The sequence below is a fragment of the Planococcus sp. RAB007_Raresut genome, from assembly GCF_057369535.1.
Genome location: NZ_JBXYIF010000001.1, coordinates 1 through 230,686 on the forward strand (window position 1 = coordinate 1; position 230,686 = coordinate 230,686).

A 230,686-nucleotide genomic window follows, 5' to 3' on the forward strand; every position below is an offset into this window, starting at 1 on the left:
GAATGTCTTTTTTGTTTAGTTTTTTCAACCAATATTCAAACTCATATTTCATTTGCTTCTCATAACTCTCTTGGTATATTAAAATCATAATTCCTTTCTCTTTCTTAAGGTATACCTAGAGAATTAAGCACAACCATTCGTAAAATTACACTTTTAAAGACAAAATGAGAGGTGGATGCTAGTCAATGCATCTTTACTCTCCTTCTGTATTTGAATAGCCTCTGATAAATTATGATATGTAGACCTATATCTTTTGAGATTCAAGCTTCAAAACCTTACAGAAAAGCATTCTGAATGTATCATTTTTTCTAATGAAAACAGTTCGGAATGATTTTTTAGTGAAGTCAATGGAATCAAGGAACTGAATGTAACTTAATTAGGATTAAGTTACATTCACTTCAAAAGAAAAAATTAAATAGCTCGTTACCCAACTAACTCTTTAATCACAACAAGAAAGCCTATAAAAGCTACTAATATGTATACATATCCATCTATCTTTTTTTGGTTTTTTACATCCTCAATACCGAGGGAGAAGAATAGCAAAGATCCTATTGAAAAAAGAAAAGGAGTAGATAACTCAAAGTCAGGAATGATTAACCACGAAACCATCAATACAACAACTAGTAGTCCAAGAAAAATATTTAGTTTGCGTAACAATTTTTTTCTCCTCTCTAAATTGAAATTATTTAAGTGAACGTAACATAATTCACATTAAGTTACATTCATACTTCGCGGTTCTCCAAAGTAAACGGAGCAAATGCGTATAGACATTTTAGTATTTTTTTACCTTCCAATACATTCTCAACTACAACAATCCTGAGCTTTGTTTAAATCCTTTTCTTTAATAAAAATTACTTGATTCCTAACTTCGTAATCTATATTATTTTCTTCTAATCTCTCTACCGCCGAATCACTATAGTCTCCCCAACTAACCTCATAATCCTTTTCATCACTAACTCCACAGGCTTGTAAAAATAAAATACTTAAAATCAACACTGTTTTTTTCAGAGTTCTCCCCACTTTCTAAATTTTTGTTGCATCCATATTTCAAATCTAATAGTACGGATAAACTTTTCTAGGGATAAACGATAACAAAGTATTCAAAGTATCGATTCTTTTCTAGAAAAAACTGAATGTAACTTAACTGCACATAAGTTACATTCAAATCCCACTTCCCTGTGATTTGATTCACTGCACATCATTTAAGTTAAACTGTATTCTTCGAAGTTCAAGAACAATTGAGTAAGGCTATCAAATAAAGAGCGTTGCGCTTGATTCTGCCAATCTTCTTCTACATCCGCCATCAGCCACATGACTTCATCAAGGAAAACATGTTCCAGTGCTTTCGGCCAATTTATTTTCTCCTCAAGCGATAAGTCCACGGATTCCCCATATCCAGATAGAAACAGGTGCCATTGCTGTTTTGTAAACGTTCGGTCTGGAGCAGAGGCAAGTTCATTATGAAACAGCAAAAGGACGAGTGCCAAATCAAATATTCGGGGAATCCATCCAGCATTATCCGGATCAATCAAATAAGGCTGGGGAGTATAAATTAAGTTATTCGCTTTGAAATCGTGCGGTGTTGCGACGGAAATCAAGCCAGCTTGCTTCAGTTCCTCTTGTTGACGAACCGCTTGCAGAAGACGGACTTCTAATATCGGATTCATTTTAATGCCGTGTGGAGCTGCATTCTGTTCAATGCGCTGGAAGCTCTCTTTAACTTCCTCTCCTGTGAAATCAAATACATCGTATATATCCAATTCGTATTCATTATCAGTTGGAGATAATGCATGAATTCGCCCAAGTAACCTTCCCGCTTCTTTGATCTCCCACTCCTTTCCCGTATAAGGCACTCCTTGAACAAAAGGATAAACGACGTAGGTTTCTTCACCGAAAGTCCTTGGATTTTCTGCTTGAATCTTTGACGGAATGACCACATCTACACCTTGTTCGTTTAATGTTTTTGTATATCTCATGAGACGATTTGCTTTCTCGATTGGGTGCTGCGTTTTTTTGACTATAAAGTCGCCTTCAGGTCGTATCATCCGGTAAACTGGCGAAAACGGATAGATGCTAAGTGGTTCATCTTCTGCTTCAAAACCAAAATTCTTCACGATTGTTTTAGCCCTCATATAATTCTGCCTACTTTCTGTTTAATTTCTTTCATACGGACTGCTTTCATAATCTATCTTAGACAAATATGTATACGATTATATTACCAATAATTAGAAAATTTAAAAATGATGTTTTATAAGTTTATATGTAATTTAAAAAACCGTTCGTAAAAGTACACTTTTACGAACGCTGTAAAAGGGCTTGGAAATGACCCAAAAGAGCGTTCGTAAACGTGTCAAATCACTTTACGAACGTCCGCTTTTTTCCAGATATCTTTACGAACGCTTTAACCGTTTTAAATTAAACAACTTTATTACTCATCAATATGGAAGCAAAAAAGCCGCACAGAACCTGACGGCTTTTTCCTTATCCCCTATCTAAAAAGTTATGACTCAGGTTCTTCTTTCAATATGTCCTCCAGGAATTTTTCCCGGTGATCAAGAAAATATTTCGTGATTTGATAATGATCGGTTTGTTCATAGTCAATTTCTTCTATTTTCCCTTCGTCAAAACTTAATATTGAGGCTTCCGGATAACCCAGCAAAATAGGTGAATGTGTAGCAATGATAAACTGGCAGCCTTCTTTAACCGTCAAATCATGAAGAATCCGTAAAAATGCCAATTGCCTCTGTGGTGACAATGCAGCTTCCGGCTCATCCAAGAGATAAATGGCCCGTCCATTAAAGCGATTCTGGAACAATGAAAAGAACGACTCCCCGTGAGATTGTTCATGCAAAGAACGTCCCCCGTAGCTTCGGTATGCATCGGCTCCCTCTTTCTGCAATTCATCGATATGAGTGGCAAAATGATAAAAAGATTCCGCTCGCATGAAAAAACCATTGGTGATTTTGGGCATCCAGGACAAGCGGATATAATCTCCTAAAACTGAATGGGAAGCATGAATAGCGTATGTATTATTGCGCCCGCCGCCCGCTGTATTGAATTCGCATTTCTCGGCGATCGCCTCCAGCAATGTGGATTTCCCGGATCCATTTTCACCGACAAAGAAAGTGATATTCCTTGTCAGCTCCAGTTCATCAAAACTTTCAATGGCCGGGATCGTGAAAGGATATTGTGTAAAGTCGACTTTGTCTTTATTGAGCAAGCTTATCCGTTTCAAAAACACATTCCCACCTCTACTTCCCAAAAGTCTTTATGGATAACAATGATATTTCCCCTTATTTTAGCATACGGATTATATATTTAAGACAAAATAAGAGCCCTCATATTTATGAGAGCTCTCCATATTAATTACACTGCCACATTATTCTTTTTCAAAACACCCACTGTCAATGCAGCAACGATTGCTCCAATGAGGATCGCCAGAGCGTAAAGCAGAATGTTCAATGCGCCGCCTTCCACAAAGCCCATTACGAAAACTCCGCCGTGTGGAGCACGCAAACCGATATCAAACAGCATGACAAGTGCTCCTGTCACGGCCGCTCCAGCAACAGATGCCGGGATGACACGAGCCGGATCGGCTGCTGCAAACGGAATGACGCCTTCTGTGATAAAACAAGCCCCGAGAACATACGCTGTTTTGCCGGCTTCACGTTCCGGTTTGGTGAATTTCTTCTTGAACAGCGTTGTCGCAATCGCCATGCCAAGCGGTGGAACCATCCCGGCAGCCATGACTGTCGCCATGAAAGTGAAATTGTCTGCATCCAGCATGGCAATACCGAATGTATATGCGGCTTTATTGACTGGGCCGCCCATATCGACTGCCATCATGCCGCCAAGCAGCAAACCGACCAGCACCAGGTTCGTACCGCCAAGGCTTTCCAGGAAAGAAGAAATTCCTGTATAAACGCTTGTCAGCTGTGGATTGACGAGCATCATGATGATACCTGTGATAGCAATGCTGAACACCGGATAGAATAGAACCGGTTTCAAACCTTCAAGCGCATTCGGCAAACCGGCGAAAGCCTTTTTCACCAATAGCGTTACGTAACCTGCCAGGAACCCGGCGATCAAACCGCCAAGGAAACCTGAACCGCCACTGACTTCATCAACACCGGAAACGGTAATGGCGATCAGACCCCCAATCATACCTGGTGCAAAACCTGGCCGGTCAGCAATACTCATTGCGATAAAACCGGCAAGAACCGGCACCATCAGGAAGAATGCATTTCCGCCGCCGATTGTATTCAGCATTGCAGCAAATTCATTGTAATTGGGGCTTGTCGGATCTGTAGCGTCTATTCCCCAGAAAAACGAAATAGCGATCAGGATTCCGCCTCCGACTACGAATGGCAGCATATTCGATACACCATTCATCAAATGTTTGTAGAAGCCGCCTTTGGATTCTGATTCAGCTGCATCGTCCTTTGACTTATCGTGTTTGTAGACAGGTGCATCATTCGTAACAGCACGGTTCAAAAGATTATCGGTCTCATAGATTGCTTTCCCGACCGCCGTCTGGATGACCGGTTTGCCGTCAAAACGCCCCATATCCACTTTTGTATCCGCAGCTACGATAATGGCATCCGCTTCGGCAATATCTTCAGCAGACAACCGGTTTTTAACACCACTGGAACCATTTGTTTCGACTTTCAGTGAAATGCCCAGCTCTTTTGCGCGGTCATTCAATTTTTCAGCCGCCATATACGTATGGGCAATGCCCGTCGGACAGGCTGTAACCGCTAAAATCCTTTTTGAGGTTGTCTCCGGCATTGCTTCTGAGGCTGTAGTGTCTTCAGGGCCTTCAACTTCAGTCTCCTTGTCTGATACCGCACGCAAAACTTCTTCTTTTGAATCGGCAGCCAGAATCTTTTCCCGGAACTGTTCATCCATCAAAAATGTCGCTAATCTTGATAGGGCTTCCAAATGTGCATCATTAGCGCCTTCACTGGCAGCGATCATGAAAAATAAGTTTGCCGGCTGGCCGTCCATCGATTCAAAATCAATGCCGTTCAGCGCTCGTCCGAATGCAATCGCAGGAAACTTGACTGCTGCTGATTTCGCATGTGGAATGGCAATTCCTTCACCGATACCCGTGGTGCTTTGTGCTTCTCTTGCCAAAATGTTTTGCTTAAATGTTTCTTTATCCGATAATTTCCCTGCTGCATCCAGCTGATTCACCAATTCATCGATCACAGCTTCTTTTGAACCCGCCATCAAATCCATGGCAATCGTTTCTTTTGTCAATAAATCTGTAATTCTCATCTTTTCACATCCAGTCTCTTAAATGGGCGAACTTCTATCTGGTCCGTTAATTTTTCTGTATCTTCTTTCCTGCACAAGTCATCACTGAAAGCAGTCGCACTGCCGCTTGCTATACCATAGCGGAATGCTTCTTCCTTGGAACTGCCATCTGACAAAGCAGCGATGAAACCGGAGACAAGTGAATCACCTGCTCCCACTGTATTGACCATTTTCCCTGTTGGAGCTTCAGCGAAATAAGCCGCCTCCCGGTCAACCAGCATGGCCCCATCTGCTCCCATCGAAACAATGACATTCTCGACTCCTTTAGCAGTAAGCTGAAAAGCACATTCTGCGGCATGTTGCTTATCTTTGATCGTTGTCTGGAACAATTCCCCCAGTTCTTCGATATTGGGTTTAATGAGGAAAGGGCGACTGTCGATCAATTCTTTCAAGGCCTTTCCTGAAGTATCCAGTACGAACCGAACATCCTTCTTCAACAAAATATCACCCAGCGTTTTAAAATAATTGATTGGCAAAGATTCCGGAATACTTCCTGACAAGACGAACCAATCGCCAGATTCGATACTTTCGACTTTCTCCTTCAATTGCTGTAAATGACTGGCACCCAGCTCCGGACCGGGTCCGTTCAATTCGGTTTCCTCGGCAGCTTTGATTTTAATATTGATCCTCGAAATCTGGCCGGTGTCGATAAAGTCTGTCCGTACATCTTCAGCTGCCAGAAAATCCTGGATGAACTGGCCGGTAAAACCTCCGGCAAATCCGTAAGCAATACTGTCGACCCCCAGGCGTTTCAAAACCCGGGAAACGTTAATGCCTTTGCCACCGGGATAATAATGGACCTTTTCACTTCTGTTCAAGCCACCTGTCCTGAAATCGGGCAAATAATTCGTGTAATCGATCGACGGTGACACAGTACATGTGTAAATCATTGCTCAACCACCTTTACTGGCGTAATTTTCTCAAATTCCTTTAAAGATTCAGCCGACAGTCCATCCACAATCAATGCTGCTTCCTGCAGATCCATGATTGTGGCGAAACTTACTTTATTCACTTTGCTGTGGTCTGCCAGGATATATGTCTTTCTGGCATGAGAAGCCGCTTTTTTCTTAATGGCTGCTTCCTCCGGGTCAGGCGTCGTATAGCCAAAATCGGCATGAATGCCATTCACCCCGAGAAAACTGATGTCGAAATGATAAGTTCCAAGTGCAGCTAAAGCACCCGCTCCGACGAACGCGCCGGTTCGCGGCTTCAACATTCCCCCTGTCAGGTAAGTGGTAATGCCTGCTTCATTCAGCGCAACTGCAAGTGGCAATCCGTTAGTCACAACCACCGGGTTCTTATCTTTTAGATGAGGAATCATTTGCAGAGTGGTTGTTCCTGCATCCAGGAATACACTGTCGCCTTCCTGAACAAATGTGGCTGCATATTCAGCAATCGACTGTTTTTCTTTTAAATTCCGGGTCGACTTGTCATCCATGCTCGGTTCCTGCAAATTACGAGTCGGAAGGATTGCCCCTCCAAAAACACGTTCAAGTTTTCCCATGTTCTCGAGTTCAGTAAGGTCGCGGCGCAAGGTGGATTCAGAAGCGTCCGTCTTTTCAACCAAATCCTGCAATTTAACGGTCCGCTTTTCATCCAGCAATTGTAATATGTAGTCGTGCCGCTCATTGGTTAACAAACTAATCACCTGCTTTAGTAATTTTAAGTAGATATTACTTGAAATCGCTTCCAAAATCAATCATAATCATTCATAAGCAATCAAAAACGTTCATTTCTATCCATTAACCCTTTAAATCATTAAGGTTTATACTAAAGGAAATGAGCTTATAACTATTGAGGAGGAAATTTAAATGACTGAAAAACAATTTACAATAACTGATGAAGCGGGTATGCATGCGCGCCCTGCCTCTGCACTGGTTGGTACAGTGAGCAAATTTAAATCCGATATCCAATTGGAGTATAAAGGCAAGAAAGTCAATCTGAAATCAATCCTGGGCGTCATGTCCCTCGGGATCTCATCAGGTTCGGTTGTCACGATTTCTGCTGATGGTGAAGATGAAGATGAAGCAATGGCTAAAATCGAAGAAGCAATGAAAGCGGAAGGGATTTCGAACTAATGACAGCTGAATTATATGGAATTGCGGCTTCTGACGGAATTGCCATAGCAAAGACATACCGCTTGGAAAGTCCATCTCTTGAATTTGATAAGAAGTCAATTGAAAACCCTGCACTTGAAATTGAACGGTTCCACACAGCGATTGCTGTATCTGCAGAAGAACTCGAACTCATCAAAGAACAGGCCGAAACGCAAATCGGACCTAAAGAAGCAGCGATTTTTGGTGCTCATCTCATGGTGCTGAGTGATCCTGAACTGATCGGACCGATTACAGAGAAAATTGAAAATGACCTGGTCAATGCTGAGTTTGCCTTGCATGAAGTGTCGGACATGTTTATGAATATTTTCGCTTCGATGGACAATGACTATATGAAGGAACGCGCAGCGGATATAAAAGATGTCAGAAACCGTGTATTGGCCCATTTACTGGGAGTGAAGTTTCCGAACCCGGGGTTGATTTCAGAGAAAGTAATCCTATTGGCTGATGATCTTACCCCATCAGACACGGTCCAGTTCAATCCTGAATTCATCCAGGGTTTTGTAACTGAAATAGGCGGCAGGACATCACACTCGGCCATTTTGGCGAGAACGCTGGAAATTCCTGCAGTAGTCGGAGTCAAAAAATTGATGGCAAGCTTAGGGGATGAAACTTTGCTTATCATTGACGGCATTGAAGGGAAGATTATTGCAGATCCCACGGAAGAACAAATTGAATTGTATAAGAAACGCAAAATTGATTTTGAAGACAGAAAAACAGCGCTGGCTGCATTGAAAGATGCACCCTCTGTTTCCGCAGACGGTTTCAAAGTGGAACTGGCTGCCAATATCGGTTCACCGAAAGACGTGAAATCCGCGCTTGAAAACGGGGCGGAAGCAATCGGCCTTTTCCGGACGGAATTTTTGTATATGGGCAGAGACAGTTTCCCGACTGAAGAACAGCAATATGAAATTTATTCTGAAGTACTGAAGGCTATGGGAGATAAACCGACTGTTGTCCGTACATTGGACATCGGAGGAGACAAGGAACTGTCTTATTTGGATTTGCCGAAAGAACTGAACCCGTTTCTTGGGCTTCGGGCAATTCGCTTGTGCCTCGAGATGCCCGATTTGTTCAGAACGCAGCTGCGGGCTTTGCTCCGTTCAAGCGTCCATGGCAATCTGAAAATCATGTTCCCGATGATTGCAACGCTTGATGAATTCAGGCAAGCCAAGCAATTGTTTTTAGAAGAACGGGAAAAGCTTTCAGCAGAAAACATTCCTTTCAATAACAACATCGAAGTCGGCATAATGGTTGAAATCCCTTCTACAGCTGTGATGGCTGACCTTTTCGCTAAAGAAGTCGATTTCTTCTCCATTGGAACCAACGATTTGATCCAGTACACGATGGCTGCCGACCGAATGAATGAGAATGTCTCACATCTATACCAGCCGTTCAACCCTGCAATACTGCGGATGGTGAAAATGGTTATAGACGCTGCCCATAAAGAAGGAAAATGGGCTGGTATGTGCGGAGAGATGGCTGGAGAAGAACTGGCTGTTCCAATCTTACTGGGTCTTGGTCTTGATGAGTTTTCAATGAGTGCTTCTTCCATATTGAAAACCCGCTCCATGATCAGCAGCTTGTCGAAAGCGGAAATGGAAAAACACACCGACTCGATATTGGCATTGGCTACTGCAGAAGATGTAAAAAATTATGTATCTCAATTAGTGGATAAATAAAATCGAACAAATTTTCTATAGTTGTCGATATTCCGCAAAACAGCTTCGAAGACATTAGCCGAAGCATGCGAGGCTAAGTCTTTGCGACGAAGCAGCGCAGCGATGCAGGAGCACAATGTTTTTTCCCGGGGGCTCGCACTGAGCTAACTCGGACTCGGTACCCCTTCGTCCGAGTGGATCTCAGCACTTCGCTCGAAAGGTAGTTGGAAAGCCAACTACCTTTCTGCTCCCCAAGGCGTCTTCGCTTTTTGCTCCATATCTCTAGAGATTTCTTTAAGCAGAAGACGAGTGGCTTCTCATCTTATTGTAGTAGCTAATGTGCACCTCCTTTGCGACGAGCTTTACGCAGGAGCATTATCTCTGCCCTATCCAAAGCGTTATCTATGATAATTCATTAGTTCAATATGCATGATTCGGATTTAAGAAATTGTAGGAATAAAAATAACCCCTTGGATGAGACTAGTGCTCACTCCAAGGGGTTATTTTAAATTTTGGGAGAGTTTTGCTGCCAACTCTTCTGGATACAGCTTAATCGTCGTGAGCTTGTCCCTGGCAACCCATACAGCTTCATAGCTTCCCCGTTCCGCAGCGGATGCTGTAAATTCCATGCCAGCGCCTGTGCCAAACTTCCCGCCAGTCATTTCAGCCATGAAATAAGATTCCTCCGCCGGCTCCGACATCGTATAAATGCATTCACCGATTTCCACTTCCAGTCCCAGTTCTTCCATTGCTTCCCGTTTTGCTGCTTCTGCAGGTGTTTCATCTGCTTCGATACCGCCGCCCGGAAAGACATAATAGGTCTGGCCTTTACGTATTCTTTTGATCAATGCCAATCGATCGTTTTCACTGATGATCACAGCAGCCCGATTTCTCATATCCTTATCCGCCTTTCAGTATTTTTAACCGATTTGCTTGAAATTCAAGCTGCCGGGTATATAATAGTATGTATAAGAAAAAGCCGCCCGGTGCGTCAACACCGAACGGCAAGCAATCGGCAGGTCCCAAGAAGGGAGATCAGCCATTAGGTTACTTAATAAGGATAACCCGCAGAGCTACCAACTCAAGGGCGGGTTATTTTTTTTGTCCAGACTACAGCGCCCAGCTCTTCGGGACATAAGTCAAGCCAGCTGCATGGCACAGAACGCAATTTCGCTGGCTCGCCTTATGCCTTTCAGAGCTGAACGGGCGCTTCCGCTTTTCTTTAGGTCTTTAGACGAAATCATAAGCATCAGGCTTGCGAAAGTTACTGCAAACATCAATGCTTCAAAAACCGTCATATGCACCACCCCCTTTCTGCTGGGGATGGCCAACCACCCTTGAGTTCCCTATTCGATTGCATCTTTCAGTTTACCATAGTCACTTGGAGAGTCAGACAGGCTATTTTCTCATTTTCATTAGTTTATTGTGTGATGAATAATTCTTTTCAATAACTATTTGCTTGCTGCTGGTTCAGCTCTATCACAAATGTAGTGATGCTTTTCACTTTTTCCGAATGTTCACCTTCCAATATATACATATCACAATAGCAGAAATCCCGGACATTCCCTTCTTCATCATTACGGCGGCTGATTCCTTTAACTGCAGCTTCGCCTTCGCTGCATATAACCGATTCAATATCGTATTCCATATTGCTGAAGTCCGCGATGCCGAATGCCGCATCCAATAAACCTTGTTTCCCTTTCACAGGTTCCGCTCCGACGATCGACCAGGTGACATCTTCCGTGACATGATTGTTTATAAATTCCTGATCTCCATTAAAAAAAGCGGCATTGAATTTACGAAAAAACTCCACTTTCGCCTTCTCTTCCATCTGGATCGCCTCCGAATATTTTCTGGTGAAGGGTTGGCATTTTTACAACTAAAGAATAGATAAACCCTTATCCTCCTCCCTTGATATTTCTGATATTTCTGATATTTAACCACATTCTAATTTTACCTCAAAAACGCATATAAATAAATACAGCAAGTTCCATATATGCCCACTCTGAACAATAAACATTTATGGCCCTAAATACACAAAAAGCCGCTCCCACATATAAGGAACAGCTTTTTGCGTTTATCTTCTTAGTCGTCTGGTTCCTCTTCTTTTTCAGCCCGTTCTTTCTGTTGATTCTGTATATCTTCCGCTTCCAGATCCGGCAATTGCTCTTCAGGCGTTCCAGTAAAATGTTCTTCCCTATCTTCTCCGTTGTTTTGCTGCTCTTTTTTGTCAGTCATCCGGATCACTCCTTTGTTAGTGTTTACTGTCCTTTACCCGCTCATGCATTTTTCAAGCAGTTCTGTCCGTTTTCTTTAGTTTAATCCGCCTCTATTCAGGCTATTTCTTTTATATAGTGAAGAGGAAGGATGAGCTGAATGAACGACATTCCTGTTTGGTCAAAAGATCATGTAAGAATGCATTTCCACCATCGGCAATCGGACAGCCATAAAGGCACTTATGGAACGGCTTTATTGATTGCCGGCAGTACGGGTATGCCTGGCGCGGCTGTATTGGCTGCCAAAGCAGCGATGAGGAGCGGCCTCGGGAAATTGGTGGTGGCGACTGCCAGGGAATCCATAACGCCCATCGCTTCCCATGTACCGGAAGCGACTTTCGAGCCTGAATTGATGGAGCGGATCAACGATTCAGAATTTGACTTGGCCTCCTACAAAGCAATTGCAATCGGTCCGGGGATGCTGCCGGATCAAAAAACCGAAGCAGCAGTCGAACATCTGCTTCAACTCGGAAAACCGCTTGTGTTGGATGCAGGTGCGCTGTCAGAGAGAACATACATCAAAACAGAAGCTCCAGTCATTGTGACGCCGCACCCGGGTGAATTTTCACGGATCACAGGAGTGCCGGTGGAAAAACTCCAGCACCAGCGCGCTCATCATGCCGCAATTGGGGCTGCCAAATTAGGTGTAACCATCGTGTTGAAAGGACAGAACACAGTTATCGCATTTCCGGACGGCGAGACTTATTTGAATGCAACCGGCAACAGCGCATTGGCAAAAGGCGGTACAGGCGATACATTGACCGGGATGCTGCTCGGAATGCTCTGCTGCCATGATAATTGGCGCCATGCAGTACTGAACGCCGTCCATCTCCACGGGGCGTGCGCCGATGAATGGACCAAAACCCGCTCCGCCCATACGTTGCTCGCTCATGAACTGACGGAACTTCTGCCGACGGTCATGAAGTCATATGAACAATAATAAAACAGCAGCTCATCAGAATGACTTTCTGATAAGCTGCTGTTTGGTTTGTTTTTATACCATTGCCGTTTCTTCATCCATTTGGACTTGGACTGCATTCGGCTGCTCCACGACGAAGTAGCGTCTATGCCACACCAGGAACATGAAAATCGTCCAGATTTTACGGGCGTTATTTGCTTTATTCGTATAATGCTCTTCCAACAAGGCCAGCAATTCATTTTGATTGAAGAATTCAGCAGCTTCGTCTGAAGTGAAATAGGATTTTATTTGCTGATAGAATTTATCTTCACGCATCCAATTGCGGATCGGTACAGGGAATCCCATTTTTTTGCGGTTCGCTGAAACTTCCGGAAGTGCCCGGCGAGCTGCTAGGCGCATTGCGTATTTAGTGTCATTTGCCCCGATGCGGTAATGAGCCGGCAACTGGGCCGCTGTCGCCATCACTTTCTTATCCAGGAAAGGCACGCGCAATTCAAGGGAATGGGCCATGCTCATCTTATCGGCTTTCAACAGGATATCCCCGACAAGCCAGAGGTTCAAATCAAGATACTGCATTTTTGTCAGATCATCTTTGCCTTTGACACGGTCATAGACGGGCTGAACAATCTCCGCTACTGACGGACCTGTCTGGTATTCAGCTTTTAGCATACGCGCTGCTTCGTGTTCCGGAAATACATTCGCTTGGCCGATAAACCATTTCTCAACCGGCAGGCCGCCTTGGATTAAAAATTGCTTGCCGCGCATCTCCGGAAGTTTCGCCGCAGCAGAACCTACAGCCGAACGCAGACCGGCAGGCAGTTTTCTGTATTTTTTCAGATTTGGACGGATATCGTAATCATCATAACCGCCGAATAATTCATCAGCACCTTCTCCTGACAAGACGACCGTTACATCTTTCTTCGCCAATTGTGCCAAGAAATACAACGGAACGATTGAGGGGTTCGAATGCGGTTCATCCATTAAATACTGGATTTGCTCCAGCTCGGTGAAACACTCATCTGAATTAAGGACTTCATTGATATTCTGGATGCCCAGTTCATCAGACAAGATCTGTGCATTATCGATTTCCGAGAAGTTCTTGTCGCTGAAGCCGACCGTAAAGGTTTTATCCGGCTTGAGCACAGATGCTACATAACTGGAATCCACTCCGCTTGAAAGGAATGAACCGACTTTCACATCACTGATCCGGTGAGCCTGGATGGACTCGCGAATCACGCTGTCGATTTCCTCTACTGTTTCTTCAAGCGGTTTTTCATTCACATCAAAAGACGGTTCCCAGTAGCGCTCGAGCGACACTTGGTTTTGTTCATAGACCATGAAGTGGGCTGCAGGCAGTTTGAACACACCTTTGAAGAACGTCTCGTCCATTACGGAATACTGGAAGGTCAAATAAGGTTTCAACGCGTCCCGGTTCACTTCTTTCTTGAAAGCCGGATGAGGAAGGAAGCTTTTGATTTCGGAACCAAACAGCAAAACGCCGTTCATGTTCGCATAATATAACGGCTTGATGCCGAACATGTCTCTGGCAACAACCAATTTTTTCTCTTTGCGGTCCCAGATAGCACACGCGAACATGCCGCGAAGCCGGCTGAAAATCGCCGTGCCGTATTCCTCGTACCCGTGGATGATGACTTCACAATCCGAATGGGTGGTGAAGTCATGTCCTTTTCCGATCAACTCTTCACGAAGTTCCTGGAAATTATAGATTTCTCCGTTGACCATGGATACAAGGGAGTTGTCCTCGTTATGGAAAGGCTGGCTGCCGCTTTCCAGATCGATGATGCTCAATCTCCGGAAACCTAAAGCAGCTTCGCCTTCTAAAAATTCACCAGCCGAATCCGGCCCTCTATGTATAATCCGATCCATCATATTATTCAGTATGGATCCGGCATTTTGTGTTTCACCGATAAATCCTGTAAATCCGCACATATACTGCCTCTTTTCCCATTAAAATTAATGCTTCATTCTTGTTTCTTCATATATTAAATCACAGCAGGAAATAAAAAAGAACAATTAGTTGATAAATTTTGCAAATAATTTATCTCAGCGCACTTTCGAACATTTTATTACAGAAAAATGTAATTAGTTAACATAAAGATATTTTATTTTAGTCCCTAAGATGAGACGCGTCAATCGATAGCAAGTTCCCTATTTATTTTAATTACTGGAACTTGAAGTTTAGTTCATCTGCCGCAGGGAAATGGATAATCAAATTGTATTAATCTTATCCCGAAATTAAGTAGATTGTTTTACTGAGAAGGAGTCGATTCCATGAAAAACGAAAGAAGTCTGGAAAATGAAGTCTCGGGTTATATCGCTACCTTGCTAAGGCAAAATTTCGGAAAAGGCCCCACTTCTGTGTACGTCACATTGACACGTCCTTATTTAGCCATACACTTCCGGGGGTTTATTGCCCCGATGGAAAGGATTCTTTTGAATAAGCATGAAGAACAGCGGATACTGGAGACGCGGGACTTGCTGATGAATGACTTGGCTTCGGAAATTACATTGCAATTGTACAAACTGACAGGTCTGGATATTGACTCTATTTATGCCGATTGGAACCTGGATAAAGAAACCGGCATGATATTTGCTGTTCTCAATGAGAAACACGATGAAGCCTTGGATTATTGGCCTAAAGATGTCAAAGAGAACGAATTTTATAATGCAATCGATACAGCCAGCCAAAAATCAGAAAAAGTTCCTGAAAAAACCGGCATATACTGGTTAAGTGAGCGCACCATACTGGTGGTCAGGGAACAGATTCTTCTCCCCATTGAAAAAGAGTTAATTGCAAATGGCTATACAGAAGAGTTGAAACTTGCCAAAAGGCCGCTTGAAAAAAGGGTGATCGGCGAAGTTAACATCCCATCATCCGAAGTTCGGTTGATAGATGAAACTTTTGTGGATTGGAACTTCGATAAGGATATAGGCTTCTTCCTTTTTGTATTGAAACCGAAATAGACACTGATAAATTCTTAAACCAAAAAACCTGGCGGGAAAGAGTCTGTCTCTTTCCCGCCAGGTTTTTTCATTTATCCTTTTTCTTGTGAAGATAATCCAACAAGCCCATGGCTCCGACCATCAAATCGAGTTCAATCAGCATGTACACTTCATGGTCATCGGCTATCCCCAGGCTCTTTAAGTGATGTTTGATATGTCTTTTCAACCGGGCGGCCAACTCGACATGAGTTTCTCCTTCCTGTATTGCCGCCTCCCCTTCATCCATGAAGATTTGAAGCCATTCCAGCGTCTGCCCAAAAGCAGCATCCGGCTTTTCCGACATTCCGTAATGCCCATAGAATGCACGGGAAAAACCTCTTTCTTTCATTCTAAGAATCGATTGCCGCATAAGGTCCGGATCAAATTGGTTTGGAGATGTGGAAGGAAGATGGAAATCAATGCCTTCCTTGGCCAATTGCTCATAGTGGATGCCTGCAGTATCGCCCGTAAAAATACCATCGCTGACGGGTTCTAAAATTGCGAAATGATGATTGGCATGTCCCGGTGAATCCCAGAATTCAAGGATGCAATCCGGACTGATTTCCAGCCTGTCCCCTTCCCCTTTAACCAGAATCCTGTCTTCGGAAACCGGTAAAACAGGAGCGAACAGATTGTCAAAACGATTGCCGTAAACCATTTTTGCACCAGCCACTAAGCGGGACGGGTCTGCCAGATGTCTAGCCCCTTTCGGATGCACAACGAGTTTTGCATTCGGACAATCCTGCAGCAGCAGACCTGCTCCCCCTGCATGGTCAAGGTGGATATGAGTAACAATAATATATTCTACATCAGATAATTTATGCCCCATTTTTTTCAGGTCCTCTTTTATATAGGCAACCGATGGACTGGGGCCGGTTTCTATAATCGTTAAATGTTCCTCATTAATAACATATGTACCTGTTCTTTCAGCTATGTCCATGTCAAAGCCATCAATAAGCGTAATACGGTCTGTTAAAGCGACTGGGTCTTTTTTGTCCATATCCATACCTCCTTCAGTAAAGAAAAGTATAACAAATATTCTGGAAATATACCTGGCAAAAAAAGTAACCGCCTAATGTATACGTATACATTAGGCGTTCGAGTTTCTTCTGGTTGTTCTTCTTTCATAAACAACCAGTTTAACATCAGCAGGACCCTGATTTCCCTTTTCACCTTTATTAATCATGGCTGCCAGCCGATTGATCGCTTCTACGTAAATATCCATGTCGCCGGGCAATCCGATGCTGCTTAAACTCATATAATTCATAGCGGATTGTCTGGAATTGCCGATCCCCAGTACAGCGATGTCTTCCGGGACAGCATATCCATAATCGTATAGAAAATCCAGGGCATACCCTCCGTAATAATCTGTTGCCGAAACGATAACATCCGGACGTTGCTTTTGAGCCATCATGGCGGTAAAAGACAACTCGATATCTTCCGTATCGCCTGTCACTTTGACAATTTTGACCCCACTCTCTTTCATGCCTTCAACAAAACCCTCGTAGCGTTCCTGCAGGCGAAGGTCCGATTGGTTGCCTCCCAGCCAGCCGATTGCTTCAGGCTTCATGGATCTGATGTATTCTGCCGCAAGTTTGCCGGCAGCATGATTATCCATCCCTACAGTAATTCCTTCCTGGCCGCCGCTTGAACCACAAAAAATATAAGGGATTCCCGATGTTTTCAAATATTCAACAGCCATCCCCTTAATAATTAAGGGACCAATTATTATTCCTTCCGCCTGCGTATTCAGGATTGCATTAAAGACCGACTCCGGTTTTTCCGGGTTCTGTATATGAATTTCAACAGTATAACCTTTTTGCTGCGCGTTTATCACTGCCTTATTGGCAAATTCAGCATTATCCGGCTCATCCAACTGTCCACAAAACAATGCAATTATCCCGCTCTTCCTGCTGATTAAGGACCGGGCAGCAGCATTGGGGCGGTAATTCAATTGCCGTATGGCGGCATTTACTTTTTCAAGTGTCGGCGCATTCACTTTTTCAGGGTTATTCAAAACCCGTGAAACCGTGGCCTGCGACACCCCCGCAAGTTTTGCTACATCAACCGAAGAAACCATTCATTCCACCACTTTCCGGATTACTTATCCCATGCATGTATACGTATACATTAACAATAAAGCCTTAAAAATAAAAGCCCCTTCCGGAAAAACTTCCTGGAAGGAGCATTTATGTTATTTACTGTCCATAACGATAATTGTCCACGCCTGCTGGAACCCGCAATCGTTTAGCTCTTTTACGGTCAATTGCATCGTTTTCAAATTTTGCGGAAATCAAACCGAGGACTACACCGAACATGGCGCCTGCAAAAACTTCAATCGGCTGATGTCCCAATAGCTCTTTCAGTTCTTCTTCCCTTTTGATCAATTCAAGGCTCGGAAAATCACCTTTCAGGGAAATCAGGCTGTCTTCAAGGTCGTTTACCAATTGTGCTATCTCGCCTGTATGCCTTCTGATTCCTTGTGCATCGTACATAACAATGGTTCCGAAGACGACAGCCAGTGCCGTTTCCGTGTGGCGCGTCCCTTTATTGGCTGCCACATATGTAGCCAGAGCTGATACTCCTGCTGAGTGGGAACTCGGCATGCCTCCTGTAGTAAACGCATGCTTCAAATGCCATTCACCCGTCAGTTTTTTATTTGTCACTATTTTAAGTGCCTGTGCGATCCCAATCGCTGATAAAGATGTGATTACTCCACGGTTCATGCAATCCGCCTCCTGCTTTGGATACTGCAGCAAAAATGCTGTATAAATTCCAATACCCTAAATTTACGGCTCATAACCGGAAATTTTCTTGCATAAAAAAAGAAGCGGCTATGCGCTTCGGATAGTCACAGATTGTTGTCGTTGGAATGCTGCGGCGGCACTATGCCGGTAGACTGCAGTGTATCAATCAATATTTCATGCATCAATTTATAGCCTTCATCATTGGGGTGAATTCCGTCCAGCCAAATACCGGGATTCTTGCCCATTTTATCGGTCTTGGAAATGATTACGCCGCGCTCTCCTATTGACCGGTTCCACCGCCGGTATAGAAGTTTAGTCAAGCCCATATATTGATGTTCTTTTTTCATCGAATTATACAGGTCGTTCTGAACCATCAGCACCTAAGGATTCAACTCGCGGAGCTTGCCGTAAATCTCAAGGAGGTTTTTTCGGTAATTGATGCGGATCGCCTTAAAATTGCGGACCAATCCAGACGTTCCAAGCTTCCGGAAACCCTGCAGCAGGTCGTTTCCCCCGATATTGATAAGCACCAGGTCTGCACGTGACAGGTGTTGATCCCAGAATCCTGAAGTCAGTCTGGCAACCAGCCCACCACTCGTCAGTCCATTGATGCCGAGGTTGATAACCCGGCTTCCCGGAAAACTTTCTTTCAGGTATTTTGCGATGCCTTCTTTTGTCCCGTAGCCATAAGCAACAGAATCACCGATTATGACAATCGTTTTTATTTCATATTCTTTTTTATGTTTTTTAATTTTGCTTAAGGGCGTCTTCTTTAAAAGGGCGCCCGAAAGTATTTTATTTTCCAATCAAAGCACTTCCCTATCATTCAATAATTATCACAATTATATCATTATAATAATAATTTATCAATTAAAAAGACTCATATGAACCATATGAATATACATGCCAGCCAAAATCACTTATCATTTTGTTATGAAGTAAATGGATTATTCACTTAAGGAGGTTAATGATGAATGAAATTTACGCTATATTAGGCATCCTTCTGTTGATCGCTGGCATAATCGATTTCGCCTGGACTACTTTATGGCCGGATGGAGGCGCAGGACCGATTACCAAAAGAGTGTCGTTGTTATTTTGGCTGTTGCTCCGTTGGCTCAGCGGCGGCAAGTCCTCCCTCATAAGCCTGGCTGGCCCCATTATTCTTATTGCGACGCTTTTGACTTGGATTCTGTTGTTTTGGACCGGGTGGACTTTGTTGTTTGCTGCGGATCCGGCCTCATTAATTGATACAAACGACAATAATCCGATCAGCTGGGCTGAACGCTGGTATGTGACCGGGTACCTGCTCTTTACATTAGGGGTAGGCGATTACATCATGGAAGAAGGCTTATGGCAGATTCTCGCCGTTCTTACTGCAGCAAGCGGGCTCGTATTCATTACGCTTGGCGTCACGTATATACTTTCCGTACTTGACGCTGTAACACAAAAACGTGCTTTCGCAGAAAGTGTCCGCGGGATTGGCGTTAACGTGACAGAAATCGTTTCGAATTCATGGAACGGCAAAAACTTTAATGATATCAATCTTTTGCTGAGTTCTTTTTCGTCACAGTTGAGCACGTTGACGTCACAGCATAATGCTTACCCTATTCTGCATTATTACCATTCGAGTAAACGGGACCAGGAACTTGCCGTCTCAGTTGCTACTCTGGATGAAGCATTAACAGTATTTAAGTTTGGAATAAAAGAAGGATATGGCCCGAATAAGCTCCTTGTTCACGAAGCAAGGTCGACGATTGACAGCTTTATCACAACTCTGCGCAGCGGCTATATAAGCCCGGCAGAAATGGCCCCTCCCCCCCCGGACCTCGATACCATGAGGGATAAGGGGATGCCTGTTGTTTCGACTCGTGTTTTCCTGGACTCTCTTGAAGATTTATCCGAGCGACGAAAAGCGCTGCTTGGCAGCCTGCGCGACAACAGCCGGAAGTGGCCGGACTAAACAAACGAAAAACAATCCCCGTCCTATCTAGGACGGGGATTGTCTAACTATCGATAAACTACCTATTCTTCAATCATTTCGCTCCAGGCGGACGCGTTCCGTTGGGAGCTGCCTGCCGCTACATTTTAATGTTGGGCAGAATCCGTGTATTGCTTTCTCGCTTCTTAGTGAATGACGGAATTGCTGATTATAGAAAGCACTTTAAGATATGGAGCAAAACAGCGAAGACTCCCAGGGGAGTAGAAACAGAGTTGGCTGTCCAACTCTGTTTCGAGCGAAGTGCTGAGATCCACTCGGGCGAAGGGGGCCGAGCCCGAGTTAGCTCAGCGCGAGCCCCCAGGAAAGCGCAGCTGTTTTGCGTAATATCGATTCCTGCATTGGTGTTCTTTCTCGACAAGCTGACAATCCCCGTCCTTTCCGGGACGGGGATTGTTTTACTATTATTCAAAAGGATATCTTCTTCTTTCTTCCTGTACAGAAATCCATTGGAAAGTTGTAAACTCATCAAGTGACCAATGGCCTCCGAAACGGCCCAGTCCTGAATTCTTTTCACCGCCAAACGCCACCAGCGGTTCATCGTTGACACTTTGGTCATTGATATGGACCATTCCCGTTTCCATTCGCTGGGCGAAACTGAAAGCTTTCTCGTAATTGGAGGAATGAACCGATCCACTGAGTCCATATTGTGTGTCATTGGCTATACGCAAGGCATCCGCTTCGTCTTTCGCCGGGATAATGGTCACAACCGGACCGAACATTTCATGTTTTGCTGTAGCCATGTCATTTGTCCCTTTCAATACGAACGGAGTCATTACGTTGCCGTCCACTGAGCCCTCCAGCAGAACTTCCGCCCCTTCTGATTTTGCCTGTTCCACTTCACCCAGAATCCGTTGAACGGCTTTTTGATTGATAAGCGGCCCAATCAATGTCGTCGGATCTTTCGGGTCTCCGGCTTTGATTTTTTTGCTAAGCTCAAGAAATTGATTTGTAAACTCCTCATAGATATCCTGGTGGACAATAATGCGGTTGACTGCCATGCAAATCTGGCCGCTGTGCATATATTTGCCGAATACAGCCCCTTCAACAGCTTTTTCAATATCGGCATCCTCCAGGACCACGAATGGGTTGTTGCCGCCTAGTTCCAGTACCGCTTTTTTCACCGTGCGCCCCGCAATTTCGCCAATATGTTTGCCGACGCCGGTAGATCCGGTAAATGAAATCATACGCGGTATCGGGTGTTCGACAAACGCGTCCCCAATTTCAGTGATATCCGGCACCACAACGTTCAATATACCTTTGGGTGCACCTGCTTCTTCAAAAATTTTCCCAAGCAATGTGCCGCCTGTAATCGCCGTTTGGGAATCCGGTTTCAGCACAACGCCGTTTCCTGTCGCGAGTGCAGGAGAAACAGAACGCATTGCAAGATACATAGGGAAGTTAAAGGGTCCAATGACGCCTACAACGCCAAGAGGTTTACGCAGTACTTCATTGCGTTTTCCCGGTACAATCGAAGGCGGCACCTGCGACTCGTTTTCGAATGGGAACGAAGCGGAATGTTTTGTAATAGCAATGCAGAAATCCACTTCCACGTTCGCCTTAATGAATGTTGAACCAGCTTCTTCAATCAGAAGCTGGACCAGTTCGTCTCTGCGCCGCTCCATGATGAGTGAGGCTTCTTCAATGATACGCGCCCGTTCAAAGGGATTGACAGCAGCCCATTCTTTCTGGGCTTCGTAAGCAGCGCGATAAGCTTCATCGATATCTTCGGCGCCTGCCGATTTAAAAGTTGTCACCTGTTCCTGTGTATAGGGGTTAACCACTTCGATTTGTTTTGTACCTGTTCCTTCTTTCCATTGGCCGTTGATGAATTGATGATCCAGATCCTTGTATTTATCCAATTGCCATCTCTCCTTTTATAATCTCATTTACCTTCACTTTCCCTTTTAGATAGTAAAAAAACATGCGATTCCTGATTGCAGTTACTCTGTTTGTTCAAGTGTATATACACAAAAAGAGGCTCCACTGACAGATTGCCTGCCTGTGGAGCCTCTTCGGAGATATTGGTTTTAGCGTTTTTTCGCCTGTCCTTTATTCGTTACAACCGTATAGTTGCCGAATTCGTTGACGCTCAGGGTAAAGGTGTCGCCATCCAGTTCTCCCTGAATGATTTTCCATTTGCCTTTAGCGTCTTCGCGGGCGCCGAATTGGATTTTCACTCCGCTGTCAGTGTCAAAAGTCAAAGTGAAATCAGAATTAAAATCAACATCGATTTCATTTCCTTCCGGATCTGTAACTGAGATGTCGAGCTGCTGCGTCAACGCTGGACGTTTGTCCACCGTTTCTGCGTCATCGACTGCCAGCTCCAGATTGAAGCCTTGTCCGGCAGCATCCGCCAATTGCTGAAGGTTTTCGGCCGTGAAAGTGATATCTGCTGCTGGAAGATCGATCAACAGATCTTTTCCGCTTGTCAGCAATTCTTCGACGGTGCCTTCAGTAAATTCGATTGTCAGCTCACCATCATCGTTAAACTCGCCTGCCGTGATAACAGCAACATCACCTGAATAATCAGGATCCGCTTCCTGTTCGCCCGGCACTGCGGGTTTTGAAAAGTCGATCTGTGCTAGCAATGGATCGTGGTCAGATGCGCGGCCATGTTCTTCCATGAACATAGCGTTGATATGAACCATATCCAGTTCTGTGCGGTCAGCCAGGTTGTTCGTCACCAACAGGTGATCAAGAACCTGGGAATTGCCTTGATAATAATAAGAGAAACGGTCTTCGAGCGGAACATCTTCCACTTTATTAGTTAAAATATCACCTTTTAATGCTTCCATTGCTGGTGTAAATTCAAAATCATTCATATCACCCGCAACAATGACATTCAGGTTAGGGTCTTGTTCAAGCCCTTCCTGGATGAAGCCGTTGATGGCTTCCGCCAGTTCAATGCGCTCTTCTTCAGAACCAAGGAATGGAGGCTGGTTTTGGCCAAATAATGGCTCGTCTCCGCCTTTGGAATTCAAGTGTGTGCCAATGACAACAACCTGTTCACCTTGGAACTCGAATTGTGCCGCAATCGGTTTGCGCGTATTCGGCATCGGGATTGGCTGGATGCGGCCTGGATTCAATGACAATTCACCGTCAACCCATTCCGTATCCTGTGTCGCAGTTCCTTTTGTTCCTTCTGAAAGTGTTACGCGTTCCGGATTATACAGGTAGCCTACGCGGATATTCCCGCCCGGCTGGCCGCCGTCCTCGTTGTATTCAGGTGCGATATCCGTCCATGCGTATGTCGGACCGCCAGCAGCTTCAATATCAGCGATCAATCGTTCGTAACTTGCTGTCGCGTCGCTGTTGCCTGAAGCAATCGGGCCGTCGCTGTCCTGCACTTCCACCATGACGATAATGTCTGGTGAATTCAAATCTTCCACAAATGATTCAGCAATGCGCTGAGCTTTTGCGTCTGAAGTGTGGCTTGGGTCTGCAGAGAAGTTCTCCACATTATAAGCGGCCACAGTCAATTTGTCTTCTTCATTTTCAATCCATGTTTCTTCCGGCGTTGTTCCGCCGTGCACTATTGCCGGAACTTCATTTTCATTTGTCCAAATCTGGTAGTTTCCGAAGCCGTAGCCAAGTACACCCACCGGCATTTCAGCAAATGTGTCGCCAGCTTTGGCGATGACATTTTCACCCGTCGTTACAGTAATGCGTTCCGGGTTATAATCATCTTCCGCAAGCAAAATGCCGCCTTGTTTATGGAAATCATTGTTTGTTGCGTTTTTGGATACGACAAACACTTCGCCGTAATTCTGCGGTCCAACAATTTGTGCATCCGCAACGCCGACACGCATCAATTCAAGCGATTCCCAGAAATCGATGCCGTCTTCTTCCGGATCGAACGAAGTCAATCCGTCATTTTCAATATTTTGAGTCGGAGGGAAAACATCTTCTCCGATGATAAGCGGTTCTGGAAGTTCTGCCGTACCGTCTTTCACTACTTCCGTTGAGCGGATGCGGGTAAGCGGCAGATCGTTAGCGCGCATATCCGAATAGCCTTTATAGAACCATTCTTCCACGGTTCCCGCTACGGTTACAACATCGCCAACAGCAAATGAGGTGCTAGCACTGGATCTGTTTACGATGATCGCTTCTGAAGTCGTCCAGTCGCCATCATCATCCAAGTCCTGGATGACAAAATTCGCGCCGTTGTAGAAATGTGTAATAACGCCAGTAACTTCATCGACTGCTACATCTTCGTAGTCTGAATAATGCCCTTGTCCTTGAATATCACGGATGCGAAGATCTTCTGTTTTTAAAACCGTGTATTCGAATGAAAAGACTTCCGATGTTTCGTCAGCTGCAGCAATCGCTTTGATGACTGTATCCTCTGTCAATACGATCGGAGCTGTGTATTGTGTGCTGGCGGCTGTTGGAGTCGAACCGTCAAGTGTGTAATAAATCGTTGCGTTTTCCCAGCCTGACTGAAGCGTGATCTCTGTGCCTTCCGACACGATCCCCGGGAAAACATCTGCATAGACAGCCGGTTTGTTGACTAAGTCAAAGCTCTCGAAACCAAGTGTCTTAACCTGATAAGCATCATTGAATTTAGAAGCGATTCCTGTCACATGGATCAGGTCACCTTCCTGGTAACGCTGCGTGAATTGCTCAAACGTCACACCGTTGCGGTTATCGTTGCGGATAACTACGGATTCCCCGTTTTCCGCCACAGCAGAAAGTTCGAATGTACCGTAATCATTGACCGCTTGCAGATCTGTAATCGTTACATTCTGCAATTCAACGCGCTCACCTTGCGTTTCTTCGTTCACTCCTGCAGGTGTAATAGTTTGCAAAGCAGGAAGTTCGTTGTTCGACGACAGGACCTCTACCGTGTTCGGCTGCAATTGAAGCTCCCCGCTGTATTCGGACACTGAGCCCGTCAACCGGACGGTATCGCCAGGTGCTACTGTCGCGCTGTTCGTGTAAACATAAAGTCCAGCTGTTTCGTCCTGGACATAAAACGCGTTGCCGCCCCAGAAACCTGTTCCAGTCGTCACAGTCGCATCAACTTGGATCAATTCGCCCTGCATCGTGCGGGCTTCAGCCAAAGAATCGACGGTGGTCGGTTCTGGTGGACCTTCGCCTTCTGATAAAATTTCAAAAGATTTTGGTGACTTCAAACCAGGAACGCTGAAATATGCTTCCAGTGAACCCGTAATGTTAATTTCCGCTTTAAAATTGGTCGGGTTATCGACCAAATTTAAACCTGCTCTTACAGAACCGGTCGGTAATTGCACCGGCAGAATTTTTGCCGGATCTGTTTCATCCGGTGAATCTGCCAATCCTAAATTGGTCGCACTTGTGAAAGGTGCTTCCTGATCATAATTGGTCCCACTGGTGGCTGTCCCCACAATATACCCATTAACCGTGGCCGTGCCAGAGTTATTCGCGATCGCGTCCGCCACCGAGATGGGATCTGCTGCATTCGCAGTCGCCATATATGGCAAAGCTGCTGACAGCACCAATAAAAGACTTAGAAAAATCTTCCCTATTGCGCTTTTCGTCAAACTGTTCACTCCCTCTTTTGTATTTGCGTACGGCATTATTATACAAGAAGAAAATATACACTTTGTTAAAATTATGTAATATTATAATAAATTTACCCGATAGTCCCATGATTCAAAAGATGTATAGAGAGGTATTGATTTTATTTTCCTATTTATCTGTTAATTTTATCTGACTATGCCCCATGGACTTTTCATCCGTGAATGGAATAATTACAAGGAAAATAAAGGGATTTATGATTGTATGATGGAATACTTTTAATATAGAAGAAACGATGGGAGCATGACTATGAAAAAAACAATATTACCTGTATTAATTTTAGTGGCAAGCATTCTTTACATTCTCTTTATTCCGGATGAACCATTGTGGTTTAAGCTCATCTTCAAGCTGATTCCAATGGTGCTGATCATCATGTATGCACTCTTTCGAATGCCTCGCGAAAAATTAAAGATCCACTGGCTGATCCTCACTGGACTTATTTTTTGTTCAATCGGTGACGCGACGCTTCATTGGTTCATCATCGGCCTATCCGCTTTTTTAATCGGTCACCTCTTTTACATAGCCGCATTTTTAACACAATGGAAATACAATCTCTTCCGATTATTGTCCATCTTTCCACTCGGCATTTTCGGTCTGGTGATGGGTGCACGGATGCTCGAAGCGCTGCAGGCCGGCGGTGATGACGCATTAATCGTTCCGGTCCTGTTTTATATTTTCGCCATTATCCTGATGGCCTGGTCCTCATTTATGACCGGGAACCGCTGGCTGATTATCGGCAGCCTGCTCTTTGTCGCATCGGATTCTATACTGGCATGGAATATGTTCGTTGCTCCTGTCTCGTATTCCCATCTGCTGATCATGTCCACCTATTACGGCGCACAATTTTTCATTGCGCACAGCGCGGCAAGTTTCCGAAAGATGAATATCGGGAATAAATAAGCCAGTACGTTACCGCATGAAAGGAAGGAAAATATATATGGATCCGATAAAATATTTGAAACGCTTTGATGCCTACCCCGTCGAAGAGAATTACCTGCAGGATCTGGCAAAGCTCCAATCGCTGCACATGCAGCAAATTCCATTTGAGAATCTGGATGTGATCCGAAAAGTTCCCATCTACCTGAATCTGGAGAGCATCTACGATAAAGTGGTCAATCAGCACCGGGGCGGTTATTGCTATGAACTGAACGGCTTGTTCTGCTGGCTTCTGCAGCAAATCGGTTTTGACGCCAAAATGATTTCAGCGACTGTCGTGAAGAATGACGGCAGCTACGCAAAATCCGATACCCATGCAGCCATCATCGTGGAACTCGACGCCCCTTATCTAGTGGACGCTGGTTTCGGTGATTCGACGATCAGCCCAATCCCTCTCGGAGGCGAGCGCCATACAGACAATAGCGGGACCTATCGGATAGAGGAAGTCGAATCCGACGTTTATGAACTATCTCGGGAAAATGACGGCAACGAAAAAGTGCTGTACCGCTTTACGCTGGAGGAGAAAAAACTGGAGGATTTCCATGAAGGCTGTGTCTTCAATCAGGTATCAGAGGAGTCGACATTTACACACGATGACATTGTGACAAAAGCGACTCCGGATGGCCGTGTCACGCTTTCCGGAACCACTCTCACCCGTACAAAAGACGGCAGGAAAGAGAAAACTGAATTGACCGAAGCTGAAAAAGTGAAACTGCTTGAAGAAGAATTCGGGATCATATTGAATACAGAAAAGCCTCTTCGCATTTGAAGAGGCTTTTTTGAGCTTTTGGATATTTAAAAAAGTTAAACGATATTCCGCAAAACAGCTCCGCTTTCCTGGTGGCTTGCGCTGAGCTAACTCGGTCTCGTTTCACTTCGCCCGAGTGGATCTCAGCACTACGCTCGAAACGGAGTTGGAAAACCAACTCCGTTTCTATTCACCTGGGAGTCTTCGCTGTTTTGCTCCATATCTCAGAAGCCTTTCTATAAGCAACAATTTAATAATTCACTAAGAGGTGAGAAAACTGACACCCGGATTGTATTAACCATTAAAATGAAGCGGCAGGCGGTTACTCCTGCGGGAAGTAGAGCGAGTCGTGAGTCCCCGCAAAGAGCGCAGCGACTGAGGAGGATCAGGCAGCTACCCGCGGAAAGCATCCGCCCAGAACGTAATGATATTAGAAATTGAATGTCTCACTTCAGCTTTTCATGTCCGTTCTTTTTTTCTGCGTTTCCAGATGGAATACGCTGTAAAGAGAACCGCCAGCAATAGACCGATTCCGTAGAACTCAAATTTGTATTCATTAAAAAGAGCTGAGAACCGCTCATAATTGCCGTTCAGGTAATCACCCAGATACAGAATCGTGAAACACCAAGGAAAAATCCCGGTAAATGTAAGCAGCAAATATCTGACCAAGCCGACATTGCTGATGCCTGCCAGATAGGAAATGTAATTTCCTACGCCGAATGGACGCGATAATGCGATGCTCCAGATTCCATAGCGGTTAAAAAAATGACTCGCTTTACTGAGGCCTTTACGGATTTTTTTCCATAAAAGATGCTCTAATTTATTGCCTATAAAATAAGGAATCAAACTAGCCAAACTATAAATGACAGCCATCACAGCAGCGATCGCAACCATCTTTGCCAATGAAAGGTCTAGCAATCCGCCGTATGCCAACACGGCGATGATGCCTGGAAACGGAACCGAAGCCCCTTCAAGAAAAATAGCCCCGAATAGCCCAAACAAACCCATTGCTTCCAGGAACAACAATATCTGATCGATGAGGGATTGGATATCCATCCTTCTCAGCCCCGCTCCAGCATTTGTTGGATCACTTTAAAAATGCTTTTTGAATCACTCAGTTCAATTGATTTCCTGTACCTGTCAGCCGCTTCATTGAATTGTTGCATCATTTTCTCGTCCTGAAGCGCTCTGCAGGTGAAATCAAGCGCATCTTCATCTCTGGGAATCAGCGATACCAATCCCATCTCCTTTAGAATCTGCAAATTGATCTGTTCCTGGCCGGGCAATGCCGACGAAATAAAAATAGGGATGCCTTTTCTGAGCGCTTCCGACACCGTTACACCGCCGGGCTTGCTGATAATGGCGTCCACTTCATCGTAAATTTTGTTCATTTCTTCTTTGGAAGATATATAGGGGTAAGCTTCAGCTAGTTCATCCGGTATGCGTTTGATATCTTCATATAAGCCTTTATTCGCTCCGCAAAGAACCTTGACCCGGCAATTAGTGCCTTTAACTCTCTTTTTGACCAAATCACCCAGGTTTCCCAGTCCCACACTGCCTCCAGACAATAAAATCCGATTCACTGTTGTGGTGCCGGTTTTTTCTTGCCGTGTCCGTTGTTCAAATTTTGGGCTGATGGGGATCCCAGTAACAAAAATCCTGGTTTCATCAATATTATATTTAGACGACAGCGCGTCTTTAACCATCCGGCTGGGCACGAAATGGTAGTCGATATGACTGCAGCCCCACACATCGTTAATAAAAAAATCCGTATAGATATTCAATGTGGGTATATCGCATTCGCCAGATTCTTTTAAACGGTTGATAAAAAGCGAAGCGAAGCCATGGGTACAGACAATCAGATCCGGCTGTTCCCTTTCCAACAGGTCCCTAACTTTATTCATGAATAAGATTTCGTATAATTTATGCGGTCTTTCACTTTTACTGCGATAGGCGAATTGCCGGTATATCCATGCATAGGATTTTGGAAAGCGGCGGATCCATCCAAGATATCCCGCTACGATGCTTTTTTCAAGCCAAGTATTCCATTCACTTAGAATATCCAGCTTCGTGGATGAAATCTCCCCCGTATTCATCTGGATAATCTCTCTAACCGCATCTGCCACTTGGTGATGTCCGGATGGCATGCTGTCCAGCAAAGGGAGAAGCAGCACCTTTTTCATTGGACAGCCTCCAAAAAGCGGGGTTCGGCAATGTATTCTGGCATGGCTTCAAGATGTGGATAGTTTCGCATATCCCCGCGGTAAATCATTTCCATGCTGTCTGAGGAAAAGATGTCGCGCGGTGTCATAAGAGCTGGCGGCTTTTCGGTCAACTGAATATTCCCTGCAGCCAGCGCTTCTGTTACAAATTGCGAACAGAAATAAGCGTTCTTCCGATTGAAATTATAATTGAAAGCAACGGCAAAAAGACCGGTAAAATTATATTTGAACGAATCTTTTTCACGTTCCATCCGTTGAACGTAGTCCCATATCATCTGGTAGCACTCATCACTAAGTTCCATCTTACAGACAGCGCAATCAGCACGCTGAAAAAGATGGTCACGAACATCTTCTTTCACAAATCCGGCGATGAATGCGTTATCCGTTTCTTTTCGGCCAAAGCTGTACATCTGGCTTAAATCTTTGGTAAATGATAGCGAGACATGGCTGAAAGGATATCGTGTACAGTTCTTGATCATTTTGGCCAAATTAGTTTTGGTGTCAGTGAACACTATGTAAATTTCCATCATTTCTTCCCCCTTGCAAAGAATCCCGAGTTTTACTTAGCTTCAGTTTATCTTTCTCTCTATAAACTCACATCAGGCGCCAGACTGTTAATATATGCGACCGGAGACTTAGGCTTTATCGGGACTTATTTATCTATAATTAATTTAACGATTGAGCAAGAGTAAAGTTTCATAAATATTTGTAATTAACTGTTAGATTTATTCCTTATTATAGCCCTGATTACTTAAAAAAGAACCAGAATATTTATTAAGATATTATTAATTTTCATAGAAAAACCCGCTCTTATATGAGCGGGTTCAGTAATCGCAGGCTTTAAACCAGATATTAATTGTTCTTTCCTATCGTATTTCCAATTTCCATGAAGTTCATGAGCCGTTTGGATGCCTTGTATAAGAGATTTTCTCCATCGGCCAAAGCCTCTTCAAGTCCTATCGGCCCTCCTGTAATCGGCATGACTTCAATAACGCCTTCCGTCCCAAGATTTTCTACTCCTAAACCAATCGATCCTGCAAACGCTATAACAGGCACATTGTACTGCATTGCCAATCGACCGATGCCGACAGGGACTTTGCCGAATAAAGATTGTCCGTCTATGCGGCCTTCTCCGGTCAACACTAAATCAGCGCCGACAAGCTGTTCTTCCAGTAGGACCTTACCGACAATCAATTCGAGCCCATTTTGAAATTCAACGTCAAGCAAGGTTTTCAATAAAAAACCGATGCCTCCTGCCGCTCCGCTTCCCGGTTCCTCTCTTTTATCATTGCCGGCAGCCCGCGCGGCGATTGTGGAAAAATGCCGCATGCCGTTTTCGAATCGGCTCAATTGATGTTGTTCGACCCCTTTTTGAGGACCGAACACCGCAATCGCTCCCTCTGTTCCCAAAAGCGGATTTGTCACATCGCTGGCTACGATAAATCGAACGGCTACAAGTCTGTCATCCAATTTCGATAGATCCATCGCGGCGATCCTTTCCAATAGGCCGCCGATATTTACAAGTTCTCTATCCTCATCATCAACGAACCTCACGCCCAGCGCCTGAAACAGTCCCGTGCCCGCATCGATTGTCGCACTTCCCCCTAGCCCGAGTATGACCGTTTCTGCTCCCTGTTCCAGTGCGTCTTTTATCAATTGTCCGGTACCAAAACTGGATGCGTTTTTCGGATCCAGTTCCCCTGGCTTCAGTAAAGGTAAACCTGAAGCGGCGGCTGTTTCAATAATCGCTGTTTTATCTTTTTCAATCCATCCATATGCCGCCTCAATTTCCCGGCCAAGTGGATCTTGAACACGGCAGCTTATTTTCTCTCCACCGCTTCCCCATAGAATCGCATCCACTGTCCCTTCCCCGCCGTCAGCCATCGGCAAAAGAATTGTTTCAGCCAGCGGATTTATTTCATTTATCCCCCGTTTTATGGCTAATGCCGCTTGCATACTCGTCATCGAACCTTTGAACGAATCCGGCGCAATAATGATTTTCATAATGAACCTCCTGAGATTCAGCAAAATTCCATAACAATAATAGAGAAGACGCGCCTTATGTTAAGACACGCCTTCCCGTGAATATTTTTTCATTTATAAAATCAATAACTCTCAATGTCCCATGTGTGTTCAATATCGACTGCGCCTTTGAGTGTCTGTGCCACAGGACATCCTCTGTCAAACACTTTTAGAGCCCGTTCGGCGGCGTCTTCTTTGCCGGCAGGCACTTTCACATGGTAATGGCAGCTGATTTTGGTGATTTTCAAAACACCATCCGGCGCTTCGATGGTGCCTTGGACATCCGCTTTGACTTTGTCTGGTGAAGTCGGTATATGACGCGCTTCCAGCGCGCCTGATAATGTGCCAACCAGTCAGCCGCCCGCGGCAGCTACAATATGGTCCAGTGTAGATGGATATTCAGGATCGGTGTCGACTCCATAAAATTCACGCACGCCGCCGTGGACGCCGAACATGACCGGCTCTTTAAAATCACCGATATAAGCTTCGCGTATTTTATTGGCTGTGTCTTTCTGGAAAATCGTAATCTTCGTCAATTCAATAATATCACTCACAAATATCTCCTTCCTTTTTGTAAGGATATCAATTAACGGATTATTCCGCAAATTAAAATAGTGTTTCTTTTGGCAGCAATGAATTATTCACTGTCTCCAGGAAATTCACCAGATCTTTATCAGTCGTTCCGCGATGAAACGAAATTCTGATGAACTTTCTGGCCACGTCACTTTCAATCCCCATCGCCAGCATTGCAGACATCGCTTCTCCCGCTCCAATTTTACAGGCTGTTCCGGTGGAAATCGCAATTTGATGGCGATTGCACTCTAGCATCATCCATTGCCCTTCTACATGCGGCAATAATAATCCCTGGATAAAAGGTGATTTAGTCGACGGATCGCCTGCAGGAATCACACTGGCCGGCAGCTGTTCAAGCAAAAACGATTGCAGCTTCCTGGCGTTCCTGAAATTTTCAGGCTGTTCCGCCACTGCGATTTTAACAGCGATTGTGGCGGATACAATTCCCGGAACATCAATCGTTCCCGCGCGGAAACCGTTTTGATGGACCGTTCCCTCGTAAACAGATTGCCAGTGGATGCTGGGATCTACGTATACGATGCCGACGCTTTTGGGTCCGCCAATTTTATGAGCTGAGAAAACAGCGGAGGCAACTCCGCTTTCCGATAGATTAACAGGTATTTTACCTAAACCTTGAACCATATCCGAATGAAGCGGAACATCAAAGCGTTTGGCATACGCCGCACAATAGGCAACATCCTGGATCGCCCCCATTTCAGAATTGACCAGCTGCATAATGACGAGTGCCGTTTGTTCATCCACCGCATATTCAAATTCTTTCCGGTTCAGATTTCCGAATTCGTCTACCGGCAAATACTCCACAATATATCCTTCCTTTTCCAACTCGTGCAAAACGGCCAGTACAGATGCGTGTTCCAAAGATGTCGAAATGATTTTCCTGCAATGTCCGGGTCTCCCTTTCAATAACGAACGGATGGCCAATTGATTTCCTTCAGAGGCACTGCCGGTAAAGTAAAATCCTTCAGGTCTGGCATCCAATAAATTTCCCAGGATCCGCCGACAGGAATCCGCATAATTCGCCGCTTCTGTTCCGGCATCATGAAGGCTTTGTGTATTGCCGTATGCCTGTTCCGCAGTTTCCAAATATGCCTGTAAAGCTTCTTTTCTCATGGGAATTGTAGCCGCTGCGTCCAAATAGCTTTTCATCTCTTTATCAAAATCCCTTCAAAATGCATTTTAGCCTTGTATTCACTGTATCTTTATGTCATTAATAGTGTCAAGACACTTGTAAAGAAGGTGTAAAGTTTTGTTTGATGTTTGTATTATCGGCGGCGGAGCAGCCGGCTTGATGCTCGCTCATTCTCTGCCTCCTTCCTATAAGATTGTCGTATTGACAAAATATGCTCCTGATATCGCTAATTCGACTCTGGCACAGGGTGGAATCGCAGCCAGCCTCGACATAACCGATTCACCGGAAGCACACGCTTTAGATACTTTACTGGCGACAGCAGGCCACGCCAGCTCCGAACGGGTCGGGATGCTGACACGTGATGGGCAAATTGCCGTCAAAAAACTGATGGCGGAAGGACTGCCCTACGATCAGGACGAATCGGGACAACCGATACTCGGGATGGAAGGCGCACACAGCACCCGCAGAATCCTGCATTCAGGCGGCGATCAGACCGGAAAAATTCTGATGGAGTATTTAATGAAGAAAAACGAAAATAAAATTCATTTATTGATCCATCACCAGGCACTCGAACTCATTACGGAAAACGGAAAATGCTTCGGCGCAGTTGCAAGCGATCGAAATGGGCAACGAAAAGTGATACTCGCTCGCCATACCGTCCTTGCAACAGGGGGAATCGGCGCATTATATAGCCACACTTCCAATTCACCTGTAGCAGGAGGCGAAGGTTTGTCGCTCGCTTATCGCGCCGGAGCTGTTTTGGAAGATCTCGAGTTCGTCCAGTTCCATCCAACTATTTTGACGATCGACGGAAAATCCAAAGGGCTTATTTCAGAAGCTGTCCGCGGTGAAGGTGCGTTTTTGGTCAATAAAGACGGCGGCGCCATAATGCGTGATGTTCATCCTTTAAGGGAACTTGCTCCTCGGGATATCGTTGCCCGCGCCATCGAATGGCATTGGCAAAAGCAAGGTCCTGTTTTTCTCGATGCGCGGCATATCCACGGATTCAGGTCCAAGTTCCCCGCAATCTGGAAAAATTGCCGTGCTCACGGCATCGAACCAGCTGAGGATCTGCTGCCGGTTCGGCCGGGAGCTCATTTTCATATGGGCGGCGTGAAAACGGACGACAAAGGCGCGACGAATATCGGCGGCTTGTATGCCATCGGAGAAGTAGCGTCCAGCGGCGTCCACGGCGCCAACCGGCTGGCAAGCAACTCGCTGCTCGAAGCAATTGTTTTCGCAAAAAGGCTGGCAGATCATTTAGTTGAACAAAACACGGTTTCTGCTGAGCCCTTCGAAATTCAGGTTCGTGTCCCAGAATCCGTAATGCATCCCGCCCCTTTCGTCTTTTCTGAAATGGAGTTGATGCGTTCGAGCATGACCAACTCCATTGGCATCTTGCGGAACAAAGAACAATTAAGCGCGTTTATCACAGAATACCCCCTGCTTCCGGTTCATGACCTGCTGGCGCTCAGCAATGAAAATATCAGTAAGTACCATCAAACAACAGCGTGTTCACTGCTTGCGGCCGCCGCTTATTTACGCAATGAAAGCCGAGGCGCGCATTTCAGGACAGACACGCCTTCCCAAAGAGACGAATGGCAAGGAAAAGTGATTGAACTGTCTATAGCCGGATCGGCGATTACAAATCGAAAAATTCACAGCAAGGAGACTGTTTAATGAACAGATTAATAGCAGAAAAAGCTTTAAGGCACTTTTTAATTGAAGACATCGGGGAACGTGACGCTTCGTCAGTCATCTTTAATGACACGGATGAAGGTGAAGCAATTGTACGAGCAAAGGCTGAAGGCATAGTCGCCGGAGTACATATTTTTGACTGGGGTTATACTCTTCTTGATCCGTTGGTTAGAGTGGAATTGCTAAAAAAAGACGGCGACACAGTCAAAGCAGGTGATCCGATTGTCCGGATTACTGGAAAAGTATCGCAAATCTTGTCGGGTGAACGGGTTTTTCTCAATCTTGTGCAGCGCATGAGTGCAATTGCAACACTAACAAAACAATGTGTGGATGCACTTGGCACCACCCACACCCGCATCGTCGATACGAGAAAAACGACCCCTGGCCTTCGCATGTTCGAAAAATATGCGGTAAGAGCTGGCGGCGGATTTAACCACCGCAACGGCCTATACGATGCGGTGATGCTGAAAGACAATCATATAGCTGCTGCCGGTTCCATTACGGATGCTGTAAAAAAAGCGCGGTCTGCGCATGGCCATATGATGATGGTTGAGGTTGAAGTGGAAACAAAAGAACAATTAATGGAAGCGATAGAAGCATCACCTGATGTCATCATGTTCGATAATCAAACGCCCGAAACCATGAAACACTGGGTCCAGCTTGTGCCCCCTCCTATCCGCACTGAAGCATCAGGAGGCATCGATTTGGCAAAATTGCAGGATTACAAAGACACCGGCGTTGATGTCATATCCATCGGCGCTTTGACACACAGTGTCAGCAATCTTGATATGAGTATGAATTTAAGCATTTCACATAAGGAGGCTATTACTCAATGACTTCATTAATGGATGAACTTCAAATGGCTGACGCTATGCCATCGGAATATTTAACAGCGCCTGCCAGCGAGCTGCATGAACGCGCTGCACGCGCAAAACAAATTCTCGGTGACCGTTTATTTATCTTGGGCCACCATTACCAGAAAGACGAAGTGATCCGTTATGCTGATGTTACTGGGGATTCACTCCAGCTTTCACAAATTGCCGGGCAACAGACTGCGGACTTTATTTTATTCTGCGGCGTCCATTTCATGGCTGAAACAGCCGACATTTTGACTACACCGGAACAAGCAGTCATCCTGCCAGACATGCGAGCGGGCTGTTCGATGGCCGATATGGCAAATATCGACCAGACCGAGCGGGCCTGGCTGAATCTGCAGGAATATTTCGGTGACACGATTGTTCCCCTAACTTATGTAAATTCCACTGCAGCCATAAAAGCCTTTGTCGGCAGAAATGGCGGCGCTACGGTCACTTCTTCGAATGCCGTTGAAATGGTGGAATGGGCACTTGGACAAAAGCAGCGCATGCTGTTCCTCCCCGACCAGCACCTCGGAAGAAACACTGCAGTAAAATTGGGCATTCCACTAGAGCAGATGGCAATCTGGGATCCAATTAAACAAAATCTTGAATTGAAATGTGAACTCGAAGACGTTCAGGTTATACTTTGGAAAGGACATTGTTCCGTACATATGAACTTTCTGCCGAAACATGTGGAAATTCTGCGGGACAAAGAACCGGACCGCAATATTCTCGTCCATCCGGAATGCACTTATGAAGTCGTCAGCATCTCTGATTACGCTGGTTCGACGAAATACATCATTGATATGATCGAAGCTTCAGAACCCGGTTCAAAATGGGCGATCGGCACTGAAATGAATCTCGTCAACCGCCTGATCAAAGATTATCCTGACCGTGATATCGTATCCCTTAACCCGTATATGTGTCCTTGCCTGACAATGAATAGAATCGACTTGCCTCATTTAACATGGGCACTGGAAGAATTGATGGAAGGCAGAGTGATCAACAGGATTTCTGTCGACTCAAAAACCGCCCAAGAAGCGGTTTCGGCTTTGGAGAAGATGCTATAAATAAAAAATGAAAATCCCGGCCATCAACTTTCTGATGGCCGGGATTTTCTATACTATTAATAGCTCAATGCTTTTTGATAAATCCAGGTCTTCAAGTTTCCGATCGATGGGAAATGGATGGATTCACCGGTTGCCTTGTTTTCGGCTTTAATGATTACATCAAATTCATTGGGAGTAAATGACCAGCCTTCGTTCATCAAAGTGCGCGTCATTTTTACAATCATACTAGAACCTTTGATCGTTTCTAAACTCATCGGTCTCAACTCCTCTTTAGGGATAAATTGCTTCCCTTTATTTTATTTCAAATTGAAGATAAATGAAAGTTTATTGATTTATACCTTAATTTTTCAGATTCTAAACCTTTCGATTTAGTTATTTCATATTTTTATTATGTAAACAAAACAACTATGTATAGATACTGATTAACTTTGTATAGCTATTTAACTTATAAATAAAACACTTCATAAATAAAAAACAGAGGTCAATATTGACCCCCGCTTTGCTCCTTGCTTATAGCTTTTAAATGGGTTTCCAGGATACCCCTTGTCCTTTCAGGATTCCCTTCCGCCCCTTGCAGCATAGAATTCAGCGCCAGGCCATCCATCAAGCCGTAGAGCCTGTCCGTTTCCAAACTCAGATCCGTGTCTTTTTTCAAAAGATTCAACATCACAAGGTTGGACATCACTGATTTCACAGCCTGGTAGACGCTGTCGCGGCCTCTATCATAGGCTTTCCTCGAGTATTTAGAATGCAGTTTGAAAATGAGCCGCGCCTCAGGTGCCGAGTCCCCGCCCCCGCTTTCAGGCAGCAAGCCTGTCAGCAGCTTAAGCACTTTTTCCTGAGGAGGCAGATCCGCCATAAATAATTCCGATGTCCGTTCAGCCAGATTGGCATGAACCAGGTCTTCTGTATAAGCCAATAGTTCTTCCTGTGATGTGAAATAATAACGCAACGCTCCCAGTGTAATTCCGGCCTCCTTTGCGATATTCCTTACTGACGCGCCTTCCATACCCTCCTTCAAAAGAATTTTCCATGCGGCATGTGCGATATCCAGCTTTTTGCTTTCGTGATCTATAAGTTTTGGCATACATCCATTTTATCAGAATACTTTTATTATTCAATAAATATGATACAGGTGTATCAAATAAATTCAATGCCCGGAATCTAATTAATACACTCGTATCATCAAAAAGTTAATAACTTTGCCGCTTTGTGGATAACCCCGTTTCCCTGTGGGTTACTGGATAACCCCTTTCTACAGGGGTTCATCGGCATTCAGAGTCTGAGCATCCTTATCAGAAATATGATCACGCTACCGAAAATTACGAACAGAAAGATCGGCATGAAGAATACACCCAAACCTTCTGCAGCACCGGCCGCCACACGAATTCCCTGGAAGATAAGAAAACTGAACAAAAGGACGGATTCATTCTTCAGCACATTGATCATCAATTGGCCGTTGCGGTATTGCGCTTCGATATTGTTTTCTCTCAAATTCAAGTAATTGAATAGATGCGGATACCTTTCCAGGACTGTCATCGGAATCCACAGCAATACTGCAACCCCTGGTAAAATCCACAATTCCATTTTGCTTCCCCATCTGTCGACATTGCCTTCTCCGTCATAATGTCCAGGAACTCTGTCCGGCAAAGAAGAAAACTGGGTGATGAGATAAATGACGACAGCAGCGAAAACAAAAATCGTCAGCCAATCCAAGAATTTTGCAAACAAAGATTTCGGTATTTTCATTGCAGGCTGTTTCTTCATCGGTTCCCCTCCCCTCTCCAGTTATTTTACGAAAAAAATCCTCTAAAGTTTCAACAAAGGAAAAACCATTCCACTTGATCAGCGGAATGGCCTGAATATAAATTTAAGAAGCTCATTACTCCAAGTTTTTTATTTCACCCATAAAAAGGATAGCGCCTGACTCAACATCTGTAATGGCCAGGAAAAATGGCCTTTCAATTTTCATCATAAACGGTGGCTCTGCATCCCCGGATTCTCCTACAGTAATTGAAGTCGCCGCAGCTGCTTCGGTTCCGTCTTCATTAATATCAAGATAAGTTTTTTGGGCAATTGAAGTGACCACTAATTCAGCATCTTCTTGGACTATATAAGGAAACTCTGCATTTCCATCGAAAGCGCTTGGCATACCCAGTTCTTTCATTGCATCATTCAATATAATTTCATATTCCATTTTAAATTTCGGCATCAAGACTTTTCCTTGCCGGCCGCTGAATTCTGCGTTCCATCGTTTCCAGTTTTCTGTATTCAGCGTCTCTCTGAATTCTTCCAGACTTGAACTGCCTCTAGGCAAAAATAACTTCATATCCATTTCGCCTTCCCCGTAAGGCAGTGAGACCGCCTGAAAACTGTCCGTTTCGAGATATGAGAGTCTTTCTTCCAATTTCATCATTTGGACCGTGCTCTTTTCCCCTCCTTCCCCCATAAATGTGCTTTCCTTCGTTGCGCCGGCTTCAAATTTATGCTGCCAATCCCCTTTGAAATAAACAGCATTCAAAAGTACAGCCGTAATATTCGAGTCTAAAGGTTCTTCCACCATGTTCTTTATTTTATCGTTCGTCGCCTCTTGTACCCAATCATTGATTTCAACCGCTGATGCATTATCCGAGATATCGATCTCCTCAATTTTCGCATTAAAATAATCACGGTTGTTTGCGGCGAAGTTCTCTTGGTAATGGTAATTATCGTTCAGCCAAATGGAATTGCCGATCCGAAGTTCTATCTCCTCCGTGTCAGAAGCTAGGATGGACATCAGTGAGGCATTCGCCTGATTCAAGTCACCCGCCTCTATCCCCTTCACTCCCAATACTTCCGAAATCTCATTTTTCGTGGCACCTTCAGCCCCGTTATAAAGCATGGAAAGTGCCATATAAAGACTGACAGGAGAGATAAACGGGTTGCTCCCTTCACCTTTTCCACTGACTTCGGACAATAAATTCATGCCCAAAAGATTACTGGCATCCACTATCTCCAAATAATCGTCTTCCTTGAATTCCGCATTTCTTGACGGTTCCAGGCTGCCTGGACCGCTTGCCCCTTTTGACAAGCCGCATCCTGTCAGCAAAATCATCATAGCTACTGAAACTGTAAGCATTCTTTTTTTCGTCATCTGCTCACCCACCTTTATACAGTAGACTGTTAAGAATGGGGAAAGTTACAATATCTTCGAGCTTATCAACGATGCAGCCAGCACAATTAATCCAAATAAAAAAAGCCGCTCCAGCAAACAGCTGGAGCGGCTTCGTTATTTCTAGCTATTGCCGAGGAGCGTATTATAATCCTCTTTTATCCTTCTTGTCATTGAACAAGCCTTTATTGGCGTTATTATCTTCATCAATATCAGCTTCTTCACGGCGTACCGTCTCGCTGACATGTTCTGTATCTTTGACTTTACGTTTTCCGACAACCAATTCCTCACTGACGACATCATCTTTCGAAACATTTACACGTTCCTCATTGACATCGACATGAATCGAATCTTTTTCGTTAAAACCATCCCGATCATTTAAGCCCGAACCTGTTTGTTCGTTGACCGGACGACGTTCCACGTATACTTCTTCACGCTCAACTGGAACATCGATGGATTGATCTTCTTCCACAACGTGTTTGCCGACATTAACCTCACCTGTCTGCACACGTTCCTTGTCTACATTCAAACGTTCTTCATGCAGTTTTAGGCTTTCTTCTTCAGTACCTCTTCCGGTGCCGGTACCAGCACCAGAATAATTGCTTCGGCTCATATCTGAGTCAGCAGCAGTTCTGCTGCCTGATGCGAATGTGCCGGAAGTCCCCGCATAATCGCGGTCTACATATAACAGAATGCGGCCGTTTTCTACATGGCTGCCGTAATCCGTATCACGCGTGTTGTCATCGCTGACATTGCGGTACGAACTTCTTTCCGTATCATCACTGGAAAACAGATTGGTGAATTTATCTTTCCAATTGCTGTCTTTATCACCTGACGTGATGTTGGTTCTTGTCTTATCCTGAAGAGTATCGATATTTGCGCCATCTTTGGCTACCACATACATATCCTCTTCACGATAACCTTGTTCTTTCAACTCTTCGATTTTCTTGAAAACCTGTGCCTGTAATTCGAATGTTCCTACCAATTTGTCGTTATTATTATTGTTCACCATCATAAAACCTCCAATTAAATTGTGATGTCTTCTTTCTGATGAAGCTAGTATCTGTCTACCCCGTGGCACTCAATTTAAACCTTTAAGGCTCTGAACTCCTGGTATTAAAGGATTTTCACAATATTACATATTATTTTTTCCTTTGACCGGCAGATCCCTGTCATCTATATCGACCTCTTCCCGCCGTACAGTTTCAGAAATATGCTCGGTTTCATTAATCCTGCGTTTGGTCACTACAATTTCTTCGGTGACCACTTCTTTCTTCGTCACGACGAGCCTTTCTTCTATTACAGGTATATGAAGTTCATCTCCTACCTGATATGGTTCCCGCTTGATCTCTTCATCCGGATTTCCGCTGTCAGCTACCGGCCGCCGTTCCACAACCACATCATCCCGTTCTACGGGTACGTCCATATGCTGCTGTTCTTCCACAATGCGCTTGTTGACGTTTATTTCACCTGTTTGAACCCGCTCTTTATGGACTTCCAGTTGTTCCTCGTGCAATAAGAGGCTTTCCTCACCATTGCCTGACAGCTTCTTTCTCCGTTCAGTCCGGCTCATTTTGGGTGTATCCGCAAAATCATTGTCGGAATGACCGGTCGGTTCAGTAGCAGTTATTGACGCGCTTCTGTCGCTTTCGTTATATACTTCATCATCGGCAAAAAGAAAGATTTCGCCATTTTCAATTTTGCGGTTGTAACCTTCCGCTTCTTCAGTGGTGAATCCCATTTCCTCGAAAACATTTTTCAAGGAATGATTGCCTGAAAACATTTCTTTGAATTTGTCGATCCAGTCTCCATCCTGTTCCGTACTGAAATGGACTTCAGAATAGGAGCGAAGGGCATTGATCTGTTCATTGTCTTTAGCGATCACATACATATTGTCAGATGGATAGCCTTCATTTTTCAATTCTTCTATTTTTTCCTGAACTTCCATTTGGCCGCCAAAAAAACCGAATAATTTATTGTTCTTTTTATCCATTGAATAGATACCTCCAACAATCGATTTTTAACATCAAGGTCTTTATAGACTCACTACCCTTTGCCATTTCAATCAAAACTATCGCCGCACCGGGCACAAACAAAAAACTCTTCCACTTAAGGAAGAGTTAGAAGTTGCCTATTTATTTCTTTGCACGCGATTTATAATCTTTTTCGATATCTTTCTTCCAGTTCCGGTCGATTGATTTACCGGTGCGGAAGGATGATACAGCTTCGCTGAGAACTTGATAATTCAGCTGGGTTCCTTCAGGATCGGCATGATATTCCACCGCAAACTCCTCTTCAACACCGAATTGCCGCGCTGTTGCGACCGCGTCAATATTGGCGCCGAGGAAAATGAATTCCCAATTGAACTTCTGTTTTTGCGAGGCAATCATTTCGTTGATTTTTTTATAATTGTATTCGCAGCTTGCGTTCTCCATACCATCTGTGGTGATCACGAACATCACTTTATCAGCACGTTCTTCTTCCATGGTCCTTTTCTGCGCATTTGCGATTTTCTGGACCGTGGAACCGATCGCATCCAGCAATGCAGTTGTGCCTCCAACCTCGTAGTCATCTTCGGTCAGCGGCGAAATGCCTTTTAACGAGATGCGGTCATGCAGCAATTCATAGCTCTGATTAAACAATACTGTAGTAACCCTGACATCCCCCTGCAATTTACGCTGTTTCTCAACCAATGCATTAAATCCGCCGATCGTATCCTTTTCAAGCCCCGCCATCGAACCGCTCTTATCCAGTACGAATACCAATTCCGTCATCTCATTCTTCATTGTTTATTCCTCCTCAAGTTATCTTAACAACTTAAGGATACGTCACTGGGCATACCATTTGGTCGCTTCAGAAGCGACATTTTAAGCACCGAGCAGAACCTGGTCGAACGCGAATAAAGCTTCGTTGATCTCATGGATCTTATAATTCCCCCGTTCGATAAAATACATGATGATCAGATCGAATTCGTGGCTTCTCGATAGCCGGTAACCCGCCTTTTCCAATAAATCTTCCGTCTCCTGCAAATCCAGTTCGAGCGCCACAGCAAATGCGATAATTGTTTTCTTTAAAGGCGTGTACTTGGGTGAATTACGGATCTTCGAAAATAGTTTCCGGTCGATATTCGCTTTTTTATAAGTCTCCGCATCCGTCATCCCTTTTTCATCGATATACCGGAAGAGGCGTTCTGAAAAAGATTCATCCATATTTTTCAGGACATCTTCCAAGTTGATATCCATAGCAGAATCCAATTTGAACTCCTGCTCCATTTTTTGAGAAATGATTTCTTCTCTAACAACACGTCTGCGCCGAGGATAGGGCTTTTCTATCGCCTCCACTTGATTTTCATCAATATAGGCTTCGATGGATTCGACCAAGTTCCGGCTGATGCCAAAAGATGTTTTATCGAAAACGACTAAAAAGACATCCATTTCATTGGTGGTAAGAAAAGACTCAATTTCACCTATTGCCACTTTCAACGCTTCTTCTTTCGGGTATCCGAATATGCCTGAAGAAATCAGCGGAAACGCAATTGATTCGCAGCCGATCGATTTTGCCAGTTCAAGTGAATTCCTATAGCTGTTGCGGAGCAGTTTTTCTTCATTAGCCTGTCCTCCCTGCCAAACAGGTCCTACAGTATGGATGATGAAATCGGCATCAAGTGCATACGCATCCGTCTGGACAGCCTCACCTGCAGCGCAGTGGCCGATTTTATCGCAAGCCACTTGCAATTTGTCAGCGCCGGCAGCTCGAAAAATGGCGCCACATACCCCTCCGCCCATCTTCAGACCCGAATTGGCGGCATTGACTATGGCATCCACTTTCATCTTGGTGATATCATTTCGCACAATGTCCAGCGGCATATTATTTTATCTCCTTTTACGCGTTATTATAGAAGCATTATTAATAATAAATTTTGAAATAATCGAGAAAAGTTTCATCATTCCAGCCCAGCCGGAATTTCAACTCATATAAATAAGCATAGATAAACGGATCATCCTCGGATTGAATTTCATTGTCCAGCCCTCGCTCCTTCAAAAGATTGCGAATAACGTCTCCTTCGCTTTCACTGCAATCATTCCGCCTGGCAGCTTCCTGCAGTTCATGGGCGAATGCCAACAGCCGGGATTTATTTAACCCATCATAATTTGAGATCTTGCCGATCTGTATACTGTTGAACAGCAATCGAATGTCATGGAGTGTCAATTTCTTTTTGCCGATGAACAACTCGTTCGTTTCTTCTTCCAGCTTCCTGATCAGCGGCACTTCACGCTTTTTGTCTTTCAATTCGCGGACAATGCTCATATAATACCAGCATTGCTCCCTTTTCCCTCTATTGAAACGGGCCCAAATGCTGTCACCGAATTTACTGGCATCCGTCTGGATAGATCGCAGATTATGAAGTTTGTCTGCCAGTATCAAATGGAGTTCGTCTACGGAGTGGTATTGGAGCCTTTCGATGGTGCGCTGTTTCCTGATTTCCCACGGCAATGTCTTATCCGGCTCGGAAGCGGCTTTCACCAGCATCAGAATTTCCTCGCCAAAGATTTTAAATAAATCTTCTTCACTTGTCTCGGTATCTTCCAACGTGTCATGCAATAAACCAGCGGCAATTATTTTGTCGGATTGTTTTTCTTCCATAAGGATCAACGCCACGCCAAACGGGTGTGAAATATAAGGAATATGCGTGCCTTTTCGGTACTGACCATCATGTTTGACAGCCGCAAAACAAGCTGCCTTATCAATCACCAGATTCATAATGTCCTTCCGCCCCTCCATTTTAACTGCCCTTCTATTGCTTTAATCTTACCATAAATAAAGAGTCAGTCTTGACAGGAAACTTATGACGAAAACGTTTAACAGACAATTCAATTAAATAAGTTTATACTAAAATTGCAATAAAATTGAAAGGAGAATGTAGATGAAAAAAATAACAAAAAGCCTGGCTGTTTTATTGCTGGCGACTTCGATCGTGTCGCCAGCCACTTTCGCCAAAAGCGACCAAGCAAAAGAATCTTTGGTAGCACTAGGTGAATCCATTCCCTTCGGTTATAATCTTGGGCAGAACAACCAGAATCCCGCCAAAACTGCTTATCCTTATCTAATCGGTGCATCAGAAGATTTACGTGTCCGTAATCTGGGCATCCCAGGCTGGCAAAGCGAGCAATTGCTGAGCGCGCTGCAAACAGATCAGAAATACCGCCAGGCGGTCATCCACGCAGATTATGTAGCCATTACGATCGGCAATAATGATTTACTTCAAATTTTGCGTGAAGCAGGTCTGGAAAGCGGCGGTAAACAACCGCTGTTCCAGCAATTATTGATGCAAAAACTTTTAAATGATGATGTTTTTGCGAATATAGCGGCAGCTATAGCGGAAACCCGCTCCCTGACGGATGCTCCAATCGTGCTTTATAATGTTTATAATCCATTCCAATTGAATGATCCGCTTCATTATGTTGCTGATCCCATTCTACCCGGGATCAATCAGGCCTTCGCAGCTTTGGCAGCTTCGAATGAGAATGTATACGTGGCAGACGCCTATGCTGCATTTGGCGACAATCAAGCCGAATACGTCATCCAAAATGACATCCATCCAACTGCCGCCGGCCAGCAGGTACTCGCTGATATCGGCATTGTTGCTCTGAATCTTGATTAAAAAAACTCCAATCCCGCCACATGGGATTGGAGTTTATTTCAATTTTTATAAAATTATTGCAGATCCTTCAGCACTTTGGATAATGGATAGATTCCCACACTTTGAATTACTAGGGACAATAAAATTACCGCAAAAGACAGAGAAACCAAAATTTCTTCTTTGCCGGAAGTCGCTTCTTCCAACCAAAGAAGCAAAGCAATGGACATCGCCCCTTTTATCCCTGACCAAGTTGTAAGTGTAATGGTGGAAAAGTCGTTTTTAAATTCATGCCTCCATTTCGGGACCCCGTATATAAAACCGCCAATGACCAGATACCGGACAAGGATGGAAAATATAAAAATCACAATAGCAAACCACCAGCCCGAAAATGCCAGATAGTCAGCTCCTCTAATACCGATGAGAAGAAACAACACTGCAAGCAGTACGGGAGTGGTTATATCCCAGAACCCATCAAGCGATTCCTGCAGATTATCCTCCTTGATTTCCTTGCTCATTTCATAGGACACAAATATGCCGGCAGCCACAGTTGCAAGTACTCCTGATACCCCGATTGCTTCCCCGATATAAAATGCGCCATAGGCACCGACAATACTCAGCATCACCTGATACTTCTTATCTTTAGTAAATCTGATTGTTTTGCTCATGAGCCATCCTATAGTGACCCCCAGCAAAATACCGCCGATCGATACAAGCAATAGTTCAGATATGAATTTACTGAGTGAAAATCCGCCGCCGGTCTGAAACATAGTCAGAAAAATAGTGAAGAAAACGATACTGGTACCATCGTTGATCATGGATTCCCCTTCAACCACATCAGCAATCTGATCAGCACCGCTGCTTTCCTTCAGAATAGCTGTCACGGACACCGGATCAGTAGGCGCAAGGATTGCCGCCAATAGGAAGGCTGCAGTAAATGACACTGCCGTAAACAAGCCGCCGGCAAGATATATCGAAAGTCCGAGCAAAAATACAGTGGCAATCATGCCCAATGTACTCAAAGTGATGATAATACCAATATTTTCCTTTAATTGTTTTAAAGGAAATTGGTAAGCGGAAGTAAAAAGAATGGCCGGAAGAAAAACATTGAATATAATATCTTTGGAGATATTAAATCCATCAAAGAATGGGATGAATGATAAGCCTAATCCTATAGCCACCAATACCACCGGCACCGGAAAGAAATTCTTTTTGATGTCGACTGTGTAAATGATGTAGCCGATAAACAGCAAAACCAGCAATTGATGAGTAAACATAGCTGCCCCCTTCTTTTTTGATTTTAAGATGCCTCTATATCTATTAGCCTAAAAACTTATAATCAAACATAAAAAACCGCGCCTCTCTATATTCAATAGAGAATCGCGGTTTTGTTGCTGATCTTAGTTATTTCTTGCTTGAATTAGAGTTATAGAAGAACTTGGCTGTAATTGAACCGTCTTCGTTTTCCACAATATCCGTTACATGGATCCCTGAATCGGCAGGTGTCGCATTCTGCCCTTTCCAGAAGTAGTAAGATCCTGAGTGGACATTACTTGAAACCGGTGTGATCTCATCGCCGGCTTTGAAGAAATCGGCAGCGTCGCCGCGGTTTACGTTCTTCTCAAGATCATATTTACCGTCAGCCTGAAGCACAGATAAACCATAATGCGTCACTTTCGTGCCATCAGAAGCTGTTTCGGACTGGTTGTACTGGAAGCGTTTGTTCATCCAGTTTTCAACGTTATTCGGTCGGAATCCGGCTGTCTGATAAAGATTTATGATGTTTTCATCCACATGCCAAGCAAGCAGGCCATGCGCATCTTCACCTTGGCGGATCAATCCTTGGTTGAATCCTTTTTGCTGAACGTTCTCGAACAGGAAGTATTCTGTGCCGTTTGAACCAGGGACTTCCATTTTCACAATTCCGCTGTCAGCTGACGCTTCGTTGACCGGAGGCAATGTAATCGTCTGCGGCTCATCACCAGGTTTCACGTCAATCGGATCAGCCCATCCAAGGAAGATTTTCGAGAATGGATCAAATAGAGTCGGTGAGTTTCCTGAGTATGCCGCAGCATCCGGATAGCGCATCCAAGATCCGCCAGCCATCATTGAATAGTTGCCGACGCCTTCGGAAGAATAAACTGTGTCATAAAAATCAGGCAAACCTAAAGCGTGTCCGAATTCATGTGCGTAAACGCCAGGCTGTGCAGGGAATGGCCCTGTCGCAAGAGACTCATCATAAGAATCCGTCGCCGCGTCATAACCCGCTACGTTGCCCCCGATTCCCGGCTGGATGTTGTAGTTATTGACAAGTACGCCGTCATAGGTCATTTCGTTGGCGATAGTATCGTTGATCCATTCCCCTTGTGACACTCCTGCATGAGTAGCAGCATCTTTACCTGTTTCATAATACTTGCCGTAGAATAATGCGCTCAAAAGACTCCATTTATGTGACCAGAACTGCGCCGGGTCACGGCTGAATTCTGCGCCTGTACCTTCATGGACAACAAAGATATTCGGCACTTCGCCGTCTACAGCGTATTCAGAAAAGTCGATCTGATCATCTGCCGCTTTCAGCAAATCACGGACAAATTCACCTGTATGAGCATCTCCGTTAGCGTTGCCTAAAAGATATTTGCCATTTTCAGCATATGTGCCTTCCTGATCCAAATAATAAGAAGCGCCTTTTGGCAATTCGACCCATGCAAAATCGGTGTTTTCCTTACGCACCAGATTTACTTTGCCATTGCTGGACTCTTTATATACATTTTGCATCGTACGGTCCGTCGGCACGGCAACGCCATTATGCTCAGCATATTGTTTGAACTGTTCCAGTTCATAAGGATTGTACTCATCACCGAAAATCAGGTCTTCGTAATATTCAGCCGGCACTTGGCCTGGCATGTCACCGATTGGCTCGTCACCGTCTTTATATTTTGCTAAAAGCACGAGTACCGGTACATCGCCTTCTGTCACATTGTAAGCAGCGTGGTTATCACCAGGCGCCTCAAATTTTTTGCCGTTATTGTTTGCCAATTTTTCAGCAGGATCAGCTTTTGACAGATCAATTCCTAATTCCTTCGCCCGATCTGCGAGTTCTGGTGAAGCACCAACATAATGAGCCAGGCTCAATTCACTTTTATGGCTGACTTTTTCAACAGTTGAGTCGCTGTTGTTTACGCCAGCGAATACTGCGCCGCCCACTAAGGCAAGCGTTATTGCGGATGTAGATAATACTTTCAACATCATTCGTCCCCCTAAATATTATTTTGTACTTTTAAATTGTATAAATAATTCAATATATTTTGAATAGGAGGAAAGGTTTGTTTGTCAATTTAATACATAGCTCTTTATACATGTTTTATCTGTCAGAATAAAGCAAAGTTAGAAATGGCTGTTTATGCAACAAAAGTTGTTTGGTCATTTTCGTACTGAAGGATATAATGAAACTGCACGTAAATATGAAGAGGTGAAAATTTTTGAGAAGCGGAAATCCAAGTTTGAAAAAAGAAGCATTTGAAAAATTCGATACGGTCGGTTCGGGCCAAACGATGACAATCGGCGGTACAGTCAACAGAACATTTATCCTGATCCTTCTGGTATTGGCCACATTCGTCTATTCCTGGAATCAATTTGTCGAAAATCCCAGCAGCATTTTGCCGCTTATCTTGATAGGCGCAATCGGCGGGCTGATTGTGGCTTTGATCACTATATTCGTCCCAAAAGTTTCCCCTTTTACAGCACCGCTGTATGCTTTGCTTGAAGGGCTGTTCCTTGGTGCAATATCCGCTCAATACGAAGCCCAATACGGAGGCATCGTCTTTCAGGCGGTATTGTTGACCATAGCTGTGTTATTCAGTTTGCTGTTAGTTTATAAATCCGGCTTGATCAAGGTTACCCAAAACTTCCGGATGGGCGTAATAGCTGCAACTGGCGCTATTTTCCTTGTCTATCTGGTATCGTTCATTGGTGGATTCTTCGGATTCAATGTCCCTTATCTGCACGATTCGTCCCCAATCGGCATCGCCATCAGTGTCATCATCGTCATTATTGCCGCACTGAACCTGGTGCTTGATTTCGACTTTATCGAAAACGCCGCGGCCAGCCGGGTGCCCAAGTATTTTGAATGGTACGGGGCTTTCGGTCTGCTGATCACTTTAGTATGGCTTTACCTGGAGATTCTTCGTCTGCTGTCGAAAATCCGCAGCAGATAAACGAATCGATTTGACAGTCATAAAACAAACGAAAGCCGCAACTGGTGATTATCCAGCTGCGGCTTTCCTATTTTCATCTCCAGTAACCGTTTGCCGCGGCGACTGTCTGGAAATGTATCGCTACTACTTGTGAAGCCATTGTAAGGCTGTCGGCGTTTTCCGCATATTCCGGGCGCAGACGTTCACGTACTTCTGCAGAAGTCTGAGTATATGCCACCCCTTTTCTCGCCAATATCAATGCAAGTTCAAATCCCTGTTGCGGTGTCTCCGTTTGCAAACTGGTCAGCCAATCTGCCATCCAATCATCTCCTTATATATAAGTTACTCTAAACTTAACCTATTTTTTCAGACAATTCAATCTTATTTAAGGATTCATGTTTATTCCCTCTCTTTAAATGCCTATCAAACAACTTCACCTACACGTTTCAATTGCTCTTCCATATCATCCAGCCACATGACACATCTAGTTTGCAGCCAAGGAAACGGATGATAATAAAGCGGGTGCTGATTGTATCGCAGACCTTTTACTTCAGCAATTTCCCACAAGATCGTATTCGCTTCCTCCGCAGCGGATGATATCTTCGATTTGGCGCCCCATCCCCCAATGACCACACCCGCTTTTTCTACACGCTCCAACAGCTCAGGATAGCGGTCAATGGAAAAGATGCTGTGTCGATTGTCATGATGAAGCTTCATCCATTCCTGGCATTCCAAATAATCCTCAAACTTCCCTGTTAATACATCGGTCAGATTGATGATCTCGATATGATTCCACCCCATCCGATCCATCAGCCGCATCAGCTGATACATCGTATTGTCAGGTGTTGCCTGCAGCATAGGGAGAACTTCCACTTCTCCGGTTAGCATTGAAATGGTTTCTTCACCGTCAACCGGCAGACATCTCCCCGGGTTCAGCAACACAAATAACGCATCCGGTTCTTCTTCAATTTCTGCGCCCTTTCTCCGGACTGCCGCAAGACTGCGGCAGAGATGAATTTTGCCGTGTGTCTGGAGTTTGTAGAAAGCTGCTTCCGTGTTAAAGAGATTTTCCAATTCCTTTGCTGATTGAAACATAAAAATCCTCCTCCAAATTTATAATGTCTTTATTGAAGAGGCATCAGTTAAACAAGCGGCAAAGTGATCCGCCATCCCATATCTAAGTAAACACATCATACCAAACAGAACGTATGTTTTCAATATATAGTTCGAATAATTCTGAAAATAGTTGGCTTATCGGAAGTTTTCCATAAAAAACCGGCTCAGCGTTTTTCGCTAAGCCGGCTTCCGTCTATCTGCACAATCAATTAGATGTTCAAGTCGTATTTTTTGACGACGCTTTCAAGCTTCAATGCTTTAGTCATGTCTCCATCAATCTTCAATTTCCCCGTCATGAAAGCAGTCATGCCATTCAATTTGCCATTCAGGAATTTTTGGAAATTGTCATACGACATTTTCAGTGTGCAGTCCACTTGTTTATCCGATTCAGATAAAAGTTCGGCTTTTTGATCTTTTAACCGCATCTGAAATACTTCCCCATCGATCTCAAACTTATAAACCGTATCCATGCCTGAAATCGGTTCAGGATTATCATTGATTTCCTTCTCTATCTTCTGCATTGTTACATCCAATGTACGTGCTGTCATTCTCTTCATCCCCTTTTAATCTATAAATGGTTCCAAATCAAAAGCCTATTCGATGGCACCTTTTGTTTTATTCTATCCGATACCCTGTGATTCCTCTTTCCTGGCAGAAATAGTATATTTTCTAAAAAAATCCTAAAAATGAATTCTTAAATTTGACAGAATTTTAAATATTCGAGAAAATAAAGCCAAGTTTGTTTAGCAAGTAAACAAAGATAGGGGATGATTTGATGAATTCATTGAATATCGGTATGGTCGGCTATAAATTCATGGGTAAAGCACACAGCAACGGCTACCGGGCGCTGCCTATGTTCTTCCCGGACCGCATAAAACCGAACATGAAAGTGATTTGCGGCCGCAATACTGATGCTGTCACAGCTGCCGCCACGCAATTTGGCTGGGAAGAATATACTTCCGATTGGAAAGATCTTGTATCCAGGGATGATATCGACTTGATCGACATCAACGCTCCGAGCAACGCCCATAAGGAAATTGCAATCGCAGCGGCGGATGCCGGCAAACACCTTTACTGCGAAAAACCGTTGGCACTTTCTTTAAAGGATTCACGTGACATGCTGGAAGCGGCGGAAGGAGCAGGCGTGAAGCATATGGTCGGCTTTAATTACCGTTTTGCCCCTGCTGTGCTGCTGGCGAAAAAGTTGATAGACGGTGGCCGATTGGGCGACATCCATCATTTTCGGACCTGGTTTTTACAGGACTGGCTGGTCGACCCTGACTTCCCCCTCGCCTGGCGGCTTCAGAAAGAAATTGCCGGTTCCGGAGCGCATGGTGATTTAGGAGCGCATCTGATCGACATGGCCCATTTTCTTATCGGAGATATCGCTGATGTCATCGGCATGAGTGAAACGTTCATAAAAGAGCGGCCGCTTCCGGATGAAACGGCTGGTTTATCGGCAACAGGCGGACATTCAGCCAAAACCGGTCCTGTTACTGTTGACGACGCGACACTGTTCATGGCCCGCTTTGCAAACGGCGCATTAGGCAGTTTTGAAGCCACCCGTTTCGCAACAGGACACCGCAGCACAAACTCTTTTGAAATCAACGGCAGCAAAGGCAGTGTCATTTTCGACTTTGAACGAATGAACGAATTGCAAGTTTATTTCACCGACGACCAGGATGACGTCCAAGGATTCCGCCGCGTACTCGCAACCGATCCGGCGCATGCCTATTCTGGCGCCTGGTGGCCAGCCGGACATCCAATCGGCTATGAACATACGTTTACCCATGCTTTCGTGGAATTCATGGATGCACTTAAGGAAGACCGCCAGCCTGTCCCCAACTTCAATGACGGTGTCAAATGCCAGCAAGTTCTTGAAGCTGTTGAATTATCCATCAAGCAAAGAAAATGGATTGAAGTATCCAGCCTTTAAAAATAAATATGAACCGACAGGAGTGTGGAGTCCGTGAAGAAAAAAGCATTGATCGTCCAAGGTGGTTGGGACGGCCATGAGCCGGAACAAGTCGCAGAAATCTATAAAGAGCTGCTCGTTGCCGAAAACTTTGACGTAGAAATCTCGAATACACTTGATGCATACGCAGATGCTGAAAAACTAAAAGCGCTTGATTTGATCGTCCCCAACTGGACGATGGGAGAAATCGATCCACAATATGTACGCAATGTCTCGGAAGCTGTCATCAGCGGTGTCGGTCTGGCTGGCAGCCACGGCGGCATGTGCGATTCTTTCCGAAAAAATGTGGACTGGCAATTTATGACGGGCGGCAATTGGGTCGCTCATCCAGGCAATGATGGGATCGAATATATGGTCAACATTAAACATTCCTCGAGCCCTCTTTTAGAAGGAATGAACGATTTCAAAGTCGTCAGCGAACAATACTATCTGCATATCGATCCGGCAGTAGAAGTGCTTGCCACTACCCGCTTCCCTGTTGCGGAAGGGCCGCATACCCCAAACAAAGCTGTCGACATGCCGGTTGTCTGGACAAAGCGCTGGGGCGCTGGGCGCGTATTCTACAATTCGCTGGGCCATTCAGCGGATATCATGGCGATGCCTGAAGTTTCGTTGATGATGAAAAGAGGATTTTTATGGGCGGCTGAAGGAAAAACACTCTACAGAGATTCCAACAATCACAGCTATGCAGCTTCTGGAAATGCCGGAAACTATACCGGCATGGGCGACAGCCAGTGAAGGAGGAGTAATATGCGCACAATGAAAATCGGCATTATCGGCTGCGGCTACATAAGTTCCATCTATATGGAGAATATCCCGGCATACAAACACCTATCGCTTACAGCTTGTGCAGATTTGGAACTGGATCGCGCCCGCTCCCAAGCGGATCAATATGGCATTCCGAAAGCCTGCTCCGTACAGGAATTGCTGGCTGATCCGGAAATCGATCTGGTCATCAATTTAACGCTTCCGAAAGTGCATGCTGAAGTTTGCCTTCAAATATTGGAAGCCGGCAAACATGTCTATGTGGAAAAACCGCTGGCCATCAGCCTGCAGGAAGCCAAGCAGGTCTTGGACAAAGCACAGGAAAAAGGCTTATTGGTCGGCGCCGCCCCGGACACATTCCTGGGAGCAGGCGTACAAACCGCACTGCATTTGATTGAAAACGGCGAAATTGGCATCCCAATCGGTGCATCAGCTTTTGTAATCAGCCGCGGACATGAACATTGGCACCCGAATCCTGCTTTCTATTATGAAAAAGGCGGCGGTCCGCTGTTCGACATGGGCCCCTATTATTTAACGGCTATGATCGCATTGCTTGGCCCCATCCAACGTATTGCGGGATCTGCGCGCATCAGTTATCCGGAACGGACCATCCTGAGTGAACCGAACGCTGGCCAGAAAATCACCGTTTCTACTGAAACACATATAGCCGGAACAATCGATTTTGCATCCGGTGCGATCGGTACCCTAACCTCCAGTTTCGATGCTTTCGGCGGGTCCACCCTGCCGCCAATTGAAATCTACGAAAACGAAGGCACTTTGCTCGTTCCAGATCCCAATAATTTCGGCGGACCGGTGCGGCTGCGCAAAAAAGATGAAGAAAACTTCACAGACATCCCTTTGATATCCGGTTTACAGGAAAACGGCCGCGGCATTGGGGTTGCTGACATGGCACATGCCTTACTGAACGGCAAAACGCACCGAGCGAACGGCCAACTAGCTTATCATGTATTGGAAGCGATGCAAGGCTTCTTAACTTCATCACGGGATGGCGTGTATCATCATATGGATAGCACTTGTTCAAAGCCGAAAGCATTTGTGAGGAACGAGCAGATTTTCATATGAAACCATCCCACGAATTTTCACAAATAAAAAATGGAGAAGTTCATCTTGAAGAGGATGAACTTCTCCATTATTCCGTCTCGTCCATCCAGGCTTCACGGTCTTTATAAGACATGCCTTCCGGATAACGTAAAATCCTGAGATTATATTAGGTAACCGATATTCCACAAAACAGCTTCGCTTTCCAGCGGGCTCCCGCCCAATCCTCCTCGTCCGCTGCGCTCCCTGCGGTGTATCGGTCGTGTCGCTAAGCCGCAGGAGTCTTCGCTGTTTTGTTCCATATCTCTGGAGAACTTATTAGAATCAAAGATCAGTATAAAATATCGTTTCTCTAGCTCCACTTATATTTTTTATATGAACAAATACAAGATAGCCCGCTCTTCAAATTCACATTTTGAAAAGCTGGCTCTCTTTTTGGAACAACATTTAGCTCATATGACACTATTATATAGAAGCGACAGCCATCTTCCTTCCATGATTATAAATGGTTAATCTTTTCGCTTTATGTGTCAGGGATTTAATAATTATAATTTGTTAATAAGAGCTATTACTAATCAAAGTTATAGCCTTTGCTTTTATCTCTTTCGTAATGGAAGGATGTTTTGACGCAATGACTTCTTTTAGAGCTTCCACTTCCAAGCCTTTTTTAAAAATGCCGATTGCGGATGAGATTCGGATTAGTTGGCCGGACAATTTAGTTGCATTCGGATTATTTTCAAGCAGCTTTTTGGCTAAAGGCATTTTGTCGCTTCCACTAATTTTCTCTTTACTGAATGACAGCTCCTTATAGTCCTCAAAATACTCAATAAAATTCGTTTTACCTATAGATTGCAATGCCCGATGGACTGTACTCACGCTAAACTCCTCATCTCATTTATATATTTAAACTTAGGACAATAAAATGCAGTCTTATTTAGCAATTTTTATAGTGTTGATCATCATTAATCATTGTTGAATAAACCCGATTTAAAGTTTTCAATAAAAAACCTGGGCCTAGCTGTGCATAAATAACATGAACGGAATTATAACAGACTTATTTCTCAATAGTCATCATCTATTCCTCTCAAAACTTCTCCCGCATGCCACATATTCTGATCATGTTCTGTCATGAGCCCTGGCTCTCCTTGTATCTCTTCTGTTACATATACAGGTATTCCTACTCGCTTAGTGATTTCTTCAGCATACTTTCTCGCTTTAACTAGTAAATTACTTTTCATCCCTTCTCCTTGCTCACTAAGTAATTTTACCGCTTCTTCTGCCTCTGCACTTGATATGATCTTATCCATATTAATGTTGCCGATTACATACGTTTCTTTAATATGGCAAAGCCTGCCCAGCTGGACTGTCTCTAATGTAAAAGAGACACCAGTATCTTCGTCATAAAATTCGATAAAAATCAACGGATCGGATGAAGCATAATAGACCTGTACCTCGCCTGAAGTAACACCAATTCTTTTGATAGTCATTATTAATTCCTGTTCAATCATTTCGGCACTTCCCTATTCTTTTACTGGTCGGAGACTAACTTTAATGCGCCATTACAGAAAATACTTGATTCTCAGACTAGCGCCTTTCCCTTTGGGTGGAGCCTGAATAATTTCATCGCCAGTTTGCATTGCATCATACATGGCATCGCAGCAAGTTGCCATTCGATGATTTTTAGAGGGATACCCTCCAATGATTTTATGTAATTCTTCAGAAGTCATATTTAAAAAAGAATCACCTTTATTTCTAGAAATCGATTTAAGTTCTTCAATTTTTGCGTCAAAATCCTTCTTTACAGGTATCATCGTTTTCTCTCCTCTGTAAGTTTCAATTTATCACCATGCAAATAATAATTAATGAACTCTTCAATTACTTGAGTAAATTTGTAATTCATAAAGCCTTCTACTTCGAATTCACAAAAGCTGAAATTTCTTTCTGATAAAACAAGCCAATCAAAAATTCAGAATATCCTTTTTCATATCCGTACTTGGCCATATCATTAAATGTGCGGATCAATATCATTGCTTCTTGCCGCTTTCTAAACTCTCTGATTGATTCATTTCTATTTGACGGTTCTAACATAGCTTCTTGCATAACTACTTTTTCGTATTTTTTTATAAGTGAAGAAAACTTAATATATAAATCTTCCATAATCTTCTTTTCCTCAATATTTTCAGTTTGTTTATAATATGTATAAGCTCTTGTTGGTGCACCAGATAACTTAAGAAAACCGAACATTAGCTCAACTCCCTTTCATCTAATTCATATAATTCATTACTAGCCAATAACATCGTTTGCGCGTTTCTTCCATTTGCGCATCATTATAAACAGGCACTTCCCAAGAGCCTCCAGCAAAATCGAGTATAGCTGTATCTGCAATTCTTTCCTTTTCTACTATCCAAGAACGTTGCTTATTCCTTAAGTCTATAAATTCTTCCTCTGTTAACTCTATTCGTAGAGTCTGATAAATTTCATTTAATAAATCATCCCAAACTGCTAACTGAATATAAGATGCTTGTGTAATTTCGGCATCACTTCCCGTTTCCCAAACCATTCCATAGCTTTGCATATCATCTTCCAACTTATATATTCGGTCTAAATAACGAACATAAAGCGAAGAAGAATCAGTTGTAGTATAAGTCGATGTATCGGTCTGCTCCATTTCTGATTGATCATCTTCCTCTACTACATCTAAGGGTGTCTCAGATTCCTCAGAAATCTCAATTGAGTGTTCAATTGATTCCACATTTGAATCTTCTATTTCATTAAGCTCATATTCGGCAACCTCAGAATCTTTGGATACTTCATTAGACTGTTCATTAACTGTAACTGGAAATACAATTGGATTTTCAGGAATTTCAGGTTCAGCGCTTTCCTCAAAAGCACTAATTGCTTTTGCCAGGATACTTAGGCTTATGAGAGCTCCTAACATTACCTTTCCATAGCGAACATAGTCAAAAGAGAACTTCGGAGAAACTTTTTGAAATTGTGTTTCATCTTTGGGTGTCGATTTCTTTTTTTCTTCTTGCGGGCGTTCCTTAGTTTGCTCTTTGACTTGCTGAAAGTAGGCATATTGCTGATCATATTCTCTTCTTTTTGCCGGATTGCTTAGCACCTCATAGGCTGCTGTTAGTAGAATAAATTGTTTTTCATCTCCGCCATTATCCGGGTGTACTTCTTTAGACTGGATACGATATGCACGCTTAATCAGTTCTTCACTTGCTGTCGGCAATATATTAAGTAATGTGTAATAATCAATAAATCCCCCCATACTTCCTCCCCCCTTCCTTCGTAATTTATGTATCTAATTAGTTTTCAATGACTTCGTAGAATCGGTCGTTTACATAATCTTTTTTTGTTAATTTAATTCTTCCAGATGATTCTAAACCAGAGAGCGTGATACAGACATCTTTATAAATTTGATATCTTCCTGTAGCGAATGTAGCTGGGGGAGCTCCACATTCCATAACTAAAAACTTACTAAATTTATCAGCGGAAATAATTTTGACTTCTTTAATGTATTCATTCAAAATCTCTAAAATATCATGCTCAGCATAATTTTTAGTGAAGTTCATAGTATGCTCAACTGCTGTATCAGTAGAAATATTCTCTTCTTCTTTGTTTGAAATGTATTCTGTCTCCCTTATATATACGTCTTTTATAAACTCATTCCTTTGTTTCTCTTCTATAAATGGATCACTTAATTGCAAAACATCATCCATTAATAAAGCCGTTGACATTTTAATTTCGTAAGCGTCATTTAAGGCGAATGCTCGATACGGATGATTAAATTCCTCTGCTATAAAACGCTGCACAGTAAAAATAATATTGGTAGCTGTGGATTTAACGTAGTAGAGGCCCCGCACATCATAATTGCTTGGAATACTTCGGTAATGGTAGTTAAAAAGATCAAATATATTATTTTTAACTTCTAAGCTGCTTAACGCTTCTTCCCATTTAAAATCTTCTCCCATCTTAATGGCGATATCTAATTCCGCTTCCCATAAATGAATGACTCGGTGATCCATATCAATGGATTGCTCTGTTTTTTCTACAAACCAGACAGGTTTTAAATTTTTTTCTTTAAAATATTCATTTCTCTTCTTAATTTGTCTTACAAGACCTGCATCCTTATTTGCAGTTACATCAGTTAAGATAGAAATAGCTATTTCGGTTTTCTTGTTATCAACTATGATATCCGGATAGTATCTCCATTTTTCGTCCCCTTTTATAATATATCCATATTCAACTTGCAGATTATCATTTATATTTTCTTGGGTTTTCAGTTCATCATAAATAATCTCTTTCATTACCGAGTGACTCTTTGCCTCTCTCTTCGTTTGTTTCTGATATGTTTCACTTGCCTCTGAAATTGCACATGAATTACTCGGATGATAGAAATGTTTCTCATACACATCTCCAGCTCTTAGCTTTAAAATGCCCCTACAGTATGGACAGCTAAATGCCCCTTTATCTGCGGCCTTCTTAAGCCTGCCTATTTCTTCATTCACTGAATTGTTAAGACTTAAATGAGTCCGAAGATTAAACCTTCCTCCCTCATAAAGAGCTTCTAACATTTAGATTCCCCCACATATATTGTTTTCTTATTTTTCAAAATATTAATTTAATAGTATCACTAAAATACCATATTTTTCAATTATGTATTTTTATTTTACTACTCAATATATGAAATAAAGAAATATAATATATTTGATAAAAGATAGTAAAAATAAAAAAAGCCGCATATAAAAAACGGCTTTAAAAGCAGTAAATGTTTATATTCCTCCTCTTTTCTATAGCTCAATTACTCGACTTAAACTTTTAATATTTCCATTAAATTTTATTGAACCTAGTTTATTTTGGAGATACTCTTCCACCGCCATAAATTTTAGTAATAATTTTTCGAAAGTCTGGACAAACCTCGTCTTTTAAAGTTCTAATATAATGTTTTCCGCAAACCTTATTATTATTGTAGAAGAAACAATTCATACAGTTTTTCTTTTTATAATTTGAATGCACTATTTTAAACTGCGACTTAGCATCTTTTCGAAAATTATTATTTTGAACATTCATGAAGGGACCTCCTCTTTTTTAGTTTCTTAGATAAAAGTATGTTTGCATTCAGAAGTTTAACTAATATAAATTAAAGAGATTTATTGCGACGTCATATTGAACGTCAATACTTTAAACTCAATATAAGTCTTTTTTACTTACCGAACCTTTTAACAAAATAGGGTAGTTTATATTTTGTTTAATAGAACGAACTACTCTCTTTAACGCTCTGCCCTCAGTTACAATTGCTAATAGAAATTCAAGTGTCTCCTTACAACCCTCAACATCCAAATACTCATCAGAGCTATGCTCGTTAAAATACCCTGCTGATAAATTCACACTTTGAATCCCATGAGATGCCCAAATACGAGTATCGCTGCTACCCCCTGCTGTACATCTCCAAACGCCTAGTCCATGTCTGCTTGCAATTTCTTCGATGAGTTCACCGAATGATTCATCACAAAATTTTTCTTGCCCCCTACAGGAAGTGACAATATCGCCAGTCCCTCTTCGATCGATTACGAAGGCAGCGTCAACATCACTCAAAAAATCTCCATTTACTTCTCTTGCTCCCTGTAGACCAACTTCTTCTTCAACTGTGAAAATGAATTTCACTGTGCCATTAAATTTTGTCGCATCAAGACGCTTCAGTGTTTCCAATAAGACGGCCACCCCCGCTCTGTCGTCCGCACCTAAAATTCCGCTACTGCTTGACCAGATATTGCCCGCTTTTATAATTTCTCTGCCTTCGTCAAAACTGTATACCGTGTCCAGATGTGCATTCAGTAAGATAACCGGCCCTTTTCCGTTTCCACAAGCCTTTGTAGCAAGTAAGTTCCCTTTACTGTCCACTGTCACCGAATCAGTTTGGCCAACAAGTTTGCTTCGGACGTATTCCCGAATTTCTTCTTCGTCTCCACTTTCTCCGTCAATGGATAGACATCTTTCAAGCTCCATCAGAAAAAAATGCTTATTTAATTCTTCTGTTTCCATATTTAAGTGTTCTTGAGACAACGTACTTAATGCTTCAGCTGCATCAAGCAACTGAATCCGGGGCACTTTTATAGTGATGGAATGTTTCCGTACATAGACCTTAGGCAAACCAATTACAGACAGCACTTTAACCACTGTGTTCATATCCGTATCGCCAGTAAACGAAATACTGGGAAATCGTTTGTCGTGACCATCACAGCAGCAAGTTGTCGACAGATCCAGTCGATTTAGCTGGCGAATCATCCCGGCCATGTAAGTATCGAAATTTTTGATGCCAGGAATGTCCACTTCAGGTCCAAATTGCAGCATTTCTGTCCGGCCTCTGTAGCGGAAGTCCACTGCTCGCAGCCAAAGCGCTTCATCAATTTCTGTTTCATTTATTTGCAATAAACCATTGCCTATAGTGTAGGCTACAAAAATCTCATCCAAAATTCCCTTTAAAAACTCCAGATTCTCTTCCGTTTCTTTTCGGCAGTCGAATTTGCCTTCTGCAATTTCCTCTACAAGGAATCCGTGACGAATAAATAAATCATACCAACTTTTCATGTTTACCATGCTATCCACTCCCTTTCGGTTTATATACCTAGTTTAACCAAAAGGGGATGACAGCCCTGTCATCTTCAAATGCTCGTTTCTTCATCAATTCTGCTCATTACCATAAATTTTACAGAATGATCAAAATAATAGGCTGTAAGTTCTTGACGTCTAGTATTTTTTAATACTTCTGGAATCGTCACTTCCCGCATGCTGCTTCTTAACCTATTAATAGCAGTGACATAAGTATTTTCTTTTAGATTCTTGAGATGGTTATCCAAAAAATAATCCGTCATATCTAACATAGTTGCCGGAGATTCCAAAGATGTTTTTGTAAGCAAGTGACGCAAGATATCCGGCCTATTTCCTAACAACGGTATTTCATCACCGTTATAACAAAGCAAAGGGACACGTTCGTTAAAATATAAAATGATTGTATTCTTAGGTTCCGATTTTATAATTTTTTCGCAGTGTGCTTTCGAACAATATTCTTCTCCCTCAAACGATAATATTCGAAACGCTCTGTTTTCTAGATACTGGTCATTGTTTTCCAGACGGTCATATAAATCTGAAACTTGATAGCTCTTTAGTACTTCTGGCAACTCACTAAATTTCTCATTCATCTTCTCATAACCTTTTTGGGCGATATGTAAGCCACTGTTTGTCATATAAAGATAGGCATTTTTTTCTTGTTGATCATTAAGCAAGTATGATTTTTCTTTACATAATTCTTGGTATATTAGTGTTTTGTTAAAATTGAATGCTGCTTCTGAATAATTCTCATTCCTGTATTTAATAAATCCCACACGGTAATATGCTATAGGATTATTGGGTTCATATTTAAGTGCCAATTTAAAATTCGTTTCTGCTTCTTTAAAATTTTTTATATCTTCAGATTTCAAAAACGCACCATATTGAATCAGGTGCGTTACTACTTTCCGCTTAATGTATGCATATGAGTCTGTTCGCGTTTCTCTTTTTTTGCGCATTAAAATCAACATATTTTCATAGACATTTATCAATTGTCTCTTAATCATCGGATTAATATCAGGATTCATATCTAATAATTCTTGTTCCTTCTCACCTAAGTCATCTATTGTCATATTTTTCATGAACATTCCTCCCTTATACTAAAAACAGGAAATATCCATTTTGCTATGAATACTTCCTGTTCCCTTGGCCTTTTTATTTGAGTTGCTCTTTAATTTTTTCTGTAGTAAGACTAATTTGATTAATTAAGGTCATAACCTCTTTATTTTCGAACCAGTGTTGTAACGACTGCGCATGAGCTAAATCATCCCTTAATCTTTGAACTTGCTTAAAAATACTTTTTGCTTGATTTTTTGATGAAGCTGTTAATGTAGTCAGCAATTCTGTATCATTGACTACTATATCCGTCTTATCACAAAATTGAGTACAATTAATCAAACTTACTTCGAGATTTTTCTCAACTAATTCAGAAAATTGCTCTTCTGCATTACTATATCTCTTCTCATTGATTAATGTTCTCCAAGCATTATCGGGATACTTAAGATTAATCAATGTAGCCAATTCACTTTCAAATACTGTAATCATCCCAAAAAACAACATCCGCACAGCTGGTTTTTGACGATCAGATCTCGTAACTATTCCAATTATATGTGATTTATCTATAATGAATAATTGCTGGCGGCTTTCAAGAAGTGAAAGACAATCTTTCAAATCAGTATTTGAGGTTATCAAGTCATGTATTTCGAATTTCTTAACTCTATTACTTAATTCTTCAAGATTAGTAGTATCCTGTTTATCAAGGAACCCTGTAACCCTTCCATTCTCATTAAAACCCACAACATCAAAATTATCATCATTAAAAAGCTTTGATAACCGATCTCTTTCGTCTTTTGTTACAAATGCTAATGGCTCGGCTATATCCTTGGCCGTAAAAAAACTATTAGTTGATGCAGGGCTAGAAAGATCCATTACATCCCTCCTAATTTTTAATTTACTAAGAATAAGGGTAAATCATAACCAGCACTTTTTTTTCGCAACTTAAGTATTGCTTTAGCTTGGATTTGACGAATTCTCTCGCGAGTAACATTCATCATTTCTCCTATTTCTTCTAAGGTTTTCGGTTCGTCACCATCCATACCATATCTTAATCGTAGTACTTGTTCTTCCCGTTCTGTTAAGGACTTTAATAATTTTTCCAATTCATTTTTGAGTGCATGAAAGTTTGCTACTTGGACAGGATCTTGTTTATCTAATCCCTCCATAAACCAAAGTGAAGATTTTTGCTCAAGCATCATTAAAATGTCTTCTTGGCTATCTTCCTTAAGTGGTGTATTTAATGAAGTTTGCCTTCTGAAAGAAGCCTCTATAATTTTTAATTCATAATATTTCTCTATGCTTAGACCACATAATTCCGCAATTTTTTCAACTTCCGGTTCTCCATCCAGCTTCCAATACTCACGTTCAAACTTATTTATCTTGTTAAGAGTTTCATGCATATGAACAGGTAGTCTGACATTTAATGCTTTATCTGCGATAGCTCTCGTAATACTTTGTTTAATCCAGTAATAAGCATAGGTTGAGAATTCATAGCCATATTCCTTCTTAAACCGATCTATTGCCTTCATTAAACCTAATACACCTTCACTAACTAAATCATCATAAACCAATGAGCCAGTCGAAGCGTAAATATATTTCGAAGCGATTTTTCTAACCAGAGGCAAATTGTTAACAAGAAGATTGTTTCTTACTTCTGGGCTGTTAAAAACTGCGTAATCATCGAATAAGTCCTTGTTATTTTTATATCCAGTTATTTTGTCTGCATTTTTCATACCAGCTTTAAATTTGTCAGACTCCATAAATGCATCAAAATCAAACTCGTCATCACTTTCTGTATCGACAACTTTGATTTCTGTCGTTTCTGAGATATAGGCTAGCTTGGCTTCTTTTACAAAAATATCTTTTTTTACCTCCATATCTGTGCTAGGTTCAAGCTTATTATTTTGATTATCATTTTCTGTGTTCTTTGCTACTGTCTTCTTATCTGCTGTATCTTCCGGTCTTGAATCCACGTTAATATAGCCTTTATCTTTTAAATAAGACTTAATGAAACTGATTGACGGCTCTTCATAAATTATTTCTTCCATTAATTGTTGTACGACCTTCGAATCAACATAAGATTTTAAATTTGGATACATGCTCTTAAGTTTCGCATCAAATTTATATAGACTCGACATAATTTAACACCTTCATTCTAAATTGGGTGAATATTCTACTATTTATTGTAGTATACTTTATTTAAGAAAGAGGTGCAATTTATGAATTACAATTATATCCAGCCAACAAGCTTATTAGCAGCATCAGAGTCACCGAAATTAGCAGTCATGATTGGATTCACTCCTGCTCAACTCGACTCATTATCGGACAATAAACTACTATCCGTCCCATACCCTTGTAACTTAAAAGATTTCAATATAGGTCCTGAGATATTAATGGAAGTCTCAAACAGGCTAAGCAAAAAGCTCGATTATTATTGGTGTACGATGGAAGAATATCAGTTTTTCATTGAAAGTAGTTTCACTAATTTCTTCACATCTACTTTTATCTATAACAATCTTTACCATAGACAGTTCCCTTTACAATACAACTTAGATGAAATTGAAGCGTTAGTTAATGTATTCTCAGTTGACGACGAAAGTATCCCTGACAATATTTCTTGTTCTTTTGATTTTGTAACCAAGTTCTACAGTTCTATTGTAAAGAATGATAGCTATTATGTTACTTATTCTATTTCTGATGAAGTCCAAGAAAAATGGATTCCCTATTTTACTCCAGAAAATAAAGATCTCGAAACAGTACCTTCTGGAGAAGGCGAAGTGATACTGGAGATTTCAGAAGATGAAAATCAATTTTTGGATTTGACCTCAAAAATATTAACCCACTCCTTACAAGGTGATTACGTCTTAGTCCAGAGAGCCGATTTGGACTCTTTCACTAATAATTATCTCGATCGCATACGATTATTGAATCAAATTTCTGAAAGCTGTAATCTTTACATTTCTTTAAAGAGACTTGAGAAAAAGCAAGTCGATGAAACTCCATATGTAGCACTGCTAGAGAAATATTGGGGTTATTCAAACTTCAGGCAATTGTCGATGTACAAAAATCCTGATCAGTCAAAGGAGTTAATGGAAGTTTCTCAATCGCAGATTATTGACGATCTGGTAACTAATTCAATTGCAGCCAATAACAAAAAACCATTCCGTGATGTTTTCATTACGTCACCAACCGGTGCTGGAAAATCTATCATGTTCCAAATCCCATCTTTATATCTTTATGAGAACTTTGGTCTTTTGACTATTGTAATTTCCCCATTAATAGGCCTCATGAAAGACCAAGTTAACAACTTGAAATCTAGAGGCATATCAAGCGTAGAAACAATTAATTCAGATATTACACCATTAAAGAAAACAGAAATATCGGAGAGAGTTCATGCTGGTGAAATTTCCACACTTTATATATCTCCCGAAACTCTGCTTAGCCGTTCAGATATAAAAATGTTAATAGGAGAAAGAACTGTTGGTCTTTTCATCGTTGATGAAGCCCATATTGTCACTACCTGGGGTAAGGCCTTTAGAGCAGATTACTGGTACCTTGGAACTTACCTGCAAAAACTAAGAAAAGAAATGAAATTTCCTATTGCCACCTTTACTGCTACTGCAATTTATGGCGGAGAAGAAGATATGTATAAAGAAACCCGAGACAGTCTGACTCTTTTAAACCCTATTACGTATTTGGGCAGTGTCAGAAGAGACGATATTAATATTGGAATCAATTCAAGAGCTGATGACTATAAAGGTAATGAATACTTGAGAGCTAAGTTTGTCATCACTGCAGAGCGAGTCAAACAGTTTATTAAAAAAGATGAAAAAACGCTTATTTATTTTCCGACTGTAAGCGCAATATTAAAGTTCATGACTTATATGGAAGAAAACCACCCCAGAGCCTCAGAAAAATTAACATTGTACTATGGCCGGCTCAGAAAAGAAGAAAAAGATGTAAACGCTCAGAAATTTAAGGAAGGTACGTCCCCTGTCATGCTAGCAACAAAAGCGTTTGGTATGGGAATAGATATTCCCGACATCAACAATGTGTATCATTTTGCACCAACAGGTAATGTATGTGATTATGTACAGGAAATCGGTCGTGCTGCCAGAGATTTGCCTGATGGCAATGCTTATTTCGACTTTTTAAGCAATGACTTTTCACATGTAAGAAGACTGCATGGCATGTCGACTATTCATAAACACCAATTGCAGTTAGTCGCTCAAAAAATCTTGTCAGTCTACAAAGAAAATCGTAATCGATCACGAAATTTGTTAGTAAGCGCAGAAGATTTTCGTTATATATTTGAGCAAAATTCGTTTAATGATAATGACGGAGATATAGATGGCACGTTAAAAACAGCTCTTCTTTTGCTCGAAAAAGATTTCACATTACGCATGGGATACTCTCCTTTTGTTGCTAGGCCACGAGGGATTTTTTCGAGGGAGTACTTCAGAGTAAAACCAGAAGGCGAAAAGTATCTTCAGTTAAAGAAGAATGCTTCATACAGCAAGAAAATAAAATCTCTTCCAGATAGTAATGTGTATACTGCCATTTACGAACTTGATTTAAAAAAGATTTGGGAGAAAGAATACCGTAATTTGTCGTTTGCTCAATTCAAATACTTCTTCCATACAGGCGATTCTGCAATAACACTTCCATTTCTGGAGTTTGTTGATCCGATAATGGAAGTTAAACTAAGCAGTCGTCTACCGAAGCATTTACTGCTGCCTAAAACCCAGGAAATATTAAACCATCTAGAAATCTTCCTTCGCAATAAAGCTATGGAAAAGACTTATTTTCAAAGCCAAGAACTAGCAAGTTATTTAAGAACTGCTATTAAAAAAAATAAGTATATTTGTGAAGGGATAGCTCAAATTCTATTGCAATCGATGCAAAGATACGGAAAAATTTCTGGAAACATGAATGCCAATAATATAGCGAAAACCCATGAGACTCGAGGATATATGGTATTGCCAGGTTACCAGGACTTCTTGAAATTTTTAACTGGCACACTTGAAACATACCTAAATAATTCGAGCTTAGACTGGAACGAAAAGACTAATGAAGGATCAATGTTTTTACCGAACCGAGCAACTGGGCATAACGAAAGAGCTTCAATCTTATTTGGAGTATTAGAAGCATTCGACGTATTAAGCTATCAAATAATTGGCGGAAATACTCCGGAAATTTATATACGTATCAACTCTGTGCTAGAACTTGAAAGACTAGTGAAACATCCTGAAAAGTATCGAAACCGTATTTTGGAATCGGTTCATTTTCGTCACCGCTTATCTGTTGCGATGCTCACCCATATTTTCAAAAACAAAATGAATACTGAGCAGTTTTGGGAAGTCATTGAAGAATATTTTCTGGGCAGGATACCTGATGAGGTTATTCATGCTACGGAGAGGGTTAACTTAAAAGAAGAAGTTGTTAATTGATTTACAAAAAAAAAAAATTTAAATATTCTCTAATAAAAAACCGCAACATTAGCTCGATTAAATCCGAGAAATGTTGCGGTTTTAATTATTTATCATAGAATTGCTCAACTAACCCCCAAAGCCTTATAAACCGCATCTACGGGATCCGAATAAAACACCGGCTGCACTTTCACCAACAAATCCAGTGGAACAGGCTGCAAATCCATTACAGAAGCAGCTAATAACAATTGTGCTTTCTTGTCCTGGTTTCTCCAAAGCTCCGAAACAAAGGAAAATTAGCTCAGCAACCTACAAATCCTCTATCAATCTACTCCCTTGTAGATTTCTGATATACTTCAGATAATCTTTCATTTTAACGGCAGTTGTATTTCTGTTGCTTTTGCTCTTGGCAATAAATTAAGGAAAGGTTGTATCTAAGCTTTCGCCAACTTCCCTAGAAGATTTGACTATAGACTTATCGAACTTACCTGTGCCGCTTACAACTTGATTCACAAGCTTGTAGAGATGATCAGCCGATAATTTCTATTTCCAAGGAACAGCACAAATCAAATTTCTGTATAAAAATCAAAATTCTATTTCCGTGAAACTATAGTTCAATGGGATGGAGTTTCTTTACCAAGCAATTGATGTGATTTGTCAGAAGTAAGTAGAATTGTTTCTTTTCCAGGAAGTCGAATTTTAAAACATAAAGAAGCTGCTTAAATCATATTGATAAACAATTAATTTTGTTATAAGAAGCTAAACTATTTTGAATAAACATTTTGTAATTCTGTACCTCTTTTAAATGTTATCCCTGTTTCAATCGCTGCAAAATGTTTTTCACCACAACGAATTTTCGCTAATTCTGTTGGACGCAAATCTTCTGCGCCTTTGCTGCCTTTTGTTTCAACAATAAAATACAACTTTTCTTTTCCATTCTCTTCTAAAGATAAAGCCCAGTCAGGGTTGTAAGCTCCAAGTGGCGTCTTAATTTTAAAGTCAGCAGGCAACTTAATATAAAATTTAACATTGCTGTCTTTTTCACAGCTTTCAGCAAACTTTCGTTCAATGTTTGAATCTACAATAACATAATCATATGGAGAGCGATTGCCCCTCACCGGTACAATCTTATCTTCATAAGTTTCAATCTCTTCTTGAATAAATAAAGATTGCTCATAAATTTGATCCGCAGAAACTTTCTCATATTTAATGCCATCTACCATTGCTAACCGTTTCGCCGCATTAATAATTCTTGCTGCTTCCATCATGTAAAGTTGCGGATTTCGTTTGAAAGCACTGAGAGTTCCACTTTCCTTTAAAATAGCAATTAGCGTTTTACGAGTAAGCTTCGTATCATTTTGCAAATGCGTTAATATATCCGGTGCTTTTTCATATTTACGATCATTCGCATTAAAAACAGTAGCTTCTTCTTGGACAGTGGAAATTCCAGCTTCTGTTGTTTCTATTTTATAACGTTCATATTCTAACTTACTAATACGAATTTCTAATTCATCGCTCAATTTATCTGCAGCTTGATTTATAAACTTTTCTGAATCAAATTCGATTGTGTAATTTGTTTTATATTTAATGCGATTCCAAAGCTCAAGGAATGGTCCTGAAAGTGCTTCTTTATTTAATTTCACATTTTCCTTCTTTGCATGATCCTTGATTTCAACTTTATCAACATTAAATTTCATTTCAATTGATGCAACGATTTTTTCTTTCATATCTGGTGCAAGATCTTTAAACTGTTGGGGAATATCAAATGTTTCTTCTTTAATCGCTTTTGCAAGAGCTTCTGTACCCTTATTTTTATCGTCAATATACATTTGGTCTTTCAAATATCTTACTAATTGTTCAGAATGTTCATGACCTAATGGCGTTTTAAAACCTGTGTGTTCGTCGATTGTAATGACTAATGAGCTAAAAATATCTTTTGTAAATATGCCGAATTCCATACCTTCTTCTTCGTATTCTGTTTGCAACCCTTCTGCAAATTCACCATAACTTTCATTTGCCATAACTGTTAATGTGTTTATTTCAAATCCAGGGACACGCTGGCCGTCTTGATTGACTGCAATACGCAGGCCACGTCCAATTTTTTGACGTTTTGTTATGGTATCCTTTGATTCGATTAACGTGCAAATTTGAAATACATTTGGATTGTCCCAACCTTCTTTTAAAGCAGAATGGGAGAAGATAAAGCGTAATTTGTGAGCTTTTTTTATATTTTTTCTTTCCTCATCATACATCGTTAGTAAATCTTCTTTATCCTTCATAATGATTTGATAAGCACTTTCATCCTTCTCGCCACCATTTTTATATCGACCTTTATTATCTATTGAGAAGTAACCATTATGAATTTCTCCTACAGGGACTGAATAATCACGTATTTTTTTATACTTTTCTTGTCTTATAAGATCATGGTACTCCTCTTCAAATATATGTCCATACTCACCTAGAAGTTCAATTCCTTCTTCATCATACTGACGGTAATTTGAAACGTTATCAATAAAGAATAGGCTCAATACTTTAATGCCTTGTGAGTTTAACTTTAATTCTTTATTCAAATGTTCTTCAATCGTTTTACGTATTTGACCACGCTTAATTTCTAAATCTTCATTTTGCGACTGGCTCAAGCGAATAATTGAAGGCTCTCCAGAACACTCGATATATTCATTACCTGGTTCTGCAGAAATATCTGTTATGAAACCGACTGAATGATAAGCTTCTATATGTTTTGACTTACTGTATAAATCATCACCTTTTTTCAGCTTAATCTCTTTCTTTTCGATTTCCTTTTTATTTTTCACAAGCATTTCCACTGTTGCAGTAATAGATGTCTTTGCAGCTTTAATCCCAACAATCTTTAAGTATGCTTCATTTCCATCTATTGAACGTTTAATGCCCGCTACTTCTATTTGCTTTACAAGCTTTTGCTGATAAGCTTCAACCGGCCCTAATTTATAAAGTAATGGGTAGTTTTTATTTTTGTGTGTCGCTGAGAAGCGGAACGCAAATGACGGATTTAATGCTGCAATAGCTTGTTGGGCATTTTCTGTATTATCTACACTTTGCGGCTCATCAATAATGACAATTGGATTTGTTTCCGCGATTAATTCGATTGGTGCGATTCCTTGAAGAGTATCCATGTCATTTCGATAAATGATATTCATATTATCATTATTCTTAGCACTTTTTGAAAAAGCTTGAATATTAATAACCATAATTTCTACATCATCACTCGTAGCAAATCCTTGCACATCATTTAAACGCTGACTATCATACATAAAAGAACGATAAATAAGGCCATGCATTTGTGCTTTGAAATATTGCTTCGTCATTTCAAGTGTTTTCACTACCCCTTCTTTAATCGCAACTGAGGGGACCACGATAATAAACTTTGTAAATCCATACCGGCGATTTAATTCAAGGATTGATTTTAAATAAACAAACGTTTTTCCAGTGCCTGTTTCCATTTCGAAATTAAATTGAGGAAATGGCACAGGAATAGCTTTAGAGAGCGGAATCCCTTGGTTAATTTGAATTTGCTGTACGTTTTGAAGTAGCTTGCTTTGAGATACGTCAATCTTGTTTCCAATTCCTATATCTCCAAATAGTTTACCTTGCGCATCTTGATTCATAATCGTAAATTCAGATTTACGGATTTGCTGTCCTTCAAATACTTTTAGAACCGATTTAATAGCTTCATCCTGATATGTTAACTCATCAAATTGAATTTTCATGTCAGCCACCTCTAGATCGATAGCAAGTTATCTTCTGGATAACCTGCATCTTTTAGTAATTCGATACAATTCAATTTTTCGGAATCATTATTTACAAACCCTGCATCACTAAAAATGACACTACTTGTTTCAATTTCATATTCGTCACGTTTTGCAATAATAGCTCTTGCAATTTTTGTATCAATATTATTCGCTAAACAAATGAACAAGTTGCCATATGCGATATCGTAAATTTTTTTCCATTCACTTCAAATGTATTAACTGGATAAGTTAACTCTAGTCCTTGTTTCAACATGATTTCATATACAATATCTAGTTCGGAACGTCCGTCTACAAATGGCGTTTCAAATAAATTTAACTTATCTTCAATACTTTCAAAATCTATATTCCATTCACGAATATTTGATGTGTCTAATTTTAATACTTTAAAACCGATGTCTATACTTTCAGAATTAATTAAGTTCTTATCCAGCTCCACAGTTGAGTGCTGTATTTCAACAAGATCGCGTTTAATTTTCTCACCAGCTCGACGTAAACGTTCCTCACCAATATCGCAAATAGTTCGATAGCCTTCTATATATGCTTCAGATTTTTCATCTAATACTTCTGGCAACTGAACCATTATGAACTTACGCTTTCCTCCATCTTCAGCATTGAGTTGTATAGTAGCATGAGCTGTAGTCGCAGACCCAGAAAAGAAGTCTAAAACTATACTGTTCGGATCATTCATAACATTGATAAAATATTTTAACATTTCTATATTTTTCGGATTATCAAACATGCTAGATTTCTGCATAATATCTGCCAAAGCAGTTGTTCCATCATTAGTTGAGAACTCTAATATACTTCTTAAGTTTGCTATTGCATTAATAGATGTGTACTTTTTCCCTTCTTCTTCAAATACAAATTCTGGTCTTACAAAGGTTCTTTTTCTCACACTATAAGAACCCTTAGACCCCGTTATCACAATATTTTTCAATTCATTATTAAACTTTGTGATATCCCAAGTAAACGCACCTAATTTCCCTCTTACTTTCGGTGGTCTTATTGCTATATAACCTTCACTAATTAGTTTTTGGTTTGTGGAATAAATCTCTTCTTCACTATTAAGGTGTTTTGCTTTTTCATTGTCATAATCATTCACTGCTAATTTATCTAACGTAATAGGATTATAGTAAACAGTATATCCTAAGTTAGGCCTTGCATTTAAAGTTCCACCCTCTCCTCTTGTCGTTATTGGATCATTTAGATAATAATATTCTCCGTTTTCTTCAAAAACTCTTTTTACATTTTTGCTAACTTGATGTATTGTGGGAAGTTCTTTCCCATTTTTATCCACTATTTTCTTTTTTCTATAGATAAGAATATATTCATGATTTTTCTGCACATTTATAGTATCGTTCTTCGAATTTTTTTTATTTTGAATAATAGGTCCAATTTTGTTAACTTCTCCAAATACCTCATCACAAACTTTTGATAAATTAACATATTCATTGTCGTCTATACTGATAAAAATTGCACCGTCATCTGCAAGTAAATTTCGGGCAATTTTCAAACGTGCATATATCATGTTTAACCAATCTGTATGAAAACGTCCATTGCTTTCAGAGTTTGTGGAGAGCATATTACCTTCCGCATCAACTTGACCTGTTTGCTCTAAGTAATTTTGCACACCGTTTCTAAAATTATCTTTGTATACAAAGTCTTTTCCTGTATTATACGGGGGATCAATATAGATCATTTTAATTTTCCCGTTATATGATTTTTGGAGCAGCTTTAATACTTCTAAGTTATCCCCTTCAATATAAAGATTATCAGTCGTATCAAAGTTTTTACTTTTTTCAGGAACTGGTCGCAATGTAGCTTTAGATGGCTGTTGCGCACCTAAAATTGTCTGTTTTTTCCCGGGCCATGTAAATTGATATCGTTCATTATTGTCTTCAAAAGTTTCTCCTAAAACTGTTTTCAACATCTCGAAATCAATATTTTCGCCATCTGTTAAAATTTCTGGAAACAATTCTTTTATTAGCTTTGTGTTTTGTTGTGTTAAGTCTAACGATTCGCCTGTTATTTTCTGCATTAAGTCATTACTCCTTTTGTATTAGAGCTTGTTTGTCTGCCTTTAATTTATTTACTTCTAGCTGTAGAGGGATTCTTTGATTTATCTGCTTTTCTTTTTTTGCCTGGCTTACTAAGTATTCTATTTTTTCATCCATTACTTTCAGTTGTTGCAATAGATTATTTTCCAAAGTAACTGATTTACTAACGTCGTATTTAACTTGTAGTTCTAGTGCTAGCATTTCTTCAATCCATGATATGTAGAATGCTTTTAAATCTGTTTTTTTTAGTTTGTTAAAATCAAGCTGCGTTTCAACTTGTTCTATTGTAACGTCTGTAGGTATCTCATATACGTCTTTAACAGATAGCATTAAGTCTTTTTTCTTTTCGTGTGTAGCAAATATCCACTTTGTTTGTTGTTCATCTGCAAATAAAACTACTAACGGATTAGGCATAATGTCGGCAAAAACTTTATAAACAGTTGCCGCCTTATTCAATTGCTTTAATTTAATATAAAAAAATTGAATAGAATCATAGCGGGCTTGTTCATCTTCATATTTGAGAATATTTGTATTATTCTGTTGAATAATCGCTAAAATATGAATCCCTCGTGCTACTACTTGCTCAGATATTATTTTTTTTTGCATCGCAGTTAAATGATTTTCAAGTTTATTGAAAGGGAAATTTTTTAATACATGTGTTTGTCTTGGAAAACCAATTGCTTTTAGAAACTTTGCTTCGTTCATAACATTTCATCCCTTATGATCAAAAATGAAATCAGTTCTAAATCGTCTAATTCAAACTCCATATTTGTTTGAATAGATGTTCCTCCGATACTAAAGAAACTATCAAACATTGAATCTTCTTGTTTATCTTTAATTATATCAACTGCTTGTTTCATCAAATCTTGGTATACCGACATATTTGTTCCATTATCTGTCTGTTCATTAAAAAGATTTACCAATTGCTCATTGGGTTGTTCTATTCCCAGTGACAATTTGCGATGAATATCCAAGACTTTCTTAGGAGAAGTATAGTTGATAAACGTTTCCCCTAAATCCGTGACATATAATAATATGTACGGCGCTAAATTATTGTTCTCCATCGCAACTTCAGCATATTGCTTAAAACAAAATATAACCCCGGGTTTTGCCTCAGGCAATTCTTTATTACTTGTAACAGCATAAAGGCCTTTCGGCGCTTTTGCTAATTCTTTTTTGTATTTTTTTAAAGCTACGCTCAAATCACTTTTAAAATCTGTATACGTTAAGTCTGTAATTGAAATTGCACCTGAGACATTTTCTAAATCTAGGACATCATTTTGCAAAGCTTTCAACTGATTGCGCCGATATTCTAAATCATTCATTTCTTTATTCATTGTATCGAGTATATCTTCTTCACCAGAAGCGGATGTATTTAAAATTTTCATTCGCCCTTTTACCCGTTCTTCAAGATTGATGTATTCATCAAGGTCCATATTCGGCCAAAAGTTAACAAGTTGAATTTCTTTATTAATAGAACCGATTCGATCAATGCGTCCAAAACGTTGAATAACACGTACCGGATTCCAATGAATATCGTAATTAATCAAGTAGTCACAGTCTTGTAGGTTTTGGCCTTCAGAAATACAGTCAGTTGCGAACAGAATATCAATTTCAAGGTCCCTTTTATGGCCAGTCTTGGCTCTTTCTTTTGATCGCGGCGAGAAATTCATCAAAATATCGTTTATATCTTTTGTTCTTGTACCCTTTAAAGTCGTTTTATTCGAACCGCTTCCAACCACCATGGCAGAGTGAAGACCTAAAGCAAGTAATTCCTCAGCCAACTCTTCATATAAGTAATTCACCGTATCAGCAAACGCCGAAAAGATAATTACCTTTTTATTATCTACGTTAATCGGCTTTTCAATTTTTTGTTTTATCAAGGATTTTAATTTATTCATCTTTAAATCACGTTTGCTTGTAATCGCTTCTGCTTGTAGGAGCAGATTTTCTAAAACACTTAAATCTGCCTGCAAATCTCCGCGCCATTTCAAAGCGTCAATATCATTTACTTTAATTTGCACTTTATCACTGCCCACCGTGATTGCTTCTAACTGCTCATCGTCAAAATCTTCCGCTTCTTCATAAGCTTCATTTATCAGGGCAGCCTGATGCATTGCAAGAAGGCTGTCTGTATTTTCAATTCTATTTACTAGTTTTTGCAGCGTAAGTTTAAAAGAGAAGATTGAGCTTTCTAAACGTTTAAACAAATTCACCTTCATTAAGGCAGCAACTGCAAATTCTCGGTCCGTTTGCTTAAATGTTGTCTTGCCGTCTTTTACTTTCGTATCATAGATTGCTTCGTAATAATTTCTTTTTTGAGGCAATACGTATTTCATTGGCTGGTAAATACTAAAGTTAAGCGATTCAAGCAGTTCATTTACTTCAGACATTTTCAAGAATGCGTCTTGTGTATCTATATCTGCTTTAATTGAAACAGGAATCAAACGCTTAGGGAATTCACCCATATCTTTCACATTGTAGTATTTTTCAATGTGCTTACGACTACGTGCAATTGTTAGCAAATCCAAAAGTTGAAAATATTCTGGGTTTACCATTTCTAGGAAAGAGTCTGTTGTACGTTTATCTGATTGAAGTGTTGTCCATTTATTAAAAGCTGTTTGTGCAGCACGCAGTGTCTGGTCAATACTTTCTATACCTTCCTTTGTTAGCGCGGTATCGATGTCTTCAGTAATAAATGCAATTTGATTTTTTATATCATTCATTTTGTTATTTACAGGTGTAGCAGAAAGCAATAATACTTTCGTTTTTACACCCTTTTTAATAATTTCCTGCATAAGTTTCTGGTAACGTGTTAAGCGGCCTTTATGTGAATTGTTGTTACGGAAATTATGTGATTCATCAATAACTATTAAATCATAATTAGACCAGTTTAGTGTTTCAATATTAATGTCTCCAGAAGTTCCTAACTCACGGCTTAAGTCTGTGTGATTTAAAACATCGTAATTAAAACGATCTTCACTAAGAGCATTTCGTTTATCGTTTTGTGTATAAACTGTCCAATTGTCGCGAAGTTTTTTAGGACATAAAACCATTACACGATCGTTGCGAAGTTCATAATATTTAATAACAGCTAGAGCAGAGAATGTTTTCCCCAATCCAACACTATCCGCTAAAATACATCCATTATACTTTTCGATTTTATCGATCATACCAACTACTCCATCACGTTGGAATGGATAAAGTTTATTCCAAATGGCGGTCTCTTTAAAATTTGTTCCTTCCTTAATAATATTTTCTTCTGAAATACCATCTAGTTCTTCTGTGAAAATATTGTAAAGTGTGACATAGTAAAGCCATTCTGGCGAATTGTCCCTTGAAATCAACTCTAATTGCTGGAGCACTTCACTAGTCACTTCTTTTACTTTCGTTTCATCCTGCCAAATACGGTCAAATTCATTCATTAGTTGCCTCGTAATTCCAATACTATCAATAATTACTGGATAACTAGCATATCGATTTGACTGAGTAATGCCTAGCCCATCTGCAGTAAATTCAATTTCAGACTGTATGTGAATATGGTTTGCCTTAGCATTTTCAATTAACACCTGTTTCGGAAAGCTGTTTTCCCCTAAAATTGTTTTAAAAGAAGCATTCTGGTTAATCCAATCTATAAGTTCACGTGCCATTGATGGAGTTAACATTTTGTTTCGCAATGGAATTTCAAACTGATTCCCTAAAAATGTAGGATAATTATCTTTTTGTTCAAATATCTTATATTGATGGTTTTGGTCTTTTTCGTGATTATAAAAAGTCGGTTTGGTATATAAAAAACGAAACTCTTTGGATTTGGCCAACTCTTTCTTTAGTTCTTCTAAAGCATAGATGCTAAAGTAAGCTGACGCAACTGCTACTCTAGAACCCTTCTTCAAGTCACTTTTTAGTGTTTCAACTAGCGTATTTTCGCCCTTGTTATCTACTAATTTTATCTCCAAGTATATCCACCTCTAGTTCACTTAAACATCTAATAATTTATCAAAATACCCGTCTCTCTCATTGGGATTAACATTAATTAATGTCCGACGATCTAATAATAAATTTCCCCATTCACAAGATGTTTCTGAAATAAATGTGCATGAATGGCAAGCTGCACCATTGGCAGTTGTATGATATTCAAAGTCACCATCGGAGCATATTGGATCCGAGGAACAATGATTCATATTTTCTAAAGCCCGTACAATGATGGGGTATAATTTTTCCTTGTCAGCCAACCTTGTTAGCCCGCCTAGACTTCCTTCAGAATCACCAGATGCGGTATAGATGAATACTCCATGCATTCCATCCATCGAATAAATACGCTCTTTTAGAGATGTTGTAGTATAACCACAATATGCTGCCAATTCTTTCAGTAAAGCATGACTAAAAGTATGAATTAAAATATGGCGCGGATCAAATGGAATTGGATCATTATTAAACTCTTGACGATAGTGGCTATAGGCTTCATAAACCGCTTGAGTGACCCGCTCCGACTTCTCCCATTCTGACAATGTTGACAAATTAAATTTAAAGAAGATGCCTTCCCCATAATTTCGCACTGCTGGCAGCCAATTTGAATCTTTGCTCACTACTGGTTGTAACTCAACATTATCATCCATAAAGCGGTCGATATAATCTAATCTTGTAAATCCTTTTAGTACTTGTACTTCCGGCACTAACTCGACACGATGAATGGCATCAAAATATGGCATTAATTCTGGGTGCAGTGCGATACGTTTTGACATAAATTTTTCTTCATCGATATACTCTTGAATAAGAGTATTCCATTCTTGTTTTCGTATAGATTCATACGTAGAGCTTTCTTCAATCGTTATATCTCCGTCTAAATAGCTCTTTATTGTTGTAATGAAAGCTGTAGATATGGATTTAAGTACACAGGCATTTTTAATGCCCTCTTCTCCCATAGCTGCATAAAGGTTTTTAAATATTTCTTCATCTTTTTTCATGACGTATAAAACATCATATTCAGAAGTGGATGAAGTTAAAGGTACTTGTAAAAAACTTACAACGGAAGGTGAGTATACATTTGATGCTCCCCGTAAAGTAGTTTTCATTTTGTAATTACAATTTCCATTAGAATGTGAACCGATCCATGGTCGCTCGCCTTTACAGCTAAACAAATCATGATTTCGTTCTTCCGGCTTCATTATTGTCCCTAAACTTTCGCTATGCTTGCAATGAACACAAAATACGTGTAAATCTGAAAGTGAACCACTATTTCCACGTGTATATAGTTTTAAGAATGGCTCTTTAGAACTTTCTGAACAAGGCTTATTTCGATGAACCCATTCATGATATGGGAATTCCGAAATATGCCCTTTCTCGCAAACTAAAACAAATCGGCTAGCATATAAATCGCGAATCTCTTCTTTTTGTTTACAGTAATAGCACTGCTGATTATCATAAGTTGTCATTGAATTACAGGAAGGACAAATTTTCCATTTTGGAAAAGGAACTGCTTTTATTTTTTGCTTATCAGGATTTTCATTTAAAATCCTGACGTGTTCTACTCCTAAAATTGAAGTGATTCTAACATCCTCTTCTTTTGGGGCATTCCTTGTATTCCATTGATCAGCAGACTTAATCATAACACTTTCATTTAATAGATCTGCAATTGCTCCTGGTCCAGATTGGTAAATCAATTGTGATGGACGGATGGTTTGCTTCTCTGCATTCATGATTTTGACACCTCTATTTCAATTGCGCCTTCAACGTTTCTTAGAGATTGCATAGCAGGACGAGCTTCTTCTATTTTCCCTTTTTCGTTGAATCCATGTAGCAAGTGATACTTAACATATTGTGAAGAACGATAAGCTAATTTCTGGTTACTATACTTAGTAGCAGCTTGCTTCCACCATTCCAATAATTCATTTAATTCATTCTCCAAAGTTTCAACATTCGCATCTTTGACTCGATTTGAAAACTGAAGCATTTGTTCTTCTATTTCACTTTGCATGCTTAAAATATTACTTGGACTTTGTTCAGCATTAATCTCCATAAGTGTTTGGCGAATAAAACCAATAAACGCTCCTGTTAATCCTTTATTTAACGCGCCTTTTGCAAATGGCGTTACACTCATCGTTTCTACATGACGATATAATGATTGATGATAAACTTTAAAACGTTCAAAATGCGAAATATCACGAGAGCGCGCCGAATTTAAGAGCACGAATACTACCCCGGGATGTTTACGGCCAACACGGCTCGTTGCTTGAATATATTCAGAGGTCGTTTTAGCTTGCCCTTGGACAATCATTGTCCCTAAACGATCTACATCTACACCAACTGAAATCATATTAGTGGCAAGTACACCATCTAACACCCCTTCTTCTCCCATTCCCTTTTCCATTCGATTCAATAAATGAGGAATTTCCTGGGCTTTTTTACGGCTAGTTAGCTCTTCAATTACTAAGTCATGGTTGAATGTGTCAGTTGCGTCCAGCATATTTAGACGGCTTATTACTTCATCTTTAAATGTTGTAACCATTCCAGCTAATTCTTTGATTGTATTAAAATAACCGAGCATGGTGTAGTAGGGATCTACATTAAATTTAGATTGACTTCTTGTAATAGCTGTATAAGCACTATACATATGAATTGCTTGAATCTTGTTACTTACACCTGGCGCACAAACCCCAACATAATAACGGCCATGTTTTTCTGTAGTTGGAATTTCTTTCGATACGAAATTATCATTTGCTTTTTGGACTGCTAATGGAAATTGCAGCATTTTGCGTCCGTATAATGCTCTTACTTGTTCTTCGGCTCCACTAATTGTAGCAGTTGAAGCTATAACCTTTGCGGGGTGACCGTTATTTCTCGTTAGTAAATCTATTGCTACTTCATATAACCCCGTTAACGAACCTAAAGGGCCTGAAATAAGATGTAGCTCGTCTTGGATAATAAGTTCAGGGGGCTTCAGACGATTAATACGGCTATATCCCCTTGGGAGTGTTTCACTATACTTAAAGCCATATTCGCGACTATATGCGTTTTTATTTCCAAATAACTCATGCATTTCTTTTTTCCAAGGTAGTTGTGCAACTTTATCAACAGTTCCAATTAATAAAGTCGGGAGTTTTTGATAGATTACTTCATCTACTGTATAAACGGGAATACCATGTCTAAAAGCGCATTCCTTATTTCCACAGCATATCTTTTGATGTTTCTCTGTGATTTCGTATTGCTCTGTTCCTAATTCGTCACCGCACCATGGGCAATTCATCAATTGCATTGGATTTCCTACTTTTACTTCTTGGCCACTGCGAAGTAACTTTAGCTTTTCCGTAGCATCTTTTAATTGGTTTGGTGAAGATTCTGCGCCGATCCACAAGCCAATACTGAAAGATTCGGTTCCTAATTGTTTTGGATTATGCTTGCGTAACATCTCAGCAGCACAAATTAAAGCTGCCGCACGCTGAAATTGCTGTGTTGTTAATAATCGTAATGTGTAACGCATTAATATTGTTACACCAGCGTATTTATCCACTTGATCAGGAGCTTGCAAGCGACGATATGCCATAACATAAGCTGCCACGCCTAAATAGGCTTCTGTCTTTCCTCCCCCAGTTGGAAACCAAATTAAATCGACAATTTCTCGGTCTTCATGGTTTTCATCTGAGGCACCAGCGATACTCATTAGTAGGAAGATTAACTGAAACAAACGCCACTCACCGTTTGGCTGAGGTTTAACCCGTCTTTTTTCAGACCGGTATATTCGAGCTACTTCAGAATAAGCTCGCTGTAACACCATTGCTTTATTGGCAAATTGGAAAGCTAAATATTCAAGAGAACTCGGATTGCGTGTTACTAAATCAATACCTTCTTCTATACGGCGAATGATTTCTTCGACTTTTTTAACGTTTTTATCCGCTTCTTCTTTCAAATATAAAGGCAATTCATTTACAATAACTTCTTGTTCTTTTAACCAGCTTTTATAAATCGCTGGAATTGAATCTAATTTATTTTTTAATTGTTCTACTGGCAATTCACTTAGCTCTCTCATCGAAAATGCCTGGCCTTCAATTCTGCTATGCTCTACTGTTGGCAATTCATACTTTGGCATCCAAGTTGAAAAAATAGTTGTGATATTATCTATGCTTTGCCAGTCAACACCTACACCATGTCCTATTGCCACTTCTTTTTTATCTCGATAAAGCAACTCATTCTGTAAGTGATATTGATCTGCTTTTGACGTAAATTCGCCGATTGCTGTTTTTGGTACATGTACTTTCAATTCACATTGGAACATTACTTCGCTTTGGAGAGGATATTCTTCACGTTTTAAATGATTAAATAAAAATATGCTTACATGGTACAAACCATTTCTAAAACGAATTGAGTACCTAACTTTACCTAACTTTGAATCGTTCTTGTTTTCCAATGTAGTCGAATGAATTTTTGATAGGTCAACAATCCATTTTTCCGAATGTGATATTCTCTTATGCTCTTCTCCTTCATACACGGCCCAATTAGCTTCTATGTCAACTGGTAGAAGATCCTTTAATTTAAAACTAAAACCCATACTCGAAGGTCTGAAGATTTTCTTCGTTTTCAGCTGTTCATCAACTTCTTCATCATTTATTTCAACATGCGTTTCAATAGCATTTTCTCGTTCATTAACAACATCTGAGGTGGAACCGAAAGGAACGAGCTTTCCTGATAAATAGACTGTCATAGGACGCATTTTTTTCCCTAGAATTTCTTCCTTTTTCCTAGGACCTACTAAAAAAGATTCTAGTTCTTTTATTAGGTCGTTTCTTAGCACTTGGTAATTAGTCATCGATTAACCCCCTTAACTTAATATGTCTATTTTATTTTTAGATTTATTAGTAAATAATACCATGAAAAATCAGTTTTTTCTTTTGTATTTCTCTTTTTAGACTTCCATTTACCTGGACTCCGTATTAAGAAAACAATAAACAATTACCTTATTCAGGTTATAAACATCGATTAGAGGTATTATTATTAGTCAATATTTTTCATTGTTTGTTTTGGGTTTACACTATAGTTCCTGTTCATTTATTTCCTCATACTACGGCATAATATTCTTAATATAAGATGACATTTGACACCTTTTACTGCTCTTTACTAAGCGCATTAAAGATTCACAAGATAATGAAGAGGTGCTACCACTGGATATTTGACAAACCAGTTATATGTAATAATTGTTTAAAATTATGATTCTTTGTATGGTCATATGCTCATTAAAATATTTTGCATTAGTCTAAATTTTCCTTCTAAACTCAATCCTAAAACCGTATTCCCAAAAGACGAAAAAAACAGCAAGCCAATAAATAGCCTGCTGCCAAAACTATTAATATTTATTTCGAAAGTTTAGAATTTATTTAAACCCTAGCTCTTTTCCATTCAACTCACCAGTCAACTCTTCAAACCACTCTCTATCCCCAGTCTGCAAAGCCAGATCAATCAGATCTTCAAGCTGAGCCATGTCTTTTGGTGCAATCTGAGGCAAAGTCTCGACATGCTGGACCGCCAGCGGAATCGTCAAACCGACAATACCAGGGTTATCGCTTTCCGCAACCGTTACATATACAGCTCCTTGGACCATGCTCAGCGAATCGATGAATCCAATGACCATTTCACCTTTAATTGAAGTTCCTTTTACCCAATCAGTTGTTTTTAAAATCGTCGTCTCTTCATTCATATCTTAACACCCGCTTTGTCATTTATTTTTGTATTAATTCTACTTAGATTATTTCACTATAATCTTCAATACCCTCTTTTAATTCCCTTACGCATTAATATGAGAATATTACTCTTATTCGCTTTAAGGTTAAGACAATCAATCAAAAAGAGCAGCGGCTACATAATGCCGCTGCTCTTTCTTATATCATTATCTTTTCTGTTTATCTTAATTAACCGCCTGCTTCTTCTCATTCAATTCAGCAGACAGCTCTTCGAACCATTCTTTATCACCAGTCGCCAAAGCCAAGTCGATCAAAAACTCGAGCTCGCCGGCATTCTTGGTTACGGCCGTCGGAATGACTTCCACTTGAGTGAAATGCATCGGAATCGTTTTGCCGATCAGCTCTTCGTTATCACTTTCAGCGACAACTACATGCACAGCTTCCTGCTCCAAACTCATTGAATCAACAAAACCGATGATCATTTCACCGTGGCGGGAAATGCCTTTTACCCAGTCGTTATTCTTTAAAATCGCTTTATATTTATTCGTCATAGGTTTACACCTCTTCTAGTAGTATTAGCAGAAACCGCCTGGTCCACAAGCCATTCCTTCAAACAAGACTTTAGGTTTTTGTTTCTGCAGTTCTTCGTCGATCAGCTGTTCGAGTGTCTCTTTCGTATGGATGCCGGCGATTTTAGTATCCCCGATCACGAATGTGGGTACAGCCGTTATATCAGCCTCTTCATATGAGTGCTCAAGTGCCTGCTGGTGAGCTTCTTTGTACTTACGGGACTCAAGTGCTTCACGGTATTCTTTTTCATCCAAGCCGACTTCCCCTGCCAGTTTCGTCAATACTTCGACATCACCGATATCCTGGCTCTCCTGGAAAAAGGCTTTCAGCATGCGTTCATTATATGCAGTGCCTTTCCCTTTTTCTTTGGCATATTGAAGCCCTTCAAATGCCAAATGGGTATGGGGCTGCGGCGACACATCCGGCAATACAATCTCGATTCCCATCTGTTCAGCCATCGGGTAAACCGACTGCGACCAAGTCTTTTGGAGATAATCGTCTTCCGGGCGCAATGTCGGATTTGGTGCTGGACGCAATTCGAAAGGCATCCACTCAACTTCCACATCTTTTCCTTTGATCGCTTCCTCTAACGGCTGTTCTGCCAGGAAACAAAATGGACAAACATAATCCGAATATACTTTCACTTTTACTGTCATATCAGAAACCATCCTTTCTGCTAACCAGATAGTTATATAATTAAAATCAATCAATTTACATCTGTATATCTTTTCAATAAAGCCCCAATAAATTTGGTGACTAATGGGAATTTTACGCCGGTTTATGCATGAACACAATAAATATGCTCTGATTTCAAGATAATACATAAATCATATTCCTCTATTTAAATACCTTCACCTATGTAATTGGCTGGCAGAATGATATGGAGCAAAACAGCGAAGACTCCCAGGCGATTAAGCGAAGTGCCGAGATCCACTCGGGCGAAGTACAACGAGTCCGAGTTAGCTCGGCGCAAGCCGCCAGGAAAGCGGAGCTGTTTTGCGCAATATCATGTTTCTAAAATACCCTTTACTTCCCCCCTCCCTTCATTTACACTAGAGCCATCGGGACAACCCGAACACAAAAACCGTATACCGTTTTCTGCACTGGGGGTGCTTATTTAGCTGAGATGCGAGCGAAAGCTCCGATCCCTTATGACTCGATCAGGTTAGGACCTGCGTGAGGAAGTGCGGTGACTTTCCGCAAAACGAACTTTTCAGGAGCTAGTATCTCCTTTTAATTTGCATGGAACAGTGGCTGCATCTTCACGGATGCGGCCTTTTTTGTGCACATTTTTAAGGAGGAATATTGTTATGGAACCATTGCAATGCGGCACAAGGCTGATTGTCGGATTTCGCTTCACGCTCAATCCGATGTCTGGCGACTTCATCAAAATCATCAAAGGGGCGCTTAATGAAACAGACACCTCGAATGTCTGGATGCACACGGATGACGTATCCACTGTCATCCGCGGAAAACAGAACCACGTCTTCAATGTTGCGAAAGCCTTGACTTTGCATGCAGCGAAAACCGGCGAACATGTGGCTTTGAATGGCACATTCTCCATCGGCTGCCCGGGAGATACGTCAGGAGATGTCTACCTCAACAAAGATGATCAGTTGTTGAATAGGGATCTCACAAAGCAATATGTATCGTCGCAGTTTGCGCTTTATCCGATGAACAATCCGGATTATATGAGCGTCATTTACCGTGAAGTTGAAAGGGCAAAAGAGCACGGCGTGTGGAACGATTCGATGCATTACGCGAGTGGTATCCACGGCGATATACATGATGTCTTTGCATTCTTTGAAGAATCATTCACTCATGCACGTTCTGTTGAACATCACCATCTCGTCATGACCGTATCGATGAGCATCAACAGCCCTTCTCATGCCAAAGCTGATGGAGGAAAAGCCGATGCTTAAATCGTGGAAACTGAAGGAAATTGTGTTGATGTCCCTGTTTGGAGTCGTATTCGGTATCGTCTACCTGTTATTCATCCACCTCGGCAATATATGGGCAGGGCTGATCGGCCCCATCGCCTATGAATGGATGTTCGGCATCTGGTTTATCGTTTCAATCATCTGTATGCACATTATCCGTAAGCCCGGCACTGCCTTGATTCCCGAAACCATGGCGGCGATCATCGAAGTGATGCTCGGCAATGCGGTTGGTCCCCGCCTTATTCTTTCCGGGATTGTTCAGGGCCTCGGCGCTGAAGCAGCTTTTACTGTGACGCGTTACCGCCACTTTAATATTTTTGTCTTTATGCTTGCAGGCATCGGTGCGGCAGTATTTAGCTTCATCTACGGTTATTTCGTTTCCGGCTATGCGGCGCTTGATCCAGGTTTTGTCGCGTTGATGTTTACGCTTCGCGTTTTGAGCGGAGCAATCATTGCCGGAATTGGCGGCAAATATATCGGCGATGCGCTGCTTGCGACCGGTTCACTTCGCGGCTACGCCATCGCTCGGACACAACCGCGTGATGCAAATGCATGACACTATTTTTGAAATGAATAATGTCAGCTTCCGTTTTCCGGATGACCAATCACCGACACTTTCATCGATCTCTTTTACGATCGAGCGCGGCGAACGTGTTGCCATTTCCGGTCCCAGCGGCTCCGGCAAGTCGACTTTGCTGTATTTATTGAACCGGCTCTATCCTGCCAATTGCGACGGCATTGTGGATGGCGAAATTCACTTATTCAGCAAACCCGCAGATTGTTATTCACCTGGAGAAATCAACCACCGCGTGGCGACTGTTTTCCAGGATCCGGATTCGCAGTTCTGTATGCCGACGGTCGAAGAAGAACTTGCCTTCACTCTTGAAAATTTAAATACCCCGGCAAGCGAAATGGAGGAGCGGATCCGTCATGTCCTGGACATTACCGGCCTCTGCCACCTCCGGCATGTTTCAATTCAAACACTATCCGGCGGAATGAAACAGCGGGTTGCCACTGCCTGTGCATTGGTCATGAATCCCGAAGTCCTGTTGCTTGATGAACCGATATCGCATCTTGATCCCTATACCGGGAAAGAATTCATCCTGTGGCTCGATCAATTGCAAAAGACGTTCAATCTGACAATCATCGCTGTAGAACACAGGTTGGATTACTGGGAAACATTTTTTGACCGTGAAATTAAGATAACGAGCGATGGCAGAATTTCAGAAGACACCATCTTCAAGCCGCACGAGACTTTGCGATACCCGCTCCGGCTCCATTCAATATTGGATGAGACTGTAATATCTGCGACGGGACTTTCAGTAAAGATGAAAGGAAACACTCTGCTCCAGCCGGTTTCATTCCATGCGCAAAAAGGAGAATGCATCGTCATCGCGGGACCAAATGGCAGCGGAAAATCGACATTGGTGAAAGCGATTTGCGGCATTTATAAAAAAGAAGCTGAGAAGTTTTCATCAGACCCTTGTGGCTATGTACCGCAATCACCAGAATTTCTGTTTTTAACTTCAACAGTCTTTGACGAACTGGCTTTTGGCGGAACGTCTTCCAAAATGGAGCTGGATGATTTGATAGAGTCTCTCCGGCTAACAGAAATCAAGGAGCAAAATCCTTTTTCCGTCAGCCATGGCCAAAAACGCCGGGTGGCGATCGGGGCGATGCTTGCGGATAAACGAAATGTGCTGTTTCTAGATGAACCGACTTCAGGTCAGGATGAAAGTGCTTTATTGGAACTGTTCCGTCTCATCGACAGCCAGTTGGACCAGGGAGATACCGTTTTTCTTGTGACGCACGATATGGAGTTCGCCGCCGCAGTCGCTGATTCGGTTGTGCTCTTGAAAGACGGCAGAATGACCGGGAAATTCATTGCCGATAGAGTGTGGCAAGACGAAGAACTGCTTGCAGCCCATAACCTTTTGCCGCCGAAAGGAGTGAAGCTACGTGCGGAATCTTTTGCATGACATGAATCCTGCAATTAAGTTCATCACTATAACAATCGCGATGCTTGGTCTCGCATTTTTCTTCAATCCATGGACACCGTTGCTGTTCTTTTTCAGCATCCTCGTCCTTCAGCTCGTTTTCAGCAGAATCAACTGGAAACTTTGGAGCTTGTTCATGCTTCCTTTTGTGATCGGCGCATTCGGTTATTTGTGGACGACGATTGTCTTTGGTGCTGAAACCGGCGGCACCGTTATCTGGTCGCCGTTCGGCTATGATGTGACGGATGAGCAATTAGCATTGGCCTTATCCTTGGCGTTCCGCGTCCTGGCATTTTCTTCCCTGTCTCTCCTGTTCGCTTTGACGACGGAACCAGTGAAATTCGTCATGAGCCTGATGCAGCAGCTTAAGCTTTCACCCAAACTTGCTTACGGCGTACTGGTCGGCTATCAGTTTTTGCCGGTGCTGAAAGATGAATTCTTTCAGATCCAGCAAGCCCATCGACTACGCGGAGCCACCGTTGAAAAATCCTGGTGGAAACGGGCTCTTGGTGTGCGCAGAGTGATCATCCCGATGCTTGCGGGAGCTGTACGAAAAGCGGAACGCTCCGCATTCGCGATGGAAGCGCGTGGATTTACCGGTGAACCACGTACCGAATTTTACCGGCCCGTTCAAATTGGAAAGTTGGATTTTGTGATGAGTCTTGTAGTTTTAGCTTTGTTTCTGGGAAGCTGTGTATGCGGAGTGTTATGGAGTGGTTGATATGAGGAGCTGTCCGTATATACGGACAGCTCCTTTATTAAGTCCTTATAGCTAATCAAAATTTTTGTTTGTTATTATGATTCCGGTATTACAAAGTAAAAAGTCTTTCCAATATCCGAAGAAGAACAATCGTTCAAACTGTATTCAATGCCCAGGTCAGTATTTTTGCTTGTCATTTCAGTACAAGTTGTACTCTGTGTCCCTTTATCAGAACCCGCATATCCATCTTGTGAGTCATCGTAGGTATAATGTATTTTATTGCCATCATAATTTAAATTATAAAAAACGGGGTCGCCTTCAACAGTATAGAAAGTAATGCGAATTTCATCTGTGACACCGGCGTCGAAATTCTTGGTAAATTCTATAAACTTATCCAAGTTGGTAATCTCTCCAAAAATATCGACAACATCCCCATTTTCTATCGCCTCTTCAGGAGGATAAGGGTTTTCAGGATTATCGACTGCGACTGCAGGAGTATCAGTTCCAGTCGACTGTTGGCACCCGAATAAAAACATCGCGATAAGCAGCGTACCTAACACAGTCAAAAAGCTTTTCATTAAACGCCATCTCCTTCCTTTTAAAGGATCTGTTCTTTATATAAATCTTAACATAATAGTTTAGATCTTTTTCCAGATTTTTGGCATTATCATTTTCCAAACTATTAAATGGCAAAAAAAAGAAGGCTTTATCAGCCTTCAATTTTCCCATATGTAATCTCGTCTTCATCCCGCACATCCACGCCTTCACGGATATGCACAATCGTCCGCAGAATCAGACGCGCTTTATCGGTTTCCACCAGCCAGCGTTCATCCGGTACGATTTCAAATTGCTGCATCACTGTATCCTTCGATTTGACTGAACCGGCAAACTCCATCGACTGTTTGGAAATGACTGTTTCAATAATGTTGAAATCACTGTCTTCGCGGTAATCATCGATCAGCTTGATGACATGCAATTCCACATAATCGACTTCTTGGTCGGAGTCTCCCCCTTCGAAATATATGGTGCCGTTCAAGGTCTCGCCTTCTTCCAAATGCGGCCTCTCCACTACTGTTTCGACTTTCATCGAGCCAAAGCCGATTGATGATAAAAACTCTTTGAATTTCATTTTCGGAAACCTCCAAATTTTTGTATTACCACTTTACCACTTAAGCTTTAACTGTAAACGTTTAGTGCAGTTCTGTATAATCATATTGATTTTCAAGTGCAGGTTCATGTTTATTGTAGCGGCGTTTGAAGAGCTTGAATATGTGTGAAACCAGTACGCGCAGAATCGCGTATGCGGGTATCCCCAAAATTACACCCGCCACCCCGAACAGGGAGCCGGCCGTTAAAAGTACAAATATGATTGTGACTGGATGGATAAAGAGCGTTTTCCCCATAACCTGGGGCGAGATGACGTTCCCTTCCACTAATTGTACCACTGTCCAGACGATCGCAAGCTTTACCAGCATAAACGGAGAAGTTACAAGCGCAATGATGACGGCAGGCGTAATAGCTATTGCAGGACCGATATATGGCACCACACTGGTGAACATCGCCAGTACACCGAGTAGAAGCGCATAATCCATTCCAATTATCAGGAATCCGATATAAACCATCACACCGATGAGGAAAGCGACGATCAATTGCCCTTGAATATTGGCGCTTAATTGTTTGTCCGCTTCTCCAAATACTTCGCGCGTGTCATGACGGAGGCGCGGCGGCAAAAGCTTCAAGATGTATTCAGGAAGTTTTTCACCGTCTTTCAGCAAATAAAACAGGATAAACGGAACAATGACAATCGACAGGACAAAGCTTGTGATCGTCGACAAAAATCCGGTGACCCCAGTAATGATGCTGGTGACTGTGTCTTGCAGGATGCCTGCCAGATTATCCGGCAGTGTGTCCATCAACTGGTCGATGTCGAAATTGGAGCCCGTATAGTAATCACCAATATAAGAAGTCCTCAAAAATGCGTCAATGTCAGTCAGCAGCTGCATAAAATACTGCGGAAATTCTTCGATCAACATTTGAAGCTGGTCTCTCAGAAATGGCAGGATCAGAAACGTGACCAGTGTCAACAGTCCGATAACACCCATGAAAATCATCAGGATGCCCCATATTCTTTTAATGCGGAATCGCTCAAGAAGCCGAAGTACCGGACGCAGCAGATAATACAGAATCATTGCTAAGGTTACAGGCAAAACTACTGTCTGCATGAAAACGCTCAGTGGATTGAAGATAAATGATACTTCCCGGAATATAAATATGATTAAACCGATCAACACTAAAGCGATTAAGGTGAATAATGTATTTCTGCCCCCCAGGAACTGAATATAGTTCGTTTTGAAAAAGGATGGCTTTTCTTCTGGCTCCATGGCGTTTCCTACTTTCCATATGGACTAATCAATTCTATTTTACCATATTTTCAGAATTTTTCATTGCAGTGGCTGATTTAAAAATTCACTCAACGCTTGGCGGTTCTGCTCCAGGTTGATTTCAAGCACGGATCCAGCCTGGGCGTAACTGCCATAGCTGTAGCTGCCTTCGACCGGAATCGTCAGCCGTTCTACACCTTCAGTTCCTCCAGTTGCCAAATCAGTCGCAACCTTCACTTGGTCAAGCGTCGGCATATCTGTTTGAACATAGCCCTGTGCAGCTCCCGCTAATTTCGGGAATTTCGGAATGGATGATATGCTGATCATTTCTTCCTTCAACGAGGCAAGCACCTGCTGCTGGCGACGTACACGCCCGAAATCCCCTTCATTATCAGCACGGAACCTTGCATAGCCGAGAAGTTCCTTGCCATTCAGGTTCTGTTGCCCTTGAGTAAGTGAGACACCGATATTCTCAGACATGTCCTTTTCGACATCCACTTCGACGCCGTTTGGCGCTGCGATATCCACCAGTTTTTCAAAGCTTGAGAAATCAACCAAGGCATAATGCTGAATTTCCACTCCAAACATATTGCGCAGTGTATCAGCCAATAAGTCAACTCCGCCCAAATAATAAGCCGTATTCAATTTATAGGATTGATATCCCGGAATCTCTGCATATATATCCCGCATGAACGATACAACTTTCACATCATTCGATTCTTTGTTGTGCGCAACAAGCATCATTGTATCGGTACGGGATTTTTCTTCCCCGCGTGAATCTACACCCAGGACAAGAATATTTTCATAACTGCTGTTTTCTTCATCATTATTGAATTCAACTTCAGGCAAATCCGATTCTTCAGCTAATTTCTTGCCGCTTTGGTACTGCATGAAGAAGTAAGCGCCTAAGGCAAGCAATACAATTAATAACAGGAACAGAATACCCCGTTTCCGAAATCTCTTTTTCTTACGTCGTTTTCCTCTGAGTTGGCGTTCTTCTTCCATTACTGACACATTCCTTTCTTTGTTCCATGCCCAATATGACGAATGGAACTTACGGAGGTTTCTGATGGCCGGGTTAATTTAGATATTGGTTTTATAATGATAGAACTTCTTTAAAGATGAGATAAGTTTCTATCGTTAATGACTAATTTATCTTCATCTTCATACAGTATAAACAATTTTATTGTCTGGAAACAGCTGCAGTGGTACTATTTCTTTTATGAGCGACAGGAGGAGATATTTATGGCAGAGAAAGCGACATTTGCAGGCGGCTGTTTCTGGTGTATGGTAAAGCCGTTCGACCAATTTGATGGAATAGAGAAAGTAGTTTCGGGTTATTCCGGCGGACACGTCAAAAATCCCACTTACGAACAAGTTAAGACTGGCACCACCGGCCATCTGGAAGTGGTCGAAATCACATTCAACCCGGAAGTTTTTCCATATGAACAGCTGCTTGATATCTTCTGGCAGCAAATCGATCCGACGGACAATGAAGGACAATTTCAGGATCGCGGCGATCAATACAAGCCCGCCATTTTTGTCCATAATGACAGACAGCGTGAAATCGCAGAACAATCAAAGCAGGAACTGGATGCTTCCGGTCGATACAATAAACCGGTCAACACACCGATTCTTGGCGCTGCGCCATTTTATGCAGCAGAAGACTACCACCAGGACTATTATAAGAAAAACTCTGAACACTACCTGGAAGACCGAGCACAATCCGGCCGTGATGAATTTCTCGATGCCGTATGGAAACAGGAATAAATAGAAAAATAATAATGACGGACGCTGCCGAAATGGAAGCGTCCGTTTTTTTATGTATCAAAATTATTTAGATTAAAGAAATAGCCAATTAACCGTTCATCAATTGAGAAATTTCTATAGATATGGAGCAAAACAGCGAAGACGCCTTGGGGATCAGAAAGGGAGTTGGATTTCCAACTCCCTTTCGAGCGAAGTGCTGAGATCCACTCGGACGAAGAGTATCAAGTCCGAGTTAGCTCAGTGCGAGCCCCCGGCAAGCGAAGCTGTTTAGCGGAATATCGGTTCCAAAAAGACTTATTCGCCATCAACCTAGCAGCTTCGCCATATAATACTCATCTATGTATTCGCCGTTAATCTTCAACGAGTTCTTTTTGATTCCTTCTATCTTATAGCCCGCTTTTTGATACAATGCGACGCCGGCGCGGTTATGGATCATCACGGTCAACTCGAGGCGATGGATTTTCTTTTCTGCAGCCCACACATCCAATTGCTCGAACAAGCGGCTGCCTACTCCCTGTCCGCGGTTCGCTTCCCCAATGCCTATGGCCAGATACACACTATGGCTCGTCCGCTGAGGGTTATTGCCGATGATGAACAGATAACCCTTCAGTTCGCCGTTATCTTCCGCTAACAGAATCGCAGAACTTTTATCCTGTTCAATTGCAGCTATTCTTTTGCTCAATTGCTCCGGAGTTATTTTTCTTTCACCCGGCTCAAAAAGCATAAACCCCGATTGTTCTGCGTCAGCCATCAATCTAACTAATTGTGCTGCGTCTGCAGCCACAGCGTTTCTGATAATCACTTGTATCCTTCCTTTCCTTGCACAAAACTTCCATTAACGATATCTATGATTTCCAGAAGATCTTTTATTTCATAAGTCGGTTGTATAGCACTTTCATTGTTTTTGCCTTTTGGATTGAACCAGACTGTATCGATTCCATAATTGATGCCGCCCTGGATATCTGAAGTCAATGAATCGCCGACGATAATCGTCTTCGCTTTGGCCGCAGTTCCGATTTTAGAAAAGGCATAATCGAAAATCCCGGGATTCGGTTTTTGGTAACCTGCCTCTTCCGAAATCACAATGTGATCGAAATGATTGGTAAGCGCCGAATTATGCAGTCGCGATTTCTGTACGTCGCCAAAACCGTTCGTCATAATCACAAGCTGGCAATGGGATAATTGCTCCAGAACTTCAAGAGCACCAGCCATCAAATGGGCTTCCTTACCCAAATAATTCAAATAAACGCTGCTGAAGTCGAGTGGATCTTTATCAGTTTGATGTTCCAGGAATAATCGCCGGAACCGTTCTACTCCAAGCTCGCGCAATGCAATGTTCCCTTGTTCAAGGTCATTCCAAAGCACTTTGCTGATTGCTCTATAACTGTCGTGCATGTCGACAAAGCCATTAGGAATATCAAAATCATTGAATGTATTCTTTAATGCTGCATGTTCGGACAGCGCAAAATCCATTAAAGTATCGTCTATATCGAAGATAATAGTAGTGTAAATCTGCTCTTTCAATTTGGACTTCCCCTTTTTAATTCGTATTGATTTTATTCAGCTGCAGGCTTTTCTTTCAATAAAAAAGCAAACACCATCAAGATGGCGATGAAACCCAGAAACATGCCCAATGAAATCATATGATTTTGAAACCGGTCATAAAATAAGCCGATTGCAAAAGGCGTAAGCGCGGAAATGATGTAGCCCCCTGATTGGATCATCGCCGTCCAGCTGTTGACGTCGTCCGGCGTCGAATTTTCATCCAACGGCATCATCAATGCCAACGGGAATAAGCCACCTAGAGTGATGCCAATAAATATGGCTGCCGGCCAGATGGTTGCGATACTACCAAACATCAATAAAAGAACACCGGCCGCTCCGAATCCCAGACTGACCATAATCCATAAATGCCGGCTTGGCCATTTTTCAAGAAGCATCGGGATCGACAGATTGCATGCGATTTGGACTGTTGACATGACCGTCAAGACCGCGCCTGCTACAAGTATCGACATGCCTTTTTCAATGGCAATCGGCGCAAGCCAGGTAATGATGGAAAAGAACAAGGCCGACTGGAAACCGAAAAACAGCAGCATATACCATGCGCGCCTGTTTTTCCAAGGTGAAACGACTGCTACACCTTCCATCGGAATTTCAGCTACTTCAGCTGCCGGCTCCTTCACGCGAAGCCATAAGATAATCGCCGCAATCGACAGCAGTCCCCAGCTTGCCAGCGCAATCGGCCATCCTGCAAACGAATAAAAGACGCCCGTCAATCCTGCCGCTAATGTTGCCCCAAGCCCCATGCCGAATGAATAGACGCCGATCAACGAAGCGGTCCGGGTCGGGAAATTCCGTTTGATCATCGCAGACAGCAGCGGGCTGATGATGGCGATTGATAGACCGATAAAAAAGGCACTGGCCAACAGAATGGGATACGTCGGCAGAAATCCACGGAGCAATGTGAATGCCCCTATCGCCGACAGCAGAATCGCGATGGATTTTTTCAATCCCAGCTTTTTATTAAAAACAACCGCAAGCGGAGCAAACAGCCCCATACAGAAAACAGGCACCGACGTCAGCAGACTAACCTGGCTGCTCGTAAGCGAAAGATCTTCCCGAATGGTATCCAGCAGCGGGCCAATCGATGAAATGGCCGGCCTCAGATTTACCGAAACAAAAAGAATCGCCAGCACCATTATGCCGAGCGCGGCTTTTTTTTGCTTGTCTGTCAAAATCGAAACACCCCTTTTACCTGCCAATCAAACTTGTGTTCGCCGCAAATTTTTATTAAAATAAGAGCAGTGAAAGGCGGTTACTTTTTATGAAACTTGTAAATTGGAGTTACGCGAAACGTTATAATATAAAAGCTATTTTTGATGAATTTCCGCACGTCGTTGTGTGGTTCCGCCAAATCGGCGGCTATTATTTCATCTTTACCATGAAAGGCCTGACACCGGAACATATTCCGAACCGGCGTGATTATGTAAAAATGGAGTATTTACTCAATAAAGACCTCGGCTTGCTTGAAGCCTATAAGGCAAGGAAATATAAGGTTTAAATCTAAAACATCTCTTTTCTGACCACACTCTTTTAGTTTATCTAACACTGCGCTCAGATGGTATCTGTTTTAGGCTGTTTCGTGGTATACTAATGGCATTGTGAAATTTAGGAGGTACGTATTAATGATAGCAGTAAATGATGTAAGTTTGCGTTTCGGGGACCGTAAATTATTCGAAGACGTGAACATTCAATTCAACCCGGGGAATTGCTACGGACTGATTGGAGCCAATGGCGCCGGTAAATCGACGTTCATCAAAATCCTTTCCGGTGAACTAGAAGCACAATCCGGAAATGTCTATATGGGTTCAGGCGAACGATTGGCCGTATTGAAACAGGATCACTTTGAATATGAAGAAAATCAGGTTCTGGATACCGTAATGATGGGCTATAAGAAATTGTATGATGTTATGACAGAGAAAAACGCCATTTACATGAAGGAAGATTTTTCTGATGAAGACGGTATGCGCGCTGCCGAACTTGAAGGCGAATTTGCAGAGCTGAACGGTTGGGAAGCTGAATCCGAAGCGGCAATCCTTTTGCAGGGGCTTGGTATCACGGATGATCTGCACGACAAGAAAATGGCTGAACTTTCCGGTTCCGATAAAGTAAAAGTGCTATTGGCACAGGCTTTATTCGGAAAACCTGACGTTCTTCTTCTCGATGAGCCTACCAACCACTTGGACCTTAAAGCGATTCAATGGCTGGAAGATTTCCTTATGAACTTTGAAAACACTGTCATCGTTGTATCGCATGACCGTCACTTTTTAAATAAAGTCTGCACACACATCGCGGATTTGGATTTCGGTAAAATCCAGCTTTATGTCGGCAACTACGACTTCTGGTATGAGTCCAGCCAATTGGCGACTCGTTTGGCTTCTGACCAAAACTCTAAAAAAGAAGAAAAGATCAAAGAATTGCAAGCCTTTATTGCCCGATTCTCAGCCAACGCTTCCAAATCGAAGCAAGCGACGTCGCGGAAAAAAATGCTTGATAAAATCGAGTTGGACGATATTCGCCCTTCTTCAAGAAAATATCCGTTCGTCAACTTTACAATTGGCCGCGAAATCGGCAACGACGTATTGACGGTAAAAGATTTGAACCAAACAGTGGACGGCAACAAGCTGCTGAACGACGTCAGCTTCAATATGAACAAAGACGATAAAATCGTATTGATCGGCGACCCTCTTGCCAAGTCTGCGCTTCTTCGCATTCTTGCAGAAGAAGATGAGCCAGAAGAAGGCTATGCACGCTGGGGCGTTACAACTTCACGCGCTTACCTTCCGATTGACAACACAGCTTATTTCGAAGGCAGCGAGTTGTCGCTAGTCGATTGGCTGCGCCAGTATTCACCGGAAGACGAAAGCGAAACATTCCTTCGCGGTTTCCTTGGAAGAATGCTGTTCTCCGGCGAAGAAGTGAAAAAGAAACCATCTGTATTATCAGGTGGAGAAAAAGTCCGCTGCATGCTTTCAAAAATGATGCTGTCCCATGCAAACGTGTTATTGCTTGATGAGCCTACCAACCACTTGGATCTTGAATCAATTCAAGCACTCAATAACGGCATGATCGCTTTCAAAGGCGCGATGGTCTTCACATCCCATGACCATCAGTTCATCCAGACAGTTGCCAACCGTGTGATTGAAATCCGCGAAGACGGGTCAATCCTCGATAAGCAATTGTCATACGATGAATTCCTTGAATGGAAAGAATCACAAGGCATCACTAACTAAACCAAAAAATCCCGCCACACTTTGAATGTGTGGCGGGATCTTTCTTTATTATTTAAGGAAACGCTTCACCATTTTGCCTGCTGGCAGACGCGATGCCCATTTGTTTCCTGTGCTGGCCAAGCGGCTGATCACCATAAGCAGATCCTCATCGCCTGCCCAATGTGATGTAACGATTTCTTTCGGGTATTTATTCAATAATGAATTCACGATATAAACTGCTACCACTACATCATCAGCAAAACCGGCAGGTCCCATCAAAACTTCCGGCAAAAGATCGACCGGTGCAAAGAAATAAAGAATACCCGCTCCGATCATTGATTTGCTTTTACTGTCGATGCGACTGTCCAACATCATTTTCGTCAGTAAATGGAAAAAATCAGGTGCAAATAAAACATACTTCAGAAATTTGCTCCCTTTGCCGTTTTTACTGTCTACCCAGTTCTGGATTTTATATCGAAGCTTCTGATAAAAATCACGTTGTTCGTCTTCACTTGGAAGCGGCTTTTTAAGATTCTCGTTCGTCATTGGTACTCCCCCTGTTAACATATTTATACTTACTATAACCTTATCTGCCTATTCATCAAACTATTGAAAGAATAGAAATTAAAATTTCATTGTAACGTTCGTCGCAATACGTTCACGTTCAGGATTTCCTTCAACAATATTGAATTTAACTTCCTGACCAGGCATCAGGACACCCAGATCCATGTTAATGGAAATCGATTCTACGAAAAATTCTTCCCCGTCCGCAGCTGTGATATAGCCGTAACCTTTATCCCCATCAAACCATTTTACCTTACCTTCTCCGGCCAATACTTCTTCTGACATAAAAAAACCTCCCATTATCAATTCCTCTAATATTATTTTATACCCTCCAAATACCGAGGCTTAAACTTTCTTCTATTATTGTCAGATCATCAACCTTAAAAAGAGGCCCACAATCGTGGACCTCCATCGTTCGCATTTCTATTAAGTTTTTCTGGAATCAGTTGACCCCTACAGCAGAGAAAGCGGCTTTCACACTTGCAACTTCTGCGCTGGAAGCTCCGTAAAGATCAGTAGCAGCCTGAATGGTTGAAGCGCGGAAATGGCTGTAATTAGAGTTCGGCGTCAAATACTGTGTCAATGTGCGGTAATAGATATCTCCCGCTTTATCATTTCCGATGGCATTTACGCTGACACCGTAATGCGTCCCGCCGTTCGCTAATAAATAAGCGGCTTTATTGCTTATGCCTGAATTGATATGAACTCCGCCGTAATCACCCGTGCCTGTATAGCGTTTCGAATAATGGTCAGGGTCGCCGCTCAAAGTTGGATCCTCCATTGAACGCAATGCATCACCGGCGATTCCTGGTGTATAAATGTCCTCGCCCACTTGCCAGTCCGGGTTATTATTGAAATGATATTCAACTAGTGTTCCAAAAATATCAGACATGGATTCATTGATAGCACCCGACTCATTCTGATAGATCAGATCTGCTGTCGTGTCTGTAACAGCATGCGTCAGTTCATGGGCAATTACATCAAGTGCTCCGGATAACGGGATAAACTGGCTGCCGTCCCCGTCTCCATAAACCATTTGCGAACCGCTCCAGAAGGCATTATTGTAGCTGCGGCCATAATGGACTGTCGAAACCAGTTGCGCCCCGTTTCCGTCGTAGCTGTTGCGGTTGTGGACATCCTGGAAATAATCATAGGTTTGCCCTGCATATGCATGGGCATCGACAGCTGCACCGTCATAAGCCGCGTTGTAAACATTATCGCTGTCGAGCCATAAAGTCCCTGGTGTACGCGTGCGATTTTTAGCGTCATAAGTGAAGATGCCGTCGCCTCGTGTACGATCCACAAGATACGATCCATTATTATTCAATAAAGTATTGAAAGTTTTTGTGTCGCCCAGCACACCTTTACCGGTGGCTGTAGAATCATTCCCCGTTAAGGTGCCGCCTCCGGCAGATGGCTTGGCTTCATGGATTTGATTGTAAGAATCCAGAACTTCCCCTGTTTTTGCATCGATGAAATATTGATAATTCCCCGGTTCCGGATAGAGGAATTCAAATTCAGCGCTATAGGCAAAATTAGCAGCTCCGTCTTTTACATAAACAACCAGCTCAGCGCTGGCTTCATGTTCCAGTTCAGGAGATGCGCCAATTTTCTTTTCCAAATCAGCTGCCGCATTTTTAAGAGCAGCATCCGCTTTTACTGTTGCTCCTTTTTTCAATGATTGCTTGTCATACAATTCAGGGGCAAGTGTACCAGATACCGATGTTAATACACCTTCTTGATTTACATGCGCATTGATGACAGAACCGAATACCGGCACGCCTTTAAATACTTGCTGTAATTTCAGTTTTGTAAAACCGAGTTCATCTTTTTTCTGGCTGACAATCTTAAAATTGGATGAGCCGTTTTTGCCGATCTTATAAGCTTCTTCTTTTTGCTCCAAATATGTAAAAACGATTTCTTTCACCGGTTTATTGGATGGAGCTGTAAGTTTCCCCGCAATGAAATCAGGGGTTTGGGTTTCTTTGTTTACGTGCACCTTCTCAGATGCGTTCTGCCCTGGTGCATTATTTGCGGAAACTGCAGTTGCTGATAATGCCAGTGATGCTGTCAAACTTAAAGTCAGTAATTTTTTCTTGTCCATCAAATTCACTCCTTCTCGTCTTACCGGCATCGCAGCTCGGTGTTAACAGCATAACTGTTTCATTATTCTGAATATATAGGCTGGATTATGTGTTTTTATTTACCTTGAAAGGAGATTATTGAACTTGTCGGTTTCTTCGTTTTCAGATTATTTAATAAACTGATGGGTATATTCTCTTTATCTGTCTTTACAGCAGATGACAAAAGTAATGGATGCTGTTTTTACATCCATTAAAAACTGAATATTCCGTATTCACTAAATTGAAACTTTGCATAAAAAAAGAGCCGCTCGCAATGAGCAGCTCTTGGAGATTACAATTTAGTTACGTTTGTAGCTTGAGGTCCGCGGTTGCCTTCCTCTACTTCAAATTCAACTCTTTGACCTTCGTCAAGCGTTTTAAAGCCTTCGCCTTGAATCGCTGAGAAGTGTACAAATACGTCATCTCCGCCTTCAACTTCGATGAAGCCGAATCCTTTTTCTGAGTTAAACCATTTTACTGTACCTTCTTGCATGTTAAAAAACCTCCTGGTAATAAAAAAATTTTCAATATGGAATTTCAATAAAAAAATTCACATATTCCAAAAAGTACCATCACTTGCTGATCACTTTTTGGAATATGTGAATAGCTGTAGCTGGTGAAGATAGTATTTATTTCCTCTATAATACCTAAATTGCGTGTAAGTGTCAAACAAATCTAAATATTTATAATTATTTTTTTGAAAATAATCATAGGTTCGACATAGCTTATTGAAATCTCTACTTGCATTTTGCCAAATTAACCGCCATCTGTCCAGTGATTTGCATTTGGTATAAAGTAAAATTCCGAAGTTTGTATTGACTAAGTCTTTCCCGTAAAATGAGGATAAAGACAGCCTGGATGAAACTTTTCAGGTATTCAATCGTATGTATATATGGAATAGCATTTAAGGAGTGATTTCCGCATGAACCGAGTCCAAAATTTCATAAGACGACAATCGGTCAGCCTCCCAATCACTGGAGTAATGTTTCCTATTCTTTATTTGGGGGCGGAAATCGGATTGCTTGCTTCTGGAGCAGTAGCTGCCGGAACCTATCTTGCCAGTAATTCGACGATTAAACAAGTTCAATTCTCTTCCACTTCGAAAGAACTCGGAATGACGAGAAGTGAATATAAACATGTACTGAAACAAGTTCAGGAAGCAAAAATGAAAACTAAACGCCTGCAGGGCCAATACTACCGTGTGCGATCCATTTCGTCATTCCGGCAGTTGATGGAAATGACAAAACTCGCCAATAAGATCATCACTGTCGTGCAGCAGAACCCAAGAAAATTTTATCTCGCTGAATCCTTTTTTTATTCGCATCTCGATTCGGCACTGGAACTGACCGAGAAATACAGTTTGCTGGTCGGCCAGCCAGTGAAGGACCGCGATATAAAAATCGCATTGCAGGATACACGCGAAACTCTGCAATCGATGAACCGCGTTATGCAAAATGATTTGAAAAAAGTGCTGTCGTCCGATGTTGAACAGCTTCGGATGGAACTCGATTATGCCCGTTTGGCCGTCGATAAACAGCAAAATCAGAAACTATTGGTTCAACCCTTGACCGATGATGAAGGAGACGTGGAAAATGAGCGAAAATCAATCGACACGAAATGAACTGGACGATCTGTTGGAATCGCCATTCGGCATTCAAATGGAAAAAGAGCAGTCCCCTGCCGAGCAGCAGACCGGACGACCTGTATTGCTGATGGATAAACTGTCTAATGAAGATAAGAAAAAAGCGCAGGAGCTGGCGAAACAGATTCCTGCCGGCAACCATGAAGCGATCCTGACTTATGGCGCAAATGCCCAGAGTCAACTCGGCAATTTCTCGCATAAGATGCTGGATCATGTCCAGCAGAAAGACATCGGTCCCGTGGGCGACGTCCTGCATGACTTGATGAAGAAATTGCAGGAGCTGAATCCTGAGGAATTAACGGAGACGAAAAAATCCGGCATCCGCAAATTGTTTGCCAAAGCCAAATATTCCGTTCAGGAAATCATGACCAAATATCAAAAATTAAGCACGCAAGTTGATCGCATCAGTATTCAATTGGACCATTCAAAACGCGGGCTGCTTGAAGATGTGCAGATGCTCGAGGAATTATACGATCAGAACAAAATGTATTTCCAGGCACTTAACGTCTATATCGCTGCAGCAGAATTGAAACGGGATGAAATCCTGAACGAAACCATCCCTGCCCTTCGCAAAAAAGCCGAAGCGTCAGATGATCAGATGGCCTATCAAGAAGTCAACGATATGGTGCAATTCGTCGACCGTTTGGACAAACGTCTTTATGATCTGCAGTTGTCACGCCAAATCACGATTCAAAGTGCGCCGCAGATCCGGATGATCCAGCAGACCAACCAGACCCTGGCTGAAAAGATCCAGTCATCGATCATGACGTCAATTCCGCTGTGGAAAAATCAGATTGCGATCGCTCTGACGCTCAATAAACAGATGAAAGCCGTGGAAGCCCAGAAACAGGTCACTACCACTACAAATGACCTGTTGCTCAAGAACTCTGAGATGCTGAAAATGAATTCGATTGAAACCGCGAAAGAAAACGAACGCGGCATCATCGAAATCGAGACATTGAAGAAAACGCAGGAAAACTTGCTTACCACTATCGAAGAAACATTGCAGATCCAAAGCGAAGGACGCAAGAACCGACGCGCCGCTGAAATGGAAATCGGCAAAATGGAAGTGGAGCTTAAACAGCGCCTGCTCGCCATCCACGAAGGCGAAAACTCCAGAAGTGAATAACAGAAAATCCCGTGAAGCTAAAATGCTTCGCGGGATTTTTATGTTCTATAGATAATTTCATCATCTTCAATCACTATGCATTAGGCGGGCGCTTTCCGCGGGGAGCTGCCTGAGCCTCCTCGGTCGCGTTGCTCCCTGTGGGGTCTCAGGACTCGCTCTGGTCCCCGCAGGAAAGACATTAGCCGAAGCTTGCGAGGACAAGTCTTTGCGACGAAGCAGCGTAGCGATGCAGGAGCACATCTTTGCCCTTCGCCGCCTGCTGCTTCATTCTGGTTCTGTTTACAATTACAGTACCACTTCACATCATGAATTGAGAATTTAAGTCCTCCCCATTATAGAAAGTGATCTGAGATATGGAGCAAAACAGCGAAGACTCCCAGGTGAGTAAGCGAAGTGTTGAGATCCACTCGGGCGAAGTGAAACGAGCCCGAGTTAGCTCAGCGCGAGCCACCAGGAAAGCGGAGCTGTTTTGCGGAATATCGATTTTTATTTTTATCCCGACTGAATCACAAGATGCAAGGTCCGTTTCAGCAAACGAAGCGTCTGGTCAACGAAATGCTCTAGTGAATCCGCACTCACGGATTTATTGCCATACATCATGCGGTAGAAAGCGGCCTGCTCTTCTGTGATCGGTTCACTGGTGAGAAAAAGATGGAGCAGCTCGACCCCCTCTTTCTTCGCTTCACTTACAGCATTCGCCGTATCCACTACCCCGTTCTCGGCATAATTATAAGCTGACGGCTCACCGTCCGAGAATACCAGAACGAAGCGATGCTTCTCGCGCCGGCGCTTGATCCGGTCAGTCATCCATCTTATCGCAAAACCATCCCGGTTATCTTCATGCGCTTCGAACGATACAATTTCCTGCGCATGGTCGCGCATGCCATCTTCGAATTTATGCATCCATTCAAAATAGTTCGGCTGCTCACTGTCACTCGCCTCAAACGCGTCTTCGTAAAACAGCACAATTTCATGAGCTATGCCTAGACCGCGAAGCACGTCATGGAAAAGCAGCACAGCCTGCTTGGTTTCATCCAGCTTATCAACCATGGATGCGGATCCGTCAATCAGCAGACAAAACACGGCATCCAATTCCTTGGAAGGTGCAGATTTCCGGTAAAAAGGCTTAGGACGCTCTTCAAGTGCAAGCGGCAGCAGATTTTTGGATAGCCTTCCCGCATTTAAATTTGTACGGTAATCCTGATGGCGCTGAGTAATCCGTTTCTTCAATTCCTTCAGCAGGGACCGGACATAAGGGGCCTGTTGTCTGCGCCAGTCAGCAATCAGCAGGCTATGGTCAACATGCGCCAACAGCCGCTGTTCATGATAAACCACTTGTTCATTGGCGCGGCCGAATTTGCCGGCTGCCCGTTTCGGACCACTTTCCATATCCCTGTCATCTTCATCATTATCTTCCAAATGGTCACCACTGGAATCTCCCCTGCCGGTCTGCTGGACTTCATCTGCGCCCGCTTCTTCCCGTCCGCCGGTAGCCGATTGTGACTCCCCTTTTTCGAGTTCAAATTCCATGGCGGAGGAATCCGTCAATTCTGTTTCGCGATGCCAGGTATTGAACCATTCCTCGATTGTTTCAATTTCTTCCTGTTCTTCCGCTTTTTCAGCTTCAATTCCTTCATGGTAATGAAACGGAGGAGCTTTATCCGCAGCATCGCCGAAAGTGTAATAAGTATGGACCATGTCATTGCTCAGCAAGTATTCCAGACGCCCTGTCATACGCTCTACAATTGCACTTGAATCAGCAGTCGACTTTGCGTCAAACATCTCTTTCCAAATCAGCAGTACAGCTCCCCACGGGTCACCCATTTCAGTTTCAATATCCCGCAGGCTCAAGTATGCCGCATTTAGAAAAGCATCCGCTAAAAAGCCTCGTTTCAGATTTTGATTGAACTGATCCTGATGATATTCGCGGTATACCTCTTCGCGTACAGCAAATGCCGCTGCTGTTCCTGGCCGTTCTTTGATTATCTTCTCTGATAGCCTGAACTCTTCAGCACACAGCAGCAGCTGTCGCCTCAATGAAGTGACAGGGGTTTGTACGGCTATAAAATTCTTCCATGCCGACAAATTGAAATTCCTCCAAAAACCTGCGCTCAGCAAATAAATATCCGACAGGTATCCATGCTGCTCCGCAAATTTCGATCGATGCCGCCAGAATACACTGACAGAAACCGACGACTCCGTTGGCCGAAATTCAATCAATTTGCGGGTCGTCACCTTTAGATAAGGTGCATCAGCCAACGCGCCCGCCAGCATTTCCATCCGGTACAGCATCTTCGTATCGATTGTTTCATTATTGAATTGGATAAAACGATTGACTGACGCCATCCCACTCACCTACTTTTTCCAAGTATTGGCCAAGTCCATGAACAGCTCCCGCTCACTTTCATCTTCGAGCTTTTGCGCAATGGCATAATTGACGGCTCGGATCGGATCCATATGTTCAGCCAGCGCAGTCGCATCCAGTAAACTGCGGATTGACGCTGCTTCTTCTGACAGCAGCCCATTTTCGACCTGCTTCATCAGATCTTCTGCGAGATTCAGCATAAATTCTTTCAATTTGGCTTCAGCGTCCGGAAATTCCCGGTCCCATAACTCAGAAAGCTGCTGACCCGTGAGGTAAGGAATCGGGTACGCAATAAAGCGGTTTTTCAATGCCTCGTTCATCGGCGCCGTCCCGATATAGCCTTCATTGATCGCTGCAATTACACCGAAGTCGGGATGCGCTTCAATCACTTCGCCCGTAAACGGATTTGTCATCATGCGGCGGTGGTCAAGCGCTGAATGCAGAATCGGCAAAGTTTCCGCCTTGGCCATATTGATTTCATCTATATAAAGAAGATGCCCCTTTTTCATGGCTGTCACTACTGGCCCTTCGATAAATTCAATCTGGCTGTGGCCATCCCGCTGCACTAATGTTTTAAAACCAAGCAGCGCCTCAGCGTCAAGATCCACCGAACTGTTGATGCTCTGCATCGGCTGTCCAAACACTGCTGAAATCGATTCAGCCATGCGGGTTTTCCCAGCTCCGGTCGGTCCTTTCAAAAGAACCGGTTTGCGCAAGACGACTGCAGCCATTACATCCTGCCAAAGGTTTGCATCCGGTGAGATATAGCCGCCTGTACCGATCAATTTTTCATACCCTTCATGTTTCCTGCTTTTTCGTTCGCTTATTTCTTTCTCAATAAAAACCATAAACAACCCTCTTTCCATAGAAAAAACCGATGTGTATGCATCGGCTTTTGTCATTTTCATCTTTTATTCGAAATAAGTTTTATAGAACCCGCCAATTTTGCCTGTGTTATCCACAACAAAAATAAATTCGTCGGTTTCATTTTTCACTTCATAAGTTTTGCCGGCTGTCAGCACATTCGACACCAAAAATTTCGCGGCGTCTGTGTGCTTGCAAGTCACCGTGCGTATCGTTTCTTTTGTTAACCATTCGTTGTGAATCACAGTCCTCATCCTTTTCCGTATGTCTATGTATTTAGTATAAGGATAACAGCTTCATTTTTCAAATCGATATGTTTTTCCGGCCTTACTTGCTCGCTTTTCGTGCCTTGTAAAAATAGCGGCCCAGCAATAACACAATTACTGCAACCGACAATGAAACTAAAAATCCCTGCAAATGATTCAGGATGGAATTGTAGGCATAAGGGAAAGTGCGGCCCAGATTAAAATAAACCATCATCCAGACGAATCCAGCTGTATAAGCGTAAAATACGTATTTTAAGAACGGATATTTATTTGCGCCGACAACATACGGCATCGCCCAGCGTATGCCCGGCAGGAAAAAGCTAAATGAAATAGCAATCTCCCCGCGCTTTTGCAAAAATCCGGAAAAATTCTCGATGGGTGTTCGCAATTTTGTTCTGCTCAAACGGTCCAGCAGCTTTTGGCCGAAGAATCGTCCGATGAAATAAGCGAATGTATTACTGGTGATCAGTCCGAGATATGCCGAGATAAATGCATACACCGGCTTGAAATAGCTGATTTCAGTCAGGACGCCGGAAAAAGCGGCAGCCACTTCGTTGGGAATCGGCATACCGAATAATAACAGCCAATTGAAGATGAACATGCTGATATAGCCGTATTCTTTCACTAACTCCATAAAAAATGACAAATCCATCCCATTCGACCGCCTTTTGGCTCTTCTTCTTTAATCATGACAAAAATTTGGAAACCCTGCAACGCAGAACCCCCAGAAGCTTAAATTTATCAAAGCTCGGACAGGAAATTGTTAATCTTTAAGTTACAGTGAGTTTATCGGACAAATTCTAATAAATAACATGAAGATGGATGAACTTTATTGTTGCTAAATGAGAACTAAGAATTTTTATAAATAATTTTTCTTTAAAATGAATATCGCTTGAGAAAACCTCGAAAGATATGGAGCAAAACAGCGAAGACTCCCATGAAAGCGAAGCTGTTTTGTGGAATATCGTCTATCTAGTAATTTTTCTTAATTATAAATATTAAAAACCGCCCACCAGCATCTGCCGGTGGGCGGTTTGAATTGATTTTATCAGCCTTGAAGCAATAGATCTTCAGGATTTTCGATCAAGTCTTTGACCATTTTCAGGAAGCCAACAGAATCGCTTCCGTCGATTACGCGGTGGTCATAAGAAAGAGCCACGTACATCATCGGACGGATTTCGATATTGTCGCCAACAGCGATTGGACGTTTTTGGATTGTGTGCATTCCAAGAATACCGACTTGCGTACCGTTAAGGATTGGCGTCGACATCAATGAACCGAACACACCGCCGTTAGTGATAGTGAATGAACCGCCTGTCATATCAGCGATCGAAAGTTTCTTATCGCGTGCTTTTGTTGCAAGCTCGCCGATAGAAGCTTCGATTTCCGCGAAGTTCTTCTTGTCAGTATCGCGGACGATAGGAACAACTAGTCCTTCTTCTGTAGAAACGGCAATCCCGACATCATAGAATTGTTTCAGCAATACATCAGTGCCATCAAGTTCAGCATTCACGTAAGGATATTTTTTCAATGCAGCAGTTACTGCTTTTGTGAAGAATGACATAAAGCCAAGTTTCACATCATTGTTTTTAAGGAAATCATCTTTTTTACGGCTGCGCAGAGCCATAACGTTTGTCATATCGATTTCGTTGAAAGTAGTCAGCATCGCTGTTGACTGCTTCACTTCAAGCAAACGTTTAGCGATTGTCTGACGGCGTCTCGACATTTTTTCACGGACAATACGGCCGCTTTCTTCGTCAGAAGATGCTCCAGATGCAGCAGCTTTAGGCGCTTCCGTTTTAGCCGGTGCGCTCTCAGCCGGTTTAGATGAATGAGCTTCAACGTCCTGTACACGTACACGGCCCATTGGGTCTACTGGTGAAATCGCTGCAAGGTCGATGCCTTTTTCACGTGCCAGTTTGCGCGCTGCAGGGCTGGCGATTGTGCGGTCGGAAGAAGATTGCTCTTCAGCAGCCGGTGCTTCTTCAACTGCTTCCTGTGTTGCCGGAGCAGATGTTTCAGCTGGTACACCAGTTGATTTGGTTTCTTCCTCTTTTTGTTCAGCTGGCTCAGATGCTGCAGCTTCGCCGGAACCTTCTCCAACGATTGCAATTACCTGGCCGACTTCAACTGTGTCGCCTTCAGCAGCCATAAGCTCCTGAACTACGCCAGCTTCTTCGGAAATAACTTCAACGTTTACTTTATCTGTTTCAAGCTCAACGATGAATTCACCTTTTTCAACTGTATCGCCTGGCTGTTTCAGCCATTGTGCGATCGTTCCTTCTGTAATCGATTCTGCTAATTCTGGTACTTTGATTTCTGCCACAAAAAATTCCTCCTTAGATTATGCTCAAGATTTAGCTAATGCTTCATCAATGATGCGTGCCTGTTCCACTTTATGCGTTTCTCCGTCGCCTTCAGCCGGGCTTGAACGAACGACGCGGCCATAATAATTTATATCAATGCCATCTGCGATTTCACGAAGCTTCGGTTCTGCAAATGACCATGATCCCATATTTTTCGGTTCTTCCTGAACCCATGCCAATTCTTTAAGCTTCGGATAACGCTTAATGATTGCCTGGATTTTCTCGGAAGGGAAAGGATAAAGCTGCTCGACACGGACAATATGTGTATCCGGATATTCAGAACCATCTTTCACGCGGTCTGCGAGGTCGATGGCCATCTTGCCGCTGGCAAATAGAAGACGTTCCACTTTTTTCGTGTTCTGTCCCATCCCCGGCTGCTCGATGATTGTCTGGAAGTTGCCTTCTGTCAGATCTTCGACATCTGCTCCAACCAATGGATGACGCAATAGGGATTTAGGTGAAACGATAATCAATGGACGAATCGACTCTTCTCCAAGCATCTTCGCTTGTCTGCGGAGAATATGGAAGTAGTTGGCCGCACTTGAAAGGTTCGCTACTGTCCAGTTGTTTTCACCTGCATTTTGAAGATAGCGCTCTAAACGTGCACTCGAATGCTCAGGTCCTTGTCCTTCATAAGCATGCGGAAGCAGCATAACCAATCCGGATTTTTGGCCCCATTTAGCGCGGGCTGCAGAAATGAACTGATCGAACATCATCTGTGCCATGTTGGCAAAATCGCCGTATTGGGCTTCCCAGATAACCAGGGCTTTATCGTTTTCAACGTTATAGCCATATTCAAAGCCGACAACAGATGCTTCACTAAGTGGGCTGTTGTATACAACGAATGATGCTTTTGCATCGGAAATATGATGAAGCGGCACAAGCTCGTTGCCGTTCTTTTCATCATGCAGTACAAGATGGCGGTGAGCAAATGTTCCGCGCTGTGCATCCTGGCCGGATAAGCGAATTGGATTGCCTTCTTGAAGAATCGAGCCGAATGCCAATGTTTCCGCATGTGCCCAGTCGATTTTGCCTTTGCCGTTGAATGGATCTTCACGGCGTTTCAGGATTCGGGCAAGCTTGCCGAATGCAGAGAAATCACTTGGCCATGACAGCAGATCTTCATTCATCTTCGTAAGTACATCTTTATCGACGCCTGTAGGAACTTCAGGGAATCCTTGCATAACAGCTTCAGGTATTACTACCTCATGCGCATCACCCGATTTGTTTTCTTTGACACGGTCGTATGCTTTTTGCATTTCGGCAAGAATATCGCTGTCCAGTTTTTTCACTTCATCTTCTGAAAGCACTTTGCTGGAAGACAATTTTTCACCATAGATTTCACGGACTGTGCCATGTTCATGGATGCCATGGTACATCTTAGGATTTGTAACGAGCGGCTCATCCATTTCGTTATGGCCGTAACGGCGGTAGCCGATCAGGTCGATCAAAATGTCCTTGCCGAATTTTTGGCGATATTCAAATGCCAAGCGCGCCACAGCAATTACTTCTTCCGGTTCATCCGCATTGACATGGATGACAGGTACTTCGTAGCCTTTTGCCGGGTCGGAAGAATAATGAGTCGATCTTGAATCATATTGTTCAGTAGTAAAACCGATCAGGTTATTTGCGATGATGTGAATTGAACCGCCAGTTTGATATCCGCGGATACGGCTAAAGTTCAATGTTTCTGTAACGACTCCCTGTCCCGGGAACGCTGCATCACCATGAACCATGATGGCATATGCTTTATTGACATCGATTGGCGCCAATCCGCTTTGCTGAGTGAGTTCCTGTGCAGCACGGGTCTGTCCTGCAACTACCGGGCTCACGATTTCAAGGTGGGATGGGTTATAGGCCAATTTGATATTGGTGCCCTTCGGTGATGTAAAAGCAGCACCCATATGGTACTTAACATCGCCGAACCAGCCTTTAGTGATCTGCAAAGAACCATCTTCAGGGAGGAATGCTTCATCGCCGACATGCGCAAATCCGGCAAACATCATTTCATATGGTTTGTTCAAAATATGTGTAAGCACATTTAAACGACCGCGATGCGCCATCCCGATCATGATATTTTCTGTGTCGGCTGTTTCGGATAGACGGACAAGTTCATCCATCAATACGACCAGTGTATCGACACCTTCAATTGAAAAGCGTTTTTGGCCGACAAATGTGCGGTGAACGAATTTTTCAAAACCTTCAACACGCGTCAACAGTTCAAGAACTTGTTTTTTCTTATCCGCATCAAGCGATGGTTTGACTTCACCTGACTCGATTTTGGATTGGAGCCAGCTGCGCTCCTGTGGCTGAACGATATGAGAAAATTCAAAAGCCACTTTGTCTGTGTAAAGCGATTTTAAATATTCGATGGCAGCAAGACCATCTTTAACATCCGCAGGTGCATTTTCCAACAATAATGAAACTGGAACTTCTTTCAAATCCTGTTCCGTTAGTCCATACGTTGATGGCTCAAAACGTTCCGTTTCACGGGGCTGATCTTTCAAAGGATAAATATCCGATGCCAGATGACCGTGAGCTCGAATCGATTCAGCCAATTGGATAGCGCCGAGGACTTTACCGAATTTATCGGATTTCACTTCAGCTGTTGCTGCCGGCTGTTGTTCAGCGCTTGGCTCAACAGGAGGTCCGTATTGCTTGAATAGCTCAGCGAATTCCGGATCGATTGATTCCGGGGAGTCCTGATAAATGTCATACATTTCCATAACATACCCAAGGTTTGGACCTGAAATGGAACTCCATGGGGATTTCGAATCTGAATAATTGCTAGACATAAAAAAACCTCCAACTATTTTGCCTTAAAGGCAGTCCTATAAATACATATGTCTTCCATATTTTATCACGCAAACCGCTATACACAAAGCAGAAGGCGTTCAACCCATTGAAGAACAATTTTCCATATCAATCTTACTACTTCCATTAGAAAAAACAATGCTTTTGAGTGAAATTATTCACATAACGAAATGTTAAGCGCTTACAAATTGAAATCAACGATAAAAATGGAAATTAATGTTTGGCATCCGTATTGTTTTCATAAAACCTAACCTGATTTCTGCCGGATTTTTTCGACTCGTAAAGAGCTGAATCCGCCAATTTTACCAGATCCTCAAAATTATCCGCATCCTTAGGATAAAAGGCTATGCCGACTGATGCAGTCGGAGCGAAGTGATGGCCGTCGATGGTCCAGCCTTCTGCCAGTTTTTGATGGATTCTATTTATCAGGTTCTTAATTTGCATTCCCGCTTTTTCGGAATTTATGCCTGCCGCAGCTATTATAAACTCATCGCCGCCAATTCTGGCCGCCATATCCCCTGCTCTGATGCTTTGTGTCAGAGCTTGGCCAAAGCAAGCAATAAACTCATCACCTATATTATGTCCGAAATTATCATTGACCGATTTGAAGTCATCTCCATCGATATACAGTAAAGCTATTAAACTCTGGTCTTGATCAGCGCCTCTTTCAAGCAGATCAAATTCCTGCATCATCAGCCGACGGTTCGGCAAGCGGGTCAGAGTATCATGATAAGCCATGAAATGTAATTTCTCTTCAAGCTGTTTCCTGTCTGTAATATCAAACATGATCGCCAGGACTTGATAAATGATTCCTGCCTCATTTTTCAGTGGGATGATCGTTGTATCTACCCAGAAGAAATCGCCGTTCTTTTTCAGGCTTTTCATTTCACCGCGCCAGATAGTCCCTCTGAATATGATGTCCCGGATATTGTCATAAACAGCATCCGGAATGACTGCCCTGCCTATGTCAGCGATCTGCATCCCTAAAAGTTCTTCTTTTTCATAACCCGTTGTTCCTTTGAAGTTGTCATTTGCAAAAATAATGGTACCGGATGGTTTCCATATCGTGACCATCGCCGCATAATTCAAGGCATCCTTATAACTGTCGAGTATGTTTTCAGTCTTTTTCAACTCTTCTTTCAGTTGAACCTCATCCGTCAATTCCCGATAAACGATCTGATAGGCGCGAATGTCTTCCCCAATTTTCACAGGAGAAAAGCTGACCGAAAATTTCCCTTCTCCGCCTTCTTTCATTTTGGCACTGGTAATAAAAGAGGAACTGCCTTTTCCGAAATTTTCTTTCCACAATTCGGAAATGACTCTCTTAGTGAACTTCTCGCTATTGGACGGAAGATCCATAAAAGATTTTCCGACGCATTGCAGTTTCATAACGCTGAATATCTTCTCATACGCCGGGTTCATATCAATCACCATGAAATCTGAAGAAATCATGATCATCGGGTCGACCGAGTTTTGCACAAGTGATTGATAGAAAAGGTAATCCTCTTCTATCTTTTTCAGTTTGCTTACATTTTTTGAAATCGCCAGTAAAAATAATTCACCTTCGAAATTGAATTTTGTGATTTCAGTTTCGTTGGCGACGTTATTTTTACTGAAAAGATTGTAATCCCGGTAGCGATGAATTCCATCCATCGATTCCGCAATCAGGTATTGTTTTTTAATTTCATCCGTTACGGAATCAGGCATACTCTCATCGACTGTTTTGCCGGTCAGCTCCTGTTCGAATGTACTGGAGCATAGGGCATTTACATATTCATATATGTAGCCATTCTCCATTTTGCGCATGAAAAAAACCAGGTCTTCAGCATTTCCGTATAACAGATCCAATTGTTCCTTCGTAAAAGGGCCGTGCATAGAATCACTCTTTTCTTTAGGCAAATCGCTCGACAACTACAGAAATTTCATCAATGAATTTTTCATATAGACGTTGTTCATCAAGGGTTATAGAGGATGCAAATTCGCTGTCGGGCGTGTCTTCCGCCCATACGAAATCATGGACTGAAATTCTGGTCGCGTTGCCTGTCAGCAATAAATCAAAGTCATACCCGTTTTTATTGACAGTGCATTTCACCATGCCTCCGGGATTATAGACCGCCACTTCGCCGAAAGGCACCATGCCCGACATGCAGCTGATCAGAGCTGAAGCCGTCATTGCTGTACCGCAGGCGTTGGTGAAGCCGACACCGCGTTCATAAGTGCGCACAAAAATGCCTTGCTCAAGATGTGTCACGTAACTGACATTCACGCCATCAGTGAAATAATCATTCTCACCATTGAATTTTTCCGCCCATCTTTTCTGATGTTCTGGCGACTTTTGAATTTCTTCCGGAACAATACCGATTAAATGGGGATTCGGTACCGCAACTGCGGAAAACATGATTTCTTCGGATATTTCCGGTATCGCCTGTTGGATCAATGTTGCCTGATTTCCGTATTCCATCGGCAAATCTTTCAGCTCGAAGGAAACCGGAGAGATCTGAACTGAATAAGTCTCGATTCCATCCATTAAAGTCCCTTCTCTTCTCACTGCCAAATCGGCTTTCATTGTTTCAATCACTGCATCTTTAATGCCTTGCTTCTCACAGACATAACGCGCCACGCAGCGAAGCCCATTGCCGCACATCGATGCTTCCGACCCGTCGCGGTTGAATACACGCATCTTTGCGTGAGCCGACTTTGAAGGCAGAATGACCAGCAATCCGTCAACTCCACGATCCATCTCACAGAGCTGCATTGCCAGTCTGTGATAATCGTCTCTTTCCTCGCCGTCAATCATGTAGAACGTATTCATCGATCCATGGACTTTTTCCAAAGTTACTTTCATATCTTTCACTCCAATATCAGCGTTTCTTTGTATGTGCTACGACTAACTTCGCCATTTCATATGCTGTTTTAGGAGGTTCAGCCTCCGTCATTTTTTCAATCAGCAGCTCTTCATCCGCTTTCAGCTGGTCCAAAGCTTTCATAAACTGCTCAGGGTTTGCCTCTTCTTCTTCGAGAACCAGCGCAAAGCCGTTTTTACGGAACAACTCCGCATTTAATATTTGATCGCCCCGGCTTTTTTGCCTGGACAGGGGAATCAGCAGCATCGGCTTCTTCAGCGCCAAAAATTCAAAGATTGAATTGGATCCTGCGCGCGATACCACAAAGTCAGTCATATGCAGAAGATGCGACAATTCATGTGTAACATATTCAAATTGGCAATATTGCTCGATGCCTTCAAGCTTTTCATCGATATTCCCTTTCCCGCAAAGATGGATGACATTGAATGTCTGCATAATAACTTGCAGATTGGAACGGATGGCCGTATTGATCACTTCGGATCCCTGGCTCCCGCCCATCACCATAAGTACAGGAAGGTCATTATCGAAATGGCAGATTTCCCGCCCTTTCGCTGCAGAGCCGTCCATCAATTCACTGCGGATAACCGATCCGGTGCATGTGGATTTCTCTTTCGGGACATGTTGCATCGTTTCTTTAAATACTGTGAAGATATGGTCGGCAAAAGGCATCGCTATCTTATTCGCCAGACCTGGTGTGACATCGGATTCATGGATGATGACCGGGATGCCCATTAATTTCCCTGCCATTGCTACCGGTACAGACACGAAGCCGCCTTTTGAGAATATGGCAGCGGGTTTTGTCTTCCGGATGATATTCATTGATTGCCCAAGGCCGGCAACTACTTTGAATGGATCCGTGAAGTTTTTCATCGAAAAGTACCTTCTTAATTTACCGCTTGAAATTGAGTGATATTTTATATCGGGGTAAGAGTCGGTGATCAATTCTTTTTCGATGCCGTCTTTTGATCCGATGTATTCGACATCGTAATCCATACCGGTTATTTCAGGTATCAATGCCTGATTCAATGAAACATGGCCGGCAGTTCCACCGCCAGTCAGTATAATTGTGCGTTTATGCATTCTAAAATCCTACTTTCATCTTTTGATTTGTCTGATTGATTCAATTTTGTGCAAATTTATATCGAGGGTTTATATGCTATACTTGTCTTAATTTGCCCTAAGGCTATAGTATTTCAGGAGGATGGACGATGTACGAAACAAAGACCAAAGCTGAGAAATTAAAATTATTGATAAAAATTGTTTTTCCGATATTAGTTACACAAGTTGCTATGTATCTTGTGACATTTTTTAACATTTACATGACAGCACGATATGGCACAGATGACCTGGCCGGAGTTTCCATCGGATCGTCATTTTGGGTTCCGGTTTATATCGGACTCGCCGGAATTTTAATGTCCATTACTCCAATTGTAGCACAATTGATGGGAGCCAAGAAAAAAGAAAGTGTCAAAGAAGCCGTGCAGCAAGGGATTTATCTTGCAATTCTGCTCGCTGGGATTGTCTTTCTGTTCTTCTTCTTTTTCATCGACACTCTACTCGGATTTATGGAACTGGAACCTGCTGTCGCGGATGTGGCAAGCAGATACATATTTGCCATGAGTTTGGGCCTCATCCCATTATTCGTCTACAATGCACTGCGTTCTTATATCGATGCGTTGGGTGCAACCCGCGTCACGATGGTAATCACATTATTGTCTGCACCAATCAATGTTTTCTTCAACTACCTGTTCATCTTCGGAAACTTCGGATTTCCGGAACTTGGAGGTGCAGGAGCCGGCCTTGCTTCAGCAATCACTTACTGGCTGGTGCTAGTAATTGCTTCAGTAATCATCCATACCCAAAACCCTTTTTCGGGCTATCGCATCTTCCGCAATTGGGAGAAAATCTCTCTTACTCGGTGGAAAGAGATCAGCAGGATTGGAGTACCAATCGGCATCTCCATCTTTGCAGAGACCAGCATATTCTCCGCAGTGACGTTCATGCTTGCTGTATACGGAACAATCACCATAGCTGCACATCAAATAGCTTTGAACTTCACCTCCCTTCTTTACATGCTGCCGCTCAGCATTTCGATGGGGGCAACTATTCTTGTGGGATATGAAGTCGGGGCTGCACGCTATAAAGATGCGCGCCAATACAGCTGGCTCGGAGTCGGAACGGCTATATTAATCAGTTTTGTTTCAGCGGGTATTTTGTTCTTCCTGCGCGAACCGATTGCAGAACTGTATTCTTCAGATCCCGCCGTTATCGAGCTTGCCGTTCAATTCCTGGTATTCGCTGCATTATTCCAGCTATCGGATGCAGTCCAGGCACCAGTGCAAGGTGCGCTGCGCGGTTATAAAGACGTTAACATCACTTTCATCATGGCCTTGATCTCTTACTGGGTGATTGGCCTGCCGGTAGGTTATTTACTTGCCAGATTCACCGATTACGGCGCCTTCGGTTATTGGATCGGATTGATTGCAGGACTGACTGCGGGAGCCATCACATTATCCATCAGGCTGCTTATCATACAAAAGAAATTCAGAATGAGCCAGCTGAATTGAGGATTGAATTATACAATTTCATGAAATAAAAATAACCGCCCTGGATTACGGGCGGTTATTTCTTTCGCTGTCGAGAAACATCATCTTCTTTAATCACTTCGCTGCAAATCTTTTAATGTCTCGAAGCTAGCGAAGCGATGCAGAGACAGGCGGACGCGTTCCGCAGGGAGCTGCCTGAGCATCCTCGTCGCTTTGAAAACCTTGTGCTCCTGCAGCGCTCTGCGCTTCGTCGCAAAGGTTCGACCGAATGCTGTTCGGTCAAACCTTGCCTGCGGGGTCTCAGGACTCGCTCTGTTTCCTGCAGGAAAGACATTGGCCGAAGCTTGCGAGGACAAGTCTTTGCGACGAAGCAGCGCAGCGATGCAGGAGCACATCTTTGCCCTTCGCCGCCTACTGCTACATTCTATTTCCATAGAAATGTGTAATTAATTTTCTCACAAAACCAAATTATTTTGATTCTATCTTTATTGAAAGCGATTCTGAGATATGGAGCAAAACAGTGAGACTCCCAAGGGATTAGAAACGGAGTTGGGTTTCCAACTCCGTTTCGAGCGAAGTGCTGAGATCCACTCGGGCGAAGGGGACCGAGTCCGAGTTAGCTTAGTGCGAGCCAAGCGTGGCCGAAGTCCTTCCGGCCGGCGCTTTGCGACGAAGCTAGCGCAGCGATGCAGGAGCACGGGTTTCAGGAAAGCGAAGCTGTTTTGCGCAATATCGATTACTTACCTTTATCTTTTTCTCAATAAGCTAAAAAATAACCGCCCTGGAATACGGGCGGTTATTTTTTTGCAGTTCAGTCCAGCTGGGCTGCTATTTTTTTATATTCTTCAATCAGCTGCTGTTTCTCTTGTTGACCCAATTGGGAACCATTGATCCGCTCAATCGCAAGATCCAGCTTTTGCTGTTTTGTTTTACGGACACGTGGATGGGTCAGCTCATCTTTCAACTCGATGATCATATAGCGCTTCATATCTTCTTCTGAAGCTATATTCGTTGTTGCCTGCCGCTGCGGCCATATTTGTTTAAAAGCTTCTAAGATATTCACGGCAACTCAACTCCGTCGATGCCTTCTCCAATCACAACGATTTGCGGCTGCATTTTCATATACTCCGGAAGCCACTGAGCCATTCCGTAAGCATACTGGAATGAATGCGGGTATTTATCGCCGTCAAGCGGCACATATCCTTTTATTCTGTAGACTGTCTCAGGTAAAGTTCTTAACCAGTCTTCAAATCTTTCGCGATTGACCGGCTGATCGAATCGGAGCACTTTCGTATTTAAATTCAATTTGCCGATTTCAGCCTTTTCAACTGTTCCTTTATTACTAGCTGACAACGTTTCCAATAATTTAAAAGGTATTTTTGAATTGGCAGTTTGGACAATTTGGGCTTTAGAATTCAACGATTGCATGCCAAAAACTGCGTCGCCTTGTTCCTTCTCATCCAGCAAATCCATTTTATTCGCCAGTATCAGATCGGCGTGGCGGATCTGTTCAAGGAATAGGGAACGGATCTGTGGAGACATTTGGCCTCTATCCAGCCAACGTTTACTGTCAGCAACTGTAACAATTCCTCTGAAATTCAATTGGTCGGCAAACAGCGGAGAAAAAATTGCGTCGAGCGCTTCCACCGGATGCGCAGCGCCTGTTGTTTCAATCAGCAGAACATCAAAGGTTTCTTCTGCGAGCAAAGTCTGTATTTGTGCTTCAGATTTTTCAGAACCCGTGCAGCAAATACAGCCGTCCAGCAATTCCTTAAGAGGCACACCATCTTCCACTTCATTTGAATCGACATTGAGCTCACCCAACTCATTCATAAATACAGCCGGCTTTAAGCCAGCATCTTTTATCTGGATCAGCATATTTTTAAGAAGAGTGGTTTTACCGCTCCCCAAAAACCCGCTGAATAAATAAACATCAATCATGTAAACCCTCCTCTATATCCTTAAATTCTAACATAGTACACCAAAACAAAAGGCCCGCTTCCGCGGACCTTTGTCATTTACTCTGCAGATTCTTCCTCAGCCTCTTCCGCTTCTTCATCCGATTCCGGAGCTGAAGCTTCAATACCGGCTTCTTCCATCACTAATTTCTTAGCTTCAAGAAGCATAGGATCCTCTTCTTCAATTTTAGCGCGCAGTTCATCCATCAAGGCGTAAATGCTGTCGCCTGTCAGAATGCCGGTCACTTCAAGTTCCTGGTCTTCCTGGAACGCCTCAACCGCCTGCGTCATTTCTTCTTCAAACACACCATCAACTTCTCCAACTTCATACTCAAGCGCTTCCAGCATTTTTTCAGCTGTACGCACCTGTTCTGAAATCGTGCCGTCCTTCAATTCAAGAGAGGCATCGATAAACGGAAGTGAAGCGTATTCCGGGTAGTCAACCGCCACATCCGGTTCGATTCCCTTTTCGTGAATCCAATTGCCGTCCGGCGTCAGCCATTTGGCAGTAGTGAATTTCAAGTTTGATCCGTCAGCAAGGTCGTTTGCTGTCTGAACGGTACCTTTACCAAAAGTTTTTTCTCCGACAAGCTTGATGCCGGCAGACTCACTCATGGCACCTGCAAGGATTTCAGAAGCCGAAGCACTTCCGCCATCAATCAACAATGTGACAGGAATATCGACTTTATCTTCATCAGTCGCCAAATAGATTTCAGGATCCTGCCCTTTAGCCTGGACCTCGAACATTTCTTTGCCTTCATCAATGAAAAGGTTTGAAATATCAAGAGCAGATTGCAATAAGCCACCTGGATTTTGGCGAACGTCGATTACCATCGCCTCCATCCCTTCTTCCTGCATATCAGCGATGGCTGTTTCCAATTCACTGAATGTATCCTGGGAGAAGCTGGTAATTTGAATATGTGCTACATTATCGCCAATCATTTCGGAATAAACCGTTTCAATCGGTATTTCATCTCGAACGATTGTTACTTCTATCGGATCTTGCATCTCACCGCGCATAATCGTCAAAGTGACTTCCGTCCCTTTTTCGCCGCGGATGAGCATGACAGCTTCAGTTGTGCTGAATCCCTGGATGCTTTCCCCATCGACTTCGATTACTTGGTCATTTGGTTGAATGCCCGCTTTTTCAGCAGGAGAATTTTTTATCGGTGAAACGATTGTAATATAACCGTTTCGTTCCTGAACTTCTGCTCCGATCCCTTCGAAGCTTGAAGAGATCCCTTCAAGGAATTGTGAAGCTTCTTCCTCATTCATGTAATCGGAATATGGATCTCCTAATGAGTCGACCATCCCATTGATCGCACCATTGATCAATTCTTCCCGGTTGACGTCTTCATAATAATTGTTCTGAATTTCATCGTACGCAGTGTAAAGTTTCTGGAATTCCCGTCGTTCCGGGGAGTTCACTTCCACTGCTTTCTCATCGCCAAAGGTCAGCGCAAAAACTGTTAATCCTGCAGTAGCCAGTATGAGTACAACTACCAGCATGATGAAGGAAAAAGTTTTCAGGCGTATATAATGGCCCCGCGATTCCTCTGCTGGAGGCAATTGCTCATTTCCCTCTTCTGGACGTTTATCATCCATTTATTTCACCACTTTCGTAATTGCCGGCAAACCTTAACGCTTCAGCCAGTCTTCAATATTCGAAAAAAAGACTGCTTTGAACAGTCTCTTTTTTTATTGCATAGTATTTGTTATTCCTGGATTGCAGCTTCAAGTGCAACAACGATCATATCATTGAAAGTTGTTTGGCGTTCTTCAGCTGTAGTCACTTCACCTGTCAATAAATGATCGCTTACAGTCAGGATCGACAAGGCTTGTGCACCGAATTTAGCAGCCAAAGTGTAAAGTGCGGAAGATTCCATTTCCAGGGCAAGCACACCATATTGCGCCCATTTTTCATGCTCAGCATGATCGTTATAGAAAACGTCTTCAGTGAAAACGTTGCCCACACGCAAGTTCAAACCTTTTTCAACGCCTGCATTATAAGCTTTAAGCAATAAATTGAAATCAGCCGTCGGAGCGTATGACACATTGCCAAAAATGATTGAATTCATATTTGAATCTGTTGAAGCGCTCTGCGCCAGAATTACGTCGCGGACTTTAACATCCTTGTGGATCGAACCGCAAGTGCCAACACGGATCAATTTCTTCACATCGTACTCATTCATCAATTCTGTTGTGTAAATTGAAATCGAAGGAACGCCCATTCCAGTACCTTGAACAGAAATGCGTTTCCCCTTATAAGTACCTGTGTAACCAAACATGTTTCTGACTTCATTGTACAAAGTTACATCTTCCAAAAACGTTTCAGCGATATATTTTGCGCGAAGCGGATCTCCTGGAAGAAGAATCGTATCGGCGATGTCGCCTTTTTTAGCATTAATATGAACACTCATGATAAAACCTCACTTTATTTTAGTCGTACTAATCATACTGTTTTTTGCCATCGAGTGCAACGAAGAGTATTAACGGCTGGTAAATTCATCCCATAATTCGTCGAAAACCGATGCTTTCATGATGGGATGTGCGCGTTCTTCGAGATATCTTGAAATCTTTTCAAAGTCCTTAGTTGTTTTCGGAAACGAATGATCCAAAAACATTGCATCGGCAAACCGGGAAAAATCATCGGCATCAGTTTTTCCCCGATAAGATAAAGCAAATTGATAAAACGACCGCTCCATTTGTATGAACCCACTCCTTATCTAAAAATGAAAGCCCCGGACAACCGGCCCGGGGCTAATAATTTCTTCGACAGCTATTCAATTATGATAATCGAAATACTTAGAAAGTCAAAGTCATTCTTGTTCAAATAGCTCTTTGTATTCTGGGTATCCCTCTTGATCAAGGTTTTCCTTCGGTACAAACCGGAGCGCTGCGGAATTGATGCAATAACGCAAACCGCCAAGCTCTGACGGCCCATCCGGGAACAAATGGCCCAAATGTGAATCGGCAGATGCTGAACGCACTTCGGTACGCCGCATGCCATGGCTTGTGTCAAAATTCTCTTTTACTTCTTCGTCTTCGATTGGTTTGGAGAAACTCGGCCATCCGCAATGTGCATCGAATTTATCTTTTGAGCTGAATAATGGCTTTCCGGAAACGATATCCACATAGATGCCGTCTTCAAAATGCTGATCATACTCTCCTTGGAAAGGCGGTTCTGTACCGTTTTCCTGAGTCACGTGATATTGCATCGGCGATAATTTTTGCTTCAGTTCTTCCTTCATTATTGCTCACCCCAATTTTTTTGAATAAAAGCGGCTCTGCCGGATCCGACAGAATAACGCTCATAATGTGCTGAATTCTTCTTATAATAATCCTGATGGTACATTTCAGCCAAGTAAAATGGCTTGGCTTCGAGAATCGGTGTCGCAATCGGTTTATCGAACTTGCCGGAAGCTTCCAGCTGGTCTTTGGACTTTTCAGCCGCTATCCGCTGTTCTTCTGTATGATAAAAAATTGCCGGTGCATATGAAGAACCTCGGTCAAAGAACTGCCCGCCGCTATCGGTAGGGTCAATTTGAGACCAGAAAACTTCGAGCAATTTTTCGTAAGGATAGATTTCAGGCTGGAATACAATTTCAACGGCTTCTTTATGGCCTGTCAGATTTGTGCACACTTGTTCGTAAGTGGGATTTTCCAAATCTCCGCCAGTATAACCGCTGACAACCGATTCAATTCCGGGCAGGCTGTCGAATGGTTTGACCATACACCAGAAACAACCTCCTGCAAATGTCGCTTTTTCGGTATTCATATTCCTGCACCTCTTCCTATTGGGTTATTGTAACACGCAGCCTGATGTCATCTTCTTCCAGGTTAAACGCTTCTGCTCTTACACTGATGCCATCATCAAGCGGAATATCAGTCAAGCGGAGCAAAATTTCCTCGGATCCGGGATCGACTTCCATAAACTCGGGCAACGTCACCGAATCACGCAGCAGCTTTAATGCCGATTCGGGTGGAATATCAAGCATTCCGACATTCACCGATTTTTGCTCGAGCAGCAGATTTCCATCCTCCTGAACATGTGGTTCAAACTTAAGCAGTATCGGCAATGTCATCGAAAAGACCTGTAACTCCGTAGACAGGGATACATCATCGTTAATCGCTAAAGTCAAGGGGATGGGCTGGTCTTTCATTGCATCCTGAATATAGGTGTTCGCAATTCCTTCGAAATCGGCTTTGGAAGTTCGCACAGTTAAGGTATTGCCTTCCGCAAAGGCTCTTTTTTCCGCTTCATAGCTGATATAATCCTTTGCGGGTATAGTCACATAAAACACGAATGCGATCAAAGCCAGTATATTAACAGCCAGTAAAACGATAAATGCTGTACGCCATAATTTCAAAAGCACTTCACCCCCTGTCTTCAAATATTAAACCGCATTCCTCCATGCGTTCCAAAATACGTTCTGTCATCAAATCATAACCTTTCCCGTTTGGATGGAAGAAATCAGTATGATAGACAAGATTATCATTTCCTTCAAATAAATCCTGTACCGGTACAAAACAAGCCTGGGGATCGTCCGCCAAAGCTTCTTCCATTGCGCCATTATAAGCCGCCATGATTTCATCAAATTCCTGAATTTCATCTGTGATCAGCGAAAAAGGGTTGTAGACGCCCACCATGATTAAGGGAGCTTGAGGATTCATTTCACGGATCGTGGAATAAATATTTTCATACCTGTTTTCATATAACAGCAACTCTTCCCTAAAAGCTTCAAGGTTCAGGTTGAATAAGTCGCGTTTTACAATTCGCATGATGTCATTCCCGCCAATTGTCATGACGATATAGTCTGCTTCAGTGACGGGACCTGTCAATTCACCTTTTTGAAACATTGATAATAATTGGTCGCTTCTGCGGCCGCGTTTAGCTGTATTTTCTACAGCAGCCCCGCGGACCCCGGGCCATTCCCTGATCTCCGCAGCCAGACGGCCCACATAACCGCCTCTATTCGCTTGGTCACCGACCCCTTGTGACAGCGAATCCCCCAATGCGGTTATAACCAGTGCCTGAGGAACAAAGTTCGGCGGCACCTGATAGCCGGCGAAAACCGTCTGAACTCTTGGTGCCGCTTCGTCATTTCCAAAAATAAAAGAGGAACTGCATCCCGCTAACAAAACTATGGCTAATAAGACAATATACAGGATGCGTTTCACTTATTTCTCTCCTTTACCTTCCTTAAAATCTGTAATACTCATATTATTCGGCATAAAACATGAAGCCTATGGCTCCGATTCCGGTGTGAGTTGAAATAACCGGAGTTGTGAAATCAAAGTTTATATCTTTAAATCCGGATTCGATAATCTTTTCGCGCAGAGGTTCTGCCATCGCCAATCCACCAGCATGCACCAGCCCTACACCTTTAACCGTCTTGCCTTTAGTCCGCTCGATAAAATCTTCAAAAAGATAATCGACCACTTTTTTGTGGCTGCGGGCTTTCGCCACAGGAGTATATTCTCCATCGTCCAATGAAGCAATCGGCTTAATCTTAAGGAATGAACCTACCACTGCGCGCCCCTTGCCGATACGCCCGCCTTTCGCCAGGTTATCAAGTGTATCCACTACTACAAACAGTTTAGTGTTTCTTCTGATTTCATCGACTCTGGCCACGATTTCTTCCATAGACTTTCCTTCTTCAGCCATTTTAGCGGCTTCTAATACTTGAAATGAAAGCGCGTATGAAATATAACGTGAGTCGATTACGGTTACATCGGTATCGGTCAGTTCAGCTGCAGCACGCGCAGATTCTACTGTACCGCTCATGCCCCCTGTCATATGGATGGATAGTACCTGGTCGCCGTCTTTACCAAGTTCATCGTAGAGTTCCTTGAAAACACCCGGTGCTGGTTGAGAACTCTTTGGCAATTCTTCGGAATCTGCCATCAGCCCGAGAAACGATTCCGGTTCAAGGTCCACTCGGTCCAAATAAGTTTTGTCTCCAATTTGAATAGTTAATGGCACCATATGCACGCCATACTGCTTTAGAACTTCAGGACGCAGATCCGAAGTCGAATCCGTCACTATATGAATCCTTGACATGACATCACTTCCTTTTTTCTTATATACCTTATTTCCTATTCTAAAAACATAACAGTACCATAGCAAATGATATGACTGCCTTTAGATTCAAACAGTCATAAGGATTCTGCTAGTTTTGAGGAAATTCCATATCCTCCAGAGCATTTTCAATCTTATTTTTAACAAACTTTATAGCTTCTTTTGAAGAGAGAGACCTTAAAAGTTCCGATTCGATCGGCTCCAGAATTTGCAAGTTCACTTTCGCCGGCTGAATTTTATTGTCGTTTTTCTCCATTATGTCCGCTGTCCCTCGGATAGCAAGGGGTACGATCGGTACACCCGCATCTGTCGCGATACGCATGAAGCCGGCTTTAAATTCGCCGATTCCTTGTCCTTTGCTCCGCGTTCCTTCAGGAAAAATCAGAATGGAATGGCCTTCTTTTAATTTTTGCGCTGTATCGGAAATCGATTTCAAGGCGCTTTTTCTATCTGTGCGATCGATGAAAACGCAGTTCATATCTTCCATATAAACTGGAATGACCGGAAGTTTTTTTACTTCTTTTTTGGAAATGAACCCAAAAGGTTTCGGAATGCTCGAAAGAATGACTGGGATATCGAAATTGCCTTCGTGGTTGCTGACAAATAGAACCGGTACATCCGGAAGCAATTCGAGTCCACTTACCGAAATGTCGCTTTTAGTCCTTTTCATAATGCCCGCAGCCCATTTTCTCGGTTCTGTATGGATCAACTCATCATACTCCTGTATAGTCATTTGCGGTTTTTTCTTTTGGAAACTTTTCAGCTTTACAGCTGCAACCGGCAAATATCCGAACAGGAATGAAAAAGTTCTCATCGAATTAAGCATCTGGTGATCCTCCGTTTTTGCGTTCAAATATTAAATAAGTGAAAGAAACACCATTTGATTCAAAACGGTCTGATTCAGAAGTGAGTTCCCACCCTTCACCGTATTCCGGGAAGTAGGTATCTCCTTCAAACTCATCATGGATCAATGTTATATAGAGGCGGTCGGCTGTTGGAAGAACTGTTCTAAAAATTTGTTCGCCTCCGATGATCATCACTTCCGGGTGGAATTCTTCCGCCAGTTTCACAGCATCTTCAATCGAATGGACGACATCAACTCCAGCTATCGTTAAATCCTGCTGGCGGCTGACAACAATATTGCGCCTTTTCGGCAAAGGCCTTCCAATAGACTCGTACGTATTGCGACCCATGACAATCGCTTTATTTATGGTGTGTTTCTTAAAATACGCAAGATCTTCCGGTATATGCCACGGCAATTGATTATCCCGGCCAATTACTCGGTTTGGATCGTGCGCTACCATCAATGAAATCATTTCTTTTCCTCCTAAACAGCTACAGGTGCTGAAATCCTTGGATGCGGATCATATCCTTCTATACTTATGTCATTCATAGTCAAATCAAAAATCGATTCGACATCATCATTGACTTTTAATGTCGGAAGTTCTTTCGGTGTTCGGCTGAGCTGTTCTTTTACTTGTTCCATATGATTCAGGTAAAGATGTGTATCTCCAGTCGTATGGACAAAGTCGCCGACTTCCAGACCGCATTCACGCGCAATCAGATGCGTCAGCAATGCATAGGATGCGATATTGAATGGCACCCCGAGAAATACATCCGCGCTCCGCTGGTAAAGCTGGCAAGATAATTTCCCGTCAGCCACATAAAACTGGAACATCGTATGGCAAGGCGGCAAAGCCATATCTTCAACAAATTCGGGGTTCCAGGCAGTCACCAGGTGGCGTCTGGAATCCGGATTTTTTTTGATGGCTTCAATCACATTTTTCAATTGATCGATTGTTTCCCCAGTGGTCGCCTGCCATGAACGCCATTGTTTGCCATAAACAGGACCTAAATCACCATACTTTTCTGCAAAAACATCATCTTCGAGGATTTTCTTCTGAAATATTGCCATCTGTTCATTATAGAGAACCGCGAATTCTTCGTCTTTTTGCGCACGGCGTCCGAAATCGGTCATATCCGGCCCATCATACTCTTTGCTTGAAACCCATTGGCCAAAAGCCCATTCGTCCCAGATGTGATTATTGTCCTGCAGAAGAGATTTTACATTCGTATCACCTTTTATGAACCAAAGAAGTTCTGACACGATGAGGCGGAATGCGGTTTTTTTCGTAGTCATTAATGGAAAGCCTTTAGTCAGGTCATACCGCATCTGATAACCGAAAACACTCAAAGTCCCTGTACCCGTGCGATCTTCTTTTTTTGTTCCGTACTCTAAAATATGTTCACATAAATCCAAATATTGTTTCATTCTTTTCGCCTCCATTATAAGCTTAATCATAACAAAAAAACCGCTATAAATATAACGGTTTTACGACAGCCATTTTGGCGGAGTATTTTTGGACCAGTAAATATCGCCCAATGTGATGTGCTGCTGGAAATCATCATCTTCCAAATGGTAATGGAAGTTAAAATAATATCCTTCTTGCGGTTTTTTCTCTGTCCGGACATGGAAACGGATTTTGTCCTTATTCGTTTCCGTATCATAGATATGGAAAATCTTCTCTGAATGCGCACCGGAAGGCTTTTGCGAAATAGCCAATCGCCGCAAGCTTTCAGAATCTACCTGCGCAAGATGCAGATCGATCGCCTGCTGGATGTTCGGCAAAATGGCCGTCTTGAATTCATCACCGATAACCGGGCCGATGCGGGAGCCAAATTTCATGTAGGCCTGCTCTTCCGCGGTCTGGTGCACTGTGTCTAGTATGGTCGGATTATTGTAATAGAATTCAGACGGGTCCAGCCAATCATATGTAATTTGAGTATTCGGACTTTTCTGGGCGTGGGTTTTGAGTTCCGGCTTGTCATCGAGCAATGATTCCCAAATCGTATGGTTCGGGGGAATCGTACCGAGGCTCAGGACAGCTACTGCAATCACCAGCGATTTTTGCCACCAATTTTTCATCTCATTCACCTTCAATTTCGAACAATTTGTAAACGCTTTTGTTTAATTATACGAATTATAATGGTAAAGGTTTCATCTTCTTGAAATTCATTGTACAATAAAATCAGCAAATACGCGCTGTTTTTTTGAAAAAGGAGGAATTTTTCATGGATGCATCGATTCTTATCGGCCTTGGCCTATTGCTTATGCTCGGGTACTTGACTTCATTAAGCTTCACTGACTAAAATTCAACCGATAAACGCCCTTCCTGTTTTCAGGAAGGGCGTTTATCATATCATTTTATTTTAATGACCCCATAGTGAAATTTTGTATTCGGCCGGACACGCCGTTCAAAACCAAATCTTTCAAAGTCCTTCGAACGAAAATGCGCCTTCAAGACAATTGCTTTCTTTGCGACTCTTTTTGCTTGTGCCATCCATTCATCTGTGAGTTGCCCCATATCCGCACTGGAACGGACGGGAGTGAAATTGGACGCTTCTTTGATTTCTTCGGTAAACATCGGGTCCATATAGACAACGTCAAAAACCTCATTATCCAGTGTTTGCAAATAAGCGACGGCTTCTGAGCTAATTACCCGCACTCTTCTCATCGCTTCTGTCAGATGCGGCATCGCAGCATAATGGGACAGCCCAGTTTTAAGAATATAGGCTATATTCGGGTTGCTCTCACAGCCCACGATGTTTCCATCAGAACCAAGATATTGCGACACAGTAATTGCATCCGAAGCCATGCCAAGGGTGCAATCCAGGAAACTGTCACCTGGTGTGAGGCCCGAGACTTCTATAAGAGGATCTTGTTCCAATTGCCGTTTGGTGCGGAAAGCCGCTGAATTCGGGTGAAAAAAGAACGGCTCTGTTTTACCCATAGGATAAAACTCAAGCCGTTCTTTTGAAGCCACCAGGATATCCGCTTGTTCATCGGCATGCATTTTCTCAACCGAACGTTTATTGCGAACAACAAATTGGATATCCAGTTCCTCAGCAATCCTTTCAGCTTCTGCAACAGTAGCTGCAGTTGGCCGATATGCTGTGGTGACAATCGTTGCCATTATTCAGCGACCTGTTCCAAAGCCTGTTTCAGATTATCACGGATATATTCTACCGAATAGCCTTCGATTTGTTCACGCGGAATAAAATGAGCAAGCTCTCCGTCTTTTAGAACCGCAATGGATGGGGATGATGGCGGAACTTCTTCGAAGAAGCTGCGCATTTGTGCAGTCGCTTCTTTTTCCTGGCCAGCAAAAACTGTCACCAGATGATCCGGTTTTGCTTCTGTACTGTTAAGTGCTTCAATAACGCCTGGACGCGCAAGCCCTGCTGCACAGCCGCAGACCGAGTTGATAACAGCCAGTGTTGTGCCTTTTGCTTCGGTGATGTGCTCATTGACATCTTCCGGAGTCAGCAATTCTTTAAAGCCCTGGTCAGTCAATTCTTTGCGCATCGGTGTTACGATGCCTCTCATGTACTCATCATATGCATTCATTCCACTTACCACCTTTTTATATACTCGCTCCCTTTTACTGAAGCTCTTAATTCCATTCTAACGGAATCATCAGGTGTTTTCATGCATTTGAGGTTATTAATATTTCGGATACTCATTATTGATGAACTCAAGAAGCTGTTCGAACTGGTCAGCCTCATACCATTCATACGGCACCTGCTGGTCAACGTTTCCATCTTCCTTGATCTTTAAGCTGGTTGCTGATAATTGCACTATGCGGCTATCATCCACATCGTCATTTTTATCAGCTATTGCATGGTCATTGAAACGTTCCGAAATTTTATTGAAAAGCTCATCCCTGGCTTCTTCATTTTTAAATTCCCACGACTCGTATTTCCCCTGGCTGATTATTTCAATTGAAAAAATATTTCCTTCCATATTAAAAGCCCTCCTTTTCGTTTAAACAAAAATAGCTGTTTCTGAAGGTAATACCTCTTTCTGGATAGGTGGAAACATCCTTCACCCGAATCAAAAGGCACATTGGCAATAAAAAATAATCAGCGGCTGTAAAAACCACTGGTCGTTTCCGAATTCAAAGTACTATTATTTCTGTTCTTTCATGGCCTGGCGGGCTTCGGTCATTTGTTTCCAAACGGAACCTTCCGCTTCTTCGCCCTGTTCAATGCGGGCAATCGCCATTTTAATCTGCAATTTAACTTCAAATTCCGGATCATTTTCAGCTTCCTTAAGTGCAGGAAGCGCTGCTTTTGTTCCGGTTTCATAAAGGAACATTGCTGCTCGCCAGCGGACCAGCTTGTTTTTATCTTTTAGCGTTTCAATCATGATCGGTTCGAACTCTTCAAACCCCAAATCGCTGATTGTATCACCGGCAGTTCTACGGACAGCCCAGCTTTTATCTTTCATGGCCCGTTCGATGTATGGCACTACTGCTTTATCATCAATATCGCCCAGATAGATGGCAGCTTGTCTGCGAATCGACATTTTCTCATCGTCCAGCGCTTTATCCAATAATGGCAAATCTTCCAGATCAGCTTCGATCATTTGGTCAAGCAATTGAAAACGCGTTTCCCATTCCGGAACATCAAATTCCTGTGCGGATACTTTTTGTCCCCGTGAAACAGCTTCCTGTTTTTCCGGATCTTTTGTTTGCGTTAAAGCATCCAGCCGCTCCTGTGGATAAGCCGCTTCAATTTCTTCTACGACACTTTTGCCGATTTCATCTTTTTCACCATAGCGCACACCGTAATCCGCCCACTTGCGCTGCAGCAGATAATTTTCTTCTGTAGGGTCCATGACGACGCTCATCGCTGTAACAAAACGCTCAGGCATGCCGAAACGTTCTTCAGAGGCGTTATCAAAAACTTTTACCTGAAGCGGTATGCCTTTGAACTCCTGAACATGTACATATACTTCTCCGTAATGTTCATCAATCGCGATTTCCTGTTCCATGTTGTCACTGTCTTCGCCCAGCGCTCTCCGGACATCGGCCAGGATATTTTCCCAGCCGAACTTGGCGATTCGTTCGACCGCAAGAAAATCGGCGACGTGATATACGCCCTTTACCCCTTCAATGGCCAGGATATTTTGAATTTCCTTTGGCGCACCTTCTAAATTATCCTGATTATAATTATGGCTTTTGCCGAATGGCAGTTCTTGATCTATGATCACTTTCATTGTATTCGGGCTTGGTGTAGGTTCAATTGTTTTGATCTTCACAAAAATCCCTCCTATAAGTATTGATTTACCCTTCAGCCAGATCCTGGAGATATGTCCAGCGTTCCAGCTTTTCATCGTATCGTTTAGTCAATTCGTCAACTTCTGCTGTGAGTTCACGTAATTTATCATAGTTTGCTCCAGCTTCCGCCATTTCCTTCTCACGGTCTTCTATTTTGGATTCCAATGAAGAAATGTCTTCCAGAATCGTACTGTACTCCTGCTGTTCTTTGTAAGTCATTTTCTTTTTAGGCTCCGTTTTCGAAACATCAGGTGTCAACGCAGCCACCGGTATTTTATCGTCTTCTGTCATTGGTGTTTGCTTTAGTTTGATGAATTCCGAATACAAGCCCTGATATTCTTCGATTCTGCCTGTACCGGTCGTCCATAATTTATGGGCAATCCGGTCAAGGAAAAACCGGTCGTGTGAAATTGTCAGCACAACGCCAGGGAATTTTTCCAGGAAATCCTCCAGAACACCGAGTGTCTGGATGTCAAGATCATTTGTCGGCTCATCCAACAACAGGATATTCGGCTGCTCCATCAATAATTTCAAGAGATACAGACGCTTGCGTTCACCGCCGGATAATTTGCCGATTTGTGTACCATGTCCATTGGATGGGAACAGGAAGCGTTCGAGCATTTGAGTAGCAGAGAGTCGCACACCTTTTTCCGCTTCATAGTCATTTGAAATTTCCTGGATGTATTCAATCATGCGCTGAGATTCATTCATCTCCGGCAGATGCTGAGTGAAATGGGCGATTTTTACGGTACTGCCATATTCAAGTTTGCCTTGTGTCGGTACGTATTCACCGGCAATGATTTTCATAAGCGTGGATTTTCCGGCTCCATTGGGACCAACGATTCCGATTCGGTCGCCGCCCTGCAAGAGGAAGTCGAATTCGCTGAAGACTTGCTTATCGCCGAATGCCATACCGACGTTTTCACCTTCGATGATTTTCTTGCCAAGACGCTGGCTCTGCATCGACAATTCCAGGGAAGTATTATCGTTTTCTTTCTGCACATTTTCTTTTATTTCGTCGAAGCGCTGTATACGTGCTTTTTGTTTTGTTGAACGAGCTTTTGCGCCACGGCGGATCCATTTCAATTCCGAACGGAAGCGGTTTTCAAGTTTCTGCTGTGAAGCAGCTGCCATTTCTTCGCGCAACGCCCTATTTTCCAAGTAATCGCCATAATTCCCTTTATGTGTATACATTGTCTGATCGGCAATTTCAAAAATATGCGTCGAAACTGCATCCAGGAAGTAACGGTCATGCGTCACAAAGAGCATTGCCGAATTCATGCGCAGCAAAGTTTCCTGAAGCCATTCCGTCGACAGAGCGTCCAGATGGTTAGTCGGCTCATCCAACAGTATCAAATCACAAGGCTCAATCAATGCTTTGGCAAGCGCCACACGCTTTCGCTGGCCGCCCGACAATTCGCCAATCGGCCGGTCGAACATATCGATGCCGAGTTTCGTAAGCGCGGTTTTTGCCAATGCATTGATATCCCAGGCATTTTCACGCTCCATGCCTTCCTGGATTTTCATCAATTCGTCCTGAAGTTCAGTAGAGCTCGAGTCAGTCATCATATTGGATAAAGCCTGCTCATAAGATCGATTCAATTGAAGAATCGGTGATTCACCAGAGAATACTGTTTCCAGTACTGTCAGTGATTCATCGAATTCTGGATCTTGTTTTAAATAGGTGATTTCATATTTTTTCGGATGATCCATTGAAATCGAATCCGCGTCCATTTCACCAGCTATAATGGACATCAGCGTCGATTTTCCTGTTCCGTTGACGCCGATCAATCCGGCACGGTCGCCTGGATATAATGAAAATTCAACATTCTTGAATAAAGTTTTGGCTCCGACCGTTTTGGTCAGTTTCGTAATATTTAAGTGGCTCATGCATTACCATCCGTTTCTTTTTTAAGTTGCTCTAAAAAGGATAGCATATATTGATGGCGTTCATCAGCTATTTGCCTTCCAGCATCAGTATTCATCCTGTTTTTCAAAAGCAATAATTTCTCATAAAAATGAGTTGCGCTGCTTGTCGGCTTATTGCGGTATTCCTGTTCGCTCATTTCTGTTCTCGGCTTCTCTTCCCAATCATAAAGTTTTCTTCCTTTTGCTCCTCCATAGGCAAACGTCCTCGCTATTCCAACAGCTCCGATCGCATCAAGCCTGTCAGCGTCTTGTACGACTTTCGCTTCGATGCTGGAAGGCGCCTCACCGTTGCCTCCTTTAAATGAAACCTGTCTGATGATTTCACTGATCCGGCTCATTTCCTTGGTGGATAAGCCCAATGATTCCAGAATTTCCGTCTCAGGATCCGAATCATCATTTTTATATTTTGGGTCAGAAACATCGTGAAGAAGAATCGCCAATTCGACGATGAACGGATCAGCTGATTCTTTTTCCATGATACGGTTAGAGTTGGCCAAAACTCTCTCGATATGCTGCCAATCATGGCTGGCATCGAAAGTGTCGTAAATTCCCTTAACTTTTTCTTTGCATTTACTTATAATATTTTTGGTCATACTTCCGCTCCTTGGTCTGTTAAGCACATTTTTTCTTTAGCTATTGTGAAATTGACGGTTTCATAGGCTTCGTGTATAGTATAAGCCATCCATTATTACTATATTAATGGTACCACGAAAGTACTCAATACCGAGGGGGAACGTGCATGCACCAGGGAATTGTAAAATGGTTTAACACGGAAAAAGGCTATGGTTTTATTGAGTATAATGATGGCGACGATGTTTTCGTCCACTTTACCGGCATTAAAGGCGATGGATTTCGCACATTGCAGGAAGGCAAACCCGTCTCGTTTGAGATAATTGATGGAAATCGTGGTCCGCAAGCCGCAAATGTAGTTCAGCTGGACTCAGAGTAACTTAAATCTTCAAATTGAGCATAGAAAAAGCAGAAACGGGAAATTCCGTTTCTGCTTTTTATTTGTTTGTTCCTGTTTTATTCAATTCATTGCCTAAAAATTGCAGTTGGGTGCCGATGGTGCAATTGCTGATACAGAAACGGTGTGCAGCGGTTTTACCTTCGTCTTTACGGATTTGCGTCCTGACGAAACAACCTTCACAGTAGGTATTCAACATTTCATCTATTTCGTTTATGATCGATAATTTATTCACACAGTCACCTCTTATAAAATTGCCGTTTCATCATTTTACTACTTGTTTGTTTTTTATTCCAACAATAGTTATACTGTCAAAGGATATTTTATTGTCCAAGCGGTTCGTGAACTCCCGCTTTACCAAAACTAAGGAGGAAAATAATTTGTTCAATGAATTTTTGGGCCTCGGATTTGTCGTGGCCAATTTTGCAATGCTGTTAATTATGTATAAGTTTTTTGGTAAAACCGGGTTGTTTGCCTGGGTTGCCATGTCGACGATCCTGGCAAATATCCAGGTGACCAAAACGATTGAAATCATCGGATTGACCGCCACCCTTGGAAACAGCCTCTATGCTTCCACCTTTCTCGCGACCGATATTCTCAACGAGAAGTACGGCAAAAAAGAAGCGAAAAAAGCAGTGTGGCTTGGATTTTCGGCTTTGCTGTTCATGGTTGTAGCGATGCAATTCGGACTCCAGTTCATCCCTGGAGAAAGCGATTTTGCCCACGGATCACTTGAAACAATCTTTGGTCTGGTGCCGCAAATTGCAGTTGCCAGTATGATTGCTTATTTGGCAAGCCAGCATATTGATGTGCTGATTTTCTCTGCTCTTCGGAAAATCTTTCCGAAAGACAGCCAATTCTGGATACGGAATAACGGCTCTACCCTGCTGAGCCAATTGATCGATACGCTGATTTTCACCAGCATCGCTTTTTATAACGTTTTTCCATTCGATGTATGGGTTCAAATCTTCATTTCGACATACGTGTTGAAATTTATCGTTTCCCTTCTCGATACCCCATTCGGTTATATCGCGAAAAAAATCACACCAAACGATGAAAAGCAGGTGTAGCTTATGATTGAAGTGTTTATCGATGCCGCCACAGCCGGCTCTCCAAAAGTCAGTGCCGTCGGCGTATTTATCCGCGGCGAAGGCCATTCGATCAAGCATAAAGAATTTGTCGGCGAAATGGATAATCATGTCGCAGAATTTACGGCTTTGGTAAAGGGGCTCGAACTTGCCGAGGAATTGACGTCGGAAATGGTCTCCATAAAATCCGATTCAAAAGTGGTCGTCGATGCATTTGAAAAAGAGTTTATCAAAAACCCTTTATATAAACCGCTCCTTAACGAGGCATTGGCCCGTTCCAAATCATTTTCATATTGTTTCATCAAATGGATTCCTGATTCCCAGAACCGGGCTGCCCATGATTTGGCAGGTACTGCCTTGCGCGCGAATAAAAAATAAAGCATGCATTCCTGTATCTTTATGGAATCACTCCCCAAGCATTAGCAGTTTCTGATAAGATAAAGAGAGTATGAGCTAATGGAGGAATATCATGAGAACAAAATTGGGGACTGCACTTGATATATTCATATTGGTCATTGGACCATGGATTATTTACACTCGCATTATTGAAATTATGGAAAGCGGACCAGCTGTTTATCCGATCATCTCGATTGTCATTGTGACGCTTGCCGTTATTTTTGCCATCTATAATTTATATATGCTGTTCAGTGGCAAACAGCAGGACAATTCTAGAAAGTAGTCTGGAAAGGTGATTTTGTGAATTCTGTACTTTTTTATATAATTCCGCTTCTCATTTATGCAATCGTCAATAATACCGTCGACAACCTTTATTGGCCGCATTTTTTACTGCTGCTGGCATCGTTCGTCGTCTTTCAGCTGGCGCGCGTAAGGTATCCAAAAGATAAAATCCCCACTACCGCCAAGGTCGCACAAGGCGCTTTTTATATCTTGACCGTGGCTTTCATCTTCCGCGATCAATTCCTGGAACCGTTGCTGATCAACGTGTTCCTTGGAATTACAATTGGTCTCGTCATCATCGAAATAATGCAGGGCAAAAAACAGGTTTCCAAGTGAAACCTGTTTTTTTGAAAATTAAATGCTAGAAAACCGATATTCCACAAAACAGAATAAAAGAAGGCAATAACTATGGCTGGCCAATCATTCAGAGGAATGAGTTTTCTTTAATGTAGTAAAAAATTCAAATTAAATCAGCAAAAAGCGCGGAGAAATTCTCCGCGCTTTTTTGGTTTAAGCTGTTTAGTCTGCTTTAAACCTCTTCTTCCTCTGTCTTTCTGGCTTGCTGGATGATAAAGAAGATGCCAAATGTTCCTGCCAGCATAGACGGCATGGATCCGGAGAACATATAAATCCATTGATCGGTAAACATGGAAATAATCATAAAAATCATTGGAAATCCGATTAATAAAAATAATGATACAAACAAGGTAATCTTCGACAAATTCCTCATATAGCACCTACTTTCCGGATTACAAGCAGCAATGCATTTACTTTATGAATTTCACCATTAAATCTTCATCAATGTATCTGTCCCCTGTTTTCATCGCATGAATCTCGGTTCCATATTTCTCAAAACCGTATCGCAGATAAAAATGCTTAGCCCGCAAATTATGGCTTGCGACCATCAAATCAAGCTGTTCCAGTCCTTCCCACATGTCAGCGTACTCCATCAATTTCTTCATAAGGTCATTGGCTGCGCCAGTGCCCCGGTAGGCGGGACTTACATAAACGGCTACGATGGAAGCTCTGTGGTTCATCTTGGGTACAGTGTTTCGCGCCAGTGTCATGTTCCCGATCAATTTTCCGGCTTCGTATGCGCCAAAGGTTACGGAATGCTCCGAAGCCAATTGAGAACGCGTTTTTTCAATCGGTTTATTTAAGGCGTCTTCGTATAAAACGGCAAAGGCATCTGGCGTATCCAGCAATGCTTCCAGCCTGAGAATATTATATGCCTCTGCTTCATTGGGTGTGACGATTCTGATTTCCATAGCTATTTACATCCTTCTTATATGAATTTCTGGTTGACTTTTCCTTTGCCTTCGCGAAATTCAACTTCAGCGTAAGACCCATTGACAAAGATAATCTGTGGTGGCATATGGCCGCAATCCACATCATAGAGGACAGGGATGCCTAGCTCGTTTTCCAAATCCCTATACATTTTCTCTGCTGTGTAACCTTCGGTCGGATGGTTTGCGGCGCTTCTGCCAAAAAGAATGCCTGCACAATTTTCAAACCAGCCCGCATATTTCAGCTGAGTCAAAGAACGCTTTAAATCCGCTATCGACATTTCACAATTCTCGAGATACCAGATGACCGGTTCACCAGGAATATGCTGTTGTCGGAACTCGTTAACATTGCCGTAAGGAGTACCCGCAAGATGGTGGATAACGTCAATGCATCCTCCCAGCAGCCTGCCTTCAAATTTCTTTTCATTCCCCGAAACTGCCTTCCATTCCGTCTTCTCAGTCAAATGGAATACCATTGGGGATGGGTTTTCATGATCCCAGCTCTTCTGGTATGACTCCGAAGATTGCTGATCGATTTCTTTCCCTCTTTCAGTTGATAGGACATCAATCCATCTAGCAGTTGTGTCATCTGTTTCCGGCCCGCGCAAATCAATGATATTGGTGCCATGGGCAGTTGCAATTCCAGTTTTCAAGGTTACTGCAAGAAGAAGCAGGCTAATGTCTGAATAGCCGAGAATCCATTTTGGAGTTATGCTGCCGAAGTCCACGTACTCGAGAATTTCGATGAGTAATTCGCCGCCCCAAGGTGGGATGATGGCATCGACCGCAGGATCATTCAACATTTCCATCAATTCCTGCGCCCTATCTAGTGCAGGTGCCGATTTTGCATTCTTCTGTGTCCAGGCGGTCTTACCGGCTTTTACCTGAAACCCTTTTTCCTGCTGCCGTCTGATGGTCTGCTCTAGAAGCGGATGAAGCTCTCTGTCCACTCCGGATGAAGGAGCGGTTACACCAATCGTTTTAATATCATTCGAAGGATATCGAATCATTTAAACTCCCCCTTCCTTATTACTTTTCAAATCTTCAAGTCATGGTCAGTAATGCGAGAAGCATGGCGCATAAGATGACGCCGCCGAGTAAAAATAAAAAAGCATGCACTAGAAAATCGAGAAATTTATTGCCTTCACGGTCAAGCGGCTTGGCATCCATATTAGCTACGCCGTAGGACAATCCGGTTTCTTTATAATGCTGTTTTGTTTTCCGGAATTCCTTTCTGCTTTTCCTTGGCTCCATAAAACCCCTCCTCAATCATTAAATGTATATAAGATATGTGATATTCTTCATTATACTAAACTTAAATTGATATGAAAGACCTACTTTCTAATAATTCCGAAAAATTGATCAGAAAAATAATATTTGTATCCAAATAGTTTCAGAAACCACATTTTTTCATTAAAAAAAGAATCCCGGCAAGGGACTCTTTTTTTAAGCTTGAACTTGTTGAGTTGATTTGAAGCTTTTAATCCCGAGAACAGCCTGGAAAATTCCAGCCACTGTACATAGAATAATTGCCGCATAGCCTAAGCCGGTGATCGGCTGCAGCATAAAAGTCCTGATGACAATCAGCAGAAGCATGGCAGCCAGCGCGAAATTTACGATATACGGTCTCTCATAAAATTTCTTTAATGCGAAAGCCGCAAATACTGCAACGATTACGATAGCCAAAGATATAACATTTCCCATTAGTACCCCTCATTCGTTAAAAGATTTTCTTAAATCTTACCATGTTTTCGGAACATTCGATATAGTCTTGGAAAACCTCTTGAAGATATTTAAGCGGCGTAATCTGAAGCTTCTGTAAATTTTGCATGAAAGCATTCATTTATTGCCAAAATACTTATATAGTAGAAAGTGACAGTCAGTAGAAAAGGAGAGGAAAATATGAATAACCATGAAATTGATTTCAAATTGTACGGCGATGATATGCAATTTGTAGAAGTCGAACTTGATCCGAATGAAACGGTGGTGGCAGAAGCAGGCGCACTGATGATGATGGAAGATGGCATTGCTATGGAAACAATTTTTGGAGATGGATCTGACAATGGGACTGGCGGCGGTGTTATGGGCAAGCTTCTTGGCGCCGGCAGAAGAATCATTACAGGAGAAAGCCTGTTCATGACCACCTTCACTAATAAGGGGAGCGGCAAACGGACCGTCTCTTTTGCATCCCCTTACCCGGGCAAAATTGTTCCCCTTGATCTAAGCAGACTCGGCGGCAAAGTGATTTGCCAAAAAGATGCTTTTCTTGCCGCCGCCAAAGGTGTCTCGATCGGAATTGAATTTCAGCGGAAACTTGGAACCGGCTTTTTTGGAGGAGAAGGATTCATCATGCAAAAACTCGAAGGCGATGGTATGGCCTTCATTCATGCGGGTGGCACCCTTTACCGGAAAAACCTCCAAAAAGGTGAAGTACTGAAGGTTGATACCGGCTGTCTGGTGGCGATGACCTCTGATGTCGATTACAATATCGAGATGGTTCCCGGTGTAAAAACTGCTTTGTTCGGCGGTGAGGGTTTATTTTTCGCAACTCTTAGAGGTCCTGGCAGCGTATGGGTCCAGTCTCTTCCCTTTAGCCGTCTTGCGAGCAAAGTATTTGCTGCAGCGCCACAAAACCCAGCTGGCCGTTCCAAAGGCGAGGGCAGTGCTGCAGGAGGTCTATTCGATTTATTGGGCGGAAGATAAAAATATTGAAAAAGGTCCCATATGCCAATTATTTGGCTTATGGGACCTTTTCGCTTAATTTTTTTGTTTTTTCATAATTTCAACGGCCTCATTGTATTTATCAAAATCAAATTCCAGGCTATTGGGCTTGTAGAAAAACAGGATCGAATCCTTTTCTCCATGAGCCAGTAAATGGGTAACGACCTCTTTCGGGCTATTCATGTTCACTCCAGCGTGATCGGCGTCCGCTAAAAGCGCCAGAATGTTCGGAGGGATATTAGACATCAACAAGCTCCTTTCAGTAAGTATATTTTATATATGCCATTTATTCGTAATTGCGTATGTCGGCTATCGTTTCCAAATCCCTGAAATCTTCCCGCTCAAAAAGGCGGATCAATTTTTCAGCCGTTTGTTCTGGTGTACTGAGCATTCCTTGTTCCTTATATTCTTTGAAGTTCTCAATCATTGGAAAATCTGATACTGAACTTTCACGGATTCTTCCTTGCATATCCGTATCGATGATGCCAGGCGCTATCGATATCGTTTTGATATCTTTGTATTCCTTTTCAATGCATAAACTGAAATGGTCTAGTCCCGCTTTGCCGGCACAATAGGCACTCCATCCTTCGTAAGCATGTCTGGCGGCGCCTGAAGAGATGTTGACAATTCTTTTTTCTACTGCAAAATCAGCAGCCTGAGCGATGAAGGCGCCACTCGCTGCCATTGGCGCAGTCAGGTTCAAAGCGATGCTATTGCTGATTTCGTCTGCATGATTGCTTCCTGCAAAGCCGATGGGCGAAATCGTCCCCGCGTTATTGATGAGTGTTATGCTGCCGACGTCCTCAGAAATAAAACTGAAAATTTTTTCTATCAACTCAGGAATTTGTGATGTTTGCAATAAATCAAATTCAAAAGACTTGGTTCCCGTCCAGTTTTCCGTAAAAGACCGGGCAATCCCGTAAATTTGATGCCCTTTTTCGCTCAGTTGTTCACTAAGAGCAAGACCTATGCCTTTAGAGGCGCCGGTAATGATGTATGCCCCCATCGTCATTCCCCTTTCTTAAACATGATTTCTCCCGCTACAATCGTCAGTTCGACTTGCGCTTCGAGTATTTGCTCTTCATTTCCTTCAAATAGGTCGCGGTCGAAAACACTGAAATCGGCATCGTAGTTTTCAGCAAGTATACCCCTTGAATCTTCTTTACAAATGGCAGCCGCGCTGCCGCTGGTATAAAGCTGAATGGCTTCAAAACGGCTCAGCTTTTCTTCCGGCATATATCCTTCGTGAGTTTCATACGGTTTGCGTCTTGTTACAGCAGCATAGATCCCCTGCTTGGGATCCACTTCTTCAATCGGAGCATCTGACCCTCCCGCACAAATCAACCCGCGGTCGAGCAGTTTTTTCCATGTATAGGACCATTCCAGACGATCTTCTCCCAGCCGTTCAACGACCCACGGGAAATCCGAAGTCACGAAACTTGGCTGAAGATCAAGAATCGCATCTATTTTTTCCATGCGGTCAACCAGATCTTCCCGAAGAACCATGCTGTGGATCAAACGGTCCCGCTTCCCTTTCGAAACCGGGTGAGCTTCAATCGCATCGAGGGCTTTCTCCATTCCCAAATCACCAATTACATGGATGGCTATCGCCTCACCGTGTTTGCGCGCAACTGACACCAGCCGTTTCAATTCGTCATCCGAATGGATGGCAACCCCGCTGGTGGAGGGGTCATCATTATATGGTTTGCTTAAAAGAGCTGTGCGGCCGCCAATGGATCCGTCAGCAAATATCTTCATCGGACCCGGATCTACAAATGGCTCCACGTATGTGGCATTTTCCATCATTTCTTCGAAAGCGCTGTGAGCACGCAATAAGTGTGCGCGGAATTTCGTTTCGCCGCCCAATACATTCTTGAATGCCTGCAATGGTTTTGAATAATGGCCGTAATAGCCCATATCTTCCGTGTGTGCGCCTGTCAGTCCCAACGCCAACAGATCATCGACAGAGGTCTGTAACGCTTTCGTTAAGTACTCCACACTCACTGGGGGTACAACATTCGCTACAAGATCCTGAGCCGCGTCCAATAGATAGCCTGTCGGCTCGCCATCTGCGTCGCGCACAATCAGTCCGCCTTCCGGGTCTGGTGAATCTTTCGTTATGCCTGCGAGCGCGAGCGCGCTGGAGTTTGCAAGGATGGCATGCCTGCATACACGTTTCAACAGCATCGGAGACGTTGATATTTCATCCAGCTCCAATCGGTGAAAGATTTTGCGGTCGGGGAAATTATTCTCGTTCCACCCTTCTCCGATAAACCAGTCATCTGCCGCCAGACCATCCGTAGATTCAACCAGCTGCTGTTTCATGTCTTCCGAAGAATCGATTTTCGAAAGGTCTACACGGAGCAATTTTTCACCATGTCCAATCATGTGCATATGGCTGTCGACAAATCCGGGATAAAGTACTTTTCCTTTCAGGTCGATTTCCTGATCAGCCTTGTCTTTCAATTCCTTCAGTGAACCCATTGCTTCTATTTTACCGTCAGAAACGAGAACAGCTTCCACTGTTTCACCTTCTGCCGCCATAGTATAAATTATGCCGCCATGCCATACCGTCTTCATGAACTCACTCCTTTTCTCTCATTCATCATAAGTTGAATTCACAGGATATTCAATAAATCCCTCATCATTTTTTTGAAATATCCCTATTGAACCGCCAGACACTTATGAGTTGGCACGATATGTTATAATGATTCCATATTTGGAAAGCAGAGGTGAACCTCCTATCAAGGGAGGATTAATTGGACAGTTTACTTATCTTGAATTTATTCATCATGTCGCTGTTAATAGCGATGACAGCACTATTTGTGGCAGCGGAATTCGCCATTATCAAAGTCCGTGTTTCCCGCATCGATCAATTGATTTCAGAGGGCAATAGGAGCGCGGCGATCACTAAAAGAATCATTGATAATCTGGATTATTATCTATCAGCGTGCCAGCTTGGAATCACTGTTTCTGCCCTCGGCCTCGGCTGGCTGGGTGAACCTGTGATTGAACAATTGCTGCGTCCGCTGTTTGAAACGCTGAATGTCAACGAACCCGTCACCACGATTTTTTCATTTGGTGTGGCATTTGCAATCATTACATTCTTCCATGTTGTGATTGGTGAAATGGCTCCCAAGACGATGGCGATCCAAAACGCTGAGAACATCGCTTTAAAAGTTGCATGGCCGCTTTATTTATTTGGCCGCTTAATGGAACCCGCGATCCGCCTGATGCATGGCGCTTCAAAAGGGCTGTTGAGTATGGCCGGCATCAAAACCGTCGGTTATGAGCAGGCTCATTCCGAAGAAGACCTGAAAATCATTATGACCCAAAGTTATAACAGCGGTGAAATCAATCAAACGGAACTTTCGTATATGCAGAATATTTTTTCCTTCGATGAAAGAATGGCGAAAGATATTATGATTCCCCGTACGCAAATGGAAACCATTTCTATGGAAATGGATCATGGCGACTTGATGGAAATTGTACGTGAGCATCAATACACCCGCTATCCAGTAACGGAGCAGGGAGACAAAGACGATATTATCGGTTTTATCAATGTCAAGGAAATGCTGACGAATTATACACAGGAAAAAGATTTGAAAAAGAGTATTGCGATGCATGACATCCCATTCGTGCATGATATGGCGCCGATCCAGGATGTACTGGTGAAAATGCAGAAAGAGCATGTCCATATGGCGATTGTGGTTGATGAATACGGCGGAACTGCCGGTGTCATTACTATGGAAGATATACTCGAAGAAATTGTCGGGGAAATCCGTGATGAGTTTGATGAAGATGAACGGGACGAGATAAAGGTTCTTGATGCTAATCGCTATCTGCTGAACGGCCGTGTGCTGTTATCTGATCTTGAAGATCGCTTCGCGTTGAATTTTTATGACAGTGAAGATGTTGACACCATCGGAGGATGGGTGCAGATGATGAATACGGAAATTACCGAAGGCGGCAAGGTTGAACTTCCGGGCCATACCATAACGGTGCGGGAAATGGAAAATCATCAGATTATCCGCTTGCTGCTGGTGAAGCATGAGTAAATTGGTGACATGAATATTCTTCAATTATAAAAGGGGTACCGGATATTTTTCCGGTACCCCTTAAGTTTGTCGAGAAACTGCCGATTTCTTCAATCATTGCGCTCTAGGCGGAAGCTTTCCGCGGGGAGCGGCCTGAGCCTCCTCGTTCGCTTCGCTCTCTGCGGAGTCTCAGGACTCGCTCTTTTTCCCGCAGGAGTCACCGCCTAGCGCTTCATTCTGGATTCATGCAGAATCATTATGAACATCTTTCTATATTATATAAACCTATTAAGCTACTCCATTTAGAGAAGGCTAACAGAGATATGGAGCAAAACAGCGAAGACTCCCAGGTGACTAAGCGAAGTGCTGAGATCCACTCGGGCAAAGTGGAACGAGCACGAGTTAGCTCAGCGCGAGCCACCAGGAAAGCGGAGCTGTTTTGCGGAATATCGGTTTCCTGGCTTTCTTTCTCAAAAAGCTGAAGGGGTACCGGATTTCTTCCGGTACCCCTTTTTCGAAATTCCTACTTGCTTTACTTCTTGTCCTGCAGCAGGGATTTTTCGTATTCAAATTTCTTCATCAGCATTTCCCCGCTGTATCCTTCTTCGATCAACTTGGCTAGAATTTCGCGGGTATCTTCATCCGCGGCTTCAGGATGTTCCTCCCGGTCAATTTCCACTTCGTTTTCCGGATCAGTTATCCAGTCGGAATAGCTGCCTGTGTAAAGACGCAGTGATTCATAGCCTTTTTCCGCAAGCATTGCGTATAAAGGAGCTGCCGTAACTCCACTTCCGCAATAAACAACTACAGGTTCGTTGGGCTGAATTACGGAAGAGAAGTCCACGTCGGTATCCAGTTTGCCGTGGTGAACCAGCTGGCTCCAGTCAAAATTATGCGCCCCCGGGATTCTTCCGGCTACCCGGTCCAGTGGTTCTTCGGTTCCCGAATAGCGCTCAGGAGATCTTGCATCAAGAAGTATACCCAGTTCTTCGCCTTTAATCACATTTTTAACGTATTGACGGTCAGCGTAAATTTCGCTGTTAAATTCAGGCACATAGTTTGAAGGAGATAGTTCAAGGATTTCTTGCGATACTGCCGCTCCTTTTTCTTTCATTTCTGAAAAGCCCATTTTGCTGATAAAGACATTTTCAAAACCGCAATATTTCAATAACCACCAAGCTCTTGCTGCAAAAGGTGCGCCTCCTTGATCGTAGACGACAATATGATCGTCAGATGTGAGTCCACTTGCACGAATCAATTCCGTCAATTTTTCATGAGAAGGCATCGGGTGCCGGCCGGCCTCAGATAACATGTCACTCATATCTTTTTCCAGATCCCAGTAGATGGCACCTTTAATGTGCTCCTGCTGATAGAGAGTTTTCCCCATTTCAGGTTTCCCAAGTTCATACCGGGTATCAATCCAGCGATATTTATCCGTTTCCAATGTTTCGATGAAAACTTTCATCTCCTACACCCTTTCGCTTATCAAATTTGTATAAATTTCTTTCCATTGAGCCAATTTTTCTTCTTGCTGCAATAAGGTCCGTTCTGAGTCGATTTGATCAGTGCCCTGCCGGATAATATGCTGCCTCAACCCTTCAGCCTCCTGCTCGATCCAGAACTCTGCCCATTCGGATAATTTCCGCTTCTCTTTCTCGAGATAAACACTGGCGTCCGGTTCCATTAATGCCTGCAATGCATCACGCAATTTTTCTTTTTCATTTTTCTCAAAAAAGCTTTTGTTGTTTCGATAATAAGACTTTACAGAAGAATAATCTGTGCCTGTAAATGCCTTATCAGGTTCAAGCATCGACGCTTCTGCAACTTCATAAGGCGTGAAAGAAAAATCAGGATTTTGTCCCCGCAGTTTATCTGTTTCATCCCGGAAACGGTTTTCAATATTTTTCGTGATTCGCTGAGCGAGACGGAAATTAGTAACCCTTATTTCCTGTTCGAAATCAAAGGCAGTCATTTCAACCAGTTCATGCAAAGCTGTGTTTATAGCTTGCTGTGCCGATTTTCCAGCAAATAATGATGGATTGAATGATTCCTTGAAAAAATCATTAAATCGGTAGAACACGCGCTGATTTACATAATATAATAACTCACTAAGTTCCTGAATCGCATCTTTGATCATAACCGGTGCAGGTGAATCCGCGAATTGTTTGCGGAGCTGCTGTTCCAAAATCTTGAGTTCCGCCAACCGCTCCTCTTTACGGGACATATTGGCATCGGTATGTTCAATCAGGGATTGGAAACGGGCAACCGTTTTTTGCTCTTCTTCAGCAAGTGATTGGACAGCCATCCCTTTCAATTCATCTTTCAGGAAGTGCTGGAAAGCATCTTCGAATTCCGGCATTCCTGATTGCTGGCGATTTTTCAGCGCCTGAAGGCTGGAAACACCGAATAATCGAGGAAATCTGATGCCGAATCGCTGCAGTTCCTCTCTTACATAATTCTCAACCGATTCCTGTTCTTCTTTGTTTTGAGCTAAATCGATGGCATTTACAACAAAAAACATTTTATCCATTTCGAAAGCGTCTTTTACACGTCCAAGTTGAATCAGGAATTCTCTGTCTGCTCTTGCAAACGCGTGATTATAATAAGTAATGAACAAAATAGCATCCGCATTCCGGATATATTCAAACGCTACATTCGTGTGGCGGGCATTAATCGAGTCCGCACCAGGCGTATCGACTAATGTAACACCGCTCCTTGTTAATTCGCAATCATAATAAAAATCGATTTCATCCACAAAGCAGCTGCGTTCTTCTTTAGCAACATATAAACCGAACTCTCCCCGGTCGGTCCTGATGGTTTCTCCGAGACGGTCTTTAAAATTGCGATAACCAGCTTTGAACGCTTCAATAAAGGATTTGTGCACTTGCTGCTCGGTTCCGCCAGCTTCCGGAAGTTCGTCAGCTTTTCGGTAAGCATCATCCAATGTCTGAACTTTAACACCAAATATCTCAAAGGAATTGCGTACATCTTCCGTCATTTCCTGAACGGTCTTCAAACGGACATCGGCCGTTTCGTGAGGATGATTTTCACTTACTGGACGGATGCGGTTGATCGTCGCTGTCGTCGGATTAGGAGAGACAGGCAAGACAGTTTCTCCCATCAGCGCATTTGAAAATGAAGATTTTCCTGCGCTGAATGCACCGAATAATGCTATGGTGAATTCCTGTCCTTCCAGTCTGGATGCTTTTCTTTTCAGGTAATCGGCTGTTTCTTCAAAACCTCTGATGGGTCCAAGAGCTGAAGCTGTACTTAAAGCACGTTTCAGTACAAAATCCTCATCATGCTGATTGATATCCAAAGATTGCGCAGGCGGCTGTTCTTCCTCTCTTTGGGCAGCTTCTTTATCGGCTAGCATCGATGGATCAAACTCGATCATCTCATCTGTGGATGCCTGGAATTCTTTGCGCCAATCCTCTAATAGAGTTTCCGCGGAAACCTTTTGGTTCGGCAGCATGGCAGAATATGCGCGCTCCACTTTTTCTATTCTTTCATCCATTTCTTCCAGCGTTCTGATGGCGAGCAATTTCTGGTTCAGTGTTTCGGCTTTCATGCCGATTTCTGTGCCTGCATCTTCAGAAAGCGATTCAAATTTCTCTTTCTGGGCATTTTTCCAACTTTCAGTTTCTTTTATAAACCACCGCTGAATGGCGACACTTAAACTATTGGCAAAGTTAAGTACCGTATCTCCTGTAATCAGGACACCTTTTGGCATTTGATCCTCAACGACCGAAAACGGCACTTCGAGTTCCATATCATCGATTGCCAAGGAATCGGCATCAGTCAATAAAGCCGCATCTTTCAAAGCGGATTTCATCAATCTTTTCAAATGGACTGTAATTTGCGACGGAATCACTGTTCCAAGTTTTTCTTTGACATCGTCCCTGCGGGCATCACGTTCCGCTTCCGTCTTTTTGCCGCTGAACAGCATTCCCACTTTGAAATCGGGTTGCATGGATTCAAGATAAAGCGTTAAGGAATTGCGCAGTTCATAGGGCATGATATTGGCATTTTCAAGCATTTCTTTACGGTTCTTTTCGAAATCGCCTTTCCAGCTTTCAAAATCCTGTACGGATAAACGCCGCTCCACTTTATTCGTTTCAGCTTTAACTTCTTCCCGCATTTCCCATTCTTCCGGACTCAGTACATTCGAAAAAGACTCCAGCCTCTCCATTTTCTCATCTTCCAAAAAATCAAGATGTTCATCTTTCAGTTGAGAAAGCGCGGATTCCGCAGCTTTGCCGACATTGCCTTCCCAGCCTTCCATTGAAGAAGAGACGAGGCTTTTCACTGCTTCAAAATCATTGCCTTCCATTTTAAAATCACGCAATGAAGTGAAAAATATTCCTTTTGGTTCAACACCCCATGCAGAAAAAGAGTCTGCTACGGATTTTTTAAATGCGGGAAAATCCAATTCGCTGTCCTGATGCTTGTCGATTTGATTGACGATCAAGTAAAGGTCTGTGTATTTTTGCAGTTCTTTCGTGAAGTTGAAATTCAGTTCGGATTGCACATGGTTATAATCCATTACATAAAAAACCATGTCCGCGATATGAAGTGCAGATTCAGTGGAAATCCTATGGGCGTCATCTGTTGAATCCACTCCCGGAGTATCCATGACGCTTACACCGTCCGGCAAAACTGAATCTTTATGGCCGATGTCAATCTGAGTGACATCGCCGCTTTTGCAATATTGCTTAACGGCTTCAAAATCATAATTCTCAGGAAAATAAACCGGTTTCCCTTCTGTTTTGTTGACAATCGCAAAATCCGAATCCGCTTTGTGCACATTCACGATATTGGCACTGGTCGGTATCGGACTTGATGGCAATAAAGTTTCGCCAGTCAATGCGTTGATCATGGATGATTTTCCCGAAGAAAAATGTCCCGCAAAACCGATGATGAACTGATTTTTCAATATTTTCTTTCCGAACAATTTCGCTTTCGCTGCACGGTCAGTGTCGTCATTCTCTTCAAAGATGCGGTGCAGCCGCGCAGTTTCTATTAATTCATTATGATGGTCCAAAGCTGTCATATTCCGGTATCCCCTTCATTTTATACTCCTTTTATCATACCATTTATCGCGATAAACGAAAAACATCCCCTCCATTTAAGGAGAGGATGTGTTTGAATTTCCATTTACTGAAGTCATTTCACTCTGAGCGGGCGCCTCCGCTGCTACGTCGCAATGAGATGGTCTAAGTTACGTTTGGCTAATTCAAGCTGTCGAGAAACCGGAAACTTCTATAATCATTCCGTTTTAGACGGATGCTTTCCGCGGGGAGCGGCCTAAGCCTCCTCATCGCTTCGCTCTTGCGGGGTCTTAGGACACGCTCTTGCTCCCGCAGGAGTCACCGTCTGTCACTTCATTCTAATGATGTATCGGAATAAAGCATCCACTTCTATACTAGAAACAAGTTGATGCGAATACCTTATATAGAAAGTGATCTAAAGATATGGAGCAAAACAGCGAAGACTCCCAGGTGACCAAGCGAAGTGCTGAGATCCACTCGGGCGAAGTGGAACAAGACCGAGTTAGCTCAGCGCGAGCCACCAGGAAAGCGGAGCTGTTTTGCGGAATATCGGTTTCTAATCTTTCTCTCTCGATAGCAATAGATATCTCATTTTACCTTTGAACTATCTATTGCTTGTCGGGGCAGAACGGGCGCTTCCGCTTTTCTCTGTCCAGTCTCCAACAGCCAACTCTTCGGTCATAAGTCAGCCCAGCTGCGTGGCATAAAGCGCCACCTCACCAAATCATCTAAAATCTTATTGCTCCTGCATCGCTGCGCTGCTTCGTCGCAAAGAGATGGCTCAAATTCCATTTGAGCCATCTCTTGCCTGTCAGAGCTGAACGGCTGTTTCCGCTTTTCTTAAGAAAACCCATGTATCGACATGCCTCCGTCTACAAACAGCGTCTGGCCCGTTATATAGCTGGATGCTTCTGATGCCAGGAACACGACCGGCGTGGCAACTTCCGGAAGTTCACCGACGCGCTTCATCGGGGTCACAGCCAAAATCGAATCCAGATATTCTTTGTCGTTCAACAGTTTTTCCGTCAAAGGCGTCCGGAAATACCAAGGACCGATGGCATTGACACGAATATTCTTCTCGCCCCATTCCATTGCCATTACACGAGTCATCTGGATGATGGCTGCTTTTGATGCGGCATACACGACACCTGTTTTTAATGCCCGCTCACCGCCGACTGAACTGATATTGATGATCGAGCCGCCACTCTGCATTTTCTTTGCTGCTTCCTGTGAAAACATGAAAACGCTTTGGGCGTTAGTATCCATAATCTTATGCCATTCATCATCCGTCGCATCCATCAGCTTTGAACGGATGTTCATGCCTGCATTATTTACAAGAACGTCTATTGCGCCAAATCGTTCCATCGTATTTTCAACCACCCGGCGAATTTGGCTCCGGTCGGTTATATCAGCAACTGCATATTCTGTCCGGTCATTGCCGATCAGTTCCTTTACATTCTGCAAATCTGATTCCGTCCGTGCAACAAGCATAACGTTGGCGCCTGCTTCCGCTATTGCCAGCGCAATAGCCTGGCCGATCCCTTTACCCGCACCTGTCACAATTGCTGTTTTTCCTTCTAAACTGAATGACTTCAACATTTTATCGCCTCCGGCTCCTATTATAATCGAAAATTCCGGTAATTGTCCCGCCACGATTCAATTAGATGGGCAGAGGAAAAGATTCTTTCAGGAAAATAAAACGATTCTGTCACCCTTCAATCTTTACCAGCTGTTCTTTTTCGACATCAAAGCCGCCGATGCCATCCGGGTCTTTATTATATTGAATAATACCCATCGTTTTCTCATCGGCTTCAAATTCCTGAAATTCCTCATCAGCTAGAACTAAAAAAAAGTCTGCATACACACGGCCGTCACCAATAATGACGTTCCCCTCATAGTTCACCTGAACTGCCAAGCTGTCTAAATGGATGTTACTGTCAGCTTTTTTGGCAAAAAGAATCGCTTCGCCTTCTGCTATCTCGGGAAGTGATGGAACAGCTTCACTATCTTTGCCATCCTCCACTTCTCTCAGCAACTCCTTGTCGATCAGATATCGTGCAGAAGTTACATCCATGATCAGCAGCCGTTCTCCGTCAGCCTCCATAAGTTTTACCAAAAGTGAATCTTTTTCAATTTGGCCTTTATGCTCTTCTTTAAGCGAGGCCAAAACTTTTTCTTCATCCCCGTAAAGGATAATTCCATTTGCTTTGTCTAAAATATTGCAGCTTGACAAAATTATCGCCCCCGCACATAATGCCGTTATCCATAATGTGATTTTTTTCATGATCTTCTCTCCTCAAATCATATTTTTTACATCCACAGTTAATTATCAGGATCAGTCTGGGATGTCTTCAGTATAGGACGGATATAAAAAGCCAGCATTTACTGAAGATGACGCTAATCTTACAGTTTCGTCATAAATAAAAAAAAGCCGTCCCGATTGCAGCCGGGACGGCATTAGCATACATATTAAGCTAATTGATAGACTTTTGAATATTTCTCTTCCAGGTATTTCGCCAGATGCTCTGCATTCAGCCCTTCACCGGTCGCTTCCTCCAAAATTTCGAGAGGTTTTTTCATCGAACCATGTTTGTGCACATTCTCTGTCAGCCAGTTCCGGATTGGTGCAATATCTCCTGCAGCCAAAAGTTCATCATAATTCGGCAGGTCCTTCAACATGGCATTCTTGAACTGCGCTGCATACATATAGCCGAGCGCATATGATGGGAAGTATCCGAAGCTTGCGCCAGCCCAATGGACATCCTGTAACACGCCTTCAGAATTGTTGGAAGGGCGGACACCAAGATATTCTTCATATTTATCATTCCATAGCTGCGGCAGGTCCTTCACTTCCAAATCGCCATTGAACAGCCCTTTCTCCAACTCGTAGCGGATCATGATATGAAGTGCATAAGTCAGTTCGTCCGCCTCAATACGGATGAGTGAAGGCTTGGATTCATTGATAGCACGGATAAACTCTTCCTGTGACACCTGTCCGAATTGTTCCGGTGAAAACATTTTTAACATCTCATAATTCTTTTCCCAGAATTTTTCACTGCGGCCGACAAAATTCTCGAAAAATAACGATTGGGATTCATGAATGCCCATAGATGCGCCAGTCTCCACTAATGTTCCACTTAACTCTTCCCCGATATTCTGTTCATATAATGCATGTCCGCATTCATGGATAGTGCCGAATACTGCCGTACGGAAATCCTTTTCATCATATTTAGTCGTGATCCGAACGTCTTGGCGATTGATGCCGATCATGAAAGGATGCACCGTTTCGTCGAGCCGTCCGGCATCGAAATCATAGCCAAGCTGCTCCAGAATCTTATCACTGAAACTTTCCTGTGCCTCTTTCGGAAACTGGCGATACAGGAAATCTGTCTGTGGTTTGTTGGGTGAATCGGCAATTTTCTGCACCAGTGGGATGATGCGGCTGCGCAAGTCGCCGAATACCTCATCCAGAATTTCAGTAGTCATGCCAGGTTCATATTGATCCAACAGCGTATTGTAGGCACTGCCGTTCTTTTCTCCCCAATAGCCGATCATCTTTTTCGTCGTAGCCACCATCTTTTCAAGATAAGGCTGGAATAAAGAAAAGTCATCTGTATCTTTGGCTGTTTCCCAAACAGATTCAGCTTTGGATTGAAGGATCACGAATTCCTTGTATTCATCAGCTGGAATCTTTTTGCTTAAATCATACTGTTTCCGCGCTTCTTCCACAGATCGAAGCATCACCGGTTCCAGCTCCTCTTTTTTCGCTTCCAGTGAAGTTATCAGCTCACCGAATTCATCTGAAGTTGACATAATAAAAATATCAGAAGAAATCACACCAATTGTTTCTGAACGCAAATCGACACCTTTTTTCGGTGCGCCGGTGCGCAAATCCCAATAAAGCAGTGATACAGCTTCATTATAAGCTTTCAGTTTTTTCATATGATCCGTAAATTGCGTTTCCAATGACATATAAATCCCCCTTTGTCGAATGGGTCTATTATATCATGAATGGATTACTATTTTAGAAAATTTTGAGCAGTGACCGGCAACACCTCTTGCCAAAGGTGCTCAAGAGTCAGTTCATCATCATTTAACAACAAGTGGATTTCGCCGTGGTCTTCAGACGTACGGATCAATCGCCCGATGCCCTGCTGAATTCTGAGCTGCATGAATGGAAGATCGATTTCTTCAAGCGGATTGGAGCTGAATTTCCGTTTTGCTTCAAAAACGGGATCCTGTGGCGGGAACGGCAAATCGACTATGATGACTTTTGTCAATGCATCTTTCGGCAAGTCCAGCCCCTCCCACAGATGGTAAGAACAAAGCACCTGGAATTTGGCATCTTGGAAATCCTTGACGACGGTAGATAATTCACGATCACCTTCGAACTCAATTTTATAAGCATGGTCAAGCGGCAATGATTGCTTGAAATTCTCCATATCCATTTTCGATTTGAATAAAATCAGTGTCTGTTCTCCACTCGACAGTAAATCATAGGCACGTTGGAATTTATCCCGCTGTTCCAGTGGATGTTTCAGCACTTTCATGACATCTTCATAGTCAAAAGGCGAAGGTACAGTAAATGACTGGTATTTATCAATGCCCAGGCTGTCCGACAAATAGCTGAAATCTTTTTTAATGGATAATGTCGCAGATGAAAAAATGATCGGCACTTTTCCATCGAAAAGTTTTTCGTCCAGAATATCTGTCACCAGACGAGGCATGATGACCAGTGTTTCAATGTCATCTTTTATTTCGAGCCAGTGCACTGCGTCTCCCTCTTCCGTGAATAAACCCATCGAGAAGATGTATTTCTCAAAGAACTCTTCCGCCAGACGCAATTCATATTCAGGGATTGTAAATAATTCACCTTCAAAAACAAATTCCTCTAATAAGAGATTAATGTGATTGACCAGCCCTTTGCCTAAACTGATCAACGCCGGATCTCTGCTAATCGCCTTTCGGTCTTCATCACTTGCCACTATGTTTTTCCGGAGCAAGAGGAAAAATTCGTTATGCAGATCGATCGTCTCTTCAATCATGTTCAAGGTCTTTTCACGGACATTATCTGCCAGTATACTTTCTGTGACATCAAGGAGTGTGCTTTCCTGAACTTCATATGTTAAAGCTCGCTGAGCCGCGAATTCCAAGAGGTGGCCTTCATCAAGAACGATTTGGGAGAACTCAGGCAATAGCGGTGTCTGTCCTTCCCGGATACGTGTTTCTTTTGTCCACAGATGCTCCATCAGGAAATCATGGGAACAGATGACGAGATCAGTCGCTTCCCGGTAATGGTTGCGGTGTATGGTCTGACCGCATTTATTGCGCAGTTCACAAGCTGCACAGTTTTGGATCGGGTGGTAGTTGACCTGCTGCCACTGATCGTCATTGATTTCCGGAAAACTGGAACGTTCACCGTAGGGATAGGTGTTCTGCAATGAAAACGTTTTGTTGACGAATTCCGGCAGCCTGGATTCTATGTCATCCAGAAAATCCGCTCCGCTTCTTTTCTTTGCACCTTCGAGTCGCTGCAGGCATAGATATTGGTCACGTGATTTTGCCAGCCGGACATCCAGGTTCAAGTTAAAGAGCTCATCCAAACGGTCAATATCCCCGCCTTTTTTAACAAGCTGTTCAATCAGTGTTTCATCGGCGCAGGAAATTAACGCCGGTTTTCCTGTATATCTGGCGTAGGCGATTGCCGGAAGCAGATAGGCAAGCGTTTTCCCTGTGCCTACGCCTGCTTCCGCAAACATTACCGATTTTTCTTTTAAGGCTTTCTCCATTTGAAAAGCCATAAAGATCTGTTCATCGCGAAGATCGTATCCTTTTTCCGGCAGCTCATCGTAAAAAACGTCTCCGATCCAATCATTCAAAGACTCAAAGAATGTTTTATCTTTCGATAACGGAAATGGTATTGGTTGTCTCATAAACTCTCCTCACAGAGAAACGGAAGAGCTGATGCTCTTCCGTCTCATCATTTTTATTTTTTCGGACGTTCTCCCCAGAACTGGAACAGGTCCGTGCGTATGAAGCCGTTGAATAATTTTCTTTTTTTCGTAGCCGGCTGCCCGTAAAGCGATTCAAATCTGCCCATTGAAGACAGGATATAAACAGACCAAGTCGGGTGTTTTGAAAAAATATTTCCCATGTCCTGGATCATCTCTTCAATAATTTCAATTTCGCCGATTCGTTCACCATAAGGCGGGTTACCGATAACAACGCCATTCTCTTCGGTGGTTTTAAAGTCTTTTACTTGTCGCTGTTCGAACTGGATGATATCAGCGAATCCAGCTTCAAGCGCATTTTGCTCGGCAATTTTAACCATCCGATGGTCAATATCGGTACCCAGAATATTTAATGGCTGGTCATAATTCGCCATTTCTTCTGCCTGTTCCCGAACTTCATTCCAGATGTCCTCACCGATCCACGGCCATTTTTCGCTGTCAAATTCACGGTTATAGCCCGGTGCGATATTTTGACCGATCATTGCCGCTTCTATAACTATAGTTCCAGACCCACAAAACGGGTCGACAAACGGACGGTCAGGCGTCCAACGTGATAATTTCACGAGAGCTGCTGCAAGTGTTTCCTTTAATGGCGCTTCACCCTGATCGACACGATAGCCTCGCTTATGCAAGCCTGCGCCGCTTGTATCGATGGACAATTGCACTTTATCTTTTAAGATAGATACTTCAATTTTAAAGCGTGGACCTGATTCATCCAGGAAAGAGTTGCGGTGGTAAGCTTTTTTCAATCGTTCGACAATCGCTTTCTTAACGATGGATTGGCAATTAGGCACTGAGTGCAGTGTCGATTTCACCGATTTTCCTTGCACCGGAAATTCCGCGTCCACCGGCAGGAATTTTTCCCATTCAATTTCTTTTGTCTTCTCGAACAACTCATCGAAAGTAAACGCGTTGAATTCACCCGCAATAATCTTTACACGGTCCGCTGTACGCAGCCATAGATTCGTTTTGGCAATATCCCGCTCGTCTCCCTCGAAGAAAACTTTGCCGTTTTCAGTTTGTGTTTCGTAACCCATGTCTTTCACTTCACTGGCGACAATTGACTCAAGGCCCATTGCAGCAGTCGCTAACAATTTATATGTAGCCATACTTACACCCTTTCCTGTTGACTGATGTTCCATTCTTCCATATAGTAACTGATGCTTTCGGCAGGCATCGGCTTGCTGAAATAATATCCTTGAACAATACCACAGCCAAGTCTGCGAAGCAATTCGACCTGTTCACTCGATTCAGCACCTTCGGCAATGACATCCATATTAAGGCTGGAGGCCATATTGATAATCGCGTTGACAATCAGCTCGTTTTCTTTGATGCTGTTGATGTTGCTTATAAAACTCCGATCAATTTTTAAATAATCAATCGGAAAACGATGAAGGTAGCTTAAGGATGAGTAGCCGGTGCCAAAATCATCTACCGAAATTTTAAAGCCGAGGTTTTTAAGTTCGTTCAATTTATCGGCTGTTTCTGTTCCACTGGCCATAATTGTATGTTCCGTTAGTTCGAGTTCAAAAAAAGAAGGCTGGCAATTCATTCTTTCAAACACTGCCTTTAAAGTTGAAACAAACTGGCTTTGCTGAAAATGTATGCCTGATATATTTATGGAAATCGGAAATCCATTGCCGCGTTCCATATCGAACTGTATAAAGTCTTCACAGACTTTCTCGAAGATAAGTTCACTTAATGGTGCGATTAATCCCGTAGCTTCCGCATGCGGGATAAATTCAGCCGGTGATACCTGACCCAATTTTTCGCTTTCCCATCTGACAAGAGCCTCATAACCGGTTATTCGATTATTTCTAATGTCAATTTTCGGTTGGTAGACCATTTCAACGCTTTTCAACTCTATTGCTTTGCGCAATTCACTTTCAATGATGACATGCCTTTTTGAGGATGGCTTTAATTCATCATGGAAAAAACAGAATTGGTTTCTGCCATTTTCCTTGGAAAAATACATCGCTTTATCCGCTTTTCGCAATAATTCATCCGTCGTCTGCCCATCATTGGGGTAGAGTGAAATTCCTATGCTCGTGGATATATAGACTTCTTCTTCATTCAAAAGGAATGGCCGGCCGAGAGCCTCTATGATGCTTTCGGCCAGATGTGCGGCTTCCCTAGGATGTTTGATTGCCGATAAGGCGATAACGAATTCGTCGCCTCCGTACCGGGCGATTATATCTTTGTTTTTTATCAATTCACGGATGCGCTGTGAAACTTCAACCAGCAGGAGATCCCCAATATCGTGACCGAGAGAATCATTGATTTGTTTAAAACGGTCAAGGTCAAGGAATAGCAGGGAATGGGTAATTTTGTATTTTTCGGAAGTCTTCAAAAGCTGCTGCATCCGTTCCGCAAAGTCATAGCGGTTTGATACACCGGTGAGAGAATCAGTCAACGCCATTTCCTTAAGTTCTTTTTCAGCAGATTTCCGGTCGGTCAAATCCGTGAAGATGCCACAGTAATTCCGGATTTCCCCGCCAGCATCACGAATTGCCATGATATTAAGCCATTCAGGATAAATTTCCCCGTTTTTACGCCTGTTCCATATTCCGCCTTGCCATTCGCCCTTATTTTGGACTTCTGCCCACATACTTTGGTAGAAATCACTTTTATGGATGCCTGACTGTAAAATTTTCGGCGTATGGCCGATAACTTCATCCCGCTGGAATCCCGTTACAATTTCAAAAGCCGGATTAACATGCAAAATTCTTTTGAAAAGATCGGTAATCATAATTCCTTCCGAAACCTTCTGAAATACTTTTTCGGATAATTCAAGGGGAAATCCTGAAATCGAAAGCTTTTCCATTTCAACAAATCGCTGATCAGCCAAAGACACCGCATCCTCTTCTATCTGTAATCATAAGAAAAGCCCTCCCTGGGGAGAGCTTTTTTTAATTGCAATTTAAGACCATCAGAAATTCTATAAGCCATGTTTTGTTTTCCACGTACTCAAACGGCTTTCGCCTTGTACACTTGGAAGGCAATCATCTATCTGCAGGCGATGCCTGCCTTTTCCTCGGTTCAATTCCTCCGGAAAAGTGCCCCTACCATAGTTTGGGTTTCTCACTCGCGGGGTTTACCTCGTTCCACCTGCATAATTTCTTATGCAGCTCCGTCACTGTGGCACTTTCAGGGTATTTCGGCCATATCCGAAGACTTAGGCGTTCTACCCGCCGTCAGCTGTTAAGCTGCCTTAGCTTATTGTTTCGCTAAGCGCGATCACTACGGCCGTCTCAGGTCCGTGTGAGCATGGACTTTCCTCTCCGGCCGGTAGCCGGAGCGATTGCCAGAATTCCAATGGCTACATAAGTATACTGCATTCCAGGCAATAAAACAAAGAGTATTACTCGTTGTTCAGTTTATTGCCGAAGACGTGATTTTCCAAATGGGAAAGTCTGCGCAGAATATCGAAATTCGTTGTACCTGGTGCAGGAGTCGCCTGCTTGCGCGGAGCGTCTTCCAATTCAGCACGTAAACGCTTGTTTTCGTTCATTAACTGATCGATTTTCTTCGTGAACACTTCATAATCCTGAATGATATCATCAAGGAAGTGGTCGACTTCATCCTGGTTATAGCCTCGCATACCTGTTTTAAAATCTTTTTCTAAAATATCTTTAGCTGTGAATTTATTGTCCATTTTAATCGTCCTTCCATAAAAGACTGCTTATGGTAAGTATATCATAAGCATTATTTTTGTGTTTTAAAACTTCTCATTTGAAGGACGAATTTTTTGTTTTTTTATTTCCAGGCGGGCTATTCTTTTATCGATGTCCTGGACAAGCGATTTTCTGACCTTTGCATGGCTGCTGGACTCTTTTGCAAAGCCTGCCATAATTAACGCCTTGTCGTAATCTTTCAATTGATGTTCATATAATTTAGCCGCATGTATCCAGGCTTCCACTTCGACTGGCCCCTTTAAGTTCGGTGCCGCTTCCGTAAACAGCTTTACGGCTTCTTCATATTGGCCGCTGCGTTTCCGCTGTATCGCCAGAAAATAACGGGCCAGTGCTGAAGAAGCTCCCCGTTCAGCTGTAACGTGTTCAAGATAGGCAGCGCTTTGGTCAAATTGTTTCAAGTCCGCATACCATTTCCCTATATTCGTATAAGCACCGAATGTTTCAGATTCCAAATCTTCCATCAAAAGATCTGATGACAGTATATAAAGGGAAACGAGTGAAAGAATATCCAATTCATTGTGATACAGGACTTTATCCAGTGCTTCCGGGTATCCGCTTTTGACAGCATCCAAATAGATGGCTGGTATCAGAAATCCAGGGACATCGCCTTCCCTGCTGAAACCAAGCTTTTCTTCTTCAATGGTGCTCAGCTTCATCCTCGCCAATTCGTTTTTCCATATTCTTTTTGTGCCATGGAATAGGTCGATTTGCCGCAGGGTTTTCAGTTTCGGCAAAATATTTCGGTGCATCGTCCATCTTGATGTCAGCTGCGGCCAATCAAAACTTTTTCCATTATAGGAGAAAATGATTGGATCTTCTGATCGCCACAAATCCGTTTCGTACAAAAAGGCGGCTTCATTGGAAGGATCCGGCATAATATACTGGACCATTTCAAATCCTTCGTCCGTCCGCTCCAATAATCCCACAAGAAATATATATGCTCCTGTGCCGCTTAAGCCAGTCGTTTCAGTGTCAAAAAACAGGATGCGCTCTTCTTTCTTCAACTTGAACGGATGGTCAAATTCAACATTCTCCCAAGCTGACAGGACCCTGTCCAATTCATTTAAGGTGCTATTTCCATGACGTGTCTCAAAAGGATAGCGTATCACCTTTTTAAAAACGAATCCGAATTCGTTTTCTACCAGTTCAAGGCCGATATCCCGCCATCTGTCTTCATGCAGCGGGCGCTGCTTTCCCTGTTTGGGTGTTTTCGATTTCGATTTGGCGCCTGTGTCTTTTTTCAGCATGCCTTTCATCTGCAGCAGTTTATTTTCGAACGACATCGGCTATCACCTCTCTTCGCGAAGCTCGTCGAGTAATCTGATGACATTTTCCTTCATATTGATCATTGCATCCTGTGCCCCAATACATGATGGACAGCCATCAAGGCAAGGACATTCCGCTACATGGCTTCTCGCCTTTTCAAGCAGCGGCAGCCACATATCATAAATCCGCTCACTGATGCCGATGCCCCCCGGATAGGAATCGTGGATAAAGAAAGAAGGCAAATCGTTGTGCGGCGATTTCACCTGTGGCACGACATGCACATCACGGCGGTCACAGGATACGAAGATCGGGATGAATGATTCGATGGCATATGCCGCGCCGGTCATCATATCCGATAATTCCGAATCCGAAAATCCATCCGGTTTGCTGAAACTCAGCCACGTCGAAGAAGTGTGAAGTTCTTCGGCAGGCAAGGATATAGGTCCGGAACCGATATTATCATGCGAATCAAATCTGATTTTCTTGAAGATGGTCGGCATCGCCAGTACCGCAATATCGCCATAAAAAACTTCTGATCTTTGCATATCTTTTGTTTTATCTTCACTCATCACTTTTAACTCAACTGCCAGATTGGCGTCTGTGAAATAATCCACATCCACTTCCCGCACATAAGCTTTCTTTTCTTCCCAATCCAAAATTTCAACTTGGAACTGGGTTCCCTGGTGAAGATAGATCGCTTCTTCATGCAATAATGTCAACGCGCTGAAGCGGTCCATTTCCCCAATCACCCGCGTATCAGCGGGGACTGACTGGTCAATGATGACCACATTTTCCTGTGAGGCTGACCGCAATGAAATATCATGTGCCGGAAACCGGTCGCTCATCCAATGCCAGCGATCGGAAGTGCGGACCAGCACGCCTTGTTCCTGCAGATATTCAAGCAATTCCTGCACTTCAAATTCTCCGTACATTTCATCTGTCGAAAAAGGCAATTCAAAAGAAGCGCATTTCAAATGATCCATTAAAATGATGATGTTCTCCGGATGGATTCTCGCTTCTTCCGGAGATTGATCCAATAGATAAGCCGGATTATTTATAATGTATTGGTCCAGTGCCGTCGACTGCGCTACATACACGACCAAAGACTCGTCCTGGCGTCTTCCAGCCCGTCCGGCCTGTTGCCATGCGCTGGCGATATTCCCGGGATAGCCCGTCATGATGCAAGCCTGCAGCTGACCGATATCAACCCCAAGTTCCAGGGCGTTTGTCGAAACGACACATTGAATCGAACCGTCCCGCAGACCTTTCTCAATCGCCCGCCGTTCGGTCGGCAAATAACCGCCTCGGTAGCCTTTAATGGATTCATCCTGAAGTTTCATCTTAGTGACAGCCTGGAGATATGTCACAAGCATCTCGACTCTGACACGGCTCTTGGCGAATACGATTGTCTGTATCCCTTGTTTTAACAGCAAAGTTGCTAAATCTCGCACTTCAAGCACCGCACTTCTTCTGACTCCGAAAGTCGGGTGGATGATTGGCGGGTTATAAAATACGATATGTTTTTTTCCTGAAGGTGCCCCGTTCTGGTCGATCAACGCATGTTCTTCATTGGTTAATGCTTCCGCCAACTCTTTTGGATTGGCAATCGTCGCTGATGTGCAGATGAACACCGGATTGCTGCCATAAAATTCGCAGATCCGTTTAAGGCGTCTGATTACATGTGAGACATGCGTTCCGAAGACTCCTTTATAAGTATGCAATTCATCGATGACAATATATTGGAGATTTTCAAACAACGAAACCCATTTCGTATGATGCGGCAAAATAGCGGAATGCAGCATATCCGGGTTGGTCATGACAATTTGTCCCGCTTTGCGGACTTTCGTTCTGATTGCCGGAGAAGTGTCGCCGTCATAAGTGTAGGATAAAATCTCTTTTTCCGTTTTTTCGATCAGGTCATGCAGGTCACTTTTCTGATCCTGCGCCAAAGCTTTTGTCGGAAACAGATAAAGCGCCCTTGCACCCGGGTCATTTAAGATTTTATGGAGCACCGGCAAATGATAGCAATATGATTTACCGGACGCAGTCGGAGTGACTGCTGTATAAGACTTGCCTTTCTGAGCCAAATCAAAAGCTTCGCGCTGATGCGTATATAATTGCTCAATGCCTTTTTTCCTGAGTGCAGCTTTCAGGCTGTCATGCATCTCTTCCGGAAAATCAGCATACCTGGCCGGCTTTTCTTCCCTCGTATGCCAATGGACAATCCGCTCCATCATATCGGGCTCTGTTTTCCATTCATCCATCAATTGAGGCAATGTTTTCTTTCTGATCATCTCATATCGCTCTTTTCATCTATGGCCAGCATAAAAGTCTGTAAGGTATACTGGGCCGCCTGTATGGTTTGGATAAAACGCTTCTTGCTTGTTTCCTTATAAAAACTCTGCACAAAAAATTGCGTCATTCCTTCCGCCGCTGTATCAATCTGCGGCTTATGGACATATTTCGGCCGTTCCTGCTGTATATAAAGAAGCGATTCCTCTTGCCATTGATTTATCTTATCGTGCCAATAGTCGGCATATGGTTTTACGTCTTCGTAAAAATCAGGTACCGCATCCCGTTCACGCATATCAAAAAAGCGATCCTGGCATTTTCCGCACTCATCATATAATAAGGAAGAAAGTTCACGAATATTCATTTTTCAAGATCCCTCCAATGTCCTCAGTTTATCATATACGCCTTTAGGAGACGACTATGAACGAACAGACATTCTTTTCAATTGGCTTTCAAGCGACTATCGGCTATCATGAATCTAGCGAAATGGAACTTCAGGGCTCATTTATCGTCTAAATCTATGTGATATGATAAAGTAAGCGAGGTGTATCACAATGGCAATCAACTATCCGAATGGAAAAAAATTCGTTCCGCAGAAAGAACAAACTTCGGATCAGAAGAAGAAAAAGAAGAAAAAAGATTTCTCTTTCAGTAATCGGGGTAAAACACTAGAGGATGAATTAAATGAGACAAACGACTATTATCTGCAGCTTGGACATGCAGTCATCCACAAAAAACCGGTTCCTGTCCAGATCGTCAGAGTCGAATATCCTTCCAGAAGCGCCGCTGTCATCAAGGAAGCCTATTTCCGTTCCCCATCCACCACTGACTATAATGGTGTCTGGAACGGCAAGTATATAGATTTCGAAGCAAAGGAAACGGAGAATAAAACTTCATTTCCACTGAAGAATATACATGAACACCAAATCCATCACATGGCACAGGTCGTGAAACATGATGGAATGGCTTTCCTGATCATTCGCTTTTCTTCCATTGATCGTTATTTTATTGTTCCTTTTGAAGCTTTTGAATTTTTTTGGAATAGAATGATGGACGGCGGCAGGAAGTCAGTGACTTTGGCGGAAATTGAAGAAACCGGTATCGAATTAAAACCCGGTGCGTTTCCTCGCATCGACTATCTGCCCCATTTGAATAAGTTTCAGTAGACAGCACCAACGAAAGTGAGGAACATTTTGTGAGCGAAAAACAAATGTCGCGCGAACAGCGCAGAAAAGCAATGGAACAGCAAAAGAAAAAAAATAAGAAAAAGAAAACCTCCGCAGGCGGCTGGTTTAAAAGGATTATCTTAACTATTCTCATCATCGGAGTCATCGGCCTGGTATTCGGCATCGGCCTTTTCACTTACTACGCCAGCGGTGCGCCGGAACTGGACGAGGAACTTTTGCGCGATCCGATCAGCCCGACATTTTTAGCGGCAGACGGGGAAACGGAAATACCGTATATGACAGTTGAAGACCGGGAATATGTAAATTACGAAGATATTCCGAAACTGATGGAAGATGCAATCCTGGCGACGGAAGATAATCGTTTCTATGAACACCCAGGTATTGACATTATACGACTTGGCGGTGCTGTGATTGCGAACGTAACCGGTGGATTCGGTTCCCAGGGCGCCAGCACAATTACCCAGCAGGTCATCAAGAATTCATTCCTGAAAAACGACAAGACACTGGAACGGAAAGCGCAGGAAGCCTATCTTGCATACCAGTTGGAACAGGAATACTCAAAAGAAGAGATTTTTGAAATGTATTTCAATAAAATCCTGATGTCCGGCAACACCTATGGTTTTGGAACGGCTTCTGAGAATTTCTTCGGCAAGCATGTTTCGGAACTTGAACTGCACGAAGCCGCGATGCTCGCAGGTATGCCGCAGAGTCCTAACGGCTATAATCCTTTCAATAATCCTGATCGCGCGCAAGATCGGCGCAATATCGTACTTAGCCTGATGGAACAGCATGGAAAAATAACGACTGAAGAAAAAGAAGCTGCCCAGGCTATTCCGGTAACTGAAACCCTACTGCCTGAGGAACAGCGCCCTACTCCACCAAGCGGCGAATATACAGCTTTCATGGAAATGGTCGAAAATGAAATCGAAGCATTGGATGAAGATATTTCCCTTGACGAAGGTTTAACTGTTTACACAACTCTTGAACCTGATGTTCAAAAAGCCGTAAATGACACGATGGCCTCTGATATTTTCTTCAATGATGAAGTCCAGTCGGCTTTGACGGTCGTCGATACTGAAACCGGTGCGATCCGCGCAATCGGAGCAGCCCGCGAGTACAGCGGAGATGTCCGACGCAATTACGCGACAGCCCGTGACCGCCAGATCGGTTCCACAATCAAGCCATTGCTGGATTATGGTCCCGCTATCGAATACCTGAACTGGTCTACTGGCAAGACTTTAGTGGATGAACCTTATTCATATGAAAAAGACGACCAGGAAGTCCGGAACTTCGACGGCGATTTCCTTGGCGAAATGACGATGCGGGAAGCTCTTTACCGCTCACGCAACGTACCGGCTGTTAAGACATTAAATGAAGTTGGTACTGAAAACGCGCAGGAATTCACTCAGAAACTCGGATTGGATTTCGGAAGCATCTATGAAGCATCTGCTATTGGCGGAACCGATAAATATATCAATACAGTCGAATTGGCTGGAGCTTTCGCAGCTTTCGGCAATGACGGCATCTATACAAAACCGCATACGGTAACTAAAATTGTTTTCCGTGACGGCACGACTGAACAAGTTGTTGCGCCTGATCAGGTGCCAGCAATGAAAGACAGCACAGCTTATATGGTTACTGATATGCTGCGCGATTCACTGGATCCCAATATCGCAGGAGCTTCCGGTAAGGCAGCCGCAGTCAGCGGCGTTGATATTGCCGGCAAGACCGGAACAACGAACTTCACGGCTGACGAACTTGAAAGTTACGGGCATGACAGCAGTTCTGCCCCGGACATCTGGTTCGCAGGATATTCTCCAGAGTATTCAATTTCTGTTTGGAGCGGCTACCCTTCCAAAGAAGGAGCAATGGATACCGCTTCCAACGAACGATTATTATCTCAACAAGTATTCAAAGATGTCATGTCTAAAATCTCTTCTCCTGATGCAGGAAGATTCCAGCAGCCGGAATCAGTTGTAGAAGCAACCATTGAAGTCGGCACTGAACCACTTCAATTGGCTAGTGACTATACACCTTCAGATCAAAAGAGCACAGAATTATTCGTCCGCGGTACAGTTCCAAATGAGGTGTCTGAAGAATTTGTACAAGAAGACCTTGATGCACCAACAGGTTTGCGTGCTTCTGTTGACGGATCGAATGTTGAATTGACATGGAATTATGGTGACGTTGAAGATGTGCAGTTCGAAGTTGCTGTTGAAGCTGAAGGCAACCGGACAGTGCTTACTACAACTGACGATAAATCCTATACCTATGAAGCACTTGAGGAAGGCCGCGCTTATACTTTCAGCGTAATTGCGGTCAAAGATGAACAACGAAGCGATCCCGCTTCCGTTATCGTTGAAGTGACACCACCTGAAGAACCGGAGGAACCGGAAGAAACTCCGCCGGCAGATGAAGAAGCCCCTCCTGAAGAAGAAGCTCCACCAGAAGATGAAGCCCCTCCTGAAGATGAAGGAAATGAAGGAAATGGAGAAGGCAACGGAAATGGTGAAAATGAAGGCAATGGTGAAGGCAACGGTGATGGTGAAGCTCCGTTGGAAGATGGTGGAGATGGTGAAGGAGACGGTGAAACTCCTCCAGAAGATGGCAGCGGCGATGGAGAAAATTCCAATGGTGAAGCCAATGGTGCTTCTGTCCCTCCCGCTAATGGCAATGGCAACAATGATAATGGCAATAATGGCAATGGCAACGGAAATGGTAATAACAACAGCGACAACAATGATGACGAAGAATAATTCCTCAAAAAATACCCTTAAGCATTTTTCGCTTAAGGGTATTTTTCTGTTCAATTACTATTTCTATTAAGAATTGCTCGTTTCGATGCGATTTTCTTGTGCATTTCATTGAATAACTCCTGCAGTTGCCGATATGCAGCAAATGTTCTGCAATTCGCTTCTACGAAAGCCAGTCGCTCAAGATTATTCAACGGTTCAATTTTTTCTTCGTCCGAACTGCATTGTTCCAATAAAGATTTATATAAAATAATTCCTTCATTCATTAATGCCGCCGGACTGCTGTTCTTGTTGATATGGAGAATCTTGATATTTTCTTCTAACTTAGTCCATGCTTCAAAAAATGGTGTGATGTTCTCTTTTTCAATTGATTTCCGTAATTTGCTCACGCTTAACCAGCCCTTTTTTCTCGCGTTTCTGCCCTTCTCTGCATCTGTCGAATAAAGGACAGATATGGCAGCCGGGATTTTGAGATTTGCAGTGGTAGCGTCCAAAGAAAATAATCTGATGATGGGTTTTAGACCAGTCTTCCGCCGGCGTCTTTTTCATGATGGTCTCTTCCACTTGCAGCGGCGAATCTTTCCAGCGATTAAGCCCAAGACGCTTCGCCACACGTTCAACATGTGTATCAACAGCCAGTGCGGGTATACCAAAAGCTACTGAAACAACAACATTTGCAGTCTTTCTCCCCACTCCCGGCAATGTCGTCAGCAAATCACGATCCGCTGGAACTTCACTGTTGAATTGTTCGATCAGAATATGGCTCAATGCCTGGATGTTCTTTGCTTTATTTCGGAACAATCCGATTGAACGGATATCATCCTGCAATTCTTCAAGCGGCACAGATGCATAGTCTTCCGGAGTGTGGTATTTCTTGAAAAGGTCTGCGGTCACTTTATTGACCAATTTATCCGTGCACTGCGCGGACAGCAAAGTCGCAATCAATAGATCGAAAGGATTGCGGTGAATCAGCTCACAATGCGCATCAGGAAACATATGATCCATTTCCTCGAGGCATAATTGCCATTCTTTTTTTGACATCATTTCAATCACCTGCTAATTCCGGTCTTCCAGCCAATTATAGAATTTCACTTTTTTTGCAGTGTTGTCTGTCGAAGGCTGAATCTGGATATTTTTTTCTCTGAAAGTTGCTGCATGTTTCGTGACTTCCGACGAAGTCTTGATATTCTTTTTCTTCCATTCGAAAAGGATGCGGTCAACATAGCGGAGACTCATTTTCTGAGAGATAACTGCTTCTTTCAGCGCCATCCTGATGACAGCCGGTGTATGGCCGTCCTGATCCATCCACATTGAAATCGTTTCTATCTCCATCGGAGACAAGAATCGCCCGAATTCCTGTTCAAACAACTGGAATACCTGGCCTTCCATTTCTTTCTGGGAATGAACCTTCTCCTGGTGGACCTCCTGATCGATACAATCAAGCAAACGATCCCATAAAGGCTGCAGCGAGATATTTTCTGTAAGGATTTCATTCGCTGTTTCCTGCTCTATGGCAATGAATCCCTGCTGCATCAGTTTCTGCAGCATCGTCGTGACGCTTTTTTGAGAGCACATCATACGTGCTCCGATTTCATCTGGAGTCGGGAAATGGTTCCCTGCCTGCTGAAAAGCCTGCACATGCATCAATAACATGGCTTCTTCATCCGAAATCTTCAATTCCTTATAAAATTGAAAAAAAAGCTGGGAAATGTGAACATTCCCCTTCTCGATCCATGTCTGAAGTCGATCTGGCTGTTTCATATCCCAACCACCTTTCTATTCGTTATTTCTATTTTTAAGATTTTTTATATACGATATTCCGCAAAACAGCTACGCTTTCCTGGTGGCTTGCACTGAGCTAACTCGGACTCGCTTCACTTCGCCCGAGTGGATCTCAGTACTTCGCTGATCACCTGGGAGTCTGCGCTGTTTTGCTCCATATCTTAGTCGAACTCATAAGATGAATGAGCGGAAGAAGGCGAAGAGCAAAGATATGCTCCTGCATCGCTACGCTAGCTTCGAGGCATGAAAAAGAGCTGGAGCGAATTCATCTGATAATAGCGTATATTACGGATACAAACGGTTCAATAAACGCGGGAACGGAATGGATTCACGGACGTGCTCTGCTCCTGAAATCCATGCGACAGTACGTTCTAAACCAAGTCCGAAGCCCGAATGCGGCACTGCGCCGTATTTGCTGAGCTCCAAATACCAAGCGTATGCAGACTCATCTAGATTATGTTCTTTGATGCGCTGTTTCATCAACTCGTAATCGTAGATACGTTCCGATCCGCCAATGATTTCACCGTAACCTTCCGGTGCGATCAAATCGGCGCAAAGAACAACGTCGTCACGTTCCGGATGCGGCTGCATATAGAACGGCTTGATGCCGATCGGATAGTTAATGATGAATACCGGCATATCATAACTTTCAGCGATGGCTGTTTCGTGCGGTGCGCCAAAGTCGTCGCCCCATTCAATGTCATCAAAACCATTGTCGTTCAACCATTTGATTGCTTCATCATAAGTGATGCGCGGGAATGGCGCTTTGATTTTTTCAAGTTTCGATGTATCTCTGCCCAGACGATCCAGCTCAAGTTTGCAGTTTTTCAACACAGATTGAACAATATGGGAAACAAATTGCTCCTGCACTTCAAGACTTTCATCGTGCTCCATGAACGCCATTTCCGGTTCAATCATCCAAAATTCGATCAAGTGGCGGCGGGTCTTGGATTTTTCAGCGCGGAATGTTGGTCCGAATGAGAATACTTTTCCTAATGCCATAGCCGCTGCTTCCATATAAAGCTGCCCAGATTGGGACAGGAATGCATCTTCTTCAAAATATTTAGTGGCGAAAAGTTCAGAAGTCCCTTCCGGTGCAGAACCGGTTAAAATAGGCGGATCCACTTTCACAAAACCATTATCGTTGAAGAATTCATAAGTGGCGCGGATGATTTCATTGCGGACTTTCATGATTGCATGCTGTTTCCGAGAACGAAGCCATAAGTGGCGGTTATCCATCAGGAATTCTGTGCCATGTTCTTTTGGTGTAATCGGGAAATCTTTCGCTTCATGGATTACTTCGATGCTAGTTACCGCTAATTCGTAGCCGAAAGCAGAACGTTCATCTTCTTTCACTTCTCCAGTAACATATAGGGATGTCTCTTGTGTCAATGCTTTCGCTGCGGCGAAGACTTCTTCTCCCACTTCAGCTTTTACCACTACACCCTGCACAAATCCTGAGCCATCGCGTAATTGAAGAAACGCGATTTTACCGCTTGAGCGTTTGTTTGCGACCCAAGCACCCAGTTTAATCGTTTGACCATTATATTTAGCCATTTCGGCAATTGTAATTTTTTTCATACTAGCCTCCAAGAAAATGTTTTCAACTTATTTCTGCCATCTTGACGATACGAATTTACCGATTCGCTCCACCGCTTCATTCAACGCTTCCAACGACGTGGCGTAAGATAGACGGATTGTGGATGGTGCCCCAAAGCCTGAACCAGGGATAACCGCAACATTTGCTTCCGTCAGCAATGCTTCCACGAATTCATCGACTGATGCAAAACCTGTCTTCTCCGCTGCTTCCGAAACATCAGGCAATAAATAAAATGCCCCTTGCGGCCGAATCACATTAAAGCCGGGAATTGCTTCCAATTTTGGAAAGATCTCTTCCAGTCTGCTTTCGAAAGCCTGGCGCATTTCTTCCACAGCCCCTTGAGGACCATTATACGCTTCAATTGCAGCATATTGGGAAGTCGTTGTCGGATTCGATGTCGAATGGCTGGCAAGATTGGTCATTGCTTTGATTAATTTCGAATCGCCCGCCGCATATCCAATGCGCCAACCGGTCATTGAATGGGATTTGGAAACTCCGTTTACAATGATGGTGCGTTTTTTTGCATCTTCAGATAAAGTTGCAATGGAAACATGCTCGCTGCCGCTATAGATTAATTTCTCATAAATTTCATCGGAAACAATCAATATATCTTTTTCGCGGCAAACTTCCGCCAGTTCCTGAAGTTCTTCTTTCGAATAGATCATGCCAGTCGGGTTGCTTGGTGTATTGATCATCACCGCTTTCGTGCGGTCGGTAATCGCTTCGCGTAATTGCTGAGGTGAAATTTTATAATTCTGGCTGGCTGTGGCTTCTATGTATACCGGCACGCCTTCAGCAAGTTTCACTTGTTCTGGATAACTGACCCAATACGGTATTGGAATAATGACTTCATCGCCTTTATCCAGTAAAACCTGGAATAAGGTATATAGAACGTGTTTCGCCCCCACACCCACCATCACTTCGGCTGGCGCATAAGTCAGCTGCTGGTCACGCTGCAATTTTTCGATGATCGCTTCTTTCAAAGCCGGCAAACCGCCCGCTGGCGTATATTTTGTTTTGCCTTCCATCATTGATTTGTAAGCTGCCTGAAGAATATTATCAGGAGTGTTATAATCCGGCTCTCCTGCTCCAAGCCCGATTATGTCGACTCCCTGCGCTTTCAGTTCGTTGGCTTTTGCTGTAATCGCCAATGTGGTTGAAGGCGTCAGAGTTTGAACACGATTCGCTAATTTAATCAAAAGTCCTCAATCCCTTCACAAATTTAAAATCCTTTTATAGACGGAACCATCTTCCGTGGAAATATAAACATAATTTAATTTGTCATTTTTTGTAACAAACACTACTTCCCAAATCGACTGATTGTCTTCCTGTCCAAGTTTGGTATGGAGCACTTCTTTCACATCCATTCCCTGAAAAGCGATGCCGCGTGCTTCCTGGGCAGTAATCTTCCCTTCCAGATCGATTTCAGAAAGTTCCTGGCCACTCATCGGCACAAATACAGCTTTTAACTTTCCTTCGCTGTCAGTTCCGATAACGGTTACCGATTTCTGTTCATTGGAATAAACATACGATCTGCTCACCTCAGTTAAGAGATTATCGCTCTTAACCTGTGCAATAGCGGTTTTTTCCACATCAGAAAAAGGTTTATTGCCGAGAATCAGGATTAAGATGGTCAGCACAATTGCCAAAAACGATAAAAATCCTGCTATAAATAGTATCCATTGTTTCATCTCATCACCTGAACCTATGTTTTATAAATCGTGAAGACCGCTTTCTCCGGATCTTCTTTATCGAGTGCAAGGCCGAACATTAAATTATCATGTTTTAATGTGCGGTTGAGCGCATCCACAACTTTATACAAATCCGGCTGGTAAGCGACATTCACAGTGGAAAGTACTTCAATTTTCGACTCCATCTGAACGACCTTCCTTTCATTTTTCATTGCTTATTATACCAATGTTCAATATCTGTTACCATCTTTTCCAAAGACACTTTTGATACCCCGACATCAGGCAGTGCATCCAAGAACTCCTGCCCATAGGATTTTGTTTCGATGCGGCGGTCCAGAACGATGAACATCCCCTGGTCTTCTTTGGAACGGATCAACCGGCCAAAGCCCTGCCTTAGCCGCAACACCGCTTCAGGAAGCGCATAATGGAGAAACGGATTGATGCCTTCTTTGGAGATCATTTCTGATTTCGCTTTGAAAACCGGTTCATCAGGAGATGTGAATGGCAGCCGGACTACGACTACTGCGCGCAAGGCGTCACCTGGTACATCTACGCCTTCCCAAAAACTGTTCGTACCAAAAAGCACAGATTTCTGAAAACGCTGGAATGATTTCAATAAGCGCATTCGGCTGCCTGAGGAAATGCCTTGGGCAAAGAGCATATAATCATCAAGCAGCCCAGTATCCTGAATAAGTTCAACAGTTTTACGGAGCATATCCTGGGAGGTGAATAAAACAAAGCAGCGTCCCTCCGTCACCAGAACAGTGCGAATGACTGCATCAGCTACAGCTTCTATATAGTCATTTTGGGAAACCTGCTGTATATCCGGCATATCGTCTATGACAAACACACGCGCTCCCTGATAAAAATCTTTAGGCGGCTCGTATTTTGTAATCGGCACAGAAGCCGGAACGCCTAATTGGCTTACAATGAAGCGTTCATTGGACGGAACTGTCATAGTGCCGGACAGCCAGACAATTGCTTTTTCACCACGGATCGGTGCTGTCACCTTTTCAATGATCGACTTCACTTCGAATGGTCGCTTGTAAAGGGAGAGGCTATTCGGCAGGCTGCGAAGATCGCCTTCGATCCAGCTGACTTCATCATTGATCGGAAAGACGAAAATTTCACTGAATTCCACAGCTTTCAGCATCAATTCCTGCGTCCAATAGCGCCATTCCGCTATTATCAATTTTTCTTCAATTGTTTTTTCATTAATCATTTCCGCTTTCTGCAAAATGGTCTGGGCAAGGTCGATCCACTCATTCAGCATGCGCAAAAGGTCAGTGAAATCATTTTTCTCTAAAATCATTTCGCTTAGCAGCAGTGAATTCTTCTTATGCCTGCGGGCTTTGAATTTCTCCGAAAACTCAACAGACAGTAAAGTGCTGATCCGGTCGAAAACGGAAGTAAACCCGATAAAAAGGGCATCGAGCTTTGCCAATTCGGCCGCACTCGCAAAACCGGTCTTTTCAGCAGCCAGTTTCATTTTAGAATACAATTGCTTTTCTTCAGACGTGCCGATTTGGCCGAATATATATTTCCACTGCGTATAAACGAATGTTTTTTCATATTGTGATATAGCGGATTGAACAGCCTGATGGGCTTCATCCCAAATAATCGCATCCACATTTTCCAATAATGAATGGCTGGATTGTGGTTGATAAAGGAGATAGGAATGATTGGTGACGATGATATCTGCATTTCTAGCGCGTTCGAGTGCATATTCATAAAAATCATAAGACTTTTCTTCACGGCCCGGCCTTCTCGTATAGGACCGCCTAATCTTATCAAGCAATAATTGGCCCCCGCTGGAAACATTCAATTCATTTAAATCCCCGGTTGACGTTTTAGTCAGCCAGATCAGGATTTGCATAATCGTGAATGTTTCATCATAGGACTCATCTTCACCATATAAAATTTCAGTAAACCTTGTAAGATCTATATAATGGCCCAATCCTTTGATCAAAGCTATATTGACCGGTTCACCAATGAATTTTTCTACAATTCCTGCTTCATTCCATAATAACTGGTCTTGAAGATGGGTGGTATAGGTACTGACGAGCACCTGTTTTCCCGTCGCCAGTGCATGATTGGCCGCCGGCAATAAATAAGCGATGGTTTTCCCCATCCCTGTTGACGCTTCAATAACCATTTCATCAGCATTATTCAATGTATCATGTATCGCAGACATCATTTGAAACTGGCTTTCACGGCGCTCAAACTTCGGAAACACTTCGCTGAGTCTTTCATGCCAGTCCGTTTTTGGCTGATATTCTGCACGTTTCAAATTGACAGGCTTTCTCCTTGGCTTTAAAGGCACTCCATTAAACTGATCCATCTCGTTATGATGGGAACCTCTTTTTTTAGCGGTTTCTTCATATAGCAACCGCGACAAATCAGATTTCAATTGAAATGAGCGTTTATGTAATAATGCCAGTGTTTCATACGGCAATAATTCGAGATCTTTTTTTGACCGTAAAAAAAGCTCAGCTGTCGCGTAAGCATCATCATCTGCGCGGTGAGCGTTGCCTAGCGCTATACCCAGATCCGCTGTAATATCCTGCAATTTATAGCTGATGGCTGTCGGATAAAGCAAACGGGATAGCTCAACAGTATCCATTGTCAGGCCCTGCCATTTCGGCAGACCGCTGCGCTGCAGTTCTTTTTGTAAAAAAGGAAGGTCGAAATTTGTATTATGAGCGACAAAAATCGCATCCTGCATTTTTTCGAAGACGGTTTCCGCATAAGCTTCGAACGGTTTTGCGTGCGCAACATCCGCGTCGGAAATGCCCGTCAAATCCTGGATGAACATCGGAATTTTGCGTCCTGGATTTATGAATTTCGTATATGTATCCAGTATTATGCCATTTTCAATCGTTACAATTGCCAATTGGATAATCCGATCACCTTTTACAGGGGAATGGCCAGTCGTCTCAATATCGACGACAACATATTTATCTGTGTTCATGACAATCCCTCTTTCTAGGTGATTCTAATATAGAAAAGCGACAGCGCCCGCTAAGCTCTGTGCTCCTGCATCGCTGCGCTAGCTTCGTCGCAAAGCCTTGACCTCGCAGGCTTCGGTCAAGACTTGGCCGCTGGAGTCTGGACAATAGAAAAGCGGAAACGGCCGTTCAGCTCCGACAAGCGTAAGGCGCTCTGGTGTAGCGGCGTTTTTCCAGCCGCTTAGCCAGAGAGACTTACGACTCGAGGAGTTGGCCGTTGGAGTCTGGACAACGACACGTCCTTTCCAGACTCATTTCATTTTTTGAAAAACCCTGCTTTCTTATCCTATGGAAAAATTGTAACATATCCCGCTCTTTTGCGCTTTTTTGTTCAGCTGCAAACAAGGCTAATTCTTGACCAAATTTCGTATAACCACAATGGCAAAAAGAAAAAGCCTTCTTTGGGAAGGCTCGGCTTTACATTATTGTCGCTTCAGGTTCGTAGCTGATGATTTCTTTAACTTTATTGGATCCATCCATGATTGCGACGGTCGGTTTATGGTCTCGCGCATTTTCATCCATAATATATGCGTAAGACAGGATGATGACAATGTCGCCTTTTTGAACGAGGCGCGCTGCCGCTCCGTTGACACAGATGACGCCGCTGCCGCGTTCTCCTGAAATTATATAGGTTTCAAAGCGTGCGCCGTTATTATTATTGACGATATGAACTTTTTCATTTGGCAGCATGCCGACTGCGTCGAGCAGATCCTGGTCAATGGTGATACTGCCCACATAGTTTAAATCGGCTTCCGTTACAGTGGCGCGGTGAATTTTTGAATTGAGCATCATACGAAGCATTGTCAGTTCCCCTTTATAGTAAATATTAGATTGTCGATCAAGCGAGCTTTTTCAAATTGGACAGCTAATGCCAAAATAGCTTCGCTCTCCACATTTCCCTTGAGATCCGGATAGGACAGCATTTGGATATAATCAATTTTACCGGATATGTTATCGGTTAGATGCTGCTCCATAAGCGGAATCGGATTCTCTCCGTCCAATACAGCTTGTTTGCCAATTCCAAGTGCTTTTTTTAAATGCGGCGCTTCGGCACGTTCCTGTTCACTCAAATAGACGTTGCGCGAACTTTTCGCAAGTCCGTCCGGTTCTCTCACTGTAGCAACGCGTCTGATTTCCAGCGGAAAATTATAATCCTCTACCCAAGACTCGATGATGGCTAATTGCTGCGCGTCTTTTTGGCCGAAATATGCGCGGTCAGCTTGAGCCAGGTGAAATAGCTTTGTTACCACCTTCAGTACGCCATCAAAATGCCCCGGACGTGATTTCCCGCATAACTGATCCGCCAGTCTGCCGGCGGATATTGTAATAGCAGATTCCCTCGGATACATTTCATCTGCTGCAGGAGCAAAAATTACATCCGTTCCCGCACTTTCAGCCAATTGCATATCCCGTTCCATATTTCTCGGATAGCGTTCGAAATCTTCATTTGGCCCGAATTGCGCCGGGTTTACAAAGATGCTCATAAGCACCGCATCATTTTCCTGTTTCGCTGTTTCGACAAGTGTCAGATGCCCTTCATGAAGAAAGCCCATAGTCGGCACCAGCCCGATGCTCATACCGGCACTCTTTTGTTCCTGAACCCATTTCTTGAGTTCTTCGATTGTTTCGATCTTACGCAATACTTCTCTCTCCTTCCCGGAAGAAAGCCGCATATAAAAAGTCCTTCCCCCCAATATGGGCAGAAGGACAGAAAATGTTTGACTTCATTTCTTCCGTCCCTGTCATGCAATAGATCAAGGCAGATTCATAGTTTTTAAGTTGATGAATATATTTTGCCGGTGCAGTTCTTTTTTAAGATACTGCCCGCTAAAAACACTATAGCAGAACATGTTGCAAAAAAACAATTATCATTTCTCCATTTCAATGTCCGCTGAGTAAATCCCGTGCAGCTGTCCGTCAGCTGTCCGGAGCTGCAGAACTCCATCATCTGTGATGCCTTCTGCAATGCCTTCCAGCGTCTCTTTTGCCATGCGTGCACGGACCTTTTTTCCTATGGTGGTGGAATAACTTTCCCACATCAGCTTCAAAACACTGAAACCTTCCTTGATATAAATTTCCGTATATTGTTCCAAATAAAACAGGATTGAACGGACCAGTTCCTGCCGGCTGACATGGTTGCCTGATTCCATTTTCAGTGAGGTGGCAATGTCCCTGACTTCTTCATTGAAATCCTCTGTTTGCTGATTGGCATTCAAACCGATCCCGATAATCAATGCCTGGATTCCGTCAGCGTCCGACTGCAGCTCTGTTAATATGCCGGTACATTTCTTTCCATTTACCAAAATATCATTCGGCCATTTGATATCCGGCCTTAACCCAGTTACCTCTTCTATTGCCCTGACCACAGCTACTGCCGCAATCAAAGTAAATTGGGGGGCACGCTGGATCGGTACATCCGGCCGAAGAATAACGCTCATCCAGATTCCTTTGCCGTATGCTGAATCCCATTTTCTGGCCATTCTCCCCCGTCCCGCAATCTGCTCTTCAGCCAATACCGCGGTTCCGTCCGGGACCCCATTTTGCGCCAGTTGATGGGCGATAATTTGAGTCGAGTCACATGAAGCAATATATTCGATTGTCTTGCCCAAGCGCTGTGTTTTCAGTAATGGCTGGATCGTAGAAGCCTCAAGTGAATCCGGAAGACCCATCAATACGTATCCCTTCTTTTTAACAGAAGTGATTTCGTAGCCTTTTTCCTGAAGATCTTTTATATGTTTCCATACAGATGTTCTGGAAATGCCGAACTCATCCGCCAATTGCTGACCTGACACCGGTTCACCGGATGCTTCCATTAATCGTTGCGCGAGTTTATTCGTTACGGTTATATTCACTTATAAACCATTCCTTTATCTTATCTTTCTCATTTTCCTGTTCATTGCAAACGACCCGCCGTTCAATAATGCTCAGCAGCTCCTTCAGCCATGGCCCGGCTTTCTTGCCGCTCCAATCCATGAGGTCACGGCCGTTAACAGCCAAATCCGATTTTGATTGAATAGGCAGCCCGCTTTTTTGTGAAGCCGGATTTCCCTGTCTATCGGTCAACGCAGCCGCCAGTTCCAGCTGCCGCAGTGTAAACCGGTAATAAGTCCATGAATCCCAGTTTTCCACTGTCGCTGCTTCAAGTGCTTTCGACAGAGAACTCTTTTCTTCATTGGATAATTTATAACTGGCCAGAGCCTGCACTTCTTTTTTATTGAACCATAAAGCATACAGCCACCCGCTCAATGGATCACCGGTCGGCTTAAAACTTTCCCAATCTATATGAAACATTTCACCTGAAGGCAGCTGGACAGATAAACCCGAATGAATCAGGTAATCAATGCTGCGTGCTGCATGCTGATTTGCCAGAATCTTATCCAACTCGATTTTAATGCGTTCGACTGCAATAGATCGAATCAAAGCGGCATTATTTTTAATGGCCGCAAGTGTATCAGCGTCTATTGAAAAATCCAATTGTCCGGAAAATCTTACTGCGCGCAGCATGCGAAGGGCATCTTCCTGGAAGCGCTCGTCCGGTTCTCCCACAGCCCTTATCGTTTTATCCTCCAGATCTTTTCGGCCGCCAAATAAATCGACAAGCTCCAAGTCTTCTGTCATAGCCATGGCATTAATGGTGAAATCCCGCCGTTTCAGATCTTCATCCAATGACTTTACGAATTCCACTGAGTCCGGGCGCCTGTTATCAGTATAATTGCCTTCAGTTCTGAACGTCGTAACTTCCACACCGGCGCCATTCATCAACACAAGAACAGTTCCATGCTGAATACCTGTATCCACCGTGCGCTCAAATAACTCTTTAACTTGGTCAGGTTCCGCAGAAGTAGCAACGTCAAAATCTTTCGGGTTCTTGCCGAGAAGAAAATCACGTACAGCACCGCCGACCAGATAAGCATCATAACCGGAAGCTTTTAGTTTTAGAATGATTTCAATTGCTGTATTCATTGCTGCTCACCTTTATTCAGCATACGTTCATAGATATCTTCATATTCTTTTAAAATTCTGCTGGAATGGAATTTGGATGCTACTGTTTCGATTGCGCCGGCTCTTAACCGCTCCCCGATTTCAAAGTTACCCAATAATTCCACGCCATGAATGGCTGCTTGTTTGGTATCTCCAAGCTCCACAAGATAGCCGTTCTTGCCGGATTCGATAATTTCAGGTATTCCCCCGATATTAGTTCCGATACCGGGTACACCGCAAGCCATCGCTTCCAGCATCACCAGCCCAAATGCTTCTTTTTCAGAAAGTAATAATTTCAAATCGCTAATATTATATAATTCGGATAAATTATCCCTTTTTCCGAGAAATAAAACATCTTCCTCCAACTTCAAATCTCTCACTTGCTCCTGGATTCCGCTCATTTCTGGCCCATCGCCTACCAGTAGTAATTTACTCGAAACTTGCTGACGAATCCGGTGGAAGGTATCAACTACATCTCCAACTCTTTTGACTTTGCGGAAATTGGAAACGTGGATTACAACTTTTTCATCTTCTTTGATACCAAGCTCTTCTTTTAGATGATCTGAATCTTTTACTTGGTACTCCCTTTCATCCACAAAATTATAGACCGTCTCTATATTTTGATCAGGATCAATCAAATCATAGGTCTGATCCCGCAGTGAATTGGAAACCGCTGTCACCACATCTGATTTCTCGATGCCGTAGCGGATTGCTTCTTTTAATGAAGAATCAGAGCCCAAAACGGTAATGTCTGTTCCATGCAGGGTTGTGACGATTCCAATATCGGATTCGGCCATATGCCGCCCCAGGATCGCACACACCGCATGTGGAATCGCATAGTGCACATGCAAAAGATCCAGTTTTTCATTTTTGATCACTTCTGCTATTTTCGTCGCCAACGCAATGTCATACGGGGCATACTGAAAAACCGAATACGTATTGACGTCCACTTGATGGCTGAACACATTGGAATACATCCGGTTTAGCCTAAACGGCGTGCTTGAAGTGATAAAATGGATTTCGTGCCCTTTCTCGGCAAGAAGTTTACCCAGTTCTGTAGCGACAACTCCCGATCCTCCGACAGTCGGATAACAGGTGATGCCTATTTTCATTTTACGCATTTTTTGACACTCCTATCCTCTGCGCTCCCGTATCAGGCGCCAGTCAACAAAGCCTTCCTTGAGGCCTTTCAGCAGCACTTCCGCTGTACCCATATTTGTCGCGAGCGGAATATTATAGACATCACAGAGGCGGATCAAAGCGGTTACATCCGGTTCATGCGGCTGGGCAGTCAATGGATCACGGAAAAAGATGATCATATCCATCTCATCCTGCGCAATCATCGAGCCGATCTGCTGATCCCCTCCAAGAGGCCCGGAACGGAATTTATGTACAGGCAATCCCGTTTCATCAATAATTCGCTGACCAGTCGTACCCGTAGCATACAACGAATTCTCCGTAAGGATCGGCTGATAGGCAATTACAAACTGTATCAAGTCATCTTTTTTTCGATCATGCGCAATTAATGCGATTTTCATGCCATCTTCCCCTTTAGTCGATAATATTTTCCAATCCGTAAACCAGATTTTCAATTTCCATCACTTTATTGACAGACAACGCCACGCCTGACATGAAAGATCCGCGGTTGAATGAATCATGCCGGATCGTCAACAATTGGCCTTCTCCACCTAAAAGAACTTGCTGATGTGCCACCAGTCCAGGCAATCTCACACTATGGATTCGCATCCCATCGTAATTAGCCCCTCGCGCGCCAGCAATTGTTTCTTTTTCTTTTGGATGACCCTGGCTATGTGCTTCACGTTGATCAGCGATTAAATTAGCCGTCTTCATGGCAGTTCCTGAAGGAGCATCCAGCTTTTGGTCATGATGCATCTCTATGATTTCAATATCTGGCAGGTATTTCGCTGCCTGCTCAGCAAATTTCATCATTAACACCGCACCTATAGCGAAGTTTGGCGCAATGATGCAGCCTATTCCATTTTGCGCGGAGTAAGCAGTAAGCTCTTTAAGTTCTTCATCCGAAAATCCCGTTGTGCCGACAACTGGGCGAATCCCAAGTTGCAAAGCTTCCCGCGTGTGCTGATAGACCGATTCAGGAGATGTAAGATCCACCAGGACATCCGGTTTTGTTTTACTGTGCAGTTCAGTAAGCTCCAAAAAGATCGGTACTGTAAAGGTTTGGGGAAACAATTTTGTATCTGCAAGGGTTTCTCCCACTTCTTTATAGTCCAAAACTGATACCAGTTCCATATTTGGATTTTTCATGATTGTATGTACGGCTTCCTGCCCCATTCTTCCACGTGCTCCCGCAATTGCGACTCGAATTGTCATTCGTTATCATCCTTTCTGGTCCAGCGATTTTTATCTCTTGTATTGAATTTTTCCAGGACTTGATCTAAGGATTCCGTTAAATCGACATCCAGAGAATTCGCCATCGTAATCAACACGAATAATAAATCACCCATTTCTTCGGAAATACTTGCTTCCGCTTCACTGGATTTCTTTTTCTTCGGTCCATAGACGTGATTCACTTCCCTAGCCAATTCACCCAGCTCTTCGGTTAAACGAGCGATCATCTCCAGCGGGGTAAAATAGCCTTCCTTGAATTGCGATATATAATCATCAACATCCTGCTGCAATTGTCTCATTGTTTTTTGCTGTGCCATATTTTCACACTCCTATTTTAATCGTAAAGAAAAGGGATGATGTTGTCAAAATCCTGTCTATAACCCATAATACAAGAGTTGAGCATAAAGAATGGAGTTGACCTCAAATGAAAAATCTTCAAGTTAAAAACATTTTCTTCATTTTATTGGGGGCTGCCATCTACAGTTTTGGTTTTGTTCACTTTAATATCCAAAACGAATTAGGTGAAGGCGGCTTCGCGGGAATTACATTGATCTTATATTTTCTTCTAAATTGGGACCCCGCATTGATGAACCTATTGTTGAACATCCCTGTGTTCTTTGTAGGCTGGAAACTGCTTGGAAAAAAAGTGTTCCTTTATACAATCATCGGAACAGTTGCCGTGTCTGTTTTCCTGAAGATCTTTCTCGTATATGAAATTCAGATTGATCTGGAACATGATTTGTTCCTTGCATCGCTGTTTGCCGGAATTTTCGTCGGAGCGGGGCTTGGCATCATTTTCCGTTACGGCGGCACGACCGGCGGCGTCGATATTATCGCCAGACTTGTTCAGAAATACATAGGCTGGAGCATGGGGAAAACGATGTTTCTATTTGACGCCGCTGTCATCCTCCTTTCCTGGATCGCATTTCTTGATAATCGTTCGATGATGTATACACTGGTTGCCGTCTTTGTCGGGGCACGTGTTATCGATTTCGTGCAAGAAGGGGCTTATTCCGGTCGAGGCGCTTTGATCATCTCCAACTCACAAGAGGAGATTGCGAGCCGCATTGCGATTGAAATGGACCGGGGAATCACAATTCTCCGCGGCTATGGCCACTTTTCAAAAGAAGAACGCGAAGTCCTGTACTGTGTAGTGGGAAGAAATGAAATTGTGCGATTGAAAAATATCATTAACTCTGTCGATCCTCATGCATTCGTTTCGGTGATTGAAGTCCATGATGTCATCGGTGAAGGATTTACGTTGGATGAACAGAAAATGCCGTTGAATTAACTAAACTGCAATATAAAAACCGTTCCGATTTTCCTCGGAACGGTTTTTTACATTATTATGAACGGTTCATGCTTGAGTAGATCAATAAAAGACGAGCCAATTCCAAAACAGCAACTGCCGTAGCAGCTACATAAGTCATTGCCGCAGCATTCAATACTTTTTTCGCGTGAGGTTCTTCTTCATTGCGAATAATATTGGCTGACAGCAATTGGTCCATCGCTCTATTGGAAGCATTGAATTCAACCGGCAAAGTAATGAGCTGGAAAATAACACCCATCGCCAAAAGGACGATACCAATCAGCAAAGCTCCGCTGAGTTGTGCGAAGAAACCGATCATGATAAATACCCATGACATATTGGATGAAATATTTACGAGCGGCACCAAACGATGGCGCAGGCGCAGGAAAGAATAATCTTCCGCGTCTTGTATCGCGTGCCCTACTTCGTGCGCCGCAACCGCTGTACCAGCTACTGAAGCTTCGTGGAAGTTATGGCTTGATAACGCCACAGTTTTTTTCAATGGATTGTAGTGGTCACTTAACATTCCACGGCTTTCAATTACTTTTACATCGTATAATCCATTCTGATCCAATATCATGCGGGCAACTTGAGCCCCGGTATGTCCGGATGTTGAGCGCACTTTCGAATACTTGCCATATGTTTTTTTCAATTTAAATTGAGCCCATAAAGGCAGGATTAACAAGACTGCGAAATAGATGAGATATGAACCTAAGCCCATGATGCAATTACACCCTTTCTTTACTATCTGTTACCCTTATTTTACTTGGTTTGGTCAGTGTTGGTCAACTGAAACGGCGCGGATTTATTGAGCCAGGCTACAAACAAAGCGAATGCAATACAGGCTATCGACAGCCAGAAAGTAAAGTACCCGATTTGGTCGCTGTACTGCGATAAACTGCTGTAAATCGGCATCTGGCCAAACACGTAATCGATTACGTCATTATGCAATGTCCAAACAGCAGCTAGTGCAGCGGCGAACCAGCCAAAGCGGTAATGGTCTATATATAAAACTGCCTGCAGCGCCATCGCAAAATGCGAAACGACAAGCATCCATCCAATCCAGCCGATATCCCCCGTCTGCCAAAGCGTCAGCAGATTCATCACCACTGCCCATAAACCATATTTGATCAAGGTGATAAAAGCGAGTGCTTCGATCAGGCTGCTTCTTTTGCCGATCAGCCAAAGACCCAATACGATGGTAAAGAAAAGACTGGCAGTAGGACTGTCCGGCACAAATATTAAGTATTTCGGTTCGGTAATGGCTAATTGCCAGCCATACCATATGTAGCCGTAAATGGTGCCGCCTAAATTCACAAAAAATAATAATAGCAGGAATGGCTTGAACATCAGCCAGGCGGACAATTTATTGACGAAGGAAAGCATTTGATTTCTTCCTTTCAAGATAGCAAAAAAGAGCCGGTTTCCCGGCTCTTTTTTTAGTATGTTATTCTGCTTCAAGGCCAGCGATAAACTCAGCCATGACTTGCAGGTCTTCATCCGTACCATCCCATGAAGGCGGCATTGTTTGTGCTCCGCCCTCTTGGATACCGTTGACAGCGATGTCAGCGATTTCTTCAGGAGTAAGGCCAGTTCCTACTAATGTAGGTCCGACAGCTCCTTCCAGGTTATCACCGTGACAGCTGATACAAGCAGCACCTGCATAGATTTCATATCCAGGATCAGAGGTATCAATTTCAACTTCTTCCGTAATTTCACCCTGAGCTTCAGCAGCTTCCCAGTCATGGTTAGCTACAGATTCCCAAGTAAGGAAGATGATTGAAGCGATTGCTAAAAGCATGAAGCCTGTTGGAAGAGGCCGTTTCGACGGACGTCTTTCCGGACCGCGATCCAAGAATGGAGCCAAAGCCAAAGCCCCGAAAGCGAGACCAGGAATAATGATGGCACCTACGATATTGAATGGGCCTGAAGCGAATTCGTATTTAAGTAATTGATATAAGAATAAGAAATACCAGTCTGGCAGTGGAATATATGCCGTATCTGTCGGATCCGCCTGACCTTCAAGAGGTGACGGGTGAGCGACAGTCAAAAGCAGATAACCGATCAAGAAGACTGCACCAATCATCCATTCTTTCAAAAGGAAGTTTGGCCAAAAGGCTTCTGTCTTACCAGGGTATTCGGAATAATCCTTCGGGATATTCGGCTTGCGGTGTTCCATACCTGGTACACGCGAATCCCCTACAAATTTCATCCCTTTTCCGCGATGCATAGTGTCCCCTCCTTTAAAAATCCGTTAAGCCGCATTGTTTACAATGGGCCTGAAATACCCTGTCTCCGAATCATGATAAAATGCGCCGCAAGCAACCCAAGCAAAGCAGCAGGCAAGAAGAATACATGAATAGCGAAGAAGCGGGTCAAGGTTTGTGCACCAAGAATCGTAGCATCCCCGGCAAGCAATGTTTTGATCATACCGCCGATCAAAGGCACAGAGGCAGCGATTTCGATACCAACTTTAGTAGCGAACAATGCTTTCATATCCCAAGGAAGAAGATATCCTGTGAAACTAAGTCCAAGGATAACACCGAAAAGCATAACGCCGACAACCCAGTTCAATTCACGCGGTTTCTTGTAAGAACCTGTGAAGAATACGCGAAGCGTATGAAGGAAAATCATTACTACTACAAGAGAAGCTCCCCAGTGGTGCATACCGCGCACGATTTCTCCGAATGCAACTTCATTCTGAAGATAATAAACCGACTGCCATGCATTCTCGATATCTGGTACGTAGTACATAGTTAAGAACATACCGGATAAAATCTGAATTACCGTGATGAAGAACGTCAATCCCCCAAAACAATAAACGAATGCTGAAAAGTGGTGTGCGGGGTTTACGTGTTCCGGTACTTCATGGTCCGCGATATCACGCCAGATAGGCGTAATGTCCAGACGCTCATCAACCCAATCATATAACTTGTTTAGCACTGGTGTCGTACCCCCTAACTATTAAACTAATGTGTTTGGTCTTACTGCTCCGATAGCTACATAGCCATCTTGTTCCTGAACTTCATACTCATCGAGTGGTCCAAGCGGTGGTGTACCAGCGATATTCTGTCCGTTTTTCTCATAACGTCCAGCGTGGCACGGGCAGAAAAATTGCGTTGGCTGTTCCGGATCGCCGGCCCAGTTGACTGTACAACCCAAATGTTTGCAGACAGGTGAAAGCGCGATTAATTTATCGCCTTCTTTGTATACCCAAGCTGAATTTGTTACATCAGATGTATACCATGCATCTACTTGTTCAAATGAAAAGTCGACACGCACTGGTTCTTCAGTGATATCTTCCACTCGTTGGTCTGTCAATACGAAGTCGCCTGCGCCCTTCTGCTGAAGAACCGGGTCAACCGCAAAACGTACCATCGGCATTAGCATTCCTGCTGCCATGAATCCGCCGACACCTGTTAATGTGTAGCCTAAAAATTGACGTCGTGATACACGATTGTTACTCATCCTTTTCCCCCCTCTAACATTCAAGGTCAGTCCAATGGACATACTCATTCAAATATAATTACTAGGACAACCTAATGATATATCAATAGAAAGTTCAGGTCAATAATGCTGTGAAGCTAAATACCAGTTTGTGAACATTTCATGAAGCTTAAGACCATTCTTTTAAAAATAATGGGAGCACTTGGCGAAGCTGGTCTTCCATGACCGATTGCTTGAAATTCCTGTCCATATGTTCGGTTGGAATCGCCGGCAGCCACAAGACATTCTTCAGCTCGTCGTTTGATCGCCATTCAGCATCTGTTGTCATATAAAAAACATGTTTAAAGCCTGCTTTTCCCATTTCTTCTGCGATTTCTTTTGATAATCTTGACCTGTCAGCGTTTTTTGTATATGCGATAGGCGGAAACAACAAAATGCGCCCTTTAAATTGTTTTTCCAGAAGTGTGGTGAGTGACTGAAGGTATTCTGAAGCACCCGCACTGGATTTTAACCCCGTTTCACTCAGGTCCAGCTGAAGCAACGGCACCACTGCAGTATCCACATAGTCTTTCTGGCTGAGGTATTGGTCCATGTCTTTGCCGATAAAATGCATGAAGTTTACTCACCTTTCATTTTTTTGATCGCTTTAATATTATGCAGCAAAGAAGACAATTCGAAGAATTTATCCTTGTCATTGGCATCCAGTGCTTCATCAATCTGTTTCAGCAGCTTTTCCTCTTGGAAAGAAGATAAGCTGTCTGCCAGGATTTCTTCTGCAAGCTGCCGATCTTGTTCGTTGATGGTTTCATCCAACGGTATATAGGGATTCTCTTCAAGGACGGATAGATAGAGCGGTGTTGGAGGCCGGTTTGGAAAATTTAATTGAAGATAAAGATCCTGTTCCGGGTTTAACCGCAAATCATGAAAAGATTTTTCAGCATCGGCGGTCATTAAATTGCCTTTATAGAAACGGAACGGCAATTCTTTTGACTCCGTCGATGACATAACCATCGCACGGGGGCAATAATGCGCATCTTCAACAAAATGGGTTTTTTCAAGAAGATCATCATTGCTGAGCATGTAATTCAAAATCCAAATACATTCCCTGCGTTTCATTTTATATGATTGAAGAAACCATCGCACAAACTGCTTTTTATCCCCAACTGAGACTGAAGCGGTCATGTAAAATCCTCCTCTCATTCAAAAGATTGCTGCATATCCAGCCATTCCTGATTGTCAGGTTCCAAAACTTGAAGCTCTTTTAATATTTCAAGAGCGCGCTCTCTTTTTCCTTCTTCAATAAGAAAACGGACATACTTCCCAAGAAATTCCGGATCATCGCGGAAAGCAGGGTAGGATAAGTCAAAATATGTGGCTGCTTTTTCAAATTGTTCCGTACGTTCATACGCTTCTGCGACCATCGGATATAATCCTGCCCAGTCGTCCCCGCTTTCAACGGCCGCTTCCACCAGTTCCAGCACTTCTTCGTCCATTTCCTTCGAGTGGAAATATGACACAAGCGCAAAGATCGCTTCCATGTATTCGGGATCAAGAGCGACAGCCTGTCTGAGATTTTCCACCCCTTCTTCGGTGTTCCCCAACTTCATCGCCAGTTTACCTGCAAAGAGATATAATTCCTTGTCAAACTCATCTCTCTTCAAACCTTCTTTAATTGCTGTGTAGGCAGCTTGATAATCCTCAGCCATATTCAGGCTCTGCGCCTTCAATAAATAAGCGGAAAAATAATCAGGATCAAGAACAATCAATTCATCAAGCCGCTGCACCGCGCGTTCGTATTGCTGTGTTTGAAAGGCCGCAACAGCTGCCCCGAAAAGAACATCCGGCTGAATCTGATCTTCCAGTGCTTCTTCATAATAAGGCAGCGCTTCTTCATAAGCAGCTCCGGCACTGTAGACTTCTGCGAGGCGCTCAGAAAAATTCACGCTTTCAATTTCGACTCCTGCTGATTTGAGATCCTGATAAATTTTAGCGGATTCCAAGTATCTTCCTGAATCCAGAAGCAATTCAGCTTTCGCCTGCATCAGCAGCGGTTCATCCGGCAGCAGGGAAATAGCTTCATTCAACCTGTTCTCTGCCGCTTCCATCAATCCCTGCAGCTGAAATAAATCCGCCAGCGTTACGAGTGCCTGCGAATAATATTCATCGTCTTTCGGTATTTCCATCAAAAGGTTCAAAGCTTCGTCTTCACGATCAGCTTCTATCAACAGATTAGCTCTGTCGATTTTTAACTGGCTTTCTTCTGGAAACAGATATTCGAGATGCTCTAATACTTTGACAGCCTCTTCGACAAAGCCTATTTCCCCCAGCCATTCCGACAATCCGTATTGTTCATCCGGATCGCCATCCAATAAATAGGAATCCAATAAGGCATTCAGTTTGCCCATATCCCCCAGCTCTACAGCTTTTTGAATCTCTTCTACAGTCGCCATACAATCACCTATTCTTTCAATTTCCTATTTCCATCCTACACGATACGCAGTTTTAAGCATAATAAAAACCCCCCCGAAGGAGAGTCAGACAAGCAGAGCATTCAGATGTTCAAAAAACCCAGGATATGACACGGCAATACAATCTTGATCATCAATTGTAACTGGACCTGAAGCTGCCAGTGCTGCCACTGCCGCCATCATTCCCAGCCTGTGGTCGCCATATGTCTTTATGTCAGCTCCACTCAGCGGAGTTGGGCCGTTAATGATCATTCCATCTTCAGTTGCTGTAATGTCAGCGCCCATTTTTGATAATTCATCGACCACAGCCGTGATCCTGTCTGTTTCTTTTACTCGCAATTCTTCAGCATCTTTTATAACAGTTGTGCCTTGGCATTGAGTCGCAATCAAAGCGATGATCGGAATTTCATCTATCAGCCTTGGAATCAGTGAACCTGCGATTTCAATTCCATTCAGCTGGGAAGATCGAATCACCAGATCAGCTGAACGTTCACCCTCAGTTTCTTTCTCGTAAATTTCGAAATCCGCTCCCATTTGGCTGATAACATCAAGAATACCAGTTCTTGTCGGGTTAGTCCCCACGTTCTCCAAATGGATTTCACTTCCCGGTGTGATAAGTGCAGCGCCTATGAGAAATGCTGCCGACGATATATCTCCAGGAACATTTACGTGGCGAGCGGACAAAGTTTGACCACCTGACACTTCAATGATATTTTCATGCCTTTTGATATCCGCCCCGAAATGGCGAAGCATTATTTCTGTATGGTCTCTCGTTGCTACAGGTTCCTCAATCGTCGTCTTTCCGTCAGCGTGCAAAGCAGCCAGTAAAATTGCGGACTTCACCTGAGCACTGGCAACCGGCAACGTGTAATTGATGGCTGCTAATCGCTTGCCTTGTATGGCAAGTGGAGTGAATTGCCCGTTTGACCTGCCACGAATATCCGCTCCCATTAACCTAAGCGGATCGACAATTCTTTTCATCGGCCGCTTGGCTATAGACTCATCCCCAGCTACAACTGAGTGGAAGGGTGTACTGGCCAAAAGTCCCAGCATCAACCGGGTGGTTGTGCCGGAATTACCGGTATCCAAAACCTCATCCGGTTCCTCCCATCCACCGATTCCTTTGCTTTGAATGGTTACTTGGCTGCCGTCCAATTCAATTTCCACACCAAGTTTGCGGAAGCAGGAGATCGTACTCAGGCAATCAGCGCCCAGCAAAAAACCTTCGACCGTGGTCGTGCCGGAAGCGATGGCGCCAAACATGATAGAACGGTGAGATATTGATTTATCGCCTGGCACTGTGATGGTGCCTTTCAAAGATGGTTTCTCATATTTTAAAATCGTTGGCAACTCGAGTTCCTCCCTTCATGAAATATAGACATCGTAAACAGTTCGCTCAGCAATACAAGCCTTCGCATTTTCCCGGTCTTCAGCGGTCAGAAAACTTATCACTAAAATTCCGAAAACATCTTCACGGGTCTCTAAAATGCGGAGATTGACGATGCTGATCTCCGCTTCTGCCAGATAACCTGTCAGTTCAGAGATGACACCAGGAACATCCGGTACATCAATATAAAGGTCGAATACTGAATACATAGCGCCATGCCCTGCAATCGGCAATTGATCCCTTACGGATTTAGCTTTCTCAAAATACTGGCGGATCGGCTCTTCCTCATTAATTTCGAGTAAATCCTTTAATTTGGACATTTCTTCTATCCATAATTTCAGCTGTGCTGTAATCATGCCATTGTTCTGGGTGGTGATGTCCCTCCACATTATCGGATCTGAAGATGCAATGCGCGTGATATCGCGGAAACCTCCAGCTGCAAGTTGCCTTGTAAAAGGATAGTCCTGTTCACGATCGAGTTGATGCACCAACGAAGCGGCAATCAGATGCGGAAAGTGGCTGACAATTGATGTCATATGATCGTGTTCCTTTGCCGTCAAGACCTCAACTTTCGCTTTTGTGACAGACAGCAGCTTTTTCAATTTAATAAGATGTGATTCTTCAGCCAGTCGCCCTGGAGTCAAAATATAGTATGCATTTTCAAACAGCACATCTTTTGCGGCTTCAACTCCGCTTTTATGGGAACCCGCCATTGGATGGCCACCGACAAATACATGTTCCAATTTTTCTGCAGCATCCATAATTTCCATTTTGGTGCTGCCGGTGTCACTGATAACCACATCTTCTTTCAAATTCCAGAATCGGCTTTGCTGAAGCAATTTCTTAGCAGCGCCGACAGGAGTAGCCAATATAATGAAATCCGCTTCAGAAGCCGCTTCCTCGAGTGACAATGCAGCCCGGTGGATGATTCCCATTTTATAAGCTTTCCGGACTGTCAGCGCATCTGAGTCATATCCATAAATTACAGTATTGTCATGTCTCATTAAAGCTTTTGCCAAAGAACCGCCTATCAGGCCCAAACCGATAATCAGAATATTAATTTTCACCGGGAATCCACCTTGCTGTCTTTTAAAAGGTCCGGACGCAATTTCACTGCATCATTCATATAGACATGATGAATATCTTTTTGGCCCACTGTAGTATTGACATGCATCATGACTCGTATGCATAAGGGCATGCTGCCGGGCACATCCATCTCATGGGTGCACATCACTGGCACAAATGTCCAGTTTTCAATCGTCCTCACAGCTTTCGCAGGAAAAGCGGAAGAAATATCAGTGGTCGTCGATATCACTACTGAAGCGACAAATTCCGGGTCTATCTGATTTTGTTCAGCCATTTCCAACACCAGTTTTCTGGTCTCCTTCAGTATTTCATCAGGATGATCCTCAGAAACGGTAATTGCTCCTCTTATGCCCCGCATCATCATATAAGCATCTCTCCTAACTTAGCGCGTAAAGCCATAAATGTTCTTTCCGCGGTCTTTTCATCTATTGTTTCCATATAAGGTCTGCCTGTCTCTTTAAGCAGCACAAAGTTTAATAATCCTTTAGACGACTTCTTGTCCTTTTTCATGACAGCTGACAATTCTTCAAAACTAATCTTTTCGATTTCGTTAAGCGGATATTGGTTGGTAATACACCATTTCAGAAATTCAGCCGATTTTTCATGACCGGATAATTCCAAGGCATACGCCATACCGATTGCCACAGCTTCTCCATGTGTTATTTTTCCATATCCCGATACCGCTTCAATTGCATGAGCCAGCGTGTGGCCGAAATTCAGAAATTTCCTGACTCCGCTTTCGAATTCGTCCTCTTCGACTATTGCCGCTTTAACAGCAATCCCCCGCTCCAGGTGAAAGGCAAGGTCCCTTTCGTCCAATTGAGACAAGTCTTTAAGTGCCAACAATTCATCAAGCCAATTTTCATTAGAAATAAAAGCATGTTTGATCACTTCAGCCATACCAGAACGGATCTCCTGCAATGGCAATGTCTTCAAAAAATAAGTGTCATAAATAACCGCAGCAGGCTGATGGAACGTCCCTATCATGTTTTTACCCGCAGGATGATTGATGGCCGTCTTACCGCCTACGGCACTGTCATGCGCCAAAATAGTAGTGGGAATCTGGATGAAATGGATTCCTCTCATGTAAGTGGAAGCTACGAATCCAGCCAAGTCTCCCGTCGCTCCGCCGCCAAATGCCAGAAGAATGGATTTCCTTGAAAAATTATGCTCCAGCAAGAAAGTTTGGCAATCCATAAAACAGTCAGCCGATTTTGATTGCTCGCCCGAAGGAATCTTCTTGATATAAATTTCATTGACATCCTTAAGATGCTTTTTGAGATATTCAAGATGTAATCCTGCAACTTCTTCATCCGCGATGATGCCGATTTTATCCGCGCTTTCCAGCAATTCTCTGTAATTTTCTTGAAGTGCCTTTAAAATACCCAGTCCGATATGGACTTCGTAAGGTTTAGCCGCTTCTACTGTCAGCGTAGTCATAGAATCAGAACTCCTTTGTATATGTCAGGTAATCAGCGATATTCGCTTGCAGGCGCGGCAATTGATCTGCGTCAAATTGCTCCAGCAATGCGTTTGCGACTTCCCAAGCCACCACGTGTTCTGCCACAATTGATGCGGCAGGTACAGCACAACTGTCAGATCGTTCAATACTCGCCTGGAACGGCTCCTTTGTTTCAATATCAACACTTTGCAGGGGTTTGTATAAAGTCGGAATCGGTTTCATGACACCGCGGACTACAATCGGCATACCAGTCGTCATACCGCCTTCAAAACCGCCTAAATTATTCGTTTTACGTTTATAGCCATCGGCTTCACTCCATAGTATTTCATCATGCACCTGGCTTCCCGGCTTTCTCGCCATTTCAAAGCCGATGCCGAATTCCACACCTTTAAAAGCGTTTATGCTCATAACAGAAGCTGCAATCTTGGCATCGAGCTTACGGTCATAATGCACATAGCTTCCGATTCCGGCAGGCATGCCCTCAACAATAACTTCAACTGTTCCGCCGATGGAATCTCCGTTCTTTTTCGTTTCATCAATTAAATCCGTCATTTGCTGAGTCACTGATGGATCGGCGCAATATACAGCATCCTTTTCAACAGCTTCCCTGATCTCCGCCGCCGATTTGCCGGTATAACTCTCAGGATTGACTTTAATGCCACCGATTTCAGTAACGTGCGAGACCATTTCAATTCCCAGTTGGGATAATAATTGTTTTGCCACCGCGCCGACAGCCACACGCACTGTCGTTTCTCTGGCAGAAGATCGTTCGAGTACATTGCGTAAATCACGGTGTCCATATTTCATGCCGCCATTTAAATCCGCATGACCTGGACGAGGACGTGAAATTTGCCGTTTAACTTCATCCGTCTCCTCAATCGGTTCGATGCCCATCACATTGGTCCAATGTTTCCAGTCATCGTTTTTAACAACTAGGGCAACCGGAGATCCGAGTGTTTTCCCGTGTCGTACTCCGGAAACAATCTCCACTGTATCGGTCTCAATCTGCATTCTTCTTCCGCGGCCATGTCCGCCCTGTCTTCTTTTAAGTTCTTTATTGATCATTTCAGCTGTCAGCGGCAATTGTGCCGGCAAACCCTCTATGATTGCTGTCAATTGTGGGCCATGTGATTCTCCTGCTGTCAAATAACGCATAAACGCTTTCCCCCTTCAACGCACTAAAGTATTTATGTATCACTATAACACATAATATTTCATCAATTCTATACGAAATTGCCAGGAAAGTGAACTATACCAACACTTTATATTTAAGAGAGCTAAATTGGAAAAAAAGGGCAACAAAAAAAAGAGGCGGCTTCAGCCACCTCTTTTAACCGGATTAGTTAACCCAGCTGCTCATTGTTTTTTCGTATGATACCAATTCTTCTTCTTTGAAGAACAAGCCGATTTCACGCTCAGCGCTTTCAGCTGAATCTGATCCGTGGATCATGTTTTTGCCGACAGTAACTGCGAAGTCGCCGCGGATAGTTCCTGGAGCTGCATCTTTAGGGTTAGTTGCGCCCATCATTTGACGTGCTGTCAAAATAACGTTTTCGCCTTCCCAAACCATTGCGAATACAGGACCAGAAGTGATGAATTCAACCAATTCACCGAAGAAAGGACGTTCTTTATGTTCGCCGTAATGCTCTTCCGCCAATTCAGTTGGGATCTGCATCAATTTAGCTCCAACCAAGTTATAACCCTTTTTCTCAAAACGGGCTACGATTTCTCCGATTACATTGCGTTGCACACCATCAGGTTTAACCATTAAAAATGTTTTTTCCATTAATGAACACTCCTCTATTAAAAGCTCGGGCATAAGTTGCCCACCTTAAAAAATACTATCATTATGAAGCTGATTGTCAACTCTCAGCTTAAAATTTTCTCTTCCCAATAAATAAGGCGATTTTTCTCATGGTCTTGCTGGCATTCCCTTTCGGAAGATGCACCAGCTCCTGCAGTGCCTTATCAAGATAGAGATCGCTTACGGCCTTCGCTTCTTTTAATGCGGAGCTGTTGCGTATCATTTCAACAATTTCCATACGTTCGCCATCAGTCATCTCTTTTCCGACCGTTTCTTTCAACCGGCTGTATATCGCCGGGTCTTTACGCGCGAAAAGAACGGGCAGCGTAATATTCCCCTGAATAAAATCGCTGCCTGCAGGTTTGCCCAGTTCTTCATCTGACGAAGTGAAATCCAGAATATCGTCTGTTATCTGGAATGACATCCCGATAAAATAACCGAATCTGCGCAAACGTGCAGCAGTTGCTGCATCCGTCCCTGAAACTGTTGCCCCGAGTTCGCAGCTCGAGGAAATCAATAACGCTGTTTTCCGTTTGATGCGGCGCAAATAATCACGCACCGTCTGATCCAACTTAAACTTATCCTCGATTTGAATAATTTCACCGCGACAAACTTCAATCATCGTCTTGGACAAGATGTCGTGGATTTTCGAATCTTCAATAACAGTGATATACTCCAGCGCACGCGCCAATATAAAATCCCCCGTGTACATCGCCACACTATTATTCCACTGCGCTTTCACAGTGGCCTGCCCCCTTCTCATTTCAGAGTCATCAATGACATCGTCATGAACGAGGGAAGCCATATGAATCAACTCAAGCGGCACCGCCACTTGTTTCATCACATCGACGTTATAATCGCCGAATTTTCCTGCAAGCAAAACAAAAACAGGCCGGATTCTTTTTCCTCCGGCCTGCAATAAGTGTAGGGAAGCTTCGTTAAGGAGGAGTGAATTGGAGCCTACAGCAACTTCCAATTCTTTTTCAATCATTTCCAATTCCGGTCTAAGGTCGGAATAGAGCAATTTCAACTTCACCTTTTCCACTTAAAAACCTTCTCCCGCTATTTTACTTTTTTGATCCCCATATGGAGTGCAGCAGCACCGCCGGTATAAGGCTTGTATTTAACTTTTTCAAAACCAACTTCCACAAACAGCTTCGCCAATTGTTTCATGCCTGGAAACCCTTTAGCTGATTCCTGAAGCCATGAGTATTCCTTATAGCTTTTTGCAAAAAGCTTTCCGAATACTGGCATGATAAAGCGGAAATAGAAACGGAAAAACGGCTTGAAAAGAAAGCTTTCCGGTTGGGAAGTTTCAAGGCAGGCAATCATGCCGCCCGGTTTGAGAACTCTATGCATTTCAGACAATACTTGTTCATAGTCCGGTACATTGCGCAATCCAAATCCGATTGTCGCAAAATCAAACGAGTTGTCTGGATAAGGCAATGACATTGCATTTCCCTGGACCAGTTCGACCTGGGGCAAATGTTTTGTTTTTTCCACACCGACATTCAGCATATTCTGACTGAAGTCAAGTCCGACTACACGTCCGTTTTTACCGGCCGCTTCGGCAAGTGCAATGGTCCAGTCAGCCGTACCGCAGCATACATCTATCGCTGAAGCTCCAGGTGCCACCTGCATTTTATGCATTGTATCTTTACGCCATTTATTGTGCTGCTGAAAACTGATGACCGAATTCATCTGGTCATAATTCTCGGATATTTTTTCGAATACTTCATGAACACGCTGTTCTTTCGTTTTTGGCATTTCAGTCATCCTTCTCGGGTAAGCTGTTCAGCTAAATGCTGATGCGGAGTGATTTGATGGAGCATAAAATTCTTCAAGTTGAAATCCATCGAATGAGCATCCAATGCTTTCGTCAGTTCGGTATGCAATGAATCCAATTTGTCCAAAAGCCACCGTTCTGAGTATAGGGGCAATGGCAATGCGAGCGTCAACTTGCGCAGAATATTGGTTTCGACGCCATTCCGGTAAGCGTCCAATTGGTTGGAAAAATAAACATACTCCAAAGCCGGCTTAGAAATGGACGTGTACTGGGAAAAACCATAATAATCATAAAAAATATTCAATAATTTGGTTTCTATAACCTCAGCAGCTGATTCTACACCGGCTATAGGCATAAGAGTTTTTTCATATAAATCAGCCTTTTTCTCGCTGACGCCTATAATACCGCTCGCTAATAATTGAATAAGCTTGATGTTATTGGTATTGCTCAGCATTTGATAATAGATTCCACTGTAAAAATCTCCAGCCAATACAGTTAATTGCTGGCTTTTGCTAATTGGGGAATCTTCTTCGACCTGATCGTGGGCATGTAAAGCAGCATAGACAATAGCTACTGTTTTAGCAGAGTCTTCCATCTCGTTTGACCATTGTTTTCCATCAAAAAAAGGCAATAGTAAAAAGAACAAACGCGCCCGATCAATTGAGGGGCCGGCTGTATATTTTTCAAGTGTCCGCTGATGCAAAGCCTGCAGGACATCGATTTCCATTGATGTTATTTTCGAATGTATTTGTAGGTCATTCATACCGCGTGCTCCATTCGTGATTTAGCAATTCTACATAAGTTCTACATAAGTATAACACAGCATCTAATATGCCTTCATCCATTTGGTCCTATTTCTTGGTTTCACTTTCAACCACGCCATGGGCAGAATGGATTTCAGCTTTGCCGCGTATTTTCATTGCAGAAGTATGTTCAGTGAATTGGGCGATCATCACTTCGCCTTTATCAAGTTTTTCAGTATGGTGAAATTTTGTATCGTTTCCGCGAGTCAATCCTATGACATTGACGCCATCTTCTTGAGCGCGAATTACAATATATTCAGTTTGAGCCATATTTCCGCCTGCTTTCCAGAATTTTAGTTTTTGGTGATATAAGTAATCACTTCTGAACGCTTGATAGGGTCCGTCTCAAGTATACCTCGAGCCACTGCCGTTACAGTTGTGGCCCCTGGTTTTTTGATGCCCCGCATCGTCATGCACATATGTTCCGCTTCAATCATGACGAATACACCATGTGGATTAAGAGTTTCCATCATTGAATCAGCAATTGTGGATGTAATGCGCTCTTGGAGCTGTGGCCGTTTTGCCACAGTTTCCACTGCGCGAGCCAATTTACTTAATCCGGTGACAACCCCATCCCGTGGGATATAGGCAATATGAGCCTTTCCAAAGAACGGCACTAAATGGTGTTCGCACATCGAATAAAATGGGATATCTTTTACCAGAACCAGTTCTTCGTGCCCTTCATGAAATACAGTCTTAAAGTATTCCTTTGGATCTTCCTTAAGGCCTGAAAAGACTTCTGCGTACATTTTTGCCACGCGCTTTGGTGTATCATGCAGACCTTCGCGGGAGACATCTTCTCCTACCGCTTCCAAAATCATCGAAACAGCCTTTTCAATTTTTTCAAGGTCTACATTCTGCAATTCCGTATCGGTCACAATGGTTCCTCCTGTAAAAGACGAATTCGTATACATCAATTGGTATGTATTTTTCTTCATCTATGATTAATAATTTGATGGATAAATGTAAAATGAATAAGATCTTTTTTGGTATCCAGGATAGGGTTCAGGAAAATTTGTAACTGCAACCTTATCAATCTTAGCATAAGAATCTTAGCATAAGAATCTTAGCATAATAGCAGGGGTTTCGCAAAATTAGCGCTCAATGAGAAAAGAATGGCTCCGGCGGAATACAAATTCCGGCGGAGCCATTCTATGTACAGCACTGTAGCTTATTTCACCGCGTCTTTAAGCGCTTTACCTGGCTTAAATGCTGGGACTTTGCTAGCAGCGATTTCGATTTCAGCACCAGTTTGTGGGTTGCGTCCTTTACGGGCAGCGCGTTCGCGTACCTCAAAGTTACCGAAACCGATCAACTGTACTTTATCACCTTTAGTTAATGCGCCTTGAATTGCTTCAAAAGCAGCGTCAACTGCTTTAGCAGCATCCTTACGAGAAAGCTCAGCTGCTTCAGCAACAGAGTTCACTAATTCTGTCTTGTTCATGCTATTCACCTCCTCTCAAAGGGGATGTTTACCATCAATCCTGTAAAAAGAGTATCACATCGAAAAACGCATAGCAACCACTAATACCGCGGTTTCAGCAGTTTCAGCCTAAATACTGACAAAATATTCTAAAAAGAATGGTTTTCTATCAAAAACCTCGTTAAAACAACATTCTTTATTCATTCAGAAAAATTGGCTCTCTGTTCTCATCGATGGTGTACGGAAGTGAATATGCGGGCAATACTGCGTTATCTTCATATAAAAGAAAACGTATATCCTGCCCCTGTTCCAATTCTCCTTCATAATCCTGCAGCGCCGTAAACAGATCCATGGAATAATCTACATGAACTACCCCTCGCCCGGTAACTACAAGCGGAAGATTTCTGCCACTGTAAGGACTGACTACTGTCGGTTCTTCGTTAAAACCCATGGCATCATAATTAAATTTATATACATTATCCGCGATGGTTTCTGCTATTGGAGCCTGGCCCCCGTTCGCGCTCTTTCTGACGTTGACAGCCCGTATGGTTTCAGCGATGCGCAAATCAACTAATTTCACGGTCGGATTATCTTCTACGTCCATCAGCACATACTGAAATATCCCGCCAGTTTCAAATGCATTTGTAGGAATTTCCGCCATATAATCCGGAACGATTTTACTGAAATCGACCGGGTATTTGATGAATTGATCCACTTCCATATCGCGTGTTTTAATCGGCAGTAACCCGCCGCTTGCATTCTGGTATTGGTTCACTGCGTTCTGCACTGAAATCAATTGATCTTCGTACGGAATTTGATTTTCTGCCCGTTCACTTTCCGGGAACATACATGCACTTAAAAGCAATGCAGTGGAAATCAAGAACAGAAAAAGCAATGTTTTTTTCATATTTTTCACCTCATGCGCCGCCGGTTGGTCCGCTGAATACTGTGAAAACCATAATGAAGAATCCAAGTATCAGCAGTATATATGCAACTAGGGCAAAAATAAATTTAATGATGCCATTGTTTAGTTTGTATCTGCTTAAGTAAATCATTCCCATGGAGATAATTAAAAAAGCAATACCAGCAAATGATACCCACATTTTATCCAAAGAACTCATAAAACAGCCGCCTCTCGTTCAGTTTCAGTCCATAGTATAGCATAAGATGGCCCCTGTTGCCCGCAGAGAATTTGACAACGACAGGACAATTTACAGCCTCTTAATCAAGTACGGACAAGACATAGTAAAAAAAAAAGAAGCAGCGCATTTGCGCCGCTTCCTCAAGTAATTGCCTAAAGCAAGTCGATAAGATCTTCCATTTCATTTTTCTTCATTCTGCCCATCAAATGTCCGACCGCTTCATCGGTTGGCACATTCTCGAACAGGACACTGTATAGTGCTTCTGTAATCGGCATAGGCACTTCAAACGCTTTCGCCATTTGATGCGCAGCTTTTGTTGTACGAATCCCTTCGACTACCATTCCCATTTCTTCCAGGACTTCATCGAGTGATTTGCCTTTTCCAAGCATATTGCCTGCGCGCCAGTTTCTTGAGTGCTGGCTTGTACAGGTGACGATCAGGTCGCCCACACCAGTCAAGCCGGAGAACGTCAATGGTGTAGCGCCCATTTTAACACCCAGACGCGCTATTTCAGCAAGTCCGCGTGTCATTATAGCCGCTTTAGCATTGTCGCCCAATCCAAGGCCATCTGTGATGCCAACCGCCAATGCGATGATATTCTTCAACGCACCCCCGACTTCGACACCAATTACATCGTTATTTGTATAAACACGGAAATAATGATTCATGAACATGTCCTGCACCCGTTCAGCGGATTGAGTGTTTTCACAAGCTGCTGTCACTGTTGTAGGATGTTCGAGGACTACTTCTTCTGCATGGCTTGGTCCCGATAATACAACAAGATCCTCTATCCATTTTCCAGGGATTTCTTCACGGATAAGCTCGCTGACACGTTTCAGGGTATCAGGTTCGATTCCTTTGGAAACATGTACGAAAAGTGAAGGCTTCTCAATGAGGCCTGCGATATCCGCAGACACTTCACGCATCGCTTTAGTCGGAACTGCGAGTACGTGGACATCTGCATGCTTCACAGCTTCTTCCATGTCGCTGGTAGCTTTGAGGCTTTCAGGAAGCTTTATGCCTTTCAAATATCTTTCATTGCTATGACGGTTTATTTCATCCGCCTGTTCGGTTCGGTGAGACCAAAGCAATATATCATGGCCATTTTGCGCGAGTACATAGCTTAAAGCTGTTCCCCAGCTACCGGCTCCGTAAACGGTAATTTTTTCCATATCTAAACAACCACCTTTATCTTATTAAGTGCGGGCACGGGTAATAAGACGGAGGGGTGTGCCTTCAAAATCGAAACTTTCCCGTATCCTGTTCTGTAAAAATCTAATATAACTGAAATGCATCAATTCCGGCTCATTGACAAAAACGACAAATGTAGGCGGCTGGACTGCCACTTGCGTCACATAATACAAACGCAATCTTTGGCCTTTATCCGATGGTGCCGGATTCATCGCCACTGCGTCAGCAATAACTTCGTTAAGAATACTGGACTGAATGCGGCGCGAATGGTTTTCATTCACTTTATTGATGGTCTCAAGAATGCTGTGCACACGTTTTCCGCTTATAGCGGAAACGAACATGATCGGCGCATAATCAAGGAACAGGAAATGTTCCCGGATTTTCCGTGTCATGACATTCATCGTTTTTTCGTCTTTTTCGATTGCATCCCATTTGTTCACAACTATGATTACAGCTTTACCCGCTTCATGGGCATATCCCGCAATCTTCTTGTCCTGTTCCTGAATACCTTCTTCAGCATTCAAAACCACCAGAACAACATCTGAACGTTCAATGGCACGTAAAGCACGCAGCACACTGTATTTTTCAGTGGTCTCATACACTTTACCTTTTTTGCGCATACCTGCAGTATCAATGATTACATACGGCTGGTCTTCATACTCATACTGAGTATCCACTGCATCCCGCGTTGTACCCGCCACTTCACTGACAATTACACGCTCTTCCCCAAGGAAAGAATTGACCAGAGATGATTTACCCACATTCGGACGTCCGATTAATGAAAACTTAATAACATCATCAGGATATTCCCCTTCATCTTCTTTCGGGAAATTCTTGGCGACTTCATCCAACAGATCCCCAAGACCAAGTCCATGAGATCCAGAGATAGCGAAAGGCTCACCCATGCCTAATGTGTAGAAATCGTAAATCATCGATTTCATGTCAGGATTATCGATTTTATTGACTGCCAAAATGACAGGTTTTTTTGCACGGAAAAGAATTTTAGCAACTTGCTCGTCCTGAACGGTTACCCCGTCCCTGCCGTTGACAAGAAAAATGATGACATCGGCTTCATCCATGGCAATCTCTGCCTGCTGCCGAATTTGTTCCAGAAACGGTTCGTCTCTTAGATCGATGCCGCCTGTGTCGATTATATTGAATTCATGTGTCAGCCAATCTGCAGAACTGTAAATACGGTCACGCGTCACTCCTGGAATATCTTCCACGATGGAAACACGCTCTCCTACTATACGATTAAAAATCGTAGACTTACCTACGTTCGGCCGGCCGACTATTGCTACTACCGGTTTTGACATAATAATTTCATCCTTCCACTTCTAATATACCTATTATACACGAAAAAGAGGACGGCATCTTGTAAATGTCCATCCTCTCCAATGGTGCAATATTCAGTTTTTCACCGAATGCGATAAAGCAGCAGGATCGAAGCCCCGAGCAAGCAGATAATTCGCCAGATTTCCAGAAATAACAGTCGGACACTTCTGCAGATCCCTGATTGTTCCTGCTCCTAGGGCAGTCATCATCATTGCCAGATCTTCATGAAGTTCAAAGACGGTTTCAATCAGTTTAGACTCGCCTTCATCAACGGCCACTTTCAGAAAAGATCCCGCGAGGCCGGCTGCATCTGCTCCAAGCACAAATGCCTTTATCATATCCTGCGCGCTTTTAATGCCACCCGAAGCCAATACGGTGCCATTGAAAGCCTTCTTGACTTCAACAATGGCTGCGGCTGTCGGAATACCCCAGTCCTGAAAATATTCCAGCTTTTTCGCGCGGCGCTCATTTTCAATTTTCGCGAAATTCGTGCCGCCAAAGCCACTGACATCAATAGCCGCCACTTTAGTGCCGGCCAGTTTCAAAGCCGTTTCATATGAAATTCCGAATCCTGTTTCTTTAACAATCACTGGCACTTGGAGAGATTCAGAAATAAGCTGAATTCTCTCCAAAGCTCCTTTGAAATCACGGTCGCCTTCTGGCATCGTCAGCTCCTGTACAACATTCAAATGAATTTGCAGTGCATCTGCTTCAATTATTTCAACTGCTTCTCTAGCCTGTTCAAGACTTGCTTCACTGCCGAGATTCGAAAAGATGATGCCTGTCGGATTTTCTTTTCGAACCACTTTGAACGATGCTCTTTCCGCAGGATCTTTGATGGCCGACATCTGTGATCCCACAGCCATAGCCATGCCGGTTTCTTTAGCGGCTCTGGCAAGCATTGCGTTCAGTTTTTCGGTATGATCTCCGCCCCCGCCTGTCATAGCATTAATAAAAACAGGTGATTTTAGATTCAAATCACCTGTTTTTGGACGCAAATCGATATCATCTACAGCAAGACCCGGCAATGCCTGATGAACAAAACGGACATCATCAAACATTGTTCCCGAACCCTGACCAGTAGTCAAAGCATAATTAATATGGTCCATCTTGCGCTGCGCTCTAGACATTTACTCGGATTTGAACCCTTTCAATTTATCGCCGATGACATCACTGATGGAGAAGCCGCTGGATTCTTCAGGCATATCGTAGTCAGAAAAATCCTGCTCGCCTTCTTTTTCCTGAAGTTCTTTGATGCTTAATGACAGGCGTTTATCTTCTTTATTCACATCAAGAACTTTCACTTGAACTTCTTCACCTTCGCTGATCACTTCGTTAGGTGTTGCAATGTGTTTATGGGCGATCTGTGAAATATGCACCAGGCCTTCTACTCCAGGCAGAACTTCTACAAACGCACCATAACTGACAAGGCGTTTCACTTTTCCGGTATGAACAGATCCCTTAGGTGCTTTCTCTTCAATGGAATCCCAAGGCCCAGGCAAAGTATCTTTGATGGAGAGGGAAATACGTTCAGCGTCACGGTCTACTGAAAGAACTTTAACTTTCACTTCCTGTCCTTCAGTCACTGCATCCGACACCTGGTCGATATGTTCATGGGAAAGTTGAGAGATATGGACAAGTCCATCTACTCCACCGATATCTACAAATGCGCCGAAAGAGGCGATTCGCTGTACTTTTCCTTCAATGACATCACCAGGGTGGATGTTATCCATGACTTCCACTTTCTGTGATTCTTTTTCTTTCTCAACCACGGCGCGGTGAGAAAGAATCAGACGATTATTTTCTTTTTCCATTTCAACTATTTTAAAAGTCATTACTTTGCCTTTATAATCTTCGAATGATTCCACAAAATAATCTTCAACAAGCGAAGCCGGAACAAATCCGCGGACACCAAGGTCGACTACAAGGCCGCCTTTGACCACATCTTTCACTTCCGCCTCGATGATTTCACCGGAATTGAATTTTTCTTCTAATTTATCCCATGCTTGTTCGGCATCCACTTTTCGTTTGGATAAAACAAAGTTTTCGTCTTCCACTTTTGTAATCACCAGATCAAGTATATCTCCAACTTGAACTGAATCTGATGCTTTTTCAATATGGAGGCTCGATAACTCACTGATTGGAATAACCCCATCAAAAGGAGCACCTTCGATTGTAACTGTTACTGCTTTCTCTTCGATTTTAGCAACTGTACCTTTGACGTGATCTCCAGTTTGGAACTCACTGTTTTCCATCATGTTCATTTCCTCAGACATAAGTAGCCCTCCTTCACAAACTATCCAACTTCTATTTTATTCGAATTCTCTAATAAAAACAAAAATTATCCCTTATTTTTCCGAGTTTTCGTCCAGAAGTTTTTGGATACTCTCCATGATGACCGCCGTTACTTCTTCTGCAGATGCTTTCCGTTCACGATATGGCGCCATCAAAACAGGCTCACCATAGACGACTTTCACTTTCCGGAATGGTTTGTACGGTCCTATAATAGCACATGGCATAACATCGGCATTGCCTCTTAAAGCGAAAAACCCTGCGCCGCTCAGCCCTTTTTTCAAAACACCGTCAGTGGAACGCGTCCCTTCAGGAAACAAACCCACTACATCTCCATTCTTCAAAATTCTCAACGCACTTCTCAGCGCTTCTCTGTCACTCATTCCGCGTTTTACAGGAAATGCGTTGACCTGTGGAAGAATACGTCCAAGAACCGGCACTTTAAATAATTCTTCCTTCGCCATGAAATGCACTGTGCGAGGCGAAGTCATTCCGACAACCGGAGGATCCAGTGCATGTATATGGTTGGAGCACAGTAAAATGCCACCCTGTTCAGGAAATTTCTCCGTTCCAGTCACTTCAAACCGGTAAAGTGGGGTTAAAGCCGTCTTGACCAATGCTTTGCCGAATGTATATAGATTCACATCAGTTCAACCTTTCTTCCGCTAATTTTAATATTTCGGTTGCAGCATCGACAATCGTTAAATTCGTTGTATCAAGATACAAAGCATCTTGTGCCTGGCGAAGCGGTGAAACTTCCCGTTCACTGTCCATCTTGTCCCTTGCCGCAATTTCTTTTTGCAGGTCATCAAGAGGCGTATCAATCCCTCTTTTTTTATTTTCCTCATAACGGCGACGCGCGCGTTCTTCTACAGTTGCAGACATGAACACTTTCAGTTCGGCATTGGGCAAAACTTGTGTGCCAATATCGCGCCCATCCATTACAACACCTCTGCCGGAAGCCAGAATCTGCTGAAGCTTAACCATTTGTTTCCGAACGGATTCATGAGCTGCCATCTGAGAAACAGAATTCGTAACGTTTTGTGACCGGATATCTTCTGTCACATTTTTCCCGTCCAAAAAGACCAATTGCCCCTCTTCCGAAGGCTGCAAATCTATCTGAGTGTCGGCAAGCAAACGCCCCGCCTCTTCCCCATCTTCCAGATTAATGCCTTCTCTTATGGCTTTTAAAGTAATTGCCCGGTACATTGCGCCTGTATCGATATAAACATAGCCCAATTTTTCAGCTACTATTTTTGCGATTGTGCTCTTGCCCGCAGCTGCAGGACCATCGAGCGCTATTTGAATTGATTTTGTCAAAAAAGTCACCTCATCGTATGTATTCAAGTTATTTTAACACAAGAAAAGCGGAAGCGACCATGTAGATTCGAAAGGCATAAGACGATCTGGCGAAGCGGCGTGTTTTCAGCCGCACAGCCAGAGTGGCTTATGATCCGAGAATCTGGTCGCTGAAGTCTAGACAAAGAAAAGCGACAGCGAAAGATGGCCCGAATTTTTTGGACCATCTTTTGCGACGAAGCAGCGCAGCGATGCAGGAGCACAGGGCTGGCTTTTGTCCCGTTCAGTTCCGACAAGCGCTGGAATGCAAATGCAAAGAAAAAAGCCCGAAGACCCCGGGCTGTATACCAATAATATTTAATTCAAGGCATTTTCGAATTTTGCTGGTGGTAATGGGACAACGACAATAAATGGGCCTGTTTCACTTTTCTGAGGCCGAACCACCACAGGAACAGCATAAACGGAACTGCCCCCGCTAATAAATTGTTATTAAATGATAAGCTGGCATTATATAGAAGATGAAGCATGAAAGGTACGAACAGCGCCAGGAACAGCCACTTGTGCTGTACTCCATCGTGTGAAAATTTGGCTTTTCCGTAATAATACCCCATGACCACACCGAACAATGCGTGGCTGGAAACCGGCAGCAGCGCCCTTATGAACGCGATATCGGTACCAAATTCCAATAGATAGATTATATTTTCGACAGTCGCGAACCCAAGTGAAACACTCGCTCCATACCAAATTCCGTCATATGGATCTTCAAAATCAACGTGCCTGAAAATGGCAATCAGCAAAACGAGCCATTTAAAAAATTCTTCTATTAAACTGGGAAAAAGAATATTGGTCGCCAAAATATTACTGAAAACCTGTTCTTCTTTAAATACATATTGTAAAAAAAGGATTGGAAATGTCAGTACCGCTCCATAAATGAAGCTTTGAAACAATAATTTGGACGGCTCCTGTGAAAACTGATCACGCAAATAAAAATAACTGAAAAGTGCCAGGCTAGGAGCTATCGCTACAGTAAGTAATATTATCATCGTGATGCTCCTTTGCTCATAGTACTTTCAGTATATCACGATATATTAAGAATTTTTAGCCGGTTTCTTAAAAACATCCAATTAAATGGCAAATGTTTGCTTATCAATCTTGCCGGCAGCGGACAATGCCACAGCCAGTTTGATACGGGCTTTTTTACTGTCATAATCACTTCCCAGAAAAACGCCTTTTGACAACAGGTCATGTGCACTTCCTGGATAACCGTAAGAAGGATAAACATTGCCTTCCTCTGCACTTGTCGTCAGCACTAAAAACACGCCCTGCTCCACTGCCTGGCTGATCGATTCCACCATCAATGGAGAAACCTGCCCACGTCCAGCCGCTTCCAGAACAATGCCTTTCGAGCCGCCTTTGACGAGCATATCGATGATGTAACCATCTTGACCTGAATGGCATTTCACGATGTCCACCCGTGGAATACTATTGATTACATTATGTATTTCGCGATAAATGGGCTTCTGATAAACTCTCACTTTATCGTTATCGATGATTCCCAAATAACCATGTCCAAAAGAATCAAATCCTTGCAGATTGCTGGAATGCACTTTTTTCACATATTTAGCGGAATAGATGCGTTCATTGAAGACCACTACAGTTCCGACGTCATGAAGCGTCTTATCCACTGCAGCGTTTATTGAATTACGCAAATTCGAATAAACATCTGTCCCAACTTCTTCCGGAGCACGCTGAGAGCCAGTTACTACAACTGGACGGCTGTCTTTAATTGTTAAATCCAGGAAAAAAGCAGTTTCTTCCAATGTGTCTGTACCGTGTGTTACCACAACTCCGTTCACGGATTCATCCTGAAATTCCTTTTCCACCGCTTGTTGGATTTTCAGCATTTGTTCGAAACCTATATGCATGCTTGGCAATTGAAATATATCAATTACTTTTACTTCTATATCTATTGGCAGCTGGCATAACTCCGCCAGCTCCTGGCCGGATATGGCCCCGGATTTCAGCAACCCTTTCGAGATCTCCCTGGATGCGATTGTGCCTCCTGTTGTTATCAGTGATACTTTTTTTTTCATAAAGCGAAACCCCTTCCGATGCTCTTTCTGCATTCTATGTCGTTATCATTCAGAATATTATTTACTGCACTCATTTTAGCCTTTCTTTGGCAAGTATTGCCGCTGCAATCTGTTCACCATGGAATCGGCCATTTTCAATAAAAATTTCATTGGCATTATTTCCTGCCGCGATCACTCCCGCAATAAATAAACCGTCCACTCCAGTTTCCATGGACTCTTCATCAAATTCGGGGCGTCCCGTCGCTGGATCGATCGCAATGCCCATGCTTTTTAGAAATTCATGGTTTGGATGATAACCGATCATAGCAAAAACGAAATCATTTTTGATGAATTCTTTTCTGTCATCGACGGTAAGTTCAACAGAATCATCTGTAATCCGATCGACCATCGAATCGAATAGCATGCGGATTTCCCCTTTACGGACCAACCCGTCGAATTCAGGAAGTATCCACGGCTTGATGCTTTTCGAATAGCTGGTTCCGTGGTATGAAACGGTGACATGGCTGCCTGCTTTATGCAATTCCAATGCTGCGTCAACCGCTGAATTTTTTCCGCCGATCACTAGAACATCCTGGTTGAAATAAGGATGTCCTTCTTTGAAATAATGCATCACTTTCGGAAGTTCTGCACCCTCAACTTCAAGTGCGTTCGGCTGATCATAGTAACCTGTAGCGGCGACCAGATATTTTGATCGATAAACACCTTTTGTGGTAGTAATGATGAAATCTTCATCTTTTTCGACTGACAGAGCTGTTTCGTATGGTCTTACATCAATGCCTGTCATTGATACCACGCTGCGATAATATACCAGAGCCTGGTTCCTTCTCGGCTTTCTTTCTTCCGTAATAAATGGAATGCCACCTATAGACAACCGCTCACTGGAACTGAAAAAGGTCTGATGGGTTGGATACCGATAAATAGCGTTGACGACATTCCCTTTTTCAATAACTATCGACTGTAGTCCTGCTTTTTTCACTTCGATTGCAGCTGACAAACCACATGGGCCGCCGCCGATAATAACAACATCTGTTTTTTCCATTATAGCCAACTCCTGCCTGATGCATTTCTGTTCTATATTATTAAGCATAAAAGATTAATCAGTTCGCTGCCACTCACTGTGGGCTACTTTTTGAAACAGGCAAAAACTCTAAAACGTGGTATTGCGCCTCCGCCCCCAAACGCAATGGAAGGGACGTGGTTCCGTATCCGTTGGTGACAAGTTGATACCGGCCACCGTTTTTTTTGAGTGAACCTTTTTTATAAAGTCCAAATCTGCCCAATCTGATTTGGCCTCCATGCGTATGCCCAGCCATCATAAATCCGGGATCTTCATCAGATCGCAAGTATTTGAAAACAGCCGGTGTATGTGACACAAAAAGAACTGTATCATCGTGATGCACGCCATTAAAAGCTTTTTCCAGCTTTTCTTCTCTGTCACTGAAAAAATCAACTCCCACCAACTTCAAATTTGGGTTATTGAATAATTCCACTGATTCATTATCAAGTACAGTCACATGGAAATGAGCCAGCAATTTACGGAGATTACGCTCCCCTACTTCTTCATCATTATTGCCCCAAATAAAAAATACCGGTGCAGCCTCAGTTAAAATACGCAGATTGTCCGCCGTCCTCTTCATTGGCACACCCCGTTCAGTAAGATCTCCTCCAATGATGATCACGTCCACCGGATTCGTGATGAAATTTTCCGGCAGTTTTTTCCGGTGGGTGTCTGCAATGAAAAGCAGGCGGAAAGGCCGGAACCCTTTTTTTGTTTCCAATTTAATAGTATGTCTTTTTTTATGGATTCTATTCGCGTTTCTGTACATGTATAAGAGCAGTGCAGCAGCTGCAAGCCCCGTGCGGAAAAAATATTTCAAGTGCACCACCCCTCCAATCAATAAAGGGGCATAAGCAATTTCTGCTTACGCCCCTTTTATTTTCCTATTAATCTTCTGAAATATCCAGTACACGGAACCCGGATTTTTCAAGTTCTTTGACAAATTTATCAACATTGTCTTTTTTACGGATTTTCAAAACAATTCTTCGAACAACTTTATCGGTTTCATCAAATGTCACAAGGGAAATGACCGATTCTTTGAATTTCTCGATCAGCTCTCCCAAACGGCCGATGCGGCCTTCAGATTCCACAGATGTAAATGTGATGCGGTACCCGGACTTTTTCATCCCGAATGCGCTTTGAAGCTGATTCACCAGGTCGAAGCGAGTAACAATCCCCAGAAATTCCCCTTCATTTACAACTGCTATGATCGGAAAATCACTTAACTCAACCAAAGCTTTTTCATAAACATCATCGAGGCTAAGGAAAACATCTTCATTCACCAAAACATCTTTAATTTTAGTTGAACTTATGTATTCTTCCTTGCTTTGTCCTGCATTAAAGAAAGCTTTGTAAGCATGGTACCAGGTGAAAATGCCTTTAAACTTATTGCCTTCTACTACCGGCAAGGCATCAACTGAAAATTTCTCCAGCAGATCCAATCCAACCTGAACCGAATCCTCGGGTTTAACCGTATAACATTTTTCTTTTCTGATCATTGCACTTTTTACGAACATTTGCCCACTCCTGTCTTTTAATAAGATTTAAGTATTTACTCTTTATGTGAGTACCCTCTTTTAAGGAAGGATTAACTTCTGCCCGACGTAAATTTCATTGGAACTCAAGCCATTAGCCTGTTTGATTTTTTCTACAGCCGCTCCAGCTCCGGAAGCTCCGTAATTATTGACAGCGATTCTGTATAATGTTTCGTTTTCTTTTACAATGACTGTTTTGGCTCCGCCAGTTTCACTGCCAGCAGGTTCTTCGGCTTCAGGTGTGCTCGGCGTTTCAGGTGCAGGTGTTTCCTGTTCTGCAGGCGTTTCGCTTTCAGCCGGTTCTTTTGTTTCTTCAGGAGTTTCTTCTTTTACCGTCTCTTCAGTTTTTTCTTCAGATTCCGAATTTGTTTCTTTGGATTTTTCGTCCTCAGCCTCTTCTGTTTCATCCGCTACATCTTCCTCTGTTTCTTCAGGAATGAGCACAGAATTTTCTTTAGGCGGGGAAGTATTTTCAAAACTTACTTCATTTTCATTTTCCGCTCCGATCAAGGTATCGTTTGGCTCGTAAACAAAAGCTACATATATCAAAATCGTTACCGGAATAAGGATGAAAATAAAGAACAACGCAGGCAATAAGAGATTTTTGCGTTTCTCTGTCTTTTGACTGCCCGATTGCCGATGCGCTCTCCGTGACAGGGTGGAATTGCTATCCGTAGTAATTTCCTGGCGATCTTTTTCCAAGGATTCCCGATAATTTTTTTTGTCCATTTACTAATTACCCCAATCTTATCTGATAACTTTATTATGACGAAAAAAGTCCCATTTGTAAATGCCATAATAATACATTATTAACATGGTAAAATGGCATTTAATCGGTTTTCCCACGAATCCAATACTTGGAATTCCAATGTTTTCCGATGAGACAAGAAATCATTGTAACTCAAATGATCATTGATACAGCAGTTTTCAGGCTTATTTTGCAATTGCTGATCAAAACATTCAAGAATATATTCCCTGATACAGCTATCCAAATTTATCAGAGTCCTGATTTTGGCAGACTGTTTCATTTTTTCATTTTTTTGTTGTGCGATTTGAATAATGGTGTCTTGCTCATTCAGATGATTTTTCCAATAGGAAATCACTCTCAAAGAAGTTTCCCTGACAATTCCTTGTTCGACCAATTGAGTTGCATCCTCTGTACTCCGGTATACTTCCCGTATTTCATTTTGAGTCGGCAAATCGTCCAGAACAAGGCTTTCGAGAAGTTCCTCGTCACCAGCGGCATACAATAGAGTTGCCAGCGCCGGTTCACCATTCCGCCCCGCCCTTCCCACTTCCTGAACGTAGCCTTCAATGGAAGTCGGAACCTGAAAGTGGATCACGTGGCCAATATCAGGAATATGAACTCCCATACCGAAAGCATTAGTTGAACAAACCCACTCCAATTCACCATTTTGAAATTGTTGTTGAACAAAAATCCGGTCTTGATGTTCCATTCCTCCATGATAGAATGCAGCCCTTATTCCCGCTTGGCTCAATAAATCCGAGAGTTCCTGTGATTTTTTTCGTGTCCCTGCGTATATTATTCCCGGGCCTTTATTGGCAGCAACAAAAGAAGTCAGCCATTCCAATTTCTCCTTGCCATTTTCAAATTTTTTAATATCATAAGCTATATTTTTTCGGTCCATCGGATGTGTATAGATAAATGGCTCCGAAAGCTTCAAATACTGTTTGATTTCTTCCGTCACCTTTGCCGTAGCAGTTGCGGTTAGCGCAAGAACTCGCGGATGTCCGAGAATCGGCATTATTTCCGCAATTCTCAGATAATCCGGCCGAAAATCAAAGCCCCATTGGGAAATGCAATGAGCTTCATCAGCGACAAGCAGCGAAACTTTAAGGGATTTCAATCTATTTTTAATATAGGGCTGCACCAGCATTTCAGGGGAGATAAAAATAAAGCGATAATTGCTTAAGCTGTTCAAGATACTTGAACGCTCACCAGGATCCAGAAAAGAGTTGATTGCTGTGACAGATTTTTCGCCCATTTTTTTTAATTGTGCCACCTGGTCCTGCATCAGCGACAATAGCGGCGACACGACCAAAACGCTTCCTTCCATAAGATGGGCCGGGAGCTGGTAACACATTGATTTGCCCATACCTGTGGGCAATAAAGCAATCACGTCATTCCCTCCTAAAATCTTTTCTATCACTTCTTTTTGACCAGGGCGGAACGATGTAAATCCGTATGCATCATATAAAGTTTTTTCCAGATTCATATGTTTTCCCCCTTTGTCGCTAAGGCAAGGCGAATTTGGAAATATGTAGCCTCAGGAACATGCTCTTTAATATCCCGAAGTCTTTTGGTATTCATGGACTGGCCGACAGCGATTATTCTGCTGTAAAGCGTTCCTTCCATAAAAGCAAGAATATCAAAACCGGGATCATTCATCGCCAATTCCACAAAATGATCTTCAATCGTACTTGTTTTCAAACCTCTCAAGGCAGCTATTTCTTCAAGCTTGCGCCCGTTTCTGAAATAGCTTTCCGTTTTTCTGGCAGTCTCCGTCAATGAAGATTGCTGGACGATACTTTCCAGGAGACCCTTCATCATTGGATACTCCCCTGTTTCCAAGGTATCCATCCAGGCATGCAATGTTTCAATCGCCAGTAATTGTACATCGATGATTTCCAATTCTTCTGCGGCCGCTATTTGCTCCCAAGTCAATCCTCCAATTTTATATCCCGAAAGCCTCTGGACTACAATTCTTTTGCCAGCGTCTTCCACATTAACTTTTGACAGGCTGACACCCAGCTCTTCTTTAAATTTCCTGCAGCTTTCAACGTTACGGTAATCAATTCTATGTAAATACGTTTTCACCCATCGCTGTACATCTTCAGCTATTACGACCGGATCGAAAACTCGCTGATTCTGTTGGATTTGCGAAAGCGTCTGCACAATCAATGACAGCCGGGCCATAAATAATTGTTCATTTCCCCGGTACTTCCAACCATTCAGCAAAGGCACAGCTGCTTGATGGGCCTGTGACGCCTCCGTCATTCGGACTACCTGGCCATCTGTAACGATATAACCCTTATCGAATAATTTTTTAACGGCTTTATCGTAGACCTTTTTTTCTAATTTCGGCATTACCCCAAAGTAAGGGTGAAGTTTATAATAACCGATATCCTGTATTGTCTGGCCGGATTTTTTTCCTTTTATCAGATGATAAGGAGAGGAGATCGTCCGCTCGCCATCCACCGCTTTTAAAATTATGATAAGAATATCTTCAAATAGCAAGACTGCGCCCCCTAGCGGTTTTTGGTTGAAAAACTAAACAAACACCTTTAGAATGAATACGATAGTATAACTGAACTTGTTCGGAGATAAAGGAGAGGAATAAGATTATGGCTAAGTATACCATTGTCGATAAAGATACTTGTATCGCATGTGGCGCCTGTGGAGCTGCAGCACCCGACATTTATGACTATGATGATGAAGGAATTGCGTTTGTTATCCTAGATGATAACATGGGGAACACTCAAGTTCCAGACGAATTGGAAGAGGATATGGAAGATGCATTTGAAGGCTGTCCAACAGATTCCATCAAAGTGGCGGACGCTCCTTTTGAAGGCGATCCATTAAAATATGAAGACTGATAAGTGAAAGCACAGAAAATCCCCTGAGAAAATTTTCTCAGGGGATTTTCTTATTTATTTTATTTTTACTGTCTCATCATTTATTTCAGGTTTGATAGAAAAGACGCTGCTTCTCGATCCACCTGTGCATGCTGCTGAACATCAACAGGACCACAAGGGTCAGTAAAATGCCTTTGATCAAATTGAATGGCAGTATACCAAGTACAATTGTTCCAAACAATGCATTGCCAGTTTCAGCAGGCATGTTCAGGAAGTACGTGTACATCGGAAGAAACACCAGATAATTCAGGATGCTCATTCCAATGGCCATAGACAAAGTTCCCGCGGCCAACCCAAAGATCATGCCTTTTTTAGTTGAAATCTTGTTATAGATGTAATAGACAGGCATGAAAAATAATATGCTAGTCACAAAGTTTGCCAAATGACCTACTGGCACTCCTGTCGGGCTTCCCTGGAATAACCAATCCAGCACGTTTTTAAAGAAAGCCACCAGAATCCCCGCTACCGGTCCCATTGTGATCGCCGCTATCAATGCTGGCACATCACTAAAATCCACTTTCAAGAATGCCGGCAATGCGGGCAATGGGAAGTTCAACAGCATCAAAATAAATGAAATACTGCTCAGCATCCCGATTACAATCATCGACTGTAATTTTTTGTTCTTCATATTCCTCTCTCCTTGTCGTGATTCACCAGAAGAAAGGCTTGGATCGTGTTGTTACATAGCAAATCCCTTAAGCAAGACACACTTAAGGGAGAAAAGGCACACTTAAAACAGCGTTCCGTTTACAGTAAACGACACACGTCCGCACCTTCACCTTCTCCCATCCAGACTATACTGTCGGCTTTGGAGTCTCACCAAATCCTGCGTTTTACGGCTCGCGGGCTTATGAACAATTGTTCAATTACCGCCGGTAGGGAATTGCACCCTGCCCCGAAGATGAATCGATATTTTATTGGATTACAAATTAATGATAATCGAAAAAAGGCGCATTGTAAACAGCTTTGCTTACAATGCGCCTTGCCTGCTAATAATTGAAATCCTTAACGTTTATGCCTGCAGGAACAGGCAATGGTTTTGTAAAATCAAATTTACCCCAGCTGCTGTCAACGGTGTTGACCAGCACAAGTTCCTTGCCGAAGGAATCAGCAGCAAGGACCATGCCCTCTATCAGGTAAACGGCTTCTCTGTCCTCATAAGAATTGAAATCCACCGGTTGGGCAAACTCCACAGTAACTGTCTGATCGCTTTCAGATACGGAATAATCCAAACCGGAAGGCACTACAGAATCATATAGGTCACTGGGAGAGGATTTCATGGCTTCAAGTGCCACTGAAGCGTTCTCGTGCGGCATATCATAGCCAGGAACAAGATAACTGTCGGCATTTGCAATACTATATGAATAATATGCAAGATTTCGGTTGCCAGGCTCAATCGGCTGCACTGGTCCCACCTGATCGAAAAAGGCAGCAGTTCCGGATTCATCAATGATTGAGATCTCATCCTCATCAGCAAACGTCGCTGATAACGAATTGAAATATACACTCATGGAAGCGGAAGCTATATCGTAATTATGGTCTTCAGGCAATTCATGCTGTATTCCATCTACTGTAACATTTAACGTCCCGCTGTATGGATGATAGTCTTCAAAACCCAAAGCCTCTTCATCAAGTTCAGCCGCGTACCGATTATAAAGTTCAACTGCATCCACATCAGCAGTCCCGAAATCTTCCCGAATACGGTCATCCGAAATCACAAATGACATTGGGATCACTACCGCATTTTCGGTCATGCCGACGGTAAACAGCTTAATACCTTCCAATTGCTCTTCATAAAGAGTGATGTCAGGCGGTCCAGCATTAGATTCTGTGGAATTGAAAGTATCTGAGCTTTCCTCGCCATCAGCAGTTTCCGATGATTCCATGGCTGCCGACTCGGATTCGGCTTCACCTCCGGCATTATCTTCCACAGCCGCTGAACCCGCGTCTCCGCTTTCAGCTGTGCTCTCTTCAGTACCTTCACCTTCTGATCCGCTCATTTCATAAGCACTGTCATTGCTGTTTTGGCCAAGCATAGAAGCCAGCAGTACTCCGAATGTGATAAATGCCAAAGCCGCAACTAAATAAGGAATCCAATGCTTCGGATTCTTCCGCGGTTTTTGAGTTTTTTGCAGCCGTTCATAAACTTCTTCTTTCGGTCGTTCGTCTTTAATAACGGGGAAATCCTTTAACAAATTTTCGATGTTATCATCATCCCATTTGTTATTCGGCATTTTGCAATCCCCCTTCCTTTGCGGTTAATTTTTGGCGCAGGGATTTGATTGCCCGGTGCTGGGTCGTTTTGACCTTTCCTTCTGACCATCCGAGGATTTCAGCAGTTTCAGCAATGGACAGATCCTGGAAGAAGCGCATGATGACAACCATTTTTTGATCGCCCGTACATGTATCCAAAGCTTTATATAATAAGAGCTTGTCTTCATTCAATAAAGACAGTTCTTCCGGCAAGCGCTCAGATGACGTCAATTGCTGCGTTTCCCAGTCGAAATGTTCCATTGAATGCTTCTGTCTGACAGACGCTTTGCGGAAATGATCGATAGCGACATTTTTAGCAATGGAAAAAAGCCATGTCTTCTCAGTGCTTTTTCCTTCAAACCGATCATATGCCCGAAAAACACGAATATAGACTTCATGCATCAAATCTTCCGCAATATGGCGATTCTTGACCAAATAAATCAGGAATTGGAATACGTCCTGATGATATTGGTCATAAAGCCTGTGGAAAACGGAGTCATTCATATACTCCCCCCGTTCTTTAAATTAGTCGTTTTATGTCGAATAAAGTTACATCTTTTTTAACGGAAGCAGGAAATAGAAAGAAGTTCCTTTTCCGAATTCACTATCAACGTCGATTACGCCGTCATGCGCCTTGACGATATTGCTGGCAATCGCCAGTCCGAGTCCTGTACCGCCTTTACCGAGCGTCCGTGCTTTATCCGCTTTATAAAAACGCTCAAAGACAAAAGCTTTGTCCTCATCAGATATGCCTGAACCTGTATCGTTAACGGAAATCTTGGCGAAGTTATTCTGCTGCTGCGCTTTCACAATGACCTTGCCGCCCTCTGGCGTATGGCGCAATGCATTATCGATGAGATTAGTCATAACTTGTTCAATTCTGTCTTCATCAAGCTCAGCTGCTGTCCAATCATCAATTTCTGTTTCAAACAAGAGCTCAATACCATTTTCTTTTGCAGCTTGAGAAAATTTCAAAGTCATGCGCTCAATCACATTATTAAGCTGGACAACTTCTTTATAAAGCCTCATATGTCCGGATTCAAGTCTTGCAAGATTGAGCAAATCCGTTACAAGCCGACCCATTCTTTGTGACTCTTCATATATGATTTTCGTCATTTCACGACGTTCTTCTTCAGTAGTACCTACATCGTCCAAAAGCGCCTCACTATACCCCTGCAGCATGGCAATTGGAGTTCGTAGTTCATGGGATACATTGGAAATGAAATCCTCACGAAGTTTTTCGAGTTTATGCTGTTCTGTCATATCATGCAATACAGCTACTGCGCCCCGAACCGAGTCTCCGCTGTACAGAGGACTGAATGATACAGCATAATAAGCCCCCTCAATTTCAAGCTCTTCTTCCAGTTCTTCTTCGAAATGAAGAACGTGGTCAAGCATATGATACAGCTCAAGCGGAAGAGGCTTCCCTTCCGGAATCGCTCTTTTCAGCAGCCAGCTCTCATGCAGCTTTTCTGCGGGAGGGTTGCTGAGCAGGACAGTTTTGTCCTGATTGAACGTAATAACTGCATCAGCCATGGACGTAAGAATACTTGATAACTGCTCTTTCTCCTGGCTGATAACCTCCAGATGATGTTTTAACTGGCTGCCCATTTGATTGAATGCAGTAGCCAGCTGCCCGATCTCATCTTTCGATGTGGATTTGACTCTAGTATCAAAATTGCCTTTCGCCAGCTCAAATGCGCCTTCACGCATTTTTCGCAATGGTGATGTAATACGGGAAGATAGGAAGAATGCAAAAAATGTCGTAAGCAATAATGCGATGAAAGCTGAAAGGAAAACAATATTTGTTGTTCTTTCGGCTGTACGGTCCATGACTTCCAAGGACTGATAGATGAAAACTGTCCCATGCAATTCCTGCCCTGTCTGAAGAGGGCTCGCCAATACAATATATGACTCCATTCTGTCTTCTCCCGTAAGAGCAGGAAGAAGCATTTCCTTCATCACGGTATCATCGCTTTCGAAAACTTTTTGGAACGCCGGTTCATTAAGAATGCGTTCTCGGATTTCCTCACCATTCATGCCATCATGCAGATAATAAGAACTTTCATATGGCACTTCGGCGATTACCGCGTTCGTTTCAGGACCCAAAACATCATCAATGATATTCAAAGATATGTCCAGGTTGCCATGGTCATTAAAGATACGTGCGATTGTTGCCGCTTCTTTGTTAAGCGTTTCCTCAACCGTTTGGCTGTGGTAATTTCCCAAAAACTCCAAAAGGAGCACGGTAACAATAAAAAGGACAAAGGAAACGAGAAGCAGGATGGTAATCCACAGCTTCCCGACGACACTATTCCATATTCTATTCATTGCCTACCTCGAATTTATAACCTACTCCCCAAACAGTAACAATCATTTTAGCAGCAGATTCCGAAACCCGGTTCAACTTTTCACGCAATCGTTTTACATGTGTATCAACTGTCCGAAGGTCTCCGAAGAAATCGTAATGCCATACTTCTTTGAGCAGATGCTCCCGGTCAAATACTTTGTCGGGTGCTTTTGCAAGAAAATAAAGCAATTCGTATTCTTTCGGCGTCAGGTTCACTTCTGTACCATCAGCCGTCACCCGATGTGCATCATGATCGATCGTCAAGTGCGGAAACACGACAAGATCTTTGGAAACAGTAGAGTTGGCTGACGGCGAGTAAGCGGATGAGCGTCGAAGAATCGCTTTAACACGCAGCACAACTTCCCGTGGGCTGAACGGTTTAACAATGTAATCATCTGCCCCGGATTCAAAACCTTCTACCCGATTCGCTTCCTCACCTTTTGCAGTGAGCATGATAATCGGGGTCATTTTGGTTTCACGCAGTTCCGTTGCTACTTCGATTCCATCTTTTTCAGGCATCATAAGATCCAGCAGGATGCAATGATAGTCTTTTTCAGTGGCCATCTCAAGTGCTTGGACACCATTTTCAGCTTCTTCAACAAGGTATCCTTCACGCTCAAGATACATTTTCAATAACCTGCGGATCCTCTCCTCATCATCGACAACCAAAATTGTAATTTCCTCAGACATCGTAATCCCTCCAACTTTCTTCTATTCTTACATTGTACCGATAACATTTCCAAAAATAAATAAAAAGGGGTTTCTTTATAAGCAGGAACTCTTATTGAAAAAGCGGACGGAGAAAAATAACGCTTTTTCTCCGTCCGCTTTGATTTGATTCCTGTAAAACTTTATATTGCTCCTGACCTGTTATGCGTAAGAGTGAAGTCCCGCAATAATCAGGTTGACGGCCACAAGGTTGAACATGATGATTGCAAATCCGACAACGCCGAGCCAAGCGGATTTCTCACCTTGCCATCCTTTACCCAGACGCAAGTGAAGATAGGCAGCATAGAACAGCCAAGTGATAAGCGCCCATACTTCTTTTGGATCCCAGCCCCAGAAACGTGACCAAGCAATTTGCGCCCAGATCATGGCAAAAATCAGTGCGCCAAGTGTGAACAACGGGAATCCGATGATCACTGCTCGATAATTGATTTCGTCCATCAACTGCAGGTTGACATTTTTTACAAAAGGCTTAAATATTGCCGCGATTCGTTTACGCGCCACCAATCGGACCAGCCAGTACAGAATAGTCCCGACGAAGAACGACCATAGAACTGTCGTTACTTTGCTGGCATTGATAACTGCCGGCGTTGAGAAAAACGGTTCCATTGTGCCTTCTGTCAGAGAAGTGTATTCATTCATCCCGACAAGCGCGGGCATATTATAGGTAATCGAAGATTCATTGCCATCTTTATTGATATAAGTGAAATCCGACTGATAACCTGTCAGTGAGAAGAAAGTGCTGGCGATAACGAAGCCAATCACTACAACCAACGAATACATAATTGCTTCAAGCCAGAAGCGTTGTTTTGATTTTTTGTTCATATCGACTACTTTCAAGAGATAAACCAGACCAGCTCCTGCACTTATTGCCAGAATACCTTCTGCAATTACGACGGTACTGACGTGAATTGCCAGCCAGTTTGTCTGGAGCGCGGGAATCAGCGGGCTGACTTCGCTTGGGAACATGCTTGCGAAAGCAATGATCAATAATGCAACAGGCAGTACGATCATACCAAGAACAGGTGTCTTATAAAGTAAATAAAGTATGATGAATCCGCCTACTAAAGTCATCCCGAATGCTGTAGTGAATTCAAACATATTACTGAGCGGAGGATGCCCTGTGGCTGCCCAGCGTGTTATAAAATATCCTAAATGGGAGAGAAAACCGATTACAGTGATAGTAAATGCGATTTTCCCCCAGCGCCCTTCAGATTTGAAAGAACCTTCTTTATTGCCTTTGACTGCTCCGCCAAAAACAAATGTTGCGATTAAATACGCTATAAAAGCGACGTACAGTAAATTAGAACTTATTTCCGCCAATGTCATGACAATTCATCACCTTCCAGTTTCTGCTCTTTCTTCAGTTTTTCCTGTTTCTCAATTGCTTCCTGTTGATCGATATACGGCGGAAGCGATGAGAAGTCGGAAACCTGATCAAGATCTTTCTTTAAACCGAACCAGTTTTTATTGGTATGGCCGGCCAACACCAGTTCGCCATCTTCTTGTCTTTGGATCCAGAAACGGCGGTGATTGAAATACATCCCTTGTGCTACGCCAATCATAAAGATTAAGCCACCAAGACCAAGAATCGGCAAGGTTCTGTCCTTGCGGATTGTTAACCCGGATACATCACGGGTTTCGGCTGTCTGGAAAGTCAATTTATACTGATTTTCTCCGAGTGGTTCAATTGTATTCTGGATAACGATAAAGCTGACTTCACCGTCCGGAGTTTCTGGTGTAAACATTCTTACAAGGAAACCGGGGTTATTTGGAACCGGGGTTTCAGTTTGGGGTTCACCGTCTTCAAAACCTGAAAAATCAGGATAATAGCCCAGCAAATCCACTCGTGTTTCATCGCCTAAATCGTAGGATTTTTCCGGTTTAACTAAATCAATCGTAAAGGACCCAAGTGATTCTTCAGTTTCTTTGTTCGTCAGATCAAAAGTCATTGCCCTTAACTCGTTTTGCCGGAAATCCATCTGATAAACTGCGTAGCCGTCAAACTTCAATGGCTGGTTGACCTTAATCGCATGTTCTTTAACCAGTTCCATCTCATCAGTGGCACCCGGCAGACTTTCATCCGGTGTCTGATAAAGGACGATATCAGTCTGGTAATTTTTAGCTACAGAACCGACACGGTCAATCGCTTCTTCGAATTTCGCTTCATCCCCTTCACCTGTGTAAGTTTCCATTGTGAAGTTTTCGCTTTCAAGGAAATAACCAGGTGCGTCTGGAATCGCTCGGGTTTCACCTTCACGAATCCATAACGTCTCGTCCACGTAGAAACCAGGCATCATGCGCAGCATAACTCCGAACAGGAAAATGATGAGGCCTATGTGGTTGACGTAAGGGCCCCATCGTGAAAAACGGCCTTTTTCAGCTAACAGGCCATTCTTGTCCAGTGTAACGTTATACTTCAGTTCTTTCAGCTTTTCTTCCGCTTTTTGCATCGCATCCTCAGGCGCCGGGCCTTCAGCATAAATGCGCTGCTTATTCAGGAAACTGCGGTGGCGTATAACCCGCTGGTTTTTTAAAGAACGATATAATGGCACAAATCGGTCGAGACTGGCTACAATCAGAGAAATCGCCAACAGGCCGACTAAAATAATGAACCAGGCAGAACTATAGAGATTGTGGAAACCAAGGAAATGATATATTTTACCGATTTCACCATAAACATCGGCATAATAAGCTTTAATGGTTTCATCATTTCTTACCGGAACATTTACATATTGAGCTTGAGGGAGAATTGTTCCAATTGCGGCTGCAATGAGCAGCAATACGATAATTGAAACTCCTATTTTAACACTCGAAAAGAAATTCCAAATTTTGTCTATAATCGATTTGTTATAAGTTTGAGAACGCCGGGCTGTTCCTTCATAGCGCATGTCAGCCAATTTCTTATTTTGTTCTTCTTCAGTCAGTGACCGGCCGCACGATTCACACAGTATCGTGCCAGGCGGGTTGACATGACCACATTTACATTGCAACTTTTCCATCCCAAAAACTCCTTATTGAGGTTTGATTTCTTCCATGAAGCCTTTAATATCCTGTTCCGTCATTTCACCGGTGACTATCCTCTGGATGTCGCCTTCAGGATTGACTAATACGGTAGTCGGCAACGGACGGATATTGTAAGCCGTCATAACAGACCTTGATTTGTCAATCGCGATCGGAAAGGATAAGTCGAAACGATCGGCGAATGACTGCACTTCGAAATCAGATTGGGCGATATTTACTGCAAGTATGTGGACACCTTGATCTTCATAGACATTATATTGTCTATCCATGGCCGGCATTTCTTTGACACATGGTTCACACCACGTCCCCCAGAAATTAAGGAATACTCCTTCACCTTGGTAATCAGATAGTTTATGGCGATTGCCTTCCATATCCACCAAAGCAAAGTCAGGCGCTTTATCGCCTACCCTGAGAACTTCCACATCATCGGCAGTGACACTATTGTAGATTGTGTACCCGATTGCCAGCACAAGCAAAGATAATATAGCTAAACGCATAAATGAGCGGTTTCTTTTCTTATTGTTCTTTTTAGCTTTTTTGTCTTCCGCCATGCTTCTCTCCTCCTCCGAGGTCATTATTGACCCAATTATAGCAAAGTTTCATAGGCAAAAAACCTGGAGTTTTGAAGGGTTTGTGAACGTTAATGCCGCTTGCCGGTTTCAGCCATCACACGCAGCAGCTTTACTTCATGGGCAGTCAACTGGCGCGATTCTCCCGCATTCAAACCGTGCAGAGTCAAAAACCCGAATTGCTCACGGCTCAGCTTTTGGACCGGATAGCCGATTGCTTCAAACATCCTTCTCACTTGTCGGTTCCGTCCTTCGTGGATGGTAATCTGCACAATTCCCTTGCCCTGCTTCTTATCTCCGGACAAGAGCTTCACTTTCGCAGGCGCTGTCATACCGTCTTCCAACTTGATGCCTCGCTCCAATTTCTGAAGATCTTCTTTGGCTGGAATTCCTTTTAACCTCGCCACGTAAGTTTTATCAATTTCATACTTCGGATGTGTCAGGATATTCGCGAATTCCCCATCGTTCGTCATAATCAGCAGGCCTGACGTATCGTAGTCCAATCGCCCGACCGGGTAGATGCGTTTATCGACATCATCGAAAAAGTCTGTAACCACTTTCCGGTTTTTATCATCGGTCACCGCAGAGATAACACCACGGGGTTTGTATAATAAATAATATACTTTCTGTTCTTTTTCCAGTTGGACGCCTTCGACTTCAATAGTATCGGATGAAGAAACTTTCGTTCCTAATTCCTTTACCACTTTTCCATTCACTCGTACTTTACCATCCAAAATCATCTGTTCCGCTTTACGTCTTGAAGCGACGCCGGCATGTGCCAGCATTTTCTGCAATCGTTCCATAAACTCACCCCGTCTAATTTAATCTTCTATTTTATACTTTTGCTTCTTCTTTAAAAGCCTCTTGGAATTTGGTCATGAAAAGATCGGTATCCCCGTCCTGGTCTTCTTCCGCTTCATCGGGAAGAGCAGGCAATTCGTCCAGGTTTTTCAATCCGAAATAATTCAAAAATTCACTGGTGGTGCCATACAGGATTGCCCTGCCGGTTCCATCTGCTCTTCCGACTTCCTGAATCAATGCTTTGCCTGCCAATGTATGAAGGGCTTTTTCGCTTTTAACGCCTCGAAGGTCTTCAATTTCCACTCTCGTAATCGGCTGTTTATAAGCCACGATGGCCAATACTTCCAATGATGCCTGTGACAAAGACTGGACAGTGGGGTTTTCAACTAGCCGCTGAATGGTGTCGGCCACTTCTGCTTTTGTAACCAATTGATAAACACCAGCCAGTTCTTTAATCATGATGCCGGAAGTTTTTGTTTCTTCATATCTTCTCGCCATATCAGAAATTTCTTCTTTAAGTTCTTTTTCTTCAGCTTCTGTCAAAAATTCAAGCTGTTTCATCGATAACCCGTCGTCACCGGCAACAAACAGCAATGCTTCGATTTTACTCGAAAGATGCGTCATCATAATCCCACGTTTCCTTTCTAAGTTCGACCATCAGATCGGTGAAGTTTTTCTCTTGATCAACTGCAACGACTTGCCGTTTCATCAGTTCCAAAAGCGACAGGAATGACACTACCATTACAGTCTTATCATCGGAAGGGAAGAGTTCTGTGAACGTCGTCCTGCCTTTTGCCGCTTTTAACGTGTTGACAATCGAAGTCATCTGATCTTTAATGGAAATCTCCTGACGGGCAATCCTTGCTGAAAGCGGAGCCTTCAATTTTTTTCTGCGCATTAACTTTTGGAATGCAGCGAGCATATCGTAGGCATTTACTTCAAGGTCGATATTCTCAAACGGAGCCAATGTTTGGTATTCCGACAAATCCATTGGCGGCTTTGTAAAAATCGTGGCACGGCCAGCTTCCAATTCTTTCAGCTGGCCCGATGCTTCTTTAAACTTTCTGTACTCGATAAGCCTTGAAACCAACTCGTCCCTTGGATCTTGTTCTTCAAATTCATAATCCGGATCTTCCAGGTCTCCCTGGTGCACCGGCAGAAGCGTCTTGCTTTTAATCGCCAGTAAAGTGGCCGCGAAAACAAGGTATTCACTCGCTTCATTTAACTCGAGTACTTGCATTGCCCGGATATGCTCCATATACTGAGTAGTGATTTGTGAAACCGGAATATCGTATATATCAATTTCCAAACGGTGTATTAAATGCAATAATAAATCCAGAGGCCCTTCAAAAGCCTCAACCTTTACTTCATAGGACATCTTTCCAACCACCTGACTGTTAAAGATACTCAATATATTATAGTAGAAAGGGGATCAAAATGCACCCACTCCATCATCCGCTCTTTATCCAATACATTATACACTTCAATTTTCACGAAGATTATTTCGAATGCCATGAAGTCGGTGAAGAATACTGGAAGAGCGTCGCTCCAAAAGATAAGATGCATCCACTGGCAGGTTGGATTCAGATGGCCGTCGGAATGTATCATTGGCGCAGAAGCAATTTTCCAGGTGCTCTTCGTTCATTTATCCGTGCAAAAGATAAGCTGTCCAATGCAGGCATCTGGACAGATGGGTTTGACGGCAACACGCTTGCCGCACAATTAACAGATGCCATTGAAGGCGTTACAACGCGCCGCGACTTCTCTCCATACAAACTTCCAATCATTTCTGATGATTTAATAGCAGAAGTCAGCCGATACATGGAAGAGAATCCGTCGGAAACGCTTGAACCATATTTTCTTATGCATAAGCACAGGCTGCGCGACCGTACATCCATCATCAATTTAAGAGAACAAAAAAAAAGGCGGAAACTTTAAAATTAAAGTTCGCCTTTTTTTGATGGACATTTTGTAAGGAAAGCTTCAGTTTCTTTTGTTGCAATCATTTCTCGGTCCTGCATAATCTGCTGAATTTTCTCGATCATGTCGTGACCAATACCTTCTCCCCGGTGTGAGGGGTTTACAGAAATGTGATGGATGACAAATTGGTCTTCAGCCACTTCAACACCCAGCAGCCCGACAAAATCCTCACCTTTTTTCCAGAGGTATAATTGCCAATCAGGATTTTCTTCGTATATATGCATTGTCTGCTGCAGCTTTTTAAGCTCACGCTCTTTTGGCATGAACGACAGCAAACCCATTGCTATTTTCTCGAATGATTTTTTGTATCTGAATAACATAATAATCCCTCGTTTTCTTCTTGAAACAACTTAACTTATCCTACTATATTCTAATCAATAACTCAAGTTTCTTAGAAAAGCGACAGCGCCCGGTAAGCTCTGACAGGCATAAGACGATCTGGCGAAGCGGCGTCTTTCCAGCCGCACAGCCAGAGTGGCTTATGACCCGAAGAGCTGGGCCGCTGGAGTCTGGACACTAGAAAAGCGGAAACGGCCGTTCAGCTCCGACAAGCGTAAGACACACCGGCAGAGTGGCGCTTTTTGCCACGGCAGCTGGGGGGCTTACGACTCGAGGAGCTGGCCGTTAAAGTCTGGACACTAGAAAAGCGGAAACGGCCGTTCACCCCAGTGAAACCTGATCCGCAAAGAAAATCCAATACACGATTCCCCAGCCGATTGCCATTAACAATAGCAGCAGCAGAAGGATGATATTGTTCTTTTTCATTAAATTCCCGCCTTTACACCGTACTCAAGGTCCAGGCTGACGACGTCTTCAAGTGTTTCACGTCTGACAGCCAGTTGATGTTTTCCATTTTCAGCGAACACAACTGCCGGCCGGGCAATACGGTTATAATTGCTGGCCATGGAATAGCCATAGGCACCCGTACAAAAAACAGCCAAAATATCTCCGGCTTCCGCTTCAGGCAAAAGAGCCTGCTCAATCAGTTTATCCCCGGATTCGCAGCATTTTCCTGCAACTGTATAAGTTTCCGATAAAGCTTCATTGCCTTTATTGGCAATCATGGAACTATACGCTGCACCGTATAGAGCTGGCCTGATATTGTCCGACATGCCCCCGTCCACGGCAATGTATTTCCGAATTTCCGGCACTTCTTTCATTGAACCGATTGTATAGAGCGTTGTGCCGGCGTCTCCTACGAGAGAGCGCCCTGGCTCAATCCAGATTTCAGGAACGGGGAAACCGGAATCATCCGTGATCTGCTTGACCGTATCGATCATTTCCTTCACGTATTCTGATGGCTCCAGGGGCTGATCTTCTTCGGTATAACGAATACCGAAACCGCCGCCGAGATTCAGAACTTTGCATTGATAATCGAATTCTTTTTGCCAATCCGCCATTTTGGATACCAGCTTGCCGGCAGCCAAACGGAACGCGGCTGTATCAAAGATTTGGGAACCGATGTGGCAATGAAGTCCGAGGACATTCAAATATTCATGGCCATGCGTCTGTTCAAATGCCCGGTCAGCCTGGCCATTATTCAAATCGAAGCCGAATTTCGAGTCTTCCTGGCCGGTTGTAATATAGTCATGGGTATGCGCTTCTATTCCCGGTGTGACCCGCAGCAGAATATTCATCTTCTGCCCTAACTCTTCCGACAGCAATTTAAGCTGTTCGATTTCATGGAAATTATCAACTACGATACAGCCAATCCCTTCTTCAAATGCCATCTTCAATTCTTCCAGGCTTTTATTGTTTCCGTGAAAATGTATTTTTTCTTTAGGAAAACCTGCTTTAACCGCTGTGAACAATTCGCCGCCTGAAACGACATCGAGGGATAATCCTTCCTGTGCCGCCACCTGATAAATGGCAATGCTTGAAAATGCTTTGCTGGCATAGGCCACCTGGTAACCGATTCCGGCGGTTTCAAATGTTTCCTGGAATGCGCGTGCCCGTTTCCGGAATAATTCAATGTCATATACAAAAAGCGGCGTTCCGTATTCTTTAGCTAATTCAACTGAATCAACGCCTCCGATTGTTAGATGGCCTTGGCTGTTGATGGCTTGAGTCCCGTATAAATGCATAGTCAACCTCCTGGAATGAGTATTCGAAAAAATCTTGCCGGGAAACCCGGCAAGATTCTTTTAGTCAGTGATCAATTTTGAAATCAGTTGGATTTTCTCAACCGCTTCATCTTTGAATTCTATACTATTATATAACATCTCTGTGCATTGCGCGATATCCTCTGTATTGGAATAGACAGTTGCAATCGCTTCACCTTTTTTAACGAAATCGCCGACTTTCTTATGGAGAACGATACCGACAGCTAGATCGATTTCCGATTCTTTCGTCGCTCTTCCTGCTCCGAGGACCATAGCCGCTGTACCGATTTCATCAGCTTCCATAAAGGAGATATAACCTTCTTTTTGCGAAAGCACTTCTTTGACGAATTTTGCCTGCGGCAATAAGTTGACGTCATCCACTACTGCTGGATTTCCGCCTTGGGCTTTGATGAACTGACGGAAGATATCCAACGCTTTACCGTTAGCGATTACTTCTTCCAGCATGTCGCGCGCTTCTTCCAGGCTGTCAGCTTTGCCGCCGACTACTACCATCTGGCTGCCGAGAACCAGACACAACTCCGTTAAATCTTCAGGCCCTTTGCCCTGCAATGTTTCAATGGCTTCTTTTACTTCCAAAGCGTTACCGATTGCAAAGCCGAGCGGCTGGCTCATATCTGAAATGATCGCCATTGTCTTGCGTCCGGTTGCATTGCCGATGCCGACCATTGCATGCGCCAATTCTTCAGCATCTTCAGCTGTTTTCATAAATGCGCCTTCGCCAGTTTTAACATCCAGTACGATGGCGTCCGCTCCTGCAGCAATTTTCTTGCTCATGATCGAACTCGCAATCAGCGGGATGCTGTTTACAGTAGCTGTCACATCACGAAGTGCGTAAAGTTTTTTATCTGCAGGCGTCAAATTGCCGCTCTGGCCGATGACAGCAACTTTAATATCGTTGACCTGCTTGATGAAATCCTCAGTGGATAATTCCACATGGAATCCTTCAATCGCTTCCAGTTTATCAATCGTGCCGCCTGTGTGGCCGAGACCGCGTCCGCTCATTTTCGCTACCGGCACGCCGCATGCCGCAACCAATGGTCCAAGAACCAATGTTGTCGTATCGCCTACCCCGCCAGTTGAATGTTTATCAACTTTGATGCCGTCGATGGCTGACAAATCGATTTGATCGCCTGATGCCGCCATTGCCATGGTAAGGTCCGCGCGTTCACGGTCCGTCATGTTTTGGAAATAAGTAGCCATTAAAAATGCACTCATTTGATAATCATCAATTTCATTAGCTGTATAACCCGTTACTATAAACTGAATTTCTTCGGTCGACAGTTCAAAACCGTCTCTTTTTTTCTCAATCAAATCTACCATTCTCATGAATGTCATCCGCCTTTTTATTTTAATTTGGATAGGAAGCTTGTACCGAATTCCGGCATCGGCACGGAAAAGTTCTCCGCAATTGTTGCGCCGATATCTGCAAATGTGGTTCCAAGCCCCAATTCTTTCCCTGTTTCGAATCTAGGGGAATATGCCAATAATGGAACAAACTCGCGTGTGTGGTCTGTGCCCGGGAATGTCGGGTCATTGCCGTGGTCAGCAGTGATGAGCAATAAATCATCTTTATCCATCTTTCCAAGCACTTCAGGCAAACGACGGTCAAATTCTTCCAATGCTTCACCGTATCCTTTCGGGTCGCGGCGATGACCGAACAATGCGTCAAAATCCACCAGGTTAAGGAAACTCAAACCATTGAAGTCTTCCCCTGCTACAGCAGCCAATTTGTCCATGCCATCCCCATTATCTTTTGTGCGGAGCGCTTTTGTCACACCGGCGCCATTGTAGATATCATCGATTTTACCGATGGCAATAACATCTTTGCCATTATCCTTCAACTCATTCATGACTGTCCGATTGAATGGAGTCAGGGCATAATCATGACGGTTAGATGTACGTTTGAAAGCACCTTCTTCACCAATGAATGGACGTGCGATCACTCGGCCAACTAAATATTCAGGAGATAAAGTCAACTCGCGCGCTATTTCACAAATTTTATATAACTCTTCAAGAGGTACGATTTCTTCATGAGCCGCAATCTGAAGCACTGGATCCGCAGACGTATAAACAATGATCGCCCCTGTCTCCATATGCTCAGCACCAAGTTCATCCAGAATCTCTGTACCGCTGGCAGGCTTGTTTCCGATTACTTTACGACCTGTTTTCTCTTCCAATTGCGCGATCAGTTCCGGAGGAAATCCTTCAGGGTACACTTTAAACGGAGTATCGATGTTCAAGCCCATGATCTCCCAATGTCCCGTCATCGTATCTTTTCCGACGGATGCCTCCTGCAGTCTTCCGTAGAAAGCTTCTGGAGAAGAAACTGGTGAAATTCCCTCTACAGTTTTGATATTTCCAAGACCCAATTTTTCCATATTCGGCATGTTAAGACCGCCAACGGATTCCGCTATATGGCCAAGTGTATCTGAACCGGCATCCCCGAACGCTGCCGCGTCAGGAGCTTCACCGATGCCCACAGAATCCAAAACAATTAAATGAATGCGATTAAAAACTTTATTTGTCATTTAACATCCTCCTTATTTACATTTATATTCTAACATATAATCTCATATTGTCAGATGTCAGACCTATGTCAAGCTCTTGGGTGAAATTGAGAATAGACGTCTTTTAACCGTGTTTTGCTCACATGGGTATAGATTTGAGTAGTGGAAATATCCGCGTGCCCCAGCATTTCCTGGACTGCGCGAAGATCTGCGCCATTTTCGATCAAATGTGTGGCAAAAGAATGTCTTAATGTATGCGGCGTCAATTCTTTCTGTATACCCGCCATTTGGGCATGCTGTTTAAGCAATTTCCAAAAACCCTGCCTCGTTAGTCTTTTACCTCGTTGGTTGATGAACAATGCATCAGTCGCCACACCCGTTTTTGCTAGCTCACTGCGTGGCCCAGATAAATACTCACGGCAAGTTGCAAGCGCTGATTTACCGAGTGGGATGATGCGCTCCTTGCCGCCTTTTCCAAAACAACGGACAAAACCCATCGTTAAATTGACGTCTTCCATATCAAGATTGATGCATTCGCTGATCCGCATCCCACTCGCATATAGAAGTTCCAGCATTGCCTGATCTCTTTTGCCGTTTGCTTTGGAAGTATCCGGTGCTTCTATCAGCGCATCAACTTCTTCTATTGATAATACATTCGGCAGCTTCTTATCCATTTGCGGCATCTCCAGGTGCACTGTCGGATCTTTATCCACAATACGCTCCCTTATCAGGAATTGATGGAAAGAGCGAATAGACGAAATATGCCTGGCCACAGTTCTTGACGACATAGTGGTTTCCTTCAAGTGGCTGAGGTGATTCAATATATGTACTCTTTCCACATTGCGCAGGGAATCCAGCTGTTCCACTTCTTTCAAATATTGAAGGTAACTTTTTAAATCTCGCTCATAGGACATTAAAGTATTTGCAGCGAGTTGCCTCTCAACTCTTAAGAACTGCAGGTAATCATCCAATGCATCTTTTGCGTATTTCATTTTATCCGCCTCCTTCGTTTATCACAATTCCATTATGCGAAAGCTTCAGCATCAGTAAAATCTTTCATTCTAATCAAATAAAAACAAAAAAACGGCCATCACTGGCCGTTACTCTCGATCGCCTCTTTTTTCTGATGTATCCTGTGAGCTGCGGTCATGGCAGCGCCAACAGAT

General features: G+C 43.1%; 228 protein-coding genes, 1 other RNA gene and 2 riboswitches (1 of these 231 cut by a window edge). Of the genes, 38 read left to right on the forward strand and 191 right to left on the reverse strand.

The window, feature by feature from the left end:
• Nucleotides 1-423 precede the first annotated feature (423 nt).
• The 7 genes from AC2Q9J_RS00005 to AC2Q9J_RS00035 all read right to left on the reverse strand — a co-directional run bounded on the left by AC2Q9J_RS00005 (nucleotide 424) and on the right by AC2Q9J_RS00035 (nucleotide 6,958).
• Complete coding sequence (locus tag AC2Q9J_RS00005) at nucleotides 424-657, reverse strand: hypothetical protein (RefSeq protein WP_499036193.1); 234 nt, start codon at nucleotides 655-657, stop codon at nucleotides 424-426.
• Between the two features lie 144 nt (nucleotides 658-801).
• Entirely contained in the window at nucleotides 802-1,020 is a 219-nt protein-coding gene (locus tag AC2Q9J_RS00010) for a hypothetical protein (protein ID WP_499036195.1), read from the reverse strand.
• Between the two features lie 182 nt (nucleotides 1,021-1,202).
• Complete coding sequence (locus tag AC2Q9J_RS00015) at nucleotides 1,203-2,132, reverse strand: phosphotransferase (protein WP_298830803.1); 930 nt, start codon at nucleotides 2,130-2,132, stop codon at nucleotides 1,203-1,205.
• Nucleotides 2,133-2,500: 368 nt separating this feature from the next.
• Nucleotides 2,501-3,241, reverse strand: coding sequence for an AAA family ATPase (locus AC2Q9J_RS00020; protein WP_499036198.1), 741 nt, complete (start codon nucleotides 3,239-3,241; stop codon nucleotides 2,501-2,503).
• Between the two features lie 125 nt (nucleotides 3,242-3,366).
• A complete protein-coding gene (locus AC2Q9J_RS00025) occupies nucleotides 3,367-5,280 on the reverse strand; it encodes a PTS fructose transporter subunit IIABC (protein WP_499036199.1) in 1,914 nt (637 codons plus the stop codon).
• Nucleotides 5,277-6,209 (reverse strand): 1-phosphofructokinase, encoded by a 933-nt coding sequence (pfkB, locus tag AC2Q9J_RS00030; protein WP_499036201.1) that lies wholly within the window; start codon nucleotides 6,207-6,209, stop codon nucleotides 5,277-5,279. The genes AC2Q9J_RS00025 and pfkB overlap by 4 nt, the downstream gene beginning before the upstream one ends.
• Nucleotides 6,206-6,958 carry a DeoR/GlpR family DNA-binding transcription regulator gene (locus AC2Q9J_RS00035; protein WP_499036203.1) on the reverse strand — a complete coding sequence of 251 codons (753 nt, stop codon included), beginning with the start codon at nucleotides 6,956-6,958 and terminating at the stop codon, nucleotides 6,206-6,208. Before AC2Q9J_RS00035 ends, pfkB begins: the two co-directional genes overlap by 4 nt.
• 172 nt (nucleotides 6,959-7,130) lie before the next feature.
• Here AC2Q9J_RS00035 and AC2Q9J_RS00040 point away from each other — a divergent pair, with 172 nt between their 5' ends.
• Together AC2Q9J_RS00040 and ptsP are read left to right on the forward strand one after the other, a co-directional pair.
• A complete protein-coding gene (locus AC2Q9J_RS00040) occupies nucleotides 7,131-7,397 on the forward strand; it encodes a phosphocarrier protein HPr (protein ID WP_112222408.1) in 267 nt (88 codons plus the stop codon).
• Nucleotides 7,397-9,115 (forward strand): phosphoenolpyruvate--protein phosphotransferase, encoded by a 1,719-nt coding sequence (gene ptsP / locus AC2Q9J_RS00045; protein WP_499036205.1) that lies wholly within the window; start codon nucleotides 7,397-7,399, stop codon nucleotides 9,113-9,115. Before AC2Q9J_RS00040 ends, ptsP begins: the two co-directional genes overlap by 1 nt.
• Before the next feature lie 479 nt (nucleotides 9,116-9,594).
• Here ptsP and AC2Q9J_RS00050 read toward each other — a convergent pair whose 3' ends face one another.
• The 4 genes from AC2Q9J_RS00050 to AC2Q9J_RS00065 all read right to left on the reverse strand — a co-directional run bounded on the left by AC2Q9J_RS00050 (nucleotide 9,595) and on the right by AC2Q9J_RS00065 (nucleotide 11,332).
• Nucleotides 9,595-9,990, reverse strand: a complete 396-nt coding sequence (locus AC2Q9J_RS00050; protein ID WP_499036207.1) for an NUDIX hydrolase — start codon at nucleotides 9,988-9,990, stop codon at nucleotides 9,595-9,597.
• 243 nt (nucleotides 9,991-10,233) lie between these two features.
• A complete protein-coding gene (locus AC2Q9J_RS00055) occupies nucleotides 10,234-10,392 on the reverse strand; it encodes a hypothetical protein (protein WP_499036209.1) in 159 nt (52 codons plus the stop codon).
• Nucleotides 10,393-10,538: 146 nt separating this feature from the next.
• Nucleotides 10,539-10,925, reverse strand: a complete 387-nt coding sequence (locus AC2Q9J_RS00060) for a nuclear transport factor 2 family protein (protein ID WP_499036210.1) — start codon at nucleotides 10,923-10,925, stop codon at nucleotides 10,539-10,541.
• A 254-nt stretch (nucleotides 10,926-11,179) separates the two neighbouring features.
• Nucleotides 11,180-11,332 carry a hypothetical protein gene (locus AC2Q9J_RS00065; protein ID WP_499036212.1) on the reverse strand — a complete coding sequence of 51 codons (153 nt, stop codon included), beginning with the start codon at nucleotides 11,330-11,332 and terminating at the stop codon, nucleotides 11,180-11,182.
• 138 nt (nucleotides 11,333-11,470) lie between these two features.
• On the opposite strand from AC2Q9J_RS00065, the gene AC2Q9J_RS00070 reads away from it, so the two are divergent.
• The gene (locus AC2Q9J_RS00070; RefSeq protein ID WP_499036213.1) at nucleotides 11,471-12,310 is read left to right on the forward strand and encodes an NAD(P)H-hydrate dehydratase; all 840 of its coding nucleotides are present in this window, start codon (nucleotides 11,471-11,473) and stop codon (nucleotides 12,308-12,310) included.
• Between the two features lie 54 nt (nucleotides 12,311-12,364).
• Here AC2Q9J_RS00070 and asnB read toward each other — a convergent pair whose 3' ends face one another.
• Nucleotides 12,365-14,239: an asparagine synthase (glutamine-hydrolyzing) gene (gene asnB, locus AC2Q9J_RS00075; protein ID WP_499036215.1), complete on the reverse strand. Its 1,875-nt coding sequence runs from the start codon at nucleotides 14,237-14,239 to the stop codon at nucleotides 12,365-12,367.
• A gap of 342 nt (nucleotides 14,240-14,581) precedes the next feature.
• Between asnB and AC2Q9J_RS00080 the strand changes: the two genes are divergently transcribed.
• Nucleotides 14,582-15,274 carry a Na-translocating system protein MpsC family protein gene (locus tag AC2Q9J_RS00080; protein WP_499036217.1) on the forward strand — a complete coding sequence of 231 codons (693 nt, stop codon included), beginning with the start codon at nucleotides 14,582-14,584 and terminating at the stop codon, nucleotides 15,272-15,274.
• 67 nt (nucleotides 15,275-15,341) lie between these two features.
• On the opposite strand, the gene AC2Q9J_RS00085 is transcribed toward AC2Q9J_RS00080, so the two are convergent.
• The 5 genes from AC2Q9J_RS00085 to AC2Q9J_RS00105 form a co-directional block, all read right to left on the reverse strand.
• The gene (locus AC2Q9J_RS00085) at nucleotides 15,342-16,292 is read right to left on the reverse strand and encodes an MBL fold metallo-hydrolase (protein WP_499036219.1); all 951 of its coding nucleotides are present in this window, start codon (nucleotides 16,290-16,292) and stop codon (nucleotides 15,342-15,344) included.
• 90 nt (nucleotides 16,293-16,382) lie between these two features.
• Nucleotides 16,383-17,372, reverse strand: a complete 990-nt coding sequence (locus AC2Q9J_RS00090; protein ID WP_499036221.1) for a LacI family DNA-binding transcriptional regulator — start codon at nucleotides 17,370-17,372, stop codon at nucleotides 16,383-16,385.
• A gap of 118 nt (nucleotides 17,373-17,490) precedes the next feature.
• Entirely contained in the window at nucleotides 17,491-18,018 is a 528-nt protein-coding gene (locus AC2Q9J_RS00095; protein ID WP_499036223.1) for a divergent PAP2 family protein, read from the reverse strand.
• 125 nt (nucleotides 18,019-18,143) lie between these two features.
• Entirely contained in the window at nucleotides 18,144-18,413 is a 270-nt protein-coding gene (locus AC2Q9J_RS00100) for a hypothetical protein (protein ID WP_499036225.1), read from the reverse strand.
• A gap of 6 nt (nucleotides 18,414-18,419) precedes the next feature.
• Nucleotides 18,420-18,845, reverse strand: a complete 426-nt coding sequence (locus AC2Q9J_RS00105) for a GDSL-type esterase/lipase family protein (protein WP_499036227.1) — start codon at nucleotides 18,843-18,845, stop codon at nucleotides 18,420-18,422.
• A gap of 164 nt (nucleotides 18,846-19,009) precedes the next feature.
• On the opposite strand from AC2Q9J_RS00105, the gene AC2Q9J_RS00110 reads away from it, so the two are divergent.
• Nucleotides 19,010-19,999 (forward strand): two pore domain potassium channel family protein, encoded by a 990-nt coding sequence (locus tag AC2Q9J_RS00110; RefSeq protein ID WP_499036228.1) that lies wholly within the window; start codon nucleotides 19,010-19,012, stop codon nucleotides 19,997-19,999.
• Between the two features lie 440 nt (nucleotides 20,000-20,439).
• On the opposite strand, the gene AC2Q9J_RS00115 is transcribed toward AC2Q9J_RS00110, so the two are convergent.
• Together AC2Q9J_RS00115 and AC2Q9J_RS00120 are read right to left on the reverse strand one after the other, a co-directional pair.
• The gene (locus AC2Q9J_RS00115; protein WP_499036230.1) at nucleotides 20,440-21,897 is read right to left on the reverse strand and encodes an aldehyde dehydrogenase family protein; all 1,458 of its coding nucleotides are present in this window, start codon (nucleotides 21,895-21,897) and stop codon (nucleotides 20,440-20,442) included.
• A gap of 168 nt (nucleotides 21,898-22,065) precedes the next feature.
• Complete coding sequence (locus AC2Q9J_RS00120) at nucleotides 22,066-25,569, reverse strand: DUF8508 domain-containing protein (RefSeq protein ID WP_499036232.1); 3,504 nt, start codon at nucleotides 25,567-25,569, stop codon at nucleotides 22,066-22,068.
• Nucleotides 25,570-25,846: 277 nt separating this feature from the next.
• Here AC2Q9J_RS00120 and AC2Q9J_RS00125 point away from each other — a divergent pair, with 277 nt between their 5' ends.
• Both AC2Q9J_RS00125 and AC2Q9J_RS00130 read left to right on the forward strand, forming a co-directional pair.
• Nucleotides 25,847-26,497 carry a lysoplasmalogenase gene (locus AC2Q9J_RS00125; RefSeq protein WP_499036234.1) on the forward strand — a complete coding sequence of 217 codons (651 nt, stop codon included), beginning with the start codon at nucleotides 25,847-25,849 and terminating at the stop codon, nucleotides 26,495-26,497.
• Between the two features lie 37 nt (nucleotides 26,498-26,534).
• Entirely contained in the window at nucleotides 26,535-27,302 is a 768-nt protein-coding gene (locus tag AC2Q9J_RS00130; protein WP_499036236.1) for an arylamine N-acetyltransferase family protein, read from the forward strand.
• 438 nt (nucleotides 27,303-27,740) lie between these two features.
• On the opposite strand, the gene AC2Q9J_RS00135 is transcribed toward AC2Q9J_RS00130, so the two are convergent.
• The 7 genes from AC2Q9J_RS00135 to AC2Q9J_RS00165 all read right to left on the reverse strand — a co-directional run bounded on the left by AC2Q9J_RS00135 (nucleotide 27,741) and on the right by AC2Q9J_RS00165 (nucleotide 33,265).
• Nucleotides 27,741-28,337: a DedA family protein gene (locus AC2Q9J_RS00135; protein WP_499036238.1), complete on the reverse strand. Its 597-nt coding sequence runs from the start codon at nucleotides 28,335-28,337 to the stop codon at nucleotides 27,741-27,743.
• Between the two features lie 5 nt (nucleotides 28,338-28,342).
• Nucleotides 28,343-29,464 carry an MGDG synthase family glycosyltransferase gene (locus tag AC2Q9J_RS00140; protein WP_499036240.1) on the reverse strand — a complete coding sequence of 374 codons (1,122 nt, stop codon included), beginning with the start codon at nucleotides 29,462-29,464 and terminating at the stop codon, nucleotides 28,343-28,345.
• Nucleotides 29,461-30,030: a hypothetical protein gene (locus AC2Q9J_RS00145; RefSeq protein WP_499036242.1), complete on the reverse strand. Its 570-nt coding sequence runs from the start codon at nucleotides 30,028-30,030 to the stop codon at nucleotides 29,461-29,463. Before AC2Q9J_RS00145 ends, AC2Q9J_RS00140 begins: the two co-directional genes overlap by 4 nt.
• 325 nt (nucleotides 30,031-30,355) lie before the next feature.
• Entirely contained in the window at nucleotides 30,356-31,507 is a 1,152-nt protein-coding gene (locus AC2Q9J_RS00150) for a glycerate kinase (protein WP_499036244.1), read from the reverse strand.
• Nucleotides 31,508-31,608: 101 nt separating this feature from the next.
• Nucleotides 31,609-31,878, reverse strand: coding sequence for an OsmC family protein (locus tag AC2Q9J_RS00155; protein ID WP_499037316.1), 270 nt, complete (start codon nucleotides 31,876-31,878; stop codon nucleotides 31,609-31,611).
• A complete protein-coding gene (locus AC2Q9J_RS00160; RefSeq protein ID WP_499036246.1) occupies nucleotides 31,879-32,079 on the reverse strand; it encodes a hypothetical protein in 201 nt (66 codons plus the stop codon).
• A gap of 52 nt (nucleotides 32,080-32,131) precedes the next feature.
• The gene (locus tag AC2Q9J_RS00165) at nucleotides 32,132-33,265 is read right to left on the reverse strand and encodes an IscS subfamily cysteine desulfurase (RefSeq protein WP_499036248.1); all 1,134 of its coding nucleotides are present in this window, start codon (nucleotides 33,263-33,265) and stop codon (nucleotides 32,132-32,134) included.
• Between the two features lie 100 nt (nucleotides 33,266-33,365).
• On the opposite strand from AC2Q9J_RS00165, the gene nadB reads away from it, so the two are divergent.
• The 3 genes from nadB to nadA are packed head-to-tail and all read left to right on the forward strand — an operon-like array spanning nucleotide 33,366 to nucleotide 36,873.
• Nucleotides 33,366-34,928 (forward strand): L-aspartate oxidase, encoded by a 1,563-nt coding sequence (gene nadB / locus AC2Q9J_RS00170; protein ID WP_499036251.1) that lies wholly within the window; start codon nucleotides 33,366-33,368, stop codon nucleotides 34,926-34,928.
• On the forward strand, nucleotides 34,928-35,782 hold the full coding sequence (gene nadC, locus AC2Q9J_RS00175; RefSeq protein WP_499036253.1) for a carboxylating nicotinate-nucleotide diphosphorylase: 855 nt from the start codon (nucleotides 34,928-34,930) through the stop codon (nucleotides 35,780-35,782). The genes nadB and nadC overlap by 1 nt, the downstream gene beginning before the upstream one ends.
• Nucleotides 35,779-36,873: a quinolinate synthase NadA gene (nadA, locus tag AC2Q9J_RS00180; RefSeq protein WP_499036255.1), complete on the forward strand. Its 1,095-nt coding sequence runs from the start codon at nucleotides 35,779-35,781 to the stop codon at nucleotides 36,871-36,873. The genes nadC and nadA overlap by 4 nt, the downstream gene beginning before the upstream one ends.
• 56 nt (nucleotides 36,874-36,929) lie before the next feature.
• On the opposite strand, the gene AC2Q9J_RS00185 is transcribed toward nadA, so the two are convergent.
• The 9 genes from AC2Q9J_RS00185 to AC2Q9J_RS00225 form a co-directional block, all read right to left on the reverse strand.
• Nucleotides 36,930-37,127 carry a hypothetical protein gene (locus tag AC2Q9J_RS00185; protein ID WP_499036256.1) on the reverse strand — a complete coding sequence of 66 codons (198 nt, stop codon included), beginning with the start codon at nucleotides 37,125-37,127 and terminating at the stop codon, nucleotides 36,930-36,932.
• Between the two features lie 227 nt (nucleotides 37,128-37,354).
• On the reverse strand, nucleotides 37,355-37,960 hold the full coding sequence (locus AC2Q9J_RS00190; RefSeq protein ID WP_499036258.1) for a TetR/AcrR family transcriptional regulator: 606 nt from the start codon (nucleotides 37,958-37,960) through the stop codon (nucleotides 37,355-37,357).
• A 188-nt stretch (nucleotides 37,961-38,148) separates the two neighbouring features.
• Nucleotides 38,149-38,640: a DUF1648 domain-containing protein gene (locus tag AC2Q9J_RS00195; protein WP_499036260.1), complete on the reverse strand. Its 492-nt coding sequence runs from the start codon at nucleotides 38,638-38,640 to the stop codon at nucleotides 38,149-38,151.
• A 115-nt stretch (nucleotides 38,641-38,755) separates the two neighbouring features.
• Nucleotides 38,756-40,006, reverse strand: coding sequence for a serpin family protein (locus AC2Q9J_RS00200; RefSeq protein WP_499036262.1), 1,251 nt, complete (start codon nucleotides 40,004-40,006; stop codon nucleotides 38,756-38,758).
• A gap of 163 nt (nucleotides 40,007-40,169) precedes the next feature.
• Nucleotides 40,170-41,036, reverse strand: a complete 867-nt coding sequence (locus AC2Q9J_RS00205) for a DUF2382 domain-containing protein (RefSeq protein WP_499036264.1) — start codon at nucleotides 41,034-41,036, stop codon at nucleotides 40,170-40,172.
• 123 nt (nucleotides 41,037-41,159) lie between these two features.
• A complete protein-coding gene (locus AC2Q9J_RS00210) occupies nucleotides 41,160-42,017 on the reverse strand; it encodes a YsnF/AvaK domain-containing protein (protein WP_499036266.1) in 858 nt (285 codons plus the stop codon).
• A 142-nt stretch (nucleotides 42,018-42,159) separates the two neighbouring features.
• On the reverse strand, nucleotides 42,160-42,810 hold the full coding sequence (locus tag AC2Q9J_RS00215) for a vWA domain-containing protein (RefSeq protein WP_499036268.1): 651 nt from the start codon (nucleotides 42,808-42,810) through the stop codon (nucleotides 42,160-42,162).
• Nucleotides 42,811-42,891: 81 nt separating this feature from the next.
• Complete coding sequence (locus AC2Q9J_RS00220; RefSeq protein ID WP_499036270.1) at nucleotides 42,892-43,890, reverse strand: macro domain-containing protein; 999 nt, start codon at nucleotides 43,888-43,890, stop codon at nucleotides 42,892-42,894.
• 40 nt (nucleotides 43,891-43,930) lie between these two features.
• Nucleotides 43,931-44,785, reverse strand: a complete 855-nt coding sequence (locus AC2Q9J_RS00225) for an HD domain-containing protein (RefSeq protein ID WP_499036272.1) — start codon at nucleotides 44,783-44,785, stop codon at nucleotides 43,931-43,933.
• 163 nt (nucleotides 44,786-44,948) lie between these two features.
• Between AC2Q9J_RS00225 and AC2Q9J_RS00230 the strand changes: the two genes are divergently transcribed.
• Nucleotides 44,949-45,686 carry a GDSL-type esterase/lipase family protein gene (locus AC2Q9J_RS00230; RefSeq protein ID WP_499036274.1) on the forward strand — a complete coding sequence of 246 codons (738 nt, stop codon included), beginning with the start codon at nucleotides 44,949-44,951 and terminating at the stop codon, nucleotides 45,684-45,686.
• Nucleotides 45,687-45,739: 53 nt separating this feature from the next.
• Here AC2Q9J_RS00230 and AC2Q9J_RS00235 read toward each other — a convergent pair whose 3' ends face one another.
• Together AC2Q9J_RS00235 and AC2Q9J_RS00240 are read right to left on the reverse strand one after the other, a co-directional pair.
• Nucleotides 45,740-46,939 carry a cation:proton antiporter gene (locus AC2Q9J_RS00235; RefSeq protein WP_499036276.1) on the reverse strand — a complete coding sequence of 400 codons (1,200 nt, stop codon included), beginning with the start codon at nucleotides 46,937-46,939 and terminating at the stop codon, nucleotides 45,740-45,742.
• Nucleotides 46,940-47,066: 127 nt separating this feature from the next.
• A complete protein-coding gene (locus tag AC2Q9J_RS00240; RefSeq protein WP_084245769.1) occupies nucleotides 47,067-48,908 on the reverse strand; it encodes a M6 family metalloprotease domain-containing protein in 1,842 nt (613 codons plus the stop codon).
• A gap of 233 nt (nucleotides 48,909-49,141) precedes the next feature.
• Here AC2Q9J_RS00240 and AC2Q9J_RS00245 point away from each other — a divergent pair, with 233 nt between their 5' ends.
• Nucleotides 49,142-49,876: a Bax inhibitor-1/YccA family protein gene (locus AC2Q9J_RS00245; RefSeq protein WP_499036278.1), complete on the forward strand. Its 735-nt coding sequence runs from the start codon at nucleotides 49,142-49,144 to the stop codon at nucleotides 49,874-49,876.
• Between the two features lie 73 nt (nucleotides 49,877-49,949).
• On the opposite strand, the gene AC2Q9J_RS00250 is transcribed toward AC2Q9J_RS00245, so the two are convergent.
• The 3 genes from AC2Q9J_RS00250 to AC2Q9J_RS00260 form a co-directional block, all read right to left on the reverse strand.
• The gene (locus AC2Q9J_RS00250; RefSeq protein ID WP_084245765.1) at nucleotides 49,950-50,174 is read right to left on the reverse strand and encodes a hexameric tyrosine-coordinated heme protein; all 225 of its coding nucleotides are present in this window, start codon (nucleotides 50,172-50,174) and stop codon (nucleotides 49,950-49,952) included.
• A gap of 104 nt (nucleotides 50,175-50,278) precedes the next feature.
• Nucleotides 50,279-50,950, reverse strand: coding sequence for a hypothetical protein (locus AC2Q9J_RS00255; protein WP_499036281.1), 672 nt, complete (start codon nucleotides 50,948-50,950; stop codon nucleotides 50,279-50,281).
• A 230-nt stretch (nucleotides 50,951-51,180) separates the two neighbouring features.
• Nucleotides 51,181-51,519 carry an SCP2 sterol-binding domain-containing protein gene (locus AC2Q9J_RS00260; protein WP_158241195.1) on the reverse strand — a complete coding sequence of 113 codons (339 nt, stop codon included), beginning with the start codon at nucleotides 51,517-51,519 and terminating at the stop codon, nucleotides 51,181-51,183.
• Between the two features lie 227 nt (nucleotides 51,520-51,746).
• Here AC2Q9J_RS00260 and AC2Q9J_RS00265 point away from each other — a divergent pair, with 227 nt between their 5' ends.
• Genes AC2Q9J_RS00265 through AC2Q9J_RS00275 form a run of 3 tightly spaced genes read left to right on the forward strand, consistent with a single transcriptional unit; the run spans nucleotide 51,747 to nucleotide 54,794 of the window.
• Entirely contained in the window at nucleotides 51,747-52,907 is a 1,161-nt protein-coding gene (locus tag AC2Q9J_RS00265) for a Gfo/Idh/MocA family protein (RefSeq protein WP_499036283.1), read from the forward strand.
• Between the two features lie 33 nt (nucleotides 52,908-52,940).
• Nucleotides 52,941-53,684, forward strand: a complete 744-nt coding sequence (locus AC2Q9J_RS00270; RefSeq protein ID WP_499036285.1) for a ThuA domain-containing protein — start codon at nucleotides 52,941-52,943, stop codon at nucleotides 53,682-53,684.
• Between the two features lie 12 nt (nucleotides 53,685-53,696).
• On the forward strand, nucleotides 53,697-54,794 hold the full coding sequence (locus tag AC2Q9J_RS00275) for a Gfo/Idh/MocA family protein (RefSeq protein WP_499036287.1): 1,098 nt from the start codon (nucleotides 53,697-53,699) through the stop codon (nucleotides 54,792-54,794).
• A gap of 531 nt (nucleotides 54,795-55,325) precedes the next feature.
• On the opposite strand, the gene AC2Q9J_RS00280 is transcribed toward AC2Q9J_RS00275, so the two are convergent.
• The 11 genes from AC2Q9J_RS00280 to AC2Q9J_RS00330 form a co-directional block, all read right to left on the reverse strand.
• A complete protein-coding gene (locus AC2Q9J_RS00280) occupies nucleotides 55,326-55,646 on the reverse strand; it encodes a hypothetical protein (RefSeq protein ID WP_499036289.1) in 321 nt (106 codons plus the stop codon).
• Between the two features lie 185 nt (nucleotides 55,647-55,831).
• Complete coding sequence (locus AC2Q9J_RS00285) at nucleotides 55,832-56,278, reverse strand: hypothetical protein (protein WP_499036291.1); 447 nt, start codon at nucleotides 56,276-56,278, stop codon at nucleotides 55,832-55,834.
• A 51-nt stretch (nucleotides 56,279-56,329) separates the two neighbouring features.
• Nucleotides 56,330-56,581, reverse strand: coding sequence for a hypothetical protein (locus tag AC2Q9J_RS00290; protein WP_499036292.1), 252 nt, complete (start codon nucleotides 56,579-56,581; stop codon nucleotides 56,330-56,332).
• 97 nt (nucleotides 56,582-56,678) lie between these two features.
• A complete protein-coding gene (locus AC2Q9J_RS00295) occupies nucleotides 56,679-57,014 on the reverse strand; it encodes a hypothetical protein (RefSeq protein WP_499036294.1) in 336 nt (111 codons plus the stop codon).
• 19 nt (nucleotides 57,015-57,033) lie between these two features.
• Nucleotides 57,034-58,047, reverse strand: coding sequence for a DnaJ domain-containing protein (locus AC2Q9J_RS00300; RefSeq protein ID WP_499036296.1), 1,014 nt, complete (start codon nucleotides 58,045-58,047; stop codon nucleotides 57,034-57,036).
• A 37-nt stretch (nucleotides 58,048-58,084) separates the two neighbouring features.
• Complete coding sequence (locus AC2Q9J_RS00305) at nucleotides 58,085-59,353, reverse strand: competence protein CoiA family protein (protein WP_499036298.1); 1,269 nt, start codon at nucleotides 59,351-59,353, stop codon at nucleotides 58,085-58,087.
• A gap of 277 nt (nucleotides 59,354-59,630) precedes the next feature.
• A complete protein-coding gene (locus AC2Q9J_RS00310; protein WP_499036300.1) occupies nucleotides 59,631-59,849 on the reverse strand; it encodes a hypothetical protein in 219 nt (72 codons plus the stop codon).
• Between the two features lie 117 nt (nucleotides 59,850-59,966).
• Nucleotides 59,967-61,376: a M20/M25/M40 family metallo-hydrolase gene (locus AC2Q9J_RS00315; RefSeq protein ID WP_499036302.1), complete on the reverse strand. Its 1,410-nt coding sequence runs from the start codon at nucleotides 61,374-61,376 to the stop codon at nucleotides 59,967-59,969.
• Nucleotides 61,377-61,441: 65 nt separating this feature from the next.
• The gene (locus AC2Q9J_RS00320) at nucleotides 61,442-62,467 is read right to left on the reverse strand and encodes a tetratricopeptide repeat protein (RefSeq protein WP_499036304.1); all 1,026 of its coding nucleotides are present in this window, start codon (nucleotides 62,465-62,467) and stop codon (nucleotides 61,442-61,444) included.
• Nucleotides 62,468-62,540: 73 nt separating this feature from the next.
• On the reverse strand, nucleotides 62,541-63,314 hold the full coding sequence (locus tag AC2Q9J_RS00325; protein ID WP_499036306.1) for a CBS domain-containing protein: 774 nt from the start codon (nucleotides 63,312-63,314) through the stop codon (nucleotides 62,541-62,543).
• A 17-nt stretch (nucleotides 63,315-63,331) separates the two neighbouring features.
• A complete protein-coding gene (locus AC2Q9J_RS00330; protein WP_499036308.1) occupies nucleotides 63,332-64,579 on the reverse strand; it encodes a sigma-70 family RNA polymerase sigma factor in 1,248 nt (415 codons plus the stop codon).
• An 81-nt stretch (nucleotides 64,580-64,660) separates the two neighbouring features.
• On the opposite strand from AC2Q9J_RS00330, the gene AC2Q9J_RS00335 reads away from it, so the two are divergent.
• A complete protein-coding gene (locus AC2Q9J_RS00335) occupies nucleotides 64,661-67,891 on the forward strand; it encodes a helicase-related protein (protein WP_499036310.1) in 3,231 nt (1,076 codons plus the stop codon).
• 743 nt (nucleotides 67,892-68,634) lie between these two features.
• Here the strand turns inward: AC2Q9J_RS00335 and AC2Q9J_RS00340 are convergent.
• The 9 genes from AC2Q9J_RS00340 to AC2Q9J_RS00380 all read right to left on the reverse strand — a co-directional run bounded on the left by AC2Q9J_RS00340 (nucleotide 68,635) and on the right by AC2Q9J_RS00380 (nucleotide 84,609).
• Complete coding sequence (locus tag AC2Q9J_RS00340) at nucleotides 68,635-71,616, reverse strand: restriction endonuclease (RefSeq protein WP_499036312.1); 2,982 nt, start codon at nucleotides 71,614-71,616, stop codon at nucleotides 68,635-68,637.
• Between the two features lie 193 nt (nucleotides 71,617-71,809).
• Nucleotides 71,810-73,696 carry a site-specific DNA-methyltransferase gene (locus AC2Q9J_RS00345; RefSeq protein ID WP_499036314.1) on the reverse strand — a complete coding sequence of 629 codons (1,887 nt, stop codon included), beginning with the start codon at nucleotides 73,694-73,696 and terminating at the stop codon, nucleotides 71,810-71,812.
• 7 nt (nucleotides 73,697-73,703) lie between these two features.
• A complete protein-coding gene (locus AC2Q9J_RS00350) occupies nucleotides 73,704-74,420 on the reverse strand; it encodes a DUF4391 domain-containing protein (RefSeq protein WP_499036316.1) in 717 nt (238 codons plus the stop codon).
• Nucleotides 74,417-77,671: a helicase-related protein gene (locus AC2Q9J_RS00355; RefSeq protein WP_499036318.1), complete on the reverse strand. Its 3,255-nt coding sequence runs from the start codon at nucleotides 77,669-77,671 to the stop codon at nucleotides 74,417-74,419. Before AC2Q9J_RS00355 ends, AC2Q9J_RS00350 begins: the two co-directional genes overlap by 4 nt.
• 21 nt (nucleotides 77,672-77,692) lie before the next feature.
• The gene (gene drmB / locus AC2Q9J_RS00360) at nucleotides 77,693-79,411 is read right to left on the reverse strand and encodes a DrmB family protein (RefSeq protein WP_499036320.1); all 1,719 of its coding nucleotides are present in this window, start codon (nucleotides 79,409-79,411) and stop codon (nucleotides 77,693-77,695) included.
• Complete coding sequence (drmA, locus tag AC2Q9J_RS00365) at nucleotides 79,408-82,515, reverse strand: DISARM system helicase DrmA (RefSeq protein WP_499036322.1); 3,108 nt, start codon at nucleotides 82,513-82,515, stop codon at nucleotides 79,408-79,410. The genes drmB and drmA overlap by 4 nt, the downstream gene beginning before the upstream one ends.
• Nucleotides 82,516-83,076: 561 nt before the next feature.
• Nucleotides 83,077-83,400: an IDEAL domain-containing protein gene (locus tag AC2Q9J_RS00370; protein WP_499036324.1), complete on the reverse strand. Its 324-nt coding sequence runs from the start codon at nucleotides 83,398-83,400 to the stop codon at nucleotides 83,077-83,079.
• Between the two features lie 207 nt (nucleotides 83,401-83,607).
• Entirely contained in the window at nucleotides 83,608-83,934 is a 327-nt protein-coding gene (locus AC2Q9J_RS00375; RefSeq protein ID WP_499036326.1) for an IDEAL domain-containing protein, read from the reverse strand.
• 24 nt (nucleotides 83,935-83,958) lie between these two features.
• The gene (locus AC2Q9J_RS00380) at nucleotides 83,959-84,609 is read right to left on the reverse strand and encodes a DsbA family oxidoreductase (protein WP_499036328.1); all 651 of its coding nucleotides are present in this window, start codon (nucleotides 84,607-84,609) and stop codon (nucleotides 83,959-83,961) included.
• 439 nt (nucleotides 84,610-85,048) lie between these two features.
• Nucleotides 85,049-85,153, forward strand: a riboswitch (TPP riboswitch).
• A 110-nt stretch (nucleotides 85,154-85,263) separates the two neighbouring features.
• Here AC2Q9J_RS00380 and AC2Q9J_RS00385 point away from each other — a divergent pair.
• From AC2Q9J_RS00385 to AC2Q9J_RS00400, 4 genes are read left to right on the forward strand one after another with little or no spacing between them, the layout of a single operon-like run.
• A complete protein-coding gene (locus tag AC2Q9J_RS00385) occupies nucleotides 85,264-85,875 on the forward strand; it encodes a YkoF family thiamine/hydroxymethylpyrimidine-binding protein (protein WP_499036330.1) in 612 nt (203 codons plus the stop codon).
• A complete protein-coding gene (locus AC2Q9J_RS00390) occupies nucleotides 85,868-86,449 on the forward strand; it encodes an ECF transporter S component (protein ID WP_499036332.1) in 582 nt (193 codons plus the stop codon). The genes AC2Q9J_RS00385 and AC2Q9J_RS00390 overlap by 8 nt, the downstream gene beginning before the upstream one ends.
• Nucleotides 86,436-87,872 (forward strand): ABC transporter ATP-binding protein, encoded by a 1,437-nt coding sequence (locus AC2Q9J_RS00395; RefSeq protein ID WP_499037318.1) that lies wholly within the window; start codon nucleotides 86,436-86,438, stop codon nucleotides 87,870-87,872. Before AC2Q9J_RS00390 ends, AC2Q9J_RS00395 begins: the two co-directional genes overlap by 14 nt.
• Complete coding sequence (locus AC2Q9J_RS00400; protein ID WP_499036334.1) at nucleotides 87,853-88,611, forward strand: energy-coupling factor transporter transmembrane component T family protein; 759 nt, start codon at nucleotides 87,853-87,855, stop codon at nucleotides 88,609-88,611. Before AC2Q9J_RS00395 ends, AC2Q9J_RS00400 begins: the two co-directional genes overlap by 20 nt.
• 74 nt (nucleotides 88,612-88,685) lie before the next feature.
• On the opposite strand, the gene AC2Q9J_RS00405 is transcribed toward AC2Q9J_RS00400, so the two are convergent.
• The 4 genes from AC2Q9J_RS00405 to AC2Q9J_RS00420 form a co-directional block, all read right to left on the reverse strand.
• Complete coding sequence (locus AC2Q9J_RS00405; protein WP_499036336.1) at nucleotides 88,686-89,168, reverse strand: DUF4362 domain-containing protein; 483 nt, start codon at nucleotides 89,166-89,168, stop codon at nucleotides 88,686-88,688.
• Between the two features lie 131 nt (nucleotides 89,169-89,299).
• Complete coding sequence (locus AC2Q9J_RS00410) at nucleotides 89,300-89,719, reverse strand: sporulation protein (protein ID WP_499036338.1); 420 nt, start codon at nucleotides 89,717-89,719, stop codon at nucleotides 89,300-89,302.
• A 61-nt stretch (nucleotides 89,720-89,780) separates the two neighbouring features.
• Nucleotides 89,781-90,971: an AI-2E family transporter gene (locus tag AC2Q9J_RS00415; RefSeq protein WP_499036340.1), complete on the reverse strand. Its 1,191-nt coding sequence runs from the start codon at nucleotides 90,969-90,971 to the stop codon at nucleotides 89,781-89,783.
• Between the two features lie 60 nt (nucleotides 90,972-91,031).
• Nucleotides 91,032-91,976, reverse strand: coding sequence for an LCP family protein (locus tag AC2Q9J_RS00420; protein WP_499036342.1), 945 nt, complete (start codon nucleotides 91,974-91,976; stop codon nucleotides 91,032-91,034).
• Between the two features lie 240 nt (nucleotides 91,977-92,216).
• Here AC2Q9J_RS00420 and msrA (AC2Q9J_RS00425) point away from each other — a divergent pair, with 240 nt between their 5' ends.
• Entirely contained in the window at nucleotides 92,217-92,741 is a 525-nt protein-coding gene (gene msrA, locus AC2Q9J_RS00425; protein ID WP_499036344.1) for a peptide-methionine (S)-S-oxide reductase MsrA, read from the forward strand.
• Nucleotides 92,742-93,045: 304 nt separating this feature from the next.
• Here the strand turns inward: msrA (AC2Q9J_RS00425) and AC2Q9J_RS00430 are convergent, their stop codons facing one another.
• The 3 genes from AC2Q9J_RS00430 to AC2Q9J_RS00440 are packed head-to-tail and all read right to left on the reverse strand — an operon-like array spanning nucleotide 93,046 to nucleotide 95,476.
• Nucleotides 93,046-93,543 (reverse strand): GNAT family N-acetyltransferase, encoded by a 498-nt coding sequence (locus tag AC2Q9J_RS00430; RefSeq protein ID WP_499036345.1) that lies wholly within the window; start codon nucleotides 93,541-93,543, stop codon nucleotides 93,046-93,048.
• Nucleotides 93,540-94,265: a YjjG family noncanonical pyrimidine nucleotidase gene (locus tag AC2Q9J_RS00435; RefSeq protein WP_499036346.1), complete on the reverse strand. Its 726-nt coding sequence runs from the start codon at nucleotides 94,263-94,265 to the stop codon at nucleotides 93,540-93,542. The genes AC2Q9J_RS00430 and AC2Q9J_RS00435 overlap by 4 nt, the downstream gene beginning before the upstream one ends.
• 32 nt (nucleotides 94,266-94,297) lie before the next feature.
• Nucleotides 94,298-95,476 carry an MFS transporter gene (locus AC2Q9J_RS00440; RefSeq protein ID WP_499036348.1) on the reverse strand — a complete coding sequence of 393 codons (1,179 nt, stop codon included), beginning with the start codon at nucleotides 95,474-95,476 and terminating at the stop codon, nucleotides 94,298-94,300.
• Nucleotides 95,477-95,565: 89 nt separating this feature from the next.
• Here AC2Q9J_RS00440 and AC2Q9J_RS00445 point away from each other — a divergent pair, with 89 nt between their 5' ends.
• Nucleotides 95,566-95,802 carry a protein YuzH gene (locus tag AC2Q9J_RS00445; RefSeq protein WP_084245705.1) on the forward strand — a complete coding sequence of 79 codons (237 nt, stop codon included), beginning with the start codon at nucleotides 95,566-95,568 and terminating at the stop codon, nucleotides 95,800-95,802.
• Nucleotides 95,803-95,926: 124 nt separating this feature from the next.
• Nucleotides 95,927-97,534: an ABC-F family ATP-binding cassette domain-containing protein gene (locus AC2Q9J_RS00450; protein ID WP_499036351.1), complete on the forward strand. Its 1,608-nt coding sequence runs from the start codon at nucleotides 95,927-95,929 to the stop codon at nucleotides 97,532-97,534.
• A 48-nt stretch (nucleotides 97,535-97,582) separates the two neighbouring features.
• Here the strand turns inward: AC2Q9J_RS00450 and AC2Q9J_RS00455 are convergent, their stop codons facing one another.
• The 4 genes from AC2Q9J_RS00455 to AC2Q9J_RS00470 form a co-directional block, all read right to left on the reverse strand.
• Nucleotides 97,583-98,059: a YkvA family protein gene (locus AC2Q9J_RS00455; protein ID WP_499036353.1), complete on the reverse strand. Its 477-nt coding sequence runs from the start codon at nucleotides 98,057-98,059 to the stop codon at nucleotides 97,583-97,585.
• A 78-nt stretch (nucleotides 98,060-98,137) separates the two neighbouring features.
• Nucleotides 98,138-98,362 carry a cold shock domain-containing protein gene (locus tag AC2Q9J_RS00460; protein WP_499036355.1) on the reverse strand — a complete coding sequence of 75 codons (225 nt, stop codon included), beginning with the start codon at nucleotides 98,360-98,362 and terminating at the stop codon, nucleotides 98,138-98,140.
• Nucleotides 98,363-98,519: 157 nt separating this feature from the next.
• The gene (locus AC2Q9J_RS00465; protein ID WP_499036357.1) at nucleotides 98,520-100,181 is read right to left on the reverse strand and encodes a M4 family metallopeptidase; all 1,662 of its coding nucleotides are present in this window, start codon (nucleotides 100,179-100,181) and stop codon (nucleotides 98,520-98,522) included.
• Between the two features lie 311 nt (nucleotides 100,182-100,492).
• A complete protein-coding gene (locus AC2Q9J_RS00470; RefSeq protein ID WP_033541967.1) occupies nucleotides 100,493-100,693 on the reverse strand; it encodes a cold-shock protein in 201 nt (66 codons plus the stop codon).
• Nucleotides 100,694-101,122: 429 nt separating this feature from the next.
• Here AC2Q9J_RS00470 and AC2Q9J_RS00475 point away from each other — a divergent pair, with 429 nt between their 5' ends.
• Together AC2Q9J_RS00475 and AC2Q9J_RS00480 are read left to right on the forward strand one after the other, a co-directional pair.
• Nucleotides 101,123-101,821 (forward strand): 5-bromo-4-chloroindolyl phosphate hydrolysis family protein, encoded by a 699-nt coding sequence (locus tag AC2Q9J_RS00475; RefSeq protein WP_499036360.1) that lies wholly within the window; start codon nucleotides 101,123-101,125, stop codon nucleotides 101,819-101,821.
• Nucleotides 101,793-102,971 carry a toxic anion resistance protein gene (locus tag AC2Q9J_RS00480; RefSeq protein ID WP_499036362.1) on the forward strand — a complete coding sequence of 393 codons (1,179 nt, stop codon included), beginning with the start codon at nucleotides 101,793-101,795 and terminating at the stop codon, nucleotides 102,969-102,971. Before AC2Q9J_RS00475 ends, AC2Q9J_RS00480 begins: the two co-directional genes overlap by 29 nt.
• A gap of 492 nt (nucleotides 102,972-103,463) precedes the next feature.
• Here the strand turns inward: AC2Q9J_RS00480 and AC2Q9J_RS00485 are convergent, their stop codons facing one another.
• The 9 genes from AC2Q9J_RS00485 to murG form a co-directional block, all read right to left on the reverse strand.
• A complete protein-coding gene (locus tag AC2Q9J_RS00485; RefSeq protein WP_499036364.1) occupies nucleotides 103,464-105,317 on the reverse strand; it encodes a vWA domain-containing protein in 1,854 nt (617 codons plus the stop codon).
• 9 nt (nucleotides 105,318-105,326) lie between these two features.
• A complete protein-coding gene (locus tag AC2Q9J_RS00490) occupies nucleotides 105,327-106,184 on the reverse strand; it encodes an ATP-binding protein (protein WP_499036366.1) in 858 nt (285 codons plus the stop codon).
• Nucleotides 106,185-106,247: 63 nt separating this feature from the next.
• Nucleotides 106,248-106,445 carry a DUF6501 family protein gene (locus tag AC2Q9J_RS00495; protein ID WP_499036368.1) on the reverse strand — a complete coding sequence of 66 codons (198 nt, stop codon included), beginning with the start codon at nucleotides 106,443-106,445 and terminating at the stop codon, nucleotides 106,248-106,250.
• 82 nt (nucleotides 106,446-106,527) lie between these two features.
• On the reverse strand, nucleotides 106,528-107,118 hold the full coding sequence (locus tag AC2Q9J_RS00500) for a DedA family protein (RefSeq protein WP_499036369.1): 591 nt from the start codon (nucleotides 107,116-107,118) through the stop codon (nucleotides 106,528-106,530).
• Between the two features lie 396 nt (nucleotides 107,119-107,514).
• On the reverse strand, nucleotides 107,515-108,792 hold the full coding sequence (odhB, locus tag AC2Q9J_RS00505; RefSeq protein ID WP_499036371.1) for a 2-oxoglutarate dehydrogenase complex dihydrolipoyllysine-residue succinyltransferase: 1,278 nt from the start codon (nucleotides 108,790-108,792) through the stop codon (nucleotides 107,515-107,517).
• A gap of 24 nt (nucleotides 108,793-108,816) precedes the next feature.
• Complete coding sequence (locus AC2Q9J_RS00510; protein ID WP_499036373.1) at nucleotides 108,817-111,627, reverse strand: 2-oxoglutarate dehydrogenase E1 component; 2,811 nt, start codon at nucleotides 111,625-111,627, stop codon at nucleotides 108,817-108,819.
• Between the two features lie 232 nt (nucleotides 111,628-111,859).
• The gene (locus AC2Q9J_RS00515; protein WP_499036375.1) at nucleotides 111,860-113,521 is read right to left on the reverse strand and encodes a sensor domain-containing protein; all 1,662 of its coding nucleotides are present in this window, start codon (nucleotides 113,519-113,521) and stop codon (nucleotides 111,860-111,862) included.
• A gap of 16 nt (nucleotides 113,522-113,537) precedes the next feature.
• The gene (gene dapF, locus AC2Q9J_RS00520) at nucleotides 113,538-114,491 is read right to left on the reverse strand and encodes a diaminopimelate epimerase (RefSeq protein WP_499036376.1); all 954 of its coding nucleotides are present in this window, start codon (nucleotides 114,489-114,491) and stop codon (nucleotides 113,538-113,540) included.
• 16 nt (nucleotides 114,492-114,507) lie between these two features.
• On the reverse strand, nucleotides 114,508-115,590 hold the full coding sequence (gene murG / locus AC2Q9J_RS00525; RefSeq protein ID WP_499036378.1) for an undecaprenyldiphospho-muramoylpentapeptide beta-N-acetylglucosaminyltransferase: 1,083 nt from the start codon (nucleotides 115,588-115,590) through the stop codon (nucleotides 114,508-114,510).
• A 128-nt stretch (nucleotides 115,591-115,718) separates the two neighbouring features.
• On the opposite strand from murG, the gene AC2Q9J_RS00530 reads away from it, so the two are divergent.
• Nucleotides 115,719-117,077 carry an MATE family efflux transporter gene (locus AC2Q9J_RS00530; protein WP_499036380.1) on the forward strand — a complete coding sequence of 453 codons (1,359 nt, stop codon included), beginning with the start codon at nucleotides 115,719-115,721 and terminating at the stop codon, nucleotides 117,075-117,077.
• 790 nt (nucleotides 117,078-117,867) lie between these two features.
• Here the strand turns inward: AC2Q9J_RS00530 and yoyC are convergent.
• The 20 genes from yoyC to AC2Q9J_RS00630 all read right to left on the reverse strand — a co-directional run bounded on the left by yoyC (nucleotide 117,868) and on the right by AC2Q9J_RS00630 (nucleotide 133,740).
• Nucleotides 117,868-118,119, reverse strand: a complete 252-nt coding sequence (yoyC, locus tag AC2Q9J_RS00535; RefSeq protein WP_499036382.1) for a protein YoyC — start codon at nucleotides 118,117-118,119, stop codon at nucleotides 117,868-117,870.
• The gene (locus AC2Q9J_RS00540) at nucleotides 118,116-118,997 is read right to left on the reverse strand and encodes a CobW family GTP-binding protein (RefSeq protein WP_499036384.1); all 882 of its coding nucleotides are present in this window, start codon (nucleotides 118,995-118,997) and stop codon (nucleotides 118,116-118,118) included. Before AC2Q9J_RS00540 ends, yoyC begins: the two co-directional genes overlap by 4 nt.
• 77 nt (nucleotides 118,998-119,074) lie before the next feature.
• A complete protein-coding gene (locus AC2Q9J_RS00545) occupies nucleotides 119,075-120,619 on the reverse strand; it encodes a lmo1851 family serine protease (protein ID WP_499036386.1) in 1,545 nt (514 codons plus the stop codon).
• A gap of 110 nt (nucleotides 120,620-120,729) precedes the next feature.
• Nucleotides 120,730-121,434 carry a purine-nucleoside phosphorylase gene (deoD, locus tag AC2Q9J_RS00550; RefSeq protein ID WP_499036388.1) on the reverse strand — a complete coding sequence of 235 codons (705 nt, stop codon included), beginning with the start codon at nucleotides 121,432-121,434 and terminating at the stop codon, nucleotides 120,730-120,732.
• 69 nt (nucleotides 121,435-121,503) lie between these two features.
• Nucleotides 121,504-121,719 (reverse strand): YozE family protein, encoded by a 216-nt coding sequence (locus AC2Q9J_RS00555; RefSeq protein WP_499036390.1) that lies wholly within the window; start codon nucleotides 121,717-121,719, stop codon nucleotides 121,504-121,506.
• A 114-nt stretch (nucleotides 121,720-121,833) separates the two neighbouring features.
• Nucleotides 121,834-122,265: a peptide-methionine (R)-S-oxide reductase MsrB gene (gene msrB / locus AC2Q9J_RS00560; protein WP_499036392.1), complete on the reverse strand. Its 432-nt coding sequence runs from the start codon at nucleotides 122,263-122,265 to the stop codon at nucleotides 121,834-121,836.
• Nucleotides 122,265-122,792: a peptide-methionine (S)-S-oxide reductase MsrA gene (gene msrA, locus AC2Q9J_RS00565; protein WP_499036394.1), complete on the reverse strand. Its 528-nt coding sequence runs from the start codon at nucleotides 122,790-122,792 to the stop codon at nucleotides 122,265-122,267. Before msrA (AC2Q9J_RS00565) ends, msrB begins: the two co-directional genes overlap by 1 nt.
• 16 nt (nucleotides 122,793-122,808) lie before the next feature.
• Nucleotides 122,809-123,384 carry a YpmS family protein gene (locus AC2Q9J_RS00570; protein ID WP_499036395.1) on the reverse strand — a complete coding sequence of 192 codons (576 nt, stop codon included), beginning with the start codon at nucleotides 123,382-123,384 and terminating at the stop codon, nucleotides 122,809-122,811.
• A gap of 7 nt (nucleotides 123,385-123,391) precedes the next feature.
• Nucleotides 123,392-124,195: a GDSL-type esterase/lipase family protein gene (locus tag AC2Q9J_RS00575; RefSeq protein WP_499036397.1), complete on the reverse strand. Its 804-nt coding sequence runs from the start codon at nucleotides 124,193-124,195 to the stop codon at nucleotides 123,392-123,394.
• Nucleotides 124,196-124,238: 43 nt separating this feature from the next.
• Nucleotides 124,239-125,078 carry a DegV family protein gene (locus tag AC2Q9J_RS00580; protein WP_499036399.1) on the reverse strand — a complete coding sequence of 280 codons (840 nt, stop codon included), beginning with the start codon at nucleotides 125,076-125,078 and terminating at the stop codon, nucleotides 124,239-124,241.
• A gap of 109 nt (nucleotides 125,079-125,187) precedes the next feature.
• On the reverse strand, nucleotides 125,188-125,922 hold the full coding sequence (locus AC2Q9J_RS00585) for a lysophospholipid acyltransferase family protein (RefSeq protein ID WP_499036400.1): 735 nt from the start codon (nucleotides 125,920-125,922) through the stop codon (nucleotides 125,188-125,190).
• Nucleotides 125,915-126,412 (reverse strand): dihydrofolate reductase, encoded by a 498-nt coding sequence (locus AC2Q9J_RS00590; protein WP_499036402.1) that lies wholly within the window; start codon nucleotides 126,410-126,412, stop codon nucleotides 125,915-125,917. Before AC2Q9J_RS00590 ends, AC2Q9J_RS00585 begins: the two co-directional genes overlap by 8 nt.
• Before the next feature lie 11 nt (nucleotides 126,413-126,423).
• Nucleotides 126,424-127,368, reverse strand: a complete 945-nt coding sequence (locus AC2Q9J_RS00595; RefSeq protein WP_499036404.1) for a thymidylate synthase — start codon at nucleotides 127,366-127,368, stop codon at nucleotides 126,424-126,426.
• Between the two features lie 60 nt (nucleotides 127,369-127,428).
• On the reverse strand, nucleotides 127,429-128,022 hold the full coding sequence (locus tag AC2Q9J_RS00600; RefSeq protein ID WP_499036407.1) for a YpjP family protein: 594 nt from the start codon (nucleotides 128,020-128,022) through the stop codon (nucleotides 127,429-127,431).
• A gap of 274 nt (nucleotides 128,023-128,296) precedes the next feature.
• Complete coding sequence (locus AC2Q9J_RS00605; RefSeq protein ID WP_499036409.1) at nucleotides 128,297-129,070, reverse strand: class I SAM-dependent methyltransferase; 774 nt, start codon at nucleotides 129,068-129,070, stop codon at nucleotides 128,297-128,299.
• Complete coding sequence (locus AC2Q9J_RS00610) at nucleotides 129,070-129,504, reverse strand: BrxA/BrxB family bacilliredoxin (protein WP_499036411.1); 435 nt, start codon at nucleotides 129,502-129,504, stop codon at nucleotides 129,070-129,072. The genes AC2Q9J_RS00605 and AC2Q9J_RS00610 overlap by 1 nt, the downstream gene beginning before the upstream one ends.
• 96 nt (nucleotides 129,505-129,600) lie before the next feature.
• Nucleotides 129,601-129,900 carry a hypothetical protein gene (locus AC2Q9J_RS00615; protein ID WP_499036413.1) on the reverse strand — a complete coding sequence of 100 codons (300 nt, stop codon included), beginning with the start codon at nucleotides 129,898-129,900 and terminating at the stop codon, nucleotides 129,601-129,603.
• Between the two features lie 165 nt (nucleotides 129,901-130,065).
• The gene (locus AC2Q9J_RS00620; RefSeq protein ID WP_499036415.1) at nucleotides 130,066-131,199 is read right to left on the reverse strand and encodes a conserved virulence factor C family protein; all 1,134 of its coding nucleotides are present in this window, start codon (nucleotides 131,197-131,199) and stop codon (nucleotides 130,066-130,068) included.
• A 25-nt stretch (nucleotides 131,200-131,224) separates the two neighbouring features.
• Nucleotides 131,225-133,108, reverse strand: coding sequence for an ABC-F family ATP-binding cassette domain-containing protein (locus AC2Q9J_RS00625; protein WP_499036417.1), 1,884 nt, complete (start codon nucleotides 133,106-133,108; stop codon nucleotides 131,225-131,227).
• Complete coding sequence (locus AC2Q9J_RS00630; RefSeq protein WP_499036419.1) at nucleotides 133,105-133,740, reverse strand: HD domain-containing protein; 636 nt, start codon at nucleotides 133,738-133,740, stop codon at nucleotides 133,105-133,107. The genes AC2Q9J_RS00625 and AC2Q9J_RS00630 overlap by 4 nt, the downstream gene beginning before the upstream one ends.
• Before the next feature lie 146 nt (nucleotides 133,741-133,886).
• Between AC2Q9J_RS00630 and AC2Q9J_RS00635 the strand changes: the two genes are divergently transcribed.
• Complete coding sequence (locus AC2Q9J_RS00635) at nucleotides 133,887-134,096, forward strand: cold shock domain-containing protein (protein ID WP_499036421.1); 210 nt, start codon at nucleotides 133,887-133,889, stop codon at nucleotides 134,094-134,096.
• 58 nt (nucleotides 134,097-134,154) lie between these two features.
• On the opposite strand, the gene AC2Q9J_RS00640 is transcribed toward AC2Q9J_RS00635, so the two are convergent.
• Nucleotides 134,155-134,349, reverse strand: coding sequence for a zinc-finger domain-containing protein (locus tag AC2Q9J_RS00640; protein WP_499036423.1), 195 nt, complete (start codon nucleotides 134,347-134,349; stop codon nucleotides 134,155-134,157).
• Nucleotides 134,350-134,494: 145 nt separating this feature from the next.
• Here AC2Q9J_RS00640 and AC2Q9J_RS00645 point away from each other — a divergent pair, with 145 nt between their 5' ends.
• The 4 genes from AC2Q9J_RS00645 (at nucleotide 134,495) to AC2Q9J_RS00660 (ending at nucleotide 136,216) form a co-directional block, all read left to right on the forward strand.
• Nucleotides 134,495-135,184: a queuosine precursor transporter gene (locus tag AC2Q9J_RS00645; RefSeq protein WP_499036425.1), complete on the forward strand. Its 690-nt coding sequence runs from the start codon at nucleotides 134,495-134,497 to the stop codon at nucleotides 135,182-135,184.
• A 3-nt stretch (nucleotides 135,185-135,187) separates the two neighbouring features.
• The gene (locus AC2Q9J_RS00650) at nucleotides 135,188-135,580 is read left to right on the forward strand and encodes a ribonuclease HI family protein (RefSeq protein ID WP_499036426.1); all 393 of its coding nucleotides are present in this window, start codon (nucleotides 135,188-135,190) and stop codon (nucleotides 135,578-135,580) included.
• Between the two features lie 91 nt (nucleotides 135,581-135,671).
• On the forward strand, nucleotides 135,672-135,881 hold the full coding sequence (locus AC2Q9J_RS00655) for a hypothetical protein (protein WP_499036428.1): 210 nt from the start codon (nucleotides 135,672-135,674) through the stop codon (nucleotides 135,879-135,881).
• A gap of 17 nt (nucleotides 135,882-135,898) precedes the next feature.
• Nucleotides 135,899-136,216, forward strand: a complete 318-nt coding sequence (locus AC2Q9J_RS00660; RefSeq protein WP_499036429.1) for a hypothetical protein — start codon at nucleotides 135,899-135,901, stop codon at nucleotides 136,214-136,216.
• A 193-nt stretch (nucleotides 136,217-136,409) separates the two neighbouring features.
• Here AC2Q9J_RS00660 and AC2Q9J_RS00665 read toward each other — a convergent pair whose 3' ends face one another.
• From AC2Q9J_RS00665 to AC2Q9J_RS00685, 5 genes are all read right to left on the reverse strand, one after another.
• Nucleotides 136,410-136,601 (reverse strand): hypothetical protein, encoded by a 192-nt coding sequence (locus AC2Q9J_RS00665; RefSeq protein WP_499036431.1) that lies wholly within the window; start codon nucleotides 136,599-136,601, stop codon nucleotides 136,410-136,412.
• 46 nt (nucleotides 136,602-136,647) lie between these two features.
• Complete coding sequence (locus tag AC2Q9J_RS00670) at nucleotides 136,648-137,148, reverse strand: GNAT family N-acetyltransferase (protein ID WP_499036434.1); 501 nt, start codon at nucleotides 137,146-137,148, stop codon at nucleotides 136,648-136,650.
• 17 nt (nucleotides 137,149-137,165) lie between these two features.
• A complete protein-coding gene (locus AC2Q9J_RS00675) occupies nucleotides 137,166-138,176 on the reverse strand; it encodes a S66 family peptidase (RefSeq protein WP_499036436.1) in 1,011 nt (336 codons plus the stop codon).
• Between the two features lie 34 nt (nucleotides 138,177-138,210).
• Nucleotides 138,211-138,420: a hypothetical protein gene (locus AC2Q9J_RS00680; RefSeq protein WP_499036438.1), complete on the reverse strand. Its 210-nt coding sequence runs from the start codon at nucleotides 138,418-138,420 to the stop codon at nucleotides 138,211-138,213.
• Nucleotides 138,421-138,612: 192 nt separating this feature from the next.
• Nucleotides 138,613-138,870 (reverse strand): hypothetical protein, encoded by a 258-nt coding sequence (locus AC2Q9J_RS00685; protein WP_499036440.1) that lies wholly within the window; start codon nucleotides 138,868-138,870, stop codon nucleotides 138,613-138,615.
• Between the two features lie 198 nt (nucleotides 138,871-139,068).
• Between AC2Q9J_RS00685 and AC2Q9J_RS00690 the strand changes: the two genes are divergently transcribed.
• A complete protein-coding gene (locus tag AC2Q9J_RS00690) occupies nucleotides 139,069-139,869 on the forward strand; it encodes a TIGR00266 family protein (RefSeq protein ID WP_499036442.1) in 801 nt (266 codons plus the stop codon).
• A gap of 54 nt (nucleotides 139,870-139,923) precedes the next feature.
• Here the strand turns inward: AC2Q9J_RS00690 and AC2Q9J_RS00695 are convergent, their stop codons facing one another.
• From AC2Q9J_RS00695 to AC2Q9J_RS00705, 3 genes are read right to left on the reverse strand one after another with little or no spacing between them, the layout of a single operon-like run.
• Nucleotides 139,924-140,133 carry a hypothetical protein gene (locus tag AC2Q9J_RS00695; RefSeq protein WP_499036444.1) on the reverse strand — a complete coding sequence of 70 codons (210 nt, stop codon included), beginning with the start codon at nucleotides 140,131-140,133 and terminating at the stop codon, nucleotides 139,924-139,926.
• A 40-nt stretch (nucleotides 140,134-140,173) separates the two neighbouring features.
• Complete coding sequence (locus tag AC2Q9J_RS00700) at nucleotides 140,174-140,893, reverse strand: SDR family NAD(P)-dependent oxidoreductase (RefSeq protein WP_499036446.1); 720 nt, start codon at nucleotides 140,891-140,893, stop codon at nucleotides 140,174-140,176.
• A 2-nt stretch (nucleotides 140,894-140,895) separates the two neighbouring features.
• Nucleotides 140,896-142,467, reverse strand: a complete 1,572-nt coding sequence (locus AC2Q9J_RS00705) for an amidohydrolase (RefSeq protein WP_499036448.1) — start codon at nucleotides 142,465-142,467, stop codon at nucleotides 140,896-140,898.
• Between the two features lie 179 nt (nucleotides 142,468-142,646).
• On the opposite strand from AC2Q9J_RS00705, the gene AC2Q9J_RS00710 reads away from it, so the two are divergent.
• A complete protein-coding gene (locus AC2Q9J_RS00710; protein WP_499036450.1) occupies nucleotides 142,647-143,945 on the forward strand; it encodes a hemolysin family protein in 1,299 nt (432 codons plus the stop codon).
• A gap of 511 nt (nucleotides 143,946-144,456) precedes the next feature.
• Here the strand turns inward: AC2Q9J_RS00710 and AC2Q9J_RS00715 are convergent.
• The 13 genes from AC2Q9J_RS00715 to AC2Q9J_RS00775 form a co-directional block, all read right to left on the reverse strand.
• The gene (locus tag AC2Q9J_RS00715; protein WP_499036452.1) at nucleotides 144,457-145,389 is read right to left on the reverse strand and encodes a sulfurtransferase; all 933 of its coding nucleotides are present in this window, start codon (nucleotides 145,387-145,389) and stop codon (nucleotides 144,457-144,459) included.
• A 3-nt stretch (nucleotides 145,390-145,392) separates the two neighbouring features.
• Complete coding sequence (locus AC2Q9J_RS00720) at nucleotides 145,393-148,977, reverse strand: dynamin family protein (RefSeq protein ID WP_499036453.1); 3,585 nt, start codon at nucleotides 148,975-148,977, stop codon at nucleotides 145,393-145,395.
• A gap of 838 nt (nucleotides 148,978-149,815) precedes the next feature.
• Nucleotides 149,816-150,574 (reverse strand): SDR family NAD(P)-dependent oxidoreductase, encoded by a 759-nt coding sequence (locus AC2Q9J_RS00725; RefSeq protein ID WP_101802938.1) that lies wholly within the window; start codon nucleotides 150,572-150,574, stop codon nucleotides 149,816-149,818.
• Nucleotides 150,575-150,683: 109 nt separating this feature from the next.
• Nucleotides 150,684-151,259 (reverse strand): lipoprotein BA_5634 family protein, encoded by a 576-nt coding sequence (locus AC2Q9J_RS00730; RefSeq protein ID WP_499036456.1) that lies wholly within the window; start codon nucleotides 151,257-151,259, stop codon nucleotides 150,684-150,686.
• Between the two features lie 185 nt (nucleotides 151,260-151,444).
• Entirely contained in the window at nucleotides 151,445-152,947 is a 1,503-nt protein-coding gene (locus AC2Q9J_RS00735) for a carboxypeptidase M32 (RefSeq protein ID WP_499036458.1), read from the reverse strand.
• Nucleotides 152,948-152,994: 47 nt separating this feature from the next.
• A complete protein-coding gene (locus AC2Q9J_RS00740; protein ID WP_499036459.1) occupies nucleotides 152,995-154,908 on the reverse strand; it encodes an ATP-dependent DNA helicase in 1,914 nt (637 codons plus the stop codon).
• Nucleotides 154,909-154,961: 53 nt separating this feature from the next.
• Entirely contained in the window at nucleotides 154,962-156,095 is a 1,134-nt protein-coding gene (locus AC2Q9J_RS00745) for a THUMP domain-containing class I SAM-dependent RNA methyltransferase (protein WP_499036461.1), read from the reverse strand.
• Between the two features lie 2 nt (nucleotides 156,096-156,097).
• The gene (locus AC2Q9J_RS00750; protein WP_499036463.1) at nucleotides 156,098-157,834 is read right to left on the reverse strand and encodes a putative bifunctional diguanylate cyclase/phosphodiesterase; all 1,737 of its coding nucleotides are present in this window, start codon (nucleotides 157,832-157,834) and stop codon (nucleotides 156,098-156,100) included.
• A gap of 88 nt (nucleotides 157,835-157,922) precedes the next feature.
• Nucleotides 157,923-158,299: RNase P RNA component class B (gene rnpB / locus AC2Q9J_RS00755), an RNA gene on the reverse strand.
• 48 nt (nucleotides 158,300-158,347) lie between these two features.
• Nucleotides 158,348-158,641, reverse strand: a complete 294-nt coding sequence (gene gpsB / locus AC2Q9J_RS00760; RefSeq protein WP_084245584.1) for a cell division regulator GpsB — start codon at nucleotides 158,639-158,641, stop codon at nucleotides 158,348-158,350.
• A 63-nt stretch (nucleotides 158,642-158,704) separates the two neighbouring features.
• Complete coding sequence (locus tag AC2Q9J_RS00765) at nucleotides 158,705-159,964, reverse strand: ribonuclease H-like domain-containing protein (RefSeq protein WP_499036464.1); 1,260 nt, start codon at nucleotides 159,962-159,964, stop codon at nucleotides 158,705-158,707.
• 6 nt (nucleotides 159,965-159,970) lie between these two features.
• Nucleotides 159,971-162,241 (reverse strand): DEAD/DEAH box helicase, encoded by a 2,271-nt coding sequence (locus AC2Q9J_RS00770; RefSeq protein WP_499036466.1) that lies wholly within the window; start codon nucleotides 162,239-162,241, stop codon nucleotides 159,971-159,973.
• The gene (locus AC2Q9J_RS00775) at nucleotides 162,238-162,603 is read right to left on the reverse strand and encodes a YppE family protein (protein ID WP_499036468.1); all 366 of its coding nucleotides are present in this window, start codon (nucleotides 162,601-162,603) and stop codon (nucleotides 162,238-162,240) included. Before AC2Q9J_RS00775 ends, AC2Q9J_RS00770 begins: the two co-directional genes overlap by 4 nt.
• A gap of 190 nt (nucleotides 162,604-162,793) precedes the next feature.
• Between AC2Q9J_RS00775 and recU the strand changes: the two genes are divergently transcribed.
• Nucleotides 162,794-163,405: a Holliday junction resolvase RecU gene (recU, locus tag AC2Q9J_RS00780; RefSeq protein WP_499036470.1), complete on the forward strand. Its 612-nt coding sequence runs from the start codon at nucleotides 162,794-162,796 to the stop codon at nucleotides 163,403-163,405.
• A gap of 29 nt (nucleotides 163,406-163,434) precedes the next feature.
• On the forward strand, nucleotides 163,435-166,182 hold the full coding sequence (locus tag AC2Q9J_RS00785) for a PBP1A family penicillin-binding protein (protein WP_499036472.1): 2,748 nt from the start codon (nucleotides 163,435-163,437) through the stop codon (nucleotides 166,180-166,182).
• Nucleotides 166,183-166,232: 50 nt separating this feature from the next.
• Here the strand turns inward: AC2Q9J_RS00785 and AC2Q9J_RS00790 are convergent, their stop codons facing one another.
• The 16 genes from AC2Q9J_RS00790 to AC2Q9J_RS00865 all read right to left on the reverse strand — a co-directional run bounded on the left by AC2Q9J_RS00790 (nucleotide 166,233) and on the right by AC2Q9J_RS00865 (nucleotide 180,928).
• The gene (locus tag AC2Q9J_RS00790) at nucleotides 166,233-166,568 is read right to left on the reverse strand and encodes a YpoC family protein (RefSeq protein WP_499036474.1); all 336 of its coding nucleotides are present in this window, start codon (nucleotides 166,566-166,568) and stop codon (nucleotides 166,233-166,235) included.
• Nucleotides 166,543-167,223: an endonuclease III gene (gene nth / locus AC2Q9J_RS00795; protein WP_499036476.1), complete on the reverse strand. Its 681-nt coding sequence runs from the start codon at nucleotides 167,221-167,223 to the stop codon at nucleotides 166,543-166,545. The genes AC2Q9J_RS00790 and nth overlap by 26 nt, the downstream gene beginning before the upstream one ends.
• Nucleotides 167,224-167,235: 12 nt before the next feature.
• The gene (locus AC2Q9J_RS00800) at nucleotides 167,236-167,940 is read right to left on the reverse strand and encodes a DnaD domain-containing protein (RefSeq protein ID WP_499036478.1); all 705 of its coding nucleotides are present in this window, start codon (nucleotides 167,938-167,940) and stop codon (nucleotides 167,236-167,238) included.
• A gap of 306 nt (nucleotides 167,941-168,246) precedes the next feature.
• A complete protein-coding gene (gene asnS / locus AC2Q9J_RS00805; RefSeq protein WP_499036480.1) occupies nucleotides 168,247-169,542 on the reverse strand; it encodes an asparagine--tRNA ligase in 1,296 nt (431 codons plus the stop codon).
• 27 nt (nucleotides 169,543-169,569) lie between these two features.
• Nucleotides 169,570-170,760, reverse strand: coding sequence for a pyridoxal phosphate-dependent aminotransferase (locus AC2Q9J_RS00810; protein WP_499036482.1), 1,191 nt, complete (start codon nucleotides 170,758-170,760; stop codon nucleotides 169,570-169,572).
• 15 nt (nucleotides 170,761-170,775) lie between these two features.
• Nucleotides 170,776-171,252 (reverse strand): cell wall elongation regulator TseB-like domain-containing protein, encoded by a 477-nt coding sequence (locus AC2Q9J_RS00815; protein ID WP_499036484.1) that lies wholly within the window; start codon nucleotides 171,250-171,252, stop codon nucleotides 170,776-170,778.
• Nucleotides 171,253-171,266: 14 nt separating this feature from the next.
• On the reverse strand, nucleotides 171,267-171,437 hold the full coding sequence (locus AC2Q9J_RS00820) for a YpmA family protein (RefSeq protein WP_084245560.1): 171 nt from the start codon (nucleotides 171,435-171,437) through the stop codon (nucleotides 171,267-171,269).
• Between the two features lie 23 nt (nucleotides 171,438-171,460).
• Complete coding sequence (gene dinG / locus AC2Q9J_RS00825) at nucleotides 171,461-174,223, reverse strand: ATP-dependent DNA helicase DinG (protein ID WP_499036487.1); 2,763 nt, start codon at nucleotides 174,221-174,223, stop codon at nucleotides 171,461-171,463.
• A gap of 454 nt (nucleotides 174,224-174,677) precedes the next feature.
• On the reverse strand, nucleotides 174,678-175,061 hold the full coding sequence (panD, locus tag AC2Q9J_RS00830) for an aspartate 1-decarboxylase (protein ID WP_499036489.1): 384 nt from the start codon (nucleotides 175,059-175,061) through the stop codon (nucleotides 174,678-174,680).
• Nucleotides 175,062-175,063: 2 nt separating this feature from the next.
• Nucleotides 175,064-175,900 carry a pantoate--beta-alanine ligase gene (gene panC, locus AC2Q9J_RS00835; protein ID WP_499036491.1) on the reverse strand — a complete coding sequence of 279 codons (837 nt, stop codon included), beginning with the start codon at nucleotides 175,898-175,900 and terminating at the stop codon, nucleotides 175,064-175,066.
• Between the two features lie 228 nt (nucleotides 175,901-176,128).
• The gene (locus AC2Q9J_RS00840) at nucleotides 176,129-177,112 is read right to left on the reverse strand and encodes a biotin--[acetyl-CoA-carboxylase] ligase (RefSeq protein ID WP_499036493.1); all 984 of its coding nucleotides are present in this window, start codon (nucleotides 177,110-177,112) and stop codon (nucleotides 176,129-176,131) included.
• A complete protein-coding gene (locus tag AC2Q9J_RS00845) occupies nucleotides 177,090-178,223 on the reverse strand; it encodes a CCA tRNA nucleotidyltransferase (RefSeq protein ID WP_499036494.1) in 1,134 nt (377 codons plus the stop codon). Before AC2Q9J_RS00845 ends, AC2Q9J_RS00840 begins: the two co-directional genes overlap by 23 nt.
• On the reverse strand, nucleotides 178,220-179,362 hold the full coding sequence (gene bshA, locus AC2Q9J_RS00850) for an N-acetyl-alpha-D-glucosaminyl L-malate synthase BshA (protein ID WP_499036496.1): 1,143 nt from the start codon (nucleotides 179,360-179,362) through the stop codon (nucleotides 178,220-178,222). The genes AC2Q9J_RS00845 and bshA overlap by 4 nt, the downstream gene beginning before the upstream one ends.
• 12 nt (nucleotides 179,363-179,374) lie before the next feature.
• Nucleotides 179,375-179,779, reverse strand: coding sequence for a methylglyoxal synthase (gene mgsA / locus AC2Q9J_RS00855; protein WP_499036498.1), 405 nt, complete (start codon nucleotides 179,777-179,779; stop codon nucleotides 179,375-179,377).
• A 13-nt stretch (nucleotides 179,780-179,792) separates the two neighbouring features.
• Complete coding sequence (gene dapB / locus AC2Q9J_RS00860) at nucleotides 179,793-180,593, reverse strand: 4-hydroxy-tetrahydrodipicolinate reductase (protein WP_499036500.1); 801 nt, start codon at nucleotides 180,591-180,593, stop codon at nucleotides 179,793-179,795.
• A complete protein-coding gene (locus AC2Q9J_RS00865; RefSeq protein ID WP_499036502.1) occupies nucleotides 180,590-180,928 on the reverse strand; it encodes a nucleotide pyrophosphohydrolase in 339 nt (112 codons plus the stop codon). The genes dapB and AC2Q9J_RS00865 overlap by 4 nt, the downstream gene beginning before the upstream one ends.
• A 107-nt stretch (nucleotides 180,929-181,035) precedes the next feature.
• Here AC2Q9J_RS00865 and AC2Q9J_RS00870 point away from each other — a divergent pair, with 107 nt between their 5' ends.
• Nucleotides 181,036-181,902, forward strand: coding sequence for a YitT family protein (locus AC2Q9J_RS00870; RefSeq protein WP_499036504.1), 867 nt, complete (start codon nucleotides 181,036-181,038; stop codon nucleotides 181,900-181,902).
• A gap of 55 nt (nucleotides 181,903-181,957) precedes the next feature.
• Here the strand turns inward: AC2Q9J_RS00870 and AC2Q9J_RS00875 are convergent, their stop codons facing one another.
• The 36 genes from AC2Q9J_RS00875 to AC2Q9J_RS01050 all read right to left on the reverse strand — a co-directional run bounded on the left by AC2Q9J_RS00875 (nucleotide 181,958) and on the right by AC2Q9J_RS01050 (nucleotide 212,789).
• A complete protein-coding gene (locus AC2Q9J_RS00875) occupies nucleotides 181,958-182,641 on the reverse strand; it encodes a zinc metallopeptidase (protein ID WP_499036506.1) in 684 nt (227 codons plus the stop codon).
• Between the two features lie 41 nt (nucleotides 182,642-182,682).
• On the reverse strand, nucleotides 182,683-183,306 hold the full coding sequence (gene lhaT, locus AC2Q9J_RS00880; RefSeq protein ID WP_499036507.1) for a lipoprotein heptaprenylglyceryl N-acetyltransferase LhaT: 624 nt from the start codon (nucleotides 183,304-183,306) through the stop codon (nucleotides 182,683-182,685).
• A 61-nt stretch (nucleotides 183,307-183,367) separates the two neighbouring features.
• Complete coding sequence (locus tag AC2Q9J_RS00885) at nucleotides 183,368-184,150, reverse strand: c-type cytochrome (protein ID WP_499036509.1); 783 nt, start codon at nucleotides 184,148-184,150, stop codon at nucleotides 183,368-183,370.
• 38 nt (nucleotides 184,151-184,188) lie between these two features.
• Complete coding sequence (qcrB, locus tag AC2Q9J_RS00890; protein ID WP_499036511.1) at nucleotides 184,189-184,863, reverse strand: menaquinol-cytochrome c reductase cytochrome b subunit; 675 nt, start codon at nucleotides 184,861-184,863, stop codon at nucleotides 184,189-184,191.
• 21 nt (nucleotides 184,864-184,884) lie between these two features.
• Nucleotides 184,885-185,388, reverse strand: coding sequence for a QcrA and Rieske domain-containing protein (locus tag AC2Q9J_RS00895; RefSeq protein WP_499036513.1), 504 nt, complete (start codon nucleotides 185,386-185,388; stop codon nucleotides 184,885-184,887).
• Nucleotides 185,389-185,536: 148 nt separating this feature from the next.
• Nucleotides 185,537-185,980 (reverse strand): DUF2487 family protein, encoded by a 444-nt coding sequence (locus tag AC2Q9J_RS00900; protein WP_499036515.1) that lies wholly within the window; start codon nucleotides 185,978-185,980, stop codon nucleotides 185,537-185,539.
• A 5-nt stretch (nucleotides 185,981-185,985) separates the two neighbouring features.
• Nucleotides 185,986-186,549, reverse strand: coding sequence for a ReoY family proteolytic degradation factor (locus AC2Q9J_RS00905; protein WP_499036517.1), 564 nt, complete (start codon nucleotides 186,547-186,549; stop codon nucleotides 185,986-185,988).
• A 14-nt stretch (nucleotides 186,550-186,563) separates the two neighbouring features.
• Complete coding sequence (locus AC2Q9J_RS00910) at nucleotides 186,564-187,817, reverse strand: tetratricopeptide repeat protein (RefSeq protein ID WP_499036519.1); 1,254 nt, start codon at nucleotides 187,815-187,817, stop codon at nucleotides 186,564-186,566.
• An 84-nt stretch (nucleotides 187,818-187,901) separates the two neighbouring features.
• Nucleotides 187,902-189,185 carry a 3-phosphoshikimate 1-carboxyvinyltransferase gene (gene aroA / locus AC2Q9J_RS00915; protein ID WP_499036521.1) on the reverse strand — a complete coding sequence of 428 codons (1,284 nt, stop codon included), beginning with the start codon at nucleotides 189,183-189,185 and terminating at the stop codon, nucleotides 187,902-187,904.
• A 15-nt stretch (nucleotides 189,186-189,200) separates the two neighbouring features.
• A complete protein-coding gene (locus tag AC2Q9J_RS00920; protein WP_499036523.1) occupies nucleotides 189,201-190,289 on the reverse strand; it encodes a prephenate dehydrogenase in 1,089 nt (362 codons plus the stop codon).
• A complete protein-coding gene (gene aroH / locus AC2Q9J_RS00925) occupies nucleotides 190,286-190,669 on the reverse strand; it encodes a chorismate mutase (RefSeq protein WP_499037319.1) in 384 nt (127 codons plus the stop codon). Before aroH ends, AC2Q9J_RS00920 begins: the two co-directional genes overlap by 4 nt.
• Nucleotides 190,669-191,748 carry a 3-dehydroquinate synthase gene (gene aroB, locus AC2Q9J_RS00930; RefSeq protein ID WP_499036524.1) on the reverse strand — a complete coding sequence of 360 codons (1,080 nt, stop codon included), beginning with the start codon at nucleotides 191,746-191,748 and terminating at the stop codon, nucleotides 190,669-190,671. The genes aroH and aroB overlap by 1 nt, the downstream gene beginning before the upstream one ends.
• Nucleotides 191,749-191,752: 4 nt before the next feature.
• Entirely contained in the window at nucleotides 191,753-192,925 is a 1,173-nt protein-coding gene (gene aroC / locus AC2Q9J_RS00935) for a chorismate synthase (protein WP_499036526.1), read from the reverse strand.
• Nucleotides 192,926-193,109: 184 nt separating this feature from the next.
• Nucleotides 193,110-193,556: a nucleoside-diphosphate kinase gene (gene ndk / locus AC2Q9J_RS00940; RefSeq protein ID WP_033544138.1), complete on the reverse strand. Its 447-nt coding sequence runs from the start codon at nucleotides 193,554-193,556 to the stop codon at nucleotides 193,110-193,112.
• Nucleotides 193,557-193,644: 88 nt separating this feature from the next.
• The gene (hepT, locus tag AC2Q9J_RS00945; protein ID WP_499036528.1) at nucleotides 193,645-194,619 is read right to left on the reverse strand and encodes a heptaprenyl diphosphate synthase component II; all 975 of its coding nucleotides are present in this window, start codon (nucleotides 194,617-194,619) and stop codon (nucleotides 193,645-193,647) included.
• 17 nt (nucleotides 194,620-194,636) lie between these two features.
• Complete coding sequence (locus AC2Q9J_RS00950; RefSeq protein ID WP_499036530.1) at nucleotides 194,637-195,341, reverse strand: demethylmenaquinone methyltransferase; 705 nt, start codon at nucleotides 195,339-195,341, stop codon at nucleotides 194,637-194,639.
• 5 nt (nucleotides 195,342-195,346) lie between these two features.
• Nucleotides 195,347-196,123, reverse strand: a complete 777-nt coding sequence (locus tag AC2Q9J_RS00955) for a heptaprenyl diphosphate synthase component 1 (RefSeq protein ID WP_499036532.1) — start codon at nucleotides 196,121-196,123, stop codon at nucleotides 195,347-195,349.
• Nucleotides 196,124-196,211: 88 nt separating this feature from the next.
• On the reverse strand, nucleotides 196,212-196,433 hold the full coding sequence (gene mtrB / locus AC2Q9J_RS00960) for a trp RNA-binding attenuation protein MtrB (RefSeq protein ID WP_101802910.1): 222 nt from the start codon (nucleotides 196,431-196,433) through the stop codon (nucleotides 196,212-196,214).
• Nucleotides 196,434-196,456: 23 nt separating this feature from the next.
• A complete protein-coding gene (gene folE / locus AC2Q9J_RS00965) occupies nucleotides 196,457-197,026 on the reverse strand; it encodes a GTP cyclohydrolase I FolE (protein WP_499037320.1) in 570 nt (189 codons plus the stop codon).
• A gap of 308 nt (nucleotides 197,027-197,334) precedes the next feature.
• Nucleotides 197,335-197,607 (reverse strand): non-specific DNA-binding protein Hbs, encoded by a 273-nt coding sequence (locus AC2Q9J_RS00970; RefSeq protein WP_033544143.1) that lies wholly within the window; start codon nucleotides 197,605-197,607, stop codon nucleotides 197,335-197,337.
• 175 nt (nucleotides 197,608-197,782) lie between these two features.
• Nucleotides 197,783-198,493, reverse strand: a complete 711-nt coding sequence (locus tag AC2Q9J_RS00975; protein ID WP_499036533.1) for a YphF family lipoprotein — start codon at nucleotides 198,491-198,493, stop codon at nucleotides 197,783-197,785.
• Nucleotides 198,494-198,503: 10 nt separating this feature from the next.
• Nucleotides 198,504-198,707, reverse strand: a complete 204-nt coding sequence (locus tag AC2Q9J_RS00980) for a DUF2768 domain-containing protein (RefSeq protein ID WP_084245496.1) — start codon at nucleotides 198,705-198,707, stop codon at nucleotides 198,504-198,506.
• A 173-nt stretch (nucleotides 198,708-198,880) separates the two neighbouring features.
• Nucleotides 198,881-199,900 carry an NAD(P)H-dependent glycerol-3-phosphate dehydrogenase gene (locus AC2Q9J_RS00985; RefSeq protein ID WP_499036535.1) on the reverse strand — a complete coding sequence of 340 codons (1,020 nt, stop codon included), beginning with the start codon at nucleotides 199,898-199,900 and terminating at the stop codon, nucleotides 198,881-198,883.
• 24 nt (nucleotides 199,901-199,924) lie between these two features.
• Nucleotides 199,925-201,235: a ribosome biogenesis GTPase Der gene (gene der, locus AC2Q9J_RS00990; RefSeq protein WP_499036537.1), complete on the reverse strand. Its 1,311-nt coding sequence runs from the start codon at nucleotides 201,233-201,235 to the stop codon at nucleotides 199,925-199,927.
• Between the two features lie 93 nt (nucleotides 201,236-201,328).
• Nucleotides 201,329-202,363, reverse strand: coding sequence for a type 2 isopentenyl-diphosphate Delta-isomerase (fni, locus tag AC2Q9J_RS00995; RefSeq protein ID WP_499036539.1), 1,035 nt, complete (start codon nucleotides 202,361-202,363; stop codon nucleotides 201,329-201,331).
• 21 nt (nucleotides 202,364-202,384) lie between these two features.
• Complete coding sequence (rpsA, locus tag AC2Q9J_RS01000) at nucleotides 202,385-203,530, reverse strand: 30S ribosomal protein S1 (RefSeq protein WP_499036541.1); 1,146 nt, start codon at nucleotides 203,528-203,530, stop codon at nucleotides 202,385-202,387.
• A gap of 72 nt (nucleotides 203,531-203,602) precedes the next feature.
• The gene (locus tag AC2Q9J_RS01005; protein WP_499036543.1) at nucleotides 203,603-204,190 is read right to left on the reverse strand and encodes a lysophospholipid acyltransferase family protein; all 588 of its coding nucleotides are present in this window, start codon (nucleotides 204,188-204,190) and stop codon (nucleotides 203,603-203,605) included.
• A 1-nt stretch (nucleotide 204,191) separates the two neighbouring features.
• Nucleotides 204,192-204,866, reverse strand: coding sequence for a (d)CMP kinase (cmk, locus tag AC2Q9J_RS01010; protein ID WP_499036545.1), 675 nt, complete (start codon nucleotides 204,864-204,866; stop codon nucleotides 204,192-204,194).
• A gap of 341 nt (nucleotides 204,867-205,207) precedes the next feature.
• Entirely contained in the window at nucleotides 205,208-205,888 is a 681-nt protein-coding gene (prsW, locus tag AC2Q9J_RS01015; protein WP_499036547.1) for a glutamic-type intramembrane protease PrsW, read from the reverse strand.
• A gap of 81 nt (nucleotides 205,889-205,969) precedes the next feature.
• The gene (locus AC2Q9J_RS01020) at nucleotides 205,970-206,938 is read right to left on the reverse strand and encodes an asparaginase (RefSeq protein ID WP_499036549.1); all 969 of its coding nucleotides are present in this window, start codon (nucleotides 206,936-206,938) and stop codon (nucleotides 205,970-205,972) included.
• Nucleotides 206,939-207,008: 70 nt separating this feature from the next.
• A complete protein-coding gene (locus AC2Q9J_RS01025) occupies nucleotides 207,009-207,977 on the reverse strand; it encodes a YpdA family putative bacillithiol disulfide reductase (protein WP_499036551.1) in 969 nt (322 codons plus the stop codon).
• Between the two features lie 73 nt (nucleotides 207,978-208,050).
• Nucleotides 208,051-208,716, reverse strand: coding sequence for a metallophosphoesterase (locus AC2Q9J_RS01030; RefSeq protein ID WP_499036553.1), 666 nt, complete (start codon nucleotides 208,714-208,716; stop codon nucleotides 208,051-208,053).
• Nucleotides 208,717-208,882: 166 nt separating this feature from the next.
• On the reverse strand, nucleotides 208,883-209,512 hold the full coding sequence (locus AC2Q9J_RS01035) for a CBS domain-containing protein (RefSeq protein ID WP_499036555.1): 630 nt from the start codon (nucleotides 209,510-209,512) through the stop codon (nucleotides 208,883-208,885).
• 60 nt (nucleotides 209,513-209,572) lie between these two features.
• Complete coding sequence (locus tag AC2Q9J_RS01040) at nucleotides 209,573-210,259, reverse strand: LysM peptidoglycan-binding domain-containing protein (protein ID WP_499036557.1); 687 nt, start codon at nucleotides 210,257-210,259, stop codon at nucleotides 209,573-209,575.
• Nucleotides 210,260-210,339: 80 nt separating this feature from the next.
• Complete coding sequence (locus AC2Q9J_RS01045) at nucleotides 210,340-211,767, reverse strand: RecQ family ATP-dependent DNA helicase (protein ID WP_499036559.1); 1,428 nt, start codon at nucleotides 211,765-211,767, stop codon at nucleotides 210,340-210,342.
• Entirely contained in the window at nucleotides 211,764-212,789 is a 1,026-nt protein-coding gene (locus tag AC2Q9J_RS01050; protein ID WP_499036561.1) for a YpbB family protein, read from the reverse strand. The genes AC2Q9J_RS01045 and AC2Q9J_RS01050 overlap by 4 nt, the downstream gene beginning before the upstream one ends.
• A 107-nt stretch (nucleotides 212,790-212,896) precedes the next feature.
• Between AC2Q9J_RS01050 and AC2Q9J_RS01055 the strand changes: the two genes are divergently transcribed.
• Nucleotides 212,897-213,148: a ferredoxin gene (locus AC2Q9J_RS01055; protein ID WP_033541495.1), complete on the forward strand. Its 252-nt coding sequence runs from the start codon at nucleotides 212,897-212,899 to the stop codon at nucleotides 213,146-213,148.
• An 85-nt stretch (nucleotides 213,149-213,233) separates the two neighbouring features.
• Here AC2Q9J_RS01055 and AC2Q9J_RS01060 read toward each other — a convergent pair whose 3' ends face one another.
• From AC2Q9J_RS01060 to AC2Q9J_RS01110, 11 genes are all read right to left on the reverse strand, one after another.
• Nucleotides 213,234-213,815 (reverse strand): ECF transporter S component, encoded by a 582-nt coding sequence (locus AC2Q9J_RS01060; RefSeq protein WP_499036563.1) that lies wholly within the window; start codon nucleotides 213,813-213,815, stop codon nucleotides 213,234-213,236.
• Nucleotides 213,816-213,960: 145 nt separating this feature from the next.
• Nucleotides 213,961-214,094, reverse strand: a riboswitch (FMN riboswitch).
• Between the two features lie 82 nt (nucleotides 214,095-214,176).
• On the reverse strand, nucleotides 214,177-215,421 hold the full coding sequence (locus tag AC2Q9J_RS01065; protein WP_499036565.1) for a hypothetical protein: 1,245 nt from the start codon (nucleotides 215,419-215,421) through the stop codon (nucleotides 214,177-214,179).
• On the reverse strand, nucleotides 215,411-215,944 hold the full coding sequence (gene sigX / locus AC2Q9J_RS01070; RefSeq protein ID WP_499036567.1) for an RNA polymerase sigma factor SigX: 534 nt from the start codon (nucleotides 215,942-215,944) through the stop codon (nucleotides 215,411-215,413). The genes AC2Q9J_RS01065 and sigX overlap by 11 nt, the downstream gene beginning before the upstream one ends.
• Nucleotides 215,945-215,989: 45 nt before the next feature.
• Complete coding sequence (locus tag AC2Q9J_RS01075) at nucleotides 215,990-217,771, reverse strand: ATP-binding protein (protein WP_499036568.1); 1,782 nt, start codon at nucleotides 217,769-217,771, stop codon at nucleotides 215,990-215,992.
• Nucleotides 217,764-218,480 (reverse strand): response regulator transcription factor, encoded by a 717-nt coding sequence (locus tag AC2Q9J_RS01080; RefSeq protein WP_499036570.1) that lies wholly within the window; start codon nucleotides 218,478-218,480, stop codon nucleotides 217,764-217,766. The genes AC2Q9J_RS01075 and AC2Q9J_RS01080 overlap by 8 nt, the downstream gene beginning before the upstream one ends.
• A gap of 180 nt (nucleotides 218,481-218,660) precedes the next feature.
• The gene (ccsB, locus tag AC2Q9J_RS01085) at nucleotides 218,661-219,845 is read right to left on the reverse strand and encodes a c-type cytochrome biogenesis protein CcsB (protein WP_499036572.1); all 1,185 of its coding nucleotides are present in this window, start codon (nucleotides 219,843-219,845) and stop codon (nucleotides 218,661-218,663) included.
• On the reverse strand, nucleotides 219,842-221,518 hold the full coding sequence (locus AC2Q9J_RS01090; RefSeq protein WP_499036574.1) for a cytochrome c biogenesis ResB family protein: 1,677 nt from the start codon (nucleotides 221,516-221,518) through the stop codon (nucleotides 219,842-219,844). Before AC2Q9J_RS01090 ends, ccsB begins: the two co-directional genes overlap by 4 nt.
• A 12-nt stretch (nucleotides 221,519-221,530) precedes the next feature.
• Complete coding sequence (gene resA / locus AC2Q9J_RS01095; protein WP_499036576.1) at nucleotides 221,531-222,091, reverse strand: thiol-disulfide oxidoreductase ResA; 561 nt, start codon at nucleotides 222,089-222,091, stop codon at nucleotides 221,531-221,533.
• An 89-nt stretch (nucleotides 222,092-222,180) separates the two neighbouring features.
• Nucleotides 222,181-222,912, reverse strand: a complete 732-nt coding sequence (locus AC2Q9J_RS01100; RefSeq protein WP_112222723.1) for a pseudouridine synthase — start codon at nucleotides 222,910-222,912, stop codon at nucleotides 222,181-222,183.
• 31 nt (nucleotides 222,913-222,943) lie between these two features.
• On the reverse strand, nucleotides 222,944-223,537 hold the full coding sequence (scpB, locus tag AC2Q9J_RS01105; protein WP_499036578.1) for an SMC-Scp complex subunit ScpB: 594 nt from the start codon (nucleotides 223,535-223,537) through the stop codon (nucleotides 222,944-222,946).
• Nucleotides 223,515-224,288: a segregation/condensation protein A gene (locus AC2Q9J_RS01110; RefSeq protein ID WP_499036580.1), complete on the reverse strand. Its 774-nt coding sequence runs from the start codon at nucleotides 224,286-224,288 to the stop codon at nucleotides 223,515-223,517. Before AC2Q9J_RS01110 ends, scpB begins: the two co-directional genes overlap by 23 nt.
• A gap of 59 nt (nucleotides 224,289-224,347) precedes the next feature.
• On the opposite strand from AC2Q9J_RS01110, the gene AC2Q9J_RS01115 reads away from it, so the two are divergent.
• The gene (locus tag AC2Q9J_RS01115) at nucleotides 224,348-224,848 is read left to right on the forward strand and encodes a DUF309 domain-containing protein (protein ID WP_499036581.1); all 501 of its coding nucleotides are present in this window, start codon (nucleotides 224,348-224,350) and stop codon (nucleotides 224,846-224,848) included.
• A 2-nt stretch (nucleotides 224,849-224,850) separates the two neighbouring features.
• On the opposite strand, the gene AC2Q9J_RS01120 is transcribed toward AC2Q9J_RS01115, so the two are convergent.
• The 6 genes from AC2Q9J_RS01120 to fur form a co-directional block, all read right to left on the reverse strand.
• Nucleotides 224,851-225,210 carry a GNAT family N-acetyltransferase gene (locus AC2Q9J_RS01120; RefSeq protein ID WP_499036583.1) on the reverse strand — a complete coding sequence of 120 codons (360 nt, stop codon included), beginning with the start codon at nucleotides 225,208-225,210 and terminating at the stop codon, nucleotides 224,851-224,853.
• A gap of 444 nt (nucleotides 225,211-225,654) precedes the next feature.
• Entirely contained in the window at nucleotides 225,655-226,974 is a 1,320-nt protein-coding gene (gene lysA / locus AC2Q9J_RS01125) for a diaminopimelate decarboxylase (protein WP_499036585.1), read from the reverse strand.
• Between the two features lie 60 nt (nucleotides 226,975-227,034).
• Nucleotides 227,035-228,339, reverse strand: coding sequence for a pyrimidine-nucleoside phosphorylase (locus tag AC2Q9J_RS01130; protein ID WP_499036587.1), 1,305 nt, complete (start codon nucleotides 228,337-228,339; stop codon nucleotides 227,035-227,037).
• 17 nt (nucleotides 228,340-228,356) lie between these two features.
• Nucleotides 228,357-229,541: a phosphopentomutase gene (gene deoB, locus AC2Q9J_RS01135; protein ID WP_499036589.1), complete on the reverse strand. Its 1,185-nt coding sequence runs from the start codon at nucleotides 229,539-229,541 to the stop codon at nucleotides 228,357-228,359.
• A gap of 68 nt (nucleotides 229,542-229,609) precedes the next feature.
• Entirely contained in the window at nucleotides 229,610-230,512 is a 903-nt protein-coding gene (gene xerD, locus AC2Q9J_RS01140; protein WP_499036591.1) for a site-specific tyrosine recombinase XerD, read from the reverse strand.
• A gap of 108 nt (nucleotides 230,513-230,620) precedes the next feature.
• On the reverse strand, nucleotides 230,621-230,686 hold the final stretch of the coding sequence (fur, locus tag AC2Q9J_RS01145; RefSeq protein WP_499036592.1) for a ferric iron uptake transcriptional regulator. 414 nt of this gene lie beyond the right edge of the window; the window shows 66 of its 480 coding nt (coding positions 415-480); its start codon lies beyond the right edge, outside the window; it ends in the stop codon at nucleotides 230,621-230,623.

Bases quoted from the DNA above. Each gene is read 5' to 3' on its own strand.
- panD (WP_499036489.1), bottom strand. From the start codon at position 175,061: ATGCTTCGTATGATGCTCAATTCAAAAATTCACCGCGCCACTGTAACG.
- AC2Q9J_RS00130 (WP_499036236.1), top strand. From the start codon at position 26,535: ATGGATCCGATAAAATATTTGAAACGCTTTGATGCCTACCCCGTCGAA.
- AC2Q9J_RS00635 (WP_499036421.1), top strand. From the start codon at position 133,887: ATGCACCAGGGAATTGTAAAATGGTTTAACACGGAAAAAGGCTATGGT.
- AC2Q9J_RS00715 (WP_499036452.1), bottom strand. From the start codon at position 145,389: ATGAAAGTTTTCATCGAAACATTGGAAACGGATAAATATCGCTGGATT.
- AC2Q9J_RS00255 (WP_499036281.1), bottom strand. From the start codon at position 50,950: ATGTTTCAATCAGCAAAGGAATTGGAAAATCTCTTTAACACGGAAGCA.
- AC2Q9J_RS00290 (WP_499036292.1), bottom strand. From the start codon at position 56,581: ATGATACCTGTAAAGAAGGATTTTGACGCAAAAATTGAAGAACTTAAA.
- AC2Q9J_RS00770 (WP_499036466.1), bottom strand. From the start codon at position 162,241: ATGATCAGAAAGAAAACATTGCCTCAATTGATGGATGAATGGAAAACA.
- der (WP_499036537.1), bottom strand. From the start codon at position 201,235: ATGTCAAAACCGGTAGTAGCAATAGTCGGCCGGCCGAACGTAGGTAAG.
- msrB (WP_499036392.1), bottom strand. From the start codon at position 122,265: ATGAAGGAAGAACTGAAGCAAAAATTATCGCCGATGCAATATCACGTG.
- AC2Q9J_RS01065 (WP_499036565.1), bottom strand. From the start codon at position 215,421: ATGCCGAATAACAAATGGGATGATGATAACATCGAAAATTTGTTAAAG.
- lhaT (WP_499036507.1), bottom strand. From the start codon at position 183,306: ATGCTTTCCTTCGTCAATAAATTGTCCGCCTGGCTGATGTTCAAGCCA.
- ccsB (WP_499036572.1), bottom strand. From the start codon at position 219,845: ATGACATTGGCGGAAATAAGTTCTAATTTACTGTACGTCGCTTTTATA.
- AC2Q9J_RS00735 (WP_499036458.1), bottom strand. From the start codon at position 152,947: ATGTCATTGGAAACGCAATTTACGGATCATATGAAAAAACTGAAAGCT.
- AC2Q9J_RS00700 (WP_499036446.1), bottom strand. From the start codon at position 140,893: ATGGGGGCATACATCATTACCGGCGCCTCTAAAGGCATAGGTCTTGCT.
- msrA (WP_499036394.1), bottom strand. From the start codon at position 122,792: ATGAATACCGAAAAAGCGACATTTGCAGGAGGTTGTTTCTGGTGTATG.
- AC2Q9J_RS00675 (WP_499036436.1), bottom strand. From the start codon at position 138,176: ATGATTCGATATCCTTCGAATGATATTAAAACGATTGGTGTAACCGCT.
- AC2Q9J_RS00905 (WP_499036517.1), bottom strand. From the start codon at position 186,549: ATGACCGCTTCAGTCTCAGTTGGGGATAAAAAGCAGTTTGTGCGATGG.
- mgsA (WP_499036498.1), bottom strand. From the start codon at position 179,779: ATGAAAATCGCATTAATTGCGCATGATCGAAAAAAAGATGACTTGATA.
- AC2Q9J_RS00615 (WP_499036413.1), bottom strand. From the start codon at position 129,900: ATGGAAGGAAATATTTTTTCAATTGAAATAATCAGCCAGGGGAAATAC.
- gpsB (WP_084245584.1), bottom strand. From the start codon at position 158,641: ATGGACAATAAATTCACAGCTAAAGATATTTTAGAAAAAGATTTTAAA.
- lysA (WP_499036585.1), bottom strand. From the start codon at position 226,974: ATGCATTTATACGGGACTCAAGCCATCAACAGCCAAGGCCATCTAACA.
- AC2Q9J_RS00070 (WP_499036213.1), top strand. From the start codon at position 11,471: ATGAACGACATTCCTGTTTGGTCAAAAGATCATGTAAGAATGCATTTC.
- bshA (WP_499036496.1), bottom strand. From the start codon at position 179,362: ATGCGTAAAATGAAAATAGGCATCACCTGTTATCCGACTGTCGGAGGA.
- AC2Q9J_RS00235 (WP_499036276.1), bottom strand. From the start codon at position 46,939: ATGTTTACTCATCAATTGCTGGTTTTGCTGTTTATCGGCTACATCATT.
- pfkB (WP_499036201.1), bottom strand. From the start codon at position 6,209: ATGATTTACACATGTACTGTGTCACCGTCGATCGATTACACGAATTAT.
- AC2Q9J_RS00485 (WP_499036364.1), bottom strand. From the start codon at position 105,317: ATGGCGTCAGTCAATCGTTTTATCCAATTCAATAATGAAACAATCGAT.
- AC2Q9J_RS01035 (WP_499036555.1), bottom strand. From the start codon at position 209,512: ATGTTCGTAAAAAGTGCAATGATCAGAAAAGAAAAATGTTATACGGTT.
- AC2Q9J_RS00955 (WP_499036532.1), bottom strand. From the start codon at position 196,123: ATGAATGACCTACAAATACATTCGAAAATAACATCAATGGAAATCGAT.
- AC2Q9J_RS00050 (WP_499036207.1), bottom strand. From the start codon at position 9,990: ATGAGAAATCGGGCTGCTGTGATCATCAGTGAAAACGATCGATTGGCA.
- AC2Q9J_RS00250 (WP_084245765.1), bottom strand. From the start codon at position 50,174: ATGGCAGATTGGCTGACCAGTTTGCAAACGGAGACACCGCAACAGGGA.
- AC2Q9J_RS00610 (WP_499036411.1), bottom strand. From the start codon at position 129,504: ATGAATGCATATGATGAGTACATGAGAGGCATCGTAACACCGATGCGC.
- AC2Q9J_RS00095 (WP_499036223.1), bottom strand. From the start codon at position 18,018: ATGAACCGTGGAGTAATCACATCTTTATCAGCGATTGGGATCGCACAG.
- AC2Q9J_RS00815 (WP_499036484.1), bottom strand. From the start codon at position 171,252: ATGAAACAATGGATACTATTTATAGCAGGATTTTTATCGTTTTTGGCA.
- AC2Q9J_RS00690 (WP_499036442.1), top strand. From the start codon at position 139,069: ATGAATAACCATGAAATTGATTTCAAATTGTACGGCGATGATATGCAA.
- AC2Q9J_RS01090 (WP_499036574.1), bottom strand. From the start codon at position 221,518: ATGGAAAAGTTGCAATGTAAATGTGGTCATGTCAACCCGCCTGGCACG.
- AC2Q9J_RS00590 (WP_499036402.1), bottom strand. From the start codon at position 126,412: ATGATTTCATTGATGGTAGCGCACGATCCAAACCGAGTAATTGGCCGG.
- drmA (WP_499036322.1), bottom strand. From the start codon at position 82,515: ATGACTAATTACCAAGTGCTAAGAAACGACCTAATAAAAGAACTAGAA.
- AC2Q9J_RS00110 (WP_499036228.1), top strand. From the start codon at position 19,010: ATGAATGAAATTTACGCTATATTAGGCATCCTTCTGTTGATCGCTGGC.
- scpB (WP_499036578.1), bottom strand. From the start codon at position 223,537: ATGATGACGCATCTTTCGAGTAAAATCGAAGCATTGCTGTTTGTTGCC.
- AC2Q9J_RS00325 (WP_499036306.1), bottom strand. From the start codon at position 63,314: ATGGATCTTTCTAGCCCTGCATCAACTAATAGTTTTTTTACGGCCAAG.
- AC2Q9J_RS01100 (WP_112222723.1), bottom strand. From the start codon at position 222,912: ATGGAACGATTGCAGAAAATGCTGGCACATGCCGGCGTCGCTTCAAGA.
- AC2Q9J_RS00340 (WP_499036312.1), bottom strand. From the start codon at position 71,616: ATGAAAATTCAATTTGATGAGTTAACATATCAGGATGAAGCTATTAAA.
- AC2Q9J_RS00310 (WP_499036300.1), bottom strand. From the start codon at position 59,849: ATGAATGTTCAAAATAATAATTTTCGAAAAGATGCTAAGTCGCAGTTT.
- AC2Q9J_RS00125 (WP_499036234.1), top strand. From the start codon at position 25,847: ATGAAAAAAACAATATTACCTGTATTAATTTTAGTGGCAAGCATTCTT.
- AC2Q9J_RS00460 (WP_499036355.1), bottom strand. From the start codon at position 98,362: ATGTCAGAAGAAGTATTGGCCGGAGAAGGTAAGGTAAAATGGTTTGAT.
- AC2Q9J_RS00230 (WP_499036274.1), top strand. From the start codon at position 44,949: ATGAAAAAAATAACAAAAAGCCTGGCTGTTTTATTGCTGGCGACTTCG.
- AC2Q9J_RS01120 (WP_499036583.1), bottom strand. From the start codon at position 225,210: ATGTTATTCAGATACAAAAAATCATTCGAGAAAATAGCAATGGGTTTG.
- AC2Q9J_RS00950 (WP_499036530.1), bottom strand. From the start codon at position 195,341: ATGCCAAAAACGAAAGAACAGCGTGTTCATGAAGTATTCGAAAAAATA.
- aroH (WP_499037319.1), bottom strand. From the start codon at position 190,669: ATGATGCGGGGCATAAGAGGAGCAATTACCGTTTCTGAGGATCATCCT.
- AC2Q9J_RS00595 (WP_499036404.1), bottom strand. From the start codon at position 127,368: ATGAAACAATATTTGGATTTATGTGAACATATTTTAGAGTACGGAACA.
- AC2Q9J_RS00240 (WP_084245769.1), bottom strand. From the start codon at position 48,908: ATGTTGAAAGTATTATCTACATCCGCAATAACGCTTGCCTTAGTGGGC.
- AC2Q9J_RS00740 (WP_499036459.1), bottom strand. From the start codon at position 154,908: ATGAGACAACCAATACCATTTCCGTTATCGAAAGATAAAACATTCTTT.
- AC2Q9J_RS00145 (WP_499036242.1), bottom strand. From the start codon at position 30,030: ATGGAAATTTACATAGTGTTCACTGACACCAAAACTAATTTGGCCAAA.
- AC2Q9J_RS00630 (WP_499036419.1), bottom strand. From the start codon at position 133,740: ATGACCAAAAATATTATAAGTAAATGCAAAGAAAAAGTTAAGGGAATT.
- AC2Q9J_RS00205 (WP_499036264.1), bottom strand. From the start codon at position 41,036: ATGGTGAACAATAATAATAACGACAAATTGGTAGGAACATTCGAATTA.
- AC2Q9J_RS00470 (WP_033541967.1), bottom strand. From the start codon at position 100,693: ATGCAAGAAGGTACAGTAAAATGGTTTAACTCAGAAAAAGGATTCGGC.
- AC2Q9J_RS00625 (WP_499036417.1), bottom strand. From the start codon at position 133,108: ATGAGCCACTTAAATATTACGAAACTGACCAAAACGGTCGGAGCCAAA.
- AC2Q9J_RS00600 (WP_499036407.1), bottom strand. From the start codon at position 128,022: ATGAAAAATTGGTGGCAAAAATCGCTGGTGATTGCAGTAGCTGTCCTG.
- AC2Q9J_RS00260 (WP_158241195.1), bottom strand. From the start codon at position 51,519: ATGACAGCACGTACATTGGATGTAACAATGCAGAAGATAGAGAAGGAA.
- AC2Q9J_RS00605 (WP_499036409.1), bottom strand. From the start codon at position 129,070: ATGGCAACGATTGTCACCACAGCATATCGGCCAACTGCAGCTACTGTT.
- AC2Q9J_RS00865 (WP_499036502.1), bottom strand. From the start codon at position 180,928: ATGGCACAGCAAAAAACAATGAGACAATTGCAGCAGGATGTTGATGAT.
- AC2Q9J_RS00875 (WP_499036506.1), bottom strand. From the start codon at position 182,641: ATGGGCTTAGGTTCATATCTCATCTATTTCGCAGTCTTGTTAATCCTG.
- AC2Q9J_RS00900 (WP_499036515.1), bottom strand. From the start codon at position 185,980: ATGCATTTTATCGGCAAAGACATGGACCAATACCTCAGCCAGAAAGAC.
- prsW (WP_499036547.1), bottom strand. From the start codon at position 205,888: ATGATAATATTACTTACTGTAGCGATAGCTCCTAGCCTGGCACTTTTC.
- nadC (WP_499036253.1), top strand. From the start codon at position 34,928: ATGAACAGATTAATAGCAGAAAAAGCTTTAAGGCACTTTTTAATTGAA.
- AC2Q9J_RS00455 (WP_499036353.1), bottom strand. From the start codon at position 98,059: ATGACGAACGAGAATCTTAAAAAGCCGCTTCCAAGTGAAGACGAACAA.
- AC2Q9J_RS00090 (WP_499036221.1), bottom strand. From the start codon at position 17,372: ATGGTTTCTTCGGTTGATGTAGCAAAACTTGCGGGGGTGTCGCAGGCC.
- AC2Q9J_RS00295 (WP_499036294.1), bottom strand. From the start codon at position 57,014: ATGTTCGGTTTTCTTAAGTTATCTGGTGCACCAACAAGAGCTTATACA.
- AC2Q9J_RS00870 (WP_499036504.1), top strand. From the start codon at position 181,036: ATGAAAAATCTTCAAGTTAAAAACATTTTCTTCATTTTATTGGGGGCT.
- AC2Q9J_RS00685 (WP_499036440.1), bottom strand. From the start codon at position 138,870: ATGGGAAATGTTATATCTTTGGCTATCGTAATCGTTGCAGTATTTGCG.
- AC2Q9J_RS00025 (WP_499036199.1), bottom strand. From the start codon at position 5,280: ATGAGAATTACAGATTTATTGACAAAAGAAACGATTGCCATGGATTTG.
- AC2Q9J_RS00415 (WP_499036340.1), bottom strand. From the start codon at position 90,971: ATGGAGCCAGAAGAAAAGCCATCCTTTTTCAAAACGAACTATATTCAG.
- AC2Q9J_RS01055 (WP_033541495.1), top strand. From the start codon at position 212,897: ATGGCTAAGTATACCATTGTCGATAAAGATACTTGTATCGCATGTGGC.
- AC2Q9J_RS00555 (WP_499036390.1), bottom strand. From the start codon at position 121,719: ATGGAGCGGTCGTTTTATCAATTTGCTTTATCTTATCGGGGAAAAACT.
- AC2Q9J_RS00350 (WP_499036316.1), bottom strand. From the start codon at position 74,420: ATGAACGAAGCAAAGTTTCTAAAAGCAATTGGTTTTCCAAGACAAACA.
- AC2Q9J_RS00450 (WP_499036351.1), top strand. From the start codon at position 95,927: ATGATAGCAGTAAATGATGTAAGTTTGCGTTTCGGGGACCGTAAATTA.
- AC2Q9J_RS00670 (WP_499036434.1), bottom strand. From the start codon at position 137,148: ATGGAAATCAGAATCGTCACACCCAATGAAGCAGAGGCATATAATATT.
- AC2Q9J_RS00370 (WP_499036324.1), bottom strand. From the start codon at position 83,400: ATGAATGAAGAGACGACGATTTTAAAAACAACTGATTGGGTAAAAGGA.
- sigX (WP_499036567.1), bottom strand. From the start codon at position 215,944: ATGAATGACTCCGTTTTCCACAGGCTTTATGACCAATATCATCAGGAC.
- AC2Q9J_RS00885 (WP_499036509.1), bottom strand. From the start codon at position 184,150: ATGCATCGCGGAAAAGGGATGAAATTTGTAGGGGATTCGCGTGTACCA.
- ndk (WP_033544138.1), bottom strand. From the start codon at position 193,556: ATGGAAAAAACATTTTTAATGGTTAAACCTGATGGTGTGCAACGCAAT.
- AC2Q9J_RS00655 (WP_499036428.1), top strand. From the start codon at position 135,672: ATGAGAACAAAATTGGGGACTGCACTTGATATATTCATATTGGTCATT.
- nth (WP_499036476.1), bottom strand. From the start codon at position 167,223: ATGATGTCAAAAAAAGAATGGCAATTATGCCTCGAGGAAATGGATCAT.
- asnB (WP_499036215.1), bottom strand. From the start codon at position 14,239: ATGTGCGGATTTACAGGATTTATCGGTGAAACACAAAATGCCGGATCC.
- AC2Q9J_RS00100 (WP_499036225.1), bottom strand. From the start codon at position 18,413: ATGGTTCAGAACGACCTGTATAATTCGATGAAAAAAGAACATCAATAT.
- AC2Q9J_RS00745 (WP_499036461.1), bottom strand. From the start codon at position 156,095: ATGGCTACATATAAATTGTTAGCGACTGCTGCAATGGGCCTTGAGTCA.
- AC2Q9J_RS00585 (WP_499036400.1), bottom strand. From the start codon at position 125,922: ATGCTTAATTCGATGAGAACTTTTTCATTCCTGTTCGGATATTTGCCG.
- AC2Q9J_RS00055 (WP_499036209.1), bottom strand. From the start codon at position 10,392: ATGACGGTTTTTGAAGCATTGATGTTTGCAGTAACTTTCGCAAGCCTG.
- murG (WP_499036378.1), bottom strand. From the start codon at position 115,590: ATGCATAAACGCACAATTATACTGACTGGCGGTGGAACTGCCGGCCAT.
- AC2Q9J_RS00695 (WP_499036444.1), bottom strand. From the start codon at position 140,133: ATGTCTAATATCCCTCCGAACATTCTGGCGCTTTTAGCGGACGCCGAT.
- AC2Q9J_RS00390 (WP_499036332.1), top strand. From the start codon at position 85,868: ATGCTTAAATCGTGGAAACTGAAGGAAATTGTGTTGATGTCCCTGTTT.
- AC2Q9J_RS00800 (WP_499036478.1), bottom strand. From the start codon at position 167,940: ATGAAACAGCCAGATCGACTTCAGACATGGATCGAGAAGGGGAATGTT.
- dinG (WP_499036487.1), bottom strand. From the start codon at position 174,223: ATGAACACAGATAAATATGTTGTCGTCGATATTGAGACGACTGGCCAT.
- AC2Q9J_RS00140 (WP_499036240.1), bottom strand. From the start codon at position 29,464: ATGAAAAAGGTGCTGCTTCTCCCTTTGCTGGACAGCATGCCATCCGGA.
- drmB (WP_499036320.1), bottom strand. From the start codon at position 79,411: ATGAATGCAGAGAAGCAAACCATCCGTCCATCACAATTGATTTACCAA.
- aroC (WP_499036526.1), bottom strand. From the start codon at position 192,925: ATGCGTTATTTGACAGCAGGAGAATCACATGGCCCACAATTGACAGCA.
- AC2Q9J_RS00345 (WP_499036314.1), bottom strand. From the start codon at position 73,696: ATGCAGAAAATAACAGGCGAATCGTTAGACTTAACACAACAAAACACA.
- AC2Q9J_RS00385 (WP_499036330.1), top strand. From the start codon at position 85,264: ATGGAACCATTGCAATGCGGCACAAGGCTGATTGTCGGATTTCGCTTC.
- AC2Q9J_RS00305 (WP_499036298.1), bottom strand. From the start codon at position 59,353: ATGTTAGAAGCTCTTTATGAGGGAGGAAGGTTTAATCTTCGGACTCAT.
- deoB (WP_499036589.1), bottom strand. From the start codon at position 229,541: ATGACAAATAAAGTTTTTAATCGCATTCATTTAATTGTTTTGGATTCT.
- AC2Q9J_RS00335 (WP_499036310.1), top strand. From the start codon at position 64,661: ATGAATTACAATTATATCCAGCCAACAAGCTTATTAGCAGCATCAGAG.
- AC2Q9J_RS00080 (WP_499036217.1), top strand. From the start codon at position 14,582: ATGAAAAACGAAAGAAGTCTGGAAAATGAAGTCTCGGGTTATATCGCT.
- deoD (WP_499036388.1), bottom strand. From the start codon at position 121,434: ATGAGTGTTCATATTAATGCTAAAAAAGGCGACATCGCCGATACGATT.
- AC2Q9J_RS00975 (WP_499036533.1), bottom strand. From the start codon at position 198,493: ATGAAAAAAACATTGCTTTTTCTGTTCTTGATTTCCACTGCATTGCTT.
- AC2Q9J_RS00580 (WP_499036399.1), bottom strand. From the start codon at position 125,078: ATGTCAAGGATTCATATAGTGACGGATTCGACTTCGGATCTGCGTCCT.
- AC2Q9J_RS00910 (WP_499036519.1), bottom strand. From the start codon at position 187,817: ATGGCGACTGTAGAAGAGATTCAAAAAGCTGTAGAGCTGGGGGATATG.
- AC2Q9J_RS01045 (WP_499036559.1), bottom strand. From the start codon at position 211,767: ATGAATCTGGAAAAAACTTTATATGATGCATACGGATTTACATCGTTC.
- AC2Q9J_RS00060 (WP_499036210.1), bottom strand. From the start codon at position 10,925: ATGGAAGAGAAGGCGAAAGTGGAGTTTTTTCGTAAATTCAATGCCGCT.
- AC2Q9J_RS01080 (WP_499036570.1), bottom strand. From the start codon at position 218,480: ATGTCTGAGGAAATTACAATTTTGGTTGTCGATGATGAGGAGAGGATC.
- AC2Q9J_RS00445 (WP_084245705.1), top strand. From the start codon at position 95,566: ATGAAACTTGTAAATTGGAGTTACGCGAAACGTTATAATATAAAAGCT.
- AC2Q9J_RS00845 (WP_499036494.1), bottom strand. From the start codon at position 178,223: ATGAATACAGCAATTGAAATCATTCTAAAACTAAAAGCTTCCGGTTAT.
- AC2Q9J_RS00895 (WP_499036513.1), bottom strand. From the start codon at position 185,388: ATGAGTAACAATCGTGTATCACGACGTCAATTTTTAGGCTACACATTA.
- AC2Q9J_RS00215 (WP_499036268.1), bottom strand. From the start codon at position 42,810: ATGAAGAATGAGATGACGGAATTGGTATTCGTACTGGATAAGAGCGGT.
- asnS (WP_499036480.1), bottom strand. From the start codon at position 169,542: ATGAAAAAAATTACAATTGCCGAAATGGCTAAATATAATGGTCAAACG.
- AC2Q9J_RS00015 (WP_298830803.1), bottom strand. From the start codon at position 2,132: ATGAGGGCTAAAACAATCGTGAAGAATTTTGGTTTTGAAGCAGAAGAT.
- AC2Q9J_RS00135 (WP_499036238.1), bottom strand. From the start codon at position 28,337: ATGGATATCCAATCCCTCATCGATCAGATATTGTTGTTCCTGGAAGCA.
- xerD (WP_499036591.1), bottom strand. From the start codon at position 230,512: ATGAAATACGCAAAAGATGCATTGGATGATTACCTGCAGTTCTTAAGA.
- AC2Q9J_RS01115 (WP_499036581.1), top strand. From the start codon at position 224,348: ATGCACCCACTCCATCATCCGCTCTTTATCCAATACATTATACACTTC.
- AC2Q9J_RS00705 (WP_499036448.1), bottom strand. From the start codon at position 142,467: ATGAAGACGGTATGGCATGGCGGCATAATTTATACTATGGCGGCAGAA.
- AC2Q9J_RS00765 (WP_499036464.1), bottom strand. From the start codon at position 159,964: ATGTCGTTCGAAAATAAACTGCTGCAGATGAAAGGCATGCTGAAAAAA.
- AC2Q9J_RS00480 (WP_499036362.1), top strand. From the start codon at position 101,793: ATGAGCGAAAATCAATCGACACGAAATGAACTGGACGATCTGTTGGAA.
- AC2Q9J_RS01020 (WP_499036549.1), bottom strand. From the start codon at position 206,938: ATGAAAAAAAAAGTATCACTGATAACAACAGGAGGCACAATCGCATCC.
- AC2Q9J_RS00220 (WP_499036270.1), bottom strand. From the start codon at position 43,890: ATGCCGCTGGACATTGTGCGAAATGATATCACCAAGATGAAAGTGGAT.
- AC2Q9J_RS00730 (WP_499036456.1), bottom strand. From the start codon at position 151,259: ATGAAAAAAATCACATTATGGATAACGGCATTATGTGCGGGGGCGATA.
- mtrB (WP_101802910.1), bottom strand. From the start codon at position 196,433: ATGGCTCAAACTGAATATATTGTAATTCGCGCTCAAGAAGATGGCGTC.
- AC2Q9J_RS00985 (WP_499036535.1), bottom strand. From the start codon at position 199,900: ATGGAAAAAATTACCGTTTACGGAGCCGGTAGCTGGGGAACAGCTTTA.
- AC2Q9J_RS00040 (WP_112222408.1), top strand. From the start codon at position 7,131: ATGACTGAAAAACAATTTACAATAACTGATGAAGCGGGTATGCATGCG.
- AC2Q9J_RS00500 (WP_499036369.1), bottom strand. From the start codon at position 107,118: ATGGATTTGTCATTTTTTATGGAGTTAGTGAAAGAATACGGCTATATC.
- AC2Q9J_RS00200 (WP_499036262.1), bottom strand. From the start codon at position 40,006: ATGACGAAAAAAAGAATGCTTACAGTTTCAGTAGCTATGATGATTTTG.
- AC2Q9J_RS00380 (WP_499036328.1), bottom strand. From the start codon at position 84,609: ATGACAGTAAAAGTGAAAGTATATTCGGATTATGTTTGTCCATTTTGT.
- AC2Q9J_RS00185 (WP_499036256.1), bottom strand. From the start codon at position 37,127: ATGAGTTTAGAAACGATCAAAGGTTCTAGTATGATTGTAAAAATGACG.
- fni (WP_499036539.1), bottom strand. From the start codon at position 202,363: ATGGACCATATTAATTATGCTTTGACTACTGGTCAGGGTTCGGGAACA.
- AC2Q9J_RS01130 (WP_499036587.1), bottom strand. From the start codon at position 228,339: ATGAGAATGGTAGATTTGATTGAGAAAAAAAGAGACGGTTTTGAACTG.
- AC2Q9J_RS00195 (WP_499036260.1), bottom strand. From the start codon at position 38,640: ATGAAGAAACAGCCTGCAATGAAAATACCGAAATCTTTGTTTGCAAAA.
- AC2Q9J_RS00265 (WP_499036283.1), top strand. From the start codon at position 51,747: ATGAATTCATTGAATATCGGTATGGTCGGCTATAAATTCATGGGTAAA.
- msrA (WP_499036344.1), top strand. From the start codon at position 92,217: ATGGCAGAGAAAGCGACATTTGCAGGCGGCTGTTTCTGGTGTATGGTA.
- aroB (WP_499036524.1), bottom strand. From the start codon at position 191,748: ATGACTACGCTGACAGTAGAAGCGGCTAAACCTTACGAAGTCCATATC.
- AC2Q9J_RS00515 (WP_499036375.1), bottom strand. From the start codon at position 113,521: ATGCACGGCCCTTTTACGAAGGAACAATTGGATCTGTTATACGGAAAT.
- ptsP (WP_499036205.1), top strand. From the start codon at position 7,397: ATGACAGCTGAATTATATGGAATTGCGGCTTCTGACGGAATTGCCATA.
- recU (WP_499036470.1), top strand. From the start codon at position 162,794: ATGGCAATCAACTATCCGAATGGAAAAAAATTCGTTCCGCAGAAAGAA.
- AC2Q9J_RS00410 (WP_499036338.1), bottom strand. From the start codon at position 89,719: ATGAAATTCAAAGAGTTTTTATCATCAATCGGCTTTGGCTCGATGAAA.
- AC2Q9J_RS00720 (WP_499036453.1), bottom strand. From the start codon at position 148,977: ATGACAGCTTTGGACCATCATAATGAATTAATAGAAACTGCGCGGCTG.
- AC2Q9J_RS00820 (WP_084245560.1), bottom strand. From the start codon at position 171,437: ATGGAGTCGAAAATTGAAGTACTTTCCACTGTGAATGTCGCTTACCAG.
- AC2Q9J_RS01040 (WP_499036557.1), bottom strand. From the start codon at position 210,259: ATGGACAAAAAAAATTATCGGGAATCCTTGGAAAAAGATCGCCAGGAA.
- nadA (WP_499036255.1), top strand. From the start codon at position 35,779: ATGACTTCATTAATGGATGAACTTCAAATGGCTGACGCTATGCCATCG.
- AC2Q9J_RS00540 (WP_499036384.1), bottom strand. From the start codon at position 118,997: ATGATTGATGTTTATTTATTCAGCGGGTTTTTGGGGAGCGGTAAAACC.
- AC2Q9J_RS00395 (WP_499037318.1), top strand. From the start codon at position 86,436: ATGCAAATGCATGACACTATTTTTGAAATGAATAATGTCAGCTTCCGT.
- resA (WP_499036576.1), bottom strand. From the start codon at position 222,091: ATGGCGGAAGACAAAAAAGCTAAAAAGAACAATAAGAAAAGAAACCGC.
- AC2Q9J_RS00980 (WP_084245496.1), bottom strand. From the start codon at position 198,707: ATGAGTTCTTTGGATAAAATGTGGGTATCATTTGCTGGTATTGCTTTT.
- AC2Q9J_RS00210 (WP_499036266.1), bottom strand. From the start codon at position 42,017: ATGGATAAAAAGAACAATAAATTATTCGGTTTTTTTGGCGGCCAAATG.
- AC2Q9J_RS00405 (WP_499036336.1), bottom strand. From the start codon at position 89,168: ATGAAAAGCTTTTTGACTGTGTTAGGTACGCTGCTTATCGCGATGTTT.
- AC2Q9J_RS00775 (WP_499036468.1), bottom strand. From the start codon at position 162,603: ATGAATATTCGTGAACTTTCTTCCTTATTATATGATGAGTGCGGAAAA.
- AC2Q9J_RS01025 (WP_499036551.1), bottom strand. From the start codon at position 207,977: ATGGAAAAAACAGATGTTGTTATTATCGGCGGCGGCCCATGTGGTTTG.
- AC2Q9J_RS00165 (WP_499036248.1), bottom strand. From the start codon at position 33,265: ATGAAAAGCTATTTGGACGCAGCGGCTACAATTCCCATGAGAAAAGAA.
- AC2Q9J_RS01110 (WP_499036580.1), bottom strand. From the start codon at position 224,288: ATGTCCTATGAAGTAAAGGTTGAGGCTTTTGAAGGGCCTCTGGATTTA.
- AC2Q9J_RS00315 (WP_499036302.1), bottom strand. From the start codon at position 61,376: ATGGTAAACATGAAAAGTTGGTATGATTTATTTATTCGTCACGGATTC.
- AC2Q9J_RS00680 (WP_499036438.1), bottom strand. From the start codon at position 138,420: ATGGAGCCAAGGAAAAGCAGAAAGGAATTCCGGAAAACAAAACAGCAT.
- AC2Q9J_RS00725 (WP_101802938.1), bottom strand. From the start codon at position 150,574: ATGTTGAAGTCATTCAGTTTAGAAGGAAAAACAGCAATTGTGACAGGT.
- AC2Q9J_RS00330 (WP_499036308.1), bottom strand. From the start codon at position 64,579: ATGTCGAGTCTATATAAATTTGATGCGAAACTTAAGAGCATGTATCCA.
- dapF (WP_499036376.1), bottom strand. From the start codon at position 114,491: ATGAAAGTAACTTTGGAAAAAGTCCATGGATCGATGAATACGTTCTAC.
- AC2Q9J_RS00225 (WP_499036272.1), bottom strand. From the start codon at position 44,785: ATGAATCTGGTGATTGATAAGGCAGCTTGTTTTGCGGCTGTCAAACAT.
- AC2Q9J_RS00530 (WP_499036380.1), top strand. From the start codon at position 115,719: ATGTACGAAACAAAGACCAAAGCTGAGAAATTAAAATTATTGATAAAA.
- AC2Q9J_RS00150 (WP_499036244.1), bottom strand. From the start codon at position 31,507: ATGAAAATCATTATTGCGCCGGATTCGTTCAAAGGTTCGATGACGAGT.
- AC2Q9J_RS00475 (WP_499036360.1), top strand. From the start codon at position 101,123: ATGAACCGAGTCCAAAATTTCATAAGACGACAATCGGTCAGCCTCCCA.
- AC2Q9J_RS00285 (WP_499036291.1), bottom strand. From the start codon at position 56,278: ATGATTGAACAGGAATTAATAATGACTATCAAAAGAATTGGTGTTACT.
- AC2Q9J_RS00275 (WP_499036287.1), top strand. From the start codon at position 53,697: ATGCGCACAATGAAAATCGGCATTATCGGCTGCGGCTACATAAGTTCC.
- AC2Q9J_RS01060 (WP_499036563.1), bottom strand. From the start codon at position 213,815: ATGAAGAACAAAAAATTACAGTCGATGATTGTAATCGGGATGCTGAGC.
- AC2Q9J_RS00375 (WP_499036326.1), bottom strand. From the start codon at position 83,934: ATGACGAATAAATATAAAGCGATTTTAAAGAATAACGACTGGGTAAAA.
- AC2Q9J_RS00065 (WP_499036212.1), bottom strand. From the start codon at position 11,332: ATGACTGACAAAAAAGAGCAGCAAAACAACGGAGAAGATAGGGAAGAA.
- AC2Q9J_RS00465 (WP_499036357.1), bottom strand. From the start codon at position 100,181: ATGGACAAGAAAAAATTACTGACTTTAAGTTTGACAGCATCACTGGCA.
- AC2Q9J_RS00300 (WP_499036296.1), bottom strand. From the start codon at position 58,047: ATGGGGGGATTTATTGATTATTACACATTACTTAATATATTGCCGACA.
- rpsA (WP_499036541.1), bottom strand. From the start codon at position 203,530: ATGTCTGAGGAAATGAACATGATGGAAAACAGTGAGTTCCAAACTGGA.
- AC2Q9J_RS00085 (WP_499036219.1), bottom strand. From the start codon at position 16,292: ATGGACAAAAAAGACCCAGTCGCTTTAACAGACCGTATTACGCTTATT.
- AC2Q9J_RS00650 (WP_499036426.1), top strand. From the start codon at position 135,188: ATGATTGAAGTGTTTATCGATGCCGCCACAGCCGGCTCTCCAAAAGTC.
- AC2Q9J_RS00190 (WP_499036258.1), bottom strand. From the start codon at position 37,960: ATGCCAAAACTTATAGATCACGAAAGCAAAAAGCTGGATATCGCACAT.
- dapB (WP_499036500.1), bottom strand. From the start codon at position 180,593: ATGACAATTCGAGTCGCAATTGCGGGAGCACGTGGAAGAATGGGGCAG.
- AC2Q9J_RS00970 (WP_033544143.1), bottom strand. From the start codon at position 197,607: ATGAACAAGACAGAATTAGTGAACTCTGTTGCTGAAGCAGCTGAGCTT.
- AC2Q9J_RS01075 (WP_499036568.1), bottom strand. From the start codon at position 217,771: ATGAATAGAATATGGAATAGTGTCGTCGGGAAGCTGTGGATTACCATC.
- AC2Q9J_RS00320 (WP_499036304.1), bottom strand. From the start codon at position 62,467: ATGAAAAATATGACAATAGATGACTTAGGTGAGAAGGAACAAGAATTA.
- AC2Q9J_RS00420 (WP_499036342.1), bottom strand. From the start codon at position 91,976: ATGGAAGAAGAACGCCAACTCAGAGGAAAACGACGTAAGAAAAAGAGA.
- AC2Q9J_RS00545 (WP_499036386.1), bottom strand. From the start codon at position 120,619: ATGGATGATAAACGTCCAGAAGAGGGAAATGAGCAATTGCCTCCAGCA.
- AC2Q9J_RS00510 (WP_499036373.1), bottom strand. From the start codon at position 111,627: ATGTCTAGCAATTATTCAGATTCGAAATCCCCATGGAGTTCCATTTCA.
- AC2Q9J_RS00490 (WP_499036366.1), bottom strand. From the start codon at position 106,184: ATGGTTTTTATTGAGAAAGAAATAAGCGAACGAAAAAGCAGGAAACAT.